Annotated in this window: 206 protein-coding genes, 3 tRNA genes and 1 riboswitch (2 of these 210 running past the window's edge); of the genes, 99 read left to right on the top strand and 110 right to left on the bottom strand. The window is 62.9% G+C overall.

The annotated features are described in order from the left end of the window. A protein-coding gene (locus tag SKP52_RS09420) for a glucokinase (RefSeq protein WP_039574295.1) crosses the window boundary here: on the bottom strand, window positions 1-378 show its 5' end (the start). 594 nt of this gene lie to the left of the window's left edge; 378 of the gene's 972 nt are visible here — the first part of the coding sequence; its start codon is at window positions 376-378; its stop codon lies off the left edge, out of view. A gap of 155 nt (window positions 379-533) precedes the next feature. Between SKP52_RS09420 and SKP52_RS09425 the strand changes: the two genes are divergently transcribed. Then, entirely contained in the window at window positions 534-1,385 is an 852-nt protein-coding gene (locus SKP52_RS09425; RefSeq protein ID WP_039574298.1) for a class I SAM-dependent methyltransferase, read from the top strand. Here the strand turns inward: SKP52_RS09425 and SKP52_RS09430 are convergent. The 4 genes from SKP52_RS09430 to SKP52_RS09445 form a co-directional block, all read right to left on the bottom strand. Continuing rightward, window positions 1,382-2,920, bottom strand: a complete 1,539-nt coding sequence (locus SKP52_RS09430) for an AMP-binding protein (RefSeq protein WP_039574301.1) — start codon at window positions 2,918-2,920, stop codon at window positions 1,382-1,384. The two genes, SKP52_RS09425 and SKP52_RS09430, sit on opposite strands and share 4 nt — an antisense overlap. Next, on the bottom strand, window positions 2,920-4,041 hold the full coding sequence (locus tag SKP52_RS09435) for a DUF5938 domain-containing protein (RefSeq protein WP_039574304.1): 1,122 nt from the start codon (window positions 4,039-4,041) through the stop codon (window positions 2,920-2,922). The genes SKP52_RS09430 and SKP52_RS09435 overlap by 1 nt, the downstream gene beginning before the upstream one ends. A 32-nt stretch (window positions 4,042-4,073) precedes the next feature. Next, window positions 4,074-4,844 carry an SDR family NAD(P)-dependent oxidoreductase gene (locus SKP52_RS09440; protein ID WP_039574305.1) on the bottom strand — a complete coding sequence of 257 codons (771 nt, stop codon included), beginning with the start codon at window positions 4,842-4,844 and terminating at the stop codon, window positions 4,074-4,076. An 82-nt stretch (window positions 4,845-4,926) separates the two neighbouring features. Next, window positions 4,927-7,533, bottom strand: coding sequence for a TonB-dependent receptor (locus tag SKP52_RS09445; RefSeq protein ID WP_228383880.1), 2,607 nt, complete (start codon window positions 7,531-7,533; stop codon window positions 4,927-4,929). A 115-nt stretch (window positions 7,534-7,648) separates the two neighbouring features. Between SKP52_RS09445 and SKP52_RS09450 the strand changes: the two genes are divergently transcribed. The 5 genes from SKP52_RS09450 (at window position 7,649) to SKP52_RS09470 (ending at window position 17,899) form a co-directional block, all read left to right on the top strand. Beyond that, a complete protein-coding gene (locus tag SKP52_RS09450) occupies window positions 7,649-10,399 on the top strand; it encodes a LuxR C-terminal-related transcriptional regulator (RefSeq protein WP_160292383.1) in 2,751 nt (916 codons plus the stop codon). 92 nt (window positions 10,400-10,491) lie between these two features. After that, window positions 10,492-13,707: an autotransporter outer membrane beta-barrel domain-containing protein gene (locus tag SKP52_RS09455; RefSeq protein WP_039574311.1), complete on the top strand. Its 3,216-nt coding sequence runs from the start codon at window positions 10,492-10,494 to the stop codon at window positions 13,705-13,707. 235 nt (window positions 13,708-13,942) lie between these two features. Next, window positions 13,943-14,464, top strand: a complete 522-nt coding sequence (locus SKP52_RS09460) for a sigma-70 family RNA polymerase sigma factor (protein WP_039580481.1) — start codon at window positions 13,943-13,945, stop codon at window positions 14,462-14,464. Then, window positions 14,454-15,386, top strand: coding sequence for a FecR family protein (locus SKP52_RS09465; RefSeq protein WP_039574314.1), 933 nt, complete (start codon window positions 14,454-14,456; stop codon window positions 15,384-15,386). The genes SKP52_RS09460 and SKP52_RS09465 overlap by 11 nt, the downstream gene beginning before the upstream one ends. A gap of 2 nt (window positions 15,387-15,388) precedes the next feature. Next, window positions 15,389-17,899 carry a TonB-dependent receptor domain-containing protein gene (locus tag SKP52_RS09470; protein ID WP_039574317.1) on the top strand — a complete coding sequence of 837 codons (2,511 nt, stop codon included), beginning with the start codon at window positions 15,389-15,391 and terminating at the stop codon, window positions 17,897-17,899. Window positions 17,900-18,146: 247 nt separating this feature from the next. Here the strand turns inward: SKP52_RS09470 and SKP52_RS09475 are convergent, their stop codons facing one another. Next, complete coding sequence (locus tag SKP52_RS09475) at window positions 18,147-19,286, bottom strand: acyl-CoA dehydrogenase family protein (protein ID WP_039574318.1); 1,140 nt, start codon at window positions 19,284-19,286, stop codon at window positions 18,147-18,149. A 105-nt stretch (window positions 19,287-19,391) separates the two neighbouring features. Beyond that, entirely contained in the window at window positions 19,392-20,585 is a 1,194-nt protein-coding gene (locus tag SKP52_RS09480; protein WP_039574321.1) for an acyl-CoA dehydrogenase family protein, read from the bottom strand. 149 nt (window positions 20,586-20,734) lie between these two features. Between SKP52_RS09480 and SKP52_RS09485 the strand changes: the two genes are divergently transcribed. Beyond that, a complete protein-coding gene (locus SKP52_RS09485) occupies window positions 20,735-21,811 on the top strand; it encodes an MBL fold metallo-hydrolase (RefSeq protein WP_039574325.1) in 1,077 nt (358 codons plus the stop codon). Here SKP52_RS09485 and SKP52_RS09490 read toward each other — a convergent pair. From SKP52_RS09490 to SKP52_RS09510, 5 genes are all read right to left on the bottom strand, one after another. Continuing rightward, on the bottom strand, window positions 21,808-22,701 hold the full coding sequence (locus tag SKP52_RS09490; protein WP_039574328.1) for a PAS domain-containing protein: 894 nt from the start codon (window positions 22,699-22,701) through the stop codon (window positions 21,808-21,810). The two genes, SKP52_RS09485 and SKP52_RS09490, sit on opposite strands and share 4 nt — an antisense overlap. A gap of 118 nt (window positions 22,702-22,819) precedes the next feature. Next, window positions 22,820-24,448 (bottom strand): TadG family pilus assembly protein, encoded by a 1,629-nt coding sequence (locus SKP52_RS09495; protein WP_052208029.1) that lies wholly within the window; start codon window positions 24,446-24,448, stop codon window positions 22,820-22,822. 2 nt (window positions 24,449-24,450) lie between these two features. After that, window positions 24,451-24,894: a TadE/TadG family type IV pilus assembly protein gene (locus SKP52_RS09500; RefSeq protein WP_052208031.1), complete on the bottom strand. Its 444-nt coding sequence runs from the start codon at window positions 24,892-24,894 to the stop codon at window positions 24,451-24,453. Between the two features lie 170 nt (window positions 24,895-25,064). Continuing rightward, window positions 25,065-25,940, bottom strand: coding sequence for a glutathione-dependent disulfide-bond oxidoreductase (gene yghU / locus SKP52_RS09505; protein ID WP_039574331.1), 876 nt, complete (start codon window positions 25,938-25,940; stop codon window positions 25,065-25,067). A gap of 73 nt (window positions 25,941-26,013) precedes the next feature. After that, the gene (locus SKP52_RS09510; RefSeq protein WP_039574334.1) at window positions 26,014-27,192 is read right to left on the bottom strand and encodes a CaiB/BaiF CoA transferase family protein; all 1,179 of its coding nucleotides are present in this window, start codon (window positions 27,190-27,192) and stop codon (window positions 26,014-26,016) included. 142 nt (window positions 27,193-27,334) lie between these two features. On the opposite strand from SKP52_RS09510, the gene SKP52_RS09515 reads away from it, so the two are divergent. From SKP52_RS09515 to SKP52_RS09550, 8 genes are all read left to right on the top strand, one after another. Then, window positions 27,335-30,565, top strand: coding sequence for an amidohydrolase family protein (locus tag SKP52_RS09515; RefSeq protein WP_039574338.1), 3,231 nt, complete (start codon window positions 27,335-27,337; stop codon window positions 30,563-30,565). Window positions 30,566-30,657: 92 nt separating this feature from the next. Continuing rightward, window positions 30,658-30,747: transfer RNA gene (locus SKP52_RS09520), tRNA-Ser, on the top strand. Between the two features lie 71 nt (window positions 30,748-30,818). Then, window positions 30,819-32,465: a site-specific integrase gene (locus tag SKP52_RS24550; protein WP_081997276.1), complete on the top strand. Its 1,647-nt coding sequence runs from the start codon at window positions 30,819-30,821 to the stop codon at window positions 32,463-32,465. Between the two features lie 211 nt (window positions 32,466-32,676). Further along, window positions 32,677-33,339 carry a hypothetical protein gene (locus SKP52_RS26045; protein WP_148309068.1) on the top strand — a complete coding sequence of 221 codons (663 nt, stop codon included), beginning with the start codon at window positions 32,677-32,679 and terminating at the stop codon, window positions 33,337-33,339. Window positions 33,340-33,343: 4 nt separating this feature from the next. After that, the gene (locus SKP52_RS09535; protein ID WP_148309069.1) at window positions 33,344-33,631 is read left to right on the top strand and encodes a hypothetical protein; all 288 of its coding nucleotides are present in this window, start codon (window positions 33,344-33,346) and stop codon (window positions 33,629-33,631) included. Between the two features lie 96 nt (window positions 33,632-33,727). Then, entirely contained in the window at window positions 33,728-37,219 is a 3,492-nt protein-coding gene (locus SKP52_RS09540; RefSeq protein ID WP_039574340.1) for a class I SAM-dependent DNA methyltransferase, read from the top strand. Further along, window positions 37,216-38,100 carry an HNH endonuclease gene (locus SKP52_RS24555; RefSeq protein WP_052208039.1) on the top strand — a complete coding sequence of 295 codons (885 nt, stop codon included), beginning with the start codon at window positions 37,216-37,218 and terminating at the stop codon, window positions 38,098-38,100. The genes SKP52_RS09540 and SKP52_RS24555 overlap by 4 nt, the downstream gene beginning before the upstream one ends. Before the next feature lie 128 nt (window positions 38,101-38,228). After that, window positions 38,229-38,807 (top strand): recombinase family protein, encoded by a 579-nt coding sequence (locus SKP52_RS09550; protein ID WP_039574343.1) that lies wholly within the window; start codon window positions 38,229-38,231, stop codon window positions 38,805-38,807. On the opposite strand, the gene SKP52_RS09555 is transcribed toward SKP52_RS09550, so the two are convergent. Continuing rightward, window positions 38,785-40,104 carry a reverse transcriptase domain-containing protein gene (locus SKP52_RS09555; RefSeq protein ID WP_160292384.1) on the bottom strand — a complete coding sequence of 440 codons (1,320 nt, stop codon included), beginning with the start codon at window positions 40,102-40,104 and terminating at the stop codon, window positions 38,785-38,787. The two genes, SKP52_RS09550 and SKP52_RS09555, sit on opposite strands and share 23 nt — an antisense overlap. A gap of 327 nt (window positions 40,105-40,431) precedes the next feature. Between SKP52_RS09555 and SKP52_RS09560 the strand changes: the two genes are divergently transcribed. Continuing rightward, window positions 40,432-40,749 (top strand): hypothetical protein, encoded by a 318-nt coding sequence (locus SKP52_RS09560; RefSeq protein ID WP_039574348.1) that lies wholly within the window; start codon window positions 40,432-40,434, stop codon window positions 40,747-40,749. Window positions 40,750-40,835: 86 nt separating this feature from the next. Then, window positions 40,836-46,565 (top strand): AAA family ATPase, encoded by a 5,730-nt coding sequence (locus SKP52_RS09570; protein WP_081997279.1) that lies wholly within the window; start codon window positions 40,836-40,838, stop codon window positions 46,563-46,565. A gap of 278 nt (window positions 46,566-46,843) precedes the next feature. Here the strand turns inward: SKP52_RS09570 and SKP52_RS09575 are convergent, their stop codons facing one another. Beyond that, entirely contained in the window at window positions 46,844-47,467 is a 624-nt protein-coding gene (locus tag SKP52_RS09575; RefSeq protein WP_039574353.1) for a Yip1 family protein, read from the bottom strand. 180 nt (window positions 47,468-47,647) lie between these two features. Between SKP52_RS09575 and hspQ the strand changes: the two genes are divergently transcribed. Next, on the top strand, window positions 47,648-48,022 hold the full coding sequence (gene hspQ / locus SKP52_RS09580) for a heat shock protein HspQ (RefSeq protein WP_039574355.1): 375 nt from the start codon (window positions 47,648-47,650) through the stop codon (window positions 48,020-48,022). A gap of 6 nt (window positions 48,023-48,028) precedes the next feature. Here hspQ and SKP52_RS09585 read toward each other — a convergent pair whose 3' ends face one another. Continuing rightward, the gene (locus tag SKP52_RS09585) at window positions 48,029-48,901 is read right to left on the bottom strand and encodes an ABC transporter permease (RefSeq protein ID WP_039574356.1); all 873 of its coding nucleotides are present in this window, start codon (window positions 48,899-48,901) and stop codon (window positions 48,029-48,031) included. Between the two features lie 123 nt (window positions 48,902-49,024). Between SKP52_RS09585 and SKP52_RS09590 the strand changes: the two genes are divergently transcribed. Both SKP52_RS09590 and SKP52_RS09595 read left to right on the top strand, forming a co-directional pair. Then, the gene (locus SKP52_RS09590) at window positions 49,025-49,720 is read left to right on the top strand and encodes a GcrA family cell cycle regulator (protein WP_039574359.1); all 696 of its coding nucleotides are present in this window, start codon (window positions 49,025-49,027) and stop codon (window positions 49,718-49,720) included. Between the two features lie 10 nt (window positions 49,721-49,730). Then, complete coding sequence (locus tag SKP52_RS09595; protein WP_039574361.1) at window positions 49,731-50,129, top strand: PaaI family thioesterase; 399 nt, start codon at window positions 49,731-49,733, stop codon at window positions 50,127-50,129. Between the two features lie 53 nt (window positions 50,130-50,182). On the opposite strand, the gene SKP52_RS09600 is transcribed toward SKP52_RS09595, so the two are convergent. Continuing rightward, window positions 50,183-51,016, bottom strand: coding sequence for an outer membrane protein (locus tag SKP52_RS09600; RefSeq protein ID WP_039574365.1), 834 nt, complete (start codon window positions 51,014-51,016; stop codon window positions 50,183-50,185). A gap of 169 nt (window positions 51,017-51,185) precedes the next feature. On the opposite strand from SKP52_RS09600, the gene parE reads away from it, so the two are divergent. Continuing rightward, window positions 51,186-53,165 carry a DNA topoisomerase IV subunit B gene (gene parE, locus SKP52_RS09605; protein ID WP_039574367.1) on the top strand — a complete coding sequence of 660 codons (1,980 nt, stop codon included), beginning with the start codon at window positions 51,186-51,188 and terminating at the stop codon, window positions 53,163-53,165. Window positions 53,166-53,175: 10 nt separating this feature from the next. Continuing rightward, the gene (locus SKP52_RS09610) at window positions 53,176-54,543 is read left to right on the top strand and encodes a serine hydrolase (protein WP_052208044.1); all 1,368 of its coding nucleotides are present in this window, start codon (window positions 53,176-53,178) and stop codon (window positions 54,541-54,543) included. On the opposite strand, the gene SKP52_RS09615 is transcribed toward SKP52_RS09610, so the two are convergent. The 8 genes from SKP52_RS09615 to uvrC form a co-directional block, all read right to left on the bottom strand. Continuing rightward, on the bottom strand, window positions 54,461-54,931 hold the full coding sequence (locus tag SKP52_RS09615; protein WP_039574369.1) for a DUF417 family protein: 471 nt from the start codon (window positions 54,929-54,931) through the stop codon (window positions 54,461-54,463). The genes SKP52_RS09610 and SKP52_RS09615 overlap by 83 nt on opposite strands. Before the next feature lie 60 nt (window positions 54,932-54,991). Further along, complete coding sequence (locus tag SKP52_RS09620; protein WP_039574373.1) at window positions 54,992-55,786, bottom strand: LysR family transcriptional regulator; 795 nt, start codon at window positions 55,784-55,786, stop codon at window positions 54,992-54,994. Continuing rightward, entirely contained in the window at window positions 55,783-56,184 is a 402-nt protein-coding gene (apaG, locus tag SKP52_RS09625; protein ID WP_039580505.1) for a Co2+/Mg2+ efflux protein ApaG, read from the bottom strand. The genes SKP52_RS09620 and apaG overlap by 4 nt, the downstream gene beginning before the upstream one ends. A gap of 23 nt (window positions 56,185-56,207) precedes the next feature. Beyond that, window positions 56,208-57,416 carry a trans-sulfuration enzyme family protein gene (locus SKP52_RS09630; RefSeq protein ID WP_039580509.1) on the bottom strand — a complete coding sequence of 403 codons (1,209 nt, stop codon included), beginning with the start codon at window positions 57,414-57,416 and terminating at the stop codon, window positions 56,208-56,210. Window positions 57,417-57,420: 4 nt separating this feature from the next. Then, on the bottom strand, window positions 57,421-58,422 hold the full coding sequence (gene leuB, locus SKP52_RS09635) for a 3-isopropylmalate dehydrogenase (protein WP_267128057.1): 1,002 nt from the start codon (window positions 58,420-58,422) through the stop codon (window positions 57,421-57,423). A gap of 93 nt (window positions 58,423-58,515) precedes the next feature. Then, complete coding sequence (gene recO, locus SKP52_RS09640; protein WP_039574378.1) at window positions 58,516-59,253, bottom strand: DNA repair protein RecO; 738 nt, start codon at window positions 59,251-59,253, stop codon at window positions 58,516-58,518. Next, the gene (locus SKP52_RS09645; RefSeq protein ID WP_039574381.1) at window positions 59,241-59,633 is read right to left on the bottom strand and encodes a PaaI family thioesterase; all 393 of its coding nucleotides are present in this window, start codon (window positions 59,631-59,633) and stop codon (window positions 59,241-59,243) included. The genes recO and SKP52_RS09645 overlap by 13 nt, the downstream gene beginning before the upstream one ends. Before the next feature lie 10 nt (window positions 59,634-59,643). Beyond that, a complete protein-coding gene (gene uvrC / locus SKP52_RS09650) occupies window positions 59,644-61,578 on the bottom strand; it encodes an excinuclease ABC subunit UvrC (protein WP_039574383.1) in 1,935 nt (644 codons plus the stop codon). A gap of 71 nt (window positions 61,579-61,649) precedes the next feature. On the opposite strand from uvrC, the gene SKP52_RS09655 reads away from it, so the two are divergent. The 5 genes from SKP52_RS09655 to SKP52_RS09675 all read left to right on the top strand — a co-directional run bounded on the left by SKP52_RS09655 (window position 61,650) and on the right by SKP52_RS09675 (window position 66,251). Then, window positions 61,650-62,369: an SDR family oxidoreductase gene (locus SKP52_RS09655; RefSeq protein ID WP_039574386.1), complete on the top strand. Its 720-nt coding sequence runs from the start codon at window positions 61,650-61,652 to the stop codon at window positions 62,367-62,369. Window positions 62,370-62,525: 156 nt separating this feature from the next. Then, complete coding sequence (locus SKP52_RS09660) at window positions 62,526-63,434, top strand: tyrosine-type recombinase/integrase (protein ID WP_039574391.1); 909 nt, start codon at window positions 62,526-62,528, stop codon at window positions 63,432-63,434. A gap of 4 nt (window positions 63,435-63,438) precedes the next feature. Continuing rightward, window positions 63,439-64,629 (top strand): IS91 family transposase, encoded by a 1,191-nt coding sequence (locus tag SKP52_RS09665; RefSeq protein ID WP_039574394.1) that lies wholly within the window; start codon window positions 63,439-63,441, stop codon window positions 64,627-64,629. A 366-nt stretch (window positions 64,630-64,995) separates the two neighbouring features. Next, window positions 64,996-65,514 (top strand): orotate phosphoribosyltransferase, encoded by a 519-nt coding sequence (pyrE, locus tag SKP52_RS09670; protein ID WP_039574395.1) that lies wholly within the window; start codon window positions 64,996-64,998, stop codon window positions 65,512-65,514. A 131-nt stretch (window positions 65,515-65,645) separates the two neighbouring features. Then, complete coding sequence (locus tag SKP52_RS09675; protein WP_039574397.1) at window positions 65,646-66,251, top strand: class I SAM-dependent methyltransferase; 606 nt, start codon at window positions 65,646-65,648, stop codon at window positions 66,249-66,251. 87 nt (window positions 66,252-66,338) lie between these two features. Here SKP52_RS09675 and SKP52_RS25225 read toward each other — a convergent pair whose 3' ends face one another. The 9 genes from SKP52_RS25225 to SKP52_RS09715 form a co-directional block, all read right to left on the bottom strand. Beyond that, a complete protein-coding gene (locus tag SKP52_RS25225; RefSeq protein ID WP_081997280.1) occupies window positions 66,339-66,701 on the bottom strand; it encodes a VOC family protein in 363 nt (120 codons plus the stop codon). Window positions 66,702-66,873: 172 nt separating this feature from the next. Next, window positions 66,874-67,419: a F0F1 ATP synthase subunit B family protein gene (locus tag SKP52_RS09685; RefSeq protein ID WP_052208049.1), complete on the bottom strand. Its 546-nt coding sequence runs from the start codon at window positions 67,417-67,419 to the stop codon at window positions 66,874-66,876. Next, window positions 67,412-67,909, bottom strand: a complete 498-nt coding sequence (locus SKP52_RS09690) for a F0F1 ATP synthase subunit B family protein (protein ID WP_039574403.1) — start codon at window positions 67,907-67,909, stop codon at window positions 67,412-67,414. The genes SKP52_RS09685 and SKP52_RS09690 overlap by 8 nt, the downstream gene beginning before the upstream one ends. A gap of 71 nt (window positions 67,910-67,980) precedes the next feature. Further along, the gene (locus SKP52_RS09695; RefSeq protein ID WP_037515205.1) at window positions 67,981-68,211 is read right to left on the bottom strand and encodes a F0F1 ATP synthase subunit C; all 231 of its coding nucleotides are present in this window, start codon (window positions 68,209-68,211) and stop codon (window positions 67,981-67,983) included. A gap of 42 nt (window positions 68,212-68,253) precedes the next feature. Continuing rightward, the gene (locus SKP52_RS09700) at window positions 68,254-69,006 is read right to left on the bottom strand and encodes a F0F1 ATP synthase subunit A (protein WP_081997542.1); all 753 of its coding nucleotides are present in this window, start codon (window positions 69,004-69,006) and stop codon (window positions 68,254-68,256) included. A gap of 60 nt (window positions 69,007-69,066) precedes the next feature. After that, a complete protein-coding gene (locus SKP52_RS09705; protein WP_039580515.1) occupies window positions 69,067-69,396 on the bottom strand; it encodes an AtpZ/AtpI family protein in 330 nt (109 codons plus the stop codon). 209 nt (window positions 69,397-69,605) lie between these two features. Further along, entirely contained in the window at window positions 69,606-70,007 is a 402-nt protein-coding gene (locus SKP52_RS09710) for a YdbL family protein (RefSeq protein WP_081997543.1), read from the bottom strand. 14 nt (window positions 70,008-70,021) lie between these two features. Further along, window positions 70,022-70,177: a YnbE family lipoprotein gene (locus SKP52_RS24560; RefSeq protein WP_081997281.1), complete on the bottom strand. Its 156-nt coding sequence runs from the start codon at window positions 70,175-70,177 to the stop codon at window positions 70,022-70,024. A 56-nt stretch (window positions 70,178-70,233) separates the two neighbouring features. Then, window positions 70,234-73,392, bottom strand: coding sequence for an intermembrane phospholipid transport protein YdbH family protein (locus tag SKP52_RS09715; protein WP_039574408.1), 3,159 nt, complete (start codon window positions 73,390-73,392; stop codon window positions 70,234-70,236). Window positions 73,393-73,561: 169 nt separating this feature from the next. Here SKP52_RS09715 and radC point away from each other — a divergent pair, with 169 nt between their 5' ends. Further along, window positions 73,562-74,245 (top strand): RadC family protein, encoded by a 684-nt coding sequence (radC, locus tag SKP52_RS09720; protein ID WP_039574411.1) that lies wholly within the window; start codon window positions 73,562-73,564, stop codon window positions 74,243-74,245. A 212-nt stretch (window positions 74,246-74,457) separates the two neighbouring features. Continuing rightward, window positions 74,458-74,865: a nucleoside diphosphate kinase regulator gene (gene rnk / locus SKP52_RS09725; protein ID WP_039580521.1), complete on the top strand. Its 408-nt coding sequence runs from the start codon at window positions 74,458-74,460 to the stop codon at window positions 74,863-74,865. Window positions 74,866-74,933: 68 nt separating this feature from the next. On the opposite strand, the gene SKP52_RS09730 is transcribed toward rnk, so the two are convergent. Then, window positions 74,934-75,389, bottom strand: a complete 456-nt coding sequence (locus tag SKP52_RS09730) for an EF-hand domain-containing protein (protein ID WP_039574412.1) — start codon at window positions 75,387-75,389, stop codon at window positions 74,934-74,936. Window positions 75,390-75,412: 23 nt separating this feature from the next. Next, the gene (locus SKP52_RS26055) at window positions 75,413-75,703 is read right to left on the bottom strand and encodes a hypothetical protein (protein ID WP_148309070.1); all 291 of its coding nucleotides are present in this window, start codon (window positions 75,701-75,703) and stop codon (window positions 75,413-75,415) included. 198 nt (window positions 75,704-75,901) lie between these two features. Between SKP52_RS26055 and purB the strand changes: the two genes are divergently transcribed. The 9 genes from purB to SKP52_RS09780 all read left to right on the top strand — a co-directional run bounded on the left by purB (window position 75,902) and on the right by SKP52_RS09780 (window position 83,663). Next, a complete protein-coding gene (gene purB / locus SKP52_RS09740) occupies window positions 75,902-77,218 on the top strand; it encodes an adenylosuccinate lyase (protein WP_039574413.1) in 1,317 nt (438 codons plus the stop codon). A 66-nt stretch (window positions 77,219-77,284) separates the two neighbouring features. Next, on the top strand, window positions 77,285-77,626 hold the full coding sequence (locus SKP52_RS09745; RefSeq protein WP_039574416.1) for a lipopolysaccharide assembly protein LapA domain-containing protein: 342 nt from the start codon (window positions 77,285-77,287) through the stop codon (window positions 77,624-77,626). Then, on the top strand, window positions 77,623-78,297 hold the full coding sequence (pyrF, locus tag SKP52_RS09750) for an orotidine-5'-phosphate decarboxylase (RefSeq protein WP_039574418.1): 675 nt from the start codon (window positions 77,623-77,625) through the stop codon (window positions 78,295-78,297). Before SKP52_RS09745 ends, pyrF begins: the two co-directional genes overlap by 4 nt. Before the next feature lie 104 nt (window positions 78,298-78,401). Then, window positions 78,402-79,034, top strand: a complete 633-nt coding sequence (locus SKP52_RS09755) for a phosphoribosylanthranilate isomerase (RefSeq protein WP_039580525.1) — start codon at window positions 78,402-78,404, stop codon at window positions 79,032-79,034. A gap of 94 nt (window positions 79,035-79,128) precedes the next feature. Then, window positions 79,129-80,346, top strand: a complete 1,218-nt coding sequence (trpB, locus tag SKP52_RS09760; RefSeq protein ID WP_407695089.1) for a tryptophan synthase subunit beta — start codon at window positions 79,129-79,131, stop codon at window positions 80,344-80,346. A 14-nt stretch (window positions 80,347-80,360) separates the two neighbouring features. Next, entirely contained in the window at window positions 80,361-80,567 is a 207-nt protein-coding gene (locus tag SKP52_RS09765) for a DUF6980 family protein (protein ID WP_039574419.1), read from the top strand. Then, window positions 80,564-81,355 carry a tryptophan synthase subunit alpha gene (gene trpA, locus SKP52_RS09770; RefSeq protein WP_039574422.1) on the top strand — a complete coding sequence of 264 codons (792 nt, stop codon included), beginning with the start codon at window positions 80,564-80,566 and terminating at the stop codon, window positions 81,353-81,355. The genes SKP52_RS09765 and trpA overlap by 4 nt, the downstream gene beginning before the upstream one ends. After that, window positions 81,352-82,203, top strand: coding sequence for an acetyl-CoA carboxylase, carboxyltransferase subunit beta (accD, locus tag SKP52_RS09775; RefSeq protein ID WP_039574425.1), 852 nt, complete (start codon window positions 81,352-81,354; stop codon window positions 82,201-82,203). The genes trpA and accD overlap by 4 nt, the downstream gene beginning before the upstream one ends. Window positions 82,204-82,346: 143 nt before the next feature. Then, window positions 82,347-83,663: a bifunctional folylpolyglutamate synthase/dihydrofolate synthase gene (locus tag SKP52_RS09780; protein ID WP_039574428.1), complete on the top strand. Its 1,317-nt coding sequence runs from the start codon at window positions 82,347-82,349 to the stop codon at window positions 83,661-83,663. Here SKP52_RS09780 and SKP52_RS25235 read toward each other — a convergent pair. Beyond that, on the bottom strand, window positions 83,635-85,344 hold the full coding sequence (locus SKP52_RS25235) for an AmpG family muropeptide MFS transporter (protein WP_148309071.1): 1,710 nt from the start codon (window positions 85,342-85,344) through the stop codon (window positions 83,635-83,637). The two genes, SKP52_RS09780 and SKP52_RS25235, sit on opposite strands and share 29 nt — an antisense overlap. A gap of 125 nt (window positions 85,345-85,469) precedes the next feature. Next, entirely contained in the window at window positions 85,470-85,910 is a 441-nt protein-coding gene (locus tag SKP52_RS09795; protein WP_228383881.1) for a response regulator, read from the bottom strand. 152 nt (window positions 85,911-86,062) lie between these two features. Between SKP52_RS09795 and SKP52_RS09800 the strand changes: the two genes are divergently transcribed. Both SKP52_RS09800 and rsmD read left to right on the top strand, forming a co-directional pair. Beyond that, window positions 86,063-86,923, top strand: coding sequence for a pseudouridine synthase (locus SKP52_RS09800; RefSeq protein WP_039574431.1), 861 nt, complete (start codon window positions 86,063-86,065; stop codon window positions 86,921-86,923). Continuing rightward, window positions 86,923-87,465, top strand: a complete 543-nt coding sequence (rsmD, locus tag SKP52_RS09805; protein WP_039580537.1) for a 16S rRNA (guanine(966)-N(2))-methyltransferase RsmD — start codon at window positions 86,923-86,925, stop codon at window positions 87,463-87,465. Before SKP52_RS09800 ends, rsmD begins: the two co-directional genes overlap by 1 nt. Here rsmD and SKP52_RS09810 read toward each other — a convergent pair. The 4 genes from SKP52_RS09810 to SKP52_RS09830 all read right to left on the bottom strand — a co-directional run bounded on the left by SKP52_RS09810 (window position 87,452) and on the right by SKP52_RS09830 (window position 91,597). Next, on the bottom strand, window positions 87,452-88,720 hold the full coding sequence (locus SKP52_RS09810) for an MFS transporter (RefSeq protein WP_039580539.1): 1,269 nt from the start codon (window positions 88,718-88,720) through the stop codon (window positions 87,452-87,454). The genes rsmD and SKP52_RS09810 overlap by 14 nt on opposite strands. Window positions 88,721-88,802: 82 nt before the next feature. Then, window positions 88,803-89,369, bottom strand: coding sequence for a septal ring lytic transglycosylase RlpA family protein (locus tag SKP52_RS09815; RefSeq protein WP_039574433.1), 567 nt, complete (start codon window positions 89,367-89,369; stop codon window positions 88,803-88,805). An 82-nt stretch (window positions 89,370-89,451) separates the two neighbouring features. Then, a complete protein-coding gene (locus tag SKP52_RS09820) occupies window positions 89,452-91,086 on the bottom strand; it encodes a recombinase family protein (protein WP_039574435.1) in 1,635 nt (544 codons plus the stop codon). Between the two features lie 283 nt (window positions 91,087-91,369). Then, on the bottom strand, window positions 91,370-91,597 hold the full coding sequence (locus tag SKP52_RS09830) for a helix-turn-helix transcriptional regulator (protein ID WP_039574441.1): 228 nt from the start codon (window positions 91,595-91,597) through the stop codon (window positions 91,370-91,372). A gap of 415 nt (window positions 91,598-92,012) precedes the next feature. Here SKP52_RS09830 and SKP52_RS09835 point away from each other — a divergent pair, with 415 nt between their 5' ends. Next, window positions 92,013-93,227: an IS256-like element ISSpma2 family transposase gene (locus SKP52_RS09835; protein WP_006954973.1), complete on the top strand. Its 1,215-nt coding sequence runs from the start codon at window positions 92,013-92,015 to the stop codon at window positions 93,225-93,227. Between the two features lie 128 nt (window positions 93,228-93,355). On the opposite strand, the gene SKP52_RS09840 is transcribed toward SKP52_RS09835, so the two are convergent. Next, window positions 93,356-95,257, bottom strand: coding sequence for a hypothetical protein (locus tag SKP52_RS09840; protein ID WP_148309072.1), 1,902 nt, complete (start codon window positions 95,255-95,257; stop codon window positions 93,356-93,358). Between the two features lie 352 nt (window positions 95,258-95,609). On the opposite strand from SKP52_RS09840, the gene SKP52_RS09845 reads away from it, so the two are divergent. Further along, the gene (locus SKP52_RS09845; protein ID WP_039574446.1) at window positions 95,610-97,364 is read left to right on the top strand and encodes a ParB/RepB/Spo0J family partition protein; all 1,755 of its coding nucleotides are present in this window, start codon (window positions 95,610-95,612) and stop codon (window positions 97,362-97,364) included. A 124-nt stretch (window positions 97,365-97,488) separates the two neighbouring features. Further along, complete coding sequence (locus tag SKP52_RS09850) at window positions 97,489-98,406, top strand: nucleotidyltransferase and HEPN domain-containing protein (RefSeq protein ID WP_039574447.1); 918 nt, start codon at window positions 97,489-97,491, stop codon at window positions 98,404-98,406. An 80-nt stretch (window positions 98,407-98,486) separates the two neighbouring features. Here the strand turns inward: SKP52_RS09850 and SKP52_RS09855 are convergent, their stop codons facing one another. Beyond that, window positions 98,487-99,695: a hypothetical protein gene (locus SKP52_RS09855; protein WP_039574448.1), complete on the bottom strand. Its 1,209-nt coding sequence runs from the start codon at window positions 99,693-99,695 to the stop codon at window positions 98,487-98,489. A 398-nt stretch (window positions 99,696-100,093) separates the two neighbouring features. Between SKP52_RS09855 and SKP52_RS09860 the strand changes: the two genes are divergently transcribed. Genes SKP52_RS09860 through SKP52_RS09870 form a run of 3 tightly spaced genes read left to right on the top strand, consistent with a single transcriptional unit; the run spans window position 100,094 to window position 101,348 of the window. Continuing rightward, a complete protein-coding gene (locus SKP52_RS09860) occupies window positions 100,094-100,585 on the top strand; it encodes a hypothetical protein (RefSeq protein ID WP_228383882.1) in 492 nt (163 codons plus the stop codon). Beyond that, window positions 100,582-101,091, top strand: coding sequence for a sigma-70 family RNA polymerase sigma factor (locus SKP52_RS09865; protein ID WP_228383883.1), 510 nt, complete (start codon window positions 100,582-100,584; stop codon window positions 101,089-101,091). The genes SKP52_RS09860 and SKP52_RS09865 overlap by 4 nt, the downstream gene beginning before the upstream one ends. Before the next feature lie 44 nt (window positions 101,092-101,135). Next, on the top strand, window positions 101,136-101,348 hold the full coding sequence (locus tag SKP52_RS09870) for a sigma factor-like helix-turn-helix DNA-binding protein (RefSeq protein WP_052208057.1): 213 nt from the start codon (window positions 101,136-101,138) through the stop codon (window positions 101,346-101,348). A gap of 91 nt (window positions 101,349-101,439) precedes the next feature. Here the strand turns inward: SKP52_RS09870 and SKP52_RS09875 are convergent, their stop codons facing one another. The 3 genes from SKP52_RS09875 to SKP52_RS09885 are packed head-to-tail and all read right to left on the bottom strand — an operon-like array spanning window position 101,440 to window position 102,702. Then, a complete protein-coding gene (locus SKP52_RS09875) occupies window positions 101,440-102,120 on the bottom strand; it encodes a hypothetical protein (protein WP_039574451.1) in 681 nt (226 codons plus the stop codon). Further along, a complete protein-coding gene (locus SKP52_RS09880) occupies window positions 102,120-102,374 on the bottom strand; it encodes a conjugal transfer protein TraD (RefSeq protein WP_039580553.1) in 255 nt (84 codons plus the stop codon). The genes SKP52_RS09875 and SKP52_RS09880 overlap by 1 nt, the downstream gene beginning before the upstream one ends. A gap of 22 nt (window positions 102,375-102,396) precedes the next feature. After that, window positions 102,397-102,702 (bottom strand): conjugal transfer protein TraD, encoded by a 306-nt coding sequence (locus tag SKP52_RS09885; RefSeq protein ID WP_039574452.1) that lies wholly within the window; start codon window positions 102,700-102,702, stop codon window positions 102,397-102,399. A 172-nt stretch (window positions 102,703-102,874) separates the two neighbouring features. On the opposite strand from SKP52_RS09885, the gene traA reads away from it, so the two are divergent. Further along, window positions 102,875-105,811, top strand: coding sequence for a Ti-type conjugative transfer relaxase TraA (gene traA, locus SKP52_RS09890; protein ID WP_039574453.1), 2,937 nt, complete (start codon window positions 102,875-102,877; stop codon window positions 105,809-105,811). A gap of 10 nt (window positions 105,812-105,821) precedes the next feature. Beyond that, window positions 105,822-106,523 (top strand): DUF6118 family protein, encoded by a 702-nt coding sequence (locus tag SKP52_RS09895; protein ID WP_039580556.1) that lies wholly within the window; start codon window positions 105,822-105,824, stop codon window positions 106,521-106,523. A gap of 89 nt (window positions 106,524-106,612) precedes the next feature. On the opposite strand, the gene SKP52_RS25240 is transcribed toward SKP52_RS09895, so the two are convergent. Beyond that, a complete protein-coding gene (locus SKP52_RS25240; protein ID WP_228383884.1) occupies window positions 106,613-107,020 on the bottom strand; it encodes a TrbC/VirB2 family protein in 408 nt (135 codons plus the stop codon). 146 nt (window positions 107,021-107,166) lie between these two features. Here SKP52_RS25240 and SKP52_RS09905 point away from each other — a divergent pair, with 146 nt between their 5' ends. The 11 genes from SKP52_RS09905 to SKP52_RS09960 all read left to right on the top strand — a co-directional run bounded on the left by SKP52_RS09905 (window position 107,167) and on the right by SKP52_RS09960 (window position 120,348). Beyond that, window positions 107,167-107,487 carry a TrbC/VirB2 family protein gene (locus SKP52_RS09905; protein WP_407695091.1) on the top strand — a complete coding sequence of 107 codons (321 nt, stop codon included), beginning with the start codon at window positions 107,167-107,169 and terminating at the stop codon, window positions 107,485-107,487. Window positions 107,488-107,490: 3 nt separating this feature from the next. Then, the gene (locus SKP52_RS09910; protein ID WP_039574454.1) at window positions 107,491-107,775 is read left to right on the top strand and encodes a type IV secretion system protein VirB3; all 285 of its coding nucleotides are present in this window, start codon (window positions 107,491-107,493) and stop codon (window positions 107,773-107,775) included. Then, window positions 107,754-110,123, top strand: coding sequence for a VirB4 family type IV secretion/conjugal transfer ATPase (locus SKP52_RS09915; protein WP_039574456.1), 2,370 nt, complete (start codon window positions 107,754-107,756; stop codon window positions 110,121-110,123). The genes SKP52_RS09910 and SKP52_RS09915 overlap by 22 nt, the downstream gene beginning before the upstream one ends. A gap of 2 nt (window positions 110,124-110,125) precedes the next feature. Further along, complete coding sequence (locus SKP52_RS09920; RefSeq protein WP_039574460.1) at window positions 110,126-111,343, top strand: type IV secretion system protein; 1,218 nt, start codon at window positions 110,126-110,128, stop codon at window positions 111,341-111,343. Further along, window positions 111,340-112,119: a virB8 family protein gene (locus tag SKP52_RS09925; protein WP_039574461.1), complete on the top strand. Its 780-nt coding sequence runs from the start codon at window positions 111,340-111,342 to the stop codon at window positions 112,117-112,119. Before SKP52_RS09920 ends, SKP52_RS09925 begins: the two co-directional genes overlap by 4 nt. Continuing rightward, complete coding sequence (locus tag SKP52_RS09930) at window positions 112,116-112,817, top strand: TrbG/VirB9 family P-type conjugative transfer protein (RefSeq protein WP_039574467.1); 702 nt, start codon at window positions 112,116-112,118, stop codon at window positions 112,815-112,817. Before SKP52_RS09925 ends, SKP52_RS09930 begins: the two co-directional genes overlap by 4 nt. 92 nt (window positions 112,818-112,909) lie before the next feature. After that, on the top strand, window positions 112,910-113,914 hold the full coding sequence (locus SKP52_RS09935; RefSeq protein ID WP_148309073.1) for a TrbI/VirB10 family protein: 1,005 nt from the start codon (window positions 112,910-112,912) through the stop codon (window positions 113,912-113,914). Continuing rightward, window positions 113,911-114,900, top strand: a complete 990-nt coding sequence (gene virB11 / locus SKP52_RS09940) for a P-type DNA transfer ATPase VirB11 (protein WP_039574470.1) — start codon at window positions 113,911-113,913, stop codon at window positions 114,898-114,900. Before SKP52_RS09935 ends, virB11 begins: the two co-directional genes overlap by 4 nt. A gap of 294 nt (window positions 114,901-115,194) precedes the next feature. After that, window positions 115,195-115,392 (top strand): hypothetical protein, encoded by a 198-nt coding sequence (locus tag SKP52_RS09945; protein ID WP_052208923.1) that lies wholly within the window; start codon window positions 115,195-115,197, stop codon window positions 115,390-115,392. 363 nt (window positions 115,393-115,755) lie between these two features. Next, window positions 115,756-117,107 (top strand): IS3 family transposase gene (locus tag SKP52_RS09955; protein ID WP_148309194.1). Its coding sequence is split into 2 segments (ribosomal slippage): window positions 115,756-116,091 and window positions 116,094-117,107, totalling 1,350 coding nucleotides; the frame shifts between segments, so codons are not numbered across the junction. 178 nt (window positions 117,108-117,285) lie between these two features. Then, a complete protein-coding gene (locus SKP52_RS09960; RefSeq protein ID WP_081997284.1) occupies window positions 117,286-120,348 on the top strand; it encodes an RHS repeat domain-containing protein in 3,063 nt (1,020 codons plus the stop codon). Window positions 120,349-120,971: 623 nt separating this feature from the next. Here the strand turns inward: SKP52_RS09960 and SKP52_RS09965 are convergent. Together SKP52_RS09965 and SKP52_RS27210 are read right to left on the bottom strand one after the other, a co-directional pair. Beyond that, complete coding sequence (locus tag SKP52_RS09965; protein WP_228383885.1) at window positions 120,972-121,538, bottom strand: HEPN domain-containing protein; 567 nt, start codon at window positions 121,536-121,538, stop codon at window positions 120,972-120,974. Next, on the bottom strand, window positions 121,520-121,651 hold the full coding sequence (locus tag SKP52_RS27210) for a hypothetical protein (RefSeq protein ID WP_267128048.1): 132 nt from the start codon (window positions 121,649-121,651) through the stop codon (window positions 121,520-121,522). Before SKP52_RS27210 ends, SKP52_RS09965 begins: the two co-directional genes overlap by 19 nt. 183 nt (window positions 121,652-121,834) lie before the next feature. Between SKP52_RS27210 and SKP52_RS09970 the strand changes: the two genes are divergently transcribed. The 5 genes from SKP52_RS09970 to SKP52_RS09990 all read left to right on the top strand — a co-directional run bounded on the left by SKP52_RS09970 (window position 121,835) and on the right by SKP52_RS09990 (window position 128,315). Then, window positions 121,835-122,716 carry a Rossmann-like and DUF2520 domain-containing protein gene (locus SKP52_RS09970; protein WP_039574474.1) on the top strand — a complete coding sequence of 294 codons (882 nt, stop codon included), beginning with the start codon at window positions 121,835-121,837 and terminating at the stop codon, window positions 122,714-122,716. A gap of 10 nt (window positions 122,717-122,726) precedes the next feature. Beyond that, window positions 122,727-125,051, top strand: coding sequence for an ATP-dependent helicase (locus SKP52_RS09975; RefSeq protein WP_228383886.1), 2,325 nt, complete (start codon window positions 122,727-122,729; stop codon window positions 125,049-125,051). 73 nt (window positions 125,052-125,124) lie between these two features. Continuing rightward, on the top strand, window positions 125,125-126,030 hold the full coding sequence (locus SKP52_RS09980; protein ID WP_039574476.1) for a DUF4349 domain-containing protein: 906 nt from the start codon (window positions 125,125-125,127) through the stop codon (window positions 126,028-126,030). A gap of 53 nt (window positions 126,031-126,083) precedes the next feature. Further along, window positions 126,084-127,133: an aspartyl/asparaginyl beta-hydroxylase domain-containing protein gene (locus SKP52_RS09985; protein WP_039574477.1), complete on the top strand. Its 1,050-nt coding sequence runs from the start codon at window positions 126,084-126,086 to the stop codon at window positions 127,131-127,133. 18 nt (window positions 127,134-127,151) lie between these two features. Further along, entirely contained in the window at window positions 127,152-128,315 is a 1,164-nt protein-coding gene (locus SKP52_RS09990; RefSeq protein ID WP_039574479.1) for an acyl-CoA dehydrogenase family protein, read from the top strand. 17 nt (window positions 128,316-128,332) lie between these two features. On the opposite strand, the gene SKP52_RS09995 is transcribed toward SKP52_RS09990, so the two are convergent. Then, window positions 128,333-128,408: transfer RNA gene (locus SKP52_RS09995), tRNA-Ala, on the bottom strand. Window positions 128,409-128,503: 95 nt separating this feature from the next. On the opposite strand from SKP52_RS09995, the gene SKP52_RS10000 reads away from it, so the two are divergent. Next, complete coding sequence (locus tag SKP52_RS10000) at window positions 128,504-129,520, top strand: NADP-dependent oxidoreductase (RefSeq protein WP_081997285.1); 1,017 nt, start codon at window positions 128,504-128,506, stop codon at window positions 129,518-129,520. A 24-nt stretch (window positions 129,521-129,544) separates the two neighbouring features. Here the strand turns inward: SKP52_RS10000 and SKP52_RS10005 are convergent, their stop codons facing one another. Further along, window positions 129,545-130,939 (bottom strand): DEAD/DEAH box helicase, encoded by a 1,395-nt coding sequence (locus SKP52_RS10005; RefSeq protein WP_039574480.1) that lies wholly within the window; start codon window positions 130,937-130,939, stop codon window positions 129,545-129,547. A gap of 114 nt (window positions 130,940-131,053) precedes the next feature. Further along, window positions 131,054-131,497 (bottom strand): hypothetical protein, encoded by a 444-nt coding sequence (locus SKP52_RS10010; RefSeq protein WP_228383887.1) that lies wholly within the window; start codon window positions 131,495-131,497, stop codon window positions 131,054-131,056. A gap of 273 nt (window positions 131,498-131,770) precedes the next feature. Between SKP52_RS10010 and SKP52_RS10015 the strand changes: the two genes are divergently transcribed. Together SKP52_RS10015 and SKP52_RS10020 are read left to right on the top strand one after the other, a co-directional pair. Continuing rightward, a complete protein-coding gene (locus SKP52_RS10015; RefSeq protein WP_039574482.1) occupies window positions 131,771-133,195 on the top strand; it encodes an FAD-binding oxidoreductase in 1,425 nt (474 codons plus the stop codon). Between the two features lie 113 nt (window positions 133,196-133,308). After that, window positions 133,309-134,088, top strand: a complete 780-nt coding sequence (locus tag SKP52_RS10020; protein WP_039574483.1) for a SapC family protein — start codon at window positions 133,309-133,311, stop codon at window positions 134,086-134,088. A gap of 84 nt (window positions 134,089-134,172) precedes the next feature. Here the strand turns inward: SKP52_RS10020 and SKP52_RS10025 are convergent, their stop codons facing one another. Then, the gene (locus SKP52_RS10025) at window positions 134,173-134,385 is read right to left on the bottom strand and encodes a DUF1674 domain-containing protein (protein ID WP_052208068.1); all 213 of its coding nucleotides are present in this window, start codon (window positions 134,383-134,385) and stop codon (window positions 134,173-134,175) included. 53 nt (window positions 134,386-134,438) lie between these two features. Between SKP52_RS10025 and SKP52_RS10030 the strand changes: the two genes are divergently transcribed. Further along, window positions 134,439-135,734, top strand: coding sequence for an RsmB/NOP family class I SAM-dependent RNA methyltransferase (locus SKP52_RS10030; protein WP_039574484.1), 1,296 nt, complete (start codon window positions 134,439-134,441; stop codon window positions 135,732-135,734). Window positions 135,735-135,785: 51 nt separating this feature from the next. Here SKP52_RS10030 and SKP52_RS10035 read toward each other — a convergent pair whose 3' ends face one another. Together SKP52_RS10035 and SKP52_RS10040 are read right to left on the bottom strand one after the other, a co-directional pair. Further along, entirely contained in the window at window positions 135,786-136,796 is a 1,011-nt protein-coding gene (locus tag SKP52_RS10035; RefSeq protein ID WP_039574485.1) for a glycosyltransferase, read from the bottom strand. 92 nt (window positions 136,797-136,888) lie between these two features. Next, on the bottom strand, window positions 136,889-138,625 hold the full coding sequence (locus SKP52_RS10040; protein ID WP_039574488.1) for a DUF885 domain-containing protein: 1,737 nt from the start codon (window positions 138,623-138,625) through the stop codon (window positions 136,889-136,891). A 128-nt stretch (window positions 138,626-138,753) separates the two neighbouring features. Here SKP52_RS10040 and SKP52_RS10045 point away from each other — a divergent pair, with 128 nt between their 5' ends. The 3 genes from SKP52_RS10045 to SKP52_RS10055 are packed head-to-tail and all read left to right on the top strand — an operon-like array spanning window position 138,754 to window position 142,151. Beyond that, complete coding sequence (locus SKP52_RS10045) at window positions 138,754-140,067, top strand: MFS transporter (protein WP_039574490.1); 1,314 nt, start codon at window positions 138,754-138,756, stop codon at window positions 140,065-140,067. Then, window positions 140,064-140,984 (top strand): cysteine synthase A, encoded by a 921-nt coding sequence (cysK, locus tag SKP52_RS10050; protein ID WP_039574492.1) that lies wholly within the window; start codon window positions 140,064-140,066, stop codon window positions 140,982-140,984. Before SKP52_RS10045 ends, cysK begins: the two co-directional genes overlap by 4 nt. 9 nt (window positions 140,985-140,993) lie before the next feature. Further along, a complete protein-coding gene (locus SKP52_RS10055; RefSeq protein WP_052208070.1) occupies window positions 140,994-142,151 on the top strand; it encodes a cell wall hydrolase in 1,158 nt (385 codons plus the stop codon). Between the two features lie 305 nt (window positions 142,152-142,456). Here the strand turns inward: SKP52_RS10055 and SKP52_RS10060 are convergent, their stop codons facing one another. The 5 genes from SKP52_RS10060 to SKP52_RS10080 form a co-directional block, all read right to left on the bottom strand. Then, the gene (locus SKP52_RS10060) at window positions 142,457-143,596 is read right to left on the bottom strand and encodes a zinc-binding dehydrogenase (RefSeq protein WP_039574494.1); all 1,140 of its coding nucleotides are present in this window, start codon (window positions 143,594-143,596) and stop codon (window positions 142,457-142,459) included. A gap of 78 nt (window positions 143,597-143,674) precedes the next feature. Then, window positions 143,675-144,424 carry a 3'(2'),5'-bisphosphate nucleotidase CysQ gene (locus SKP52_RS10065; RefSeq protein ID WP_039574496.1) on the bottom strand — a complete coding sequence of 250 codons (750 nt, stop codon included), beginning with the start codon at window positions 144,422-144,424 and terminating at the stop codon, window positions 143,675-143,677. A gap of 4 nt (window positions 144,425-144,428) precedes the next feature. After that, on the bottom strand, window positions 144,429-146,330 hold the full coding sequence (gene cysN, locus SKP52_RS10070; RefSeq protein ID WP_039574498.1) for a sulfate adenylyltransferase subunit CysN: 1,902 nt from the start codon (window positions 146,328-146,330) through the stop codon (window positions 144,429-144,431). 1 nt (window position 146,331) lies between these two features. Next, window positions 146,332-147,237 carry a sulfate adenylyltransferase subunit CysD gene (gene cysD, locus SKP52_RS10075; RefSeq protein ID WP_039574500.1) on the bottom strand — a complete coding sequence of 302 codons (906 nt, stop codon included), beginning with the start codon at window positions 147,235-147,237 and terminating at the stop codon, window positions 146,332-146,334. An 82-nt stretch (window positions 147,238-147,319) separates the two neighbouring features. After that, window positions 147,320-148,222, bottom strand: a complete 903-nt coding sequence (locus SKP52_RS10080) for a LysR family transcriptional regulator (RefSeq protein ID WP_039574502.1) — start codon at window positions 148,220-148,222, stop codon at window positions 147,320-147,322. A 102-nt stretch (window positions 148,223-148,324) separates the two neighbouring features. On the opposite strand from SKP52_RS10080, the gene SKP52_RS10085 reads away from it, so the two are divergent. The 4 genes from SKP52_RS10085 to SKP52_RS10100 are packed head-to-tail and all read left to right on the top strand — an operon-like array spanning window position 148,325 to window position 150,541. Continuing rightward, window positions 148,325-149,494 carry an isovaleryl-CoA dehydrogenase gene (locus tag SKP52_RS10085; RefSeq protein WP_039574504.1) on the top strand — a complete coding sequence of 390 codons (1,170 nt, stop codon included), beginning with the start codon at window positions 148,325-148,327 and terminating at the stop codon, window positions 149,492-149,494. Further along, window positions 149,491-149,841 (top strand): hypothetical protein, encoded by a 351-nt coding sequence (locus SKP52_RS10090; RefSeq protein WP_039574506.1) that lies wholly within the window; start codon window positions 149,491-149,493, stop codon window positions 149,839-149,841. The genes SKP52_RS10085 and SKP52_RS10090 overlap by 4 nt, the downstream gene beginning before the upstream one ends. Window positions 149,842-149,843: 2 nt before the next feature. Beyond that, window positions 149,844-150,257: a VOC family protein gene (locus SKP52_RS10095; RefSeq protein ID WP_039574508.1), complete on the top strand. Its 414-nt coding sequence runs from the start codon at window positions 149,844-149,846 to the stop codon at window positions 150,255-150,257. Continuing rightward, complete coding sequence (locus SKP52_RS10100) at window positions 150,254-150,541, top strand: hypothetical protein (protein WP_039574510.1); 288 nt, start codon at window positions 150,254-150,256, stop codon at window positions 150,539-150,541. The genes SKP52_RS10095 and SKP52_RS10100 overlap by 4 nt, the downstream gene beginning before the upstream one ends. 20 nt (window positions 150,542-150,561) lie before the next feature. Here the strand turns inward: SKP52_RS10100 and SKP52_RS10105 are convergent, their stop codons facing one another. Continuing rightward, window positions 150,562-152,646 carry a M13 family metallopeptidase gene (locus SKP52_RS10105; protein ID WP_039574512.1) on the bottom strand — a complete coding sequence of 695 codons (2,085 nt, stop codon included), beginning with the start codon at window positions 152,644-152,646 and terminating at the stop codon, window positions 150,562-150,564. A 146-nt stretch (window positions 152,647-152,792) separates the two neighbouring features. Here SKP52_RS10105 and SKP52_RS10110 point away from each other — a divergent pair, with 146 nt between their 5' ends. The 5 genes from SKP52_RS10110 to SKP52_RS10130 are packed head-to-tail and all read left to right on the top strand — an operon-like array spanning window position 152,793 to window position 157,852. Beyond that, the gene (locus SKP52_RS10110; protein WP_039574515.1) at window positions 152,793-154,391 is read left to right on the top strand and encodes a carboxyl transferase domain-containing protein; all 1,599 of its coding nucleotides are present in this window, start codon (window positions 152,793-152,795) and stop codon (window positions 154,389-154,391) included. A 5-nt stretch (window positions 154,392-154,396) separates the two neighbouring features. Next, a complete protein-coding gene (locus SKP52_RS10115; RefSeq protein WP_039574516.1) occupies window positions 154,397-154,711 on the top strand; it encodes a DUF3088 family protein in 315 nt (104 codons plus the stop codon). Next, window positions 154,708-156,549 (top strand): acetyl/propionyl/methylcrotonyl-CoA carboxylase subunit alpha, encoded by a 1,842-nt coding sequence (locus tag SKP52_RS10120; protein ID WP_039574518.1) that lies wholly within the window; start codon window positions 154,708-154,710, stop codon window positions 156,547-156,549. The genes SKP52_RS10115 and SKP52_RS10120 overlap by 4 nt, the downstream gene beginning before the upstream one ends. Beyond that, window positions 156,549-157,001, top strand: a complete 453-nt coding sequence (locus SKP52_RS10125) for a MaoC family dehydratase (RefSeq protein WP_039574520.1) — start codon at window positions 156,549-156,551, stop codon at window positions 156,999-157,001. The genes SKP52_RS10120 and SKP52_RS10125 overlap by 1 nt, the downstream gene beginning before the upstream one ends. Then, complete coding sequence (locus SKP52_RS10130; RefSeq protein WP_039574521.1) at window positions 157,001-157,852, top strand: HpcH/HpaI aldolase/citrate lyase family protein; 852 nt, start codon at window positions 157,001-157,003, stop codon at window positions 157,850-157,852. Before SKP52_RS10125 ends, SKP52_RS10130 begins: the two co-directional genes overlap by 1 nt. A gap of 2 nt (window positions 157,853-157,854) precedes the next feature. Here the strand turns inward: SKP52_RS10130 and SKP52_RS10135 are convergent, their stop codons facing one another. From SKP52_RS10135 to hisI, 5 genes are all read right to left on the bottom strand, one after another. Continuing rightward, window positions 157,855-159,354 (bottom strand): phospholipase D-like domain-containing protein, encoded by a 1,500-nt coding sequence (locus SKP52_RS10135; RefSeq protein ID WP_039580592.1) that lies wholly within the window; start codon window positions 159,352-159,354, stop codon window positions 157,855-157,857. 45 nt (window positions 159,355-159,399) lie between these two features. Next, a complete protein-coding gene (locus tag SKP52_RS10140) occupies window positions 159,400-161,199 on the bottom strand; it encodes an acyl-CoA dehydrogenase C-terminal domain-containing protein (protein ID WP_039574522.1) in 1,800 nt (599 codons plus the stop codon). Window positions 161,200-161,254: 55 nt separating this feature from the next. Further along, the gene (locus SKP52_RS10145) at window positions 161,255-161,686 is read right to left on the bottom strand and encodes a MerR family transcriptional regulator (protein WP_039574523.1); all 432 of its coding nucleotides are present in this window, start codon (window positions 161,684-161,686) and stop codon (window positions 161,255-161,257) included. Between the two features lie 66 nt (window positions 161,687-161,752). Next, window positions 161,753-162,295, bottom strand: a complete 543-nt coding sequence (locus SKP52_RS10150; protein ID WP_039574527.1) for a hypothetical protein — start codon at window positions 162,293-162,295, stop codon at window positions 161,753-161,755. Continuing rightward, a complete protein-coding gene (gene hisI / locus SKP52_RS10155; protein ID WP_039574529.1) occupies window positions 162,282-162,662 on the bottom strand; it encodes a phosphoribosyl-AMP cyclohydrolase in 381 nt (126 codons plus the stop codon). The genes SKP52_RS10150 and hisI overlap by 14 nt, the downstream gene beginning before the upstream one ends. Before the next feature lie 141 nt (window positions 162,663-162,803). Here hisI and purF point away from each other — a divergent pair, with 141 nt between their 5' ends. The 3 genes from purF to SKP52_RS10170 are packed head-to-tail and all read left to right on the top strand — an operon-like array spanning window position 162,804 to window position 165,447. Then, the gene (purF, locus tag SKP52_RS10160; RefSeq protein WP_039574530.1) at window positions 162,804-164,261 is read left to right on the top strand and encodes an amidophosphoribosyltransferase; all 1,458 of its coding nucleotides are present in this window, start codon (window positions 162,804-162,806) and stop codon (window positions 164,259-164,261) included. A 4-nt stretch (window positions 164,262-164,265) separates the two neighbouring features. Beyond that, the gene (locus SKP52_RS10165) at window positions 164,266-165,000 is read left to right on the top strand and encodes an SDR family NAD(P)-dependent oxidoreductase (protein ID WP_187337292.1); all 735 of its coding nucleotides are present in this window, start codon (window positions 164,266-164,268) and stop codon (window positions 164,998-165,000) included. 60 nt (window positions 165,001-165,060) lie between these two features. Continuing rightward, window positions 165,061-165,447 (top strand): hypothetical protein, encoded by a 387-nt coding sequence (locus SKP52_RS10170; RefSeq protein ID WP_039574531.1) that lies wholly within the window; start codon window positions 165,061-165,063, stop codon window positions 165,445-165,447. Between the two features lie 12 nt (window positions 165,448-165,459). On the opposite strand, the gene SKP52_RS10175 is transcribed toward SKP52_RS10170, so the two are convergent. From SKP52_RS10175 to SKP52_RS10200, 6 genes are all read right to left on the bottom strand, one after another. Next, window positions 165,460-166,635, bottom strand: coding sequence for a serine hydrolase domain-containing protein (locus SKP52_RS10175; protein ID WP_039574533.1), 1,176 nt, complete (start codon window positions 166,633-166,635; stop codon window positions 165,460-165,462). A 22-nt stretch (window positions 166,636-166,657) separates the two neighbouring features. Continuing rightward, on the bottom strand, window positions 166,658-167,938 hold the full coding sequence (locus SKP52_RS10180; protein ID WP_039574537.1) for an SAM-dependent methyltransferase: 1,281 nt from the start codon (window positions 167,936-167,938) through the stop codon (window positions 166,658-166,660). Window positions 167,939-168,013: 75 nt separating this feature from the next. After that, on the bottom strand, window positions 168,014-168,967 hold the full coding sequence (locus tag SKP52_RS10185) for a metal-dependent hydrolase (RefSeq protein WP_039574539.1): 954 nt from the start codon (window positions 168,965-168,967) through the stop codon (window positions 168,014-168,016). Window positions 168,968-168,979: 12 nt separating this feature from the next. Further along, window positions 168,980-170,017: a 2-oxoacid:ferredoxin oxidoreductase subunit beta gene (locus SKP52_RS10190; protein WP_039574540.1), complete on the bottom strand. Its 1,038-nt coding sequence runs from the start codon at window positions 170,015-170,017 to the stop codon at window positions 168,980-168,982. Between the two features lie 17 nt (window positions 170,018-170,034). Further along, complete coding sequence (locus tag SKP52_RS10195) at window positions 170,035-170,367, bottom strand: DUF6572 domain-containing protein (RefSeq protein WP_052208072.1); 333 nt, start codon at window positions 170,365-170,367, stop codon at window positions 170,035-170,037. Continuing rightward, the gene (locus tag SKP52_RS10200) at window positions 170,367-172,229 is read right to left on the bottom strand and encodes a 2-oxoacid:acceptor oxidoreductase subunit alpha (RefSeq protein WP_039574541.1); all 1,863 of its coding nucleotides are present in this window, start codon (window positions 172,227-172,229) and stop codon (window positions 170,367-170,369) included. The genes SKP52_RS10195 and SKP52_RS10200 overlap by 1 nt, the downstream gene beginning before the upstream one ends. A gap of 183 nt (window positions 172,230-172,412) precedes the next feature. Between SKP52_RS10200 and SKP52_RS10205 the strand changes: the two genes are divergently transcribed. Further along, complete coding sequence (locus SKP52_RS10205) at window positions 172,413-173,360, top strand: alpha/beta hydrolase (protein WP_039574544.1); 948 nt, start codon at window positions 172,413-172,415, stop codon at window positions 173,358-173,360. Next, window positions 173,357-173,833, top strand: a complete 477-nt coding sequence (locus SKP52_RS10210) for an RNA pyrophosphohydrolase (RefSeq protein ID WP_039574545.1) — start codon at window positions 173,357-173,359, stop codon at window positions 173,831-173,833. Before SKP52_RS10205 ends, SKP52_RS10210 begins: the two co-directional genes overlap by 4 nt. Here SKP52_RS10210 and SKP52_RS10215 read toward each other — a convergent pair. Then, on the bottom strand, window positions 173,794-174,483 hold the full coding sequence (locus SKP52_RS10215; protein WP_039574547.1) for a uracil-DNA glycosylase: 690 nt from the start codon (window positions 174,481-174,483) through the stop codon (window positions 173,794-173,796). The genes SKP52_RS10210 and SKP52_RS10215 overlap by 40 nt on opposite strands. A 23-nt stretch (window positions 174,484-174,506) precedes the next feature. Between SKP52_RS10215 and folK the strand changes: the two genes are divergently transcribed. The 3 genes from folK to SKP52_RS10230 all read left to right on the top strand — a co-directional run bounded on the left by folK (window position 174,507) and on the right by SKP52_RS10230 (window position 176,317). After that, window positions 174,507-175,028, top strand: a complete 522-nt coding sequence (gene folK, locus SKP52_RS10220) for a 2-amino-4-hydroxy-6-hydroxymethyldihydropteridine diphosphokinase (RefSeq protein ID WP_148309076.1) — start codon at window positions 174,507-174,509, stop codon at window positions 175,026-175,028. Window positions 175,029-175,071: 43 nt separating this feature from the next. Further along, window positions 175,072-175,147, top strand: a tRNA-Lys gene (locus tag SKP52_RS10225). A gap of 168 nt (window positions 175,148-175,315) precedes the next feature. Then, entirely contained in the window at window positions 175,316-176,317 is a 1,002-nt protein-coding gene (locus tag SKP52_RS10230) for an NAD-dependent epimerase/dehydratase family protein (RefSeq protein ID WP_039574548.1), read from the top strand. A 159-nt stretch (window positions 176,318-176,476) separates the two neighbouring features. Here the strand turns inward: SKP52_RS10230 and SKP52_RS10235 are convergent, their stop codons facing one another. From SKP52_RS10235 to SKP52_RS10260, 6 genes are read right to left on the bottom strand one after another with little or no spacing between them, the layout of a single operon-like run. Next, window positions 176,477-177,124 (bottom strand): NrsF family protein, encoded by a 648-nt coding sequence (locus SKP52_RS10235; RefSeq protein WP_039574550.1) that lies wholly within the window; start codon window positions 177,122-177,124, stop codon window positions 176,477-176,479. A 1-nt stretch (window position 177,125) separates the two neighbouring features. Next, window positions 177,126-177,647 (bottom strand): sigma-70 family RNA polymerase sigma factor, encoded by a 522-nt coding sequence (locus SKP52_RS10240; protein ID WP_039574552.1) that lies wholly within the window; start codon window positions 177,645-177,647, stop codon window positions 177,126-177,128. Next, entirely contained in the window at window positions 177,644-178,102 is a 459-nt protein-coding gene (locus tag SKP52_RS10245) for a DoxX family protein (RefSeq protein WP_039574554.1), read from the bottom strand. Before SKP52_RS10245 ends, SKP52_RS10240 begins: the two co-directional genes overlap by 4 nt. Window positions 178,103-178,105: 3 nt before the next feature. Further along, window positions 178,106-178,798, bottom strand: a complete 693-nt coding sequence (locus SKP52_RS10250; RefSeq protein ID WP_228383888.1) for an HvfC/BufC N-terminal domain-containing protein — start codon at window positions 178,796-178,798, stop codon at window positions 178,106-178,108. After that, a complete protein-coding gene (bufB, locus tag SKP52_RS10255) occupies window positions 178,791-179,654 on the bottom strand; it encodes an MNIO family bufferin maturase (RefSeq protein ID WP_081997286.1) in 864 nt (287 codons plus the stop codon). Before bufB ends, SKP52_RS10250 begins: the two co-directional genes overlap by 8 nt. Window positions 179,655-179,660: 6 nt before the next feature. Then, entirely contained in the window at window positions 179,661-179,957 is a 297-nt protein-coding gene (locus SKP52_RS10260; RefSeq protein WP_039574557.1) for a BufA1 family periplasmic bufferin-type metallophore, read from the bottom strand. Between the two features lie 163 nt (window positions 179,958-180,120). On the opposite strand from SKP52_RS10260, the gene galE reads away from it, so the two are divergent. Beyond that, complete coding sequence (gene galE / locus SKP52_RS10265; RefSeq protein WP_039574560.1) at window positions 180,121-181,137, top strand: UDP-glucose 4-epimerase GalE; 1,017 nt, start codon at window positions 180,121-180,123, stop codon at window positions 181,135-181,137. On the opposite strand, the gene SKP52_RS10270 is transcribed toward galE, so the two are convergent. The 6 genes from SKP52_RS10270 to SKP52_RS10295 all read right to left on the bottom strand — a co-directional run bounded on the left by SKP52_RS10270 (window position 181,134) and on the right by SKP52_RS10295 (window position 191,547). Further along, window positions 181,134-181,706 (bottom strand): TMEM165/GDT1 family protein, encoded by a 573-nt coding sequence (locus SKP52_RS10270; RefSeq protein ID WP_039574562.1) that lies wholly within the window; start codon window positions 181,704-181,706, stop codon window positions 181,134-181,136. The two genes, galE and SKP52_RS10270, sit on opposite strands and share 4 nt — an antisense overlap. 16 nt (window positions 181,707-181,722) lie before the next feature. Continuing rightward, window positions 181,723-181,900: riboswitch (yybP-ykoY riboswitch) on the bottom strand. After that, window positions 181,879-182,097, bottom strand: coding sequence for a hypothetical protein (locus SKP52_RS10275; protein WP_039574564.1), 219 nt, complete (start codon window positions 182,095-182,097; stop codon window positions 181,879-181,881). It overlaps the preceding riboswitch by 22 nt. Beyond that, window positions 182,097-186,335 (bottom strand): translocation/assembly module TamB domain-containing protein, encoded by a 4,239-nt coding sequence (locus SKP52_RS10280; protein WP_039574566.1) that lies wholly within the window; start codon window positions 186,333-186,335, stop codon window positions 182,097-182,099. Before SKP52_RS10280 ends, SKP52_RS10275 begins: the two co-directional genes overlap by 1 nt. After that, on the bottom strand, window positions 186,335-188,473 hold the full coding sequence (locus SKP52_RS10285; RefSeq protein WP_228383889.1) for an autotransporter assembly complex protein TamA: 2,139 nt from the start codon (window positions 188,471-188,473) through the stop codon (window positions 186,335-186,337). The genes SKP52_RS10280 and SKP52_RS10285 overlap by 1 nt, the downstream gene beginning before the upstream one ends. A gap of 337 nt (window positions 188,474-188,810) precedes the next feature. Further along, on the bottom strand, window positions 188,811-189,950 hold the full coding sequence (locus SKP52_RS10290) for a nucleotide sugar dehydrogenase (protein WP_407695094.1): 1,140 nt from the start codon (window positions 189,948-189,950) through the stop codon (window positions 188,811-188,813). Between the two features lie 133 nt (window positions 189,951-190,083). Continuing rightward, on the bottom strand, window positions 190,084-191,547 hold the full coding sequence (locus SKP52_RS10295; RefSeq protein WP_039574570.1) for a protein adenylyltransferase SelO: 1,464 nt from the start codon (window positions 191,545-191,547) through the stop codon (window positions 190,084-190,086). Window positions 191,548-191,730: 183 nt separating this feature from the next. Between SKP52_RS10295 and SKP52_RS24565 the strand changes: the two genes are divergently transcribed. Continuing rightward, the gene (locus tag SKP52_RS24565; protein WP_081997287.1) at window positions 191,731-193,653 is read left to right on the top strand and encodes an acyltransferase family protein; all 1,923 of its coding nucleotides are present in this window, start codon (window positions 191,731-191,733) and stop codon (window positions 193,651-193,653) included. Window positions 193,654-193,913: 260 nt separating this feature from the next. Here the strand turns inward: SKP52_RS24565 and fcl are convergent, their stop codons facing one another. From fcl to SKP52_RS10320, 4 genes are all read right to left on the bottom strand, one after another. Further along, on the bottom strand, window positions 193,914-194,852 hold the full coding sequence (fcl, locus tag SKP52_RS10305) for a GDP-L-fucose synthase (protein ID WP_039574572.1): 939 nt from the start codon (window positions 194,850-194,852) through the stop codon (window positions 193,914-193,916). Between the two features lie 4 nt (window positions 194,853-194,856). Then, window positions 194,857-195,954, bottom strand: a complete 1,098-nt coding sequence (gene gmd, locus SKP52_RS10310; protein WP_039574573.1) for a GDP-mannose 4,6-dehydratase — start codon at window positions 195,952-195,954, stop codon at window positions 194,857-194,859. 76 nt (window positions 195,955-196,030) lie between these two features. Continuing rightward, window positions 196,031-197,965: a polysaccharide biosynthesis protein gene (locus SKP52_RS10315; protein ID WP_039580615.1), complete on the bottom strand. Its 1,935-nt coding sequence runs from the start codon at window positions 197,963-197,965 to the stop codon at window positions 196,031-196,033. A 65-nt stretch (window positions 197,966-198,030) separates the two neighbouring features. Further along, complete coding sequence (locus tag SKP52_RS10320) at window positions 198,031-198,591, bottom strand: sugar transferase (protein ID WP_039574574.1); 561 nt, start codon at window positions 198,589-198,591, stop codon at window positions 198,031-198,033. A gap of 72 nt (window positions 198,592-198,663) precedes the next feature. Here SKP52_RS10320 and SKP52_RS24570 point away from each other — a divergent pair, with 72 nt between their 5' ends. Both SKP52_RS24570 and SKP52_RS10330 read left to right on the top strand, forming a co-directional pair. Then, window positions 198,664-199,557: an NAD-dependent epimerase/dehydratase family protein gene (locus tag SKP52_RS24570; protein ID WP_148309077.1), complete on the top strand. Its 894-nt coding sequence runs from the start codon at window positions 198,664-198,666 to the stop codon at window positions 199,555-199,557. A gap of 15 nt (window positions 199,558-199,572) precedes the next feature. Continuing rightward, on the top strand, window positions 199,573-200,793 hold the full coding sequence (locus tag SKP52_RS10330; protein WP_039574575.1) for a glycosyltransferase family 4 protein: 1,221 nt from the start codon (window positions 199,573-199,575) through the stop codon (window positions 200,791-200,793). Between the two features lie 6 nt (window positions 200,794-200,799). On the opposite strand, the gene rffA is transcribed toward SKP52_RS10330, so the two are convergent. The 21 genes from rffA to SKP52_RS10435 form a co-directional block, all read right to left on the bottom strand. Then, on the bottom strand, window positions 200,800-201,924 hold the full coding sequence (gene rffA, locus SKP52_RS10335) for a dTDP-4-amino-4,6-dideoxygalactose transaminase (protein ID WP_052208082.1): 1,125 nt from the start codon (window positions 201,922-201,924) through the stop codon (window positions 200,800-200,802). After that, on the bottom strand, window positions 201,921-202,640 hold the full coding sequence (locus SKP52_RS10340; protein WP_039574577.1) for a GNAT family N-acetyltransferase: 720 nt from the start codon (window positions 202,638-202,640) through the stop codon (window positions 201,921-201,923). Before SKP52_RS10340 ends, rffA begins: the two co-directional genes overlap by 4 nt. Next, entirely contained in the window at window positions 202,637-203,923 is a 1,287-nt protein-coding gene (locus SKP52_RS10345; RefSeq protein WP_039574578.1) for a glycosyltransferase, read from the bottom strand. Before SKP52_RS10345 ends, SKP52_RS10340 begins: the two co-directional genes overlap by 4 nt. Continuing rightward, window positions 203,920-204,792, bottom strand: coding sequence for a glucose-1-phosphate thymidylyltransferase RfbA (gene rfbA / locus SKP52_RS10350; RefSeq protein WP_039574579.1), 873 nt, complete (start codon window positions 204,790-204,792; stop codon window positions 203,920-203,922). Before rfbA ends, SKP52_RS10345 begins: the two co-directional genes overlap by 4 nt. A gap of 50 nt (window positions 204,793-204,842) precedes the next feature. Further along, window positions 204,843-205,898, bottom strand: coding sequence for a dTDP-glucose 4,6-dehydratase (gene rfbB / locus SKP52_RS10355; RefSeq protein WP_039574582.1), 1,056 nt, complete (start codon window positions 205,896-205,898; stop codon window positions 204,843-204,845). Between the two features lie 33 nt (window positions 205,899-205,931). After that, window positions 205,932-207,008: a glycosyltransferase family protein gene (locus SKP52_RS10360; protein WP_039574583.1), complete on the bottom strand. Its 1,077-nt coding sequence runs from the start codon at window positions 207,006-207,008 to the stop codon at window positions 205,932-205,934. 43 nt (window positions 207,009-207,051) lie between these two features. After that, complete coding sequence (locus SKP52_RS10365) at window positions 207,052-208,458, bottom strand: hypothetical protein (RefSeq protein ID WP_148309078.1); 1,407 nt, start codon at window positions 208,456-208,458, stop codon at window positions 207,052-207,054. Then, window positions 208,455-209,591, bottom strand: a complete 1,137-nt coding sequence (locus SKP52_RS10370) for an N-acetyl sugar amidotransferase (protein WP_039574586.1) — start codon at window positions 209,589-209,591, stop codon at window positions 208,455-208,457. Before SKP52_RS10370 ends, SKP52_RS10365 begins: the two co-directional genes overlap by 4 nt. Then, the gene (locus SKP52_RS10375) at window positions 209,588-210,322 is read right to left on the bottom strand and encodes a HisA/HisF-related TIM barrel protein (RefSeq protein ID WP_039574588.1); all 735 of its coding nucleotides are present in this window, start codon (window positions 210,320-210,322) and stop codon (window positions 209,588-209,590) included. The genes SKP52_RS10370 and SKP52_RS10375 overlap by 4 nt, the downstream gene beginning before the upstream one ends. Before the next feature lie 35 nt (window positions 210,323-210,357). After that, window positions 210,358-210,948: an O-methyltransferase gene (locus tag SKP52_RS24575; RefSeq protein ID WP_148309079.1), complete on the bottom strand. Its 591-nt coding sequence runs from the start codon at window positions 210,946-210,948 to the stop codon at window positions 210,358-210,360. Window positions 210,949-211,048: 100 nt separating this feature from the next. Next, window positions 211,049-211,669, bottom strand: a complete 621-nt coding sequence (gene hisH / locus SKP52_RS10385) for an imidazole glycerol phosphate synthase subunit HisH (protein WP_039574589.1) — start codon at window positions 211,667-211,669, stop codon at window positions 211,049-211,051. Further along, on the bottom strand, window positions 211,666-212,916 hold the full coding sequence (locus tag SKP52_RS10390) for a lipopolysaccharide biosynthesis protein (protein ID WP_148309080.1): 1,251 nt from the start codon (window positions 212,914-212,916) through the stop codon (window positions 211,666-211,668). The genes hisH and SKP52_RS10390 overlap by 4 nt, the downstream gene beginning before the upstream one ends. A gap of 18 nt (window positions 212,917-212,934) precedes the next feature. Next, a complete protein-coding gene (locus tag SKP52_RS10395) occupies window positions 212,935-213,726 on the bottom strand; it encodes a hypothetical protein (RefSeq protein ID WP_148309081.1) in 792 nt (263 codons plus the stop codon). Window positions 213,727-213,830: 104 nt separating this feature from the next. Beyond that, a complete protein-coding gene (locus tag SKP52_RS10400) occupies window positions 213,831-214,943 on the bottom strand; it encodes a DegT/DnrJ/EryC1/StrS family aminotransferase (protein ID WP_039580627.1) in 1,113 nt (370 codons plus the stop codon). A gap of 18 nt (window positions 214,944-214,961) precedes the next feature. Beyond that, on the bottom strand, window positions 214,962-215,432 hold the full coding sequence (locus tag SKP52_RS10405; protein ID WP_039574595.1) for an acyltransferase: 471 nt from the start codon (window positions 215,430-215,432) through the stop codon (window positions 214,962-214,964). An 18-nt stretch (window positions 215,433-215,450) separates the two neighbouring features. Beyond that, the gene (locus SKP52_RS10410) at window positions 215,451-216,509 is read right to left on the bottom strand and encodes a Gfo/Idh/MocA family protein (protein ID WP_039574598.1); all 1,059 of its coding nucleotides are present in this window, start codon (window positions 216,507-216,509) and stop codon (window positions 215,451-215,453) included. A 123-nt stretch (window positions 216,510-216,632) separates the two neighbouring features. Then, window positions 216,633-218,831 carry a GumC family protein gene (locus SKP52_RS10415; protein WP_039574600.1) on the bottom strand — a complete coding sequence of 733 codons (2,199 nt, stop codon included), beginning with the start codon at window positions 218,829-218,831 and terminating at the stop codon, window positions 216,633-216,635. Between the two features lie 189 nt (window positions 218,832-219,020). Continuing rightward, window positions 219,021-220,016 carry a hypothetical protein gene (locus tag SKP52_RS10420; protein WP_160292388.1) on the bottom strand — a complete coding sequence of 332 codons (996 nt, stop codon included), beginning with the start codon at window positions 220,014-220,016 and terminating at the stop codon, window positions 219,021-219,023. A 335-nt stretch (window positions 220,017-220,351) separates the two neighbouring features. Further along, on the bottom strand, window positions 220,352-221,716 hold the full coding sequence (locus SKP52_RS10425) for an O-antigen ligase family protein (RefSeq protein ID WP_228383890.1): 1,365 nt from the start codon (window positions 221,714-221,716) through the stop codon (window positions 220,352-220,354). Between the two features lie 148 nt (window positions 221,717-221,864). Continuing rightward, the gene (locus SKP52_RS10430) at window positions 221,865-222,488 is read right to left on the bottom strand and encodes a polysaccharide biosynthesis/export family protein (protein ID WP_228383891.1); all 624 of its coding nucleotides are present in this window, start codon (window positions 222,486-222,488) and stop codon (window positions 221,865-221,867) included. A 298-nt stretch (window positions 222,489-222,786) separates the two neighbouring features. Further along, window positions 222,787-223,563, bottom strand: a complete 777-nt coding sequence (locus SKP52_RS10435; RefSeq protein WP_039574603.1) for a metallophosphoesterase family protein — start codon at window positions 223,561-223,563, stop codon at window positions 222,787-222,789. Window positions 223,564-223,883: 320 nt separating this feature from the next. Between SKP52_RS10435 and wecB the strand changes: the two genes are divergently transcribed. The 7 genes from wecB to SKP52_RS10470 all read left to right on the top strand — a co-directional run. Then, window positions 223,884-224,954, top strand: a complete 1,071-nt coding sequence (gene wecB, locus SKP52_RS10440; RefSeq protein WP_052208935.1) for a non-hydrolyzing UDP-N-acetylglucosamine 2-epimerase — start codon at window positions 223,884-223,886, stop codon at window positions 224,952-224,954. Then, window positions 224,944-226,239: a UDP-N-acetyl-D-mannosamine dehydrogenase gene (gene wecC, locus SKP52_RS10445; protein ID WP_039580634.1), complete on the top strand. Its 1,296-nt coding sequence runs from the start codon at window positions 224,944-224,946 to the stop codon at window positions 226,237-226,239. The genes wecB and wecC overlap by 11 nt, the downstream gene beginning before the upstream one ends. A gap of 98 nt (window positions 226,240-226,337) precedes the next feature. Further along, window positions 226,338-227,150 carry a class I mannose-6-phosphate isomerase gene (locus tag SKP52_RS10450; protein ID WP_039574606.1) on the top strand — a complete coding sequence of 271 codons (813 nt, stop codon included), beginning with the start codon at window positions 226,338-226,340 and terminating at the stop codon, window positions 227,148-227,150. Between the two features lie 26 nt (window positions 227,151-227,176). Then, window positions 227,177-228,244: a mannose-1-phosphate guanylyltransferase/mannose-6-phosphate isomerase gene (locus SKP52_RS10455; protein ID WP_039574609.1), complete on the top strand. Its 1,068-nt coding sequence runs from the start codon at window positions 227,177-227,179 to the stop codon at window positions 228,242-228,244. 58 nt (window positions 228,245-228,302) lie between these two features. Then, window positions 228,303-228,869 carry an ATP-dependent protease subunit HslV gene (hslV, locus tag SKP52_RS10460; protein WP_039574611.1) on the top strand — a complete coding sequence of 189 codons (567 nt, stop codon included), beginning with the start codon at window positions 228,303-228,305 and terminating at the stop codon, window positions 228,867-228,869. Between the two features lie 4 nt (window positions 228,870-228,873). After that, window positions 228,874-230,175 carry an ATP-dependent protease ATPase subunit HslU gene (gene hslU / locus SKP52_RS10465; RefSeq protein WP_039574612.1) on the top strand — a complete coding sequence of 434 codons (1,302 nt, stop codon included), beginning with the start codon at window positions 228,874-228,876 and terminating at the stop codon, window positions 230,173-230,175. Window positions 230,176-230,440: 265 nt separating this feature from the next. Next, window positions 230,441-230,686, top strand: partial view of a helix-turn-helix domain-containing protein gene (locus SKP52_RS10470; protein WP_039574614.1) — the start only. Its footprint extends 618 nt past the window's final position; the window shows 246 of its 864 coding nt (coding positions 1-246); it begins with the start codon at window positions 230,441-230,443; its stop codon lies off the right edge, out of view.

Here is a 230,686-nt window from a genome sequence, read left to right on the forward strand (position 1 = left end):
GGGGCCGGTCAGCCGTTCGAAATAGCTTTCATCAGCCTGTGCCACCGCATGACCGACGGCCTCAAAATCATTGACGAGCACATAACGGTCGACGTTCATCTTTTCGTTGATCAACGCAGGGCGGATGATCCACGGATTGTTGGTGAAACGGATGATCTCGCCGCGTGTCGGCCCTGCGATGGCAATCGCGACGCCGCGCGGCAGCGTGCCGCCCTGCTGGCGCTCGAAATCCTGCCACGCGGTCTGGAAGCTCGCATGGTCCTTGGTGTGCAGCGTCGTCGCCTCACCGAGCGACAGGACGCGGCCGCCTTCGATCTCGGCAATCGCAAAGCGCGCATGCGTGCCGCCGATGTCCACCGTGACGATCCGTTCGCTCATGACTCTCCCTTGCCGGTCCCAACAACGGCCGGTGCCGCATAACCGAATGTCGCATGCTCCGGGGCGATGCAACAAGGCATAGCTATGCGCCGCCCCTTGCGCTTCCGCGCAATCAAGTCTAGTTGCGAGCCATTCGCAATAAAGGAGCTGCCGCGATGTCCGATATCCCGACCGTCCCGACCCACGACTGGAACGGCGACAGCGGCGACCGCTGGGCCGCCAATCTCGCGCGGCTGGACTTAATGCTCGAGGATTTCGGCAATGCGGCGATCCGCGCAGCCCACGGGCAGCCTGGCGAGCATATCCTCGATATCGGTTGCGGATCAGGCACGTCGACCTTCCCGCTTGCCGAACAGGTCCGACCCGGCGGGCATGTCCTCGGCGTCGACATATCGGGCCAACTCGTCGAGATTGCCCGCGCTGCCGCACCTGCTGGCGTACCGGCTGAATTCCGCTGTGCCGATGCCGCAACCGCTCCGCTTCCTGCGGGGAGCTTCGACCTCCTCTTCTCGCGCTTTGGCGTGATGTTCTTTGACGATCCGGTCGCGGCCTTCACGCATATGCGGCACGCCCTCAAACCCGGCGGACGGCTCGCCTTCGTCTGCTGGCGCGGCGCGCAAGAGAATGACTGGGTCCGCCTACCGATGGCCGCGATCCGCGATATCGTCGAGCCCGTTCCCGCCGACCCGACCGCCCCCGGACCCTTCGCCTTTGGTGACCGGCACCGATTGGCCGATATTCTCGCCGCGGCTGGCTTCACGGCGATCGATATTGCGCCGTTCGACACCATCATTTCCTATGGTCGCGGCGCCACGCGCGAGGCAGCCATCGACGACGCGCTCGATATGGCGTTCCAGGTCGGTCCGCTGGCGCGCGCGCTGGCCGATCAGCCCGACGATTTCCGCGAGAAGGCGGCCGTTGCCGTCCGCGCCGCCTTTGCGAAGCAGCCTGGAGAGACATCGGTGCTGATCGACGGCGCGGCCTGGATTGTCACCGCGCGCAACTAATCCCGCTCGGCGAGCTTCTGGGCACGGATGTCCTTTTTCAGCACCTTGCCGACCTTCGATCGTGGCAAATCATCCCAAATTTCGAGCTCCTTCGGCGCCTTGACGCTGCCGATCGCGGCCTTCACGGCGGCGATCAGGTCGTCGGGCTCAGCGCTATGCCCCGCGCGGAGCTGGACGACCGCACATACGCGCTCGCCCCATTTGTCGTCGGGTAGACCGAACACCGCGCCGTCCTGCACCGCGGGCTGCGCCAGCAACGCCTGTTCGACCTCGGTCGAGTAGACGTTGAAGCCGCCGGTGATGATCATGTCCTTGGCGCGGTCGACGATGAACAGGAAATTGTCGGCGTCGAGATAGCCGATGTCGCCGGTGCGGTGCCATCCGTCGACGGTGGCTTCGGCGGTGGCTGCGGGGTTCTTGTAATAGCCGTCCATGACGAGCGATCCCTTGACGACAATCTCACCGCGTTCGCCTTGCGGCACGATTTCATTCTCGGCGTCGAGGATCGCGACCTGTACCAGCGGACCGGGCCTGCCCGCCGACGACAGGCGTTCCCGCGCGATCGACCCGTCGGGATGGAAATGATCCTTCGGCGCCATCATCGAAATCATCATCGGCGCCTCGGTCTGCCCGAACAATTGCGCCATCACCGGCCCGAGCTTACCGATCGCTTCCTCCAGCCGCGCCGCCGAAATCGGTGCGGCCCCATACCAGAAACATTGGAGCGACGAGAGATCGGTCGCGGGCAGCGCGGGATGATCGAGCAGCATATAGATCAACGTCGGCGGCAGGAAGCTGTGCGTCGCCTTGTGCCGCGACGCCAGCGTCAGGAATTCGCCGATGTCGGGATAAGGCATGATCACGATCTCGCCGCCATGCGCCATGATCGGGAACGCCAGCACCCCTGCCGCATGGGTAAGCGGCGCCATCGCGAGATAGACCGGCCGCCCCCCGAACGGATAACCCATCAGTGTCAGCGCGGTCATCGCCTCAAGGTTGCGGCCCGTCAGCATCACGCCCTTGGGATGCCCCGTCGTCCCGCCGGTGCCGGGCAGCATCGCCAGGTCGCTGACGGGCGTCGCCGTGAACGGGACTTCGGCGACACCCGCCAGCCACGCGTCCAGCGACGGCGCGAAGGGCTGTTCGGCATCGAGGCAGACGAGCAATTCCAGCTTGGGCAGATCTTTTCGCAATGCATCGACAAGGTCGACGAATTTCGAATGGAAAAAGAGCGCGGCGCAGTCGAAATTGTCGAGGACGAAGGCATTCTCGGCGGCCTCGTTGCGCGGATTGATCGGGCACCACACCGCCGCAGCGCGCGAAATGGCAAAGACGCAGGCGAAGGCGATCGGATCGTTGCCCGACAGGATTGCGACATGCTTGCCCGGTGTGATACCCGCGCCGTTCAGCCCGCGCGCGACGCGATGGGTCAACGCTTGCACCTCGGCGTAGGACAAGCTCTTGCCGTCCATCGTCAGGCACGGCGCTTCTGGCCCCAGCGACGCCCCCTTGTCGAGCCAGTCGACCAGCCGCATCAGTCGTCGACCGTGACGATCGGTTTCAGCGCCAGCCCGAACTGGCGCAGCACGCCGAGGATCTCATGGTGCCCGAACGCCTGGCATGCCGACGCGAAACCGACGCGGCGCGGTGGTTGCTGAAGCAGGTTCATCGCGGCCCATGCCTGCATCAGCCCGGTCTGCTTGTAATTGCAATTGCCATGGATCAGCACATGCGCGCGCCCGAGCGGGCCCGAGGCGTAAACCGAATCGATGCTGGTATTGAGCCGCGGATTTTCGCGCGGCGGCATGTCGCCCTGCACCGATTCCGCCATCTTCGCGAGCGCGGCTTCCTGTTCCTTGAAGGGCAGCGGCTTGATGTCGGTGTCGATCATCTTGGTCATCGCGACGACATTATCCATCACCTCGCGCGCGAAAACGCCGCCATAGACCTTGACCGTCGAAACGCGCGGATCCTGCTTGAACCAGATCGGGTGCGAGGTGCCGCCCCACGGCAAAGTGAGCGCCGTGGCATGCTGGCCGGGCACCTGACATTCGGTTGCGGTCAGCATCGGCCATTGGACGTACTGGTTGTTCTCGAGATAATACCAGTCGGCCTTCAGGATCGTGAAGATCGTCTGGACCGAAGCATAGGTCGGAAAGCCCTTCCACAGCACCAGCATGTCGAGCGTGTCGAGCCCCGGCGCCTGTTCGAGCGCGATGTTCGCCGCGATCTCGCCCGTCGTGTACATCTGCGCGACGCACGGCGACAGCAGCAGGCTTTTCTTGGCAAAGGCCTCGCCCCATTTTTCCTGCGTCAGCAGCATCCAGTCCTGCTCGCCCGTCGTGTCCAGATAGTGGACGTCGGCGGCAAGGCACGCCTCGACCGTCTCGGGGCCATATTTGATGAACGGGCCGACCATGTTGCACACGACCTTCGCGCCCTTGAACAGCTTAGTCAGCGCTTTAACATTATGCTCGACCTCGACGACCTCATAGTCGGCGGTCTCGATGCCGGGGACCTTGTCCATAGCCTCCTGCACGCGCTTCTTGTCACGCCCCGCGGCGATGAAGGGGATGCCCAGCTCGCGTAGATATTCGCAGACGAGGCGGCCGGTGTAGCCCGAGGCGCCATAAACGATGACGGGTTTCTTGCTCATGCTATTCGTCCCTGTTCTTGGTGTTTCGAGGGTCAGACCGCGGTGTAGCCGCCGTCGACGATCAGCTCGCTGCCGCACATGTAGGCGGCGTCGTCGCTGGCGAGGAAAAGCAACGGGCGCGCGATTTCGCGCGTCGTGGCCATGCGGCCGAGCGGGATTGCACCGACGGTCGCGGCGGCAAAATCGCCCGCAGCGTCCCCAAGGCTCCCGACCGCATCGGCAACCAGCTTGGTCTCGCAATAGCCGGGGTGCAGCGAGTTGATCCGCACCGGCCAGCCCTTGCGGGCGCAATCCACCGCGACAGCCTTGGTCAGCATCGCGACCCCTGCCTTGCTGGCATTGTAAGCGGGGAAGAGCGGCTCGGCGACGTTCGCGGCGATCGAGGCGACGTTGACGATCACGCCGCCTTTATCCTTCATCGCCCCGATGCCGGCGCGAACGCCGAGAAAAACACTCTCCAGATTGACCGCCATCAGCCGCTGCCATTCGGCCAGATTGGTATCGACGACCGATTTCAGGAAGCCCATGCCCGCGTTGTTGACGAGGATGTCGAGCTTGCCCTCGCGCGCGATGACATCGGCGACCAGCGCCGCCCATCCCGCCTCGTCGGCGACATCCTGCTGCCGCGCCTCGGCCTTATGCCCCTCCCCGCGGATCGCGGCGGCGGCGGCTTCGGCCTCGTCGCCGTCGATATCGGTGATCGTGACCGACGCGCCCTCGCGCGCAAATTCCTGCGCGGCGGCGAGCCCGATCCCGCGCGCGGCGCCGGTGATCAGCACGCTCTTGCCGGTAAAACGCATCATGAAAGGCTCCTTAAACTAATGACAAATCGGGGACGGCGGGCTTAGGGAGGGGGGCGCCCGCCGGTCCCCGTGGCGTCGGCGATCAGAATTTGAAGGTCGCTTCGACGCCGTAGGTGCGCGGTGTCCCACGGTTCAGATAATCGAGGCCAAAGACGTCGATGTTGAGCCCGTAGGTGTAATAATATTTGTTGGTCAGATTCTTGACCCACGCGCTGACTGACAGATTGTCGTTCGCCTGATAGGTCAGTCGGCTGTTGAGGAGCCAATATCCCGGATTGCCGCAGGTAAAGGCCACCCCGGCGGGGCGAACGGCACCCGGCGCGCCGGCACGGTCGCAGGGATCGAGCCCGTAATCGCCGAACGCATCGAAATAATATTTGCCCATATAGCTCGCGTCACCGCGCAAGGTCAGCTTGCTCTCACCCTTGGCGAAAATGTCCCAGTCGAACCCGGCGTTGAAGGTGGTTTTGGGTGCATTGGGAAAGGGATTGCCGTTGACGTTGCGCGTGAACTGCGTCGCCGGGTCGTTCGGGTCGACGACATTGCCCTTATATTTGCTGTTGAGGTAACCGAACGCCGCGTTGAGCTGCAGGCCATCCATCGGCGCGATGGTCAGCTCGGCTTCCCCGCCCCAGACCCGTCCGTTGGCGCTGCGGGTAAAGGTGGTCGCACCGACGACCTGCGTCGTCTGCTGGTTCGAATAATCATAATAGAAGCCGGCGAGGTTGAGCTGCACCCGGCGATCGAGGAACCGCGTTTTCAGGCCGCCTTCATACGCGTTCACCTTCTCGGGCTGGATGTAATAAACCTGGTTCGTGCCCTGATAAGCAAGGCCGTTATAGCTGCCGCTGCGATAGCCGCGGCTGTACTGGATATAGCCCATGATATCGTCGGCGAACTCATAGCTGATGTTCGCGCGGCCAGTCAGGCGGTTCGCCTTTTCGCTCAGGTTCATCCTCGGCAGACTGGCGTTATAAGGAAAGGCATAAGGAATCAGATTGGCCACCGGCGTCGATCCGTCGAGGCTGTAGATGATCGTGCTGCCGTTCTGGAACTTCACCTTGTCCATAGTATAGCGCAGGCCGACGGCAACGGTCAGCCGCTCGGTCGCTTTCCACGTCAGGTCGCCGTAAATCGCCTTTGAGGGGCGTACGATGTCGAACTGCTGCTTGCCCAAAATGGGTTCGAAGGATGGCGCACCCGCGGCGCGGCAAGCCGCCGAGAGTGCCCCGCCAAATCCGCCGCCGCCGCTATTGTTGAGCTGTATGTCTGTGAGCAGCGCGATCAGCGAACGGGCATCGAGAAAGCCGTTCGGATTGGTACCCGGCCCCGTATAGGGCGCGCAGAAATTCGCATCTGCCGGCGTCAGTGTCGGATCGACCGCGAACATCGGCAACACGCGGATCGAATCCGGGGTGGCGACCGCCACATTGCTCGAACTGCCGGGAACCCCTGCGCCCAGCAAAATGGGCCTCAACAGACCGAAAAAGTCGGGCTCGTTCCGCGTCTTGATCTTATCCCTGCCATAATAGAGGCCGCCGACGAAATCGATATTATCGTCCGAATAACTCAGGCGCAGGTCCTGGTTGAAATTCTGGCTGCTGCTGTTGAACCGGATCGAGCAGAGATCGTTCGGCGAGCCATCGCAATCGTTCGGCGAGGTGCTGTATTTGCCCGTGTCATAGCCGGTGATCGAGGTCAGCGTGAAATTGTCGTTAAGCTCGAACGCGATATTGAGCGCGACCCCTTTCGAGGAAGAGAGCCGTTTGCCGCCTTCATCGGCTGACACGTCATTCTTGCCGAGCGCGCTGCCGCCGTTCTGCAACGGATCGAACCGCGAATAGCCGACCGCATCGCGCCCACCGTCGAGCTGTCCGATCGCGTAGGCATTGGCGCCCCATGGATTATCCTTGGCCGCGTAGACCTTCAGGTTGATGTCGAGCGTTTCGGTCGGCTTCCAGCGAAGCGAAGCACGGCCCGCGATCGAGTCCGTCGTCCCGACCTTGCGGTCCTGCGCCGGATTATACTGCCAGCCGCCGCCCTTGGCGACGGTGCCGGCAACGCGGATCCCCAGCACGTCGGGGATGATCGTCTTGTCGAAACCGCCCTCGATCGTCTTGGTGTTGTAATTGGCGTAGCCGAGCGTGAAATAGCCCTCATCACCCGCCAACCCCGGCTTCTTGGTGAAAAAGCTGATCGCGCCGCCCGTGGTGTTGCGGCCGTACAACGTCCCTTGCGGCCCGCGCAGCACCTCGACCCGGTCGATATCGTAAAGCTGCCCGCCGTGGCTGGCGCGAAAGCTTTGATAGACCTCGTCGACATAGACGCCGACCGGCGATGCCGTGGACGCCGAAAATTCGTTGGCGACCGAAATCCCGCGCAGCGAAAAGTTCGGCTGGGTTTTGCCATAGGGGGTCGAAATCTGCAGACTGGGCACCGCGCCCATCAGATCGGAGGTTTCGTTAATGCCGCGCGCTTCCAACGCATCGCCCCCGATCGCAGAAACTGCCGCCGGGACGTCCTGCAAATTCTGTTCGCGTTTTTGCGCGGTGACGACGATTTCCTGGATCCCGCCGCTCTCGGCTTCGGTTGCCGTTTCGACAGGCGCATCTTGTGCATGAGCAGCCACCTGCCATCCGAACAACATGGTGGTGGACAAGCAGCTTGCCAGGATAGCCTTTTTCGTCACGCCTTTTCTCCCACGGTTCGGACCCATTCTGTGTGGGCCCTTCGACGATTAAGAGGCTATGGCGGCTGCCCCGCCAATGACAGCCGGGCGGCGGGGGGAGCGATGGGGGGGACGCTTGCAGTCGACCCCGCATGGCTATAGCCATGTCGGACAGATGGAGGGCGAAGATATGACCATCCAGCCGGGATCGAGGACCGACACAAAAGCACCGCATCGCGCGGCTACACCGCGGCCGGTCACGCACGGCAAGTTCGCCCCGCCCCGCTTCCCCAACGATCTCGTTGGCATCGAACGTTGGCAATCCTGGCTCGATACGATTGCGCAGCATGAAATCTGCTTCGTTCGGGCGCCTGCCGGCTATGGCAAGACGGCCTTTGCCGCGACGCTCTTTGCACAGGCCCGTTCGATCGGCTGGTACGCCGGCTGGGTATCCTTCGATCCCGAAGACAATGACTCCGCAGCAGTCGGGCACTTGTTCGAAGCGGTGCGCCTCGCCCGCGGCGCCCCCGCCGAAGATAGCGTCAGCGCGCTGTGCGCCGCCCCGGCCTCCGCGGCCATCCTCGCCAGTGCGTTGGCCGAACGGATCGAGGCCTGCGACCAGCCGGTACTTCTTGTGCTCGACAATATCGACCGCATTGCCGAACCGCGCCTGGTCGACGTTCTCGACCGTCTGTTACGCCATCCGCCCCGGCAACTACGCCTTGTCCTCGTGGGGCGGGATACCGCGGCGATCAGGGCAGACGAGACTGAAGGCCGCGGCATGCTGTTGCGGCTCGGCCGGACCGAGATCGGGCTGACCAACGATGACATATGTGTCTTTTTACGCGCTGCGGGTTCTGGACTCGATGCCCGCAGCTGCGCAAAGCTCAACGGGTTGCTGCTGGGCTGGCCCACCGGCCTCCGAATGGCCGTACAAAAACTGGATCGGCTCAAAAAGGGCGACTGGAGCGCGCTCACGGCGCAAATCGATGCCTATCTGCTGCCGCTATGGGATGAACAGGACGACGGAATATGGCAGTTTCTCGGGCGCGCTAGTGTCGCTCCACAATTGAACGACGAGCTGGTTCGTTTGCTGGGCGAGGGAGACCGGGGCATATCGATCCTCGAAGATCTTCACGCGCAAGGGATGTTTGTCGAGCGATCCGACGAGGGCAATGGATGCTACTATATTCACCCTGCCGTTCGGCCGGTATTTCGGCAATTTCTCGACCAGCACGAGCCCAAGCGCGCAATCGAGCTTCATCGCGCCGCGGGCCGCTACTATGAAACGCTAGGACTGAGCGCACATGCGATCGACCAGTTCTTGTCTGCTGGCGCCGATGCCGATGCAGCACGACTGGTTGGCGACACGGCGCTGTCGGCCCTCGCTCGCGGCGGCGTCGAGCAGCTTGCCGCTTGGCTCGATGCACTTCCTTGCGAGCTGATTTCGAAAAGCGTCGCCCTCATCCGCGCGCGCGCCTGGGCGGCGGTTCTGGCTGCGGAGCCTGATGCCGAAGCGGCCATTGCGGCACTCCGGGCAGCGGGCGACATAGCCGAAGCGCAAGTGATTGGCGTACTGCACGCCGGACTTGTCCGCGACGTGCCCGAGAGCGTGGTCGAGGAGGGAGATCCGTTCCTGGCGGCACCGGAACAACTGTCGGGCTTCGCTGTTGACATGATCCGCGCCTTTCTTGCCTATGGAGCGCAAAGCCGCGGCCTTTTCGGTCTGGTGCACGATGTCGTCAGGCCGCTCCGGCTTTGTGCCGCCGCGACCGCGATGGATTTGCCAAACGCGATCGCGACCCGCGCTAGAGCGGCCGCCGCCCGCGCACAGGGACAGTTGGCGGAGGCCGAACGGGTGCTGCGTGACGGCCGCCGGATTCCCGGGCAGCTTGGGTTGGCAGGTGCTTTGATCGACGCCGCCCTGGCGCGTAGCTGTTACGAGCGTGACGACCTGCCTGAAGCCGCCAATCTTGCCGCCGATGCCCTCGCTTGGCTGGAACCAAGCTGTTTTGAGGACGCGCTTATCGAGGCGTTTCAGATCTGCATTCGCGTCGCGGCGGCGACGGCCAAGGTGGATGAAGCAGCGACCTTGATCGACCGCGCCGAACTGATCGCCTTTGCACGCAACTGGGTGCCGTTGAAGGCGATGTGCGTTGTCGAACGGGCGCGGCTCCGATTGCCGCCAACGATCGATGTCGAAGCCGTGTTGGCGGTCGCCGATGAGGACGCCGCCGTGCTTGACCCGCTATCGGCGCAGGGACGCGCATTTGCCCTGCTCTGTGAAATGCGTGCCTATGAAGCGATCGCCCATGGTGACCGTCCACGGCTTACGACCGTGGCGGAACGGCTTCTGCGCCTTGCTTCAAACGCCGATGATGCCGAGCTTCGGGCGACCGCGACGCTGCTCAACATCCTTCCGCAGCTCAGCGGGCGCTGTGACAAGATGGTCGAGCTCGAAACTGTACGTTTTCTCAATCACGCAGCCGGGGCCGGCTTCCACCGCACGATCGTCGACATACTCGACGTCACCGGCGTGCGTGCGGTCCAGAATTTCTGTAGCGAGGCCTATTCGTCGGGCTCCTTCCTCGCGCTGCTCAAACTGGCCGAACCGTCGCGGCGCAATCCCGCGCTCGAGGGGAGCACCTCCGCCGCACCGGGCGAGGCGTTTTCCTTCCTGACCGAACGCGAGATCGAGATATTGAGCGCGCTCAACGCCGGGGAATCGAACAAGGAAATCGCCCGCACGCTCCAACTCGCGCCCGAAACGGTCAAATGGCATCTCAAAAATGTCATGCGAAAACTGCGCGCGAACAGTCGGGAAGAGGCGGTGCAAAATGCTTCGACCCTCGGCCTGACATTGATCGAGCCCGCCGTCCGCGATTAGGACGCATCTTTTTTCCAAGGCTGCGTCCGCGCTGCTCCGTCTTGTGATTATCGCCGGGAAGATATCCCGGCCCCAATCACAAGAGGAACCCGATGCGCAAGACCTTGCTGGCCTCCACCTGCCTGGCCACCCTTCTTTCGACCCCCGCTTTTGCCGAGACGACGATCAGCACCGCCACCACGGCGCCGGTGCGGACCGCGACGATCAAATCGGGCGCTGCCGACGATATCAAGATCGTCGCCGCCGGTTCGATCAAGCCGACGGTTACCGGCCCGGCGGTGACCGTCGACAGCAACAACAAGGTCGTCAACGAAGGCACGATTGAATTCAGCAACGTCGATGGCGCGACCGGCATCCTTGCGAACGCCGGGACGACGGGCGGCATCACCAACAGCGCCACGGGCAAGATCACCATCGGCGAAACCTATGCGCCGACCGACATCGACAATGACGGCGACATCGACGGCGCCTTTGCGATCGGCAGCAACCGCGTCGGGATCGCGACCGCTGGTGCGTTTTCGGGCAACGTCGTCAACTCGGGCGCGATCGCGATCGAAGGCAATGACTCCGCGGGTATTCGCCTCGGCGGCCCGCTAACCGGCAACTTCACCAACGATGGCACCATTACCGTCGTCGGCGACCGCGCGCTTGGCGTCGGCTTGCAGAATGTCACCGGAAATGTCCGCCTCGCTGGTACGATCGGCGCGCAGGGCGTCGATGCGGTTGGCGCACGGCTCGCAGGCGACGTCACCGGCGCACTGGTTGTCCAGGGCAGCGTTACAGCAACCGGCTACCGCTTCACCACGCCCCCCGCCGACCCTTCAAAACTCGACGCCGACGATCTGTTGATCGGCGGCAGCGCCCTGTCGGTCGAAGGCAATGTCGCCGGCGGAATCATCCTTGCGGTCGCGCCCAAGGATACGAAGGCCGACGACAAGGATGAAGACAAGGACGGCATCGACGACGACAAGGAAGGAAACGCCGTCGTGCGCTCCTTCGGCTCGGCCGCCGCAGTCAAGATCGGCTCGGCTGACCGTGACGTTACGATTGGCCCCGTCGGCGGAACCGGCACCGGCCTCGGCTTCATCATCGACGGCGCCGTGCTGGGCAACGGCCTTTACACCGGCAAGGACGGCAACGGCATCCAGGTCGGCGGCCTTGGCGGCGCGGTCACCATTGCGGGCGGTATCGGTATCGGCGCGACCGGCAGCGTAACCGCCCTCTCGGTAGATACTGCGGCGACGGCCATCCGCATCGGCAGCGGTGCCAGCACCCCCGAAATCCGCAACGCGGGCAAGATCGACGCGACGACCGGCGGCAAAGCTGCGAACTCCGTCGCGACCGCGGTGCTGATCGAGGCCGGCGGCAACGTCCCGCTGATTCGCAACAGCGGCTCGATCAACGCCAAGACCGGCGGTGATAACGGCACCGCACGGGCCATCGTCGACCTGTCGGGCACCGTTACGACGGTCGAAAACAGCGGCGCAATCAGCGCTACGGGCGCCCTGGCCACATCCGACCGCAACATCGCGATCGATCTGTCGGCGAACAATAATGGCGCAACGGTCAAGCAGACCGCGGTCGCGTCGGGCCTCACGGCCCCCAGCATTGTCGGCGACGTCCGCTTTGGCGGTGGCGACGACGTGTTTGACATCGCCGACGGGACGGTGAAGGGCAACAGCTTCTTCGGCGCCGGCGACAACAAGCTCGCGCTGTCGGGTGACGCGACCTACGCCGGAAACGCCCGCTTTGACACCGGCAACGACACGATGACGCTCGCCGGTACGTCCAAATTCACCGGCCTCGCGGACTTCGGCGGCGGCACCGATACGCTCTCCATCGGCGGCACGTCGATCTTCTCGGGCACGCTCGCCAATTCGCAGGGCCTGGCGGTGTCGGTCGCCGGGGGCACCTTCGACGTCGGCGGCGCAGCGACGATCTCGTCGCTCGCGGTCACCGACAAGGGCACGCTTGGCGTGATGCTCGATACCGGCAACACGGGCACCAATCTTCAGGTCACCGGCAACGCCAGTTTCGGTGCTGAATCGAAGCTGCTTCTCAAGCTGTCGAGCATTGAGCAGGCGGAAGGCCAGCATATCGTGCTGACTGCCGGAACGCTGACCGGAGCGAGCGACCTGACCGCCTCGCAGACATTATTGCCTTTCCTCTACAAGGGCACGCTGACCTCGAACACGACGCAATTGATCGTCGACGTGTCGCGCAAATCGACAACCGAACTTGGCCTCAACCGCTCCGAAGCGGGCGCGTTCGACGCGGTGCTCGACGCCGTGGTCTCCGACGAGAAGATCGAGGATGTCTTCCTCGGTATCACCGACGGCGACCAGTTCCGTAATCAGCTTGGCCAGATGCTCCCCGAGCATGAAGGCGGCGTTTTCGAAACCGTCACCTCGGGCTCGCGCGCACTGTCGCGCTACCTCCAGGATCCCAACGCGCCGTTCCAGGACGAGGGCAAATGGGGCTATTGGGTCAATCAGGCCGTGTGGGGCACGTCAAAGAGCGTCGGCGACACCGCGAGCTACGACGTCAGCGGCTGGGGCATTTCGGGCGGCGCCGAAATCAAGACCAACCTCGGCAACTTCGGTGGCTCGATCGCCTATCTCAGCGGCAAAGACGGCAATGGCAGCAACGCCAATGAAGTCAGCACCAGCCAGTTCGAAGGTGCGCTGCACTGGCGGCTGCGCTCCGATGGCTTCATGGCGAACGCCCGCGTGTCGGGCGCGCCTATCAGCCTGAAGGGCACGCGCATCTTCCGCGCCGAAGCCGGCGCCGATGACATTGAAAAGACGATGAAGGGCAAATGGGACGGCACCTTGTGGTCGGCCTCGGGCTCGGTCGCCTATGACACGCGCTTCGGCGGCCTCAGCTTCCGCCCGATGGTCGCGGTCGATTACTTCAAATTGAAGGAAGACGGCTATCAGGAGACGGGCGGCGGCGACGCGCTCGATCTCACCGTGCTGAGCCGCGACAGCGACGAGCTTGCCGTGTCGGGTACCGTTGCCGTCGGTCTCGATTTCGGCGGCGCCGACGAATATGATGGCTGGACGCGCTTCGAACTCGAAGGCGGCCGCCGCCAGATCGTCAGCGGCACGCTCGGCACGACGACGGCGTCGTTCAAGGACGGCAAGCCGTTCACCCTTACTCCTGATGATCGCACGAGCGGCTGGGTCGGCCGCTTCCGTGGCATCGCCGGAAATTCGGCCTTTCAGGTCGCCGGCGAAGTGTCCGCGGAAGAACAGCAAAGCCATGTCGGCTGGGCTTTCCGTGCGAGTCTGCGGGTCGGCCTCTAGCCCCCCGGCCGGCCCCGCCCGCAAGGGGGAAGCGTAACCCCTACCCACGCTTCCCCCTTGCCTTGGCAGAAATGAAACGACAAAACAGATGCTTGCACAGTCCGCCCTCTCTTTCAAAGCGCCGCAGTTGCGCGGCGGACCATGGGCGCTATATGACGGCGTCATCAGGGGGACGTATGGCGCACATCGGGGTGGCGCTCACCGACAGAAGATGGCGTTCCAAAGCAAGCAATCCATGACAGAGTCGCGCGACCGAACCGACGCCGCCCAAGGCATCGAAGGCGTATTGCTCGCTAACCGGGATCGAATCGTGCGTTTTCTGGAAGTGCGCGGTGCGGGCGACGGGGCCGAGGACCTGTTCCAGGATCTATGGATGCGCCTTACCGACCGGCGCACCGGGCCGATCGCCGATCCGCTGCCCTATATCATGCGCGCCGCGAACAATCTGATGCTCGACCGCTACCGGTCCGCGCGCCAGAGCGATCTGCGCGACAAGGCTTGGGGCGAAGCATCAGCCACGCAAGTTCCTTCGACCGAGACGTCCCTGATCTCGCGCGAGCAACTCGCACTCGTCGAAACCGCGATCACCGCGACTGGCGAACGACCGGCGCGCATCTTTCGCCGGTTTCGCGTCGATGGCCAAAATCAACGCGATATCGCCAGTGAAATGGGGGTCAGCCTGAGCACCGTCGAAGCCGATCTGCGCAAGGTTTATGCGGCGCTCGCCGCGTTACGGAGGCAGTTCGATGCAAGCTGACGCGGCGAACGCCGAAGCACGCGCGGTCGACTGGCTGATCCGCCAGCGCGATCCCATGTTCGACGACTGGGACGGCTTTGCCGACTGGCTTGCCGAGGATCCGGCGCATAATGCGATCTACGATGCCGTCGCGAGCCTCGACCGCGACCTCGACGCCCTGCCCGCGACGTCCAAGCCATCGGTCGTGATCGTCCCCGAAGCACCGCGCCGTCCGTCGCGTCGTGCCTGGTTCGGCGGCGCCATGGCCGCGGCCCTGGTCGGCGCGATCAGCCTGTCGAGCCTTGGCCTGTTCGGCAACGATAGCCGGATCGAAACGCTGGCGGGCGAACATCGGACCATCGCGCTCGCCGACGGGTCGAAGATCGAGATCAATGGCGCCTCGGTGATCGAGATCGACAAGGATCGCCCGCGCTTTGCCCGTCTGGAATCGGGCGAGGCGATGTTCCATGTCGTGCACCGCGACGACGATCCGTTCGTGGTCGAGACGGGCGATGCCAAGATCGTCGATCTTGGCACCGCGTTCAACGTCGTGCGCCGCGACCGCCAGACGTCGGTCGCCGTGTCCGAAGGCATCGTCCTCTACAACCCCGACCGCGACAAGGTCCGCCTCGTCGCGGGCAAGGGCCTCGAAGCGCGCGACGGTGACCGCCAGCCGCCGGTCGTCCAGGATGTCGACGTCGCCAGCATCGGCGGCTGGCGCAGCGGCCTGCTCGTCTACAACGGCACCCCGCTCGCCGTTGTGGCCGAGGATCTGAAGCGCACCGCGGGGATGCAGGTCAGCATCGCGCCCGAGGCAAGTGATCTTTCGTTTCGCGGCGCGCTCATCATCGACAAGAATCGGAACCGCACCATCGCCGATCTCGCGGCGTTGTCGGGCACCACGGCCCAGCGCCAGGGCGATGGCTGGATATTGACCCGCTGAACATGCACTCGCGCCTTTCCCTTCCCGCTGCAGCGATAGCGCTGTGTCTGCCCACGCAGGTTCAGGCGGCGGAGGAACGCGCGTTCGACGTCCCCAAAGGAAGTCTGTCGGCCGTGCTCCCCGTGATCAGCCGTCAGGCGGGCGTCAGCATCAGTGTCGGCGATGCGAAACTATGGCAGGCGCGCGTCAAATCGGTGCGCGGGCGAATGAGCGTCGAAAAGGCGATCCAGCGCCTGCTCGACGGCTCGGACGCGCGCGCCGTGCGTGTCAGCGCGACGAGCTGGCGGATCGAACGCCGCCCGCCCCAACCGTCGCGCATCGCGCGTGCAACACCGGCGCCGCGGCAGGTTCCGCAGCCGCGGGCGCGCGAACCATCGAACGACGCGGTCGCCGCGGCGCAGGACGAAATCATCGTCACCGCGTCGAAGACCGATCTGCCCCTCACCCATTTTGCTGGCGTCGTCACCCAATTGGATGGCGGCGATTTGGCGTTTGGCGGCGAACGCGGAATGGATTCGATCCTGTCGCGCACCGCGACCGTCTCGTCGACCCATCTGGGTTCGGGACGCAACAAACTGTTCATTCGCGGCATCGCCGATTCCAGCTTCACCGGCCCGACCCAGTCGACCGTCGGACAGTATCTCGGCGATATCCGCCTCAGCTATAACGCACCCGACCCCGACCTGCGCCTCTACGACATCGACAATGTCGAAATCCTCGAAGGGCCGCAGGGCACGCTTTATGGCGCCGGGTCGCTCGGCGGCATCATTCGCGTCGTACCGAAAGCGCCCGATCCGCGCGAAATGACGGTGCAGGCAATCGCCGGCGTATCGGTCACTCAGCACGGCGACCCCGGTGGCGACATCGCCGCGATCGCCAATATCCCGGTCAGCGAGAACGGCCACGCGCTTCGGCTCGTGGGCTATATGCTCACCGATGGCGGCTATATCGACAATCCGCTCCGCGGCCAGAACGACGTCAACCGCGTCCATGTGCGCGGCGGGCGCGGCACGTTCCGCTTCGAGGCCGGCGACAGCTGGACGATCGACCTCGGCGGCGTCTATCAGGCGATCACGTCCGACGACGCGCAATATGCCGACAAGAACGGTCCGCCGCTCACCCGCAACTCGATGGTCGAGCAGAATGCGACCGCGCGCTACGGCATGGGCACGATCGTCGTGATGAAGGATTGGGACGACCTGCATTTCCAGTCGTCGAACGCCTATATCGACCACCGCCTGTTCGAACGTTTCGACGCCAGCCTGCCCGAAGCGCGGCAAGGGACCGACGCCTCCAATGGCGGCATCCCCGCCCCTCCCTCGGTTGGAACGGTCGATGTCGAGCGCCTGTTCGCGCCGATCCAGCTCAGTCCGCTGAACAATGTCCCGCGCGTGCTCGACCAGCATAATGCGACGCGCATGTTTGTCAGCGAAAACCGCCTCTCGCGGCCGTATAGCGACGGCGTCGGCTGGGTCGTTGGCGCGAGTTTCATCGACAATCGCGCGCGGCAGAACCGCGAATTTGGCTATGGCCCGCTCCGTGCGACCCTCCCCGGCGTCACCAACAAGATCACCGAATTCACCGGCTATGCCGAGGCAACCGTCGAAGTGATGCCCGACCTGATCGCATCGGGCGGCGTTCGCCTGTCACACGCCAAGCTGGGCGGCGCCGCCGAGGGCGTGTCCTTCGCCTTGGCACAAGCGAACCGCGCAACGACCGCCTCACGCAACGAGACCGACCTGCTGCCCTCCTTCTCGCTGCTCGCAACGCCGCTGCGCAATGTCCGGCTCTATGCACGCTATCAGGAGGGCTTTCGGCCCGGCGGGCTCGCGGTCGACGGCAATTTCGTCCGCCGCTTCCTCAACGACCAGGTCCGCACCTGGGAAGCGGGCATGCGTTTCGGCGACAAGGGCCAGAGCTTGCTCGATGCCAGCATTTCGATCTCGCACAGTCGGTGGCGCAATATCCAGGCCGACTTCATCGACAGCACCGGCTTTCCGACCACCGCCAATATCGGCGACGGCCGCATCACCAGCCTTTCGGGCGCGGTCGCGATGCGGCCGACCGCCGCGCTGACCTTCGAGCTCGGCGCGGTTTACAACCACAGCCGCGTCGACGATCTCTCGCCGCAGATCTTGCCGGTGTTCAACGCCGCGCCGGCCCGCCTCGGCCGGATCCCCAATGTCGCGAGCCACGCGGTGCGGGGATCGGTCAACTATGCGACCATGATCGACGACGAGGATTTCCGCGTGAACGGCTGGGCCAGCTATATCGGGCCATCGCGGCTCGGCATCGGGCCCGTGCTCGGCGAAAGCCAGGGCGACTATGTCGACACCGGGGTCGCGATGCGCGTCGGCAATGCACGCCGCGGGCTGTCGCTGACGCTGACCAATTTGTTCGATTCACGCGGCAACCGCTTTTCGCTCGGCACGCCCTTCGTCGAGGGGAATGAGGGTTTCATGACCCCGCTTCGCCCGCGCACGCTGCGGATCGCCGTCGACGTCGCTTACTAGCGAATGTCTGCTATGGGGTGGTGAGTGGACGTTCACCCTCTCCCGCCGGGAGAGGGATATGCAGGCTTGGTTGCGCAGCAACCTAGCCGAAATTGGGTGAGGGATCGGCACTCGACGACGAAAACGAACCTCAGACACCCCTCACCCAACCCTCTCCCAAAGGGAGAGGCTTTATGGCCGCTTCCGGCCGCCTCCTGCCGTTGTCGTCATCGATGCCCCCTCCCCGCCGCGGCAGGGGCTGCCGCCATCATTCCGCCAGCGTGATCCGCTCGTAGCGGTCCATATGATAATCGTGGCTACCGAACTGGCCTTCGATCATCGTCGCGCGCTTGAAATAATGGCCGATCGCCAGTTCCTGCGTGATGCCGATACCGCCATGCGTCTGGATCGCATTCTGGCCGACGAAGTTGGCGCCGCGCGCGACTTTCGCCTTGGCGGCCGAGACCGCCGCCATGCGCTCGTTCGCGGGCAGGCCCAGCTTCAGCGTCCCCATGATCGTCATCGAGCGCGCCTGTTCGACTTCCATGAACATGTCGACCATGCGGTGCTGGAGCACCTGGAACTTCGCGATCGGCACGCCGAACTGCTTGCGCTGCTGCGTATATTCCAGTGTTCCTTCGTGCAGCTTCTGCATCACGCCGGTCGCCTCCGCACACACTGCGACGGTGGCTTCGTCGACGATCTGTTCGATCAACGGCAGGCCGGTGCCTTCGCCGCCGAGCAGCGCATCGCCGGGGATCGCGACATTCTCGAAATAGATTTCCGATGCGCGGCTGCCGTCGACGGTCGGATAGTCGCGGCGGACGATGCCCGGCAGGTTGGCGTCGATTAGGAACAGCGACACGCCGTCCCTGTCGCGATGCCCGCCACCGGTGCGGGCGGTGACGAGCAGATGCGTGGCCCAAGGAGCGGCGTAGACGACGCCCTTGTGGCCGTTCAGAACATAGCCGGCGCCGTCCTTCTTCGCGGTGGTGCGCAAATTCGCCAGGTCATAGCGCCCCTGCGGCTCGGCATAAGCGAAGGCGATGATCGCACTGCCCGCGATAATCTCCGGGATCATTGCATCGGCCTGCGCGCCGCCGACGGCTTTCAACGCGCCTCCCGCGATGACGACGGTCGGCAGATAGGGCTCGATCGCGATGACCTTGCCCAATTCCTCCATCACGATCGCATTTTCGAGCGCGCCGCCGCCGAGGCCGCCATGCTCTTCGGCAAAAGGCGCGCCGAGCATGCCGAGTTCCTGTGCCAGCGCGGTCCAAATCGCCGGGTCGCGGCCGCTGTCCGAATTGATAAACTTCTGGCGCGTTTCGAAATCATAAGTGTCGCCGAGGAAGCGGGCGAGCGTGTCGCGGATCATGTCCTGCGTTTCGGTGTAGGTGAAATCCATTGTCGTTATCTCTTTCCGTGTTCCCCGGCGAAAGCCGGGGCCCATTGCCGCAAACGACCCTTTAGGCCGCCCGAGACCCCGGATCGCGTCCGGGGTGGTTTTGGGTCAGAGCCCCAAAACCATCTTCGCGATGATGTTGCGCTGAATTTCGTTCGACCCGCCATAGATCGTCGTCTTGCGCATGTTGAAATAGGTCGGCGCCGCGCGATGCGCGTAATCCGGACCAATCGGATGCTCGTTGTCGCCTTCACCGAAGCCGCGGAAATAGGGCGCGCCATAGTGACCGACGGCCTCCAGCGACAATTCGGTCAGCCGCTGCTGGATTTCGCTGCCCTTGATCTTGAGCAGGCTCGATTCCGGGCCCGGGCCGCGGTTTGCGTTGGGACCGGCGAGGCTGCGCAGTTCGGTGAATTCAAGCGCCGCCAGATCGACTTCCAGTTCGGCGACCTTGCGCTTGAAGAAGGCGTTCGCCAGCAAAGGCTTGTCGCCATCAAGTTCGGTGCGGGCGATCGCCTTCACCTTCTCGATCCCACGCTTCGACGCCGCGACGCCGGCGATGCCGGTGCGTTCGTGCGCGAGCAGGAATTTGGCGCAGGTCCAGCCCTTATTCTCTTCATAAACGCGCTGCGATTGGGGGACGCGAACATCCTCCAACCACACTTCGTTGACCTCATGCTCGCCGCCCAGCGTGATGATCGGGCGCACGGTGATGCCCGGCGATTTCATGTCGATGAGGAGGAAGCTGATGCCTTCCTGCTGCTTGGCTTCCTTGTCGGTGCGGACGAGGAAGAAACCCCAGTCGGCATGCTGTGCCAGCGTTGTCCAGGTCTTCTGGCCGTTGACGATATAATCGTCGCCGTCGGCGACAGCCGTGGTGCGGAGCGAGGCAAGATCCGAACCCGAACCCGGTTCCGAATAACCCTGACACCACCAATCCTCGCCCGACAGGATGCGTGGCAGGAAATGGGCTTTCTGTTCGGGCGTGCCAAAAGTGTAGATCACCGGGCCGACCATCGCGAGGCCGAAGGGCATAAGGCGAATGCAATCGGCGCGCGCGGTCTCTTCTGACCAGATGAAACGCTGCGTCGGGGTCCAGCCCGTGCCGCCATATTCGACCGGCCATGCGGGCGCGATCCAGCCCTTTTTGTACAGGATCTTGTGCCAGGCGAGGAAATCCTCCTTGGACATTTCTTCGCCTTCATCCTGCTTGTCGCGCAGGTCGGCGGGGTAATTTTCGGCGATGAACTGGCGCACTTCCTGTTGGAAGGCCAGATCCTCGGGGCTGAATTCCATGTCCATCACGAATCTCCCATTGGGCAATGGCACCCTTATAATAAGCGCTCACCTTTACGTAAACGGCAAGTTGCGACTTGCAACTTTCCTTTGCCCGAAGATTGCGCGTAACAACGCAAATTGTCCAGCGCACGGACGAAACGAGGGGGAATGGAATGACCAAGGGCAAGCGTGCCGCGCTGTGGGCAGCGGCGATCATCGGCATATTGGCGCTATCGGCGTGGTTGTTCCAGCGCCCGATCGGCATGTGGCTGTTCGAGCGGGCCGTCGAACGCGCCGCCGCGCGCAATACGCTCAAAGGCCTGCCCGACGGATTGCACGTTGGCCTTTGCGGCACCGGATCGCCGCTCCCCAACCGCGAGCGCGCCGCCGCCTGCACCGTCGTCATTGCGGGCAAGGCGATGGTCGTCGTCGATGCCGGCGAGGGCGCCGCGCGCAACATCGCGCAGATGGGCCTGCCCAATGCGCGGATCAAGGCGCTGTTCCTTACCCATTTTCACTCGGATCATATCGACGGCATGGGCCCGATGATGTTGCTGCGCTGGACCGCCAGCGGCAACACGGCGCCCCTCCCCGTCTATGGACCACCGGGCGTCGAGCAGGTGATCACGGGGTTCAATACCGCCTACACGCTGGATAATGGCTATCGCATCGCGCATCATGGGGCAGAGATCACTCCGCCCGCGGCCGCTGGTGCGACGGCGATTCCCTTCGACGTCCCTGCCGAGCCCACCGTCGTCTACGAAGCCGACGGCCTGCGCGTCACCGCCTTCGCCGTCGATCATCGCCCCGTGCAACCCTCGGTTGGCTACCGGTTCGATTACAAGGGCCGCAGCGTTGTCGTCAGCGGCGACACCGCGTCGTCAAAATCGCTGGAGGCCGCATCTAAGGGCGCCGACCTGTTGATCCACGAGGCGCTCCAGCCCAAGATGGTCAAACAACTCGCGGCCGCGCTCGACAAGGCCGGTCGCAAACAGACCGCGCAGATCATGCGCGATATCCTCGATTATCACGCCAGCCCGGCACAAGCAGCCGATAGCGCAAAGGTAGCGGGCGTGAAGATGCTCGTGCTCAGCCATGTCGTGCCATCGATGCCGTCGCCCTATCTCAACGCCGCTTTCCTCGATGGCGCCGGGCCGCATTTCGATGGGCCGATTATCGTCGGCGAGGACGGGCAATATTTCTCGCTACCCGTCGGAAGCAAGGCAATCGAACGCGGCAACTGGTTCTAGCATGGGGTAACGACAATGACGGCTCCCTCGCTAGCATAGGCGCCGCGGATCTCGGCAATCGACAGCACGACATCGACGACCGACCCCTCGCGTGTCACCATCTGCGACGTAACACGCGCCGGTTGGCCGGAACGGAAAACGGATTCGAGCGCCTCGACAAAGGCCGCCCGCTGTCCAACCGCCAACAGCGCGGAAAAACGGACGCGGCGGATAGCGGCCGTATCGACGCCCAAAAGGCCGATCAGCCTAGCGTTCGCGGCCTCGACCGTTTCGCGCACCGAAATGCGTGCATGCCCAATGCCACCGTCTATCTCGACCGCGTCGAGCATCGCCTGCCGCATGTCGCCCGCCGCGTAATCCTCCATCGCCCCACTGACATCGCGCAGCACGATCGCACCGCCGATGGGCAACGGAACCAGGTCGACATGCAACCACTGTTGCGGACGGAGCATGCCCGGGATGTCGCCGGAGAAACGCTCGCGATGGTCGATCAGGCGGGTGATGTGATGGAAGGCCAGGCTGTCCTGCAAGCTCGGCACCGCGGCGATCAGATACTCTCCGATAAGTCGGGCCGCGGGCATTTCCAAAATATCCGATGCCGCGGGATTAACCGCCATGATCCGCCGTTGCCGATCGATCAGGATCACCGAGTCCCGGAACGAGTCGACAAGATTTGCGAGCGATGCCTGCAGCATGTCGGTCGCAGAAGCGATGTCGCGCGCCATGTCGCCGTCGAGGCGGCGATAATCGTCGAGCGAGATCAGGACATGCGCATCCTTGCCGTGATGCGTCACGACCACCGGTTTGCGCGCCGCCTGCAATCGCCAATTTGCAAAACCGCGGATAAAATCCGCCGCCGAAACGCGCTGCGGTTCCTGCGCTGTTGCCACGCTCACCCCCTAAAGGACCGAATTCTTCACAATCATACACGCCCATCCATTTGCTTTCGCGCGGTAAATCGTTAGTTTATGCCACGCCGGAGCCGTTATGGCGCCATTGCGCAAGCGATCAGACCAACCGCGCCTTGCCGCAGCGCAGCGCGTTGACCCGCGTGTCGGCTTGGCCGATATGCAGGCCCAACAGGCCGGTCAGGTCCGACAACACGGTGTCGAGGACGGGCGCGGCGAGCGCCACGGTCTCGCCGATCACCGTCGTCAGCGCCTTCAGATTCAAGACAAGGCCGAGAACGTTGACGTCGAGCTCCATGCGGTCCGAGAGCGATTTGGCGGCGCCTGCGACCAATCCCGTGCTCGACACCGTCTTCACCTGCCCGCCATCTATCTCGCCGCGCGAAAAAGCGACCAGCTTTTCGTTTAGATCGGACATGGTCAGCTCAGCCTCGGCGTCAACGCTGACGAGCGGCAGTTTCACGACGCGCGCCGGCTGTGGGTCAAGCGGGCGCTTCATGTCCTGGAAATCGCTGTCAGGAACGGTCCCGATCGCCACCATCGCGGGAGACGTCACGACACCCAGCGACACGGCGGCGCTGCTGTTCGGACGGCAGTCAATGTCGGTGATCCGCGCCGACGCCGACCCGAGTTCGGCGAGTAGCGGGACATGAACACTGGCCAGCGGCGTCGTGACGCGCGTGTCGACTTTCAGCCGCACCTGCGCCGTGCGCACCATCACGTCATTGGTGTCGGTTACTGCGATCAGAGGAGATCCGACTGGCGGCTCACCGATTATAAGCGCGATATTGACTCCCGATCCACCCGGCAGATTGCCCGCCAGCGACAGGTCGACCTGACGGTTCGCATTGCCGAGCAGCAGCATCGTGCGCAGCAGGCTGAGCGCATTGACCTTGACCGGATTGGCGGCGTCGACGCGGATGCTCGACGACCGCGGGCCGAGGTCGATCGCACGCGACGGCAGCAGCGTGCGCGGCAGCGCGCGGTCGGCTATATGCTCGAGCGCGGTCGCCGTTTGCCCGTCGGATGCGGCTGCCAGCGCCGACACGACCTGCGGTAACGTCGCCTGGGTGTCGAGCGTCTGGCCAAAGGTCAGCACGTCGGCGTCGAGTTCGGTGCGCAGCGCATCCGAAAAGGCGAGCAGGTCGATGTCGGTGCTGGCGAGCGCGTTGTAATCCATCACCGACAGATTGACCTGGCTGCCCGTCAGGCTCGACAGCAACGCGTTGGGCAGGCCGCCGTTTAGCGCCGCGACGCGCGATCCGAGCGAGAATGCCGCATAGCCACGCCGCGCCCCGGTCGCGGTCGCACGAATGATGCTGTCCTGCCGCCCCGTCAGAAAGCTGCCGAAAAACAGCGGGCGGTCGCGCGTCAGCGTGATGCGCACCGCGTTCGGCGAAACACCGCCACTCGCAAAGCGCTGCTCGGCCTGAATGGCCGGATCGGCCGTGTAAGTGCCCGGGGTGAGCACCGCGATGCGGATGCCGCAATCGCAGTTCGCCGCGATGATCCGCTGCGCCGCCGCCTGCTCCTCGCCGGGCCGCCCCGCGGCGGCCATCGCCGCGGCATCGGCAATGCCCTGCAATTTGCGTCGGTCGAGATATAGCGAGCCGAGATCGACCGCGAACGCCGCCGACCCGATCAGCATCGTCATGCCGAACGCCGTCGTGATGCTGATGCTCGCACCGCGATGGCTGACAAGACGACGAATGAAGGGCAGAATAGCCATGCTCAATCGACCGGCAGTTCAAACGTCGCGCGGGCGCGGATGACGTTGCCCGGTGACGGCACGAAGCTCGATCGCAGGAAGCTGTCCTGCGGCGCCGTGAACGTGACCGCGACGGTGATCGCCTCGCTCGTTTCGGCCACGGCGACGCTGTGCGCGCCTTCCACGGCCTGAAGACTGCGCGCCACGGCGCGCGACGCGACCGCGCTGCGGTCGGCCGCGTCGAGACCGATGATCGACGCGCGCGCGCCATCGTTCGCGGCCTGCTGCACACTATGCGCGAGCATGAAATATTGACCATAGATCAGCACGCCCATCAGCAACGCGAGGAGCAGCGGCAGCACCAGCGCCATTTCGACGATGGCGGCGCCGCGCTCCCCGCGCGCCAGGGTAAAGCCGATCGGAGCAATTTTGCGTATGTGCCGCGAAAGGCGGATAGGAGCTGTCATGCCGGCAATATCGCCGCCCGCATATGAAAGCGGCGTCGAGAAAACCCGACGCCGCTTTTGCGTATTTTGCGAATTTTGGCGGCGCTCGAACCAGACCGTTTCCGCGGCCCGACGCCTATCATCAAAGAATCCCTAATATCGGCGCAGCATTTTCGTGCAGAAAATGCGTATTATTCTGCATCCTCCAACTTGTCCTGCGTCCGCAATTCGAAATCGGAAGCGTCGTGTCGTTCGCGCAGCTGGCTCGCGGGATCGCCCGTGACGCGGTTGACCATCCGCCCGCGCTTGACCGCGGGCCGCGCAGCGACCTGATCGGTCCAGCGCTGGACGTTTTTATACTCGTCGACCTGCAGGAACTCGCCCGCGTCATAAACGAGCCCCTTGGCCAGCGCGCCATACCAAGGCCAGATCGCCATGTCGGCAATCGTGTAATCGGCGCCGGCGATAAATTCGCTTTCAGCGAGGCGGCGGTCGAGCACGTCCATCTGGCGCTTTACCTCCATCGCATAGCGGTTGATCGGATATTCCTGCTTCGTCGGCGCATAGGCATAGAAATGGCCAAAGCCGCCGCCGAGGAAGGGCGCGCTGCCCATCTGCCACATCAGCCACGACAGCGCCTCGGCGCGCTTCGCGTTGTCGGTCGGCAGGAAGGCGCCGAATTTCTCGGCGAGATGGATCAGGATCGCGCCCGATTCGAAGACGCGGATCGGCTCCGCCCCGCTGCGGTCGACGAGCACGGGGATCTTGCTGTTCGGGTTCGCCGCGACATAGCCGGTCGAAAACTGGTCGCCTTCGCCGATATTGATTAGCCAGGCGTCATATTCGGCGCCGCTGTGGCCCGCCGCGAGCAGTTCCTCGAGCATCACCGTGACCTTCACGCCATTCGGCGTCCCGAGCGAATAGAGCTGCAACGGGTGCTTGCCGATCGGCAGTTCCTTGTCGTGCGTCGGGCCGGCGATGGGCCGGTTGATATTGGCGAAACGCCCGCCGCTTTCCTTGTCCCAGGTCCAGATTTTCGGCGGCACATATTCGCTATTGTCGGTCATGAGAGCTCCTGGGCTGATTTTTATACTGACCGGTAATTTAATCGGTGATCGCCGATTGTCCACCCTCCCCGGCTCAAATAATCTTTGCCGCGCGTAAAGCCGAAATGGCGTCGGTGTCATAGCCGAGCTCGCTAAGGATCGCATCGCTATGTTCGCCCACCTGCGGCGCGCGCGCGGAATCCACCTTGTCGCTGCCCGACAGGCTGATCGGCGCACGAATGACCGGCACCGCACCCTTCGTGCCCGGATAGTCGACCGGCTCGACCAGCCCCATGGCGAGGACCTGCGGCTGCGCCAGGGCTTCGCCCGCGCGAAGCACTGGCGCCGCGGGAACGCGCCCAGCGGCAAGCTCATCGATCGCCTCCGCGCTCGTGCGTTCGATGCACCAGCGCTGCATGATCGCGCTCAGTTCCTCACCATTGTCGCCGCGCAAAATGTCGCTGGCGTACAGCGGATCGCCCACCAGTTCGGGTCGCCCGACCAGCTCGGCCCAGCGCGCGAAAATCCCCGACCCGACGATCTGGGTGATGATCCATCCGTCGCGGGTGCGAAACACATCGGTTGGCCCCGAGCTGAAGCTGCGATTGCCGATCGGCTCGCGGTCGATCCCGTTCAGTGCATGGTCGATCGTCAGCGCGTTCGACAGTGCAAGCGCCGTGCCGAGCAGCGATCCCGACACGCATTGCCCCTTCCCCGTCGTGGTGCGCTCGCGCAGCGCGAGCATGATGCCAAAGGCGCAATGCAGCGCGGTGCCGAAGTCGACATAATTCACTTGCGCACGGTACGGCTGGTCGGGCGTGCCCGTCAGATGCACCGTCCCCGACATCGCCTGGCCGACCGCATCGAAGCCGACGCGGCTCGCCAGCGGCCCTTCGCTGCCGAATGCCGACGCGGTGGCCAGAATGATGCCGGGGTTGATCGCGTCGAGGCTGTCATAATCGAGCCCCAGCTTGACGAGCGCATCGTGCGGCAGGTTCGCGATCACGACATCCGCCGTCTCGACCAGTTGCCGAACGATCTCGCGTCCCTCGACGCTGCCCGGTTTCAGCGTCAGGCAGCGTTTGGCGCGATTCATCTGCATGAACATCGCGCCCGATCCGTCTGCGGCCACCGGCACCGTATAGCGATCGTCATTCCCGCCCGGCGCCTCGATCCGGATCACGTCGGCGCCATAATCGGCGAGCAATGCCGCGCAATAGGGGCCGGCGATATAGCGGCCGAAATCCAAAACCTTGATACCCTTGAGCGGCACGCTTTGCTCTCCCCGACATTATTCTTTCGACTGGGCTAGCAGCCGCTTGTCGACCCTTCCAGCACCTTCGTCGAAAGCTGCCGCTTGCATGTTCGCGGGCGAACCATATGGTCAGCACATAATTTCAAACGGGGATAATTTCATGGCGCGCTTCGCTCTCGCCCTTGCGGCGACTTTGGCTTGTTCAACCTCGGTCTGGGCACAAAGTGCGCCGGACGCCGATACGAAAGAGGACAAGTGGGACGTCAACGCCCCACCGGGGCTAGCGACGCGCAAGGTGCAACTTGCGGTCGACGAAGGCAGTTGGATGAACGTCGACGTCGCGCCCGACGGGCGGACGATCGCCTTCGACATGCTCGGCGACATCTACACGATGCCGATCGAGGGCGGCACGCCAACGCGCATCGCCGAGGGGCTCGCGTATGAGCATCAGCCCCGTTTCTCGCCCGACGGCAAGCGCATCGCCTTTGTCTCCGACCGCGCGGGCGGCGACAATATCTGGCTGATGAACCGCGACGGCAGCGACAAAAAGCAGATCTCGAAGGAAGATTTCCGCCTGCTCAACCAACCGAGCTGGTCGCCAGACGGCCAGTTCATCGTTGCCAAGAAACATTTCACGACGGGCCGCTCGCTCGGCACCGGCGAAGTGTGGATGTACCATGTGTCGGGCGGCGCGGGGGTGCCGCTCGTCAAAAAACCCAATGAACGCCACCAGAAGGAACTTGGCGAACCGATCTTTGCCGCCGACGGCAAGAGCGTCTTCTACACGCGCAACGTCACACCGGGCCCGATCTTCGAATATGCGCAGGACAGCAACACCGACCTCTTCCACATCGAACGCTATAGTCTCGAGGATGGCGAGGTCAGCACCGCGGCCTCGGGGCCCGGCGGCGCGGTCCGCCCGACCCCGTCGCCCGACGGCAAGCGCCTCGCCTTCGTGCGCCGCGAGGGCACGCAGTCGAAACTTTATGTGAAAGACCTCGCCTCGGGCATCGAGAAGAAGATCTATGACGCGCTCGACCAGGATGTGCAGGAAACCTGGGCCGTCACCGGCGTCTATCCCAACATGGCATGGACACCCGACAGCCGGGACATTGTCTTCTGGGCAGGCGGAAAGCTGCGCCGCGTGAACGGCGCCGGCGGCGACGCGCGCGTCATCCCGTTCAGCATTACTGACGACCGCGTGATCGTCGATGCAACGCACCCGGAGGTCGAGGTCGCGCCCGACCGCTTCGAAACCAAAATGCCGCGCTGGGCCGAAGTGTCGCCCGACGGCCGCAGCGTCGCGTTCGAAACGCTCGGCAAATTGTGGGTGAAGCCCGCGACCGGCGGCACCGCGCGGCGGCTTACGGGCGCGAAGGACGACGCGATTGAGGCGTGGCCGAGCTGGTCGCGCGACGGCAAATCCCTCGTCTTCGTGCGCTGGACCGACAGCAGCATGGGCGAAATCCATGTCGTCGGCGCCGGCGGCGGCGCCTCGCGCAAGCTCACCAACACCCCCGGCCACTATGCAGAGCCGCGTTTCTCGCCCGATGGCAAGACGATCGTGTTCGAGCGGCGCGGCAGCGGTGGGCTGACCTCTGCGCGCTGGAGCGAAGATCCCGGCGTCTATCGCATCGCGGCGAGTGGCGGAGCAGTCGAGCGGATCAGCAGCGACGGCGCCAAGCCGCAGTTCGCGTCCTCCAGTGACCGCGTTTTCATGGTCACCGCCGCCGACGGCAAGAGCCAGCTCGTCAGCACCGACCTCCACGGACAGGACAAGCGCGTCCACGCCAATGGCGAACTTGTCAGCGACTATGAAATCTCGCCCGACGGGCGCACCCTGGCGTTCCGGCAGAATTACGACGCCTATGTCACCCCGCTGATGCCCGGTGGGCAGGATGTATCGCTCGGCACCAAAAGCGGCGCGCTTCCCGTTACGCGGGTCAGCGGCAGCGGCGCCGAATATATGAACTGGTCGGACGGCGGCCGCCGCCTGCACTGGAGCCGCGGCGCGACCCTGTTCAGCGCCGATCTCGCGAGCCTCTTCACCAACGCGCCCATCGATGAAAAGGCGCCCAAATTCACCCCGCCGACCGAAGGCGTATCCCTGTCGATGACACAGGCCGCGGCGAAGCATAAGGGCATCGTCGTCATCACCGGCGCGAAGATCTTGACGATGGCCGACAAGGACGGCGGCGTGATCGAAAATGGCGCGATCGTCATCGACGGCGACCGCATCACGGCGGTCGGTCCGGCGGGGGCAATCACGGTGCCTGCGGGCGCGGTGACGGTCGATGCGACGGGCAAGACGATCGTCCCCGGCTTCGTCGATGCGCACGCGCACGGCTCGCACGGCGACGACGAACTGGTGCCGCAGCAGAATTGGTCGGAAATCGTCAACCTGGCGATGGGCACGACCACCAGCCACAATCCCTCGTCGCGCGCGTCGGAGATTTTCGTTTCGTCCGAAATGCAGCGCGCCGGGCTGATCCTCGCCCCGCGTATCTTTTCGACCGGGGAGGTCATCTATGGCGCCAAGGCTTCGGGCATTTATGCCGAAATCAACGGCTATGACGATGCGCTCGCGCACGTCCGCCGGTTGAAGGCGCAGGGCGCCCACAGCGTCAAGAATTACAACCAGCCGCGCCGCGACCAGCGGCAGATGGTCGTAAAGGCGGCGCAGGTCGAGGGCCTGACCGTCGTGCCCGAGGGCGGCTCGCTCTTCACGCAGGACGTCACGCTGATTCAGGACGGGAACTCGACCGTCGAGCACAACATCCCGCTCCACACCTTCTACAAGGATCTGGTGCAGCTGTGGGGCCAGACACAGGTCGACTACACCCCGACGCTCGTCGTGACCTATGGCGGCCCCGCGGGTGATCCCTATTGGCGTGCGCACACCAATGTGTGGGAGCATCCGATCCTTACGAAGCATATCCCGCCGACCGAGCTCGCCGCCAACAACAAGCGCCGCGTGATCGCGCCCGAAGGCGACTATGTCGACGATGATTCGGCGCGCGAGGCGGGCAAGATCGCCGCGGCGGGCCGCATGGTGTCGATCGGCGCGCACGGCCAGCAAGCGGGCCTCGGCGCACATTGGGAAATCTGGTCGTTCGTGCGCGGCGGCTGGAGCAACATCGACGCCCTCCGCGCTGCGACGATCATGCCCGCGACGTCATTGGGCTATGCAAAGGATGTGGGATCGCTCGAGGCAGGTAAGCTCGCCGACCTCCTCATCCTCGACGCCGATCCGACTGCGAACATCCGCAACACTGAGCAAATTCACCGCGTCATGCTTGGCGGGCGGCTGTATGATCCGCTGACGATGAACGAGGCCGAGACGGGCAATCGCAAGCGCCAGCCCTATTGGTGGGAGGCCGACAAACCCTGAGTTCGCCCTATAATTCCGCGGCGGGCCGTAATTTTGTGACGAGAGGGTTGCAAGACGTTCGGCCCGCCGCTAGTGGCGTCCACTCTCAGCGAGGAGAGTTGGCTGAGTGGTCGAAAGCGTCGCACTCGAAATGCGAAGTGCCGGCAACGGTACCGAGGGTTCGAATCCCTCACTCTCCTCCACCCCTTCTGCAAGGGTATGAAATTGCAGAAAATGCTGGAAATGCACGGGGGTCGCGGATAGCGACGCCCCAATGTCTGCTACAAAATCACACGCCCCGCAAACAATGCAACGGGTTGCACGCTATCTATATCGTCGGGGCAACGGCTACACCTTTCGCCGGAATATTCCTGCGTATGCGCGCCCTGCGTTCGGCGGGATCACAGAGTATGTCCGCAGCTTCGGCGATGTGACCGAAACGAAAGCGAAAGCGCAGGCAATCCTTCTCGGCGAGCATTGCACCCGCTTGTTCGATGAAGCGCGGAATAAGGGGCAATCGAAAAGCAAGTCTTCCGATATTTTTCGGATCAAGCGGACACCCGATGGCGAGGAAATCGAGCACGCGGTTCGGACATGGCTGATCAAAATAGAAACCAGTATGTCGGAGACACTCTTGATGGAACGAGCGAGCGCCGATCAGCACGTGCGTGACCTCGGTCGGCTGGATGTAGAGGTAGTTAGGGTTATGCGGTCACGGGGCGGGAACGCACCCCTGATGACCCGGTGGATCGCCGAAACGCTTGTTGAAGCCAATGACTGGACCATTCCGACGGACGGCCCTCTTCGCGTGCTGCTCGAAGACCGCGTTGCACGGGGACAGCGCGAACTGGCTGCGCGGCAACGCGCGGAACTCTCTTGGGAAGATCAGCCAAGACCGACACATCGTATGTTCGCCCCCGAGGAGTTTTCCCGAGACAAAGACACCCCGGCCGCAAACCCGTATCGCCAACCAGTGCCCCTCAAAGAGGTTCTGGAGCAGTATTTTGCGGAGCAGGAACCCGCCGCCAACACGGTCAAGAAATGGACCACGGCCTTAAACTCCTTAATTGAGCATCTCGGACATGACGATGCCACTCGTGTGACGGCGGACGACATCGTGGCATGGAAAAATGGTTTGCTGGCTACCAATGACAACGGTGAGCGCGTCCGAGGTCAGCGAACAGTCCGCGACGGCTATGTGGGCGCGGTGAGACCTGTCTTCGAGTGGGCAGTATCGAACAGGTTGATCGAAACGAACCCTGTCATCAAGGTAAGAGTGTCGGTCCCCCGCCCCATCCGAATGAGGGCCGAAAAGGGGTATACCGACGCGGAGGCAAAAACGGCCCTCCTTGCGTCGCTTGCGATTGACTGCGAGGCCGACTTGTCGTTCTTCGCATTCGCTCGACGCTGGTTGCCTTGGCTGTGCGCATATACCGGCGCTCGTGTTGGAGAAATGGCCCAACTCCGGGCAGAGGACGTGGCACAGACCGACGATGGTATCTGGTATGTCATAGTCACACCCGAAGCCGGGACGCAGAAAGGTGGCTTTGCCCGTAAGGTCGCGCTGCATCCACATCTCATCGAGATGGGTTTTGTGGCAGCGGCTAGGAAGCGCAGCGGACCGTTGTTTTACGATCCGAAGAGAAGGCGTGCAGGCTCAACGGGCAACCCCCAGCATAAAAAGGTGGCGCAGCGCGTTGCCGAATGGGTCCGCTCGTTGGGGATCACCGATAAGGAGTTGCAGCCGAACCACGGCTGGCGACACAGGTTCATTACCGTCGCCCGCGACGTAGGTATGGACCCCGACGTTCGACGCGAGATCACGGCACACGCCGCGAAGGATCAGCATGGTGAATACGGCGACGTGTTCGTGCGGAACAGCAGTCGGGCCATCGCAAATTTTCCTCGTTACGAGTGGTAGCGGATTTCCGTGCGCCTCCCTGCACTTATAGGGGGTCCAATGTCTTGCAAAATTGCAACTGGGTGCAATTGTTCCGGTAGCTCGCTTTCCCACCATCCCGGAAATCGACATCAGCAACAGGCGGGTTCTAAATCGACCCTCGGCGTTAGTGACCGATTTACTATAGACGCCTAAATGCTAGTGATGCTTACGGGCGGCACAGGGGGACAAAGTGACTGGGCTATTTGTTATCGTATTTATCGCCGCGCTTGTCGGCGTATTCAAGCCATACATCAATGGCGCAAAGCGTTGGCAATTCGGCCTCGGCGCCTTCGTTGCGTTCATACTGATCGGTGCATTTGCTGAACCGTCATCTCAAAGCAACAACGTTGCGGGCGATGCGACTGCCAATTCTTCGGACCCTACCGGGAAAGCTCCGGCCGTAGCAACAGCAGTGGCCAATGAGCCGGAAAGCGCATGGAGCTATTCGAGCGAGAAAGACGAGATGCGAGGTGCCGAGTCGCATTACGCAGAACTCGACGCGACAAATACCATCAACTTAGATTTTCCCTACGGCGAGCAACGCGGCCGTATTCTTGTCAGGCAGTCGGCTCAATTTGGATTCGACATTTTGGTTGGCGTGCCGAGCGGTCAGATCATGTGCAACAGCTTCTCGAACTCGCACATTAACGTGAAGTTCGATGAAGGGCCGATACAACGATACGGCTGCACAGACGCGAGCGACGGCACTAGTGACATGATATTCATCCAAGGCTCCAAGGGGTTTTTGAGCAAGCTCAAGAAGTCGAAGAAGGCGGTCGTTGAGGCCGAGTTCTTCCAGAACGGTATGCAGCAAATGACCTTCAATACAGCCAATCTCAATTGGGAGCACTGACACTATGCCTTCTGTTCAACGCGAAGTTAGCGACCGCACATTTTTCGGCAAACTGATGAAATGGCTATTTATCGGGTTCAACATCATCATGTTTCTCTGGATGGCCAGCTCGTGCGCAGCGGTCAGTGATGTTTCCGCCGGGGCAGTGAACGACGCGGAGCGCGCGGGAGCCGCAATCGGCGCGGGCCTAGGAATGACGTTCCTCTTATTCGTCTGGGGCATCGGCGACGTCATTCTCGGTATGTTCGTTCTGTTTACTCGCCGTAAGAAGATTATCACGGTCGAGGAATGAGTTGATGCGAGGGGAATGCGTAGCTCCCCCTCGTTTTGCAACGGGTTGCAACAGGTCTTTACCTAACCACGGAGCATGTGCTCTATCTCCGCCCCGATGACCGCTGCTGCCGAAATTACTGACTTCATTACCCATTGGCGCGACACTGGTGGGTCGGAACTCGCCAACACGCAGAGCTTCATCAACGGCCTCTGCGCGCTGATCGGCGTGCCCCAGCCGCATGGGAGCAAGGCCGACGACGCGGGCAATGATTACGTGTTCGAGCGCCGCGTGTTTCAGGACAACGGCGACGGCACGCAGAGTTTCGGTAGGATCGACTGCTACAGGCGCGACAGCTTTATCATTGAAGCGAAGCAGGGCAGCGATGCCGACCGGGCGGCGGCGGCACGTGGCGAGGAAGACCTTGACCTGTTCGGCCAGACCGCTTCGGCGCGTTTGAAGCGCGGCACCGCACGGCGCGGTACTCCCGGCTGGGCACGCGCCATGGTGCAGGCCAAGGGACAGGCCGAACGCTATGCCCGCGCGCTGCCCACCAATCACGGCTGGCCCCCGTTCCTGCTCGTCACCGACATCGGCTACTGCATCGAGGTCTACGCCGACTTCACCGGCACAGGCCGCGCATATGCCCAGTTTCCCGATCGCGCCCGCTATCGGATCATGCTCGACGACCTGCACGATCCCGAGGTTCGCGAACGACTGCGCGTGATCTGGACCGATCCAAAGTCGCTCGATCCTGCGATCCAGTCCAGCAAGGTCACGCGCGAGATTGCAGAGCTGCTCGCCAAGGTCTCCAAGCGACTAGAGCAACAAGGTCATGATGCCGAGAAGGTCAGCGGCTTCCTCATGCGGGTTCTCTTCACGATGTTCGCGGAGGATACCGGCGTGCTGCTTCCCAAGGAGAGCTTCAAGACTTTGCTCAAGGAGCACGAGGGCAGCCCGCAGCACCTCCATCATTCGCTGTCAGCGTTGTGGAAGGCGATGGATCGGGGCGAGTTCGCTCCCGCGCTGCGCGTGCCCGTGAAACGCTTCAACGGCTACCTGTTCAAGAATACCGACGCGATCCCGCTCGACGCCGACGAACTGCGTGTGCTGATCGAAGCCGCGTCGAAGGACTGGACTGACGTCGAACCGGCAATCTTCGGCACCCTCCTCGAACGCGCCCTATCCGCCAAAGACCGCTCAAAGCTCGGCGCGCACTATACCCCGCGCGCTTACGTAGAGCGGCTAATCTCGCCCACGATAATGGAACCGTTACGCGGCGATTGGGACGGCGTGCGCGTTGCCGCCGCGACTTTGATTGACGAGGGCAAGGCCGACGAGGCCAAACGGTTGGTCGAAAACTTTCATGCCAAGCTCGCCTCGACCAAGGTGCTCGATCCAGCTTGCGGCACCGGCAACTTCCTTTACGTCGCGATGGCCCGGATGAAGGAGCTTGAAGGCGAAGTGCTCGACCTGCTGATCGAGCTTGGCGATCATCAGTATGTTGCCGAACTGACCGGGCATACCATCACGCCCGAAAACTTCCTTGGGATCGAGATCAACCCTCGCGCAGCCGCCATTGCCCAATTGGTCCTGTGGATCGGCTACCTGCAATGGCACTTCCGCGTGAACGGGTTAAACCGTGCTCCCCCCGAGCCGATCCTGCGGGACATCCGCACGATCGAGAACCGCGACGCATTGATCGGTTATGATAGGCGCGAACTTGAGCGCGACAACCACGGCAAGCCCGTAACCCGCTGGGATGGCGAGACGACGAAGGAACACCCCGTCACTGGTCGCATGGTGCCTGACGAGGATGCTCGGGTTGAAGTTTACCGCTACATCAAGCCTGTCGCTGCGAAATGGCCCAAAGCCGATTTCATCGTCGGCAACCCGCCCTTCATCGGCGGCAAGGACGTGCGCGAGCGGCTGGGGGGTGGCTATTTTGACGCGCTCTTCGCTGCCTCCGACGTTCCTGAGAGCGCCGACTTCGTGATGCACTGGTGGGACAAGGCTGCAAACGCCGTGCGCAAACAGGGCACCCGTCGCTTCGGCTTCGTCACCACCAATTCGATCACACAGGTTTTCAGCCGCCGGGTCATCGGCAAGCACCTTGACGCCAAGGATCACGTTTGCCTGCTCTTCGCCATCCCCAACCACCCGTGGGTGGATGAAAAGGATGGGGCCGCTGTGCGTATCGCCATGACCGTGGCCGCGCTCGGCAAGCGGGAGGGGCAACTATGGACCGTAGCGGACGAAAGCCGTGCGCCAGAGCATCTCGTTTACACCGAGAGGGTTGGTCAGATCAGTAGCGACCTGCGTGTTGGCGCTGATGTGACGGGAACGTTGGCGCTCAAGGCCAACGAAAAACTTGCCTCTCGCGGTGTGCAACTTATGGGCGACGGCTTTATCGTGACGGCGCAACAAGCCGCGCAGCTTTTACCTACTCAAACCCCTTTGCCGCAACGAACATATATCCGCACCGGCATCGGTGATGGCGACGCGGTGATATTCGACTACCGCAATGGGCGCGACCTCGCCTCGCGCTCGCGTGGGGTGCAGGTGATCGACCTCTATGGGCTATCCGAGGAAGAAGTGCGGGATCGCTACCCGGCGATATATCAGCACGTGCTAACCACCGTGAAGCCACATCGCGAGCAGAACAACCGCGCCTCCTACCGCGACAACTGGTGGCTGTTCGGCGAGCAGAGGTCCGAGCTACGGAAGGCGTTGCGCGGTGTGACCCGCTACATCGCTACCATCGAGACCGCCAAGCACCGTGTTTTCCAGTTCCTCTCGAAGTCGATCCTTCCCGACAACAAACTCGCGTGCGTTGCCCTCGACGACGCCTATCACCTTGGCGTGCTGTCGAGCCGATTTCATGTTCCATGGGCTATTGCGACCGGCGGCTGGCTCGGCATGGGCAATGATTCGGTCTACGTGAAGTCTCGTTGTTTCGATCCGTTCCCATTCCCCGCCGATGTTCACGAACCACTCAAAGACCGTATCCGCTGCGAAGCCGAGGCGCTCGACGCGCTGCGAAAGCGCGTGTTGACCGAGCACGAAGACTTGACCCTGACCAAACTCTACAACGTGCTCGACGCGCTGCGCGAGGGCCGCGCCCTGACCGATACCGAACGCGACGCGCACGATCGCGGCCTCGTCACCGTGATCCGCCAGCACCATGACCGGATAGACGCGCTTGTCGCAGAGGCTTACGGCTGGCCCGCTGATCTGCCCGAAGAGGAAATCCTGACCTGCCTCGTCGCACTCAACCGCGCCCGAACTGTCGAGGAGACCAAGGGTCAGGTCCGCTGGCTCCGCCCCGAGTTTCAGGCTCCTGACTATCAGGCTCCCCTTACCCAGACCCTTGACCTCGGCGAAGCGCCGACAGCCGTGGTCGATAATGTCATCCCATGGCCCGGCACGCTCCCCGAACAGGTCAGCGCCATCCAATCCGTACTCGCCGCATCGCCAACACCCCTCGCCCCTCAAGATGTGGCCCGCGCCTTCAAAGGCAAGCGCGCCTCCACCGTCCGGCCGGTGCTCGATGCGCTGGCGGGGATCGGCATGGCGCGGCGGCTGGCAGACGGGAGGTATGCGGCGTGACGACGGTGCAGGATGTCGTCGGGTCACCCGACAAGGTCATGGGTGCGAAAGCCGTATTCGGCCCGATCAGTTCGCACGTCATGTGCTTCGGCGGTCGCGGCGAAAGGACAGAAAAGCGGTTCTATTCGCAACCTGCCGGTGCGGCGAAAAGGGCGGTTGAAGCCCCATGGGTATTTGCAATCGGCGGCGGGAGCAAAGTTCGGGACAACCTGGGGGGCAAGGTGCTTAACCTCGTCCGCGTGGCTTGTGTCTATGGCGAGACGGCTGCGTTTGTTCCCCCGGCGGAAGCGATCCGCCTTGCTCAATGGCCTACCGCTGTTGCCTTGCACGATGTTTGGGAGCTTGAAGGCTATCCCCACCTGATCGACGACCTTGGCCTGCCCGGCCGCCGCATCCTCGCGGGAGCACAGGACGGAATCATCAAGCCCCAAGAACACTTTGACCCCTTTTGGCAGGCCGTGCGCGATTGGCCGGTCAAGCTCAAGCCCTTGCCGTTGCCGCTTGACTTCCACGACAGCGGCACGCCGCGCCAAGTCAGCCAGCGGTTGCCGACCCTCAAGGTGGGCACCGAGGAAGGCAAGGCGGCGTGGAAGCTGCAACGGTCTCGCGAGCGTGATCCTGCGTTGTCGCGAGCGGCCAAGCAACTCAACATCGCCAAATTCGGTATCTGCACCTGCGAGGCATGCCGGTTTGGGCACAGCGATGCCGGGTTGTTCGACGCCCACCACCCCAATCCTCTGTGCGCAGGGGTCCGCACTACCTTAGCAGAGCACCTAGTCGTCCTTTGCCCGACCTGTCATCGGCGTGCACACCGCAAAGACCAGCTATCACCGTTCACGCTTAACGAGCTGACGGAGTGGAACAGTATCGGCCGCCCCTGACCTGCCCGCGAAATCTGCGGGTCACAACTTGTGCCTTGTGATCTATGGCTCGCAACTTAGATTGACGGCGTTATGAGCCGGGCTTATGAGCTAGGGAAATCGGACCCCTAACTTGAGAGCTACCGCGCATGAGCCATCGCGTCGCATACTATAGAGTTTCCACAGCTGACCAGAGCATCGAAGCGCAGCGCACCGCGATGGGCAGCGGGTTCGATCAGGAGTTTGTGGACGAGGGTGTAAGCGGCGGGGTGCTTGCCGCAGCGCGTCCGGGCTTTGGGAGGCTGCTATCGTCTGTCCGCAGGGGCGATACGGTGTATGTCTATGCCGTGGATCGTCTAGGTCGCGATGCGATCGACGTGCAGACGACGGTCCGCAACCTGACGCAGGCCGGTGTAACGATCCACATCCACGGTCTTGGCCCCGTCGCGGAAGGGGTGGGAGAGTTGATCCTTGCCGTCCTCGCGCAGGTCGCGCAATTAGAGCGCCGCCGTATCGCCGAGCGCACCGCAGCGGGCCGGGAAGCCGCGCGGGCTTCTCTCCGGGCCACAGGCAGGACGCATAGGGGCAAGGAGGGCCTTGGTCGGCCTTTCGCTGCCGACCCTGCAACGGTGCGGGAATGGCGGACGGCAGAGGGCGCTAGCATCAAAGGGACAGCGGAGCACTTCGGGTTGTCGCACGCGACCGTTAAGCGATATTGCGCTGCCTGACCGGCCAAATCGGAGTCTGGCTGCCAATTGCTGTCTCGCGTCGCGACGCGATCATTGCTTTGAGGCGAGAGACAGTTTCCCGCGCCGAAGGGCACCAGCTCCACTTGCTCATTTTTTCGGCAACTGCGCGCTCTATGGCGTCTATCTCGTCATCCCAACACGTCATCAGCCTCGCGCCGACCGACAACTCCCAGCGGCTCACCACTTCCCACGGGACGAATGCGTCCGCCCCGACCGGCGTCTTACGATACCACACGCCGAGGAACTTGAATGGGGCCATGACCGGATATGATGATGAGGTAAGTTGAAAGGGACCGGCTCCGTGGTCCGCAAAGGCGGCACGGACAAGGTCTCCGATTTCGCGCTCTCGAACGCGGGGTATTATTATCCCCACATTGTCCGACCAGACGAACAGCGGCAACGCTTCAAAGACAGCGGCATCTTGAAGCACGGCCGCCATCGCGTGATCGGCAACGAGCGGCGAAATCACCGATCCTTGGGGGATACCCCGTCGGTCCCTTTCGCTGCTTGCTTCGTGGTCGTCACGAACGGTGGTCATTTCCCCGATAGTCTTGAACGTCATGCCGCCCGTATGGAGCTGCCTCCGCACAATCGCCGGGTCGATGCCCAATTGCCTCTCCAACCAGTCATGCGAGATCGACCCGTAGAAATCCACGACGTCGAATTGCATGAACAGACTATCTTCGCAGCATCCGTCTAGGGCTGCTAGGAGAGCTTTGCGAACAGCCGCTGGTCCACGCCGACCTTTGTCATGCGCGTGCATGAACTGGCCATCGTGGAAGCTCGCAAAAGGGTGTAGGGCGGATTTGAGCACGTGTTGGCGCGCACGGTCCACCCAGTCAAATGAGGTTACTCGACGTGTCCCGCCGTCCCTCTTCATAATCTCGAATTGTCGGCCACGGGCGGCACGGTGGAACTTGCCGACTTTGCCGACTTGAGCAAACACGCTGATGAGCCGCTGTTGCCGTTGCGCCTCGCGCCGCGCCTGTAAATGCGCCGACTTCACCGGCCACCGCTTCCTCGCCGCGACGAACAGCGCGTCCACCAGAACGGCTTGCCGACGAAGATGCTCCACACGCTCCCTACGGGCGTTTTTACGGTGCCCGCGCTGATGCAGGCGTCGGATATTTGCAGCCGACGACAGGGCATTCTGGCGGCACCAACGACGGATCGCCAATTCCTCCGCAAAAGACAGTGTGGCAGCTGACACATCCCCGCCAAGAACATCGGCGAGCAAGCGACGCGGATCAGCATGACGAAGGGTTGGCGTAATCACAGCGGCTCCCGGTGGTGGATCAGGGAGCATCCCTATAGTCGCTCGATCTCGCGGCGCACCTAATTTCGGTTGCAACGGGTTGCAAAATTCCAGCGACCTATGTTGCCTACATATCTATCTATATCAGTTAGTTAACTCTACCCTCTGTGCGAGAACGGGCTATCATATCGGTCATCTTTTGAACGGTGGAGGTCTGAGAATGGAAAAGGACGGTTTTGGAGGGCTGCTGCGAGGGCTTCGTCACCTCAAGGCGATGTCGTTTTTCTGCTTAATCCTCGTCGCTGCGCTGAATTGGCAGGCGTTCGGGTGCGAGTTGAGGTGAAGGAAATGACGATGCCGGTTGGACGGAGGCCAGTAAGAGCGGGCGACCGCCTCTACTTTCGGGGCTACAGCGTCCCCATCGACTATGAAATCTTGGAAAAGGGTCAAATTGTGGCGGTCGCGGAGGTCCGCGAGGATGGTGAGTATGTCGTTTTTCCGATTGATGACTGGGGGCGAGTGTATTCTCAAGAGGGCGAGACAGTCTTCTCGGACGAGGTCGTGCCGCTGCCAATGCCGCCAATTCCCATAAGGCGGTTTCCGCCCCCCTATGGGCAGAGAGACAACGAGGGCCGGTTTAGAGAGGCGACGCGCTTCCTCGGCTAAGTCCGAACATAAACCGCTCGCGATGCGCACAGCCGCATATGCGCAACCTTGAATCGCATCGGCGTGCCAGCGATCTCTTCATCCTCATGGCTCCAGTAGAACTGGCAGGCCTCGCCCAGCTTGAACGTCATCAGGATGAAGGCGGCGACACCACCGCGAGCGTCCTTGCGCCGACCGGTCGCCGCAACGAACAGGGCGTCCACGAGAACGGTTTAGCGATCAGCATTCAACCGCGGCGATCACTTCATCTCCAAGGATCAGAAACGTCGAAGGGTTGCACTGGCATTGTCTTGCGTGGATTTTTGACGCGGACCAATCTGACTGACGCAGAATATACGGCTAGGAAAGTCGAAGCGTTTCCATCATTGTTACACTTTCCTTGTTACGGTCTCTTCATGTCATCCCAACGCCCATTGTTCTCAAAATCTATCGCTGAACTGGAAAAGCTGGTCGAAGAAAAGCGTGGCGACCCGCTAACGCTCGTTCGCGTCATGGCTGAACTCAGGCACCGCGATACGGATCGCGCTGTCCGACTGCGCAATCGCGTCAAGGCCATTCAAGATGGCTTGGAATTCGACTTAAAGCCGCCCCCGCCGAACACGCCAACTCCGCAACCTGCCGATCAGGGCGCTGGCGCACAAGCACCTCTGGCGGGAGGAAATGCCAACACCTCTTACGGCAACCGAACCGAGCTTCGTCAGACGCCACGCAACGCTCGTTTGCAAGAACGCACGGAACGCGCGGAAATGCCTATCAGCTACGATCCAGCTCTGACTGCCAGTCCATCCGCAGTCGCCGAACCAGAACATACTCCGGACCCTATCGTCCCCTTCGAGCCAGCAAACCCTCTCGTCGTTTCGAGGATGCTCGATCTGATCGACTACGTGATCTCGGTCGAGAAAGACAAGCTCAAGATCGTCACCGACGTGGCCGATCACCGAGCCTTCAACCGCAACACCGCCCAATTGGTTGAGCTTCCCGGCGTCCATTTCAACGCCGTCGATGGCGATGAAGTGGCATGGCTCAAGGTCGAGCGTTTGACCAAGGTTCCCCCGCCTGCGCCGGACGATGAGGAATTGAGGCCTTGGGTCATCCTGTTGGATGATCCGGCGAAGCAACCGCGATTGCGCGAAGGACTGACCGCCAGTGAAGTGCTGCAAGCAAAGATCAGCCTTGAGTCGGATCAAACCTCCGTTTCTCTGAACGAGTTCAGCGGTAGAGATGCAATCGAGGCGGCGTTCGCCACTTACCTTGAGGATCCTTGGAAGAGATGGGCAGAGCAGGAGAAGCCGCGCCGGGAGACCATGACGCTCTATGGTAGCCTGTTTGCCCTCCAAGCCGCTCTGGCTGCCCCAGACGGGACGCCGCAGGAATTTGTGTGCGGTATCGGTTATGCGGCCTTAGCGCGGGGCGGCAAGCACCTCTGCTATCCGCTGCTGACCGTGCCGCTCGACATCGAATTGGACCACAAGAGCCACGTGATATCGGTTGTGCCGCGCGAAGAAGTTTCACCGGCGGTCGAAGCGGACCCGCTCGACGTGCTCGAACTCAAGCAAGTCGATGCGTGGAGGAAAGATGCTCGCCGCATCCTAGATGCCTTAGAGGACTCGCCCCTCTCCCCGTTCGCCCCCGAGACTTATGATGTGATCCTGCGGCACGCCGCTGCACTCTTGGACCCGCAAGCTCGTTATGTAGACGGTGAGGGCGAGATCATTACACCGCCAGCACCCGGCCCGGAACTGATCGTGAGCAGCGCTTTCGGGTTCTTCCAGCGTGAACGGCGTGCAACGCAACTCATGGCCGACTTGCTGGGCTTTCGGGCGCTGCTTGAAGACGGCGATGTCCCTTTGGAAATCCCCGGCGCGATCGCTGCGCTGTTCACCGAACCATCGAGCGCCGTTGCTGACGAGGATTTTCCTACCTTCCGAGGCATCAACTCCATACCTGGGGTGACCTCATCGGACGGCGCGGGCGCTGACCTGTTCTTCCCGAAACCGTTCAACGGCGAGCAAGTCCAGATCGCACAACGCCTCGCCGTAGGCGACGGCGTGGTCGTTCAAGGCCCACCGGGAACCGGCAAGACCCATACGATCGCCAACATCATCAGTCACTACCTTGCGACCGGAAGGCGTGTGCTCGTCACTTCCCAAAAGACGCCTGCACTTCAAGTCCTTCAAGAACAGCTTCCTGCCCCGATTCGTCCTTTGGCGGTCAGCTTGCTGGACAGTGATCGCGAAGGTCTGCGACAGTTCCGTGCCTCCGTCGATCTCATAGCCGAGCGGTTGCAGGGTCTTCGACGGTCCGAGATCGACAGCGAAATCGACACCCTTGACAGTCGGATTGACGGCTTGCATCGAACCTTGGCGAACCTCGATCGCCAGATCGAAGAACTAGGGCGCAACGCGCTCCAGTCGGTTATGCTGAACGATCAAGCAATACCTCCTCTCGATGCCGCCAAGGAGGTCTGGGAGGCAGGCGATGACGCATGGTGGATCGAAGATGCCATCACGCCCGACCCGCGCCATACGCCGAGCTTCGGTAGCGACGACCTCGCCGCTTGTCGTCTGGCCCGCTCGGAATTGGGGGAACTGCTCGGCTATCTCGGCAAACCGCTTCCCCCGGCCGACCTATTTGCCGACATCGAAGCCATAGTCTCCACGCACACCGATCTGGCGCAAGCGGCTGCAATCCGGCGCGAGATCAATTCTGGCGCGCTATGGCCGCTGGTCGATGAAACGCCGGAGACTTTGGACGCAGCGGCAGTTCTGCATGAACGGCTCTCTGCTTGGACGTTAAAGCGCGACGCCCTAGGCAAAAATGCGCCGCCTTGGGATAATGCACTCGAAGCTCTACTGGCGGCCCCTTCCGATCCTCTCCTGCTCGCGATCCGGGGTTTGAAGAACGATGCAAGCGAGCTTGCGGACGATCACGCATGGTTCATGACTCGTCCCGTTGAGCTGCCAGCTGAGGCTCTCGACGATCCCCGCTTCGTGGCAGCGGTTGAAGGCCTACAAAGCGGTGGGCAAGGGCTTGGCGGGCTGGCAGGCCTATTCGCTCGCCGCACCAAGCAATCACTGTCGGGTGTTCGCCTACGCGGCAAACCACCTCGCGGTGCCGAAGAGTGGCAAGCCGTAGCGCGCCACATTCGCTCGCAAGAGCGCGCTACCATGTTTACGGCGAGCTGGAACCATGCCTGCACTACTTCCGACGTACCAAGGCTAGCGAGCACCGGACCGGCTGCGGGTCGCGAAGCAATGCGCGTGGTGGATCGCCTTGAAAGCCTCTTTGCGCTTCACTCTGAGGCAGTGGTCCTGACCAAAGAGGTTAGTATACTGCTACCGCAGTGGCGCGGCGCGGTCGAACGCCACCAAGATATGGGATCGACGCTGTACTGTTTGAAGCTGCATCTTGATCGTGCCCGTCTCGCCAAAGCCGAAGGGGTCCGCCGCCACCTCCTTGTGGAGATTGGGGCGCACGAAACGGAGCTTCATGCAGATGCGCGCGCCTTAGTTTCCTCGCTTGGCATGGACGCCATGTCAGTCACGGAGTGCCGCGAGCAAGCCATCGCGCTCTCCGGTCGGATCGAGCACCTGCATCGACTGAGACCCCACTTTGATACCGTCAACGACGTAGCTGAGAAGGTTACTTCATCGGGAGCACCGCGCTGGGCCTCTCGTCTCTGCTCGGCCCCAGCCATCGGAGAAGATGTCTGGTGTCCAAGCGACTGGCGACGGCGCTGGCGACTGCGCCAGCTTGCGTCGTGGCTGGATGCTTCACAGAAGCTGGGCGCTTTCCGGACGTTGCATGCCGAGCGCCAGAGGGCTGAGGGCGACCTATCGCGCGCTTATACTCGGCTGATCGAGCAACGCACATGGCGGGAACTAAAAAAGCAAGCTTCTCCCGCCGTGATGACCGCACTCAGCGCTTATGCTGTTGCCGTCGGTCGTATCGGCAAAGGGACGGGAAAGAGTGCCAACCGACATCGCAAAACCGCTCGTCACGCGGCAAATGCTGTCAAGGGCGCGTTGCCATGCTGGATCATGCCTCACCACAGGGTGTCCGAGTCGCTGCCCGCAGAGCTGGGTATTTTCGACTTGGTCATTGTCGATGAGGCCTCCCAATCAACCTTAGCCGCCCTTCCGGCGCTGTTCCGCGCCCGCCAAATCTTGGTCGTAGGCGACGACAAGCAAGTCAGCCCGGATCATGTCGGTCTTGCAATGGATCAAGCCAATGCACGTGCGGCCCGCTACCTCACTTCGCAGGTTGCCCTTTTCCAAGCCCCAATGCGGGAAGAAGCATCGCTTTATGATCTCGCCAGCGTGATCTTTGGCGGGGATAACCTGATGCTGCGCGAACACTTCCGTTGTGCCGCGCCGATCATCGAGTTTTCCAAGCGGCAGTTCTACCGCAACGAGCTGCGGCCCTTGAGGCTCTCTAAGTCCTCTGAGCGTCTCGATCCGGTCCTCATCGACGTTCGGGTCACGGACGGCTATCGGAAGGGAAAAACCAATCCACCCGAGGCTGATTACATCGTCAGCGAGCTTCGACGCATGGGCGACGACCCCTCGTTCGATGATCGGACATTTGGGGTTACCACCCTTCTCGGGACCGAGCAGGCCGCGTTGATCTACAAGCGCATTGAAGGCGAGCTTGGGATACCGTTCATCGAAAAATACCACCTACGTGTTGGCGACCCTTCGGCATTTCAGGGTGACGAGCGAGACGTAATGTTCCTCTCGATGGTCGTAACGGCAGGAAATGCCACGGCACTTAGCGGTCTTGGTTACGAACAGCGCTTCAACGTGGCGGCTTCACGTGCCCGCGAACGGATGATTTTAGTGCGGTCAATTGAGTTGGATCAACTCAGCCCACGCGACGCCCTCCGGCGCGCGATCCTTGAGCACTTCCGCTCACCATTCCCAGCTGACGCCGCCGATATGCAGGACGCGCGTGACAGATGCGAGTCTGACTTCGAGCGAGAGATGTTCGATCTGCTCGCCGAGCGGGGATACAGCGTCGATACCCAAGTCAAAGTCGGCGCCCATCGGATCGACATGGTCGTCGATGGGGATGAGGATCGTCGTCTTGCAATCGAATGTGATGGTGATCGTTACCACGGCCCGGAGCAGTGGCCTTCGGATATGGCTCGGCAGCGCACTCTTGAGCGCGCAGGTTGGCGCGTTTGGCGCTGCTTCGCATCACGCTTCGTGCGCGAAAGGACCGCAGTGGTCGAAGAGCTGGCTGAGCTGCTCTCGACAATGGACATTCAACCCCGCAGCGCCTCAGGGCGATCGCGAACCTATACCGAGCTGCGCGAATGGAACTCCTTGAGCGGCACAAACGAAATCGACGAAGCCGATACCGACGAAGATGATGCCTCGCTGGGAGACGATCTTTTGTCAGGTGAGACGACCAATACCGACCCCTTGCAACCCGTTGCAACGCGTTGGAATGGCCACGACACCACTGAAACAATCAGCATTGCACCTATCGGAATATCAGAACCTTCGTCGCCACCTTCTGCGAACACGGCGCAACGCGTTACGGAGACAGACGTCCAAGCGGCAATCCTGGAGCTATTGGGGAACGGCGAGGTTTGGACCAATGCAGAGCTAAAACAGGCGCTGTCTCACGTTCTTCCGCTTCACGCCGGGGACCGGCAGCAGTCATCAAGCCGCCCCAACGAGGAAAAGTGGGAAGAGCTGGTGAACAATGCGCTGGCTAGCTCCGGACGCAGCAACTCACTCTATGCCCGAGGATTGGTGTCCAAAGCTGGGTTTGGAATGCACCGTCTTGCAGAACGCGATGATAGGTAGTCGGGGCAACGAATCGCCTGCCAACTCGCCCGTCGCAAGGCGCCTCTCCTTCCCCAACGCCCGGATGATGGTTCACCGCGTACGAACGGGGCGCCATCGCCAGTCACCTATATGCTACAAAATGCGCTCCAAATTTCGAGTAGAGGAGGCCGCGTAAGATATTGAAAAATATATGTAACATTCGATAGGAGGAGTATCCCTCACTCTCCTCCATTTTTCTAAGTTTTTGACCACGGCAGGCCGCCCCGGCACGAAACCGGGGCAGCTCGCGTGCACCATTACCTGATGGTAACGAGCGACGGTGCAGCGAGCGCGCCGACGACGGCGCCGACGATCAGGAACAGCACGATATAAACGATGATCACGACCACCGTGTAGCCGAGTGCCTTGTCCTGCGGCGCCTTCATCAGCACCGGCAGGCCAAGATAGAGGAGATAAAGCCCATAGAGCGCGAACAGGAGGCCGAGGACGGCGAGCGCGGGCAATATCCCGAAAATGCCGCCGACCCAGCCCGCGGTCGCCGAATAGGCCGCCACCTTCAGCGCCTGAACCTGATTCTTTTGTCCGCCAAAATTCGGCGCCAGGCCGTCGATGACCAACGCGAGAATGAAGATCGTCGCCAGCGACAAGCCGTAAGAGACGATCGCCGACACCAGCGCCCCCACCAGCGGCGGGTGATAGGTAAAGCCGAACGTGGTGATGCCGAAAACCTGTCCGCCAATAAATCCGGCTAGCGGGCCGATCGCCGCCAATACCAGCACATAAGGCACATAGATCGATTGTACCGTCGCCGGCTCGGCCGCCATGACCGGCCACGTCTCTTTGGGTTTGAGAAGGATGTCCTTCGCGCGCTGGATAATGCCCGAAGCCGGACCGGAGCTATTGGGTGGTACGTCCGTCATAATGCGTCTCCCCTGATCGTGCGGCCCACAACCCGAATGGGAAATGCAAAAGCCATGAGGACAGTTTAATCCCCATCTCCAATGCATCTGTAACGCTGCTCACAGCCCGATTCGGCAAACCACAGCCGATTTGGAATGTAACCGACTTGAAACGAGCGTAAACCGCCATAGATTGACCCTATGACACCCGACTCCAGTTCCGAGCTTCCCTCCACCGTTACTGCACCGCTGATCGGCCGCGCTCGATTCGCGCCGGGTGATATCGTGCGCCACCGCATGTTCGACTTTCGCGGCGTCGTGTTCGACATCGACCCGGTCTTTGCCAACAGCGACGAATGGTATGAAGCGATCCCCGAGGACATCCGCCCGGCGAAAGAACAGCCCTATTACCACCTGCTCGCCGAAAACGGCGATTCAGCGTACATCGCCTATGTCAGCCAGCAGAATCTGGTCGCCGACGGCGACGGCGGGCCGATCGATCATCCACAGATCGATGCGATGTTCGAGGGGCTGGACCACGGCCGCTACCGCGTTCGCGCCATCCACCGCCACTAAAAGCTATCAGGCCTTCAGCTTCCAGCCCGAAGCAAGCAGGCGATAGGTCAGCAGGCCCAGCCCGATATTGACCCCGATCAGGACCAGCGCTGCGGTCAGTACCGGATTGGAGATCGTCGAATCGACCGTACCGATGAAGCCGTAGCGAAAGCCCATGATCGCATAATAGACGGGGTTGCCGTGCGCGATCGTCTGAAACCAAGGTGCGAGCTTGTCGACCGAATAGAATGTCCCCGACAAAAGCGCGAGCGGCGTGACGACGAAATTGGTCACTGCAGCGGCATGATCGAACTTTTCGGCCCAGACCGAGGTGATGAGGCCGAGGAAACCGAGCATAGAAGCGCCGAGCACGCCAAAAACCGCCACCGCCCAGAGATGATCGGGCACGACATGCACACCAGGCCACAGCAGCATCGCAAGCCACAACGCCAGCCCGACGAGGATCGACCGCGTAATCGCGGCGCCAACCAGCGCGATGATCAGCTCGCCGACCGCGAGCGGCGGCATCAGATAGTCAACGATCGTGCCCTGGATCTTGCCGACCAGCAACGAAAAGCTCGAATTGGCGAAGCTATTCTGGAGCATCGCCATCATGATGAGCCCCGGCGCGATGAAATCGGCGAAGGGAACGCCGATGACCGTCCGCCCCGCACCGCCAAGCGCGACGGTGAAAATGACGAGGAACAAAAGCGTGGTAATCGCCGGGGCCCATATTGTTTGCAGCTGGACCTTGAAAAACCGCCGCACCTCCTTGACATATAGCGCGTGCATGCCGGGCACGTTCAGCGTTCGGATATGGGGAACGCCGGGTTCGGCGAAGGTTGGAGTCGCGGCGGAATTTGTCGAGTCGGGGCGCGAAATTTGGGGCTGGTCGTTCATGGCGTTCTCGCCTATCGCCTCCCCGATCTTACCGCAAGCTGGGCAACGTCTGATGCCGGTCCCGAAAGGATCGACAAGGCGCATCGTCTGACCGCCCGCAGCGTGAATGATAAGGAATAGATTATGTCATGGACCGACGAGCGCATCGAAAGCCTGCGCACCATGTGGGAAAAAGGGCTGACCGCCAGCCAGATCGCCGATGAACTCGGCGGTGTGAGCCGCAATGCGGTGATCGGCAAGGCGCATCGCCTCGGCCTCAAATCACGCCCCTCGCCCGTCAAGGCGACTGATAAGGTGGCCAAGCCGGTGAAGGCCGCGGCCCCCGCCGCGCCGAAGCCCGCGACACCCGTTGCCGCGCCGCGCGCGGCTGCGCCAGTCGCACCGCGCCCGGCCGCGCCGGCGCCAAAACTCGATGCCAAGCCGGCCATCGACACGCCGAACGCCGACGGCGGTTTGGGCGATGTCATACCGAAGGCCGACCAGCCGCGTATCGTCTCGATCGGCCCCGGCGGCTTCATCCGCCAGGGACCCGGCGACCAGCAGGCACCGATCCCGCCCGCGCCGCCGCGCCGTCTCGTGCCCGCAAAGCCGAGCCCCGAGATTGCCGACAAGACGACCTTGCTCGACCTCAACGACCGCATCTGTCGCTGGCCGATGGGGCATCCCGGCGAGCCCGACTTCCATTTTTGCGGTGAAGCCGTGAACCCGGGCTTCCCCTATTGCGTCCAGCATTGCGGCCGCGCCTATCAGGCGCAGCTGCCGCGCGGCACGCGCCGTCCGCCGCCGCCGCCGCCGTTCGGTGGCCCCCGCGTTCGTTAAGACACGCCCGGTGAGACCCTTCGGGCAGGAGTTTGAATTCGCGCGCGCGCTCGGCCTGCAGATGGTCGAGCGCGGCGACGGACGCTGCACGATGGCGATCGACATCGAACCGCAGCGCCACTTCAGCCCGCAGGGCGCCGCGCATGGCGGCGTCGCTTATTCGCTCGCCGACACCGCGATGGGCGGCGCGCTCACCAGCGTCCTCCCCGACGACCAGTGGTGCGCGACGATGGAAATCAAGTTCAACTATCATGTCCGGGTCGGCGAAGGCCGATTGACGTGCGAGGCCGAAGTGCTGCACCGCGGCAAGCGCGTCGCCAATATTGACGCGCGCCTCTATCAGAATGGCCGCCTCGTCAGCAGCGCGAACGGCAATTTCGCCATTTTCGCGGCGCCATCGGCCAAATAGGCGAAAGGCGCCGGGTCTTTCGACCCGGCGCCTCCCTTCCCGCTCCCAAGAGGTCAGAAGCGGTAGCTGATCGCGCCCCGCACGCTGTGCGTGCGGAAATGGGCATTACTGCGCTGGATATCGGTCCCGCCGCCGTTCAGCAGGAACGGATTGGTCGGCGGCGCGGTGCCCGCACCGACGTTGACGACATAATCCTTGTCCTTGAGATCGGTGTAGAGATACTCGAGGCCGACCGAGATATTGTTCGTCACCATCACTTCGGCACCGCCGCCGGCGGCATAGCCCCAGCCATTGGTCTTGCCATTGTCGGCAAAGCTGTTGGCGGTGTTGCTCGTCGTGAACTTGTTGTCGAGGCGCGCATAAGCACCGCCGCCGGTCACATAGAAGAGCGCGCCGCCGCCGGGGGTGTAACCGGCACGCAGGCGGGCGCCCGCCTGATAATCGGCCTCACGGCTCATGGTATAGCTTGCGGGGGTGGTCGAAAAGCCGCTGACGCTGTCGCGCGCATGGCTGCGCCCGCCTTCGATGACCGCGCCGAGGACGAAATTGCCCATCCGCTTGTCGAAACCAAGACGCCCGTAATATTCCGGACCGTCCTTGTCGTTGCGGCAGCCGAGATTGGCCGAGCTGGTCGCCGCGCCATTGCAAAAGCCCGGCGAAAAGGCGTCGGTGCCGCCCGAAGTCGTCACCTGGTCGCCATAGGTGCCGTCGCGGTTGGTGTCGAACACGAGCGTTTCGCCGCGATCGCTGCCCTGAAGCGTGCCGCCACCGACGATGCTGATATAGGGTCCGTTGAAGTCCTGCGAGGTATCGCGCCCGTCCTGGGCCATCGCGGGCACGGCCAACGCGCTGGCCGCAACTGCGGCGAGGAGAGAGAGATTTTTCATTTTTTACTCCACTTTTTGAATGACTTTGCAGTCCGTTTGCCAACCCCCTGCCTCCGCCCAAAGTTCCCTTTCTGCTCTGAAACGGGACGAATGGAGCCGTCGGCGCGAGGCGCAAAGCGGTCCAAAACCGCCCTTGCCAGCGGCCTTTGCCGCCCCCTATAGCTGGGCCATGAGTCACGATTTGTTCGACAGCAGCACCCCCGCGACCGACAGCTACAACGCCTCGCAGATCGAGGTGCTGGAAGGGCTGGAGCCCGTCCGCCGCCGCCCTGGCATGTATATAGGCGGCACCGACGAGCGCGCGCTGCACCACCTCGCCGCCGAGGTGATCGACAACAGCATGGACGAGGCGGTCGCAGGCCACGCGAACCGCATCGAAGTCATCCTCGATGTCGGCAACCGGCTCACCGTCATCGACAACGGCCGCGGTATGCCGGTCGACCCGCACCCCAAATTCCCTGGCAAATCAGCGCTCGAGGTCATCATGACCATGCTCCACTCGGGCGGCAAGTTCGAGGGCAAGGCTTATGCGACCTCGGGCGGCCTCCACGGCGTCGGCGTCAGCGTCGTCAATGCGCTATCGGTCGAAACCGAAATCGAGGTCGCGCGCGGCAAGCAGCTTTATCGCCAGCGTTTTTCGCGCGGCACGCCGCTGGGCGGGCTCGAAGAACTCGGCCCGACGCCCAACCGCCGCGGCACGAGCGTCAGCTTCGTTCCCGACGCCGAAATCTTTGGCGATCATGGCCGGTTCAAGCCGCAGCGGCTCTATCGCATGGCGCGCTCGAAGGCCTATCTGTTCGCTGGCGTCGAAATCCGCTGGAAATGCGCGCCCGAGCTGATCGGCGACGACACCCCAGCCGAGGCGATTTTCCAATTCCCCGGCGGCCTTGCCGACCACCTCAAGGAACAGATCGGCACGCGCGAATGCGCGACCGCCGAACCCTTTATCGGACGCCAGGATTTCCCGGGCGATCAGGGCCGTGCCGAATGGGCGATCGCCTGGCCACTGTGGTCGGACGGGTCGTATAGCTGGTATTGCAACACCATCCCGACCCCAGCGGGCGGCACGCATGAAGCGGGGCTGCGTTCGGCGCTGACCAAGGGTTTGCGCGCGTTCGGCGAGTTGATCGGACAAAAGAAGGCCGCACAGATCACCGCCGAGGACGTCTTCAACGGCGGCGAGATGATGCTGTCGGTCTTCATCCGCGATCCGCAGTTCCAGAGCCAGACCAAGGACCGGCTATCGAGCCCCGAGGCCGCACGCTTCACCGAAAATGCCGTACGCGACCATTTCGACCATTTCCTCTCGGACAATATGGACCGCGGCCGCGCGCTGCTCGGCCTCGTCCTCGACCGGATGGACGAAAGGCTCAAGCGCAAGGCCGAACGCGAGGTCAAGCGCAAGACCGCCACCAGCGGCCGCAAGCTCCGCCTGCCCGGCAAGCTGACAGACTGTGCGAACGACGGCCCCGAAGGTACAGAATTATTTATCGTCGAAGGTGACAGCGCCGGCGGCAGCGCCAAGCAGGCGCGCGACCGCAAGACGCAGGCGATCCTGCCGATCCGCGGCAAAATTTTGAACGTCGCGAGCGCCAGCAACGACAAGATCCGCGCCAATCAGGAAATCGCCGACCTCGCGCTCGCATTGGGTTGCGGGATGCGCAAGGATTGTGACGCTGATCGGCTGCGTTACGAAAAAATCGTCATCATGACCGATGCCGACGTCGACGGCGCTCATATTGCGACTTTGCTGATGACCTTTTTTTTCCAGGAAATGCCCGACATCGTGCGGCGCGGCCATGTCTATCTCGCGCAGCCGCCGCTCTATCGCCTAACCTCGGGCAATACGTCGGCCTATGCCCGCGACGATGCACACCGCGCCGAGCTTGAGGCGACACAGTTCAAGGGCAAGAAGGTCGATGTCGGCCGTTTCAAGGGGCTGGGCGAGATGAACCCCAACCAATTGAAAGAAACGACAATGGACCCCGCGACGCGCTCGATGTTGCGCGTCACGCTGCCGCAGGAATATGAAGAGCGGCACTTGGTCAAGGATCTGGTCGATCGGCTGATGGGCAAGCATCCCGAACATCGTTTCCAGTTCATCCAGGCCAACGCCGCGACGCTCGACGAGGCTGCGATCGACGCCTGAGGAGGCTTTTATGGCGAGATTTCGATCGGTGGCGATCGCGGCAGCGATACTGATTGCGCTCCCGCCGCACATCGCCCTCGCCCAAACTGCGGTGCGCACGACCCCAGCGGATCAAGCCGCGTTCGAACGCCGCGCCCTGCAACTCGTCGACCTGTTTGGCGGCAAAATCGCTTACTCAGCCTATTTCGATCCGCATTTTCAGGCCGCGGTTCCCGAGCCCCAGTTCGACGCGTTCCGCGCCGGACTGATCGCGCAATATGGTGAGCCAGTCGCGATCGACAGGGCGACCGCGGCCAATGATCGGTCGGGGACCGTCCTGCTGCGTTTCGAACGCGGCGTTGCTACGGTGCTCCTGGACATCGGCGCCGCGGCCGATAAGCGGGTGAGTGGACTACAGATAACCGGCGTCACCGTGGCAGACGACAGTTTCGAAAAGGTCGCGGCCGAGATTGCAGAACTGCCGGGGCAGACAGGCTTTCTCGTGGCAGAACTCGACGAGGGCACTATCCGGCCCCTCGGCTCGGCCAATGTCGACCGGCAATTTGCAACGGGCTCGACCTTCAAGCTCTATATCCTCGACGAACTCGCGGCGCAGGTCGCGGAGGGCAAGCGCCGGTGGTCCGACGTCGTCCCGCTCTCGCATTTCAGCTTTTCATCGGCGGGCACCGCGAACTGGCCAGCGAAAACGCCGGTAACGCTCCAGACGCTCGCGAACTGGATGATCTCGGTCAGCGACAATGGCGCTGCCGATACGCTGATCCACCTTCTCGGCCGCGAAGCGATCGAGGCGCGGATGAGGCGCGCCGGGCACAGCGATCCATCGCGCAACATCCCGTTGCTCACTACGGTCGAAGCTTTTGCACTAAAGGGAAATAATTTCAGTGATCTGCGTCCAGCATTTATCAACGGCGATGATGCCGCGCAGCGCAAGCTCCTCGACGACAACCGTCACCGCCTGACCCTCGCCAATGTCGATGGCGTCAGCTTTACCGCCGGCCCGCGCTTCATCGACAGCCTCGAATGGTTCGCCAGCCCGAACGACATTGCGCGCCTGATGGTCGACCTGCGCGCGCGTCGATCAAAGACGCTGCTGGCGGCGATGGCGATCAACAATGGCGTCGGCCCGGTCGCTGCCGCCGACTGGAGCTATCTCGGCTACAAGGGCGGGTCCGAAAATGGTGTGTTGTCGATGAGCCTGCTTGGCCAGCGCAAATCGGATGGCCAATGGGTCGTCGTGACCGCGAGCTGGAACAATTCCAAGGCCAATGTCGATACCGGCCCGCTGATCGGGCTCGTTACGCGCCTGCTCGCGCTCGCAGCGCATGCCCCGCATGCAGCGCCAGCGCCAGGCACGCCGCCAGCAGCACGGCGTCCTTGAACAGGAATTGCGCGGTGGAGCCCATGAAAGGAAAGCCGTAACCTTCTTCCCAGAGCGACGCCCCGAAACTGAAGCTCAGCGTAATCAGAAAGGTGCATATCCCCATCAGGCTTCCGAGCAGCCCCGCGCGATGCGACCACGCCCCAATCGCGATCAGCGCGCCGGCGAGCAGCTCGATCGTGCCGATGACGTTGCTGGTCCCCTGCACACCGATCAACGGATACATCCACGCAAACAAGGGATAGTGCATCGCCGTTCGCGCCACACCTTCGGCCTCATAGGCGGCGAACTTCGCGACGCCAAAAAGGGCAAAGATGAACACGAGCGACCAGCGCAGCGCCGCAATTGCCAATAGCTGCGACGGCAGCCGGTCCAGAATCTTGAACATGAAATAATACCCCCGAATATGGTTTCAGGGCTATTCGTCGGCCGTCGCGCTTCGGTTACATCAGTCGGCGGTTAGCGCCGCGACCAGCGCCTTGACCTTCGCCTGCCGCCATTGCGGTGTCGGCGCGACGAGCCAGTAGCCGCGCTTTACGGCGACGGCATCGCCGATCTGCCGCACACGCCCCGCCGCGATGTCGGCCTCGGCCAGCATCGCGGGAACATTGGCATGTCCCAGCCCGTTGGCCGCCGCGTCGATCGCCAGCCCGGCATCGCCCAGCCGCAGCGCGGGCTCGCCGTCGGCCACCGGACAGCCCGGCCACGCAATGCGCGTCTCGCTCTCGCTCCCCGGACCCGCGACGGTCACCATCAGCGGATCGGCTAGCGCCACGCCTTCATGCTCGCCCGCGCCGTCGGTCCAGAATATCGCGAGATCGAGGTTGGCCTCGGTAAAGTCGATCCCGCTGTCGGCAGAGACCAGGGTGAAGCGCACATCGGGCGCCTGCTGGCTATAGCGGGCAAGCCGCGGCGCGAGCCATTTGGCGGTGAGGTCGCGGGGCGCGGCGATCGTCAGCGATTGCGACGACTGCCCGGCCTGCATCGCGCGCACCGACTCTTCGAATTGCAAAAAGCCCTGCCGCAGTGCGTCGAGTCCGGCATCGGCCTCGCCGGTCAGTTCCAGTCCCTTGGGCGTGCGGCGGAACAGCACGACGCCGAGCATATCCTCGAGGGCACGAATCTGCTGACCGACCGCCGCGGGCGTCACCGCCAACTCGTCGGCGGCGCGCGTGAAGCTCAGATGCCGGGCAGCGGCATCGAACACGCGCAAGGCGTTGAGCGGCAGGTGGGTGCGTTTCATGACGCGGTCGCGGGCGCCACGAGCGGGAAATGGGGGATTGCGACGAGCAATTGCGATCCGTCGCCCATCTCCATCTCATAGCTACCGACCATCGAGCCTTCGGGGGTCGGAAGCGGACAACCCGAAACATAGTCGTAGGCGCCGCCGGGGCCGATCAGCGGCTGTTCGCCAACGACGCCTTCACCCTCGACTTCGCTGACCTGGCCGCGCCCGTCGCTAATCCGCCAGTGACGGCTGATCAATTGCGTCGCGGTCTGCCCGTGATTTTCGATCCGCACATGATAGGCCCAGAACCAGCGGCCGAGCGCTGGATGCGACTGTTCGGGCAGATAGCTGACCGCCACGCGCACGGTGATCGACCCGGTGGTCGCCGCAAAGGGGAAGAAGGAGTCGATCATCGTGCTCATGGGGGCAGCGTCGCTCAAAGCCCGGCCTTGGTCAATGCCTGGTCCAGATCGGCGATAACATCGCGCGGATCCTCGAGCCCGATATTGATGCGCAGCATCCCCTCGACGACGCCCATGTCGGCGCGCGCTTCGGCGCTGACGCCATAATGGGTGGTCGATGCCGGATGGCAGCACAGGCTGCGTGAATCACCGATATTGTTCGAAATATCGACGAGTTCGAGCGCGTTGAGCAGGCCCATCGCCTGTTCGCGGCCGCCGTCGAGGACGAAGGAGAAGATCGGCCCGCACGCCTCCATCTGGCTCATCGCGAGATTATGCTGCGGGTGGCTGGCAAGCCCCGGGTGCAGGATGCGCGGCACGCGGCTTTCGACGAACTTGCCGACCGCGAGCGCATTTTCCGACTGGCGCCGCGCGCGCAAGTCCAGCGTCTCAAGGCCTTTGAGCACGACCCACGCGTTGAACGGCGACAGGTTTGGCCCCGTGTTGCGCTGGAACGGCAATAGCACGTCGTTGATGAACTTCTCGGTCCCGCAGACGGCACCGGCGAGCACGCGGCCCTGCCCGTCCATCAGCTTGGTGGCCGAATAGGCAACGACATCGGCGCCGAAATCCATCGGACGCTGCAGCACGGCGGTCGCAAAGGCATTGTCGACGACCGACGTGATCCCATGCGCCTTTGCCAGCGCGCAGACATGCTTCACATCGACGATATCCATCGTCGGGTTGGCGGGGGTTTCAAAGAAGAAGACTTTGGTGTTCGGCTTGATCGCCTTTTCCCAGGCATCGTTATCGCGGCCGTCGACGACGGTCGTCTCGATGCCGAAACGCGGGCAGAGATGATCCACGAGCCAGCGGCACGAGCCAAAGGCGGCCTTCGCGGCGACGATATGGTCGCCCGCCGACAGCTGGCACAGCAATGCCGTCGTCATCGCCGCCATGCCGGTCGCCTGCGCGCGGCACGCCTCGGCGCCTTCCATCAGTGCGATCCGCTCTTCGAGCATCGCCACCGTCGGGTTCTGCAGGCGCGAATAGGTCATGCCCTGTTCTTCGCCGGCAAAGCGCGCCGCGACTTCCTCGGCGCTGTCATAGGTGTAGCCCGAGGTCAGGAAGAGTGCTTCCGACGTCTCGCCATGTTCGCTGCGCCACGTCCCGCCGCGCACCGCCTGCGTCGCCGGATGCCAGTTCCTGGTCTTGCTGCGATCCAAACCCGTCGTCTTCTTCATCATCTTATCCGTTCAAAACCGAAACCACCGCATCGCCCAATGCCGCCGTTCCCATATTGCCCCCCAGATCCGCACCGCGGCACCCGTCGGCCAGCACTTGTCCGACCGCCGTCTCGATCCGCGCCGCGCTTGCCTCGTCGCCGCCCGAATGGCGGAGCAGCATCGCGAGCGACAGGATCATCGCCAGCGGATTGGCGATGCCCTTGCCCGCGATATCGGGCGCGCTGCCGTGGATCGGTTCGTACAGCCCCTGCTTGCCTTCGCTCAGCGAAGCCGAGGCGAGCAGCCCGATCGACCCGACACACATCGACGCCTGATCGGACAGGATATCGCCGAACAGATTGCCGGTGACGACGACGTCGAACTGGCCGGGGTTGCGCACCAACTGCATCGCGGCGTTATCGACATACATGTGAGTCAACGCCACGTCGGGATAGTCCGCCGCAACCTCGATCACGACATCGCGCCACAGCTGCGATGTTTCGAGCACATTCGCCTTGTCGACCGAGCAGAGGCGTTTCTGACGACCCTGCGCCGCGCGGAAGGCGACATGCGCGATGCGCCGCACCTCGCTCTCGCTATACGACATGACGTCATAACCTTCACGCTCGCCGCTCGCCGTTGTGCGCGTGCCCTTTTCGCCGAAATAGACGTCGCCGTTAAGTTCGCGGACGATCAAAAGGTCGATCGCCGCCGCGACCTCGGGCCGTAACGCTGAGCTGTCTTCGAGCCCCGCGAACAGCTTCGCGGGCCGCAGATTCGCAAACAGGCCGAGTTCGGACCGCAGGCCGAGGATCGCCTGCTCGGGGCGCAGATGCCGTTCGACGCTGTCGAACCGAGGATCGCCGACCGCACCGAAGAGGATGGCATCTGCCGCTTCCGCCTTCGCCAGCGTCTCGGGCGGCAGCGGATGACCGGTCGCTTCATAGGCTGCCCCACCGACAAGCGCGCGGTCGAGCGTGACAGTCAGGTTGAGCGCCGCGAGCACCTTCTCGGCCTCCGCCATGATTTCCGGACCGATACCATCGCCAGCCAACAGCAGGATTTTCAACGTCTCGCCCTTTCGTGTCTCGCCTGCCGCTTAGACAGCGGCGGCGCGTCACGCAACCGCCCTGCCCAGCCGCGAGACCAATCTTTCCCTTACGCTCAGCAAGTCGCGGTTGCGCCCGTCGAGGACGTCGCGGTCGAGGAAATGGCCGGTGATGATCAGGCCATCGAGGACATCGTCCATCGGCGGACTGGCATCCTGCCCGCGCAGAAAGGGCGGCAGGCGGAACAGGCGTTCCTCATAACCTGCCGCCGCCCCCATGCTTACCGCGCCGCCCGACTTGGGGTTGACGAAGGCCAGATCGGCGGACATTCCCGTCACAACGCATTCTTCGAGATTCAGGCCAAAGCCCAATTCGGCGAGCAGCAGCAACTCGTAACGCGCCAGCGCCGTGGCCCACTGCCGCGCCGACGACGCCACGCCGATCGCGTCCAGAACTGCCGAAAGCGCTGAATAGAGTGCGGGATAGGGCTGGCTCTCGGGTAGGGTCGACGCGGTCAGGCTCGTCGCCCAGTCGATAGCCGCCGCCGCCAGCGGTTCAGCGAGCAACGGCGCGCGGCTTTCCAGCAACTCGGCCGTCGCGCCGGCCAGTTGCTCTTCGGTTCGCGCCCGCAGTTCGAGCGCAACGAGATTGCCGGCGATCAGAATCGGCCGCAGCCGCGTCGACCGCCCGCCGCGCACATAACCCGCAACCAGGCCCGCCTCTTCGGTCAGCGCGCGCAATATCGCCCCATGTTCGCCATGCGCGCGCACGGCGCAGACGATCGCGGGGGCGGTCAGGCTGGCCAAAGCACCATCTGCGTCTGCGTCACCAACGCGACCTCATCGCCCGCTTCGGTGCGGATGCGCGTCTGCCACACCGACAGCCGCTTGCCGATCTTCACCGGGGTCGCCTCGCCGACCAGCACCGAACCCACCGGACCAGCGCCGAGGAAGTTGGTCTTGCTCTCGATCGTCGTCGTCCCGCTTGCCCCATCGGGGAGCGTCAGGAAGGCACCTACAGCGCCAAGGCAGTCCGCGAACGCCATGATCGCCCCGCCATGGACGATCCCGCCCGCGGTGCAGATTTCGGCACGCACGGGCAGCTTGCCCGCGACGCGCTCCTTGCTGCCTTCGTGGATCGTGACTCCAAGCGTCCCCGCGAGCGGCATGGCTGCTGCAAAATCCATAAAACTCCCCTCACCGTCCCGAATGATAGAAATCATGCACCGCCTGCGCGACCGCCGCGCTCACTCCCGGCGCCTTCTGCAAATCTTCCAAGCTCGCGCCGCGCACCGCGCGCGCCGTGCCGAAATGCATCAGCAGCGCCTTCTTCCGCGACGGCCCGATCCCCGGAACCTCGTCGAGCGGCGACGCGCCCATCGCCTTCGACCGCTTCGCACGATGCGCGCCGATCGCAAAGCGGTGCGCCTCATCGCGCAGCCGCTGGATGTAAAACAGCACCGCATTGTTCGGCGGCAAGGTGAATTCGCGCCCGTCGGGGTGATAGAAAGTCTCGCGCCCGGCATTGCGGTCGGGCCCCTTGGCCACCCCGACAAAGGTCAGGTCGTCGATCCCCAGCTCAGCAAACACCGCCGCAACCGCCGACACCTGCCCCTTGCCGCCGTCGATCAGCACCAGGTCGGGCCATTCGCCTTTGGTGCGTTCAGGATCCTCCTCGATCGCGCGTGCAAAGCGGCGCTGGAACACTTCGCGCATCATCGCGAAATCGTCGCCCGGCATCGTCTCGGCGCGCTTGATGTTGAATTTACGATAGGCGCCCTTGATCCAGCCCTCAGGTCCCGCGACGACCATCGCCCCCAGCGCGCTGGTGCCCTGGATATGGCTGTTGTCGTAAATCTCGATCCGTTGCGGCGGGTTCTCCAGATCGAACAATTCGGCGAGTTCGCGCCCCAGCTTCGCCTGGCTGCTGCTCTCCGCGAGCCGCCGGTCGAGCTCTTCGCCCGCATTGCGCACCGCCTGCTCCAGCAATCTCCGCCGGTTGCCGCGCTGCGGCACGCTGATCTCGACCTTGCGTTCCGCGACTTCGCCCAGCGCCTCGGCCAGCAGCGCGCTTTCGGCGGGCTCGTGATCGACTAGGATCGTCTTCGGCGGCGGGACGCCTTCGTAAAATTGCATCAGGAAGCTCGCCATCACTTCCTCTTCGGGCACCCCCGACACATGCGCGGGAAAGAAGCTGCGGTGCCCCCAATTCTGCCCGCCGCGGATGAAGAAGCCTGCGATGCACAGCTGCCCACCCTTCGCCGCGAGCGCAAAGACATCGGCGTCGCCCAGCCCGTCGGCATGGACCGACTGGCTGCCCTGGATGAAGGTCAAGGACTTGAGCCGGTCGCGGATCACCGCCGCCTGCTCATAATCCATCGCGTCGGCGGCTTTAGTCATGGCGTCGCCCAGCCGTTTCTGAACCGCGGTCGAGCGGCCTTCGAGGAAATCCTGCGCGTCGCTCACCAGACCGGCATAATCTTCCTTCGAGATGCGATCGACGCACGGCGCGCTGCACCGCTTGATCTGATAGAGCAGGCACGGGCGCGAGCGATTGGCGAAAAAGCTGTCGGTGCAACTGCGCAGCAGAAAGGTCTTTTGCAGCGCATTGAGCGTCTGGCCCACCGACCCGGCGCTCGCGAACGGACCATAATAGCGCCCCTTGGCACGCCGCGCGCCGCGATGCTTCTGCACGCGCGGAAAATCATGGTCGGTGCGCAGCAGGATGAAGGGGAAGCTTTTGTCGTCGCGCAGCAGGACATTGTATGGCGGGCGATAGCGTTTGATCAGCTGCGCCTCAAGCAGCAGCGCCTCGGCCTCGCTCGTCGTCGTGACGATCTCCATCGCGCGCGTCTGCGACACCATGCGCTGCAACCGCTGCGGCAGGCGCGCGACTTGCGTATAGTTGGCGACGCGGTTCCTGAGCGCGCGCGCCTTGCCCACATAGAGCACGTCGCCGCGCGCATCGAGCATCCGGTAAACGCCGGGTCGCGTCGGCAATTTGCGCACGACGCTGCGGATCGCTTCGGCGCCGCGCTCAAGGTCGGGCTTGTCGTCCTCGGCGTCGCCGCCGCGGATGACATAGGTGGCTTTCTCTTCGTTGAATCGGTCGGGAGCGTTCGGACGAGCCATGATTTTGCATGTAGGCGATGGTGATGCGACCCGCCATAGTGCGCGAGGTAAAACAACATGGGAGGGGTCGCATGGATTTACGGAACAAGCTCGCGCTGGTCACGGGCGGGAGCGACGGCATCGGACGCGAGATCGCGCTGCAACTGCAGGCGGCAGGTGCTGACGTCATCGTCTCGGGCCGCTCGGCGGAAAAATTGCAGGCGATGGCTGCGCTCGGTTTCGGCACGATCGCCGGCGACCTGTCGACGCCGGCGGGTATCGATGCGGTCGTCAACGGCGTTGCAGGCAAGCCGCTCGCGCTGCTCATCAACAACGCCGGGGTGGGCAGCGAATATGAACTCGACGATATCGCGACGCTCGAAAGCGCGGCGCAGTGCATCCGCACCAACCTCGACGCACCGATCGCGCTTTGCACGCGGCTGCTGCCGGTCCTGCGCGCCCAGCCCGAGGCGGCGATCGTCAATGTCACATCGGGCCTCGCGATCGCGCCGCGCGCGGGCGGGTCGGTCTATTGCGCGACGAAGGCGGGGCTGCGCAGTTATACGCAGGCGATCCGACACTTGCTCAAGGACAGCAATGTCCGCGTGATCGAGGCGCTGCCCCCCGTCGTCGAGACGAACATGACCGCAGGTCGCGCGGGCAAAAAGATAAGCACACACGACTGCGCCGCCGAAATCGTCCGCGGCATCCGCACGGGCAAGAGCGAGATCAACGCGGGGATGGTGAAGCTGCTCCAGCTCGTCCACAGTATTTCGCCGGCACTGGCGCGGCGCATCATGCTCCGGTTTTGATCACACTGGTCGACGACCGCTTGGGGGTGGTTGCACGAACCACTGCGTGGATTGGCGCTAGCCTCGATGTAAAGCCGTCCAGCGAGCGCCGCGTCTGATTGAACGTCGGCCGGCATAGGCAGACCTTTTCGACTTCTTCAACCGAGGAGTCGAACGATGAATGAGCTTGTTCAGATTAGCCCGATCAGCCCGCTGCGCCAGCGCCTGCTGGACGACATGGCGATGCGCAGGTTCGGACCGGAGACGCAGCGTAATTATTTACGCGATGTCGGACGGTTCGCGACCTGGCTGCAGCGCTCTCCCCACACCGCGACCGCCGAGGATATCCGCCAGTTCCAGTTCGAGCAGCTCGAAGCTGGCGTGCCGGCGCCAACGATGAACAGCATCGTCAGCGCGCTCAAGTTCTTGTTCACGCACACGCTCGACCGCCCCGATCTCGCGCGTAAGCTGATCCGCACCAAGCAGGTTCGCAAGATCCCGGTCGTGCTGACCATGGCCGAGGTGAAGCGCCTGCTCGATGCGACACGCTGCCTCAAGCATCAGACCGCGCTGTCGGTGGCCTATGGCGCGGGCCTACGGGTGGCCGAAGTGGCAGCGCTCAAGATCAGCGACGTCGACAGCGAGCGCATGTTGCTGCGGATCGAGCGCGGCAAAGGCGGGCGATACCGCAACGCCATGCTGCCCGAGGGCCTGCTCCTGCTCCTGCGTGACTGGTGGCGCGCCGGGCGGCAGCAGGGCATTTTGCGTCGCGACGGCTGGCTCTTTCCCGGACAGGGCGCAGCGGCCCATATCAGCACGCGCCAGCTCTACCGGGTCGTCGTCGAGGCCGCCGAGGCCGCGGATATCGCCAAGCGGGTTGGACCGCACACGTTGCGCCACAGCTTCGCCACGCACCTGCTGGAAGATGGCGTCGACATCCGCGTCATCCAGGTCCTGCTCGGCCACGCCAAGATAAACACGACGGCCTTCTACGCGCAGGTCGCAACGAAGACCGTTCGGTCGGTCGTCAGTCCGCTCGACAGGCTTGCGCTGGCCGCGCCGGACGAGGAGGCGCCTGACGGCTAAGGCGGTGCGCGCCTCACTCGAGGTCGCCGATATCTTCCGCAGCGCTGGTCCCGCGTATCGCACCGCGCAGGCCGGGCATTTGAGCCTGCATCAGCTCAAGATCATGTCGGCGATCGAACATTGCCGCACCGCCGCGCTCGGCGGTCATGTCGAGGCCTGCACCGACTGCGGGCACTGGCGGATCGCCTATAACAGCTGCCGCAACCGGCACTGCCCAAGGTGCCAGGGCGCTGCGGCGCGCAGCTGGCTCGAAGCGCGCGAGGCCGACCTCCTCCCGGTCGGCTACTTCCACGTCGTGTTCACCCTGCCTGCCGAGGTCGCCGCGATCGCCTATTACAACAAAGCGCTCGTCTATGACCTGCTGTTCAAGGCCGCTGCCGATACGATGCTGACCATCGCCGCTGATCCCAGGCACCTCGGCGCCCGGATCGGTATCACCGCCGTCCTCCACACCTGGGGCTCGGCGCTGACCCATCATCCGCACATCCACATGATCGTGCCCGGCGGCGGCATCTCCCGCGATGGGACACGCTGGATATCCGCACGTCCGGCCTTCCTCCTGCCCGTGCGCGTGCTTGGCGCCCTGTTCCGCCGCCTGTTCCTGACCCGGCTGCGCGCCCTCCATGACCGTGGGCAGCTCGCCTTCTTCGGCGGCATGACGCAGCTCGCCGACCGGCGCGCATTCCTGCGGCATCTCTCACCCGTCAGAAAGAAGCGCTGGGTGGTCTATGCCAAGCCGCCGTTCGCTGGGCCCGAGGCGGTGCTCGCCTATCTGTCGCGCTACACCCACCGCGTTGCGATATCGAACAGCCGCCTCCTCCGCTTCGACGATGCCGGCGTCACCTTCCGCTATAAAAACTATCGCGAGGCCGGCGCCGACCGCCAGCAGGTCATGACCCTCGCCGCTGACGAGTTCATTCGCCGTTTCCTGCTCCACGCCCTGCCGCGCGGATTCCACCGCATCCGCCACTATGGGCTCCTCGCCAGCGCACAGCGCAAGGCTCACCTCGAACGCGCCCGCCGTTTGCTCAGCGTCGCGCCGCCGCCCGCCGCCGACCCGATCAATGAGCCCGAGGCCCGGCCGCTCTGCCCGTGCTGCGGCGGCACCATGGTGATCATCGAGGTGTTCGAACGCCGCTACCTCGCCCGCGCGCCGCCACCCGCGCCGTCATCATCCGGGACACAGGCGCCGTGACCCGGCACGGCTCATCCACTCCCATAGCCGGCGCAGCCCTGCGTCCGGAAGCGGACACGCTTGCGCTCGCCCTGCCGAAAAGCAGACGCCAGACGCCCAAAATCAGACTGTCTCAGTTCAGACGTCTGCTCTCGCGACATAAAAGCTGCCGGTCCGCTCTCATGTCCGGCTGCTTTTTGACAGCTCTTGGCTACCCCGTGCCTCGCGCAAAGCAGCTTTCCCCATAGCTCAGTCTATGATCCCCGCGGTTCGGGCATCGAAGACTTTCTGACGCCTAACGGCGTCTGAAACTCTCAACGGAAACAGACAGGCGGCTTTCCGCGCAAAAGGCTGGATAGCGGTCGCTGAACTTGTCATAGACATCTGATGACAGACGAAACTCTAGCACGAGACATTGCTGCGGTGGCAACGCTTACCGGGGCCTTTCTACTGAGATCCGGGCAAACGTCCTCCACCTACTTCGACAAGTATCGTTTTGAATCCAACCCTGAGCTGTTGAAACGCGTTGCGAAGAAGATGGTCCCGCTGTTGCCGCACCGTGCCGACGTCCTCGCAGGTTTGGAACTTGGCGGCGTGCCTATCGCAACGGCCATTTCGCTAGATACGGGAATGCCCGCAGCTTTCGTGCGGAAAAAAGCGAAAAACTACGGCACTTGCTTAGCTGTTGAGGGTGCCGATGTGGCCAGCAAGCGGGTCGTTCTCATTGAAGATGTCATAACGACGGGCGGAGCAATCGTTGAAGCCGTAAAGCTTGTAGAAGCAGCCGGAGGCAATGTTGTTGGAATCGTGTGTGCGATCTGGCGCGGCGATGGCGCGCCAGGAATCGCTTCATTGCCGGACCTGACCGTTGCGGCAGCTATGACCAAGGACGACCTGCTGGCTTAAACGCCCGAAACTGGTCGATTGCCGTCATTGCATCCCGATCGGGAGCGAATATCCGGAATGGGGTGGGCTTCAGCCAGTCCGCTGTTGGATCGAAACTGGCGTAAATCGGACTTTGCCTATACCGCTCAGGTATGGACGACATTCTTAAAGGTTATGCCGCCGACGCCGCCGATCTCATCGAACGTTTTGAGGCTATTTCGTCACACGAAGTCTTCTTGCCGGTATTGGACCTTTTGCCAAAAAGCCCAACGAGGGTTGCCGACGTAGGTGCTGGAACGGGTCGCGACGCGGCATGGTTTGCTGAACAAGGCCACCATGTCTTGGCAATCGAGCCGGTCCAAGAGCTGCGAACCGCGAGAATGTCGCGGCGTCAAGACTCCAGGATTGAGTGGCTAGATGACCGACTTCCGAGGCTCACCATGGCTCAAGACCGGGGATTATTTGAACTCGTTACCGTGGGCGCTGTGTGGCAACATCTTGAAGAAGCCGTGCAAGGACTCGCGATGACAAGCCTCAGCCAGATGATACAGACTGGCGGTCTGCTCATCATGTCTCTTCGTCACGGCCCCGGTGCAACGAACCGGCAGGTGTTCCAAACATCCGCTGAAACGGTCATCAATATCGCAAGCTCTTGCGGCTTTGATTTACTGCGAAAAGTCGAGGCAGCGTCGGTGCAATCTGACAATCGTTCAAATGGGGTTCGCTGGACTTGGCTCGCACTGAGGAAAACCCGTTAACGTAGCCCGGTTTGCGGAGGCATATGACCGTAATTGGACGATAGACGACATATTGCCTTGGACGGAATAGCCCTGAACCTAGTCGGTCTATTTGGGCTCCATCAATTCTATGCGATTTCCGAAAGGGTCGGCTACATATCGGCGATTATAGCCAGCGAGAGGTTCGTCTTCGACGGTTTCAAAGCCCGCGTCGCTCAACCGTTGAATAAGGGCGGCCAAATCTGTGACTGTAAACGCCGGATGGGCTTTCCGAGCGGGTCGAAAATCCTTTTCAACGCCGAGATGCACTTTCAACGAACCGCGTTCGAACCAGCATCCACCCCTTTTCGCCAGATGCGGAGGTTTATCGACCTCCGGAATCCCAAGAAGTTCTGCGTAGAAGCGCCGGGCGGCAGCCTCTTCTCCGGGGGGCATCGCTAGCTGCACGTGGTTTAAGGCTTCAACCTGCACCGACGCCTCCTGAACGTATCGGACTGACTGGCAGCTATACGGTGGCGCGGAAGGTGTTGTCTATGTCGACAATCGGTCGGCTAGCCGACATTCCATCCCAAACCCCGGACACCGCAAAACAAAACGCCCGCGGAAATCCGCGGGCGCTCTGTTGTCAGCGATATAGAAGCACTCAGACCTTAGCGACGCCCGCTATGGCCTGATCGACCAGCGTCTTGTCGGCCGCAGCGTTGTGCTTCTCGGTGATCAGCGCCGCAGCGGCGTCGGTCGCGGCCTTCGCAGCAGCCGAGCGGACTTCGCTCAGCGCCGTCGCTTCGGCCGCGGCGATGCGGTCTTCGGCCATCTGCTTGCGGCGGCCGATCAGCGCGGTCGCGTCGGCCTTCGCCTTCGCAACGAGTGCTTCGGCCTCGGCATCGGCGCGGGCGCGCATGTCGTCGGCTTCCTTCGCCGCGTCGGCGAGCTTCGCCTCATATTCGGCCTTCAGCGATTCGGCATCGAGCCGCAGCTGCTCGGCTTCCTTCAGCTGCTTCGAAATCTCGGCAATCTTGTTGTCGAGCATGCCCGCGACCAGCGCCGGCACCTTCTTCCACAGCAGGATGGCGATGAAGATCGCCATTGCGATCGAAACCCAGACGGTCGCATCGATGAAACCGAACGATGCCGGCTCCGCATGCACTTCGCCCGCGGCTTCGGACAGGATGATCAGAAAATTAGCCATGGAGTACCGCCTTCACCGCTGCCTTGGCGTCCGCCGCAGCAACTTTCACACCCGACAGCTTGGCGACGAGATCGCTCGCCGCTTCGGCCGCGACCGATTCGATTTCGGCCATCGCCGAGGTGCGCGCCGCTTTGACGTCGGCTTCCGCCGCTGCCAGCTTGCCGGCGAGTTCGGCGTCGACCTTTGCCAGACGCTTTTCCGCGTCCTTCGCGGCCTTGTCCTTGGCGTCGGTTACCGCTTGCTGCGCAGCGGCGCGGCTTGCGTCGCTCTGCTGGCGGTAGCTTTCTTCGAGACTGTCGGCGGCGGCATGCGCCGCCTTGGCCGCGGCCAGATCGTCCGCCACCTTACGGTCGCGTGCGTCCACCGTCGCCTCGATCTTCGGCAGCATGCCGCGGCCGATGACGAAAAAGACGAAGCCGAAGGTCAGCAGCACCCAGAAAATCTGCGATGCGGCGTACCAGCTTTCAGCGAATTGGCTGATTTGAGGCATGGATTTACTCGACCGACAAAAGAAAAGCAGTCGCGGGGCGAGCCCTTAGAGAGCCCGCCCCGCAGACGAAATCAGGCTGCTTTGAGGTACAGCAGGATTGCGATCAGGAACGACAGCAGGCCAAGAAGTTCGGCAGCCGCGAAGCCGATGAACAGGCGGCCCTGCTGGCCGTCGGCTGCAGCCGGGTTACGCAGCGCGCTTTCGAGGAAGCTACCGAAGACGTTGCCCACACCGATGGCGGCCATACCGGCACCGATAGCGGCCAGACCGGCGCCGATGAGCGAAGCAGCTTGAACGTCCATTTTATACTCCTTGGGAAAAACGTTGATTATACGGTTGAAATATCAGTGAAGATTGATCGCGTCGTTCAGATAAAGCGATGTGAGCAGCGCGAACACATAAGCCTGGATACCCGCGACCAGCAGCTCAAGGCCGCTGATGCCGACCATCAGCGCCATGCTGGGAATGCCGACGCCAAGCCCGATGCCAGGACCGGCGGCGATCCCGTCGATGATGAACGAAGCGAACACCTTCATCAGCACGTGGCCCGCAGTCATCGCGACGAACAGTCGGAGAGCGAGGCTGAACGGGCGAACGAGGAACGACACCAGTTCGATCACGGGGATCAGCCACAGCAGCCACCAGGGCGTGCCGTGCGGGACGAACAGCGAGAAGAAATGCAGGCCGTGGCGCCAGAACCCGACGATCAGCACGATCGAGAAGCTCAGGATCGCAAGGAAACCAGTGATCGCGAAGTGGCTCGTCACGGTAAAGGGATGCAGGCCGAACAGGCCGAACGGCATCAGGCCGATCACGTTCAACATCAGGATGAACATGAAGAGCGAGAAGACATAGGGCGTATATTTACGGCCTTCGGGGCCGATATTCGCGTTCATCATGCTCGAAATAAAGCCGGTGAAGCCTTCGACCGCGACCTGCCAGCGACCGGGGACGAGCTGGCGCTTCATCCCGCCGATCATAAAGACCCACAGAAGCAGACCGGCGATGACCATCCACATCGCGCTCGTCGTAAAGGCAACCTCATGATTGCCGACATGGAACATGTCGAACATCTTCTGCACCTCGAATTGGTGCATCGGGTCCACTTTGCCTTGATCCGCCACGCGATACCTCGCCTAAATCCCTGTAATTCAGCTTTAATCCGACTTTGGAGGTCGGATATTCGCCATTCGAAATATGCTTCTGAAGGCGACGACTATTCCAAGGAACAGCACCACCAACAGGCCCCAAGGTGCGGTGCCGGCAAAATGATCGATCGTCCAACCGACCAAGGCGCCGCCACCGATGCCGCCCAGCAGTTCGGCCAGAACGCGGTTCCCGAGCTTGTAATTCGCATCGGTCTCCGGTCCGGCGTTCACTGCGGTCCGTTTCGCTTCTGCGGCTTCGGCCCGGTCCAATCGCTCGGTGAGCGAGACCAGGCGCGAATCCTCCGAAGCTGCTTCCGGATCGCTGCCATTCCCCGTCATTTGCGCCATCCTCCTGAAACAGAGCCGATATCCATCGATTCCGCCTGCGAAAAAAGGCCCGAAAATTCGGGGGACCCCTAAGGCGCGGTCCGTTTAGGAACGACACCCGATTAAGTCAATGCTTGTGCTGCCGCGCACAAAAATGCCGCCGCGTTTAGGGGCGCGGCGGCATCTGAGGACCCGCGGGCCCCGTTGTGCAATTTAATCGGTTACGGGCAGCGCGCATCGCGCTCGGGCGGGCTGCCGTCGCGCGTTTTCCAGGCGCCGCTCGGCGTCTGATATTTCTCGCCCGCCTTGGTCTTCGCGATCAGGTTGCAGCCGCTGGTGAAAGCGAACTGTTCCACCGTGCTGCCGGTCGACTGCGCGCTCGCGGTGTAGGCCGCCTTGCGCTTGATATTGAGGTCCTGCACCAGCGCACGGATCGCGGGGGTCGGCGTCGTAGCAAAGCCCAGATAGCCATCGGGCTGCTCGCCGATCTGCCCTGCGGCGCGCGCGGCGGCATAGGCCGGATCGCGCTGCGCCATCGCCGACGGCACGGCGAGCGCAACGGCGGCGGTCGCCGCGATCGCAGCCAGCGCCAGTCCGGTCGGTTTCCACATTTTCATAACCATCTTGTCATTCCCCATCAGAATATCTCGCTATTCTGCTCGATGAGCTTCTTGGCATCGCCATCCAGCCTATACACCACTTCCTGACGGATGTTGATGTTCAGGTTGATCTCGATCGGCTTGTCGGGCGTGTCGATCTGCACGCAGCCCGCAAGGGCCGACACGCCTGTCATCGCCGCAACGCACCGACCATATATGGCCAGCCTCCTTGCTCCAGTCTTGGGTCTGTTCATCGCATGGGCTCGCTTTCTGGAGGCTGAACGGGAGTGATCTTGGCTTTTTCGGCTTCTTCCTGCGCGCGCATCAACGCGGGCAGATTCTGTTCGATGAGCAGCGAGGGGTCGTAAAACCCCTTCGCCGAGGTGAGCAACTGGCGGAACGGCGCCGTTATCTTCACATTGAAGACCAAAGGCAGTTTCGCGACCTGGTTCGTCAGGAAATTGCGGCTCGCGCCCTCGCCCTGCCCCACGCCGCCAAAGCGGATATCGGTCACCATCTCGCCGTCGAGGTCCCCGTTTAGGATGATTGTCAGGTCGTCATATTTGAGGCTGCGCAGCGCGCCAAAGGCAAAATTGGCGATCACGCCCAGATTGCGGTTCGACAATTCGCCGACATAGGCGAGCGTGCCGCCGCCGCCGCGCGAATCGATGCGGCCGTCGACGATGCGCCCGCCCATGCCGTCGAACTCGACCGGCAACGTCCCATCGAACACCCCCGTCGCATTGATATTGTCGAAACCAAAGCTTTGCAGGAATACGGCGGCGTCGACCCCGACGATATCGAACGACAGTCGCCGCGCGTTTTCCGCGCTGAAATCGAGCGTCGTCGGATGCAGCAGCAGCTTGCCACCGCCAAAAGGCCAGCTCCCGCCCTCGACCCGCACCCGATTGTCGCCGAGCAGCCGATATTCGATCTCGCCGTCGAGCACCGGGATGCCGGGGTTGATGTCCTTGACCTTGGCAATTTGTCCGGGCGCCGTCCGAAGGCCGATCAAATCGTCGAAGCTGATCGTCGTCGTCAGCCCCGTCACCGGGCCAAACGCCGCCGCGAGGCTGGTATCGGCGGTCGCGAAAGTACCGCGGCTGGTGACGCCATCGGCGGTCCAGTCGATCCGTCCATCGCCGACCACCGATCCGTGAACATTGGCCACGACGCCAAGCGCGAGGCTGGTGAGTTGATCGGGCTGGAATGCGTCGTTGAAGCGCAGCTCATTGACGGTCAGGTCTGCCGAACCACTGCTATCGGCGATCCGATGGCGGATCACCGTGTCGAGGATTTTCGTCCCCGTCTTCTGCTCGTTGAACCCCGCTTTCGCCTCGATGATCCCGTTCGCAAAGCGCAGAGTCGCGTCGCGACTGACCAGCGGGAAGAAACGCGGATCGGGCGCGGCGTCGGTGAGCAGCAGCCCGCCGTCAAGCGTCAGCGCGCCACCCGCGAAGCGCCATTGCCCCGCAATCTCGTTCATATTGAGCGGCACGGCGCCGATCTTGCCGCTCGCGCCGCTGATGTCGCCCACCATACCCTGCGGCGTTGCCTGTCCGCTCAGGCTTTGCGCGCTAAAGTGCGTCACGCTTTCGCCTTCGCCCAGCCGGATATCGGCGAGCGCAAGCGACCAGCGCATCGCGGCCAGGTCAATGTTCGCCGGCCCGCTTTTCAGGCTGAACGGCGAGCTGCCGCTCATCCCGCGCAGCGCGATGCCCGGAATACCGACAAAACCGCGCACGCCTTGCGGCCCCGCGCTCAGCAGCGGCGCGCCGGGACGGCTGCACAGATCGACCGCACTTCGTCCGAGCCGGAAGCCGCCAACCTCGATGCGGTCCGCCGCGACGCGGCTGCACCCGCCGTCGAGCGCGAGCGCGCCCGTCGGGGCCAGATAGCCGTTTAGCGGCGCCGCCAATCGTTCGATGCGCCCGCCCGCGAGCGGCCCCGACAGCGTCGCCGCCGTGGCGAATCGCATCAACCCGCCCGCGCCGCCCGAAAAGCGCACCGGTGTCAGCGCGAGCCGTGCACCGCCGGCGTTATAAGGATCGAGGCTCGCAAGCCCCGTCACCCTGCCATCCGCGTTGCGATCGAGGCTCAGCGTTCCCGAGGGCAGGTCGCCGCCCGCGATGCTCCAGCGCCCTGTTGCGATCACCGCCGGCTCGTCGGCGCCATAGAGATAGCCGATGCGGCTTTCGGCGCTGCCGATGAAGCGCGCCCCGCTCGCGCTCGTCAATTCGGGGGCGATCAGGTCTACGCGCGCCGTCGCCCCCTCACCCGCCATCGCAAAGCCCGCGCTCCCACTCGCGTCGGCGAGCACCCGGCTCAGTGCACCGACGGCTTTCGCCGCCAGCGGGCCGACCGGCGTTCCCGCCATCCCGCCCGCGCTTTCGGCCAGCGAGCGGCGCAAATCGGCACTACCGCTCGCGCGGGCAAAACTAATCTGCCCGTCAAATTTCGGAGCGGCGCTGCCGACGTTGCCCTTGGCTTCGAGGTTCACGGTCTCGGCCGCGAAACCCACGCCGCGCAGCCGCGCCATGTCGGCGTCCATGTCGAGCCTGGTCAGGACCGATGTTCCATCGAAGCGTGCGCGCAGGCCCATGCGATCGGCCTCGACCGGCCCTGCGACCAGCCGCGCGATGCTCGCGTCGGCTTTACCCTTCCAGCTCTGCAAATCCTCGGACAGCGAAAGGTCGAGCGCGACTTCCGGCGCAGCCGCGCTGACGCTGCCGTCGGCGCAGCGCAGCGACCCGCCGCGCAAAGGGCCGACAAGTTGCGGCCGGACATCGCGAACCAGCACATTGCCGTAGAAACTGATATCGTGGCCGCTGCACCCGCCCGCGGCAATGCGCGGCGCGACCAGCGCCAGCTTTCCGCTGAAATCGCGACGCAGATTGCCCCCGCCATTCAGCGCCGCGCCAATATTACCCCAGGGTGTTTCAACGCGGGCCCGCGCATCGCGCAAGGCGACCGACAGATCGGGCAAAGCAAACGGATCCTTGCTTTCCGGATCGCGGAACTTGTCGAGCGAACCGAACGACAGGCGGCCGTCGACAAAGCGCCCATAGAGGCGAACGCCCTCGGCATTGATCCCCGAAACATAAGGGCCGCGCCAGCCATAGCCGAGCAGCACCTCGACGCGCTTTGCAGTGAGGTCCGGACGCTTCGGATCGCCGATGACGATGTCGGACAATTGCTCGCTGCGAAAGCCGATCCGGTCGATCGTATAGCGCGCCGGAACATCGCGGCTCTCCAACTGGTCGCGGATGAACTCGTCGGCAATCGGCTCGCGCGCGATCCATACACCGGCGACAAGGATGATCACCGCGCCAGCGGTCAGCCAGCGCTTCTTGAACAACAAAGTGCGATATTTGAATCGCGACTTCGCATCGTCCCTCGCCTCATTCATGGTAGTTGGCCGATGACGTCATGACGGCAAATTCTCGTCCCTCGACCCGAACCCTGTTCAGGGCACAAACGCCGGAAATCCCGTTTCGATGCAGGAGATTGATCCGGTTCGCCATCATCCTTTTCCTATGACCGTTGAGTGCGCGTCACAAGGAGGTTATTGCCGCGTCATGGGGGACAGGGATACGCCGGATCATCTTGGGCATCGCGCACGGCTGCGCGCCCGCCTGCTCGACGACGCCGAGGGCCTCGCCGATTATGAGCTGGTCGAATATCTGCTGACCCTCGCGATTCCCCGCCGCGATACCAAGCCGCTCGCGAAGGCGCTGCTGCGCGAATTCGGTTCGCTGGCGCAGCTTGTCAGCGCCGACCCAGAATCGCTGCGACGGGTCGACGGCCTTGGCGATACCGGCATCGCCGCGCTGAAAATCGTCCAGGCCACCAGTCTTCGCCTGCTCAAGGGCGAGTTTCGCGACAAGCCCCTGCTCTCCAGCTGGGACGCGCTGCTCGACTGGCTGCGCGCCGACATGGGGCCGATCGACATCGAACGAGTCCGCGTCCTCTATCTCAACTCGCGCAATATGCTGATTCGCGACGAACTCGCGAGCGAAGGTTCGATCGACCAGTCGGCGATCTATGTCCGCGAAGTGATCAAGCGCGCGCTTGAACTCGGTGCTTCGGCGATCATCCTCGTCCACAACCACCCCAGCGGCAGCCCCGAACCGAGCCGGCAGGATGTTGCGATCACCCGCGACATCGCCGACGCCGCGGCCAAGCTGGGAATCCAACTCCACGACCATATCATCATCGGCGGCAGCGATTATCGGAGTTTTCGCGCGATGGGCCTTCTCTGACGGTCGCCAGTTTGACTTCCGAACGACAGTCCGACATCGTGCCGCTCATGCAGATTCGGCGCAGCCTTCTCCGCTTCCGTCATGACGGGGGACAACTTCTCGCGGGCATTTAGCCCCGGGTTCCGGCGCGATTGCCCCGAACCCGGGGCACCTTCCGTTCAGACATTGCCGCGCGTGGCGAAAAGCTGCGCGCCAGCCGGAAAGTCCGCGCCATGACCAAGACAAAAAGCGGGGCCGCGATGCCCCATATCCGCATGATCGACAGCGAGGCCGATGTGCTGACCGAACTGACGCTGCAACAGCAACGCGATTCGATCCATTTCTATGAATTGCTGCTCGATGAAATCGATCGCGCCTCGATTTGCGGCCGCACCGATATTCCGCCCGACGTCGTTACGATGGGATCACGCGTCACGTTCGTCGACGAAAAGACTGGCGCCGAGCGGACGGTGCGCCTCGTCTATCCCGCCGAGGCCGACATTTCCGCCGGGCGGATGTCGATCCTGACCCCGGTCGGCGCCGGACTGATCGGCCTCAGCGTCGGTCAGACGATCACCTGGCCCGATCGGGGCGGTGTCGAACATCGATTGAGGATCGTCGCGGTGAAGCAACCGAATTAGCCTGCCCTCAAGGCGATGCAGCCGCCGGATCGCTCCGACGGCTGCACCACCCCGCGCGGGTTTGCTGTTTAGGCGCCGCGCGACAGGAAACCGGTCAATTCGGTCTTGTTCACCGCGCCCGACTTGTCGCCATCGGCCGAAGCGAACGCCTGTCCGATCCAGGTCTTGACCTCGGCCGATTCGACGTCGGTACTGGGGTCGGTTGCTGCACGCAGCTTCTTCATCCATGCGCCGAACTCGGCTTCGTTGAGGTCGCCATTCTTGTCGCCGTCATAGGTCGGAAATTCCTGCTCGACGATCTGGGCGATCTGCGTCGGGCTAGCGGCCGCCGCACCCGACGGTGCGGGCTGGCTTGACGCCGGCGGCGTGGTAGACGCGTCGGGCGTCGGCGCCGGGTTGGCCGAATCGGGTGCCGGAGCCGGAGCGGGTTCCGTCATCGCCGGATCCGACGCGGGTGGCGTGGTCTGCGCGAGGGCGGGAAAGCTGACGGCGGCGGCGCCGATCAAAAGCATCTGTTTCAACATGATTTCTCTCCTGTCAGTTAGGATTACTGCGGTTCCGATTCGGGATTTTCCTCGGGAACCGGTGCCGGCTGGTCGGCCGGCGGGGTCGGCTCGGCCGCCGGCGGCGTATCGCTCGGGGTAGCGTCCTCGGTCGGTGACGTTTCATCCATCGGCTTCTTGTCGTCGGTCGGCTGGCTGTCCGGCGCGGGCGCCGTCGTATCTGTCGGCGCCGGCTGCGACGTCGTGGGAGCCGACTCTTCAGCCGGGGCAGTCGTCTGGGCCAGAGCGGGGAAACTGATCGCCGCGGCGCCGATCAAAAGCACTTGTTTCAACACAATCATTCTCCTGTAACGGCGACATTTGGGCTGTTGCGACCCGTCGCCTTTCTGATGGGGCATGAGAGCAACCCGCGGTCTTTCCGCAAAGTTGCGCTTGCTCCAAGTTTGGCTAAACGCCCCGTCCCTGCTAGGGGGCGGCCCGTCGCGGTTCCGCAGGGATTCCGCGATAGAGCGCCCTAAAAGGAAGGAAATTCAATGGTTCCGCGTTACGCACGGCCGGAAATGACCGCGATCTGGTCGGCCGAGAATCGGTTTCGCATCTGGTTCGAGATCGAAGCGCACGCGACCGATGCCCTTGCCGAACTGGGCACCGTGCCGAAATCGGCTGCCAAGGCGCTGTGGGACTGGTGGGCCACGAACCCGGCCATCGACGTCGCCGCGATCGATGCGATCGAGGCAGTCACCAAGCATGACGTCATCGCCTTCCTCACATGGGTTGCCGAAAATGTCGGCGACGAAGCGCGCTTCATGCATCAGGGCATGACCAGCTCCGACGTGCTCGACACCTGCCTCGCGGTCCAACTCGCCCAAGCGGCCGACATATTGCTCGCCGACCTCGATGCCCTGCTCGAAGCGATCAAGCGCCGCGCCTATGAACATAAGCTCACGCCGACGATCGGCCGCAGCCACGGCATCCACGCCGAACCTGTGACCTTCGGGCTCAAGCTCGCCGAAGCCTATGCCGAATTCTCGCGCTGCAAGCTCCGTCTGCAGGCCGCGCGCGCCGAAATCGCGACCTGCGCCATCTCGGGCGCCGTCGGCACCTTCGCCAATATCGATCCGCGCGTCGAGGCGCATGTCGCGGCCAAGCTCGGCCTCGCGATCGAACCCGTCTCGACGCAGGTCATCCCGCGCGACCGCCACGCAATGTTCTTCGCCGTGCTCGGCGTCATCGCCTCGTCGATCGAGCGCCTGTCGGTCGAGGTTCGCCACCTTCAGCGCACCGAAGTGCTTGAGGCCGAGGAATATTTCTCGCCGGGGCAAAAGGGCTCGTCGGCAATGCCGCACAAGCGCAACCCGATCCTGACCGAAAATCTCACTGGCCTTGCGCGCGTCGTGCGCAGCGCGGTGACGCCCGCAATGGAAAATGTCGCGCTGTGGCACGAACGCGATATCAGCCACTCGTCGGTCGAACGTTTTATCGGCCCCGATGCGACGATCACGCTCGACTTCGCGCTCGGACGCCTGACCGGCGTCGTCGACAAGTTGCTGGTCTATCCCGAACGGATGCAGAAGAATCTCGACCGGATGGGCGGCCTCGTCCATTCGCAGCGCGTGCTGCTCGCGCTGACGCAGGCGGGCGCAAGCCGCGAGGAAAGCTATGTGCTCGTTCAGCGCAACGCGATGAAGGTGTGGGAATCGGACGGACAGCTCTCGCTGCTCGAACTGCTCAAGGGCGACGCCGACGTGACCGCGAAGCTGTCGGCCGACGAACTGACCGCATTGTTCGATCTCGGCTATCATCTGAAGCATGTCGACACGATCTTCGACCGGGTGTTCGGGGCGGCATAGTCCCGGACTGGAATCGTGCGGCAATCTGTCATAGGGTCAGGTCCGACCGACAGAGGAGCAAGACGAGTGGGAATCCTGCGAACGATCATCTGGGTTTTGCTGACCGCCGTGCTGGTCATCTTTGCGATGGCGAACTGGCGGGTCGTAACGGTCACCATCTGGCCGGGCTGGGAGGCGGAAACCAAGCTCCCCGTCGTGATCCTCGCCGCATTTCTGATCGGCAGCGTGCCGATGTGGATCGCGCTGCGCACGACGCGCTGGTCGATGAAGCGCCGCCTCGATGCCAGCGAACGGCAGGCGGCCGACCTGCGTGCGCTCGCCAATCGCCCCGTCGAGGTGACTCCCACGGCACCCGTCAACGACATTCCCCCCGCCCCAACCGATCTCTTCGCCACGGACAAGCCATGACCTCGCCGCTTTATCTCGCCATCGACACGACGCACCTCGACGCCGCGCTGACGCTCGCGCAGAAGGTGCGGCGCCATGTCGGCGGGCTGAAGCTCGGTCTCGAATTCTTCTGCGCCAACGGCCACCACGGTGTGCATGAAATGGCGAAGCTCGGGCTGCCGATCTTCCTCGACCTCAAACTGCACGACATTCCCAATACCGTCGCGAAAGCCATTCAGGCACTCCGCCCCCTCGAGCCCGCGATCCTGACCGTCCACGCCGTGGGCGGCCGCGCGATGCTCGAAGAGGCGAAGGCGGCGGCGGGCACGGGTACAAAGGTCGTCGCGGTGACCGTGCTGACCAGCCTCGACGCCCCCGATCTCGAAGACATCGGCGTCGGCGGCAGCCCGCACGACCAGGTCGTCCGCCTCGCCGCGCTCGCACGCGAATCGGGGCTCGACGGGATCGTCTGCTCGGGGCAGGAAGTGAAGGCGGCGCGCAAGGCCTGGCCGGGCGGCCATTTCGTCGTCCCCGGCGTCCGCCCCGCGAACGGCAAGATCGGCGACCAGAAACGCGTCGTCACGCCGGCGCAGGCAATGGCCGACGGCGCCTCGATCCTCGTCGTCGGCCGCCCGATCAGCCAGTCCCCCGATCCCGACCTCGCCGCGCGCGAGATCGAAGCGACGCTTTAACCAACACATCTGTCATCCCGGCGAAGGCCGGGATCTCGACGTGCCGACATGACGCTCCGTGGAGATTCCGGCCTTCGCCGGGATGACGACAGGATAAAATGAACATGCCCCCACTCGTCAAAATCTGTGGTCTCACCACCCCCCAGGCCGTCGACGACGCGATCCGCCTCGGCGCCACGCACATCGGCCTCGTCCATTACGAACCGAGCCAGCGCCACGTCGACCTCAAAACTGCGGCCGAACTGCGCAAACGCGCCGGATCGCGCGTGAAGGTCGCGCTGCTCCTCGTCAACGCGTCGCAACAGCTGACGGGCGATGCGCTCGGTACGGTGCGTCCCGACATCGTGCAATTTCACGGCAGCGAGACCCCTGAGTGGCTGGCGGTCGTAAAGCGCCTCGTTCCCGCCGAAATCTGGAAAGCTGTGGGGATCAAGGATGCTGGCACGCTGGAGCGGATGCAGAAATATCGCGGCATCGCCGACCGCATCCTGTTCGACGCGCCGGCGGCCGCGCTCCCCGGCGGCACCGGCACGCGCTTCGACTGGTCGCTGCTCAAGAACCATCGCCACAGCATGGATTGGGGCATCGCGGGCGGGCTGACCCCCGATAATGTGGCGCAGGCCATCGCCGAAACAGGCGCCCCGCTCGTCGATGTCTCGTCGGGCGTCGAAAGCGCGCCGGGCGTCAAGGATGTGGACAAGGTCGCCGCTTTCCTTAAAGCGGTCGCCGCATGTTGACGCGGCTCATCTTTGTTGCGGCTATCGGCAAACGATGGCGCTGATCGCTTGAGACTATCTCGAAGCGTGTGCCCCACTTTTGCCGATGGAAACGATGATGACTGCGACCCTTCCCAATAGCCTTCGCACCGGCCCCGACGAACGCGGCCATTTTGGCCAGTTCGGCGGCCGCTATGTCGCCGAAACTCTGATGCCGCTGATCCTCGACCTTGAACGCCATTATCGGGCGGCACAGGCCGACCCCGCGTTCAAGGCCGAGTTCGACTATCTGCTCAAACATTATGTCGGCCGTCCCAGCCCGCTGTGGTTCGCCGAGCGGCTGACCGATCATCTCGGCGGCGCGAAAATCTATCTCAAGCGCGAGGATCTTAATCACACCGGCGCGCACAAGATCAACAATTGCATCGGTCAGATCTTGCTCGCCAAACGCATGGGCAAGACCAAGATCATCGCCGAGACCGGCGCCGGCCAGCACGGCGTCGCGACCGCGACCGTCGCCGCGCTCTTCGGCCTGCCCTGCACCATCTTCATGGGCGCGGTCGATGTTGCGCGCCAACAGCCGAACGTGTTCCGCATGAAGCTGCTCGGCGCCGAAGTCGTCGCGGTCGAGAGCGGCGCCAAGACGCTCAAGGACGCGATGAACGAGGCGCTGCGCCACTGGGTCGCGAACGTCCACGACACTTTCTACATCATCGGCACCGTCGCCGGGCCGCACCCCTATCCCGAACTCGTGCGCGATTTCCAGTCGGTGATCGGCGACGAAGCGCGCGAACAGATTTTGAAAGCCGAAGGCCGCCTTCCCGACATGCTGATCGCCCCCGTCGGCGGCGGATCGAACGCCATCGGCCTGTTCCACCCCTTCCTCGATGACACGGACGTCGAGATCGTTGGCGTCGAAGCCGCGGGCGAGGGCCTGGACGGCAAGCATGCCGCGAGCCTTGCGGGCGGCAAGCCCGGCATCCTCCACGGCAACAAGACCTACCTGCTCCAGGACGAAGACGGCCAGATCACCGAGGCGCACAGCATCTCGGCGGGGCTCGACTATCCGGGCATCGGCCCCGAGCATAGCTGGCTCCACGACATCGGCCGCGTCCGTTACGAACCCGTCACCGACGCTGAGGCGCTGGCAAGTTTCCAGAAGCTGACGAAGCTCGAAGGCATCATCCCCGCGCTCGAAAGCGCGCACGCGATCGCGGCGGCGGAGAAGATCGCGCCTACGCTGGGCAAGGACAAGATCATCATCGTCAACTGCTCGGGCCGCGGCGACAAGGATATTGCCACGGTAGCGAAAGCGATCGGGGTCGAACTGTGAGTCATTGCTGCGAAATGCTGCGCTCGAATGTCGAGAGCGTTTGCGACCAACATGCAGATCGCAAAGACTGCCCGGATGCCATCGTCGATTTCAACGACGCATCCGGCTTTTATGGCCTGTTCGTTCGCGATGGCGAGAACGCCAGCGCCGGATCCGCGATCATCATTTCCTATTGTCCATGGTGCGGCACAAAGCTGCCGAAAGGGTTGGATGACCTATGACCCGCTTCGCCGCCGCCTTCACGAAACCCCGCCCCGCCCTCGTCGCCTTCATCACCGCGGGCGACGGCGACACCGCCGCGAACCTTGACGCGCTCGTCGCGGGGGGCGCCGATGTGATCGAGCTGGGTATGCCCTTCACCGATCCGATGGCCGACGGCCCCGCGATCCAGCAAGCGAACCTGCGCAGCCTCGCCAAGGGCACGACCACGGCGGACATCTTCGCCATCGCCGCCGCCTTCCGCCAGCGCCACCCCGACACCCCGCTCGTCCTGATGGGCTATGCCAATCCGATGACGATCCGCGGCGGCGACTGGTTCGCGGCCGAATGCGCCAAGGCGGGCGTCGATGGCGTCATCTGCGTCGATGTTCCCGCCGAGGAAGACCCCGAACTCGGCCCCGCGCTGCGCGCCGCCGGTGTCGACCTGATCCGCCTCGCCACGCCGACCACCGACACGGTGCGCCTACCCGCCGTCCTCGAAGGCGCGAGTGGCTTCCTCTATTATGTCTCGGTCGCCGGGATCACCGGCCAGCAACAGGCCGCGCAAGCGAGCATCGACGAAGCGGTCGCGCGCCTGAAAGCCGCGACCGACCTGCCCATCGCGGTCGGCTTCGGCATCCGCACTCCCGAACAGGCCGCCGAAATCGCCAAGGTCGCCGATGGCGTCGTCGTCGGATCGGCATTCATCGACATCATCGCCGAGCATGGTGACGCCGCGGCGTCGCATGTCGAGGCTTTCACCCGCTCACTCGCCGATGCTATCCACGGCGCAAAGGAGATCGCCGCATGAGCTGGCTCGACCGCGTTCGCAACGCGCTGCCCTTCGGGGCGAAACGCGACACCGCCGACAATCTCTGGCACAAATGCCGCCAGTGCCAGCAGATGGTGTTCGTCAAGGAATGGGAAGACAATCTCAACGTCTGCCCGCGCTGCGACCATCACGACCGCATCGGCGCCACCGAGCGTTTCGCGCAGCTGTTCGACGGCGGGCTGCACGAGATGATCGCCGCGCCCCCGGCGCCCGAAGATCCGCTCAAATTCCGCGACACCAAAAAATATGTCGACCGTATCAAGGCGGCGCGCGCGCAGACGGGCGACCGCGATGCCTATCAGAATGCCTTCGGCCGTATCTCGGGCCAGGGCGTCGTGATCGGCGTCCAGGATTTCGCCTTCATGGGCGGGTCGATGGGGGTTGCGGTGGGCGAAGCCTTCGTCGCCGGGGTCGAACAGGCGATCAAGCGCGGCTGCCCCTATATCGCGATCACCGCCGCGGGCGGCGCGCGCATGCAGGAAGGCACGCTGTCGCTGATGCAGATGCCGCGCGCCACGGTGGCCCTGGCCCGCCTGCGCCGCGCCGGCCTGCCCTATATCGTGCTGCTAACCGATCCGACGACCGGGGGCGTCACCGCCAGCTATGCGATGCTCGGCGATATCCAGATCAGCGAACCCAAGGCGCTGATCGGCTTCGCGGGCCAGCGCGTGATCGAGAATACGATCCGCGAGAAATTGCCCGAAGGGTTCCAGCGCGCCGAATATCTCCTCGATCACGGGATGATCGACATGGTCGTGCATCGCAAGGAATTGCCGGAGACGCTGGGCCGCCTGATCGGTTATCTGGCGCCCGAGAAGGCGGCGTAAGCTACGCAGGCCAAACATCCTTGCTTCGTCACCCCGGACTTGATCCGGGGTCCAAGCCACGGCCGTGCAGATGGATGCCGGATCAAGTCCGGCATGACGAAGATGGAAAGACCTAAGCGACTTTCTCGATCAAGGCACGATATATGCCCGACCACGCCCACTCTTCGGACCCCGCGGTCCAAGCGCAGCTCGATCGCCTCGCCGCGCTGTCGCCGGGCCGCGACATCCTCGGCCTTGAACGCATCGCTGAGCTCTGCGCCCGCCTCGGCAATCCGCAAAACCAGCTCCCGCGCACCTTCCATGTCGCGGGCACCAACGGCAAGGGATCGACCTGCGCCTATCTCCGCGCGATTCTCGAAGCGCAGGGCCGCCGCGTCCACAGCTACACCAGCCCGCACCTCGTGCGCTTCAACGAACGCATCCGTCTCGCCGGAACGCTGATCGACGACGCGCTTCTCGCCGCCCTCCTCGAAGAAGTGCTCGACGAGGCCGCCGATCTGCAGGCGAGTTTCTTCGAGGTCACCACCGCCGCCGCCTTCCTCGCCTTCGCGCGCATCCCCGCCGACGATTGCATCATCGAGGTCGGGCTGGGCGGCCGCCTCGACGCGACGAACATCATCCCGCCGCCCGCGGTCGCCGGCATCGCATCGCTCGGCATCGATCACGAAGCCTTCCTGCTCGCCCCCGAAGCCGGGACGCCCAACGACCCGGCGACGCGCATCGCATGGGAAAAGGCGGGGATCATCAAACCCGATACGCCGGTGGCGACCTTCGCCTATCCGCCGCTCGTGCAGGAAATCATCGCCGCCAAGGTCGACTCGGTCGGTGCCACGCTTTTTCCCGAAGGCGGCGGCTGGACGATCGACGCCGATGGCGACGGCTTCCGCTGGACCTCGAAGCTCGGATCAGTCGCGCCGATGCTGCGCTCGCGCATGGCGGGCGCGCACCAGATGCGCAACGCCGGGCTTGCCATCGCCATGCTGCGCCTCGCACCCGGTTCGCAGCCGAGCGACGATGCGATCGCGCGCGGCGTCTCGGACGCGTTCTGGCCGGGCCGGATGCAGCGCCTCGAAACTGGTCCGCTCGCCGACCTGCTTCCCGACAACACGGAAATCTGGCTTGACGGTGCGCACAATGTCGACGCGGGCCTCGCGCTCGCGCGCCAGTTCGCGGGCGAGACACGGCGCATCCACCTGATCACGGGCATGCTCGCAAACAAGGACCCCGCTGCGATCATCGCGCCCTTGGCGGCTCATCTCGCCAGCCTGACCGCCGTTCCCGTGGCGGGGCACGATCATCATGGCGCCGCCGCATTCGGAACGGGAGCAAAAGCCGCCGCGTCGGTTGCCCACGCACTTCGCAGCCTTGACGTCGATCCGGCACGCGATATCGTCCTGATTGCCGGCTCGCTCTATCTCGCCGGCGAAGTTCTCAGCGCGAACCGGCAGTTTCCGGACTGACCGCCTGCGGCGACGCCTCGGGTATCTCGACCTCGCCCGCGGTTCCGATCGAACGATCGACCAGCCCGGATCGCATCATCCACCAGAAGATCAGGATGCCCGGCACCGCGAGCGCGGTCGTCAGCAGGTAAAAATCGACATAGCCGAACGCTTCGATCAGCTTGCCCGCGCTGGTCCCGGTCAGGAAGCGCCCGAGGATGCTCGCCGCGGCAGAGAAAAGCGCAAAATGGGTCGCGGTAAAGCGCAGGTCGGCCAGCGCCGAAAGATAGGCGACGACGCAGACGCCGCCGATCCCGCTCGCGAAATTCTCGAACCCGATCGCGCCCGCCATGCCCCAATTGCTGTGCCCGGCAGCGGCAAGACCCGCAAAGCTGAAATTGGAAATCGCCATCAGGACAAGGCTGAGCAGCACCGACCGCTTCATCCCGAGCCGGGCATAGATGATGCCGCCGACGAACACCCCGGCGAGCAGCGCCCAGAAGCCGAGGCCGACGTCGTAAAAGGCAATCTCGTCGTTGGTGTAGCCCAGGTCCTCGAACAACAGGCGGAAGGTCAGGTTGGCGAGCGTGTCGCCTATCTTGTGGAGCAGCAGGAAGAAGAGGATCAGGATCGCCCCCTCGCGCGAGAAAAACTCGGCGAGCGGCCCGACCGCGCCCTTGTCGGGCGCCTGTCCTTCGCGTGATCCGGTTGGCATCGCGAAGAGCGCCGCGATGACGATCGCGCCGACGGCGAGTACGGCGCCCAGCAGCGTCGCGCCAACATAGGAGGCGATCGTCGCCCAGTCTGTCGCCAGCACGGCGACGAGCGCGAGCGCGGGCAGCGCGATGATCCAGTTCACCTGCCCGCTCCACCCGATATCGCGCGCGCGCCGGGCGGAGAGGTCGAACAGCGGGAACAGATAGCCAACGAGCACCATCAGCGTGAGGATATCGACATCGAGCCATTGATCGACCTGCCGCGCGACGAGGAAGGCGATCGGGAAGCTCAGGATGAAGATCGCGTAATATTTACGCGAGAGGAATGCCGGCCAATGCCGCTCGATCTTGCGTTCGGGCTCGCCCATCACCAGCCCGGTGATGATGGCGGGCAGGACCAGCGCGCCGCACACCATATAGGCGGCGCCCCACCCGGCGCGGTCGGCGACAACTAGCGCCAAGGCGCCCGCCACCGCCGCGCCGATGCGCCAGCCATATTGCGACATGCCCGACCCGGTTCCCAATTGCTCGGGCGACAGCAGTTCGATCCGATAGGCGTCGATGACGATGTCATAGGTCGCCCCGGCCAGCCCGACCGCGATCGCGGCCAAGGCCACGACCGCGAGCGACGCCTTGGGGTCGAGGTTGCCCAGCACCGATACCGCGACGAACACCAGTGCACCGACGAGGATCAGCCAAGACCGCCGCTGGCCGATGTGGCCGAGAATGGGGATACGAAAGCGGTCGATCGCCGGGGCCCAGGCCCATTTCAGATTATAGGCGAGAAAGGTCAGCGCAAAGGCCGTCACCGACGATTTTTCGATCCCGTCCTGCGCGAGCCGCGTCGTCAGCGTCGCGCCGATCATCGCGAAGGGAAACCCCGACGATATGCCGAGGAACAGCGCGGCGAGCGGCGCGGGCTCGAGATAGGGGCGCAAACTGTCGCGCCAGCCCTTCGGTGCCGGCATCGCCGCATTTGTCGACATGATATTCCCCCTCAGCAGCGACCGTTCGGCCATGGCCCATGTCACAAATGGCCTAACGCGTTGGGGATAAATTGGAAGCGGCTAATTGGCTGCCCGCCGCGCGCGAGCGGTCGGCCCGCCGCATCTCATGCGGCGGCGGGGCGCCAGAAGGTCGTGAGGCCGCTGACCTTGCGCGGCGCCTGATTCTTGCACGTCATCGACTCGACCGCCTTCAGCGCCGAAACCAGCGCCGACGCGCTGTGCGGCTTGCCGAGGCAGGCGATGGCGATGTCCTCGGCGTCGGCGGGGCATTGTCCCGTCACCAGCAGAACCGCGATACCGCGGTCGCGCGCCAGCCGGGCAACTTCACGGCCGGTCATATGCCCTGCAAGGCCCAGGTCAAGAACCACCGCGTCGATCGGCTTTGCTGCCATGATCGCCACTGCCGCCTCGCCCGAATCGACCGTCGCGACGATGTCGTACCCGCCGAGTTTCAGCGTGTGCTCATTGTCGAACGCGGTCAGCGGATCATCCTCGATGATCAGCAACCGCTTGATGCAGGTGGGGCGGTGGGCGAAGAGCATCATGACTCCCTTTAACATGGCCATGACTCGCTCCGCGGCGCCGTGCAAGATCGCTTCTGCTTGCCATCGACGAAGCGGGTCTTTTCCGGCTATGAGCGTGATCACAACGCAACACTATTTTCTCAAATAACGACAAGAAAGTCGCATCTGTTCCCATGAACACACGCCGCCCACCTCGCCCCGCTACCCGCTCGGCCCCGAAAGCTGCTGGTGACGGCGACGCCCCGAAAGGTCGCCGCGCCGCGCGCGGCGCCGCTTCCGCGCTCAAGACGAAACCCGCCGAGGACGAACGCGAGGATGGCCCGCAACGGATCGCCAAGCTGCTCGCGCGCGCCGGCGTCGGGTCGCGCCGCGATGTCGAACGCATGGTCGAGGAGGGCCGCATCGCGCTCAACGGCCAGGTCGTCGTTCATCCTGCACCTTTGCTGACTTCGCTCGAAGGGCTGACCGTCGACGGCAACCCGGTCGCCAAACCCGTGTCGACGCGCCTCTATCGGTTCAACAAACCGGCGGGCTGCATCACCGCGGCGCGCGATCCCAAGGGGCGCAAGACGATTTACGATCTGTTGCCCAAGGATCTGCCGCGACTGATGCCCGTCGGCCGCCTCGATTATAACACCGAGGGTCTTCTGCTGCTCACCAATGACGGTGAATTCAAACGCCAGCTCGAACTACCCGCAAGCGGTGTCGAGCGCACCTACCGCGCCCGCGCCTTCGGCGACATCAGCCAGGCGCAGCTCGAGGAGCTGGCGATGGGGATCGAGATCGACGGCGTGCGCTATGGCAAGATCGACGCCAATCTCGAACGCCGCACGGGCCGCAACCAGTGGGTAGAAATGACGCTGACCGAGGGCAAGAACCGCGAAGTACGCAAAGTGCTCGAACATTTCGGGCTGCAGGTCAGCCGCCTGATCCGTACCCGCTACGGCGCGTTCGAGCTCGGCGGAATGCCGCTCGGCGCTGTTGACGTCGTGCCGCGCGACGAATTGTTTAAATTTCGCCGGCAGATGGGATGATGCGGGTCATCGCGGGGGAATGGCGCGGCCGCAAGCTACTCGCGCCCAAGAATGACGCGACGCGTCCAACTGCGGATCGCACGCGCGAGACGCTCTTTTCGATGCTCACCAGCCGCGTCGGCAGCTTCGAGGGGCTGGTCGTCGCCGACCTCTTCGCCGGATCGGGGGCGCTCGGCATCGAAGCGCTGTCGCGCGGCGCCGAACAATGCCTGTTCGCCGAACAGGACCGCGATGCACTCGATGTGCTGCGCAAAAATCTCGGCTCGCTCGACGCCGCCGCGCGCGCCGATATCCGTGCCGGCTCGGTAATGGGCCTCGGCCCCGCCAAACGCACCTACGACCTGCTGATGCTCGATGCGCCTTATGACACCGGCGCGGGCAGCGTTGCGCTCGACAAGCTCAATCGCCTCGGCTGGATCGGCCCCGACAGCTGGGTCTCGATCGAGACCGCGCACAAGGAAAGCATCGACATCGCGGGCTTCGAAATCGACGCCGAGCGCAAGGTCGGCAAGGCGAAGCTGACGCTGCTCAGGCTCGCCTAGCCGCGTCCTTCTGCACCATCAGTAATCCCAGCCAGCTGACGATCCCGGCCAGCGCGAGGTAAAATCCGACCATTTCGGTTCCGCCGCGTTCGGCCAACGCCTGCGCGACGATCGGCGCCATCGCGCCGCCCAAAATACCGCCTGCATTGAACGCGACCGACGCGCCGGTGTAGCGCACCCGAACCGGGAATAATCCGGTCAGCCAGCTGCCGAGCGGCCCATAGACCAGCCCCATTACGAACAGCGCGGTCGCAAGCCCCAGAAAGATGACCAGCCAGCTTCCCGACGCCAGCGCCGGCCCGAACAGGAAACCGACCAGCACCGTCGCACCGCATCCCCAGCTCAGCACGCGCTGCGCGCTCGACGCGTCGCTCCAATAGCCCGCGAAGATGATCCCGATGGCCATGAAAAGGATCGCGCCAAGCTGGATCAGCAGGAACTGCTCCTTGGGATAGCCGAGCGTGGTCGTGCCATGCGCCAATGCAAAGCTGGTCGCGAGGTAGAAGATCGCAAAACAGGCGACGACCGCAAAGGTGCCGGCCAGCGTCGCGACCAGATGGTGGCGGAACAATTCGCCGAGCGGCACCGGGGCCAGCGCCTCCTTTTCCCGCGCCGCGGCAAAATCCGGCGTCTCGCCGATCTTGAGCCGTACCCACAATCCAAGCCCGACAAGCACCGCCGACAGCAGAAACGGAATGCGCCAGCCCCACGCCGCGAAATCGGATTCACTTAGGCCAAGCCCGAGCAGCAGGAACAACCCGTTCGCCGCGATAAAGCCGACCGGTGCCCCAAGCTGCGGGAACATGCCAAAGCGCGATTTCCATCCCAGCGGCGCATTTTCGACCGCGAGCAACGCCGCCCCGCCCCACTCGCCGCCGAGCCCGAACCCCTGCCCGAAACGCAGGATGCAGAGCAGCAAAGGCGCGACCCACCCGACCATCGCATAGGTGGGTAGGAAGGCGATCAGGAGCGTCGAGGCGCCCATCATCATCAGTGAGGCGACAAGCGTCGACTTGCGCCCAATCCGGTCGCCATAATGGCCGAACACGATTGCCCCGACAGGCCGGGCGAAAAAGGCGAGGCCAAAGGTCATGAAGCTGTACATCAGCTGCGCCGATGCGGAACTTTCCGGAAAGAACAGCGGCCCGAACACCAGCGCCGCCGCGGTGCCGTAGATATAGAAATCGTAAAATTCGACCGCGGTGCCGACGAGGCTCGCGGTCAGGATGCGCCGATGCGCCCGGTAAGGTGCCAGATCCACGGGCTACTCTCCCCCTTTTTGGTTCGGCGGCGCTTTGGACGCCTTGCCGCACCTCGCGCAAGCGGCAATGCGCCCGCTATCGCCCTTTGGCCGGAAGCCGCGCGCGAAGCCGCTGCAATTCCTGCGCCGGCACGGGGGAGATCCGCGCCGCGGCCTTGCCCTCGCGCAGCCGCTTGCGGTCCTTCTCCGACGGCTCGATGCGGCGCACGCGGACCGGCGCGTGGCCCTGCGCCTTCATCCCCAGTTCCTCCGCCGCGCCGCGCGACAGGTCGATGATCCGCCCGCGCGCGAACGGCCCGCGATCATTGATCCGCACGATGATCCGCCGCCCCGTATCGAGCGCGGTGACCTCGACATAGGTCGGCAGGGGCAGCGTGGTATGCGCCGCGGTGATCCAGCCGGGCCGAAATTGCTCGCCATTGGCGGTGCTGTTCCCCGACTCGCTACCGTACCAGCTGGCATAACCGACCGCGTCATAGGCGGGAGCGGCGGCGGGGACATAGGTCGTGCCGCGGATCGTATAGGCCGGACCGATCCGCACAGGTGCGTCAGCCACCGGGCGGAAATTGCCGCCGGCGCACGCCGAGAGCGCGAGGACGGCCAAAACCGGGCCCGCCAGTCGAATGGTTGCGTATCGCTGCATCGCGCGACCGTAGATGGCGGAAATGGGGAGATAAAGCCCCTACCGCCGCTTTTGGGGTGGTGAGCCGCCAGTCCCAATTTCGTCATTCCCGCGAACCCGAGGCCACCGATGTTATAACTCGGCTGGCGCCGGGCGACGGGTTATCGTTAGCGAAGTCGAGTATCCCCATCAACGACCCGTGAAGGGTAGCATGAATTTCGCCGCGCTTCGCGCCGGGATGCAGCACGATCTTACCAACGAGCGAGCGAATGTCGGACGAAGCATCGAGCCGCGTTTCAGGGTCCGCAAGTGTTGCAGTCAGCCGTTCTACCTTGCGCTTGTAGATTTCGGCGATGCCGGGATGGATGTCTGGAACATCCTGCGGCGCCTCGGCAAGGCGCGCGGTGATTTCGGCTTTTTCGCGTTCCAGTTCGGCCATGCGCGCCTTCATAGCGGGCTGGTATAGCCCGTCCTCGATCGCAGCCATGATCCCCGCGACGGCCTTGTCGATCTTCGCGAGTGCGCGGCGATCGGTATCGGCCTCAATCCGCCGCTCGCGGTTCTCGCGGTTGATGTGCGCCGTATAGGCTGCGACAGCCGCCTCGATCTTGTCCGCCGACACGAGCCGGTCGGTCATTCCTGCCAGCGCCCTTCGCTCCAATACCTCGCGCCGGATCGTCCGACCGTTGGTGCAGGCACGACCGCGATGATGACCTGCGCAGCCGTAGCGGTCTCCTACGACGATCGCATAGACACGGCCGCAGACACCGCATTCGAGGAGTCCCGAGAGCAGATAGGCGGGCCGACGAGCACCATGCAGCGCGCGCGCCTGTGCGGCTTCCTTGATCCCGGCATGACGCGCGGCAAGCGTCGCCTGCTGGCGCTTGACTGCTGCCCAGAGGTCGTCGCTGACGATGCGAAGCTCTGGAGCCGCGTTCCGCACCCATTCGACTTCGGGGTTAAGGCGCATCACGCTCTTGCCGGTGCTCGGGTCTTTGACCGAATGCTTGTGGTTCCACACACGGACACCGACATAAAGCTCGTTGTTGAGGATGCCGGTCCCTCGGCGAATATCGCCGCGGATGCTGGTATCGCGCCACGCCTTGCCCGCTGGCCCCGATATGCCATCGGCATTGAGGTCGCGAGCAATCGCGATCGGGCTCTTGCCGGTCGCGAACTCGCGGAAGATGCGCTCGACAATCAGCGCTTCGGCGGGATCGATCTCGCGCTCGCCGCGCACCAGCTCGCCTTCGCTCGAAAGGCGGCGGATCATGCGATAGCCATAGCCGACCGCTCCCGCCGAGAAGCCCTTCTCGACGCGCCCGCGCAGACCGCGATGCGTTTTCTTCGCAAGGTCTTTGAGGAACAGCGCGTTCATCGTGCCCTTGAGCCCCACATGAAGCTCACTGATCTCGCCTTCAGCGAGCGTGAACAGCGGCACCCGCGCAAACTGCAAATGCTTGAACAGTGTCGCCACATCGGCCTGATCACGCGACACGCGGTCGAGCGCCTCGGCGAGGACGATATCGAACTTGCCCGCCTGCGCGTCGGCGAGCAGCCGCTGGATGCCGGGACGCAGGATCATGCTCGCCCCCGAGATCGCGGCATCCTCATAGACGGCTTCGATCTGCCACCCTTCGCGCGCTGCGCGTTCGCGGCAGATGCGCTGCTGGTCTGCGATCGACGCCGAACTTTGTTGATCGGAGGAATAGCGGCCATAGAGCGCGGCGCGGATCATGACATCTTCCTTTGGAGTCGAGGCAAGCGGACACCGGCCCGCTTGCCCCACTATGACAGTCTCGCGCGCCATGCCCTTAGGGTCAACGCTCGCGGGCCTTCGCATATTTACGGAAGATCATTGTCGTTGGCGGCTTTCCGCGCGCGAACATGCTCGCGTGCGATGTGCCGCCCGATCGCCTCTGCGATGCGCGTCAAGGCCGCGTCAACGGCGGCAGGAGCAAGTGCGGAAGCGTTATCATTCGCGGCCGTGAGCGGCCGCGAATGCGGCGCTGCGTCCTTTTTCATACCGGCCCATCGCCCATGGGCCGATTGTCATTTTCGGCGCGGTAGCCAGGCGGGTCGGCTATCCACCGATTGATGGCCGACTCCCACCACCCCGCACCATGGACGCTGATCTGCACCTGCGCCGGGAAGGTGCCTTCGGCGATCTTACGATAGAGGGTGGAACGTGACAGTCCGGTACGATTGAGAACGGTCGGTAGGCGGATGATCCTTTCGGAGACGGGCATGGCAATTACTCCATCGGCTGGCGTCGGTTGGGTTCCCCTGGGTGTAGAATTGGCGATCCGAAAAAATCGCGCAAGAGTGCCAAAAATGGTGCCAACTGCCTCTATCGTGTCCCGTCGTTTCCTATTGTTTCTTGTTGTTTCCTGGCGTCCGATTCTTCGGACGAAATTAATTTCCCATGCTGTCCCAGCGAAGAGGTTTGGTGCCAAGGTTGGCACCCCTCGACTGGACTTGCATCGCGGAATCGCGGATTCGAATCGGTTAGCGTCCGCGCTCGTGGTGTAATTTCCGGTGTAGGCGATGGTGTATTCCGGGGTGGGGCATGCCCCACCCCGGAATGCGGCGTCGCTGGTGGCCACCGGGTTCATCGTTATGGTGGAGTTTGCACACTTCAACCGTGACGAAGAGGAGTTCCCGATGACCGAGGACAGATTACTGATCGAAGAGCTGGCTGCAAAGGGCGGCCAACCGGATTTTTTGCGCACCATCGCCGAGAACGTGCTGCAGCTGATCATGGAGGCCGACGTTGATGGCCTGATCGGCGCGGGTCGCCACGAACGCAGCAGCGAGCGCGCGACCTGGCGCAACGGCTATCGCGACCGTTCGCTGGATACCCGGGTAGGCACGCTGAACCTGAAAATCCCCAAGCTGCGTGCTGGGTCCTATTTTCCGGGCTTCCTTGAGCCCCGCAAGATGGTCGAGAAAGCGCTGGTTGCGGTGATCCAGGAAGCGTGGATCGGCGGGGTCAGCACCCGGCGGGTCGATGAACTCGTCCAGGCCATGGGCATGACCGGCATCTCCAAGTCCACCGTCTCCAAGCTTTGCAAGGACATTGACGAGCGCGTCCATGCCTTTCTGAAACGCCCGCTCACCGGCGAATGGCCGTATCTCTGGCTCGATGCCACCTATCTCAAGGTACGCGAAGGCGGGCGGATCATCAGCGTTGCCGCAATAATCGCCATGGCCGTCAACACCGAGGGCCGGCGCGAGATCGTCGGCCTGCATATCGGCCCCTCGGAAGCGGAGGTCTTCTGGTCCGACTTCCTGAAGGACCTTGTTCGGCGCGGTCTTACCGGCGTGAAGCTGGTCATCTCCGATGCTCACGAGGGCCTCAAGGGCGCGATCACCCGCGTCATGGGCGCCACCTGGCAGCGCTGCCGGGTGCACTTCATGCGCAATGCCCTGTCCTATGTGCCCAAGGGCCAGAACACTGTCGTCGCCGCCGCGATCCGCCAGGTCTTCCTGCAGCCCGATCAGAAAAGCGCAACGCAGGTCTGGCGACAGGTCGCCGACCAGTTGCGCACCCGTTGGCCCAAGCTCGGCGCCTGCATGGACGAGGCCGAAACCGACGTGCTCGCCTACACCGGCTTCCCCACCCAGCACCGCACGAAGTTACACTCAACCAATCCGCTCGAGCGGCTCAACAAGGAGGTCAAGCGCCGCGCCGACGTCGTCGGAATCTTCCCGAACGAAGACAGCATCATCCGCCTCGTCGGGGCTGTGCTGATGGAGCAGAACGACGAGTGGCAGCTCCAGCACCGATACATGCAGATCGAAGGCATGGCCGAACTCAACCAACCCATGATCGAGGAGGAAAATCAGCCCCTACACATCACCGCCAAAGCCGCCTGACGATGGCCCACGGCCACAGCCGAAATTACACCACCTTGACGGACGCGACCTTCGAATCGCGTCCCGGCACTCGATGAATGTGCGTTGCTAGCTGCCTGTGACGTCGGTTGCGGGCTATCCGTCCAAAACTACCGGGACACCCTCAAATGGCGCCGCGCCTGCAGCAACAACAACGGGCTGCGCTCCATAGCGCCGCCGTTCCTCGCCATCTCGTCGCCTTCGCCGTGACGATCACTGACGCGGGACAGCAGCCTGGGCCGACCCGAACCAAACAATCCACGGGCCACGGTAATCAGCGGCCGAATGCGGTCGGCTTCTTCAAACCTCATGGCAAACTGTTCCGCCTCGTCGAGCAAACGAAGGTCCACCAACAACTGCAATATCCTGAGATCGTCGCAGGGCCAATCGACGCATGGCTTATCGGTGGTTTCAACCAGTTCCCGCGCAATCGCCGTACCCCGTTCATCTCCATTTGTGCCAACGGCTGCATCCAGAAGATATTTGCGATAGCCACAAATGTTCTTTCCGCGACTAAGGTTGATTTGCCCAAAGGATATGAGTGCCTCGGCCGAAGCTCCCTCCGAGGCGATCATCGCACCCCCTGCCAACTGAGGGCAATGACTGGGATGTCCCCCCATCGGACGAGGCCCTTCGGGTAGGGCAAGGGCTCGCTCCAACGCGACCATGCGGCGCTCCATTGGAACTCCGGGAGTTCCGACCGCAATGCCCAGCCAGGCTTCGCGCTGTGTTTGTCCGGTCGAGATAGCTTCGATATTGCGTTCTACGGCAGCCACATCACCGAAACGCGCGAACCCAGAGGCAATGGCGGCGTAATAGGGATCTCGCTCCTTGCCCTGCGGCTTGCCGCGGCGGAGGGTTTCCTTGATCGAGCGAGTATCGGCGGAGCCTGCAAAAATTCTGGCAAGCTGCGAGTGCAGTACTCTCCAAGACGAAGCGTCAAGGCCGCCCGCCTTGTCCGCTTTCGTCAGCCCCAATGCTAGCGCCTGTCGGGCTCCTTCTTCTGCCGCCTTCGGATCACTTTGCCAAATCGTGTTCGAATAGAAGACGAGGCTCCTGAACGCGGCAATTTTGTTACCCCCTTGGATATCCACCATGCGGGGAAAATGCGGCACGACCCGATCAAGGGCGCCGTTTCGGTAGAGCATATGAAGGGCGTTCGATTGCTGGGCCGGAGTGCCTTTCGCAATTTCCCTGCTCAACCGTTCTAGGTCCCGGTCGAGATAGCCGCTATATCCGCAGTTGATCGTCTGTCCGCGCGCCGACGCGCAAACAGACTCCGCGACCGTCTTCGCCAGATCGGTATTTCCGTGCTCTAGCAACCACGCCGCAAATCGGCCTCCTGTCGGTTGCCCTATCAGTACGTTATCGCCCGGAGGCATGGCCAAGAGTTGCCGCGCGCCACGTTCCAGCTCAGCGCTGAAAATGTCCGTACCCTCATAAATCTGCAACGTCTGCGAACGTATCGACCAAAGATAACTGGTTCGCGTCGGCGGTTCCCTAACGCTGGATTCCGCTTCGCTGATGATCCCAAGGCCTTCGGAAACATTCCCGGCGAGTCTCAAAAGAGCCCCGGCTTTGGCAAGAGCATCGGGACGTTTATGCTGCCGGGCTTTGCTGGCCCACCGTCGCGAGAGTTCGACCGTGCAATCGTTCAACCCTGTTCGATGCGCGGTCATCGCGAGGCGCTCTAAATTCTCGGTCTGGGAAGCCTCATGACCCGAGAGGATTTCCGATGCATCGTCGCAGCGCTTAATTTCAAGGTAAAATGAAGCGATAGTTTCCTGATCGATTGCTCGTCGTGGACCACTTGGCGGCAAAAGTGCGATGGCCTTGGCAATAAGGGTATCGGCCCGCGCGGCGGTCGCGTCGTTGGAGAGCGATGCGGCTGAAGCGGGCATACTGAAACTAAGGGCGGCAAGGGACGCTGTGATGAGAGAATAGAGCCTTGCCACGCTGTTCGCCCCCTTTTTGGTATCCTGATGCGAGAAATAACGGACGATGATTAACAAGGGGCGTAGGTCCCGCCTGTGGCGGCCGCGCTCTATTTCGCTGCGCTCCACCGAGCCGCCGCTGCGCATCGTCTCGTCGGCTTCGCCGTGACGATCGCTGACGCGGGGCCGGAGCCTGACTCCGGCCCGAAGGTCATCGCGCTAACGCGCGCTGGCGTTGGCCTCCGGCCGTGCGGGGTGGTCGTCGCTCTCCTCTGAGGCCCGCCCGGCAGGGCGCAACCCCTGCGGGGTCCTCCATTGCATTTCGGCCTGCGGTGCGCCCTGCCTTGGTGGCGGGCCTCTCCGGCCGCTCTCGCCGCCCACCCCGCTCAGCCGGGGCTGCGGTGGTTTGGAAGAGCAAAGGAGAGACATCATGGAACTCAAGCATATCGACATCGCCAACCTCTCGGTTTCGTCCGCCAACATGCGCGGTGTCGCCAAGAAGCCGGACCTTATCAACATTCTGCCGTCCGTCCGGGCGCGCGGCATCCTTGTACCGCTGATCGTCCGACCGGGAGCGGAAGACGGTGGCTATGAGATCGTCGCGGGCAAACGGCGCTATCATGCGGCGCTCGCCGTCGCCGAAGAACAGGACGGCATCGACCCGCTGCCCTGTGCGGTCATGGAAGCCGGGGACGACGCGGCGGCGCTCGAAGCTTCGCTGATCGAGAACATCGCCCGTCTGGACCCCGACGAGGTGAACCGCTGCGAAGGGTTCACCCGACTTGTCCGCGAAGGCCGGAGCGTCGAGGCGATCGGCCTGACCTTCGGGCTGACCAGCTTGCAGGTCAAGCGGACCCTCGCCATCGGCAATCTGCTGCCTCGCATTCGCAACCTCTATCGGGCCGAGAAGATCGATGTCGTCACCATGCGGCATCTGACCCTCGCATCGAAAGCGCAGCAGCGCGAGTGGCTGGCATTGGTCGATTGTCCCGAGAAGCACGCCCCCACGGGTGCGCAGTTGAAGGCGTGGTTATTCGGCGGCAGCGCGATAGAGGCCAAGGTCGCGTTGTTCGACCTTGCCGATTACAAAGGCGAGATCATTTCCGACCTGTTCGGCGAGGACCGCTATTTTGCCATTGCGGACGATTTCTGGACGGCGCAGATGATGGCGGTCGAGGATAAGGCAGACGCCTATCGCGAGGCGGGATGGTCCGGGATCGTCGTCATGGAGCGCGGCGCCTATTTCAATTCGTGGGAGCATGACCGTTGCCCCAAGAAGAAGGGCGGCAAGGTCTTCGTGTCGGTCAGCCATCGCGGCGAGATCGCCTTCCACGAGGGCTTTATCACTATGAAGGAAGCGCGGCAGCGCGCCAAGGGCGAGCCGGGTGCTGACACGTCCAAGCCGATGCGTCCCGAGGTTAGTGCCGCACTGGGCAACTATATCGATCTCCACCGCCATGCCGCCGTGCGCGCGTCGTTGCTGTCCGAACCGGGCGTTGCGTTGCGCATGATGGTGGCCCATGCCATCGTCGGTTCGCCGCTGTGGCGGGTTGATGTCGAGAAGCAGCGCGCGGCGAGCGATGCCATCGCCGAGAGCGTCGAAGTGTCGGCAAGCGAGGTAGCGTTCGATGTGAAGCGCCGGGAGGTTCTGGCCCTGCTCGGCTTCGATCCAGAGACGCCGACTGTGGTTGGTGGTTATGACGGCGATCACGGCGTTGCGGGGCTGTTCGTCCGCTTGGCTGCGCTGTCCGATGGCGATGTCATGAGCATCCTTCCCGTCGTCATGGGTGAGACGCTGGCCGTCGGCAGCGCCGAGGTCGATATGCTGGGTCAGCTGCTCGGCACCGATATGCGGACGAGCTGGCAGGACGACGCAGTGTTGCCCGACCTGATCCGCGACAAGCCGTTGCTTACCGCCATCGTCGGCGAGGTTGCGGGTGCCGATGTGGCAGAAGCCAATGCCGGGGCGACCGCCAAGGTGCAGCGCGGCATCCTCGTTGATTGTCTCACCGGCAGTCATGGCCGCGAAAAGGTCGAGGGCTGGCTTCCCCGCTGGTTTGCCTTTCCGCCGACCGGCTACACGGAGCGGGGTGGCATCGGCTGCGTCGAGCGGAGCGAACGCATTGCCCTGCTGTTCGTCCCGGCGGAGGCCGAGGAGGAACCGGAGATGCGCGAAGCGGCGTGATCCTTCTGCAATCATCCTTGGGGGAGCGGCTTCACCCGCTCCCCCCAAATTTTTGGCCCGGCGCAAAGCGCCGGGCATTCTGTCCTTGCCAAAGCGGGCGAACTTCCCGAAGATTCTCGGACACATGCGAACAGACGTCGATCACCTTCCTGCCGCGAAGCAGCGCGAGCTTGAACGCATCGTCGAGATATTGTTCGACGAGTTCGGGCAGGCGACCGAAAATGCGACCGGGCGCCGCAAGGGCGCCCGCATCCTGAAAATCATCTTGTTCGGCAGCCACGCGCGCGGCGATTGGGTCGATGCGCCATTGTCGGCGAACCAGTATAAATCCGACTATGATATTCTCGTCCTCGTCAGCCAGAAGGAGCTGACCGACCGCGCCGCCTATTGGGCCAAAGCCGAGGAGCGGTTGATCCGCGCCTATACGATCGAGAAGACGCTGCGCACCCCGGTCAATTTCATCGTCCATTCGTTGCACGAAGTGAACGACGGGCTGGCACATGGTCGCGTCTTTTTCATGGAGGTCGCGAAGGATGGAGTCGCGATTTACGAAGCGGATGACCGTGAACTGGCAACGCCGAAGCCCAAGACGCCGAAGCAGGCTCTCGACGCGGCAAGAGAGTATTTTGAAGAGTGGATGCCCAATGGCGCGGCCTTCCTGAAAGGCTTTCAATTCTATCTGTCAGACGGCGATCGAAAACGTGCAGCGTTCCTATTGCACCAAGCTACCGAAAGTCTCTATCAAGGTTTGCTCCTGACGCTGACATATTACACGCCTTACAACCACAATATCGCCTTCCTGCGCTCGCTCGCAGAAGGGCTTGATCGCCGCCTCTATGGCATCTGGCCGGAAGACACCCACCGCGAGCGTGCGATGTTCCAGAAGCTAAAGGAAGCCTACACCAAGGCGAGATATTCCAAACACTACCGGATCAGCGAAGAGGAGCTCAACTGGCTCGGCGCGCGCGTCGAGGAATTGGGTCGCGTCGTTCATCTGGTCTGTTCGGAGCGCATCGCCGAACTCGAAAAGGCCCGGGGTTAGGCCAGGAGGCCAACCGCAGTAGCTCGGGCTTCTGATTTCGGGAGGGGGGCTGAAAAGCCAAAACGGCGGCGGCCGGGTCGTCATGCGCCAGACCCTGAATCGAGCAGGCGCCGGAGGGCGCCAAGTAGCCCGAGGTCAATCTGCCAAACCGATGGCAACTGGGCACGGGAAAGCTCAATCGATCGCGTCGCGCGCAAAACATGGTCGTTCGTCAAAGTCCTGCCGTCCGGCAAAGTGATGGAAAGTCGGGCAGAACATCGTGCATGCTGCTCAGTGTCCCGATCATGACCAAACAGCTCCCATGGTGCGAGCGCCTTAATCTCGATTTCGTAATCGCCGAACTCCCGCCATTCCTTGATCTTTTCCGAAAGTAGCGTGAGCACGGGATGATAGTTGATCAGGGCAACCATGTCGGTGGCACGCCGGGCGGAAAGAGCGGACTGAAAAAGTTCGAGTGCCTGCTGGGGCGAAGTCGGATTAAGTCTAGCAAGATTCCCGCTGAGAAATTTTCTGTTCCAGTCCCGCTTGGCAATTTCATTCTTCGGCTCCGGAGCGACATCGCGCGCCCATTCCACAACGGCTGCCAGAAGATTCATGGCTTTTGCGGCGGTCACTCGGTTCGCAAAGTTCAAACGGGTGCCGTGGAGTATCCCGTTGCGAAGCGGCATCGTAAGCGGCTGTTCAGAATAGCCGCGCTGCCCCGTTCGCAAATGGCGCAGAAGCTCTTTCAGTGCCGATGGATGTCCCGCAACGCTTTCCGACGACTGGAAGAGTTCGTCGAGGGTTTCCAGATCGGCAAACATGCTCTTACTCCCAGTGACCGAAACGCCGAAGCCATCGACCAACATCAGAGCTAAGGGAACCACTACGAGGTAGTCTTCGGCTTCGTATGCTTCGAAAACGCGTTCGACGATTGAGGCACGTACCGGATAGTCGGGTTCCACCATGCCCCCGCCCAGAATCTTGAGAGTCTGCCACTTAATTGGATCCATTCCGAGCAGCGCCTCGGCAAGGTACGCGTCGATGTCCACTTGAAGGGCGCCGTCGCGACGCATTGAAAGAGCATGTTCTGCTGGCTCGTAGCCGCAGGCAAACTCAACATAGACCCAACCATGCCCAAGAAACTCGGTGTTGAATCGATCAGGCAGGCTAGGCAGGTCACGGGTCGCATGTGCCAACTGGTGCGGTTCGGAGCCGGACGGCAGGAGTGCGCCGAGCGACACCTGCGCCGCCATAGCCCTGAGCCCGGCGTTGTCGCCTTCAATCGTTCCTGACTTCCTGTCCGACAATTACAATATCCCTCATCACAAACGAGTACCGCTTTCAGGCCTAATCTCTAGTGCGCTGCGATATGCTTTGCGCCGCCGTCGCGACCAGAGCACTCGTGTAGCCGCTTTTCCACCAGCATAGCAAAACGCTGATGCTCTATTGCCGACGGACACGACCAAGCGGCTGTCGGTAGAGATGCATTCGCCGCACGGCTTGCCGGAATCCCTTTATTCTGGCATAATCGGCGTAACGGGATGGAGTGACTGGCGGTCATCCCGAGGATAACCCTGCCAGGCATCATGTAGGTTCGGCCATCACGGTCGGGCCGTTGCTGTAAGTCGCAAGAGCGGCGCCACACAGCGGACACCGCTTGCACATCCGCGCATGAACGCGCGGACCGCCGCTGTGCGAGCTTACCATGACCACCCCACCGAACGACGTTTACGCGCGCGAAGTTGTAATGGCGCGCGTCGGCCATTTGATCCGCCGCAAGCAGCGCGAGATCGAACGGATCACGCGCATTCTGCGCGCATTCTTCGACCCAAGTCAGGTGCAAGCACCCGAGCCGGGACAGATCAAACGCATCATCCTTATCGGTCCTTACGCGCGGCGAACTTGGTACGAAGACAGCCGGACGATCGACTTTTCCGATTACGAACTCTGGATCGTCGTCAATCATCCGCTATTCACAGACGAACGGTGCTGGCAGCGCGCCCGCGATGTCATCCGCAGCGAGCTTGGCGACCGTTGCGCGGTCGATCTGGAAATTTACGCCAAATCCGACATCCGTGTTGCCAAGGCCGAGCGTGACACCTTCATCCTCGACCGGATCGAGGCAGGCATCACCCTCCACCGCTCGTCTCGTGATGCGCCCCTTGCTGCGCGCGGCGGCGGGAGGGCGCGGACATGACGCTCCACACGCCTATGGCGATGCTCCATGCCACGCTCCCCGCAGAGCACGCCCGACTGCTGCAATACTTCAACCGACGCGTTGGCCGCGAAGCAGCCCCCGATCTGGTGCAGGAGGTGTTCGCACGCATGTTCGGCAGCGGGACGTTGGACCGGATCGACAATCCGCCCGCTTATCTGACCCGGATCGCGCGCAACCTGTTGATCGACCGCTCGCGCCAAAAGAGGCGGGACTGCACAGTCTTCTTTCCGTTCGACGAAAACCGTGACGCCGAGTCGCGCGCCGAACAGACGTGGCGGATCGAGGCAGCGGACCTCTTGCGGCTGTACCGGCAGGCGGTTCGCACAATGCCGCCGAAGACGCGGCGCGTGTTCGTGATGCACCGACTACGCCGCATGACCTACAAACAGATCGCCGAGCAGGTCGGGATCAGCATTGCGACGGTGGAATATCACATGATGCGCGCGCTTGCGCTCTGCCGCGCGGCGGTCGCGGAGCAATGGTGATGCGCCTTCGCATTTGGCGACGGCGCGAGCCGCGGCGTCGTCCATTGGCGGCACCCGGCGATGCGCGCATCGCACGGGCCGAGGCCGCCATCGCCGCATTGCCGGAACTCACGCGCGAGGTGTTCTTCATGCACCGCTTCGAAGAATTGAGCTACGAGCGCATTGCGCGGCGCCTCGACATCGACGTCAAGGAGGTCGAGGGCCATATAGCGGCAACGCTGATCGCACTGCGCGGCGCACTGAAAGAGTTTGACTAGCTGCGCGGCTGCGCCGTCATGCGACCGCCGCACAGAGCAGTGAACCGGCCATGATCTCAACAAGACCGGAGTATTTCGGTGTGAGCGAGCACTATCTCTTCTTGTCTCCGCTCCTGTCGCCACCCTTGATGCTTGCACGTTGCTCGTCCCAACGGCGTCGCTCGGCCTCGCGGTCATCGGCATCATAGGTTTCGACGCGAAGGCGGCGAGACCCGATGACGCTACGCAAGGCGTCTGTCATTTCTTTCAGCCGCCGCGCCACATCGTCGATCGAGTAAATCTGGAAGTGCGAATGACCCTCGACGCTCTCGACGCGCAACTTGTCATCGAAGGAGAAGGCGCGCCCATCGAGGCTTTGAAAGGCGATCGCTATCTGGAACTCGGCAGGAACGTCATCCTGAAAAAGATCTGGCCCCACACCCAAGTCAAACTTCAGAACCTCGTGCGGACGCAGGAATTTGAGATCACGAAGTATCTTCGAGTTGTCGAGATCGAACGGGTTTGGCCAATCGGTGAGCTTACTAATCGATGCGGTCACGCCCATCGCGGCAGCGCCAGACAAATTGGCGACGTGCAGCTGCACGATATTCGAATGAACTTCATTCGCGCGGAGATATGCCACGACGCGTGGCTCGCTTGCCATGAGACGCGACTGCCGCGCCTCGCGCAGAAGATCGAACGTCGTCCACGCATAGAAACCGGTGACGAGCAGCAGCGCCAAGGTAAATATGGCTGTCACCCCGCCAGCGTTGTCATTCAGATATTCAAGCATCAAATGTCCCGTATTCTGGAGCCCGTTTCGGCAATAGCGGCCATGTCGAAAGCTCGCTTCCCTTTTCTGATCCAAAGCGCAGAGGCTTGCGCGCCGTCATCGCTGCGGAGCTTGTCAGCCATCCACAGAAACGCGCCGTAGAGCATCGCCCGGTCGTCATCGGTCAGTTCGACGAGCCCCGCTTTCGCGACGAGGCCGCCGAGCTCGATCAGCTGGCGCGTGCGCTCGCGGCGCTTGATCTGCCATTCGCGCATGCCGGTCCGCGCCTGCGCCAGTTCAAGCCGATGCCGCATTGCGATCAGGCGCCGCGTCATTCGCTGCATCGCGATTACGTCGCGCCGTAGCTTTGCGTGCGCCACGCTGAAAGAAGCTCGCGCCCGCCTTGCGCCAGCCCTCCGTCGCATTTGCGTCTTTTGCAGCGACCGCACCGAGCAACGCGCCGGTCAGTATTTCAGGATCGAGTTCATCGGCGCCGGTGGCAATGACGAGTTCGCCGAACTGGCGAACGCGGCGTTCCTTGAGGATCTTCGCTTTCGCTTCGAGCGCCTTCAATTCCGAATCGATATCGCGGGGTTTGCGCATGTCGCATCTCCATGTTGGGGTGATGACCCCATCATAGGGATGCGCCTCTCGATGCGCAGCAAGGTCGTCGGGACAGTCTGGCACAGCCTAGTCCCTCCGCGGATTTTTCCGTGTGAGGGCGCGCTTATACGTCGTGCCGACGTGGCTTTTGAAGTGTAGATGGATTGCCGTCATGGCGATCTTCCATCTTTCGGTCAAAGTCATCAGCCGCGCTGCCGGACGCAGTGCTGTAGCTGCCGCCGCCTATCGCTCAGCCGACCGGCTGCACGATAAGCGGCTGGACCGGGCGCACGACTTCACCAACAAGTCGGGGGTCGTCCACAGCGAAGTGCTGTTGCCGGAGAACACGCCCGACGAATGGCGCGACCGGGAGCGGCTGTGGAATGATGTCGAGGCGTTCGAGAAGCGCAAGGACGCTCAGCTCAGCCGCGAGGTCGAGTTCGCCATCCCGCGCGAGATGAACCAGCAGCAGGGGATCGACCTCGGCCGCGACTTCGTGAACCGTGAGTTCGTCGATCAGGGCATGATCGCCGACCTCAACGTCCATTGGGATATCGGTGCCGACGGACTCGCCAAGCCCCACGCCCATGTCATGCTGACGATGCGCGAGATTGTCGTCGATGAAGATGGCGAAGCGGGGTTCGGCACAAAGGTCCGCGACTGGAACCGCACTGAACTTGTCGAACAATGGCGCGAGCGCTGGGCTGATCATGTCAACGAACGGCTTGCCGAACTCGATATCGATGCGCGCGTCGATCATCGCAGCCTCGAAGCGCAGGGCATCGAGCTCGAACCGCAGGACAAGATCGGCCCCGCCGCGTCGCGCATGGGCGCGCTCGGGCTTGAGGTCGAGCGGATCGAAGAGCATCGCGATATCGCCCGCCGCAATGGCGAGCGGATCGTTGCCAACCCGCGTGTCGCACTTGACGCGATCACCTACGGGCAGGCGACGTTTACCAACCGCGACCTAGCGATGTTTGCACACCGGCACAGCGATGGTCGCGATCAGTTTGATGCGGTCATCAACGCGGTGCGGTCGTCGCCCGATCTGATCGCGCTTGGCAAGGACGGACGCGGCGAGGATCGGTTCACGTCGCGCGACATGATCGACACCGAACAACTGCTGTACCGCGCCGCCGAAGCGATGGCAGCGCGCGAACGCCATCGGGTATCGAACGTCGATGGTGCCATCGCGCTAGCACGCGCAGCCAAGCGCGGTTTGCTGCTAACGGGCGAGCAGCGCGATGCCTTCGCCCGTGTTACCGATGGTCGCGATCTCGGCATCGTTGTCGGCTATGCCGGGACCGGCAAGAGCGCGATGCTCGGCGCCGCGCGCGAGGCGTGGGAGATTGCCGGACTGAAGGTGCGCGGGGCGGCGCTGTCGGGCATCGCCGCGGAAAATCTCGAAGGCGGTTCGGGCATTACCTCGCGCACCGTTGCCAGCCTGGAGCATGGCTGGGCGAAGGGATGCGGTCTTCTCACATCGCGCGACGTGCTCGTCATCGACGAGGCGGGGATGGTTGGTACGCGGCAGATGGAACGGGTATTGTCGCACGCTGCCGACGTCGGCGCCAAGGTGGTCCTCGTCGGCGATCCGCAGCAACTCCAATCGATCGAGGCGGGCGCGGCGTTCCGCGCGCTCCACGAGCAGCATGGCGGCGCGGAAATCACCGAGGTGCGGCGTCAGCGCGAAGCGTGGCAGCGGGATGCAACGCGCGCACTGGCGACGGGCCGGGCCGGCGATGCGATCCGCGCCTATGACGAAGCGGGCATGGTGCATGTCGCCGAGACCCGCGAGGTAGCGCGCGAGGAGCTGATCGAGCGCTGGGATCGCGACCGGCAGGCACGGCCCGCCGCCAGCCGCATCATCCTCACCCACACCAATGACGAGGTGCGCGAACTTAATGTGGCAGCGCGCGATCGGATGCGCACGGCGGGTGCGCTTGGCGACGATGTGGCAGTGAAGACCGAGCGCGGCGAGCGAGTGTTCGCACCCGGCGACCGTATCATGTTCCTGCGCAACGAGCGCAGCCTGGAGGTCAAGAACGGCACGCTTGGGGTGGTCGAGCAGGTCAGCACGCGCGGTATGACCGTCCGCACCGACGGCGGACGCGGCGCGGCGTTTGACCTCAAAGATTATGCCCATGTCGATCATGGCTATTCCGCGACCTTCCACAAGGCGCAGGGCATGACCGTTGATCGCACCCATGTTTTGGCGACGCCGGGAATGGACCGTCACAGTGCCTACGTCGGGCTCAGCCGCCACCGCGATGGCGTGAGCCTCCACTACGGCCGCGACGACTTCAAGCATCAGGGCAAGCTCGTTCGCACCCTCAGCCGTGAGCGCGCCAAGGATATGGCGGCGGATTATGCCAAGACGGACCCGGCACGGGCGTTTGCCGAACGGCGCGGCATAAGCATGCGCGAGCGGGTCGTCGAAGCCGCGAAAAAGCTTCCCGAGATTGCAAAACAAGTCCCCGAGAAGGCGCGCAGCATCTTTGCCGGGTTCAAGCCGACCGTAAAGCGCGCCAGCATCGAGCCGCGCGACACCGCGAGAACCGACGAAACCCGCCGCGCGGTCGAGCGCTATGCTCGCGCGGTCGTCGACATCGAGCAAATGCGCGCGCAGGAACTGCCGGTGCTGCGCCACCAGCGCGATGCGCTGGCGCGGGCGGGCGATGCGGTGGGCGCGATCGGTTCGCATGCCCGCGGCGATCTGGCGTCGGCGTTCGAACGCAACCCCGAGCTTGTTGCGCCAGCCGCGCAGGGGAACAGCCAGGCGGCGATCCGCGCCATGCATCGCGAAGCCGATATCCGCATCGATCCCGCCAAGCGCGCCGACCGCTTTGTCGAAGACTGGCAAAAGCTCCAGCAGCAGCGTGCATCGCTCAGCCGAACTGGCGAACATGACGCAGCGCGCAAAATCGGCAGTCACATGGGCGCCATGGCGAAGAGTCTCGAACGCGATGCGCAGGTCGAATCGATCCTACGCGGTCGAAAGGCGTCGCTCGGCATTGACATGCGGTCGGCTCGATCGGTCGGGCAGGATCTGGCGGAGATCGCCGGGATCGGCCGCGGACGGTCGCGCGGCATTGGGATCGGTATGTAGGAGGATGAATATGCCTGAAGACGAACTGGAAATCGACGATCCCGCCACCGCGGCATTTAGGCGGCTTGAGGGCGAAGTGGCGCTGATGCGCCGGGCGACCGAGAAGCTTGCCGCCGAAAAGTCCGAGATCCGGATCCCCGATTATAGCCTCACCCTGGGCGAGATATCGAATCGACTCGATGCAGCAGAGGAAACCCTGACCACCATTCTTGGCAAGCCCGCAATGGAACTGACTCCTGAAGACATGGCGCGGCGGATCGACCGGGTCGTCCAGGACGCGCGCCAATCCACCGAGGGGTGGATACGTAATTCCCAAGACCGGTATGAAGATGCCATTCGCGGCGTGCTTGGCGTGAGCGCGACGCTGCGCGCGGCCTATCAGCAGCGCCTCCACCTCTGGTGCGCGGGCGGCGGCGGGCTGCTTGCCGGATGTCTGCTCTGGTCGATCCTGCCCGGCGCCCTCGCGCGGGCGTTGCCGGACCGCTGGCAACTGCCTGAAAGAATGGCGGCGCATGTCGTCGGTGCGCCCAGCGTGTGGGACGGCGGCATCCAGCTTATGCAGGCCGGCAGTCCGGAAGCCTATCGTGCGATCGCCGCCGCCGCCGAAATGCGGCGCGATAACCGCGAGAAGATCGAAGGATGCGAAAAGGCTGCGCTCAAGGCGAAGAGGCCGGTGAATTGCACGATCAGGGTCGGACACCCGGAGATTTGACCGGTTTGGGAGCGTGCGACACGACGGCGGTTGTGAGCAACGCCGCGGTCGCGTTGAGTGCGGCGGATCTCTGCGGTGACACGGCCGCGTTAGCGTCGGGAGGGAACGGACGCTCCCGCATAAGGGTCATAGGCGGCGGGCGGCGGACCGGAGGTTCCCAGTCGGGGCGATAGCCGATCGGTCTCTTGCGCGGCCAGAACCTGTGGCGGCGAACCGGCTCTGGCAAGTCCAGTGATTGCCGCTGCGATGCCGCCAGCGCCGAACAGAATGAAACATCCCAGTACAACGGCAATACCCCGCCGCAATTCCAATCGTCCCGATAGCATCAGCATCCCGATCATCGCCACTGCGATGACCGCGACGATCGTCGCGGCGCTGCCGAGCGCGGCGCCCTGCACCCAAGCCACGCCATCGATGATCGGACTCTGTGCGGGCGGATCGGTGAGCGATAAGGTCGGCGAATACATAAGCACTCCAGCGAACATATGCAGCGGCATTGGGAGAACGGTGGCAATCGGAATAGCTGCCATTTTGGAACCAATTGTTGCCGGCTTTGATCGAATCCGGCTGGCAGGCTCGGAGGGCGACGACTAGCCTCGCGCTTGTAATCACGACAATTCTTGGCGGGAAGCGGGGCAAGTAAGTGGGGCTAAAACACAGAATCGCTGGTTGGTCGGCGGCGACGCTCGCACTTTTCCACGCCGCCACCGCCCACGCGCAGGACATCGCCGATCCCGCAGGCTCGGGCGTCTTGGTGTCCGCGTTACGTTGGCTCGAAGGCACCCTGCTCGGTACGATCGCGACCGTTGTCGCCGTGATCGCGGTCGCCACGGTTGGCTTCATGATGCTGACCGGGCGGATCAACTGGCGTTACGGCGCGACGGTCATTGTCGGCTGCTTCATTCTGTTCGGCGCCGCCAGCATCGTTGCGGGCATCCAATCCACCGCTGCCTTGGACCGCTGAGCGATGATCGGGGTCGAGCGCGATGTGATGTTCGTCGCGTTGACGCGGCCGCAGATGTTCGCCGGGGTCACCTACAGCTATTTTGTCGCCAATGCGGTGCTCGCAACCGAATTGTTCCTGATCTTTCGCACCGTCTGGGCGCTCGTCCTCGCGCTCGTCGTCCATTTGGCCGGCGTGCTGCTGTGCCTGCGCGAGCCGCGCTTCTTCGATCTCTGGCTCGCCAAGGTCGGCCGTTGCCCGCGCGTGCGCAATTTTTCGATCTGGCGATGCAACTCCTACCGGCCTTAGCATCCTCGCCGAAAGTCGTTGCCAGGGAGGCGCCCGCGGGGCGCCACCTGCCCTACGGCCATCACGTCGACGATCATACGATCGCGACCCGTGACGGCTTGCTGATGCAGGTCATTGCGCTGCGCGGAATGTTGTTCGAGACTGCCGACACCGACGAGATCAATTATCGCAAGCGGCTGCGCGACGCGATGCTGCAATCGATTGGCTCGTCGCGCTTTTCCATCTATCACCATATCATTCGCCGCCGCGTCGAAGCCGGGCTCGATGGGGAGTTTGGCGATCCCTTTTCGGCCAAGCTTGACGCGGCGTGGCAAGGGCGGCTCGACCGGCGCCAGCTGTTCGTCAATGATCTCTACCTCACGCTGATCCGCCGCCCGTTACAAGGCCGCGTCGGCGTGCTCGACAGTTTGCGCGAGAAGCTGGGCGGCGCGCGTTCGGCGACGGAGACCGAGACGCACGACCTACGCCAGCTCGACACCGCGCGCGAGGCGTTGGTGGCGGCGCTCGGCAGCTACGAACCTTCGCTGCTGACGGTCTATGACGGGCCGGTCGGGCCTTGCTCCGAGCCGCTCGAATTCCTCTCGACGCTCTACAATGGCGAAAGCCGCCCGGTGCTGCTGCCGACGCAGGACATCGGCGCCTATCTTCCCGACCGCCGGATCAGTTTCGGGCAAGAGGCGATCGAGCTCGGGCCGTCGGGCCATTCGGATCGCAGCTTTATCGGCCTTGTGTCGATCAAGGATTATCCGGGCCAGACCAGCCCGGGCATGTTCGACGAACTGTTGCGCTTGCCGTTCGAACTGACGATCTCGCAGTCGTTCGGCTTCGTCGAGCGCCAGTCGGCGCTCGAACGGATGAACCTGACGCTGCGCCGCATGCGCTCGGCCGAGGACGAAGCGCTCAGCCTGCGCGCTGAACTCGCGAGCGCCAAGGACGAGGTCGCCGCCGGACGATCGGGCTTTGGCGAGCATCATATGACGATCGGCATTCGCGGCGCGTCGCCCGTCGAGGTCGACGCGGGGGTCGCCGAAGTCCAGGCGGCACTCGCCGATCTCGGGATTATCGCGGTGCGTGAAGAAATCGCGCTCGAACCCGCCTTCTGGGCGCAGTTCCCCGGAAACTTCAAATATATCGCGCGGCGCGGCCTCGTCTCGACGGGCAATTTCGCGGGGCTTGCCAGCGGGCATAATTTCGCGCTCGGCCAGCCGCATGGCAATCATTGGGGCGATGCCGTGACCCTGTTCGAGACCACCGCGGCCGGCCCCTATTTTTTCAACTTCCACCAAGGCGATCTCGGCAATTTCACGATCATCGGTCCGTCTGGGTCGGGCAAGACGGTGGCGCTCAATTTCCTGCTCGCGCAGGCGCGCAAGTTCGATCCGCGGATCGTCTTCTTCGACAAGGACCGCGGCGGCGAGTTGTTCATCCGCGCGATCGGCGGGCGTTATGATGTCTTGCGTCCCGGAACGCCCTCGGGGCTCAACCCGCTTCAGCTTGAGGATAGTGCCGCCAACCGCCAGTTTCTGATCGACTGGATCGCGCTGCTCGCGGGCGGCGCCAGCGTCGAGGAGCTGGCGCAAATCAAGGACGCGATCGACGCCAACTATGCCCAGCCGCCGCAGCACCGGCGCCTCCGCCATATTGTCGAGCTGTTCCGCGGCGGCCATCGCCCGCACGCCGACGACATGTGGTCGCGCCTGCGGCCCTGGTGGGGCGACGGCGAGCGGGCCTGGCTTTTCGACAATGAACTCGACGCGACCGATCTGACCGTTCGCTCGGTTGGCTTCGACATGACCCAGATCCTCGACGATCCTGCGGTGCGCACGCCGGCGATGATGTATCTCTTCCACCGGGTCGAAGAGCGGCTCGACGGCAGTCCGGCGATTATCGTCGTCGACGAGGGCTGGAAAGCTCTCGACGATGATGTGTTCGTGCGCCGGATCAAGGATTGGGAAAAGACGATCCGCAAGCGCAACGGCATCGTCGGCTTTGCGACGCAGAGTGCGCAGGATGCGCTGGAGAGCCGGATTGCGAGCGCGATCATCGAGCAGGCGGCGACGCAGATTTTCATGGCGAACCCGAAAGCGCGCGCCGAAGATTATGTGGGCGGCTTTGGGCTGACCGCCCATGAATATGAGCTTGTCCGGTCGCTGCCCGACATCGCGCATTGCTTCTTGATCAAGCATGGCAATGAGAGCGTCGTCGCGCGCCTCAACCTGTCGGGCGAGCACAAACTGCTAACGATCCTGTCGGGGCGCGAGCGCACCGTACGTATCCTCGACGAGCTGCGCGCCGAACATGGCGACGCGCCCGAGGCTTGGTACGATGCGCTGATGGAGCGCGCCTGACCATGGCGGTCTGTGATTCCATCCCGACCCCCGAGAGCTTCGCGCCGAGCGCACTCCGCTTCCTCGACTGCCAGGCGCAGATCATCGGGGCGCAGGGCTATGGCGCGCTGGCGACGTCCGGATCGACCGCCTCGACCCTGCTGACCGGCATGATCACGCTGCTGATCGCGTTTCTGGGTTACCGGATGCTGCTCGGGCATACGCCGACGATCCGCGAGGGGGTGCTGACCTTCGTCAAGATCGGGCTGGTGCTCGTGCTCGCGACGAGCTGGCCCGCCTATCAGATCCTCGTCTATGACATCATCCTGCGCTCGCCCGCCGAACTTGCCGCGACGATCGGCGGCGCCGCGAACCTGCCGGGCAGCGGCGGCGGACTGGTCCAGCGCATCGATGGCATAGATCAGGCGCTCGCGATCCTCGCGATCGAAGGTGTCGGCCCGGCTCCGCTTGGCGCCAACGGGCAGCCCACCATGCCGACAGTTCCGCCCGCACCGTTCATCGGCTTCGACAATTTTGCGCTCGGCTTTGCCCGGGTGATCTTCCTTGTCTCCACCATTGCGTCCTTCGCAGTGGTACGGATCGTTGCCGGCCTGCTGCTGGCGCTGGCACCGCTGTTCGCTGCCTTCCTGTTGTTTGACGGAACGCGCGGGCTGTTCGCAGGCTGGCTGAAGGCGCTGCTCGGCTCCGCGCTCAGCAGTCTGGCTATCGCCATCACGCTCGGCGTCGCGCTGGCATTCCTCGAGCCGTGGCTCGCGACCCTGCTCGCCCGGCGCGGCGGCGGTCTCGATATCATCGGGGCACCGGCGCAACTGCTCGCTGCAACGACGATCTTCGCGATCGCGCTGGCCGCAGTGATGGCCATCATCGGGCGCGTGGCACTGAGCCTGCGCATCCCGGCATGGATGCAGGCGGCATCCACCCGCGCGGCCGAAGGCAGTGTTTCGCGTGTTGAAACATCGCAGCAGCCTGTCGCATCACACGCACCGATCGAGAGCCGCTCGCGCGCCGCGGCAATCGCCGATGCGGTCGCGATCAACCAGCGCCGTGAAACCGCGGCTCCCGAATCTGGCGGCGGATCGCGCGCAGCACAAATCGCGCGCAGCGCCGGACGACAGGATAGCACCGAACGGTATAGCGCCGCGCCCGCGGCCGCGTCGTCCGGGCGCCGCACCCGCCACCGCATTTCGACACGCGCACTTGCCAGGGATCGGCGCTCATGAACAAACCCAGCCGCGAGGCGCTCGATGCCTATTATGCCGAAGCCGGGAGCTGGGCGCACGACCGTGAGGATGCGCTGCGCTCTTCGCGCCGCACTGCCTGGTGGGTTGCCGGCGCGGCCTCGGTCATCGCGCTGTGCGAGGCGCTGGCGCTCCTGTTCCTGACCCCGCTCAAGACGGTCGAACCCTATACCTTGCTGGTCGATCGTCAGACCGGCTTCGTGCAGCCCTTGAAGCCGCTCGAGCCGCAGGCGATCTCGCGCGAGCGCGCGCTCACCCAATCATTCCTCGTCCAATATGTCATCGCCCGCGAAGGCTTCGACATCAATTCGGTGCAGAGCGACTATCAGAAGATCGCGCTGTGGTCAGAGGGCGCGGCGCGGGGCAGCTATCTGTCTGAGGTTCAGGTCTCCAATCCCAATAGCCCATTGGTGCGGCTACCGCGTTCGTCGCTGATCGAGGTTCAGGTCAAAAGTGTGACCCCGATGAGCGACGACAGCTCGATGATCCGCTTCGACACCCAGCGGCGCGATGCTGGCGGGCAGGCAGCGCCTTCGCAGCCCTGGGTCGCGATTGTCCGCTATGGCTATAGCGGCGAGCCGATGTCGGCGGCGGACCGGATGATCAATCCGCTGGGGTTCAAGGTGACGAGCTATCGCAAGAGCGCTGAGGCACTCGCCGCGCCCGAACCCGCAACCGCGGTCGTGGAACCCGGTCCGGCTTCGCAGGGCAGCATTCCTGTTCGATCAGCGGGCCAACCGGTCGTTGCTCGCCCATGATCGGCCGCCTCGCTCTTGTCGTCCTGTCGTTGATGCCGGTGTCCGGCGCCGGGTCGCAGGTGCGTCCGCAGCCCGGCATCGGCGACGCGCGCATGCAGACGGTCGACTATCGCCGCGACCAGGTCGTTGAGATCGAGGCTGCGCCCGGCTATCAAGTCATGATCGCGCTAGCGCCCGACGAGCAGATCCAGAATGTCGCGATTGGCGACAGCGGTGCTTGGCAGGTGGTCGCGAGCCAGAGCGGCAACATGCTGTTCGTGCGGCCGACCGCGGGCGGGATCAGCACCAATATGACGGTGATTACCAGCGCGCGCTTCTATGCGTTCGATCTCGTCCCGGCCAATGGTGCCCCCCCCTACGAGATCCGCTTCCGCTATCCTCCGGAGCCTAGTGCCGATGCCGGAGCCATGGCGAGTGGCGCCACTGCGGCCGTGGGGATGTACCGCATGGGCGGCACCCGTGCTCTGTGGCCCGTTCGAATGCACGACGATGGCATCAAGACCTATATCGACTGGCCAGCGGACGTCGCCCTTCCGGCGGTGTTCGTCATCGACGACTATGGTCGCGAGCGGCTGGCCAACGGCAATATGCGTGGCGGCCTTTATGTCATCGACAGCGTGCATGAGGCGCTGCTGTTCCGCATCGACCGCAAGACGGCGCGCGCGAAGCGTTATCCGTCCAAGGCAGATGCTTCGTGAGTACGCCTGATGCCACTCCCGCCGGTCCCGAACGAACTGCGGAGCGCGGCATAGTGCCTCAGGTTGCGCGTCCGCGGGCCGGACTTTCAGGCATGGCAATCGGGATCGGAGCGGTCATTGCCGCCGCGCTGCTCTTCTCGGTTCTTGAGGCGCGGCGCCGCGCCCTGTCGGCGCCCGCAGTGCGCCCAGCGCCATCCGAGCTGGTGGGAGCGTCGCAATCGCTGCCACCGCTCTATATCCCGCCTGTGCCGCGTGCCGCGACGGCGCTGCCATTTACTCCGCCGCCAAGTCCAGTTGCAGTCTCGCGCGAGCCCCAGCTGCTTCCTGCCCCGGCACCCACGCCCCCCTCCTATTCGCAGCCGCCGTCAATCTCCTATGCGCCCCCGCCGCCTCAAGAGATTCCAGCGCCGCGCACAAGTGGTGGTGCCATCCTGATCGTCGACTCGCAGGCACGGCCAGTCGCCGATGGCGCGGCGCCGCAAGCATCGAGCGGACAATCCGCAGTGTCGCTTGGCACCGCCGCTCGCAGCCGCGCTGGGTCGATCGCCAATCGGGCGACGACGGTGCCGCAAGGCACGCTGATTCCCGCCGTTCTCGAAACCGCGATTAACTCGACGGGTGCGGGCTTCGCCCGCGCGCTCGTCCAGCGCGACGTCCACGGGTTCGACGGCACCCGCGTGCTCATACCGCGCGGCAGCCGCCTTATCGGTGAATATGCGTCCGACACCAGCCCCGGCCAGAAACGCGCGTTCGTGACCTGGACCCGGCTGATCCGACCCGACGGGGTCACCATCGCCCTCCAGTCGCCCGCGACCGACCCGGTTGGCGTTGGCGGGGTGCGCGCCAGGGTGAATAGCCACTTTTTCGAGCGCTTCGCGGGATCGATCCTGCAAACGGCGATGCTGATCGGCGGCAACCTTGCTGCGCGCTCGGTGGGTGACTCGGTGGTCATAGCGTTGCCGGGGTCCTTGCCCGGGGCCGGTACGACGACCCAGGCAACGCAGATTCCGCCGACGCTCAGCGTCCGGCAGGGAACGAGCATCAGCGTGTTCGTCGCGCGCGATCTCGACTTCACCGGGGTCGAGGCACCGCGATGACGGCAGCGGTCGCCGACCGGGTCTATCTTGGCAGCTATCTGGCGCCGCTATCGTTCGCACTCGACCGCGCCGACGTCACCGACATCTATATCAACCGACCCGGCGAACTCTGGATCGAGACGCTCGGTGGCGCGATTGAGCGCCACGATGTTCCGACCCTTGACGCGGCGCTGCTGGCCCGACTGGCGCGGCAGGTGGCAGCGCTTAGCCACCAAGGGATCAGCCGCGAGCATCCTTTGCTGTCGGCGAGCCTGCCCGATGGGTCGCGCATTCAGGTCGTCGCGCCGCCCGCCACACGCGGCGATCTTGCGATCGCGATTCGCAAGCATGTGTCGGCCGAGCTCACACTTGACGATTATGTGGCCGCCGATGCGTTCCGCGCGGTTCGGAAGGCAGGAAAAGGACAAGCTGCGACTGTCGAGCGGGTGCGCGCACTGGTGGATAGCGGGGATGTCGCCGCGGCGCTCCGCGCGGCGGTGCGCGGGCGCCTCAATGTGCTGATCTCGGGCGGAACCTCGTCGGGCAAGACGACTTTCCTTAACGCACTGATCCGTGAGATCCCGCCCGAAGAGCGGCTGGTCGTGATCGAGGACACACCCGAAATCCGGCTGGCGCACGCCAATGCCGTCGGCTTGATCGCCGCACGCAGCGCGCTCGGCGAGGCGTCGGTCACCGCCAACGACCTCGTATCGGCTTCGCTCCGCATGCGCCCCGATCGCATCATTCTCGGCGAACTGCGCGGCGTAGAAGCCTTTGCGTTCCTGCGCGCGATTAACACCGGGCATCCGGGCTCAATGACGACCATTCACGCTGACAGCGTCGAGCGCGCGTTCGAACAGTTGGCGCTGCTGGTGCTCGAGGGTGGCTCAACCCTCCAGCGCGCCGATATCCTGTCCTATGTTCGGACGACGGTCGATGTCGTGCTCCAGCTCAGCCGCGACGCGAGCGGGCGCCATGTGTCGGGAATATCGGTCGGGGGCCAGTGATGGCGTGGGCGAAGGAACGCCGACGGGGCGGCTAAGCTATTTTCCGAAAGCTGGATTCCAAATCATTCTGGAAACGATAACTGCCATTTTGGCCGCAATAGATGCGGGAATGCGACACGCAAGCATTTGCCGCCATTATGGATATGATTTCCAGCACTTAACGTCCAGTTCAAGTTGACCCTCCATACGGTGAGGCATAGCCTCCAATTTAAGCAACGTCAGTTTGCAGGGTCTTGAATCTCATCTTGTTTCAAACGGGGAGTGACTATGAATCGCGCCTGCTTGCTTCTTGTCATGTTGCCATCGCTTGGGATCGCGGCGCCTGCCGCTGCTGCAGAAACCGTCACATACACATATGATGCCAAGGGACGACTGACGAAGGTCGTTCGCACGGGCACGGTGAATAACAATGTCACCGTCGAATATGAGCATGACAAGGCCGACAACCGTACTCGGCTTAAGACGATCAATTCACCCAATCCGCCGCCCTGAGCGCGCGACTGCCGCCAGTGAGCGGGTTCAGCTTGATTTTTCGAGGGGGTTATTAAATGGCATTTCGTCATTCGAGTTCGCATGTCCGGACGAAGCGTCGAATGGCGTTGCTGTGTCTGACAACCATTCTTGCATCAGGAGTCGGCGCGACTGCTCAAGCGCAGGAAGCTGTCAGGCAGTCAATCGACGCGAATGGCGTCGACCTCTTCCATGGTACGATGAATGTCGATGGTCCGGCGTTGACGGTCGGAAGTGCCGAAAATCCCTCGATTATCTACTGTCTCCCGTCAGCACCTATGGCACAGATTAGAGGTTGTGATTTAAGGAGGATTTGGGCTTCGTCGTAGTGACGAAGGAACGAAGATGAAGCCCAAATCCTCAAGGTCCAAATTGCCTGCCGAGCAGGTCGTAAAGGATATCCGCCGCAAGACTCGGCGGCACTTCTCTGCCGAGGACAAGATCAGGATCGTCCTTGATGGCCTGCGCGGCGATGACTCCATTGCCGAGCTGTGCCGCCGCGAAGGGATTGCGCAGAGCCTGTATTACACCTGGTCCAAGGAGTTCATGGAAGCCGGCAAGCGCCGTCTGGCTGGTGACACTGCGCGTGCTGCGACCACGGACGAGGTGAAGGGTCTGCGCCGTGAAGCGCGCGATCTGAAGGAGTGCGTGGCCGATCTCACTTTGGAGAACCGGCTGCTCAAAAAAAGCATGATCGCGGATGGGGGAGACGAAGAATGAGATATCCCGCATCCGAGAAGCTCGAGATCATCCGGATCGTCGAGCAGTCGCACCTGCCCGCCAAACGCACGCTGGACCAACTCGGTGTGGCACGGCGAACCTTCTACCGCTGGTATGACCGCTACCTCGAAGGTGGGCCGGAGGCGCTTCAGGACCGCCCTTCAGCGCCGAGCAGGGTGTGGAACCGCATCGGAAACGATATCCAGGACCAGATCGTCGAGATGGCGCTGGAGCAGACCGATCTATCCCCGCGCGAGCTGGCAGTGCGCTTCACGGACGAGAAGCGCTACTTCGTGTCCGAAGCCACGGTCTATCGCCTCCTGAAGGCCCACGATCTGATCACCAGCCCGGCCTACACAGTGATCAAGGCCGCCGAGGCGTTCCACACGCAGACCACCCGCCCCAACGAGATGTGGCAGACCGACTTTACCTACTTCAAGATTATCGGATGGGGCTGGGTCTATCTATCGACCGTGCTCGACGATTACTCACGCTACATCATCGCCTGGAAGCTCTGCAGCACCATGCGAGCCGAGGACGTCACTGACACGCTCGATATGGCGCTGGCAGCCTCAGGCTGCGACCACGTCAACGTGCTGCACAGGCCCCGCCTGCTCAGCGACAATGGCCCCAGCTACATCGCTGGGGAACTGGCCGAATACATCGAGGCCAACAAGATGAGCCACGTGCGCGGCGCACCCTTCCACCCACAGACCCAAGGCAAGATCGAGCGCTGGCACCAGACCTTGAAGAACCGCGTACTGCTGGAAAACTACTTTCTGCCCGGTGATCTCCAACAGCAGATCGAGGCCTTCGTCGAGCATTACAACCACCAGCGCTACCACGAGAGCCTCGACAACGTCACGCCCGCCGATGCCTACTTCGGCAGGGCTGCCGCCATCATCGAACGAAGAGAAAGGATCAAGCGAAAGACACTCGAACATCGGCGCTTGCAACACCGCAAGCTCGCCGCCTAAACATCAAACCAAGACGAGGCCCACACTCCGCTGATCTACGCCGCGAGTTGTGCCAAATGTTCTGACGACGGACACGACGGGGTACTCATATGCCGATGCGGCAGGCGTCCGGACGACCACCGTGACTAATGCACTTGGGAATACAACGATCTATAAGTTCGACATTACTTCCCAGCGCATGACATCGCTCATCAATGCGCTGAGTCAGACGACGAGCTACCAATATGATGCCAGTGGGCGTTTGACGGAGACCACGGCCCCGGAAGGGAATAAGGCCGTTCTGGCATATGATGCACGCGGCAACGTGACGAGTAGGACCATGAAGGCGAAGCCTGGATCCGGTCTCGCAGATATCGCCACGACGGCGAGTTTTCCCGCCAGTTGCGCTAGCGCGATCACCTGCAATAGTCCGACGTGGACGAAGGACGCCAAGGGCAACCAAACCGACTATACATACGATCCCACCCATGGCGGCGTGCTAACAATTACCGAGCCCGCAGATGTTAACGGGACGAGGCCACAGACACGTTACACCTATGCGTTAACGGGCGGCAGGTATCTCCCCAACAGTTCCTCGCAATGCGTTGCATCGAGCTCCTGCGTGGGCACAGCGGCGGAAGTTAAGAGCACGATCACCTACAACGGCAATTTGCTGCCGGCAACCATTGCGACGGGTGCAGGCGATGGTAGTCTCACCGCGACCACCGGAATTGCCTACGATGCCATCGGCAATGTGCTAGCGCTTGACGGTCCGCTGGCTGGAACCGCCGACACCACCACCTATCGCTATGATGCCGGACGTCGACTCACGGGCCTTGTGGGGCCCGACCCCGATGGCGGCGGCGCCCGCAAGCCGACGGCGCAGCGCATGACCTACAGCAACGACGGACTTATTCTAAAGGAAGTCGGCATCGTCGACGATGCCGGGGATGCGGCCTGGGCGTCTTTCTCGTCGCAGGAGCAGGTCGCAGTGACCTACGACGCGAATGCGCGGCCGGTGAAGTCCGAACTCAAGTCGGGCGGCATCACCTATGCCGTCTCGCAGACGAGCTATGACGCGGTGAGCCGCGTCGAATGCTCGGCGCAACGCATGAATAGCGCGACGTTTGGGTCTCTCCCCGGTGCCTGCTCGCTCAGTGCAACGGGCAGCCACGGCCCCGATCGTATCGCGAAAAACACCTATGACGCGGCCGGTCGCGTGACAAAGGTCCAGACCGCATTTGGCGCGACTGAACAAGCGGACGAGGTCACGACAAGCTATTCGAACAATGGCCGCCCTGCCTATGTCGTCGATGCAGAAAGCAATCGAACGGCGTACACCTATGACGGCCACGATCGCCTTGCCAAGACCGAATATCCGTCGGCGGCGAAGGGAGCGAACGCGGTTAACGCATCCGATTATGAACAGCTATCTTACGACGCCAACGGCAATGTGACGAGTCGGCGTCTGCGCGATGGGCACGCGATCAATTTCAGCTATGACAATCTGAATCGGGTCACGAATATCGATCTTCCCAATTTAGTGTTCGAGGTACATGATAAGAATTTCAGCTACGATCTGCTGGGCCGCCTGATTTCCGCGACGATGATCAATGGCTGGAATAGCAGCTTTGTCTATGACGCGCTCGGTCGACAGTTGCAGGAAAATGCGACCCTCGGCGGGATTGCGCGTAGCTTCGACGCGGCCGGACGTATGACGAGCGAGACGCTTCCAGGTGGCGGCTTGACGGTCAACTACGATTATGATGCGACGGGTAATGTTACTTCCGTTCGCGAAAATGGCGCCACGAGTGGTGTCGGCGTCCTCGCCACCTACTCTTTTGATAATTTGGGACGGCGCATCGGCGTGAGCTTCGGCAATGGTAGCTCGCAGAGTTTTGGGTATGATGCTGTGTCGAGGCTATCGACGCTGACGAACGATCTCAATGGCGGTACGACGGCGCATGACCTGACGCAAAGCTTCTCCTATAATCCGGGCGGCCAGATTGCGACCGCAACTCGAGGTAACGATGCCTATGCGTGGGACGAGCACTATAATGTTGATCGCAGCTACACTGCGAACGGTCTCAATCAGTTCACCGCTGCGGGCTCGGCTTCCCTGGGATATGATGCGCGCGGCAATCTGACGAGCTCGGGAAGCAATTCTTACACTTATGGCCCCGAGAACCTCTTGGCGACGTCCAGTGTCGGCGGAACAGTTCGGTCGCTCTACTATGATGTGATGGGCAGGCTTGCGTTAGTAATGGGGGACTTCACCAATTCGGTCAGGTTCGATTATTCAGGCACGCGCCTGATCTCGGAACGCGACTGGTATGGAAACTTGCTTCGGCGATATGTACATGGTCCGGGTACAGACAACCCCATTGTCTGGTATGAAGGCAGCGCGGTCAACAGCAGCACGCGCCGGTTCTTGATGGCCGACGAGCGCGGAAGCGTCGTAAGCGTAACCGATAGTTCCAACGCGACGATTGGACTTAACCGCTACGACGAATACGGCATTCCAGAGGCCAGCAATGTTGGGCGGTTTGGATATACTGGGCAGACGTGGCTTCCCGAACTCGGCATGTGGTATTACAAGGCGCGGATGTATTCTCCCACGCTCGGCCGGTTCATGCAAACTGATCCCATCGGGTATGGCGACGGGATGAATTGGTATAACTACGTGGGTAGCGATCCGGTGAATTTTGTCGATCCGAGCGGTTTGAAATTGGTCTGTGGCGTTAAGGTCGGAGATTTTCCTGCCGATTGTTATGAAACGGGCGGCCCTGAAATACCTTTGCCTCCAGGTTCTGGCGGAGCTGATCCCCGACCTCCCGGTCCTTCTAAGCCGAAGCCGACACCCGTGCTGCCGCAACGGCCCAAGGCATGCGATACTAAGTTGCAGAAGGTTGCCGAAGTGGGCGAAGTAGCGGGCGACGTGTTCATAGTTAATGGGCTCATATTGGCCGGTGCAGGTTTAGCGGTCGGACCTGAAGGCGCAGTGCCGGGTCTCGTTTTCGCCGAGGGCGGCGGGATTGTCGGCACTTTAGGGCAAGCAGCAGAAGATTTCAACCATGGGGACTCTGCACTCAATATCGGCAGCCGAGCGTTGATCAATATCGGGTTAGGTAGGATTGCTGTGCGGGGCTTGAGGATATTCAATGGTGGCAAGGTATCTGACGTTATCGATGATCTATTCGAGGAAGCAATTGGGAAAAGTTCTTCAGAAGTGATTGAATGGCTCGATCCGGAGAGATGCTAGTGAGTACACTATACAGAAGAATTGGAGATTTTTACGGTTTTTTATTCATTGGGTCATTGCCAATTTTGTCTTTAATCGCCCTATATTTATTTGGATCTAGCGACTTTTTTATAATTGCTGCTAGATCAGTATGTATATTTATGTATGTTTCTATAATAGTAAGCAGAAAATACTTCGACATAGCCAGAAAGAAATTTCCTTCCCTGTCGATTTATGCAATTAGGCTTACATTATGTGGTCTATTTGTATTTTCTATAGGGATTTACAATGTGAATCCTTCTGATGGACCTTTATATTATTTGTCCATATCGTTTTTAATAATTGCTATAATTTTCATTGCTGCCGGAAAGCTGGGAGCGATTTTGGGAAGGTGAACTTGCTTTGAGTTGGCCGTATGCCAAGACGCAAAATGATGACATCGTCGTCACTGAACGTCGCGTTCGAAAGGTTGCGTTATTCGTCAACAGCGATGGAAACTTCCAATGTGATTTCGTTCGGGAGGATTGTGTTCGTTAAGTTTTCGAACAACGGGGTTACGTACCGGATCGATGCCAAGTTTACGAGCTACCCTGAATTTGACAACGGCAATGCAATGCCACCATTGATCCAATCCATCCTTTCAGCTACGCCAGCTCTTCTTCGCCGATCCGATAATGTTTTGAGTATCTTGCCATCGTGTGGGCCTCTTTGAGCTTTTGTAACTTGGCGCGCTCGCGACGGGAGGGTTCGGGCCAGATGCCGTAGAGGCGCCGGTCGAGTCTTTCGGCGAGCGTTCGGAGGAATGCGATGCTGTGGTTGTAAGGCGTGTAATAGGTAAGCGTGGGCAGGAGACCGGCGTATAGGCGTTCGGTGGCCTGGTGGAGAAGGAAGGCGGCCTCTTTGTGGCGCTTCTGCTTCGCCAAATCGCGCGATGTGTTCAGCCATACGATGGCGCCGGGATAGTGGTCCTCGAAATACTCCCTCGCCGCCTCCAGCGCCTGCTCGGGCGTCTTGGGCCTGGGGGTGTGGAGATCGGTGTCGTCGGCCTCGTGGAGGGCGATCCCGTCCTTCTTGATCTCCATGAAGAAAAGGCGGCCATGGGCGAGGCCATCGTTCACCTCATGGAGCGAATGGACGATGAAGTTGACGGGCGTGCGAAGCGTCTTCTCGATCGTGCAGGCGCGGATGGGTGTTACTCGGCCTTGGTCCAATAGGCGGCACGGTCGGTCAGCTCCTTTTGGCTGACGATGACGAGGATGTCGTAATCCGATTTATACTGGTTGGCCGACAGCGGCGCATCGCCAGCATGTTTCCGGGCTCTCAAATTTGCACTTCCAGCGTGTTATAACATCGGTGGTCTCGCGAAAGCGGGAACCCAGTTTCGACGTCAGCTCGCTAGGTCCCCGCTTTCGCAGGGATGACGAAGTAAGAAATAGAACGGCTACTTCTGGTCGCCAGCAGACGTTGCATTGGCGAAATTTCCGCCCGCGTATTACTGCAACCGCCCATGAATGATTTCCGTTTCCGTCAGCCCGGCATCATCGGCGCGGGCCGCGTCGCCCAGGCGCTCGCAGTTGCCTTCGCTCCGCAGGCAGCTGCCCCGCCTTTTCTATGGGGCCGAACCCCCGAAAACGCCCGCACGGCTGCGACGCGTGTCGGCGCCGCCGCCGTACCGACGATAGATCGCCTGATGGCCGAATGCGACATCGTCGCGATCGCGGTCGCCGACGACGCCTTGGCAGGGGTCGTGGCCGATATGGCCACCGTCCCGCTGACGAAGCGAGCCCGCTTCATCTTCCATGTCAGCGGACGCAGCGGCGCAGCGATCCTCGAACCGTTGCGCGACGCCGGCGCCCTCACCGCCGCGATCCATCCTGCGATGACCTTCACCGGCGATCCGCAAGGCGAAGCCCGGCGCATGGCCGGCGCGCGCTTTGCGATCACCGGCTCGACGGCCGAGGCGACCGCGAAGGCGAAACATGTTGTCGCGCTACTGGGCGGAACCGCGGTCAAAATCGCCGAGGAAAAGCGGGCGCTCTACCATGCTGCGCTCTGTCACGCGTCGAACCATCTCGTCACCCTGATCGCCGGCGCGGCCGGCGCGCTCAAGCACGCCGGGGTCGACGATCCTTCGGGCCTGCTTGCTCCCCTCGTCCGCGCCGCGCTCGAAAACAGTCTCGGCCAAGGTTTCGCCGGACTATCGGGCCCACTGCTGCGCGGCGACGTCCAGACGATCGGTGGTCATCTCGATGCGCTCGAGGAACACAGCCCCGACCTCCTGCCCGCCTATCGCGCGATGGCACGCGCCACGCTCGACGAATTAAAATGCGCGGGAGCCACGCCCTCGGACCGCCTCACCGCACTGGACAGCCTGCTCGCTGTTCCCTAATCGTTCGCGCGTGAACGATACCCCCGCCTCCCTGCCCGACCTGTCCTCGCCGAACCCCTCGGACCCACCTTATCTGCAAGGGCTCAACGGCCCGCAGCGGCAGGCCGTGCTTACCACCGAGGGCCCGGTGCTGATGCTCGCGGGTGCCGGAACCGGCAAGACCGCGGCGCTGACCGCGCGCCTCGCACATATCATGGCGACGCGCCGCGCCTGGCCGTCCGAAATCCTCGCGGTGACCTTCACCAACAAGGCGGCGCGCGAGATGCGCGAGCGCATCGGGCGGATGGTCGGCGACGTGGTCGAGGGCATGCCATGGCTCGGCACCTTCCACAGCATCGCGGCGAAGATGCTGCGCCGTCACGCCGAACTGGTAGGCTTGCAAAGCAATTTCACCATCCTCGACACCGACGACCAGCTCCGCGTTCTCAAACAGCTGATCCAGGCTGAGGGGCTCGACGAGAAACGCTGGCCCGCCCGCCAGCTCGCGGGTCTGATCGACAAATGGAAGAACCGCGGGCTCGTCCCCGCCGACCTAGACGCCGCCGACAAGGAAGCCTACGCCGACGGCAAGGGCCAGCATTTCTACGCGCTGTATCAGGCGCGGCTGAAGACGCTCAACGCCTGCGATTTCGGCGACCTGCTGCTCCACATGCTTGTGATCCTCAAGACGCACCGTGACGTGCTCGAACAATATCAGGAACGCTTCAAATATATCCTCGTCGACGAATATCAGGACACCAACGCCAGCCAATATCTCTGGCTCCGCCTGCTCGCACAGCAGCGAAAGAACATCTGCTGCGTCGGCGACGATGACCAGTCGATCTATTCGTGGCGCGGCGCCGAGGTCGCGAACATATTGCGCTTCGAAAAGGATTTCCCCGGCGCGACCGTGATCCGCCTCGAACAGAATTACCGCTCGACGCCGCAGATTCTCGCCGCCGCCTCGGCGCTGATCGCGCAGAACTCGGGTCGCCTGGGCAAGACACTGTGGACCGACCTCGAACCCGGCGACAAGCTGCGCGTGGTCGGGGTGTGGGACGGGCCCGAGGAAGCGCGGCGGATCGGCGAAGAACTCGAAAGCCTCCAGCGCCGGCGCGTATCCCTCGAACGCGCCGCGATCCTCGTCCGCGCCCAGTTCCAAACGCGCGAGTTCGAAGACCGCTTTATCGCGATCGGCATGCCGTACCGCATCGTTGGGGGTTTCCGCTTCTACGAACGCGCCGAAATCCGCGACGCGCTCGCCTATCTGCGCCTCGTCCAGTCGCCCGCCGACGATCTCGCCTTCGAACGCATCATCAACACCCCCAAGCGCGGACTCGGCGACAAGGCGCTCGCGCGTATCCATCAGTTCGCGCGTCACGAGCGCACGCCGCTTCTCCATGCCGCGTCGCGCATCACCGAAACCGACGAGCTGACCCCGCAGGCGCGCCGCCAGCTCGCAAACTTCATCGCCCAGATGCGCAGTTGGCAGACCAAGGCCAACGAACTTTCGCACCCCGAGTTGACACAGCTCATTCTCGACGAATCGGGCTATACAGCAATGCTGCAGGCCGACCGCAGCATCGAAGCCGCAGGCCGGCTCGAAAACCTCTCCGAACTTGTCCGCGCGATGGAGGAATATGAATCGCTCGAGGCGTTCCTTGAGCATGTCAGCCTCGTCATGGACCGCGACAACAACGACACGACCGAGACGGTGACGATCATGACGATCCACGCCGCCAAAGGCCTCGAATTCGACCACGTCTTCCTCGCCGGATGGGAAGATGGCGTCTTCCCGTCGCAGCGCTCGATGGACGAAGGCGGCACGCAGAGCCTAGAGGAAGAACGCCGCCTCGCCTATGTCGCGATCACGCGCGCGCGGCAGCGTGCAAGCATCTATCACGCCGCGAACCGCCGCATTTATGGCCAGTGGGTGAGCAGCATCCCCAGCCGCTTCATCGCCGAAATCCCGCCCGAGCATGTCGACAGCGAGAACAGCTTCGGCGGTGGACAGAGCCTGTGGCGCGCGAACTGGTCTGCGCAAGGCGATCCCTTCGCGCATGTCGCCGCCAATGCTGCTGGGCGCCAGCCCGCGCGCACGATGACGCGCGGCCCGGCGTGGCAACGGGCAACGGCGCAATCGTCGACGATCACCCGCGCCCCGGCGCCTTCTGAACGCGGCCCAGCGGCCTCCGTGGGCGCGAAGGCACGCTCCGATCTCGCGATCGGAATGCGCGTCTTCCACGAGAAATTCGGCTATGGCGACATTGCCGACATCGACGGCAACAAGCTTGAAGTCGAGTTCGAACAGGCCGGCAGCAAGAGGGTGCTCGACAGCTTCGTCAAGCTCGCCTGATTTCTATTGTCTACTTTTTTAGTTATGATATGCCGTCCCATGCGATCACGAGTCGCGTTTTGGGAGAATCTGCATGCAAAACAAGCTCTTGGCGGGCGCGATGGCGCTCGCCCTGGTCGGCTGTTCGGAAAAATCTGCCGAAGATGCTGCAACAAACGATACCCCCGCCGCCGCGGCCGTTAGTGAAGAAGGCGCTGCCGACGCCGCTGCCACGCCCCGGATCGGTACCGAAGCCGCCCCCGGCGTCGCCTTCGATTACGCCTACACCTTCCGCCTGGCCGACGACCGCATCTCCAAGGTCCAGGAAGAGCATGCCGCCGCGTGTGAAACGCTCGGCATACAGCGCTGCCGCATCGTCGACGTCCGCTACCAGCTGACCGACGAAAAACTCGTTGAGGCGCAGACCCAGTTCAAACTCGACCCTAGCATCGCGCGCAAGTTCGGCGCCAGCGCGATCGCCAGCGTCGAAAAGGCCGAGGGCGTGCTCGCCGACGCGAGCGTCGCGGGCGAAGATGTCGGCACCGAAATCCTCGCCTCGCAACAGCGGAGCGCCGGCTCAGAGGCCGAAATTGCGCGGCTGGAGGAGCGGCTCAAATCGGGCGGGCTCGACAAGCGCGAGCGCGCGGAACTTTTGTCCCAGATTAGCCAACTGCGTGGCGAACTCGGCACCGAGCGCCAGAACCGCCGCAGCGGCGAAGCCCGCATCGCCTGGACCAGTGTCGCCTTCAACTATGCTAGCGACGGCGGCCTGCCCGGCATTGGCCATGCAAATCCCTTCGCAAGCGCCGGCGAGACACTGATGCGCAGCGGCAGCACCGCACTCAGCTTCGTGCTGACACTTGGCGCGGCCGTGCTGCCATGGGCCCTCCTGCTAGGCCTCATCGTCGCCTTCTGGCGCAGCCGCTTCATGGTCGCAGTCCGTCGGCAGATGCGGGTCGAGGCCGGCGCCAGCGACCCCGGAACCCCACCGGCAGCCTGATCCAAGGCGGGGCGTGGCTTGCAAAGGTCCAATGCTGCGTTATGGCAAGAGCCATGACGGGGCAGATGACATGGCTGGATCAGGCACGCGACGCTCATCGCCGCGGGGATCTTGCCGCGGAAACCACAGCGCTCGACGACGCGATCCGCGCCAATCGTGGCAATATCGCGGCGCTGCTTGCCATGGCCGAACTCAAGCGTCGCCTCGCCGACGATCGCGCTGCGGGGAGCTTCTACCGGCTGGCGCTAGGAACTGCGGCGCAGGCCAGGAGGGTCCAGCCTGCCCTTCATGCCGGCCTCCAGCGCGCCGAGCAATTCCTTGCCGAAACCGACCGCGCCTTTGCCGACCATCTCCTCGGCCAACTTCGCGGAGCCGGAATCGATGCCGACACCGCGACGCCGCGCGTCGCCGAGGCTCTGCGCATGCTCGCGGGCGAAGAGCCGCTCTATCTGCAGCAACCGAGCATGTTCTACTTCCCCGGCCTTGCGCAGCGCCCCTTTTTCAACCGTGCCGACTTCGATTGGGTCCTCACGGTCGAAGCCGCGACGAATGCGATCCGCGCTGAGCTTTTGGCCATGATCGACAATAGCTCCGATCGTTTCGGCCCTTATGTAACCGCCAGCCCCGACAGACCCCCGCCGAACAACCCGCTGCTCGACAAGCCCGACTGGGCCGCCGCGTGGCTTTGGAAAGACGGTGTGGTTGCTGACGGAATGGGCGAACTCTGCCCTGCCACCCTCGCCGTGCTCGAAGCGGCGCCGCAGCCTGTGATCCCCGGCCGCGCGCCGATCGCGCTCTTCTCGCGCCTGACCCCCGGCACCCACATCCAGCCGCATCACGGCATGCTCAACACCCGCCTGATTTGCCATCTGCCGCTGATCGTTCCCGAAGGCTGCGGCATCCGTGTCGGCGCCGAAACGCGGAACTGGCGCGAGGGCGAGATGCTGATTTTCGACGACAGTTTCGAGCATGAGGCATGGAACCGCGGCACCAGCGACCGCACGATCCTGCTGTTCGAAATCTGGCGTCCCGACATCGACGCCGACGAGCGCGCGCAACTGACGCGCATCTTCTCGGCGATCGACAGCTACGCCGAACAATAATCAGGGGACAGGAAAACGATGACCAACCCGGGAATGGACGCCGACATCTACGACGCCTTCATCGAACAGCTGCAGCGCTATGTCCGCGAGCGGCTGATTCCGGCAGAAGACCAGCTCGAAGAACTCGGCCGTGTTCCCGACGATATCCTCGCCGAGATGCGCGAGATGGGCCTGTTCGGCGTCACCATGCCCGAGGAATTCGGCGGCGCCGGCATGAATGTCAGCCAATATGTCGGCTTCATCCGCGAGATCGCCTACGCCTCGCCCGCCTATCGTTCGATCATCTCGATCAACATCGGCATGGTGTGCAAGTCGCTCGTCGGCTTCGGGACGCAGCAGCAGAAGGAGCATTGGCTCCCCAAGCTCGCGACCGGGTCGATCGCCGCCTTTGGCCTGACCGAGCCCGACAGCGGATCGGACAGCGCCGCGATGAAGACGCGCGCCGTGCGCGACTGCAACGGCTATGTGCTGAATGGCACCAAGCGTTACATCACCAACGCCCCCTTCGCCGATGTCATCCTCGTCATGGCGCGCACCAATGCCGAAGCGCTTCCGAAGAATGCGCATGTCAGCGCCTTCATGGTCGCGCGCGACTCGCCGGGCGTGTCGATCGGCAAGCCCGACGGCAAGATGGGCCAGGCGGGATCGCAGATCGCGGACGTGATCCTCGAAGATGTTCATGTCGACGGCGACGCATTGCTCGGCGGCGAGGAAGGCATCGGTTTCCGTGCCGCTATGCAGAGCCTCGACAACGGGCGCCTGTCCGTCGCGGCGGCGAGCGTCGGCTATGCAAAACGCATGCTCGATGCCGGGCTCAAATATGCGATGGAACGCAAGGCTTTTGGCGAGCCGATCGCCAATTTCCAGCTGATCCAGGCGATGCTCGCCGACAGCAAGGCCGAAATCTATGCCGCCGAATGTATGCTTGCCGATGCCTGCGCGCGCGCTGACCGCGGCGAGAAGATATTGGTCGAAGCGGCTGCTACCAAGATGTTCGCCAGCGAAATGTGCGGGCGCGTCGCCGACCGCGTGGTGCAGATCCACGGCGGCGCCGGTTATCTCAAGGAATATCTGGCCGAACGCTTCTATCGCGACTGCCGCATTTACCGCATTTATGAAGGGACGACGCAGATCCAGCAGCTAGTCATCGCGAAGAATATGATACGCGATTTTGCGGGCTGAGGGATCGTGAAGGTCGCTGGTGGAGCCGAGGGGAATCGAACCCCTGACCTCTGCAGTGCGATTGCAGCGCTCTCCCATCTGAGCTACGGCCCCGCGACGGCGGGGTCTTAACGACACTGATTGGCGGTGGCAACGGCTTTTCTGATGGCCCCCACCGCTGCCGGCGAATAGGGGAATGGGAGATTCCGATGGCCAAGGCATGGCATTTAACCAGTCGCCCGCAGGGGCTGCCGACGACTGAAAATTTCGCTCTGCGCGATCTTCCAGACGCATCGCTCGAAAAGGATCAGCTCCGCGTCCGCAACCTGTGGCTGTCGGTCGATCCGTACATGCGCGGGCGGATGAACGAAGCCAAAAGCTATGCCGCCAGCTTCCAGATCGATCAGCCGATGACTGGCGGGGCGATCGGTGAGGTCCTCGAAAGTTCGATGGAGGGCTTCGCTCCCGGCGACCTGATCCTCCACATGGGCGGTTGGCGGGACGGCGGCGTCATCGGCCTCGACATGATGCCGAACAAGCTGCCCGCGGACATGCTGGCATCGGGCCTCACCCCGCAGACCTTCCTGCACAATATGGGCCTGACGGGCGGAACGGCATGGATCGGCCTGCTCCGTGTCGCCGCAGCCAAACCCGGCGATACGATATTCGTCTCGTCAGCCGCTGGAGCAGTTGGTTCGGCCGTCGTGCAGATCGCCAAGGCACGCGAAATGACCGTCATCGGCTCGGCTGGCGGTGCGGAGAAATGCGCTTGGGCCCTCGATCTCGGCGCAGACGCGGTCATCGATTACAAGGCCGGACCAGTGCTCCCCCAACTCGCCGCAGCGCTCGAGCGCCTCTGCAAGCCGGGCATCGACGTTTATTTCGACAATGTCGGCGGCGAGCATCTCGACGCCGCCTTTGCCACCGCCAATGATTTCGCGCGCTTCGCGATCTGCGGGATGATCGACGTCTACAACGAGGCCAAACCCCAGGAGATGAAATATATCATACGGACCATCCCCGCGCGGATCCGCATGGAAGGCTTCATCTACACCGACCAGTTCATCGACTGCATGGAGGAATTCTATGCCGACATGGGCGGCCTGATCGCCAGCGGCGCGGTGACGATGCGCGAGACGGTGCACGACGGGTTGGCGTCGGCGCCCGACGCCTTCCTCGGCCTGTTCTCAGGTGGCAATATGGGAAAGATGCTGGTCAGGGTCTGACCAGCACGTCATTCCGTCCTGCGATCAGGTGTCGAAACCGACCGACAGGAACCCCGGCATCGGGCCGTTCCAGCCATCGTCCGGACCATCCAGATCGTCGTGCCGCGGCGCAGGTTTTCGATCGTTACGGGGCTTCCGGTCTTCGCGGGGCTTCGCCGGCCGTGCTTCGGCAACCGGCGCTGGACGTGCCGGCGCCTTTTCGGCCTTCGCAGCAGCCTTGCCGCGTCCCCCGCGCGCCGAACGTCCGCGCCGCGGCTCGGCTTCTGCCTCGTCGCGATCGGGCTGGGCGACATCGACCGCCGGCGCGCCGCCACCATGAACCGGAATCTTGTAGCCGGTCAGCTTCTGGATATTGTCGATCGCTTCGTCGTCCGACGGCGTCACCAACGTGAAGGCGCGCCCCTGGGCACCCGCGCGGCCGGTGCGGCCGATGCGATGGACATAATCGTCGGGATGCCACGGCGCGTCGAAATTGAACACATGGCTGACGCCTTTGACATCGAGCCCGCGTGCCGCGACGTCCGACGCGACCAATATGTTGATCGTACCGGCCTTGAACCGGTCGAGCTCGGCGGTGCGGCTCGATTGGTCCATGTCGCCCTGAATCTCGCCGGCCTTATAGCCATAGCGCTGGAGCGATTTCGCGAGTTCACGCACGGTCGTTTTGCGATTGCAGAAGATGATCGCGGTCTTGATGTCCTCGGCCTCGATCAGGCTGCGGAGCGTATCGCGTTTGCCACGTTCCGACGTCTTGACCAGAAACTGTTCGATATTCTCGTTCCGGCTCGCCGGACGCGCGACTTCGATCGTCTTTGGGTTCGACAGGAACTTGTCGGCCAGCCGCTTGATCGGCGCCGGCATCGTCGCCGAGAACAGCAAGGTCTGCCGAGTCGCGGGCAGTTTGGTGCAGATATTCTCGATGTCGGGGATGAAGCCCATGTCGAGCATCCGGTCGGCCTCGTCGATGACGAGCAGGTTGCAGCCGGTCAGCAAAATCTTGCCGCGCTCGAACAGATCCATCAGGCGGCCCGGCGTCGCGATCAGCACGTCGACGCCCTTTTCGAGCGCCTTTACCTGGTCGCCCATCTGCACGCCGCCGATCAGCAGCGCCATCGACAGCTTGTGATACTTGCCGTATTTTTCAAAGTTTTCAGCGACCTGCGCCGCAAGTTCGCGCGTCGGCGCGAGGATCAGCGAGCGCGGCATCAGCGCGCGGGCGCGGCCGTGGGCGAGGATGTCGATCATCGGCAGAACGAAGGACGCGGTCTTGCCGGTGCCCGTCTGCGCGATGCCGATAATGTCGCGCATCATCAATACGGACGGGATGACGCCCGCCTGAATCGGGGTCGCTTCATTATACCCCGACTCGTCGATGGCGCGCAAAAGTTCGTCGGAAAGGCCGATGTCGGCAAATTTCATAGGATCATCATGTCCGGAAAAGAGGGTACGCCCAGCCGCCCACGCTGGCGAGCGTTGCCGCGGCCATTGGGCAAATAGTGATAAAAAGTCAAGGAAAGGCTGTTAAAAGCGCGATCAATCGTCGTCTTCGCGAACCGGAACCATCAGCCGGAACTTGTCGATCTCGCACTTCGCCCCGGTTCGGGCGTGAATCTGGTCGCGATCCTCGCAAAGCTTCCCGTCCTTGTTGCCCTGCATATAGAAACCCGCATAGAAATCGAGCGCGCGGCACCCGCGATTGAGCTGGGCGCGGAGGCGTTGCTTTTGCCGCGTAATAATATCGATGCTGTCGCGCTGGACCGCCTGCATCCCCAATATATTGCGCATTGCCACGCATTTGGGCGCCTTTTTTTCTTTCCAGACGACCGGCAATTCGGTCGCGCGTTTCGACGTCGAGGGCCCCGCGGCAAAATTGTTGAGCTGCGACCGTTGGGCCGGCACGCGGATGATCAGTTGTTGCTCGATCACTACCTGCCAAAAGGAAGAGACCTGTTCGGGCGTCGGGGCGGAAATTGCCACCAATGGCTCCGGCGCAGCAGCGGGCGGCACTGCGTCAGCCGCCGGGGCGGCGGCTACCAACCACAGGACCGCCGCCGTCAGCACAGCCGCGCTGCCGTCCCTTTGACGTCCTGACCGAAGATTCCGCTCACCTATGGCTCCCGCATCCATGCCCGCTGGACGAAATGACACTATTCGTCCATCGCCCGCTTTAACAAGGATGATTGAACATCAAATGAACTGCTGTCACCCCCTGCCCGCTTGCCAGGCAGGAAATTTCCGGAGTGAAATGGCATGACCCGCCAGCCATCGGCATCGCTGCTCGACGCACTGGGGAATTTGCTCGGCCCGAAAGGCTTTAGCGTCGACGCCGATGCGATGGCGCCATGGCTGACCGACTGGCGCGGCAAATATCACGGCCGTGCCGCCGCGATGCTGTCGCCCGCCACCACCGACGAAGTCGCCGCGATCGTACGCCTTTGCGCGGAGGCACAGGTCGCTCTGGTTCCCCAAGGCGGCAACAGCGGCATGGTCGGCGGCGCCACCCCCGACACCAGCGGCGATCAGCTGCTGCTCAGCCTGCGGCGGATGAACCGGGTCCGCCAGATCGACGAAGCGGGGCAGCTCGCCGTCGCCGAGGCCGGCGTCATCCTGGAGAATTTCCATAACGCCGTTCTCGCACACGGACTCCGCTTTCCACTGACTTTGGGCGGTAAGGGGTCGGCAACGATCGGCGGGCTGGTATCGACCAACGCTGGCGGCACCCAGGTTTTGCGCCACGGATCGATGCGCGCGCTGACCCTCGGCATCGAAGCGGTCCTCCCCGACGGCAGCATTTTTGACGGGCTTGCTCCGCTCAAGAAGGATAATCGCGGCTACGACCTGCGGCACCTGTTTTGCGGCGCCGAAGGGACGCTGGGCGTCGTTACGGCCGCGTCGCTGCATCTCGTACCTGTCGCCGCGGCGCGACGGACGGCGTGGATCGGAATCGACTCGCCCGAAGATGCGCTGTTGCTGCTGCGCCGGGTCGATGCCGCGATCGGGCGCGAGCTCGAGGGGTTCGAACTGATCCCGCACAATTGCCTCGACGCGGTGCTGCGCCACATCCCCCAGACGCGCGCGCCGCTCTCAGTGGCGCAGCCATGGTATGTCCTGTTGGAGCTGGCGGGGGAAAGCGACCCGACGCTGGGCGAGGCTTTGGAACAGCAATTGGCAACAGCGCTCGACGCCGGATTGATCCGCGATGTCGTGATCGCCAAAAGCGATAGCGAAAGCGAAGGTTTCTGGCGCTTGCGCGATTCGATCTCGGAGGCCGAGCGTGCTGAGGGGCCCGCGCTGCAACATGACGTCAGCGTCCCGGTCGATCTGATGCCGGCCTTCATCGCCGACAATCCGCGCCGGCTGGACATCGCTTTTCCGGGCGCTCGCGCACTATCTTTCGGGCATCTCGGCGACGGCAATGTTCACCACCATGTTCAGCCGCCGATCGGCGTGGACGGGGCGGGGTGGATTGCCGAGCATGGCGCGTCGGTAAGCCGGCTGGTCTATTCGCACGTCCTCGAACTCGGCGGATCGATTTCGGCCGAACATGGCATCGGCCAGATGAAGCGCGATATCATGGCCGAGATCGACAGCCCGGCGCGCTTGACCGCGCTGCGCGGCGTGAAGGCCGGGCTCGATCCGAAGGGCATATTCAATCCCGGCAAGCTGATCGCCTGACGCTTAGAATCCGGTCGATCGACCACCATAGCCCCCTTGCGCCGCGGAGCGCGGGCCAATAAGGCGCTGTATCTTTTTCGTCCCGCGTGCGGGACCCTGACCGGAGTTCAAACATGGCCACTGCGCCCGCGCCTGCCAATCTGCCGCTGTTCTACAAGGACCTTGCCCCGCTTTCGAGCGTCGATCACGCTGATTTCCACGCGCGCCCGCTCGACAGCGCCGAATTCCTGGTCGGTCAGCACGCCATCCCGCTGACCTCGGACGAATTCGTGTCGGCCTGCCGTTTCTTCCCGATCATCTTTTCGGCTGGCGAAAATCCGGTTCCGCTGGCACTGATGGGCCTCAACGAAGGCATCAACACGTTCGTCGACGACGAAGGCAAGCTGATCAATCCGGTTTACGTCCCGGCCTATATCCGCCGCTACCCCTTCCTCCTCGCCCGGCTCCAGCCCGATTCGGAAGATTTGTCGCTCTGCTTTGACCCGACCTCGGGTGCGATCGGCAAATTCGACGAGGGCGATGCGCTGTTCGTCGAAGGCCAGCCGTCCGAACAGGTTCAGGCGGTGCTCGAATTCTGCAAGAATTTCGAAGAAGCCGGTCAGCGCACTGGCATGTTCATGGACGAGCTGAAGAAGGCCGATCTGCTGATGGACGGCGAAGTCGCCATCCAGCAAGAAGGCAATGACAAGCCATTCATCTATCGCGGTTTCCAGATGGTGGACGAGAACAAGCTGCGTGAACTTCGCGGCGACGTGCTGCGCAAGCTGATGCAGAACGGCATCCTTGGCCTGATCTTCGCACATCTTTTCTCGCTTCAGCTGATGCGCGAAGTGTTCGCCGAGCAGGTTAAGAGCGGCAAAATGCCCCTCACCCCCGAGCTGCCGACCGCCTGAGGCAACAGAAGGGCCGTCCCTGCATTCGCAGGGACGGCCCTCTGACAATATCCAAATATTGGCTCGCGCAGGGCCGCTAGCCCATCAAAAATCGACCGCGACGCCCTTCAGCTCCCAATCGCCATAGCGCACCGGGTTGCGCCCGCCGGGTTGATCCTCGGCCTTGTCCTCGTGGATGGGCGCCGGCACGGGCACGGCGCTTTTCGTCCAACCCGCGGGAGCTTTCACATGCGCGGGGCGCTTTACAGCGCGCGGCGTTCCGCCGATGGTCCCATTCTGGCAGCTGTCGATCGTCATGCCCGCATCTATAGGATTTTTCATGCGTCACGCCAACCACGCCGTTGCCCGTCATGGCTGATCGCCGTCCGCGCCGTCGTTCCACGGGCGAAGCCGATCCGCCCGGCACGGCCACGCGCCGCGCGGCGCTTCGGCTGCTCGACGCAGTTCTGCGGCGTGGCGATCCCTTGGACGTCGCAATGCATGCCGCCACCCAGGGCCTCACCGGCGCCGACCGCGCATTTGCAGTGGCGATCGTTTCCGAAACGCTGCGCTGGATGGTAGACCTTGATGCGTTGATTGACGGAGCAACGGCCCAGATTCTTCCTGACGATGTGAAATCGCGCGCGGTGCTGCGGATCGCGCTCGCCCAGTTGCTGGTTCTCAAAAGCCCTGGCCATGCGGTTGTTTCGACCGCCTTGCCCCTCGTCGATGGTGGGCCGCGACGGCTGGTCCACGCCATCCTGTCGCGCGCGCAGCAGGACGAATGGCAACTGCCCGACCGCGCCACGCTTCCCCTTCCCACCGCCGAACGCTTGGCCGAGCAATGGAGCCTGCCGACGGTCGAAGCCGCCGAAGCCGCTTGGAGCGCGCCGCCGCCGATCGATCTCAGCTTCACCGCCGAACCGGGCGCCGAGGAATGGCCCGATGCCGTTTCGCTTGCACCGCGTCATCGCCGCCTGCCGCGTGGTCAAGCGGTCGAGGCGATGCCAGGCTTTAAAGAAGGCGGCTGGTGGGTGCAGGATCTGGCGGCAAGCCTCCCCGCGCGCCTGCTCGGCGCCGGCGAAGGGCGGACCGTGCTCGACCTCTGCGCCGCCCCCGGCGGTAAGACGATGCAGCTCGCTGCCGCCGGATGGAACGTCGTCGCGGTCGACTCCAGCGCGAAACGTCTCGAACGGCTGCACGCGAACATGGAACGCACCGGCCTTTCAGCGGATATCGTCCAAGGCGACATCCGTTCGTGGGCGCCCGACGATCAGGCCGACGCGGTACTGCTGGACGCACCCTGCTCGGCCACCGGCATATTCCGCCGCCATCCCGACGTGCTTCACCGCATCGAGCCTCGCCAGATTGCCGAAATGGCCGCGCTCCAGACCGAGCTGCTCGCGCGCGCGTCGCGCTGGGTCAAACCGGGCGGGACGCTGGTCTATGCGACCTGTTCGCTCGAACAGGCCGAGGGCGAGGATCAGATCTCGGTCTTTCTCGAACGACACGACGATTGGGTCATAGATCCCGCGCGCACAGAAGAATTGCCCGCGGCGATCGCTCCGGACGAAAATGGGTTTATTCGCACGCTGCCCGATATGCTCGCCGCTGATGGCGGTCTCGATGGCTTTTTCGTCGCGCGATTGCGTGCGCCCTCTGGCTGAACGACGAACAGGAAATGCGTATGATGATCACGGACAGCCCTCTTTCCGGGGCTATCCATCGAGGCCCCGCTTCGCGAGCCTGCCCATCGCCAGAGCCTTTGCCAGACGCAACGCGCGCCCGGGCTTTCCTTCGGCGAGGCATCGCGCCACCGCCCGTTTATCGCCGCCCTTGATGCCGCGTGCGATCGCCGCGCAATAGCCGGCGAACTCCACGTCGGTCATGCTGCCGACCGCATAGCGGCGCGCACGCAACATCTCGGACTCCACGATCGCGGCAACGCCAGGCCGCCCCAGCACCCTGTCGAGGTCGGAAAGCGCCGGCAGCACGTCGGCGTCCGCAAAGGGGTCGAGCCGCCCCGCCCGCCGCTCGCGATGCGCGAGCCGCGCATAGGCCGCCTGGCGGGTCTGCACGCCGTGATTGAGCACGCTCATCTGCCCCGGCGATCGACGGTAGAGCAGCAGGACATCGGGCAGATTGTCGATTTGGGCGATTTCGGACAAGCGCAGGAAAAGATCGTAATCCTCGCAATAGCGAAACGCCGCGCGATATAGCCCGGCATCGCGCAGCGCCTGGGTACGGAACATCGCGGTCGGGTTGGCGATCGGCTGCCGTTGTTCGAGTTCGGCATGGACAAGCGCGGTTCCAACCGGCATCGCCGAGCCACTCGACAGCCTTCGCCCGGCCTCGTCGATCTCTTCGAACTGTGTGCCGAGCGCACCTAGCTGCGGATCGGCCTCCATGCGTTCGAGCTGGCGGGCGAAACGGTCGGGCATGGCGATGTCATCGGCGTCCATTCGCGCGACGAAGGGGGTATCGATCAGCGCAAGCATCCGGTTGAGGCTGGCAACAATGCCGCGATTGTCCTGCGGGATCAGATATATTCGCGAATCTCGCGCGGCTTTTTCGGCGATGAGGTCGCCCGACCCGTCGCTGGATCCGTCATCGACGACGTAAAAAACGAAATCGCCGAATGTTTGCGACAATATCGAGTCTATCGCAGCGCCAACGACCGACCGGCTATTGTAGACCGGCATGATGACACTTAGCCGCGATGCGGACATGGGTTCGCTTTCGGACGCGCCCAGTGACCGGGCGAAACTCAACAGGCGCCGTAGAAGCGCGTCCGTGCGTCGTCAACTTATCGGTGGCTGGCTCAGAAGACCGCCTTTGGCGCATCTTCCTTCATCATTGCCGCGCGCACCATCGGGATCGGCGGACCGCCGTACGACAGGAACTCGTCGTGGAACGCCTTCCATTTCGTCTTGTCGCCCGCCCCCCCGTTTTTGGCTGTCCAATCCTCGCGCAGCTTGCGGATCATCAGCTTGCCCATCGTGTAGTTGAGATAGGCCGGGTCATAAGTGCCGCGCGCCGCCTGTTGGCGCGCATTGCCTTCATCCTGATAGCATTGCTCCTTGAACAGCTTTTCGCTGTCCGCGACGGTCATGCCCTTGGTGTGCAGTCCGATGGCCGAGAGGTAGCGGCAGTCGCGCAGCAGCGCGTTCGAGAGCTGGCCAATATGCGTCTCGGGGTCGCCCTCGCCCAGCCCGGCATCCCACATCATCTCCTCGGCATAATGAGCCCAGCCTTCGGCGAACGCATAGCCGACGAACAGCTTGCCAAAGATGCTTTCCGCGCGGTTCGAATGAAGGAAGTTGAGGAAATGTCCCGGCCATACTTCGTGGACCGAGGTGAACATCAGGTCCTTCTTCCCCGGAATGAATGCGTCCTGTGTCGCCTTGTCCCATGCCGGATCGGGCGGCGAGATATAATAGACCGACGGCAGGCCTTTTTCATACGGACCAGGAATGTCGATATAGGCGCTGTTCTGCCGGTTGTACGGCGGCGATTCCTCGACCTGCGCCTGTTCGGTGCCAGGGATCGTCACGATATCCTTTTCGATCAGGAAAGCGCGGAGCGTCGGCAATTGGCGTCGCGCTTCGGCGACCGGGCCATCGGCGGGCTTGTCCGAATTCATCTTCTTCATGCAGTCGGCGATCGTCATGCCTGCGGCATAAGTGGCGCAAGCCGCCTTCAACGCATCCTGATTGCGCTTGAGATCGGCCTGCCCGATCCGCTCGAGTTCGTCGAGCGGCGTATCGACGCCCTCATTGGTCAGGATCATCTTCGAGAATTTCGCGGCGCCGAGCGCGTAACCGTCAGGCGTACCCGGCTGCGATCCGACATATTTGGCGAGATCGGTCATCGCCGCGCCGGCCTTCGCCGCCGCTTCGTCGAACTGCTTCTGCAGCGCCGCGTCCTTGACTTCGGCGAAGGCCGCCTTGGCGTCGCCCTTGTAATAGTCGGCGAAGCCCCCGAAGCCGGCGGTACCATATTTGACGAAGGTCGCGGGCAGCGGAAGCTTGAGATTAGCCTTGATCTGTGCCGCGGCGGCAGGGACCTTTTCGGCGTAGGCAATGAACGCCTTCATCCGCGTCGTTGCATCGGCATAGGGCCGCGCGATATAGACATTGGGGTCGAGCGCCCCCGTGTAGAAGGCCGGGTTCTTCTGCGCGAAGTCGGTATCGCGAAGGAAGAAGAGCTGGCCCTGCGCGACGTGGACCAGATAGTCACGCTCGAACTTTTCGGCAGGGCTCATCTCGCCGTCGAACGCCTTGGCGTCGGCGATGGCTTTTTCGAGGTAGGCGGCCTGCTTTTCTAACCCCTCGGGCGACCAGTCGGGCAATTGCCCGTCGAACTCATGCTTGCCCTGATAAACCGCGAAATTGGGATTGAGCGGGAAATAACCTTTCAGGAAATTATCGCGGAATTCGGTCCAGTTCTTTGCGCTCGGGGCGGTCGCCGACTTGTTGTCCGAGGCGTTGCACGCGGTGAGAACCAGCAGCGTCGCAGCCATTGCCGCACCGCCGAAACGGGCCAATTTGCTCTTCATTCGATAATCTCCCTGACTCCTGTGCCGGCGCTTCTGCCAGCGGCGCCGATCAATGACATCCGATAATCGACGAACGGCAAAGCTATGCTATCTGGACAGCGACGAAAAGCGGGCTAGGGCGGTGATCAATGGCGACGATCCCACCACCCGAAGGCGAAGATCCGGTCGTACCGGAATCGACGCCCAAAGCCCCCTCCCCGCTCAGCTTTCCCGACTTTCGCTATTTCTGGCTCGCGCGCTTTACCGCAGTGATGGCGACGATCGCGATGGTCGTGGTGATCGGTTATCAGCTCTATGATACCGCGCGCACCGACTATGGCATGTCGATCAAGGAGGCATCGTTCCAGCTCGGACTGCTCGGCCTCTTCCAGTTCGTTCCGCTCGCCATCCTGACCCCCGTTGCGGGCTGGGCGGCCGATCGGTTCGAGAGGCGCAGCGTCGCGATTTTCTCGAACCTGATCGATCTGCTCATTGCCGCCACGCTCGGTTGGTTCACATGGCACGACCAGTTGACGCTGCCGTTGCTGTTCACCCTCGCCGCGCTCCACGGCGTCGCACGCGTTTTTTCCGGCCCGGCGATGAGCGCCATCGCGCCCAATATCGTTCCCCCCGCCGTCCTGCCGCGTGCGATCGCGATGAGCAGCATCGCCTGGCAGTCGGCGTCGGTCATCGGCCCCGCGGCGGGCGGCCTCATCTATGCCGCGCATCCGGGTGCGGTCTATGTCTTCTCGGTCATCCTCCTTGCCATATCGGCCTTCACCCTCAGCCGCGTGCGGCCGGTCCTGCCGCCACCCGCCGAAGTCCGCCGCCACCCGCTGCGCGAAATGGTCGACGGCCTGCGCTTCGTATGGGTCGAGCGCTTCCTGCTGGGGACGATCACGCTCGACCTGTTCGCCGTCCTGCTCGCGGGCGCGACCGCGATGTTCCCGGTGTTCGCCCGCGATATATTGCACGCCGGGCCCGAAGGCGCAGGGCTGATGCGCGCCGCCGTCGCCTTCGGATCGGTCGGCGTCGCTGTGGGTCTCGCCATCCGCCCGATCGAGCGCAACGTCGGGGTGAAGATGCTGTGGGCGGTCGCCGCGTTCGGCGCCGGAACAGTGATATTCGGGCTCTCCACCAATCTGCTCCTCTCGCTCGGCGTGCTCGTGATCATGGGCGCAGCGGATATGTTCTCGGTTTTCGTGCGCGGCACGCTGATCCAGCTCAACACCCCCGATCATATGCGCGGCCGCGTCAGCGCCGCCTCGGGGCTCGCGATTTCGGCGTCGAACGAATTGGGCGAGATGCGCGCCGGCGCAATGGCCGCAGCATTGGGGCCGGTGGGCGCGGTAGTGATCGGCGGCGCTGGCGCGATCGGCGTGACGGCGCTATGGGCTTGGCTGTTCCCCGAACTGCGCCGCGCGCGCACTTTTGAACCCCAATTCAAGGCAGGATCGTCATGAAAGCCAATTCCATCCTCGATACCATCGGCAACACGCCGCATATCCGCATGGCAAAGCTGTTTCCGGACGCCGAAGTCTGGGTGAAGTCGGAACGCAGCAATCCCGGCGGTTCGATCAAGGACCGCATCGGCCTTGCGATGATCGAAGCCGCCGAAAAGGACGGCAGCCTGAAACCCGGCGGCACGATCGTCGAACCGACGTCGGGCAACACCGGCATCGGCCTAGCGATGGCGGCCGCGGTCAAGGGCTACAAGCTCGTGCTCGTCATGCCCGAAAGCATGTCGGTCGAACGCCGCCGGTTGATGCTCGCCTATGGGGCGACCTTCGACCTGACCCCGCGCGAAAAGGGCATGAAGGGCGCGATCGAGCGCGCGATCGAGCTCGTCGAAACCACCCCCGGCGCGTGGATGCCGCAGCAATTCGAAAATGAAGCCAATATCGACGTCCACGTCCGCACCACCGGCCCCGAAATCCTCGCCGATTTCAAGGATACGCCGATCGACGTGCTGATCACCGGCGTCGGCACCGGCGGCCATATCACCGGCACCGCACAGTTCCTGAAGCAACATTGGCCGAACCTGAAGGTGTTCGCCGTCGAACCCGAAGCCTCGCCGGTCATTTCGGGCGGCCAGCCTGCGCCGCACCCGATCCAGGGCATCGGCGCCGGCTTCATCCCGCGGAACCTCCACACCGACCTGCTCGACGGCGTGATCAAGGTCGATGCCGCCGCCGCGAAGGATTACGCCCGCCGCGCCGCGACCGAGGAAGGCATGCTCGTCGGCATTTCGTCAGGCGCGACAATGGCGGCCATCGCGCAGAAGCTGGCAGAACTGCCCGCGGGGAGCCGCGTGCTGGGGTTCAATTACGACACCGGCGAACGCTATCTTTCGGTTCCCGATTTCCTCCCGGAGATCTGAGGCCGGATCGTGCTCCGCCATGGTGACCAGACGGCGCTGCCCGACGGGCGCGACTGGACGGGCTGGCTATTCGTCCTGCTCGTCGGCGCGGCGGTCATCACGGTACTTTATGCAAGCAATTTGACGAGCAGCAGCGGACCGCGCCACGCACATGCGCGCCCGGTCGCGCCGCCCGCCGACATCGTACCCGAGGTCGCGCCGATGGAACTCGCGCCGGTCACCGAAGACGACGCGCGCGCGCAAAACGCCGAAGTCGCGCTGATCACCAAGGGCTTCGTTGCGGCGCGGCCGTTCGTTTATTCAGGCGGCGGCGACGCGAAAGCCCGCGCCCGCGACTGCCTTGCGGCGGCCATGATTTACGAAGCGGGCGACGACGCCAAAGGACAGCAGGCCGTGGGTCAGGTCGTGATCAACCGCGCGCGGCATCCGGCGTTCCCCAAATCGATCTGCGGCGTCATATTCCAGGGATCGGAACGCACTACCGGCTGCCAGTTCACCTTCACCTGCGACGGGGCATTGAACCGGCGCTATTCGGACGCTGCATGGCAGCGCGCACGCAACAATGCCGACTTGATGCTGTCAGGTGGCACCTATCCGCCTGTCGGCCTCGCCACCCATTATCACACTGACTGGGTCCGACCCTATTGGAGCGACAGCCTCGAAAAGATCGCGATCGTCGATACGCATCTCTTCTTCCGCTGGCCGGGCTATTGGGGCACGCCGGGCGCGTTCCGCGGCGCGGTGTCGGGCAGCGACGGGCCCGTCGCCAAGCTGGCCGCAATCTCGCCGCTCCACGCGATCGCGCTGGGGCTGCCGGTCGATCTGGCGACAGGCGTCGATGCCAATGCAGCGGTCGGCGAAGCGCGCGTCGTCACCGGCGCAGGTGACAGTGTGGGCCGCGACACCATCTACACCCAGCTCGACCGCAAGGCCGCGCCCGAAAGCTTCGTCACCACCGCGCTGCGTCTTTGCGACGACAAGCCCTATTGCAAGTTCATGGGCTGGACCAACCCGGTGCTGAAACCCGACAGCGACGCGATGAGTGACACGCAGCGCGCTGCGATGACCTTCTCCTATCTCCGCGACGACAAGGCGGGGTTCGAAAAGGCGCTATGGAATTGCAGCGAATATAAGCGCGACGATGTGCGGCAGTGCATGAAACGATAGGACGGCCAGTGACGCCGTTGGCGGCTTTGGGAAGGTGAGCGGGCGTTAATCCTCCCTGTGGCGAAGCCATGGGGAGCGGGACCGCCGCAGGCGGTGGTGGAAGGACCGCGACCTCGCGCCATTAGCCCCTCCGTCAGCTCTTCGCGCTGCCACCTCCCCATGGCTTCGCAACAGGGAGGATATTATTGCTGGTCGTTAGCCGACATCGCTTGTTCCCCGAGACAGCCGGTGCCCAGAGTGCTCGATCCAAACCGTCGATCGGTACCGCTTTGGACCCCGGCTTTCGCCGGGGCACAGCTTAGCGATCAGCCATGCGGCTTGATCAGATATTTCTCGCCCGTCCGCTTCGCATTATACGCCTGGGCGGTATCGACATTCATCGCTTCGGTTAGCGAAACCTCATGGCTGTAGTGGCTCTTGAACGTCGTCGTCAGTTCGTCGACAACGCGTTTGCGCATACGGCCGACGGTTTCCATCCCGGCCTTCGCCATGAAGGGCGTCAGCAAGAAGCCCGATAGCGACCAGGTCAGGCCAAAGCTGCGCGCTGAGAAGGTCGTCGGCGACAGGTCGAGCGCGCCATAGATATAGACCTGTTTGAAGGTGTCCGAACCATAACGGCTGTAGGTCGTCATGCGTTTGACCGCGGCGGCTTCCATCGCGGTGAGGACTTGGCCCGCCAACTTGCCGCCGCCGGTTGCGTCGAAACCCAGCGTCGCGCCCGTTTCGACGATCGCTTCGACCAGCCGCTCCATGAAATCGTCGGCGCTGCTGTTGACGATATATTTCGCGCCGATCCCCTTCAGGATTTCGACCTGCGCGTCACTGCGTACGATGTTGACGAGCGGGATACCGTCCTTGGCGCAGATCTTGACGAGCATCTGGCCTAGGTTCGACGCCGCCGCAGTGTGGACGATCGCGCTGTGATTCTCCATCCGCATCGTCTCGGTGAATGCCAGCGACGTCAGCGGGTTGACGAAGCAGGAGGCACCATCGGCGGGATCGGTTCCGTCGGGCAGCGGCATCACCATCTGCACCGGCAGGCAGCGATATTCGGCGTACATTTCGCCGCCGAGCAGCGCGACGGTCTTGCCGATCAGCGCCTGTGCCTCGGGCGTGTCCCCCGCCGCGACGACGGTGCCGCAGCCTTCGTTGCCGATCGCGAGCGCGTCGCCAATGCGGCCGCCCATCGCGCGCATGCCTGCGGGCGGGACGTCGGCAGTGATCGACGGCTGGCCGTCCTTGGTCGATGCGCGCGCGGTCGACATGTCCGCGCCGCCGAACAAAAGGCCGAGGTCTGATGGGTTGATCGGCGCCGCGAGCACCTTCACGAGCACCTCATGCGGCTTCGGCGTTGGCATCGGACGGCGCTCCAGCGACACTTCGAGCTGCCCTTCGGGCTTCACAAGCGTCAGCATGGTGAGGTTGGTTTCAGGCAGGTCGGTCATCGCGCATCTCCCGTCGCATTTCGGTTTTTCGATGCAACGGATTAAGACGCGGCGGCGCCGCTGGCAATGCCCTGCCCGTCAGTCCGGCGAATATTGTCCGGCGAGGCGAAGCACCTCGTCGGCAAACTCTTTCCGGCAGATCAGCAGGTCGGGCAAATAGGTGTCGGGATTATTGTAACGGATTGGCGATCCGTCGACGCGGCTGACGTGCAGTCCCGCCGCCTGCGCCACCGCGACGGGCGCGCAATTGTCCCATTCATATTGCCCGCCGGTGTGGAGATAGATGTCGGCCTCGCCCCGCACGACAGCCATCGCCTTGGCGCCCGCCGAGCCCATGGCGACGAGTTCGGCGCCAAGTTTCTCGGCGACGAAAACCGCTTCGGCGGCAGGGCGCGTGCGGCTGACGAGCATGCGGAGCGGCTCGTTTGCCGGTTTAAGCGCGACCGGAGTGCCTGAGGTCAGCGTAACGCCGAGTGCGGGCAGCGCGACCGCGCCCACCGTAGCGACACCGTCAACGGCAAGCGCAACATGCACCGCCCAATCGCCGCGCCTCTCGCCATATTCGCGCGTTCCATCGAGCGGGTCGACGATCCAGACGCGCGACTGGCCGCAGCGGACAAGACTGTCCTTTTCCTCTTCGGAGAGCAGCGCGTCATCGGGCCGGGCAGCGCGAATTTCGCGGCACAACATGGCGTTGGCCTGCTGATCGCCAGCCAGCCCCAGTGCCTTGCCTTCGAGCTCGCCCTCGGCTCGGAGGTCGAGCAGGATCGCGCCCGCAGCGGCCGCGAGCCGTTCGGCCAGTTGTTCGTCCGTTTCCCCCGCGCCCAATGCCTTATCCCAACAAGCGATCGATGATCATGTCTGCTGCTTCTTCGGGCGTCATTGAGGTCGTGTCGATACGAATTTCGGGTTTTTCGGGCGCCTCATAGGGACTGTCGATGCCGGTGAAATTCTTGAGCTGCCCGGCGCGCGCCTTTTTGTAGAGGCCCTTGACGTCGCGCTTCTCCGCCTCGGCGAGCGGGGTGTCGATGAAGATTTCGAGGAACTCGCCCTCGGGCAGCATCCCGCGCACCATATCGCGTTCGACCTTGAACGGCGAGATGAAGGCGGTGATGACGATCAGCCCCGCATCGGTCATCAGCTTCGCGACTTCGCCGACGCGGCGAATATTCTCGATCCGGTCGGCCTCGGTAAAGCCGAGATCGCGATTCAGCCCGTGACGCACATTGTCGCCGTCGAGCAGGAAGCTGTGCCGGTTCATCCTGTGCAGCCGTTTCTCGACGAGATTGGCAATCGTCGATTTGCCCGATCCTGACAGGCCGGTGAACCAGAGCAAGGCTGGCTTCTGATTTTTCAAGTTTGCGCGCATATCGCGGCTGATGTCACTCGCCTGCCAATGGACATTCTGCGCGCGGCGCAGGCTGAAATGCAGCATCCCCGCCGCCACCGTCGCGTTGGAGATCTTGTCGATCAGGATGAAGCCACCCAGCGTGCGATTGTCGCCATAGGCCTCAAATACGATCGGCTTGTCGGTCGACAATTCGACGACGCCAATGCCGTTGAGTTCGAGCGTCTTTGCCGCGAGATGATCGAGCGTGTTGACGTTGATCTCATATTTCGGCGGCTGGATCGTTGCCGAGACCGTTTGCGTCGCGAGTTTGAGCCAATAGGCGCGGCCCGCGATCATCGCCTCGTCGGCCATCCAGACCAGCGTCGCCTCGAACTGGTCGGCTGCCTCGGGCGGGGCGTCGGCGGCGGCGATCACGTCGCCGCGCGAGCAGTCGACTTCGTCGGCGAGCGTTAGCGTGACCGACTGACCCGCGACGGCCTCCTCAAGATCGCCGTCGAGCGTAACGATGCGGTCGATGGTCGTCGTCTTGCCGCTCGGCAGGATACGCACGGCATCACCCGGCCTCACCTTGCCGCTCGCAAGCTGTCCCGAGAAGCCGCGGAAATCGAGGTTCGGGCGGTTGACCCATTGCACCGGCATGCGGAACGGCTTCGTTTCGTCGGCAGAGGCACCGATCTCGACATTTTCCAGATGCTCGATCAGGGCCGGTCCCTTGAACCAGGGCGTGTTGTCCGACAGCGCGGTGATGTTGTCGCCCTTGAAGCCCGAGATCGGGATTGCTGTGAAGTTCGTAATACCGATCTCGCTCGCGAACGCACGATATGCCAGCGTGATGCGGTCAAAGATGGCCTTGTCGTAACCGACGAGGTCCATTTTGTTCACCGCGAGCACGATGTGCTTGATACCGATTAGGTGCGCGAGGAAGCTGTGGCGGCGCGTCTGCGTGAGCACACCCTTGCGCGCATCGATCAGGATGACCGCAAGGTCAGCGGTCGAAGCGCCGGTGACCATATTGCGCGTATATTGCTCGTGCCCCGGGGTGTCGGCGACGATGAACTTGCGCTTTTCGGTCGTGAAAAAGCGGTAGGCGACGTCGATCGTGATCCCCTGCTCGCGTTCGGCAGCAAGGCCGTCGACCAGCAGCGCGAAGTCGATTTCCTGCCCCTGCGTACCGACGCGCTTGCTGTCGGCTTCGAGCGCGGCAAGCTGATCCTCGAAGATCATCTTCGAGTCATACAGCAGCCGCCCGATCAGCGTCGACTTGCCGTCGTCGACCGAGCCGCAGGTGATGAAGCGAAGCAGCGATTTCTGTTGATGCTGTTCGAGATAGGCGTCGATATCCTCGGCGATCAGCGCGTCGGTGACGTAAACAGGATCGGTCATCTCAGAAATACCCCTCCTGCTTCTTCTTCTCCATGCTGGCGTCGCCGCCGTCCTTGTCGATGATCCGGCCCTGCCGTTCGCTGGTCGTCGTGAGCAGCATTTCCTGAATGACCTCGCTGAGCGTTTTCGCTTCGCTCTCGACCGCGCCGGTCAGCGGATAGCAACCGAGGGTGCGGAAGCGCACCGACCGCTCCACCGGCGTCTCGCCCGGCAATAAAGGAAAGCGATCATCGTCGACCATCAGCAACAAACCGTCGCGCTCCACCGTGGGGCGCGGCGCGGCGAAATAGAGCGGAACGATCGGGATATTCTCCCGCGCGATATATTGCCAGATGTCGAGTTCGGTCCAGTTCGAGATCGGGAAGACGCGGATGCTCTCGCCTTTCGCCTTGCGCGCATTGTAGAGGTTCCACAGCTCGGGGCGCTGCTTCTTTGGATCCCAGCCGTGACTCGCGGTGCGGAAGGAGAAAATGCGCTCCTTGGCGCGGCTCTTTTCCTCGTCGCGCCGCGCGCCGCCGAAGGCGACGTCGAAGCCGTGGAGGTCGAGCGCCTGCTTCAGCCCCTCAGTCTTCCACATGTCGGTGTGAAGCGGACCATGATCGAACGGATTGATCCCGCGCTCCTTTGCCTCGGGGTTCTGATAGACGATCAGTTCCATCCCGCTTTCGGCCGCCATGCGGTCGCGCAGTTCGTACATCGCCTGGAACTTCCACGTCGTATCGACGTGGAGCAGCGGGAACGGCGGCGGCGAGGGATAAAAGGCCTTGCGCGCGAGATGGAGCATCACCGCGCTGTCCTTGCCCACGCTATAAAGCATCACGGGCTTGGCCGCGTCGGCCATCACTTCGCGCATGATATGAATGCTCTCGGCCTCGAGCCGGTCGAGATGGGTCAGCGTATCGATCATGCCCCGCCCTTGCCGCCGCTGTTTACGGCGATCAAGCTGTATGGCCTTTTGCCGGTGCAAGCCAGACTTGTGAGGCACGCGGTCATGCGAGAACATTGACCTTCGTCTCGCGCCAGTCGGCCGCGATTGTTGCGATCGTTTCGAGCGCATGAGTCAGCCGCGGCTCGACATCGGGCAAGCTGCTCCATGCCGGTTCCGCGATCAGCCCGAGTTCGCGCCGGAAATCATAGCCCGCGACCTTCAGCGGAACGATGCCGTCGATCGCGAGCGATACAGGCGCGGTCGTAATACCGATCCCGGCGGCGACCATGCGAAGGCAACGCTCGTCGCTGTCGCTGCGCAGAGCAAAGCGCGGGCGCACGCCGTGGCGCGTAAAGAAGCGGCTCGTCACGTCGAGGAACTCGCACGCGCGGCGCGCGATCATCGTTTCGGCGGCGAGTTCCTCGGGCGCGACCTCGATACGCCCCGCGAGCGGGTGGCCCGACGCGACGAACATCGTGAGCGCCTCTTCATAGAGCGGCACGATATAGGCGCCTCGCTCGCCTGGGCGCAGCGGGACAAGCGCCATGTTGATCCGGCCACTGCCGAGCGCGGCACGCAGTTCGGAATCGCTGTTTTCGTTTAGTTCGATCGCGAAAGCGGGCCGCAGCGCCGCAGCGATCGACTGAAGCAATTCGCCGGGCGCCGACCGGATGATACCGAGCTTAAGCCCGGTCTCCTGACGATCTTCTTCGCGGCCGAAGCTGTCAGCCGCGCGAAAGCCGCGCTCCAGATCGCGCGCAATCGGCAGGAAGCGGCCGCCCGCCTCGGTCAACCGGATCTGACGGCGATTGCGAATGAACAGCGGGGCTCCGACCAGTTTTTCGAGTTCGGCGATCCCGGTCGACAGCGCAGGCTGCGTGACGCGAATACGCAACGCAGCTTGCGTAAAGCTGCCGGCGTCGACGACAGCAAGGAACTGGCGGATATGGGCGCGTTTAATCATAGATTTTACTTATGCTAAAACTACGATCCTTTCAATTTCCCTATGTTGAATTTTTGGGGCAGTATCGCGCCCTGCCCTGCCCCTCGATCGATAGGTTGATCCATGCGCGCCACCCCCGATTTCGACTTTGCCCTCGGCGAAACCGCCGACATGATCCGCGATACGACGGCGCGCTTCGCCGACGAACAGATCGCGCCGCTCGCCGCCAAGGCCGACGCCGAAGACTGGTTCCCGCGCGACGAACTGTGGACACAGATGGGAGCGCTTGGCCTACACGGCATCACCGTCGAGGAAGAGTTTGGCGGCCTCGGCCTCGGCTATCTCGAGCATGTGATCGCGGTCGAGGAAGTGAGCCGCGCCAGCGCCGCGATCGGCCTGTCCTATGGCGCGCATTCGAACCTTTGCGTCAATCAGATTCGCCGCTGGGGCAATGCTGAGCAGAAAGCGAAATATCTGCCCAAGCTGATCAGCGGCGAGCATGTAGGCAGCCTCGCGATGTCCGAAGCAGGTGCGGGCAGCGACGTCGTGTCGATGAAGCTGAAGGCCGAGAAAAAGGGCAGCGGTTACCTGCTCAACGGCACCAAATTCTGGATCACCAACGCGACGCACGCCGACACGCTTGTGGTCTATGCCAAGACGAGCCCCGAGGCGGGATCGCGCGGCATCACGGCGTTCCTGATCGAAAAGGACATGCCGGGGTTCAGCATCGGGCAAAAGATCGACAAGGTCGGCATGCGCGGTTCGCCGACCGCCGAGCTGGTCTTCACCGACTGCGAGGTGAGCGAAGAACAGGTGATGGGCCCCGAAAATGGCGGCGTCGGGGTGCTGATGTCGGGGCTCGATTATGAGCGCGTCGTGCTCGCGGGGCTCCAGCTCGGTATCATGCAGGCGTGCCTCGACACGGTCATTCCCTATGTTCGCGAGCGCAAGCAGTTCGGCAAGCCGATCGGATCGTTCCAGCTGATGCAGGCGAAGGTCGCCGACATGTATGTGATGCTCCAGTCGGCGCGCTCCTATGTCTATAATGTCGCCAAGGCGTGCGACGCGGGGCAAACGACGCGCTTCGACGCCGCAGGCTGCATCTTGCTCGCGAGCGAAAATGCCGTGAAGGTCGCGGGCGAAGCGATCCAAGCGCTGGGCGGCGCCGGCTATACGAAGGACTGGCCGGTCGAGCGTTACTGGCGCGATGCCAAGCTGCTCGACATCGGCGCGGGCACCAACGAGATTCGCCGCATGCTGATCGGCCGCGAACTGATCGGCGCCGGCGCGTGATCTGGCTCTGGCTGTCGGCCGCCTTCATGGTGACGACGGCCGGGGTTCATTCGGTTCTGGGCTATCGGCGACTGATCGTGCCGTTGCTGCGGCGCCGCGACGGCCCGCTGTCCGACGCGCTGACGCGCCGCATCATTCGGCTAGCATGGCACGCGACGGCGGTGCTGATGCTGATTTCGGCGGCCACGGTCGCGTGGCCCGGAACACCGGATGGACTCCTGGCGGCCGTCGGTGCCGGATGGCTCGCGACGGGATTGTTCGATGCGGTATATACCAAGGGCCGACACATCGCCTGGCCGGCACTGGTCTGCGCGGGCATCTTTGCCCTGATCGGCGCGTTGGCCTGAACATGCGCGGGCTTATCCATCATATCGACCTGACGGTCACCGACAAAGAGCGTTCGCGCCGCTTCTATGACACGGTGCTTGGTTTTCTCGGTTATCGCCGTTCGGCGGACTATGATCATGGCAGCGATTGGGACCGCAAGGGCGAACCCTTTCATTCGATCGGCATTTTCGAGGCCCGCGGCGAGGCAGCCAAGCAGCAGCATGACCGCTATTCGCCGGGTTTGCATCATCTTGCATGGACCGCGGAGAGCCGGGACGATGTCGATACGCTTCATGACCTGCTGCGCGACATCGATGCCGAAGTACTCGATGCGCCCGCCGATTACCCCCGCTATGGCCCCACCTATTATGCGGTATTCTTTGCCGATCCCGACGGGCTGAAGCTCGAATTCGTCTTTGGAGCGACAGACCAATGAGCGACACGGTGCTGACCGTCCTGCAATATTACGGCGCGGCCGCGGCGACGCTCGCGGCGCTGGTGGTGTCGCTGAACCTCGGGCGGCGCTGGACCGGCTGGGCATTCGTTATCTTCGTGACGAGCAGCATCGCGCTGATCGCATGGGGTTTCCTGCAACCCGACAGCGAGGGTATCGGATGGCAGAATATCGCGTTACTCATTATCAACGCGATCGGCGTCTATCGCTACCTGATCCTGAAAGAAAAACCGGGCGCGCCAGCCAGCAAGGGCGAGGCAGATTGATGCCCCGCCCTGTCCGGTCATCATCCCCATATGCGGACGCGCTTGTCCGGCGCGAGGTACAGCTTGTCGGTCGGCTGGACGTCGAACGCCTTGTACCACGCGTCAAGGTTCCGCACCGTCAACGCGCGGTACATGCCCGGCGCATGGCCATCGGTCGCGATGCGCGCGCGCAGAGCCTCGGCGCGCATCTTGGTCGCCCAGGTCTGCGCAAAGGCGATGAAGAAGCGCTGGTCGCCGGTGAAGCCGTCGATCACCGGCGCTTCCTTGCCGCCGAGCGATGCGCGATAGGCGTCATAGGCGGCCTGCAAGCCCGCCACGTCGGCGATATTCTCGCCAAGCGTCAGCTTGCCATTGACCGCGAGGTCGGGAAACGGCGTGTAGGTGTCGAACTGCGCCGCGAGCGCATCGCCCGCCGCGTTGAACTTCGCCAGATCCGCCGGGGTCCACCAGTTGCGCAGCGCGCCGGTGGAATCGAACGCCGCGCCATTATTGTCGAAGCTGTGGCTGATCTCGTGACCGATGACCGCGCCGATCGCGCCATAGTTGAACGCGGGATCGGCCTTGGCGTTGAAGAAGGGCGGCTGAAGGATCGCGGCGGGGAAATTGAGCGCATTCTGGACCGGCAGGTTCACGGCGTTGACCGTTTGCGGGACCATCCACCATTCGCCCTTGTCCATCGGCTTGCCGATCTTGGCGAGCTGGTGCGCATATTCGGCTTTCTGCCCCGTAACCTCGTTCGCATAGGCGTCGGCGCCGACGGTGTAGCTGCCATAGTCGCGCCAGCTGTCGGGGTAGCCCACCCCTACGGCAATGGTTTCGACCTTCTTGATTGCTTCCTTCTTCGTTTCGGGCGCCATCCAGTCGATCGTTTCGACGCGCTTGGCAAAGGCGGCCTTTATGTTCGTCACCATGTCCCCGACCTCCGCCTTTGCAGACGCGGGGAAATATTTGTCGGCATAGGCCTTGCCCACCGCATCGCCGAGATAGGTGTCGAGCGCATCGAGCGCGCGCTTTTCGCGGCCGCGCTGCTGCGGCGTGCCCGCCATCGTCGTGCCGTAGAAGGTGAAGTGCGCGCGATCGATCGCGCTCGGCAGCACGTCGCTGTGGCTGTTGATCTGATGGAAGGCGAGCCAGTCTTTCCATGCGTCGAGCGGTTCGGACGCGACGAGCGCCGACAGGCCGGTGATCGCGTTCGCGTGATAGGCGCCGAATTTCGTAGCGCCGTCGAGCTTGGCTGCGCTCATGAACGCGGGCCAGTCGATGCCGGGCGCCTTTTTGGCAAAATCGGCTTTGGCCCAGACGTCGGCGGATTTGGTGAAATCTTCGCTCTGCTCGCGCGTCGCGTGCGCCTTGGCGATCTTGACCTCGAGGTCATAGATGCGCTTCGCCTTCGCTGCGGCGTCGCTCTGGCCAGCGGCGGTCAGCAGCTTGGCAATATAGGCCTGATAGGCGGTGCGGATCGTCGCCATCTTGGGATCAGCCGACAGATAATATTCGCGCTCAGGCATGCCGAGACCGCCCTGCAGCAGATAGGGAATGACCTCGCCCGGGGTCGCGAGCCCCTGCGTCACGAAAACGCCGAACAGGTTTTCGGTCTGGAAGTTGGTTGCGTTGAGCGGATCGACGTCGGCGCGCAGCTGCTCGCCGAGCACCTTCGACAGCGCCGCCTTGTCGGTGATCGCCGCGAAACGCGCGAGGTCGGCAGCGACGGGCTTCATGCCCGCGGCATCGATCGCCTTCACATCGGTAAAGGCCTTGTAGAAGGCGGCGATGCGGCCTTCGTTGGTGTCGGCCGCGGCATCGCCCTTAACGATCGCATCGATCAGTTCACGGTTGCGCTTCTCGGTCTCAAGCTGCGCGACGTAAAAGCCGCCAATCGACGAACGGTCGGCGGGAATTTCGTTCGCCTTGTCCCAATTTCCATTGGCATAGGCGTAGAAGTCGTCGCCGGGCTTCACGGAGGTGTTCATCGCCGCCTTGCTGATCCCGATGTCGGTGCCGACGGTGTAGGCGGCGGAGCTCTCCTCTTTCCCGCTCGTGCAAGCGACGGGGCCTGCGAGAACAGCAGCGGTGGACAGAAGGACGGCAAAGACAGCTTTTTTCATGGAAATGACCTTATTTTGTCACGGATAGGCAGGCGGCTGACGCGTGCGAAAATCCGGTTTCAATACCAACCATTTTCGGCCTGCTGCGCTTTTCAATCGACGAGCGACGGGTTAGTTCCGAACCGACTTCCAGGAGAGACGATACAGTGAGCGCACCGGTTCTAAGCTCGAATATCAACGCGGACAGCGACGAATATCGCACCCGCAGCGCGCATAATCGCGCGCTGACCGACGCGCTGCGTGTCACGGTTGCCGAAGTCGCGCTCGGCGGCAATGAGAAGTCGCGCGAGCGGCACACGAGCCGCGGTAAATTGCTTCCGCGCGAGCGCGTCGAGCGATTGCTCGATCCGGGCTCTCCCTTCCTTGAAATCGGCCAACTCGCGGCGAACGACCTCTATGACGGTGAAGTTCCGGGCGCGGGCCTGATTTGCGGCATCGGGCAGGTGTCGGGGCGCCAGTGCATGATCGTGTGCAACGACGCGACGGTGAAGGGCGGTACCTATTACCCGATGACCGTCAAGAAGCATCTCCGCGCACAGGAAATTGCCGAGGCGAACCGCCTGCCGTGCATTTATCTTGTCGACAGCGGCGGCGCGAACCTGCCGCATCAGGACCAGGTCTTTCCCGACCGCGACCATTTCGGGCGCATCTTCTTCAATCAAGCGAATATGTCGGCGAAGCGCATCCCGCAGATCGCCTGCGTGATGGGAAGCTGCACCGCGGGCGGCGCCTATGTGCCCGCGATGTCGGACGAGACCGTGATCGTCCGCAACCAGGGCACGATCTTCCTCGCCGGCCCGCCGCTGGTGAAAGCGGCGACGGGCGAGGAAATCAGCGCCGAGGATCTGGGCGGCGGCGATCTCCACGCCAAGAAGTCGGGCGTCGTCGACCATCTTGCCGAGAATGACGAGCATGCGCTGACGATCGTGCGCGACATTGTCAGCCATCTGGGCGAAAACGCAGGCTTCGAGGTTCCGCTCAAGGCTCCTCGCCCGCCCAAATATCCCGGCGAAGAGCTTTACGGCGTCGTCCCCGACGACGTCCGTGCGCCCTATGACGTCCACGAAGTCATCGCGCGCATCGTCGACGCCAGCGAGTTTCACGAGTTTAAGGCGAATTACGGCAGCACGCTCGTCTGCGGCTTCGCGCATATCTGGGGCATCCCGGTCGCGATCCTTGCCAACAATGGCGTGCTGTTCAGCGAGAGTGCGGTCAAGGGGGCGCATTTCATCGAACTGGCGCAGCAGCGGCGCATCCCCCTGCTCTTCCTCCAGAATATCAGCGGCTTCATGGTCGGCGGCAAATATGAAGCCGAAGGCATCGCAAAACATGGCGCGAAGCTGGTGACGGCGGTTGCCACGGCGACGGTACCGAAGATCACCGTGCTGATCGGCGGCAGCTTCGGCGCGGGCAATTACGGCATGTGCGGACGCGCATATAGCCCGCGCTTCCTGTTCAGCTGGCCGAACAGCCGGATCAGCGTGATGGGCGGCGAGCAGGCGGCATCGGTGCTGGCGACCGTCCACCGCGACGCCGACAAATGGACGCCCGAGGAAGCCGAAGCCTTCAAGGCGCCGATCCGCCAGAAATACGAAGACGAGGGCAACCCCTACCACGCGACCGCGCGGCTGTGGGACGATGGCATCATCGACCCTGCACAGACACGCGACGTGCTCGGGCTCGCCTTCACCGCAACGCTGAACGCCCCGGTCGAGGACCGCGGCTTCGGTGTGTTCCGGATGTGATTGCGATGAGCGACGCCCCAGACCGCCTGTTCATCCTCGATCGCGAGTTCGACGATCCCGCTTTTCCGGGCGCGAGCTTCTATTGCCGCGATTGCATCCTCGTCGAAGGCCTGCTCGCGATGTTTCCCGAGCGTACAACGCATCTGGAAGTCATCCGGGTGCCTTGGCCGCGCCCGCGTCCGCTGGTCGTCGAAGCCATCGGCGAAGCGAACCAGAACCTTCCTGCCCTTGTCTTTTCCGATGGCGGATATGTGAACGACATCAAGCCGCTGCTTGAAGCGCTCCATACCCGTCACGGCTTTCCGGAACCTCATCCATGATCACTTCGCTCCTCATCGCCAATCGTGGTGAAATCGCCTGCCGCATCATCCGCACCGCACGCGAGATGGGTATCCGCACCGTCGCCGTCTATTCGGACGCCGATGCCAAGGCGCTGCATGTGCGGGAGGCCGACGAGGCGGTGCATATCGGCCCGTCCCCGGCGCGCGAATCCTATCTGATCGGCGAGAAGATCATCGCCGCTGCAAAGGCGACGGGCGCCGAAGCGGTCCATCCCGGCTACGGCTTCCTGTCGGAAAATGCCGAGTTCGCGCAGGCGGTCGCCGATGCGGGCCTCGTCTGGGTCGGGCCGAAGCCGTCGTCGATCACCGCGATGGGCCTTAAGGACGCCGCGAAGAAGCTGATGGCCGACGCCGGAGTGCCGGTTACGCCGGGCTATATGGGCGAGAATCAGGACCCCGCCTACCTCGCCAAACAGGCCGCCGAGATCGGCTATCCCGTGCTCATCAAGGCGGTCGCGGGCGGCGGCGGCAAGGGGATGCGCAAGGTCGATGCCGCGGCGGATTTCGCCGACATGCTCGCTTCGTGCCAGCGCGAGGCGGCGGCTTCGTTCGGCAACGACCATGTGCTGATCGAAAAATATATCCTGACCCCGCGCCATATCGAGGTGCAGGTGTTCGGCGACACGCACGGCAATGTCGTCCATCTGTTCGAGCGCGACTGTTCGTTGCAGCGCCGTCACCAGAAGGTGATCGAGGAAGCTCCTGCCCCCGGCATGGACGAAACGACGCGCGCCGAGTTGTGCGCCGCCGCCGTCCGCGCGGCGAAGGCGGTCGATTATGTCGGCGCGGGGACGATCGAATTCATCGCCGATGCGTCCGAAGGTTTGCGCGCCGACCGCATCTGGTTCATGGAAATGAACACGCGACTGCAGGTCGAGCATCCGGTGACCGAGGAGATCACCGGCGTCGACCTGGTCGAATGGCAGCTTCGCGTCGCGTCGGGCGAACCGATCCCGCTGGCGCAGGACGAGCTTTCGATCAACGGCTGGGCGATGGAGGCACGGCTTTACGCGGAAGACCCGGCCAAGGGCTTCCTGCCGAGTACCGGCACGCTCGAGCTGTTCCAGCTTCCCGAACATATGGGCCGCGTCGATACCGGCGTCTATGAGGGCGCCGTAGTATCGCCCTTCTACGACCCGATGATCGCCAAGGTCATCGCGTGGGGCGAGGACCGCGAGGAAGCGCGCGAACTGCTGTCGGAAATGCTGGAGGACACCGCGATCTGGCCGGTGAAGACCAACTCGGCCTTCCTGATCAATGCGCTGGATCATCCCGACTTCGTGGCGGGCACGGTCGACACCGGGCTGATCGGCCGCGACGGCGATGCGATGACCGAGGAGCCCGTGCCGACGGAACAGGCGCTGACCAACGCCGCGATGGCGATGGTGCCACGCTCATTGCAATCCGGATTCCGCCTTAACGCACCCGACGTGCGGAGCGCGCCCTTCCTGCTCGACGGCAAGCGCGTCGAGGTCGAACTGCACGGTCCCGGAGCCGAAGAGCCCTCACCCGCTATGCTCGTTGCCGAGCGTGGGTCGGTCTGGCAGCTGACGCCTTGGCGAACCGAAGGCAATGCCGCCGGTGCAGCGGGCGATGGCGGGATCCTGTCGCCGATGCCCGGAAAGGTCATTACGGTCGAGGTCGCCGCGGGCGACAAGGTGATCAAGGGGCAGAAACTGCTGACGCTCGAAGCGATGAAAATGGAGCATAGCCTGACCGCGCCGTTCGACGGTGTGGTGGCCGAACTCAACGCGACCGCAGGCGCGCAAGTTCAGGTCGAGGCCTTGCTCGTGCGGATCGAAAAGGAAGGCGCATAATGGCCGGCAAATATTTCGACGAATGGGTCATCGGCGAGACGCTGACGCATGACATTCGGCGCACCGTCACCGAAACTGACAATTTGCTGTTCACCGTGATGACGCACAATCCGCAGCCGCTGCACCTCGATATCGAGGCGGCTAAGGCGTCGGAGTTCGGGCAGATCCTCGTCAACGGCACCTTCACCTTCAGCCTGATGGTCGGGCTGTCGGTCGGCGACACGACGCTGGGTACGCTCGTTGCGAACCTCGGTTACGACAAGCTCGTCATGCCGAAGCCCGTGTTCATCGGCGACACGCTGCGCGCGGAGAGCGAGGTCATAGGCCTGAAGGAGTCCAAATCGCGACCCAATGCAGGGATCGTCACCTTCGTCCACCGCGCGATCAACCAGCGCGATGAACTTGTGTGCCAGTGCGAACGTTCTGCCCTTGTCCAGCGGAAGGCCAGCTAATGCGACTTCGTTCTCTCCTATTCGTTCCCGGCGACCGGCCCGAGCGTTTCGCCAAGGCGGCAGCATCGGGCGCCGACGCGATCATCCTCGACCTCGAGGATTCGGTCTCGCTCGCGAACAAGGATGCGGCGCGCCATGCGGTCGCCGACTATCTGGCGGGAACGCGTGAGGTCGTGACTCTGGTGCGCGTCAACCCGCTCGACGGCCATCTGACCGCCGCCGACGTCGCAGCGATCATCGGCGCGCGGCCCGACGCCATCATGCTTCCGAAGGCCGAGGGCGCGCCGAGCATCGCGCAGCTCGACACGATCATGCGCAGCGAGTCCGCGCGCGATGCGTCGCTGCCGACAATCCTGCCGATCGCAACCGAAACCCCGGCGGCGATCTTCACCCTCGGCAGCTATCGTGAGGCGAAGGACCGGCTGCTCGGGCTGACCTGGGGCGCCGAAGACCTGCCCGCCGCGATCGGCGCGACGACGAGCCGCGAAGCCGACGGCAGCTATACGTCGCCCTATGAGGTCGCGCGCGCGATGACGCTGTTCGCGGCGCATGCCGCGGGCGTGGCCGCAATCGACACGGTGTTTCCCGCGATCAAGGACGAAACCGGCCTCGCCGCCTACGCTGCGCGCGCTCGGCGCGACGGCTTCACTGGGATGATGGCGATCCACCCGTCGCAGGTCGAACCGATCAACGCGGCTTTCACCCCCAGCGCCGACGAAACGGCGCGCGCGCAGGCGATCGTCGATGCTTTTGCCGCCAATCCGGGGGTTGGGGTGCTGCAAGTCGACGGCAAGATGGTCGACGCCCCGCATCTGAAACAGGCGAAGCATATCCTCGCGCTGTCGGATTGATCCTAGCGCTTGCCGCGCCCGAAGGGCCGGTGGCGCTTCATCCAGTTACGGCCGAGGTGCCAGCTTTTCCGAAGGCCACGTTCGGTGAAGCCTTCGAACATGGCATCGGGGCTGGTCGGGTCGAGAACTTCATTCTCGGCGATGAACTCGTCCATCGGCCCAGGGGGCACGAGGTCGAGCAGTTCGAGCGAGCGCCCCTTGCCGCGCAGCGCCTCGATCGTCGTGATCAACGACCCGGTGCGTTTGAAGGTCGCCGCGACCTCCTCTTCCTTCACATCGAGATGCTCGGCGATCAGCGATTCGCGTAGGCGCGCAATCGTCGGCTCGACGCCCTCGTTCGCGGCCAGCGCGGCGTCAATCGTCACATCGCATTCGCTGTCGAGCCCCATCGAGCGGTTGTTCATGTTCGCCGAGCCGACGCGCAGGAACCGATCATCGACGATCGCGGTCTTGGCGTGGACATAGATGGGTTCACCGCGCTTGGTTTGCGGATAATAGACTTTCAGCCGGTCGCCATGCTTCGCCTTGGCGATTTCACGCACCAGCTGAACGCGCGCGGCATCCATCGCCATCTGCTCAAGCCAGCCGTCGGCGGTCTGAGGCATCACCATCACGAATTCTGGCGGATCGTCCTCGTTGAGACGTTCGGCGATCGCGGCGGCGATCTTGCCGCAGGTGAAATATTGGTTTTCGAAATAGATGAAGCGGTCGGCCGCGGCGATCATGTCGAGATAGAGTTGCTCGATCTCGCGGATTTCCTCGCACCCGTCATATTCGGCGCGGGTGCGCGAGATTGCGACGTCGACGCCCTCGAAATCGGGTTCGAGGTCGTCCGGCCAATTCTCGCCCTTTCCGTCCAGATCGCGGAGCGGCTTTTTCGTTGCGCGCTGCCAACGTTCATTGCCGAGATCCGCAAGCGCGCTCCCTACGGGCCCTGCGAGGATCATCGTCGAATCGTGCCAGGGCATATAGGCACTGCCGTCGGGCGCGGTGCGGCGCGGATCGCCGTCCTTATGCTCGCGCGTGTCCCAGCGGCGCGAGCCGACGTCGATCCCGCCGCATATCGCGAGATGATCGTCGAACACCGCCACCTTCTGATGATGGCTACATCCGACGGGGTGCGCGCTGTCGAGGCGGAAGCTGATCGAGCGCGTCAGCTTCCAGCGTGCGATCATCGACAGGATGCGCGGTATCGCGAATTGTTTCAGCCCGCCGAAATTCCAGCGGAGGATGTCGATATCGCGGTCGGGCTTCTCCTTCGCGAGCCGCAGCAGATAGTTGCCGAGCGATTCGCCCTCGCCCTTTTTGTCGGGCTTCAGCGCGATGCGTGGATCGAAGTCCCAGCCGATGAGCAAGATGCGCTCTTTGGCATGAGCCATTAGCCGTTCGAGCAGGGCGTAATAATCGGCGGCGTCGACGATCATCCGGGCCTTGTTGGCGCGTTCGATGCGCCAGCAGTTGCGGCCTTTGACGACGATCGGCTGTAGGTCCCCGTTGCTCATCGCCGCCGACACGCATGACGGCAGCGATGGTTGCAAGGGCACATATCAGGCGGCGAATTGTTCGGGGGTCAGCGCCATCATCGCTTCGCTGCCCGCCTCGATCTTGCGGCGGAGCGAACCCGCGTCGGGCAGGAAGCGTTCGCCGAAATAGCGCGCGGTGACGAGCTTGGCTTCGAGGAAATCCTTGTTGCCGCGGCCCTCGGCGAGCGCTTTTTGTGCGGCTTCGGCCATCATCAGCCACATCGAGCCCAGCGCGACGATGCCCATGATGTGCATATAATGATGCGCGCCGGCGCCGATATTGTTCGGGTTCGCCATGCCATTCTGCATGAACCACATCGTCGCGGCCTTGAGTTCGCCATTTGCCTTCTCGAGACGCGTCGCGAAGTCGGCGAGCGCATCGTCGCCCTTGGCCCGGGCGCATTCCTCATCGACGATCGCGAAAAAGGCCTGGATTGCGCGGCCGCCGTTTTGGGCGAGCTTGCGGCCGACGAGGTCCATCGCCTGCACGCCGTTCGCGCCTTCGTAGATCATCGTGATGCGGGCATCGCGGACAAACTGGCTCATACCCTGCTCTTCGATATAGCCATGGCCGCCGAACACCTGCTGCGCGTTGGTCGCGACCTCATAGCCCTTATCGGTGCCGAACCCTTTGATCACCGGTGTGAGCAGGCTGACGAGGTCGTCGGCGCGCTGGCGCTCTTCCTCGCTCTCGGCGACGTGCGCGAGATCGACCTGCAGTGCCCCCCAGGTGCACAGCGCGCGCAGCCCCTCGACGGTCGCCCTGCCGTCCATCAGCATCCGGCGGACATCAGGATGGACGAACAAAGGATCGGCCTTTTCCTGCGGGTCTTGCGGGCCCGTGAGCGCGCGGCCCTGTCGGCGGTCCTTCGCATACTGGACCGCGTTCTGATAGGCGACGTCGGCCTGGCCGAGCCCCTGGATGCCGACGCCGAGGCGCGCGGCGTTCATCATCACGAACATCGCGGCGAGGCCCTTATTCTCCTCACCGACCATCCAGCCCTTGGCGCCGTCATAGTTCATGACGCAGGTCGAGTTGGCGTGGATGCCCATCTTGTGCTCGATCGACCCGCACGACAGTGTGTTGCGGTCGCCGAGTGAGCCGTCGGCATTCACGATAAACTTGGGCACGATGAACAGCGAGATGCCCTTGACGCTGTCGGGCGCATCGGGGGTCTTCGCGAGGACGAGGTGGATGATATTGTCGGTGAGGTCATGCTCGCCCGACGAGATGAAGATCTTGGTCCCTGTGATGGCGTAGCTGCCGTCGCCGTTCGGGACCGCACGGGTGCGGATCATGCCAAGGTCGGTGCCGGCGTGCGGTTCGGTCAGGTTCATCGTGCCGCCCCATTCGCCCGAAATCATGCGGGGGACATAGATGGCTTTTTGTTCGTCCGATCCCTTGACCAGGATCGCCGCGGTCGCGCCCTGCGTCAGCCCCGGATACATGGCGAACGCCTGGTTGGCGGCGTTGCGATATTCCTCGACCGGAAAGCCGATGACGTGCGGCAGCCCCTGCCCGCCGAAATCCTCGGGCGCGGTCAGCAGGCCCCAGCCGGCTTCCGAATAGGCCTTATACGCTTCCTTGAAGCCCTTTGGTGTCGTCACCGAGCCGTCTTCGTGGCGCGTGCAGCCTTCGAGGTCACCCGACTGGTTGATCGGGAACAAGACTTCCTCGCAGAACTTGCCCGCTTCGGTAAGCACCGCCTCGATCATGTCGGGGGACGCATTCGCGAAACCCGGCAGATTCGAATAGCGCTCGATCCCGAGCACATCGTTGAGGAGGAAGAGCGTGTCCTGCACGGGGGCGCGATAGACGGGCATGGGAAATCTTTCTGGAAAAGCAGGTAGCGATGTCAAACTTGCCTGGGGAGAGGCTTCAACCGACCTTTTGGCCGGCGTCGACTTTTTTCACCATATCGATGAACCGCGACAATTCTTCGACAGCGCTGTCGATATCGTCGCGCTGGCGTTGCAGCAAGCCGATACGCTGTTCGCATTTTTCGATTGTCACCTGCCGCTGCGTCTTGCGGCCGTCGCCTACGTCGTAGAGGTCGATCATCTCGCGAATATCGGCGAGGCTGAAGCCCGTGCGCTTGGCGCGCAGAATCCACGCCAGCCGCGCGCGGTCGCGTTTCGAATAGATGCGCGACAATCCCTTGCGCGACGGGCTGATCAACCCTTCATCTTCATAGAAACGCAGCGCACGGGCGGTGACCCCGAACTCGGTCGACAAGTCGGTGATGCTGAATTGTTCGCGCCCCAGATGGTCGGGCGTATCGATATGGGCGTGGCCATATTGTTCGGTCATGCGGATGAAACTAGTTTCCGTTGACGTGAACGTCAAGACCGGCAGAGCGGGTCATTTCGGGGCAGCTCAGCCCCCGCAAGGACGCTGCATATTGCCGTGCCGATCGGCGATCCGCAAGTCCCCCGCGTCGCCTGCCGACCAGCTCGCGCGCGGCAGGCGCAAACCCGACAGCGAAGCGCGATCGGGACAGAGGCGCGCGCATTGCGGCGGCAGGCTTCCGGGCAATCTCAGCTCGTCCTCTTCCTCATGGACGAACGCCTCGCATCCCTCGACGCCGGCAAAGCGCATCCGCCAGCCATCGCCTTCACGAACCATCGTGCCGGAGGCAGCGCAGGAGAGACTGGCGCCGTAGGCGGCCGTGACCGCAAAGCGCCACCTTCCAGCACCATCAGGAACGACACACATCGCATCGCGGCCCAGATCGTGGGAGCGCTCGAACACGCCGACCGGGCTTGCCGCTTCGGGTCGCACGACCCCGCGCTGCCGAGCAGCGACTTCAAGAGGATTACTCGCGTCGATCCCCTTCGCGCGTTCGCCCGGCGCGGCGGGCCGATCGCATCCCCCGAGCAGCAGCGCTGCGAGTGCCAGCGCGGCGCTAGTCCTGTGCATCGTCCGCCAGAAAGGTCAGGCTGCCGTCGTTCTCGACGCGGCGATAGAAGCAGGAGCGGCGCCCGGTATGGCAGGCGGGGCCCGCCGGCTTTACGCGCAGCAGCAGCGCGTCCTGGTCGCAATCCACACGCATCTCGACCAGCGTAAGCTCGTTCCCCGACGTCTCGCCCTTACGCCACAAAGCCTGCCGCGACCGCGACCAGAAATGCGCCTGCCCCGTCGCGCGGGTCTGCTCGATCGCCTCTTCATTCATATGCGCGACCATCAGCAGGATATGCGTCTCGGCATCGGTGACGATCGCCGTCACCAGGCCGGCGGCGTCGAAACGCGGAAGAAAACGGTCGGTGGTATCGCGCTGATCATCCATAAACCGCGCTTTAGAGCAGGTTATAAGGCCCTGTCACGCAGAGCTTGGCGGGCATCGTGACATTTGCGTGAATTGGGGGGGCGACATTTGCAATGTCCCTCCCTATATGCGCCCAGTCACTGCCCTCGCTGCTGGACCATCATGCTCACCACACACCCTTTCGACGACGACAAGCTCCGCGAGGAGTGCGGCGTCTTTGGTATTCATGGCGCCGATAGCGCCGCTGCGGTCGTCGCGCTGGGGCTTCACGCCCTGCAGCACCGTGGACAGGAAGCCGCAGGCATCACCGCCTTCGACGGCAAGGAATTCCACACCCATCGCGCGATGGGCCATGTGGCGGGCAATTTCGATCGCGACGACATCATGCGCCAGTTGCAAGGCGGATCGTCGGTCGGCCATGTCCGTTACTCGACGACGGGCGAAACCGCGCTGCGCAACGTCCAGCCGCTGTTCGCCGACCTGTCGACCGGCGGCTTCGCGGTTGCGCATAACGGCAATATTTCCAACGCGACGGCGCTCAAGAAGGTGCTCGTCCGCCGCGGTTCGATCTTCCAGTCGACCAGCGATACCGAGGTGATCATCCACCTCGTCGCGACGTCGAGTTACCGTTCGCTGCTCGACCGCTTCATCGACGCGCTGAAACAGGTCGAAGGCGCCTATTCGCTGATCTGCCTGACCGCCGAGGGCATGATCGGTTGCCGCGATCCGCTGGGCATCCGCCCGCTCGTGATTGGCAAGCTCGGCGATGCACATATCCTCGCGTCGGAAACCGTCGCGCTCGATGTCGTCGGCGCCGAATTCGTGCGTTCGGTCGAACCCGGCGAGCTCGTCATCATTCGCGATGGCCAGCTGACCTCCCACCGGCCCTTCGCCGACCACGCCGCGCGCCCGTGCATCTTTGAATATGTCTATTTCTCGCGCCCCGATTCGATCGTCGACGGGACGAGCGTCTATTCGGTGCGCAAGGCGATCGGCGCGGAACTCGCGCGCGAAAATCCGGTCGATGCCGATCTCGTCATCCCGGTCCCCGATTCGGGCACGCCGGCGGCGATCGGTTACGCCCAGGAATCGGGTATTCCTTTCGAACTCGGCATCATCCGCTCGCATTATGTCGGGCGCACCTTCATCCAGCCGGGCGACAAGGTCCGCCACCTCGGCGTCAAGCTGAAGCATAACGCCAACCGCGCATTGATCGCGGGCAAGCGCATCGTGCTGATCGACGATTCGATCGTTCGCGGCACGACGAGCCTGAAGATCGTGCAGATGATGCGCGATGCGGGCGCGACCGAAGTGCATATGCGCATCGCGAGCCCGCCGACGCAGCACAGCTGCTTCTATGGCGTCGACACCCCCGAGCGCGCCAAGCTGCTTGCGGCGCAGATGAGCGTTGGCCAGATGGCGAATTTCATCAACGCCGACAGCCTGTCCTTCATCTCGATCGACGGCCTCTATCGCGCGCTGGGCGAAGTGAAGCGCAGCGACGACGCCCCGCAATATTGCGACGCCTGCTTTACCGGCGACTATCCGACCACGCTCACCGATTTCGACGAGCATGGGTTGGAAGATCAATTTTCGCTGCTTGCCGAACGGGTTGTCTGACATAATGACGATAGAGACTAATGAATTGGCGGGCCAGGTTGCGCTCGTCACCGGGGCCAGCCGCGGGATCGGCGAAGCCATCGCCGAATCGCTTGCGGCGCGCGGCGCGCATGTCGTGATCACCGCGCGCACAGCGGGCGGGCTCGAGGAACTCGAAGACCGTATCCACGGGGCCGGCGGCAGCGCGACGATCGCGCCGCTCGACCTCACCGACGGCGACAGCATCGCCCGCCTCGCGAGCGCGATCGCCGAACGCTGGCAGCAGCTCGACATGCTGGTGCTGAACGCCGCGATGCTCGGCACGCTGACCCCTGTTGCCGCCATCGACGGCAAGGAGTTCAACAAGCTGCTGACGCTGAACCTGATCGCGCAGCAGGCGCTGATCGCCAATTTCGACCCGCTCCTGCGCCGCGCAGTGAACGGCCGGCTAATCGCCCTGTCAAGCAGCGTCGCACGCGAGCCGCGCGCCTATTGGGGCGCTTATGCCGCATCGAAGGCGGCGTTCGAAACGCTCGTCACCAGCTACGGCGCCGAGATGCGCAATATCTCGACCGTGCGCACCGCGATCCTCGATCCCGGTGGCACGCGCACGCAGATGCGCGCGCGCGCCTATCCGGGCGAAGACCCGCAGAGCATCAAGAATCCCGATGCGGTTGGCGAATTTGTTGCCAAGCTGATGGTCGAAGGCTTCGACAGCACCGCCTTCCACGCGCTGCCCAAGGTCATGGAAAAAGCTTAACGCCATCTTCGGTTTCCTGCGCTAAGAGAACGGCATAAGAGGGTTTGCGAGGGCGCGGGAATGACCAAGGATATTTTGCGGACGGCGATCGCGGCGGTGATCGGCATCGTTGTCGCGTTCGGGCTGATCTGGCTCGCGCAATATGCCGGAAGCGAGATTTCGCCCGACGTTTACGATCCCAACAGCGGCGAAGTCCTGATCCCGATCGGATCGACGATCGCCCTGATCGTCGGCTGGTTCATCGGCACCTTTGGCGGCAGCTGGTTCGCAATGCGCATTTCGGCCGGCACCGGCGCTGGCTGGATCGTCGCAGGCGCAGTGATCGGCGCGGCACTCTACCGCGCCGTCACGCTGGCCGATGCCTCGTGGATCATGGCGCTGGGCGTCGCCGTTCCGCTTGCGGCGGTCTGGCTGGCCCAGCGCGCAACGACGACTGCAGTCGCCTGACCAAGAACTGGGCTACTGCCCCGCTTCCTTGTCCACCGCGGCCTGCACGCTCTTGTAAAAGGCTTCGCGAGCAGCACCGACGCCCTCCGGATCCGTCGCGGTCGGCCAATTGCCGTTCGAGGCTATGATCAGCTTTCTCTTGGGATCGATGAAGATTCCTTGCCCAAAGATCCCCTGCGCGGCAAAGCTACCGTCGTCATTGGTCCACCATTGATAGCCATAGCCACGCCCCGGCAGGTCGATGCCCGCCTGCTTGGTCGTCGCGGCGGGGAGCCAATCATCGGGCAGAACCTTCTTGCCGCCGGCAACCCCGCCGTTCAGGATGAACTGACCGAAGCGCGCATAATCCTTGAGGCTCGCTGACATACAGCAGCCGCTGATTTCATGCCCCGTCGCGCCGAGCATCCACACCGCATCCTGCTCCATGCCGAACGGCTTCCAGACCTTTTCGGACAGATAGGCCGACAGCGTCTTGCCCGTCGCGCTCGACACGAGCACCCCGATCAGATTGGTTTCGCCGGTCTTGTAAACCCACTTCGACCCGGCGGGCGCTTCGCGCGGCAGGGTCTTCATATAGCTGACCGTTATGTCCTCGTCGGCGACCGGCTTTTGCAAGTTGAACAAGGCAACGTCGGATTTGGGATCGGTATAATCTTCGTTCCATTTGACGCCCGAGGTCATGGTGAGCAGCTGCTTCACCGAGACATCGTCATAAGCCGAGCCTTTGAGGCCGGGGATATAGACGGTGACCTTGTCGTCGAGGCTCTTGATATAACCGTCCTTCACCGCGGCGCCGACAAGCGTCGAGGTGAAGCTCTTGGCGACCGAGAAGCTCGTCCAGCGGCCCGACGCGCCATAGCCGAGCGCATATTTTTCGAGCCGGACCTTGCCGTCCTGCACGATGATCAGGCCCGCATTGCGCTGTTTCGCGATATGGGCATCGACGTCGAGGCCAAGGTCGATCGGCTTGCCCTGCGGCAACGGATAGACCGGCCCGCCCGCCTTGACCGTGTTGACCACGACCTTGGGAACCATCTCCATCGTGCGGAAGGCGGCGTCGCGTTGATCCTGGGTCCAGAACAGCACATTCAGATCCTTTGGCAGTTTGTCGGTCGTCTCGGTCGGTAAGGGTGCACTGCACCCAGCCGCCGCGGTGCACAGCAGCACCGCCGCCAAAAATCTTCGCATGTCCGTCTCCCCCCCCCCGTTTTCAGGCTGTCTTTTCAAGCGTGACCTGCGCGACCTCGATACCGCCGCCGCGAAAGCCGCCTTCACAATATTGCAGATAATAGCGCCAGAGCCGAACGAAGCGCGCGTCGAACCCCGACGGCAATTGGTCGGCAGCGACGGCCGCATCGAAACCCTCGCGCCACTGGCGTAGCGTTTCGGCATAATCACCGCCGAACCGGTGCACATCGCGCCACGCGAGGCCGCGCGCCTCGGCCAGCGCGCGAAAGCGGCTTTCCGAGATCAGGCAGCCGCCCGGGAAGATATAGGCCTGGATGAAGTCGCTGCTCGCCGCATAGCGTTCGAACAGTGCGTCGTTGATCAGGATATACTGGATCGCCGCCTTGCCGCCGGGACGCAGCAGGCGCGCGATCGCGTCGAGATAGGCGGGCCAATATTCCTGCCCAACCGCTTCGACCATCTCGACGCTCGCGATCGCGTCATAGGGGCCCTGCGCGTCGCGATAATCGCAGATTTCGATGCGCGAGCGATCCGACAGATCGACCGCCGCGAGCCGCGCATCAGCGATTTCGGCCTGCGCGGGCGACAAGGTGATGCCGGTGTAGAGCACATCGTGGCGCTCGACTGCGCGCTCGGCCAGCGCACCCCAGCCGCAGCCGATTTCGAGCAGCCGGCTTCCCGAACGCAAGTCGAGCCGATCGAGGATCGCATCGACCTTCGCCGCCTGCGCCTCTTCGAGCGACTGGCCGGGATCGGCGAACAAGGCGCTCGAATAATTCAAACTAGGGTCGAGCCACAAGCGATAGAAATCATTTCCCAAATCATAATGGGCATGGATATTCCGCTTCGCGCCGCGGCGATCGTTGCGGTGGAACGCATGGATCACCTTGTTCAGCCAACGCGATGGGCCATGCGCGCGGCCGACATTCCCGAGCGCCTCGCCGTTGCGCATGAACAGATCGAACAAGGGTACGGGATCGGGCGACGACCATTCACCGGCTTCCCACGCGCGATACCAGCCGACCGAACCCGACAAGGCCAGCCGCGCGAGCGACGCCCAGCTGTGCAGATGGACGACCGCCACCGGCCCCTTGCCGCGCCCACCGAGCAACCGCACGCTGCCGTCGGGCAAATGCGCCTCGATCGTGCCCAACATAAGGCCCGCGTCGATCCGGTCGAGCATATGGTGAAAGAGCCCAGCGGGCGCCAAAGCGATCAGCCGCGCCAATACACCGCCGGCGCGATAGGCACGATCGGCGCGGAGCAGTTCCTTACCGCGGCGCGGGCTGACATGCGTGTTCATTAGCCCCTTCCTGCCTCAAACAGGGGCCGCTGACAATCGGTTGACGCGCGGCGCCTTGACGTCATGCGGGGGCGCTCATTCGGAATGGCTGGCGGTGTCGGGCGCGGTCAGGCGAATCTGGAACCGGTCCCGCGCGAGCGGGTGCATGAAACGCTGGTCGCGCAGCAGGATGGCATCGCCGTCCATTTGCGCCACGGGCATCCGCGACCAGAAGAGGAAAGCGCGCGCCGCAGGATTTGCCTTCGCCCATGTTGCAATCCGGGGATCGTCCATGCCGGTCGGCGCCCCGGTCAGATCCACACTGCCACCCACCCCCGGAACGAAGCTCGCGGTACCGAAGCGGTCAGCTGTCCGCCAGAAGATGTCGCGTTTCCAGAAGGCAAGCGGCGGCGGGCTCGCGACGACGAGCGCGTCCTTTTGGCCGCTCGCAGCGAGCGCGCTCAAGGCCATGCGCTCGGCGGCGCCGGTGATGAGGCCATTGACGAAGATATAGGCGCACACCGCCGTAAAGCCGATCCATGCGGGGCGCCGCCAGTTCGCCGCGCCGCGCCTCTCGCCGTGCAGCGACATCCAGATCGACACCGCAAGCGCGATCCATATCCACAGATCGATGATGAAGATGCTATCGCCGTAAAACCAGCGATGGCTGAACGGTTCGAGCAGGCGGATGCCATAATTGTTGAGCCAGTCGAGCGCCGGGTGACTGAAACAGCCGATATAGGCGAGCGCGAGCAGCCAGCGCTTGTGGATCGGAAGCCGCGACGCTGGCCGTTTGCCGCGCCGGTCCTGCCAGCGGTCGAAAGCCAGCATCAGCGCCCACAGGATGATCGGCAGCAGCAGGAGCGCGATCGGCCCGTGGGTGATCCCACGCCGCATCGACAGCGATTCGATGCCATAGACCGCGCATGCGGCGTCGATATCGGGCAGGTTCGCCGCGATGATCAGTGTCGGCATCGCAAGGCCGGTCTTTTCCTTGAGCCCTAACTGGCCCAGAACCGCGCCGACAAGGCTGTGCGTCAGATTATCCATGACGAAGGAAGATCAGAGTTCGGGCCCGCCCTCGGTCACCGTCCAGGTCTGCCCTTTTTTGAGCAGGTTCTGCAGGTCCGCCTTCTTGCCTTCGGCCGCTGCCTTGTTCTGCCGAACAACGTCGGCCTCGAAGGTCGGGCGCGGGTCGTCGTAGAGCACGCCGAGCGCCATCGGAAATTCGCCGAAGCGCATTTCGACGAGCATGTGCGCGACGCTGCGGTTGGTCACGTCGTGTATAATCACACCTGCGGCCTGCCAATCGCCGTCGATCACATCGACAGTCTTGAGGTGCAGTGCCTCGGCGTCGAGCGCGATGCCCTTGGTGCCCTTGGCATAGACCATCGGCTCACCCTCTTTGAGCCAAAGCTGGCGGTCCTCGGCGCCCTTGGGCGCAGCGAAATCCTCGAACACGTCCTTATTATAGACGATACAGTTCTGAAAAATCTCGATAAAGGCTGCGCCTTTGTGGGCATGCGCTGCCTTCAGGACGTTCGGCAATTCCTTAGAGACGTCGAAACCGCGCGCGACGAAGCGCGCACCGGCGCCGAGCGCAAAGGCTGCGGGCTGCGCCGGGCGGTCAACCGAGCCATAAGGCGTCGAGGGACTCGTCGTGCCGACGCGGCTGGTCGGCGAATATTGCCCCTTGGTCAGGCCGTAGATCTCGTTGTTGAACAGCATGATCTGGCAATCGAGATTGCGGCGGATCAGATGCATCGTGTGGTTGCCGCCGATCGACAGCCCGTCGCCGTCGCCGGTGACGATCCAGATATCGAGGCTCGGATTCGCGAGCTTCAGTCCCGTCGCGAACGCCGGCGCGCGGCCGTGGATCGTATGGAAGCCGTAGGTTTCCATATAATAGGGAAAGCGCGACGAGCAGCCGATGCCGCTGACGAACACGGTATTCTCGGGCGCGGTTCCGATTTCGGGCATAGTGCGTTGCACCGCCTTCAGGATCGCATAGTCGCCGCAGCCTGGGCACCAGCGGACTTCCTGATCGGTTTCCCAATCCTTCAGAGTCGTCGTGCGAGCGATGGTGGTCATCTCATTCATTGAATAACCTCAATAACCTAGTAGCCCGAAGGCAGTTGCTTATAAACTAGCCCGACGTTGTTGGACCCCGCAGCCTGTATGGCTCTTTCAAAAAACCAAGTGACCGTTTCTGGTGCCGTGTGCTGAGCTATAATGTCGATTCTGATCGATGTTCCTCGCGCTTCCGGCCGGTGTTCAAACAATTGGCCGCTATCCACGAAATCCAGATAAGCGTTGAGCTTGTCTTGGATCGCTTTGAGGTGGCCCTTCTCATCCGTCCAATCGAGATGATCAGAAATCGTGAGAACGGTGGTTCCCGTCGACACTTCGGTCCCCATACCGTCTACCACGGAGGAGTCCTCAATGGACATTAGCCTAGCGCCTCCTCGATCGCCGCTTCGATTTCGGCGATGGTGAAGGGCTGGCCCGACACCTTGTTCACCGGTTTCGCGTCGACCAGATATTGGTCGCGCAGCACGGTCTTGAGCTGGCCGGTGTTCATTTCGGGCACGATCACCTGATCATAGCTTTTGAGAAGTTCGCCGAGATTGGCGGGCAGCGGCCAGATGTGGCGGATGTGGATATGGCTGACGTCGGCGCCCTGTGCCCGCTGGCGGCGCACCGCCTGGTGGATCGGGCCGAAGGTCGAGCCCCAGCCGACGACCGCGAGCTTGCCGCCCTCGGCGCCGAGTTCGACGACCTGGTCGGGGACCTTGACGCCGTCGATCTTGGCCTTGCGGATGTCGGTCATCGCCTGGTGGTTCGATGCTTCGTAATTGATGTGGCCGGTATCGATTTCCTTCTCGATCCCGCCGATGCGGTGAAGCAGGCCGGGGGTGCCGGGCTTGACCCACGGGCGCTTGAGTTTCTCGTCGCGGCCATAGGGCTTGAAGCCGTCTTCCGGGGCCTCGGTGAGGAATTCCACGGGGAAGGCTTCGTAGGTCGTGAGGTCGGGCACGGCCCAAGGCTCGGCGGCGTTGGCGATATAGCCGTCGGTGAGCAGGATCACCGGGGTCATATATTGCACCGCGATGCGCACCGCCTCGATCGCGCATTCGAACGCGTCGCCGGGCGAGCACGCGGCGATGACGGGCATCGGGGCGTCGCCGTTGCGGCCATAAACCGCCTGATAGAGATCCGACTGCTCGGTCTTGGTCGGCAGCCCGGTCGAAGGGCCGCCGCGCTGTGAATTGACGATGATCAGCGGCAATTCGGTCATGATCGCGAGGCCCATCGCCTCGCCTTTCAGCGCGATGCCGGGCCCCGACGAGCTGGTGACGCCGAGCGAACCGCCATAGCTCGCGCCGATCGCCGAACAGATCGCGGCGATTTCGTCCTCGGCCTGGAAGGTCGTGACGTCATATTCCTTGAGCCGCGACAGATGATGCAGGATCGCCGACGCGGGCGTGATCGGATAGCCGCCAAAGAACATCGGCAGCTTGGCAAGCTGCGCGCCCGCGACAAGACCAAGCGCGATGCCTTCGGCGCCGGTCAGCGTGCGGTAGAGGCCGGGCGCCACTGGCGCCGGATCGACATGATGCTGCTTGAGCGGCCCCGCGAGTTCGGCGGTTTCACCGTAAGCGTGCCCGGCGTTGAGCGCGGCGACGTTCGCGGCGGCGAGATCGGGCGCCTTTGCGAATTTCGCATTGAGCCAGTCAATCAGCGGCTGGCGATCACGATCGAACATCCAGAGCGCGAGCCCCAGCGTCCACATATTCTTGCAGCGTAAAGCTTCCTTGTTGCCGAGGCCAAAGGGCTTCACCGCGTCCATCGTCAGCTGGCTGATGTTAAGCTTCAAGAGCTGCCATTTGGCGAGGCTGCCGTCGTCGAGCGGGTTCGCCGCATATTTAGCCTTGGCAAGGTTGCGGTCGTTAAACTCGCCCTCGTCGGCGATGATGAGCCCGCCCTGCTTGAGCGAAGGCACATTGGTCTTGAGCGCCGCGGGGTTCATCGCGACAAGCACGTCGGGCGCGTCGCCCGCGGTGTCGATCGCCGACGATCCGAAATTGATCTGGAACGCAGACACGCCGAACAATGTGCCCTGCGGTGCGCGAATTTCTGCGGGAAAGTCGGGGAAGGTCGCGAAGTCGTTGCCCGCGAGTGCAGACGACAGCGTAAATTGACCGCCGGTCAACTGCATCCCGTCGCCACTGTCCCCGGCAAATCGTACCACTACCGCATCCGAAAGGGGGGACTGCCGTTTGCCGGCCTGGTCCACTACCGCTGTCGCCATTTTCTTTGTCTGCCTCAATTTGCGAACCTGTAACGATGGCGTAGGCCCGTGCGCGCCAAGCCGCAATTGAGAAAAAATTGTGCGCTGCGAAGCGGGAAGCGCAGGTGAGTTTCATTTCGGGATTGAATTTGCGCCGCCGATACCGAATAGCATGGCAAAAATGGCGATCAGGGAGAGACGCAGATGACCGACAGCACCACCCACTTTACGCGCCCCGACGTGGCGGCTTTCCTCGCCTTCCTGAACGCGCAAGAAGGCCCAAAGATGGAAGAGATGCCGCCCGAGGCCGCGCGCGAAATGTTCCGCGTGATGGGCCAACTCGCCGACGTGCCGCGCGGCGAAATCGCCAAGGTCGAAGATCGGGCGATTCCGGGGCCGGCAGGTGATATCCCGATCCGCATCTATGACAATCGCCCCGACCGCACCCCCGGACCGGTGATGGTCTTTTATCACGGCGGCGGCTGGGTGATTGGCGATCTCGACACGCACGACGCCTATTGCGCCGAAGCGGCGCGGCTGCTCGACATGCCGGTGATCGCGATCGACTATCGCCTCGCGCCAGAACACCCCTTCCCCGCCGCTCCGGAGGATTGCGAAGCGGCGACGCGCTGGGTCGCCGACAATATCCCTTGCACCGGGCTAGTACTTTCGGGCGAAAGCGCCGGCGGCAATCTGACCATCGCGACCGCATTGGCGCTGCGCGACAAGCCGGCGTCGAAGCCGGTGATCGCCATCCATCCGATCTATCCTGCAGTGACGACGCACGACGACTGGCAAAGCTATCGCGATTTCGGCGAGGGCCATTTGCTCACGACGGGCAGCATGACCTGGTTCGGAAACCATTACGCCGCCGATCCTGCCGATTATCGCGCCTCGCCGCTCGATTTCCCAGCCGAGGGCCTGCCGCCGACGCTGCTCGTCACTGCAGGGCTCGACCCGCTGCGCGATCAGGGCCGCGCCTATGCCGCCAAGCTGATCGAGGCCGGGGTGCCCACCACATACCGCGAGGCGACGGGCACGATTCACGGCTATATCAACCTGTCGCAGGGCATCCCGAGCGCCAAAGAAGATATTCGCGGGGCATTGACCGTATTGAAAGCAATCGTCGCCGAAGCTACCGGGGCGGCATGATCGATCACAGCGCCCTTCCCTATCGCCCCTGTGCCGGCGTCATGCTCGCCAATCGCGGCGGCCGCGTCTTTGTGGGCCAACGACTCGATACCACGACCGAAGCCTGGCAAATGCCGCAAGGCGGGTTCGACGAGGGCGAGGATGCCGAGGAAGCCGCGATCCGCGAACTCGGCGAGGAAACCGGCATCCATGGCGGGCTGGTCGAGATCATCGCGCGCAGCCGCGAGGAATATTTTTACGACCTGCCCGACCATCTGATCGGCAAGATGTGGGGCGGCAAATATCGCGGCCAGCGCCAGCACTGGTTCCTGATGCGCTTCATGGGCGAAGACAGCGACGTCAATATCCACACCAAGCACCAGGAATTCCGGGCGTGGAAATGGGCCGAACTGAACGAGATCGAGAAATTGATCGTGCCGTTCAAGCGGGTGCTTTACCGCGGGCTGGTCGAAGAATTCGGCCCCCTCGTCTGATCCTTGAGCGCGATCGCGGTGCGAAAAACGTCGGCGAACATAGCCGCGGTCAGCCGCCCAGTGTTCGTGTTGTAGCGCGAGCAGTGATAGCTATCGATGAGATACCGTCCGTCAGACAGTATATGAATAGCGCCATGGGCAAATGGAAAGGCCGCGAGGCGCATGCCCGCCGCCCTAAGCGTCGCATTGTGCGCGATCCGCCCGAGCGCAATGACCACCCGGACCTTCGGCAAGGCCGCAAGCTGCGTTTCGAAAAAAGGTCGGCAGTTCGCGATTTCGGCGGGCGTGGGCTTATTCTGCGGCGGCAGGCATTTGACGCTGTTGACGATAATCGCGCCCTCGAGCGTCAGACCGTCGTCGATGCGCGCGTCGTAGCGGCCGTTGCCAAGCCCGAATTCGGCGAGCGTCGCAAACAGGAGGTCTCCGGCATAGTCGCCCGTGAACGGTCGGCCCGTCCGGTTCGCGCCATGCTTGCCCGGTGCCAGCCCCGCGAAAGCCAGCCAAGCATCGGGATCGCCGAAGGCATAGACGGGCGCGTTCCACCAATCGGGATACTCCGCTTGGCATTCGCGCCGAAACGCGACCAGCCGCGGACATCGGGGGCAGTCGCGTGGCGGCTCGGTTCCGGGCAATGGGCTGTCAATTTCCACGCATCTGCGATAGGCGCGAGGGGATGAGCAACGCAATGCCGCTTCCTCTCTACGCCATCGGCCTCGGGTCGAACCGCCGCCATGCGCGCTTCGGCGACCCGCGCGCAGTGCTGCTCGCCGCGCTTGCCGCGCTGGAGAGCGACGATATCGAGGCGGTCGACGCGAGCCCGATCATCGCCAGCGATCCGCTCGGCCCGTCGCGCCGCCGCTATGCCAACGCCGTCGCTCTCGTCGCCTCGCCGCTCAGCCCGCCCGAAATGCTTGAGCGGCTGCAGGAAATCGAGACGAGCTTCGGCCGCCGCACCGGCCAGCGCTGGAGCGCGCGGACGCTCGATCTCGATATCCTGCTCTGGTCGGGCGGCACCTGGTCCGACGCCGCGCTGACGATCCCGCATCCCGCCATAGAACAGCGCGCATTCGTGCTCGGCCCGCTCCGCGCAATCGTCCCCGAATGGCCGCACCCGCTGCACGGCCGCAGCGTGCGCCAACTCGCCGCGCGCCTTGCACGTCCAAAGCCGGTTGACCGGGGCGCATCGGCGCACTAGGGCGACGGCTCACTTCGCGAGGCCGCTTTGCCGCCGCCGCGATGGGCCCTTAGCTCAGTCGGTAGAGCAACTGACTTTTAATCAGTAGGTCGCTGGTTCGAACCCAGCAGGGCTCACCATATTTCAGTTCCGGCGCGTGATCCCGCAACGACAATCGTGCCGGTCTTGCGTGTGAATTTACGTTTGCCTCGCTATGAGCAACAAAGACGGCCCGATCCAAAAGGGGCGCGTCCAGTAGCTAGATCGCTGAGCTTGCGGCAAGCCGGCGCAGGAAATGGGGACGAGATTTGACGACGCTCATCACTGGTGCGGCTGGTTTTATCGGGATGCATGTCGCCGCCGCTTTGCTTGATCGCGGCGAGCGCGTGGTCGGGATGGACAATTTCACACCCTATTATTCGCTCGACCTCAAGCGCGCTCGGGTTGCGCGCCTCAAAGCGCACCGGAGCGAAGCCTTTTTATTTCTTGACCTCGATTTTGGCGATGCCGACGCGCTCGCCCGGGCGCTCGCTACGACGACAATCGACCGGATCGTTCACCTTGGCGCGCAACCCGGCGTGCGCTACTCGCTGGAAAATCCCGCCGCCTACATCCACTCGAATGTTTCCGGGCATGTCAATATTCTGGAGTTGGCGCGCGACAGGGCCGTTTCGCACTTGGTGTACGCCTCGTCCTCGTCGGTCTACGGACTGCGCTCTGACACGCCTTTCCGGGTGTCCGATCGCGCCGATACGCCGATTTCGCTCTATGCGGCGACAAAACGCGCCGACGAACTGATGAGCGAAACCTATGCGCATCTATTCCGGATCCCGCAGACGGGCCTGCGCTTCTTTACCGTATATGGGCCATGGGGCAGACCAGATATGGCGGTGTGGAAGTTCACCGAGGCGGTACTGCAGGGCCATCCCATCGACGTTTACAATCACGGCGACATGCTTCGCGATTTCACCTTTATCGACGATATCGTAAACGGCGTCGTCCTGGCGCTCGACCACCCTCCCCAAGACGATGGTCGAGAAAAACCGGGGGGCTTCACGACGCCTCATCGCTTGTATAACATCGGCAACAATCGCCCTGAGCAATTGACCGACCTGATCAAAGCGATCGAAGAAGCGTGCGAACGAAAAGCCGAGATAAACCCCCTACCAATGCAAGATGGTGACGTTTATCAAACATTTGCGGATATCGACGACATTAGCCGGGATCTCGGCTTTGCTCCGACAACGCCCCTGGGAATCGGAATTCCGGCCTTCGTCAATTGGTACAGGGGAGAATGGGCGAAGCGTTGAGGCCGCCGGTTGGGCATCGATCGAGGCGGTCGACACCGACACGCCGGCATCGGCGCGCGACGTACTCGTCGTTTCGGTCGTCGACATTTTCCTCGACGGCGTCGAATATCGAAGCGCGCCGCAGGGCCGCTAAGTCGATCCACTGCGCACGCGCCGCACTTACCAGCGCAAGAAGCGCGGCAAGAGCAGGCGCCCGGCGATCCCCAAAACAGGCACCGCCGACGCATGCCAGAGCGTGATATGAACAAGGTCGTCGCTCGAGCAGAGCAGCGCGATGATCGTTGCTCCCGCCGCCCCCGCCGCGATCCCGATCACCCAACCTGCCCGTGTCGGCGAGGTCGGCGCGCCCGCCCTGAGCCACAGGAACAGCGCGGCGCCGACACCCAGCCCCGCAACCACGCCTTGGACGAGGCACTGTCCGTCGAAGCCGCGATGCGCCGTCTCGGCCGCGGCGTGACCACCGCCGAAAAATACGAACAGCGCCGCGAACGGCAGCGCCAAAAGCGCCCCGACCGCCCAGCGCCAGCCGCCATAGTCGCGCCCGACGCCCGGCAAACCCATGCGGAGCGCGCTCCATGCCGCCGCGATACCCGCGGCAGCGATGAGCCAGAAGGTGAGCATCGAAACCGGCGGCATCGCGCCCTCGGCAAGGTCATGCCGCGCCCCGAACAGCGCGACCAAGGCGGCGCCGACGCCTAGCCATCCTGCCGCGACCCACAAAGACCCACGCGCGACGCGCCGCGGGCGCACCGGTTTCAGATCGCCTGCCAGCCCGTCGATCAGATCGTCGATCGATGCGTCGTTCATCTCATTCACTCTCAATCAGTTCGGCGAGTTTCTTGAGCCCGCGATGGATATTCACTTTGACCAGCGATTCGCTCTGGCCGCTAATTTTGGACGCCTCTGCGATCGAGGCGCCCTCGATCTTGACCAGCGTGATCGCCTGCGCCTGCCCCGGCGGCAGCAGCGTCAGCAGATGATCGATGCTGAGCTTTGCGTGCACCGCCTCGTCCTCGGCGCCCACCGCGGCGTCATTGTCGCCAAGCTCGGCTTCGTCGCGCTGGCGGCGGAGCATGTCGATCCAGCGATAGCGCGCGATGGCAGCTAACCAGGGTAGAAAGGCGCGCCCGCTGTCCCATGTCGCAAGCTTGCGGTGCATCGACACCAAAGTTTCCTGCACCAGATCGTCGATGTGATGTGCCGCGATCCTTCGCGCAAAATAGCGCGTCAGCCATTGGCGGCTGTCGACGAGCAGCGCGCGATAGGCCGCGCGATCCCCCCGCTGTGATGCGGCCATCAAGCGCGCCAGCGAAGGTTCGTCGATGCTCATTTCGCGCGCACCCTAGCAACAAGCCCGTCGAGCGAGAACAGGCCGCCGCCGCGCACGATCAGAATCGCCGCCATCGCCGCCCACAAGGAATGAACTGGCCACCAGGCGTCGGGGAAGACGAAGATCTGGATGACGAACGTCATCACGAGCAGCGCACCCGCCGAAAAGCGCGTTGCGACGCCAAAAAGGAGCAGCATCGGAAAGAAATGTTCGGCGAAGGTGGTCAGTGGAACCGCAAGAACAGGGTCGAGCGGCAGGCCTGAAAATTCGCTCCGAAACAGGTCATATTGCGAGGGGTCGATCTGCAGGAAACTACCCTCGACGACCTTGGTCTGACCCGAACGCCAGAACACGCCCGCCAGCGCGAGGCGCAACAAGAACAGCGCAATGCCTTCGAAAAGGCGCGATCCGGCGAGCGCGACGCCGCGATCATAAAATCCGACAATCCGGTTCATCTCTCAAACCTTTTCAAAAGCCCCTGCGTCGATCAGCGCCGCAATCGCGGCACCGCCGTCATCATGATGTTCGGCCAGATGCGCGATGAGGTTACCGATCGGGCAAATTTCCTGCGCAATGGCGATGGCGGCGGCATCGGCGTTCTCGACCGCGAACAACCGGACCTCCGCGCGGGGGCGTGTGATGAGCAATCCCGTAACGTCCGGAGCAAAGGCCGGATCGACGAGCGGCGCAGCATCGCTCGAGAGCGTCACAATGCGCGCCGCAGGATGACAGCGAACCGCGAGACCGAGCAGGCCGGCTTCGCACAGTCCAGCGAGATCAGCGAGCGTCAGCGCGAGCTTCTCAGCAGCATTATAGCTTTCAAACCACGCTCGTTCGGCCCGCGCCAGATCGGCGGCGAGCGGATCGGCCAGCCATGCGGAAAAGTCGGCGCCGATATCGGACAACGACCGGCGCTGCGCCCCGCCCGCCTCGATAAAGTCACGCGACAGCCGGTTGAACTCATCCTCGCCCAGAAAGGCACGGGTGCGCGGGAAACTGTCTTCCAGCGCGACGAGCCGAGCGTGCGAAATCGTGTTCGCATGAACACGCAGCCCGCGCAGCACTGCGGCCTCGCTTCCGGCGAACAGGCCGTGGGGCAAATGGCCCGGGCCATGCAGCAAGGTCGCGATGATCGCCGCTTGGTCAAACACCGGCGGGTTCCCGCAGCAGGCCATCGGCTTTGGCGGCTTCTACCATCAGTGTTGCATAGTCCGGAACGTCAGTGTCCCATTCGACCAGCACGGGCTTTGGCCCCGAACGATCAAGAAAGGACGCGAGCAATTCCCAGCAACTTGTCCGCACCGGCGATCCATGATCGTCGATCGCTATTTGGCCGCTCATGTCATCGCCGTTCACCGCATGGCCCGCGACATGCACCTCGCCGACAAGGCGCGGATCGAATGCCGCGAGCCACGAAGCCGCATCCAGCCCGAGATTGAACGCCGAAACCTCGACATTGTTGATGTCGAGCAGCAGCCCGCACCCGCTGCGGCGGCAGAGTTCGTGAAGGAAATCGACCTCAGCCCAATCGTCGCCCGCATAGGCGAGATAACGCGAGGGATTTTCGATCAGCATCGTGCGGCGCAACCGGTCCTGTACGCGCCCGACCTCGGCCGCGAAATGATCGAGCGCCGCGTTGCTATAGGGTATCGGCAAGAGGTCGGGAAATTTGTCGTCGGGCCCGTTGCTCCAACTCAAATGGTCCGAAACCATCGCTGGCGCGTAACGGTCGCAAAGCTTCGCAAGCGCGGTCAGTTCGTCGCGGTCGACGCCCGCCGCCGATCCCAGCGACAATCCGACCGAATGAAAACTCATCGGCAGATGCTCCGCAATCGCGGTCAGCCAGCGATGCGGCGGCCCGCCCGCGCCGAAGTAATTCTGGGGGTGGACTTCGGCCCAGGCGGGCGCCGCCCCCTGCTCCACCGCGGCCAGCACATCGGCGTAATGCTGGGGCTTTAGCCCGATGCCGGCGCGCGCGGGCAGCGGCGGGAACAGGGGAAGGGTCACGGTCGGTCAGCCCTTCTTGGCAACCGGCTTGGCGTTGCCCTTATGCGCGGTCAGCGTGCCGCCCATTTTCACGCAGCTGCCCGCGGGGACATGCTTCCAGGCGTTGCCCTGATAGTCGACGGTCGACGTGCCGGCGCAGCTGGTGCCCGGACCGGCGGCGCAGTCGTTCTTGCCCTTGAGCGAGACGCCATAGCATTTTTCCTTGGCGCCTTCGGCGGCGACGGCAGTGCCGCCCGTCGCGGCGCCAGCGGCCATGGCAAGGACCGCCGAGGCAGCAAGCGAAAGTTTCAGTGCATTGGTCATAAATTTCTCCCTTAAATGGACGATGCGGAGGATGGCATCGTCACAAGTTCGCGAGAGCCGGTGCAAAAGTTACGCCGAGGCGGGAGGCAATGATTTGGCAGGATGTGCCCGATAGAATAGGGCCAGCGATCACGAACAGCGCACGAATGGAGACGGGCAAGGCATGAATATTCTGCTGACGGGCGGCGCGGGCTACATCGGCAGCCATGTCGCGGCGCCGCTGGTTTCTGCGGGGCACAAGGTCGTATGTTTCGACAATCTTTCGAACAGCGATGCGGCGGTAATGGACCGCCTGGAGGCAATTACCGGCACGCCCATCCCGCTCGTCCAGAGCGACATCCGCGATGGAGAGGCTCTGCGCCGGGTGATGACCGACCATGCAATCGAGGCCGTCGTTCACTTTGCCGGCTTGAAGGCCGTCGGGGAATCGGTCGCCGAACCGATCAAATATTATGACAATAATGTCCGCGGCACGCTGTCGCTGCTTGAGGCCATGATCGACTGCAACGCCAAGACCCTTGTCTTTTCGTCGAGCGCCACCGTCTATGGCCAGCCGCAATATCTGCCGCTCGACGAAAATCACCCGACGTCGGCGACCAATCCTTATGGCCGCACCAAGCTGATGATCGAAGAGATGCTGGGCGATGTCGCCGCCGCCGATCCTGAATGGCGGATCGCGATCCTGCGCTATTTCAACCCGGTGGGCGCACACGACAGCGGCCTGATCGGTGAAAATCCGAACGGCATTCCGAACAACCTGATGCCCTTCATCAGCCGCGTCGCCGCCGGACGGCTGAGCGAACTGTCGGTGTTCGGGAACGATTACGACACCCCCGACGGGACCGGGGTGCGCGATTATATCCATGTCGTCGACCTGGCCGACGGCCATGTCGCCGCGCTCGAGGCGATCACGAAGACCGACCAGTCGCTGTCGACGTGGAACCTCGGCACTGGAACGGGTTATTCGGTGCTCGACATGGTCGAGGCGTTTTCGCGTGTGAACGGCGTGCCCGTGCCCTATCGCATCGCGCCGCGCCGCGACGGCGATGTCGCAAGCTGCTTTGCCAGCCCCGAACGCGCCGCGAACGAGCTCGGCTGGACTGCGGAGCGCGACCTCGACGCGATGTGCGCGTCGAGCTGGAATTTCGAACGTACGCTCGCCGGGCGCAACGCCGACTAGCTGAGCCAGCCCGCGGTCTGCACCAGCACCCAGAGGCCGATCACGAGGAACAGCGCCGCCGCGACCATGCGCACCTTCGCGAGGACAACGCGCTTGAGCAGTTCGTGGCCGAGGAAGATCGCGGGCACATTGGCGATCATCATGCCGAGCGTCGTGCCCGCGGTAACCGCGACGACGTCATGATATTGCGCACCGAGCGCGATCGTCGCGACCTGCGTTTTGTCGCCCATCTCGACGAGGAAGAAGGCGACGAGCGTGGTCAGGAACGCACCGAACCGGGGTTTGGGGGCGTCATCGTCCTCAAACTTGTCGGGGATCAGCGTCCACGCCGCCATCGCAATGAACGACAGGCCGATCGCATAGCGAAACACCGGGCTGTCGAGAAAGGCGGCTGCCGACGAGCCCAGCAGCGCCGCGAGCGCATGGTTCGCGAGCGTCGCGAACAATATGCCGAGGATGATCGGAACGGGCCGATTGAACCGCGTCGCGAGCAGGATCGCAAGCAGCTGCGTCTTGTCGCCGATTTCGGCGAGCGCAACGACGGCGGTCGAGGTGAACAGGGCTTCCATGAGGTACTCCGGGGCCGAGCGGCTTCGCGATTCCAATAGACATCAAACCCGCCGCCCGGCCCGGACGAAGGTCGATGCCATTGGTCTCGCCCAAGCGGTCCCCCGCTTCCACCGCACCACGACCTCTCGGCCGAGTATGTTGACACGGTGGCCCGCCCCGAAGGACGGCTGGCTACTCCCCAGATGACGTGGGTGCGTTAGACGGCTTGGGGCGTTCTGACAAGTCTGAAGCGGCAGCCGCAGCCTCGTCGGATTTCGCGATATCGGCGTCCATCGCCTTCGCGCGCGCCTCGATCTCCTTGGCCGCCTTGTCATAGCGATCCTCGAAGCGCTGTTCGTCCTTGCACGCGGAGAGCAGCAGCAGCGGCACGAGAAGGACGGCGGCGCGCATCAATAATCCTTGCGATATCGGACGCTGAGGTTCGATCCGCCCGATCCGCCCGCCTGGCTGAGCAGTGACAGCGCGGGGGTCAGGCTGATCTCGAGTTGCGTCGCGGTATAGCCGCGCGCGTCGGTGATCACCTCGAGATAGATGTCCTTGGTGATATACTGGCCAGCCGCCAGCGCCGCGCCGCGTCCGACGGTATCGTCGGGACCGAGCACGCGCAGCCGGTCGATGCCCGTCGCCGACTGGAGCGAACCAAGGGGGCTCAATCCGCCGCCGGTGCCGCTGAGCGTGTTGAGCGACGAGGCGAGTTGCACCGCCTGCAACGGCGACAGCGTCGTGATCGAATCGCCGAACAGGATGCGTGAGACGATTTCGTCCTGCGGCAGGCCGGGAACGCTGGAGAAAGCGATTTGCGGATTGCTCGCACGGCCTGTCACACTGATGCTGACCGTCACGGTTTCGATCGTATCGCTCGCGAGCAGGCGGATCGCGGGGTCGAAGGCTTCGCCCGTCGGGAAGGTTACCCTGCCCTCCTGAAGTTCGAACGACCGACCGGCGAAGCCGAGCGTTCCGCGCACCAGCTCGATTTCGCCCGTGACGCGGGGATCCTGCGTCGTGCCGCGCAGAACGATGTCGGCCTTCCATTCGGATTCAAGCCCCATGCCGCTGACATAGATTTCGTCCGGCGCCTTCAGCGCGATATCGAGGCGGATGAGGTCAAACAGGCTGCCGCCGACCGCCGCAAGCCCGTCGCCGCTGATCCGCTGGCGTCCCGCGGGCGGCTTGCGCCGCACCCCGGTCAGCACCGGAACCTGCGCGGCGCCTTCGCGGATGATGCGATAGCGCGTTTCGGGAAGGCGCAGGCTGCCAGACAACAGAGCAGTCTGTCCCGCCACCTTTTCGAGCGTCAGGTTGCCGGTCGCGCGCGCGGCTATATTTTCGCTCTTGGCGAGGCGCGCATTGTCGAGCGTCGCCGAAATATTCATCGGATAACCGTCGGCCGACGCAAGGCTGATATAGCCTTTCGCCTGGACCGTGCCCTCACCGGCGGTGGCGGTCAGTTGCTCGATCTCCAGGCGGTTGCCTGTGAAGCGGCCGTTGACGACCATCTTGGTCAGCCGCGTGCCATAGGTCTGGTTTTCGTACACCATATCCTTGCCGCGCACGACGCCCTGCAGGCACGGATCGGCGACGCTGCAGCTGAAATCGGCGGCGACCGCGACCGGCCCCGAGACATGCTGGGTGGCTGGGCCAAAGAAGGAATAGAGCGTGTCGGCGGGACCATTGTAGCGGATGCCGCCGCCAAGCGGCGCGGCCATCAACCGTTCGGTCCATGTGCCGGCACCGGCGCCCAGCGGGCGCAGCGAGGCTTGCACGCGCCCGATCACGCTGCCGCGCTTGCGCATCACCGCGCGGGCTTCGCCGCCGTCGGCAAGCAGTTTTCCGGCAAAATTGACGTCGACCGGCTGGCTGACCGACGCTGCGGTGGTGCGCGTGAAGTCGGTGATCGTCAGCCGCGCGTCGGCGCGCGGGAAGCTGTCCGAATTGGCCTGCTCGAAATCGAAACTGCCCGTTGCACGGCCGCCAAGGCCCATGTCGGGATAGACGGCGTTGAGGATCGCCATGTTCACGCGCTCGAGCCGGCTCTGGACCATGATGCCGTCGCCGAACCGTCCGGCAACGCGCGCGCTGCTGCCGCGGCCGAGGCTGATATTGGTCGGCAGCAATTCGTAACCGTCGGCACCGGGAATGATGCGCGCGGGCGTTGTCGTGCGAAAGTTGATCCCTGTCGCACGCCCTTGCACCGCCGCGCGCCAGAGTTTGGGCTGGAGGTCAGCATTCGCGGCGATACGGAACGGCACGCCGCTGGTGCCCTCGACAAGTGCCTGCGCCTTGCCGCTGCCGCCCCGATAGTCGACCTTCACGCGTCCGACCGCGATGTCGTAGTCGCGAATCTGCGTGTCGGCGATCTGGATGTCGGCGACGATATGCGGCGTGTCGTAAAGCGTGATGTCGGCATCGACGACTGCCGAGCCAACCGCCAGTTTCGCCGGTCCGGGGAGCACGACGTCGTTCGCGCGGACGTTGATCGCGGCAGCCTGATATTGCCCCGCCGCAGTCAGCCGAACAAGCCCGCCCAGCCCCTGCCCCGACGCGTTGAGCTGACCGACGAAAGGCCCGGCGTCGCTCTTCACCAATCGTCCGTTGAAGCCGATGCCCGACAGGTCCCCACGCTCGACATCGATCGTCAGCGGCCCCGTCGCCATCAGCAACACGACGTCGGCGGACAGCGGGCCATAATCGGTATCGCCTGTTGCCGCGAGGCGATAGCCGTTCGGCGCGCCGTTGATCTTCGCCACCAGATTGGCGAGCCCGATGCCAAGCCCCGGCCGCGCGGCGGTCACCACCGCGCGCGGGTCGCTGATCGTCCCGGCAAGCTGGACACCGACAGGGCCATAATCGGTCGAATTGGCACGCGCGGTCAGCTTGATCTGCCCGTTCGGCGCATAGCTGCCCTGCCCGCCTGTGATGCGCAGTCGCGGTGCCGACATGCGCAGGTTGGCAAAGCGGATCATGCCATCGGTGCCATAGCGCACGTCGCTCGATGCCGTCGCATTGCCGCCGAGGAAATCGCGCACGCCCGAATTGAACAGCTTGGTCGAACGTGCACGGACGCGGCCGACGATCTCGAACCCGCCGCGCGGCGCGGTTTTAAGGTCGGCATCGGTGTCGATGTCGAAAATGCCGACGCTTTCGATACGATAATCGTTGATCCGTCCGTCGATCGCGCCGGTGTAGAAACCTTTGGTGAGATCGGCGATGATGATCGCTTTGGCATCGATGCGCGGTGAGCGGAGGCGCAGATTATCGCTGAGGATACGGCCGTTGCTGTAGGCAAGGTCGCCGTCGAGCCGCACCACTACCAAGGTGCCGCCAGCGACCGTATCGAGCCCGCGAATGCGCGTGGCCTTGCCCGCGACAGGAATGACGATCTGATCGGCATCGACGCGCGCTTTGCCCGCGAGGGCCAGACCCTCGACGATGATATCGTTGAACGCGAGGCTGTTGGCGTTCGCCTGATATTCGACCGTTGGCTGCGCGAAAGCGCCATCGAGCGTCGCCGTCGCGCGGAGCCCATTGGCGCGTATGGCGGGCGCGATCGCGCCCGGCCGCAAGATATTGACCGCGAGTTGCAGCCCCTCGTAGCGACTGGCGCCAAGATCGATCCCGCCGCTGATCCCGAGCTGGGCGGCATCCGACGAGAGCCGGCCGTCGATGGCCGCCTTGCGCTCGTTCAATCGCGCGGTGAGGTCGATCGCGGTTTCGGTGCCCAAAATCTCGGCTACCGGGCCATCGGCGAACAGCCGCGAAGCCTGCGCCGCCCCCTTGGCGCTAAACGTCCCGTCTCGCCCCGTCAGCGCAACGCGGGCTAGCGGCGCGGTGCCGAGGTTTGCGGTCAGATTGCCATCCCAGGCCTTCCAGTCGCCGCGTCCGTTGAGCTTGGCCGTCAGCGTCTCCTTGAACCCGCCCATCGCGGCGAGCACCCCGCCCTCGGGAGCCGAGATATCGAGATTGACCGAGAGCCGGTTTGCCTCGGGCACGGCATCGAGCACGATCTTCAGCGCGTCGCCCCGCCCGCCGCCGCCCGCGATCGTCTCGGCATTCGCAGTGACCTGCGCACGGCGGTCGGCGATCGCGATCTTGCCGTTCAGCCTTGCAACCTGGCGCTCGCCCGCAACCGGCGGTTCGACGATGAAACGGTCGACGCGCACCAACCCGACGTCGATATCGAGATCGGGAAGCAGCGGCTCGCCGGTGTCGGGAACGACCTTAAACTCAGGCAATTTCCGCATCGTCATCGTCGCGGCGGTCGCCGAGCGGACGTCGACATGGTTCGCGAGATAACGGATCGGCCGCCAATCGACCCTGACCTCAGGCGAGGCGAGAAATACCCCCTTGGGATCGGACAAAGTGAAATTGCGGATGATCATCTGGCCATAGAGCGACCCGTCGAGCCGTCCGATGCCGATCTTCATCCCGTTCTCGAATTCATATTTCTCGATCTGGGTGACGACGAAGCGACGCCCCGCGTCGCTGTTGAGCCCGACAAGGAACAGCGCAAAAAGCAGCATCAGCCCAAGCAGGCTCAGCCCGATCCACCGCAATAGCGTCAGCGGCCACGCGCGCGACGCTTTAACGGGCGCAGCGTCCTCCGCGGCGAAGGCGTCGGGTTCGGCCATCAGAAAGCCTGCCCGATCGACACATAGACGCTGACGCGGGCCTCACCCGGCTTGCGGCCGATCGGGGTGGCGATGTCGAAGCGCATCGGCCCGAAGTTCGTATAATAACGCGCGCCGATCCCCGCGCCGAAGCGCAAATTCTGGAAGGTCGGCGCCGACGAGCGATAGACCTGCCCTGCGTCGACGAAGCCGACAACGCCGAAATTGCCGAAGCGGTAGCGTGTCTCGAACGCCGCCTCGGCGACGCTGCGACCGCCGATCGGGTCGTTGTTCGGATCCTTGGGGCCCAAATCCTGATAGCCGAACCCCCGTACCGACCCACCGCCGCCAGCATAGAAGCGCCGCGACGGCGCCAGCCGCTCGCGCGCGGCGCCGAGGATCGACCCGACGCGCACGCGTCCGGCGAGCACGATGCTGTCGGTGACGGGATAATAACCGCTGACGTCGGTCCGGAGCCGAGCATAGGGCGAGAAGCGCCCGGCGAGCGAGCCTTCGGGCTGGATCAGGCTGGTGATGCGAAAGCCCTTGGTCGGGTTCAGCAGGCTGTCGGTGCGGTCCATGCCGACCTGTCCGGACAGGCCGAGGATGGTGTAGAAATCGTAGGACCGCTCGCCCGTCGTGAAATCATAATCATCCTCGCGCGTCGCGATCAGCTCGGCGCCATAGGCATAGGTGAATTTCTTCTGCCAGATCGGGGTGGAATCATAGCTGAAGCGCGCGCCGATACGACCCGTTATCGCGTTGAACGCGTCGTAATTGCTCCGTGTGACCTCGGTGACGAGTTCCAGCGTGCGGTCGCGACGTCCCCAGTTCGACCGGCGCAGCGTTGCGCCGATCCCCTGCTCCTGCGTCCCCAACACACCGCGGAAAGTCAACGCGCCTTCGGGCGGGAACAGGTTGCGATGCGTCCAGCTGCCTTCCAGCCTGATGCCCTCGCCCGTGCTATAACCGGCGCTGGCGGCAAGCGTCCGTGGCGGCCCCGCCTGCTGGGTCACCAGCATCGTCACATATTCGGTATCGTCGCCTGCGCTTTCACCGGTTGCTTGCGGTTCGGCGGCGACGCTCGAGAACAGGCCGGTGGCGACGAGCGCCTGCCGCAGGTCGTCGACCATGCGGCTGTCGTAAAGATCGCCGCGCTTGAAGCGTGCCAGCACCTCGACATGATCGGCATCGAACGCGAGGTCGCCCGTCGTCTCGATCCCGCCGAAGCGCGAGCGTTTGCCGATGTCGACCGGCAGCGTGTAGACGCCGTCGCCCGTCGCGCCATCGAGCAAAATGTCGCGCTGCCCGACCTTGGCGAAGGGATAGCCTTCCTGCGGCAGTTTCAGCGCGATCGCGGCTTCGGCGCCCTGGACACGCTGTGCGACGATCGGCTCGCCGACGGCGAGCGGGAAATTGTCGGCGATCAGGGTCGGCGGGATCGTCGGCGCTGCGTTGATGATGATGTCCGCCAGCGTGTAGCGTTTGCCCGGCTTCACATCGATGACGGCGGTGATCGACCGGCGCTGGCGTGCCTGTCGTTCCTGCGCTTCCTGCCCTTCCTCGCGCTCGCCGCGATCGATACGCGTGTCGACGACCGCGTCATAATAGCCTTCGGACGCGAGGACGCGCTGCATCAACTCGCCATCGGCGGAAAGGCGGGCGCGGATCATCGCGGCGTTGTCGGCCTTGCCGTCGCCGCCATAGAGCGCCGACAAATCGCCGAACAGGTCGGCGAGGTCGACGTCGGTGCTTTCGTCGGCCGCCTCGAGGCCGTTGACCTTCACCGTATAGGCAATGCTGACATTATCCTTGTCGACCTCGGCCTCGGCGAACTGCACGGGTTCGACATTGAAGCTTTCGAGCGGCGGCAGCGGCGCGGCGAGTTCACTATCGCTGATCGGTGCATCGCCGATCGCCTCGACGGTATCACCATCGGCGAGCGCCGGGATCGAGACGCCATCGACCTGCGGCGGCCGGGTTTCGACGGTCGCATCCGCCGTTGTCTCCACATCTTTTGCTGCTTCGGCAGCCTGGCGCTTCTCGAAATCGGCGATCGATTCCAGCGGACGATCGAGCTCGGCGTCGTCTTCGGCGCTGATCGACGGGATTGCCTTCTCGAACTCCTCGTCGCTGATGATCGGTTCGACTTCAGGCATCTGCACATCGGGCGGAGGCGGCGAAGGCGCTGCAATCGTTTCGCTGACGGCAACCGTCGGTACCACCTTCGGCGGTTCGACCTGCTGCGCGCTGGCGGCGCCAGCCCAAGCCAGGCAAAGAAAGGAGGTGGCGCCGATCAGCGACCGCCGGATCCGGGAGGATCGGCGACCTGAGCATTCACGCGAAATTTCAGATTTTTTCATCTGCTGGCCACCGATGCACACTTGTGGCTTGCGAGATATGGCTGTGCAACCCGTTTCTCCCCGTTCGACAAGCTAACTCTCCGACAATGGGACAGTTCCCGGGGATGCGGCGAGTTGCGTTCGGCGGAGTTTCTCAGGAATCGGCGCCGAATAGATCGCGGCTGTAAACCTTGTCCGCGACGTCGGCGAGATCGTCGGTCACGCGGTTGGCGATGATGACGTCAGCCTCGGCCTTGAACGCATCGAGATCGCGGATCACGCGCGAGTTGAACAGCCAGTCCTCCTCGACGAGCGGTTCATAGACGATCACCTCGATACCCTTGGCCTTTACGCGCTTCATCACGCCAAGGATGCTGCTGGCGCGGAAATTATCCGATCCCGCCTTCATCGCGAGCCGGTGGATGCCGACGACGCGCGGCGCGCGCTTGATCACTTCGGACGCGATGAAATCCTTGCGCGTCGTGTTCGACGACACGATCGCCTGGATCAGATTTTGCGGCACTTCGCTGTAATTCGCGAGCATCTGCTTGGTGTCCTTGGGCAGGCAATAGCCACCGTAGCCGAAGGACGGGTTGTTGTAGAATTGCCCGATCCGCGGATCGAGACACACGCCCTCGATCACCTGGCGCGAATCCACGCCATGCGCCGCAGCATAGGTATCGAGCTCGTTGAAAAAGGCGACCCGCATCGCAAGATAGGTGTTGGCGAACAGCTTGATCGCCTCGGCTTCGGTATTGCCCGTCTGCAGGATCGCGGCCTCTGGCTTCAGCGACCCTTCCAGAAGCAATTGCGCAAATTCGGCAGCGCGCGGGTGCGTATTGCCAACGATGATTCGCGAGGGATGAAGATTATCGTACAGCGCGCGCCCTTCGCGCAGGAACTCGGGTGAAAAGACGATGGTATCGGCGCCGAGTTCGGCGCGCATCCGTTCGGTGAAGCCTACCGGAACGGTCGATTTGACGATGATCAGCGCATCGGGCGCTTTCACCAGCGCATCGGCGATCACGCTCTCGACCGTGCTCGTGTTGAAGTAATTGGTGTCGGGATCATAGTCGGTGGGCGTTGCGACGATGACAAAGGCAGCGTCCGAATAGGCCGCATCGCGGTCGGTTGTCGCGACCAGGTTCAGCGGCTTGTTCGCGAGATAATCCTCGATCTCCGGATCGGCGATCGGCGACCGCTTTGCGTTGATCTGTTCCACCTTGCGGGTATCGATGTCGAGGGCGACCACCTCATTACGCTGCGCCAGCAATATGGCGTTGGAAATACCCACATAGCCCGTACCAACGACAGTGATTTTAGCGGACGGCGCATGCGGTAAATTTGCTGGGAGCAATGACTTATCCTCTGATCGATGTGGCGCCGTCCCTAGCAACTGCGGCGCACCGGCTCAACCGCGGCCGCCGTCAGGTGCCGCAGAAGGTCTGGTAGGGACCGGCGTCGGATGCGGCCGGCTCGGCAAAACGCTCGAACCCTGGGCGAACGGCATAGGGATGGCGCACAACCTCGAGCAGTTCGAGCCACGGCGCGAGATCGCCGGCCTCCGCCGCAGCCAAAGCGGCTTCGACCAGATGATTGCGCGGGATATAGAGCGGGTTCACGGCATCCATCGCAGCCGCATGTTCCAGCGGCCCCGTAGGCTCCCGCGCGATCCTTTCCCACCAGTCAGCGATCCACGGCGCCATCGCATCGGGCGTCGGAAGCAGGCTCTCGAACAGCGCACCGTCGCCACGCAGCAGCATCGCGAGCGCGCGGAAAAAGGAGGTGAAGTCGACGTCATGTTCTTCAAGTTCGTCGAAAAGCGTATCGATGAGCTCGCCATCGTCGACGTCCTCACCGCTGAGGCCCAGCTTTTCCCTAACACGGGTATGCCACAACGTGCGAAAACGACCGGGAATTGCATCGACCAGCGCCTTCGCCGCGTCGACGTCGGTCGGCGACACGCGATGGATTGCGGGCAGCAGCGCCTCGGCAAAGCGCGCCATGTTCCAGTGCAATATTTGCGGCTGGCGACCATAAGCATAGCGGCCGTTGGCGTCGATCGAGCTGAAGACCGTGTTCACGGAAAAGCGATCCATGAAGGCGCACGGCCCATAGTCGATCGTCTCGCCGCTGATCGCGACATTGTCGGTGTTCATGACGCCGTGGATGAAGCCGACGCCGAGCCAGTGGGCGATCAGATCGCACTGTAGCCCGATAACGCGATCGAGCATCGCCAGCGAGGGATTCGCAGCCTCGACGAGTTCGGGGAAGTGCCGGCGAATGCTGTAATCGGCGAGTTGGACAACATAATCCGCGCCGAAATGGGCGGCAAAAAACTGGAAGGTCCCAACGCGAATGTGGCTGCTAGCGATACGCGTCAGTACCGCGCCGGGATGCGCTCGTTCGCGCTGTACGCGGTCCCCGGTCGCCACGGCGGCGAGCGCACGCGTTGTCGGGACGCCCATCGCCGCCATCGCTTCCGACACGAGAAATTCGCGCAGCACCGGACCGATCGCAGCCTTGCCGTCACCACTACGCGAAAAGGCGGTCGGCCCGGACCCTTTCAACTGAACGTCGAAACGCGCTCCGTCCGGGGCGATGATTTCACCGAGGAGTAACGCACGGCCATCGCCGAGCTGGGGCGAAAAATGCCCGAACTGGTGGCCGGCATAAGCAAGCGCCAGCGGGTTGGCGCCGACAGGGGTCTCTTTGCCCGAAAAGATACGCGCCAACTCCTGATCGGAACATGACCCAATATCGATGCCAAGCCGTTTACCGAGCGCATGGTTGAAGATAAGAAGCTCTGGCGAAGAGGGAAGCGTGGCTTCAGCAGGCGCGTAAAATCCCTCCATCGAATCGTGAAAGCTGTTGTCGAACGCAAAATCCATCGCGACTCCCCGGTACCATATCTTGAGCGCCGATGGCATGAATGCAAGAGTGAGCGGGTTCCGGCACCCCGCTGTCTATTGACAACGAAAGGGCTCTCACGTCTAGACCTTCGGTGCGAAAAGCGCATCGCCTTGAGCCTCTGCGCCCCTGTGTTCTCTCCCAGCAACACCCGAAAGCGAAAAATGGAACGACCGCCCTTGCCTGCGTATCGATATGACATCGATGGGCTTCGCGCTCTGGCAGTCGCGTCGGTGGTCATTTTCCATCTGTTCCACAATGTGCTGCCCGGCGGTTATCTGGGCGTCGATATTTTCTTCGTCATTTCGGGCTTTCTGATTTCTGGCATTATCATGCGCGATATCGAAAAGAGCCGCTTTTCGATATCGGTCTTTTACCAGCGGCGCATTCGCCGATTGATGCCTGCCCTTACGATCGTCTTGATCGTGACAAGCATCGCCGGGGCAATCATCCTGCTGCCGGCCGACCTCGAAGGATATGGAAAAAGCCTGATCGCCGCGATTTTCTTTGTCGCGAACATCTATTTCTGGCGCGATACGGACTATTTCTCGCGCGCCGCCGAAAACAAGCCACTGCTCCATCTCTGGTCGCTCGGGATCGAAGAGCAGTTTTACATCTTTTTCCCGCTGATTCTGTTTTTTCTCGCGCGGCACCGCTCGTTTCTGCTTCCAGCCATCTGGGCGCTGACAATCGGGTCGCTAGCGCTCAACATCGCATTGCTGAAGATCGGCGGCGGTATTCCCGCCTTCTACCTCCTTCCGACGCGCGCGTGGGAATTGGGTGCCGGGGCGCTCATCGCCTTGCACGGTCCTGCCATGCTGGCCGCGAGAACCACCTCGGGCGTGCGCGTAGGCGCCTTTTTGCTGATGGCTGCGGGCCTCCTTTATGGCGGAGAATGGCCGTCTTGGTTTCCCGTCGCAATTCCCGCGGTGCTGGGCGCTGCGTTGCTGATATGGGTCGGCGCGCCACAGCAAAGCGCAACCGGCCGGCTGCTCGGGCTGCCGCCGGTCAACCTGACGGGGCGCATCTCCTATTCACTCTATCTCTGGCACTGGCCGCTGATCGTATTGCTCAAATATTATCTGGTTCGCGACCTTGGTCTGATTGAAGGCTGCGCGGTGGGCGCCGCCGCCTTTGCTGCCGCGTTTCTCAGCTATAAATATGTCGAAAGCCCTTTTCGTGCATCGACCATGCCGTTCCGAAAGGTTGGACTCTATGCCCTTGCCGGCACGCTCCTCCTGCTCGCCGCCGCCGCACTGTTTACGGTCACCCGCGGTCTGCCAGATCGGCTGGATGCCAATGCGGCGTCGATCAACCGGTCGGTCGACACCCATTATCGTTGCCCCGTCTCCAAGCTGATGTCCTTTGGCGCGTCGCGCGCCTGCGACCTCAGCCTCGACGGTAAGGACAGCGCCGCGGCCGAGGTCGCACTCATCGGCAATTCGCACGCCCAAATGTATGCCCCGATCGTGGAACGGCAACTCCGCAAGACGGGACAGGCCGGGCTGCTGATCCCGATCAACAGCTGCCTTCCCACAGTGTCCGTCAATGTTACGAGGGAGTGCTTCGGCGCGGCGCAGGCCAATCTCGATGCACTCAAGGCGTTGCCGCACGTCAAAACAGTGATCGTCGCATTCAACTGGCCCGTCGACAAGGCAGTGGTCTCAGCCGACGGACGGCGCGTTGGAGGCGATCGGGCGTTGGCGATGGCGCACGGGGTTGAAGACCTCGCCGCGAAACTGCCCGGCCGAAAGATCATCGTGGTCGGCCCGATCGCGCAGCCGGGCTTCGATATCGCGTCGGTCCTCAGCCGCCAGATCGCCTTTGGGATAAACCCGCAGGTGGCATCGCGTACCGCGGCAAAGCCCTTCCGCGCACAATTCGCGCCTGCCCTGTCGGTTCTGGCAGCAAATCCGCGTATCACGGTCATCCGGCCCGACCTGCGCCAGTGCGACGCCGAACATTGTTATTTTGTGCGCGGTGGGCTCAGCCTGTTTTCCGACAGCAACCATATCGCCGCGCCCGCGCTTCCTGTGTTCGAACCGGAATTTGTAGCGGCGCTGGCCAAGGAGGGCGCTACAAAATAGGCGCATGGCAACCGACACTTAATCGCGGTGGCGCTAGACCACGCTGCAGGCAGGGCTCGGACCGCGGCTAAACGAGCGGCGGGTGGAATATGGTTATCCTGGTAACGCCTTGCCGGTTTCATTGGAATGCAGACGGTAGCCCGCTTGCTCGCGAACGGCGAAACCGCCCGGCACAGCGATTGCGGCCGGTGTCGCCGAATTTGTCGACCGGTCCACGCGCGTTGCAAGCGGCCATCCCCGAGACGGCCGCGTTCCGTGCGTCAGGCCCAGTTTTCGAGATACCACCGATACACGTCATCGATCCCGTCCTTGAGGTCGATTGATGCGCGCCAGCCGAGGCCTTCCAGCTTCGACGTATCGAGCCGCTTGCGCGGTGTTCCGTCGGGCTTCGATGCGTCGCGCAGGATCGTCCCCTCAAAACCGACCGCGCGGCCGATCATTTCGGCGAGATCGCCAATCGCAATCTCGTCGCCACTGCCGATGTTGACGATCTCCGGAGCCGAATAATTCTGCGCGAGGAAGACGAGCGCGTCGGCCAGATCGTCGACGTGCAGGAATTCGCGGAGCGGCTTGCCGCTGCCCCAGATGGTGAAATCCTGGGCGCCCGCCTGCTTCGCTTCGTGCGCCTTGCGGATCAGCGCCGGCAACACATGGCTGGATGTCAGGTCGAAATTGTCGAACGGGCCATACAGGTTCGTCGGCTGCGCCGAAATAAAATCGAGGCCATATTGCTGACGATAGGCCTGGCACAGCTTGATGCCCGCAATCTTGGCGATCGCATACCATTCATTGGTCGGCTCCAGCGGCCCGGTCAGCAAGGCATCTTCGTTGATCGGCTGCGGCGCGAATTTGGGGTAAATGCACGACGAGCCGAGGAAGACGAGTTTCGAGGTACCGACATGACGCGCGGCCTCAATGATGTTCGCCTCGATCATCAGATTGTCATAGAGAAATTCGGCCGGCCGAGTGTCGTTGGCGTGAATGCCCCCGACCTTTGCGGCCGCGACAAAGACAACGTCGGGCCGCGCCTCTTCCATCCACTCTTCGACCGCGGCCTGCCGGCGCAGATCGACCCGCTCGCGCGGCGCCTCGATCAGCTCGCATTCCTCACGCGCTAGCCGGCGCACGAGCGCCTGCCCCACCATTCCGCGATGTCCCGCCACCCATGTGCGGCGGCCCTTCAGTTCAAACGTCGACATGGCTTCAGGCGGCCGAGCGCGGCTGCAGCGACTGTTCTTCGTCGACGCGGCGATGCTCGGCTTCGCGCGCGACGGTCTTGAGGTCCGCATCCATCATGTCGGTAACCAGTTGCTCGAAGCTTGTTTCGGCGACCCAGCCGAGTTCGGCCTTTGCTTTGGCGGGATCGCCGATCAACAGCTCGACTTCGGTGGGGCGGAAATAGCGCGGATCGACTTCGACCAGCACCTTTCCCGTCTTGGCACACACGCCGCGCTCGTCGACGCCGGTCCCCTGCCAGTCGAGGGTGATATCGACATGCGCGAAGGCGCGCTCGACGAAATGCCGGACGGTCTGCGTTTGCCCGGTCGCAAGCACGAAGTCGTCGGCCCGCTCGTGCTGCAAAATGCGCCACATTCCCTCGACATAATCGCGCGCATGGCCCCAATCGCGCTTGGCGTCGAGATTGCCGAGCCACAGCTTTTCCTGAATGCCGAGGTGGATCGCCGACACAGCCCGCGTGATCTTGCGCGTTACGAAGGTCTCGCCACGGATCGGGCTTTCGTGATTGAACAGGATGCCGTTCGAGGCGAACATGTCATACGCCTCGCGATAGTTGACCGTGATCCAATAGGCATAAAGCTTTGCCGCAGCATAAGGCGAACGCGGATAGAAGGGCGTCGTCTCGCGCTGCGGGACCTCTTGCACCAAACCATAGAGTTCGGAGGTGGAGGCCTGATAAAATCGGGTCTTCTGCGTCAGGCCGAGGATCTTGATCGCTTCGAGCAGCCGCAGCGTGCCGATTGCGTCGGCGTTCGCCGTATATTCAGGCGTATCGAAACTGACCTGCACATGGCTTTGCGCCGCCAGATTGTAGATTTCGTCCGGCGCAACTTCCTGAACAATCCGGATCAAATTGGTCGAATCGGTCATGTCGCCGTAATGCAGATGCAACTTGGCGGCGCTTTCGTGCGGGTCCTGATATATATGATCGATACGGCCGGTATTGAAGGAAGAGGACCGCCGCTTGACGCCGTGCACCTGATATCCCTTGGCGAGCAGCAGCTCGGCCAGATAGGCACCATCCTGGCCTGTGACACCGGTAATGAGCGCGGTCTTGGTCATGTGATTTTCCTAATTTTCGGTACTATATAGGGGAGAATGTTTCGGGGGCGCGCTAGCACAGGCGTCGACGAGCGGTCTAGCCGCTAACCACCCCTTCGTCCCGGCGGAGCGCGACGAAATCGACCAGATCGCCATTCTGCTCAAATTCCACGACAAGCTTTCGCAAAAGCTCGCGTGCGGCCAGCGATTTGCGCTCGCCGATCATCGCGTTGAGATGTTCCAATGCAACGCGAAGTTCCGCCCATGCGATGAAGGGCTCGTTGGCGCGCAGGATACGGGGATGAGCCGACGGCATCGGATCATTGCCGATCAGAAGCTCTTCGTAGAGCTTTTCGCCCGGCCGCAAGCCAACATATTCGATCGCGATGTCGCCGTCGCCATTGCTTTCGTCGCGGACGCTGAGACCCGACAGTTCGATCATCGCGCGCGCAAGATCGACGATCTTTACAGGCTCGCCCATATCCAACACGAACACGTCGCCGCCATTCGCCATCGCGCCGGCCTGGATGACCAATTGCGCGGCTTCGGGAATGGTCATGAAATAGCGGGTGATCTCGCGATCGGTAATCGTGATCGGGCCGCCCGCCGCAATCTGATTGCGAAACAGCGGCACCACCGAACCACTCGATCCCAGCACATTGCCGAAACGGACCATCGAGAATTTCGTCGGCAGACCGTCGGCATTCAGCGCTTGCAGAATGATTTCCGCAAGTCGCTTTGTTGCACCCATGACGTTCGTCGGGCGCACCGCCTTGTCGGTGCTGATCAGCACGAAGGCGGACACGCCATGCTCGCGCGCGGCAAGGGCGCAGTTTAGCGTCCCGAACACATTGTTCGTCACGCCTTCGAGCAAATTATGCTCGACCAGCGGCACATGTTTGTACGCGGCGGCGTGATAGATGGTATGCGGGCGCCACGTACCGATGATCTCGTCGAGCCGGCTTCGGTCGCGTACGTTGGCAAGCAGGGGCACGACCGATCGCGCGTTAACGAGGCCGCTTTCCATCTCGCGCACGAGTTCCTGGTGCATCGCATAGAGATTATATTCGCTCGCATCGACGAGGAGCAGGATATCGGGCGCCAGCCGAGCGATCTGCCGGCAAATCTCGCTGCCGATCGACCCGCCTGCGCCGGTCACCATCACGACCTTGCCGGTGACATTCTTGTGTAACAGCTCAACGTCGGGCGGAATCGGAGCGCGCCCGAGCAAATCCTCGATGTCGAGATCGCGAAGGTCGCCAAAGGATACGATCCCGCGCGCAAGCTGGTCGACTCCGGGCATTGTACGGATGTGCAGCCCCGATCCTTTCAGCCGGGAAATGATCGACGCTCGCTGCGCGCGGGTGGCTTGATTGATCGCGAGCAGCACGTCGGTAATCCGATGCCGCGCCGTAAGAGCCGCCAGCTTGTCGGGCGAATGGACGTTCAGACCGTTGATCGTCGCTTTCCACAAAGTCGGATCATCATCGAGGAAACCGACCACGCGCACCTGTCCGCTGACTTGCAGCGCCGACGCCAACTGGCGCCCTGATGCACCCGCGCCATAAATGATGGTCTGCGGCTTGTCGGCAGCGGCGACCGCGTTGAGGTAGATCCCGCCGAGCCAGCCGCTGACGATCCCGCGCGACCCGACGACAAAAAGCACCAGCAAAATTGGCTGGATCAGACCGATCGTCCGCGGTACCGGCGGGATGCCAATGAAGGTGTAGACGATCGCGAAGGGAATGGCATAAATCGCCACAGCCTTGACGATCGTGAGCAGCGCCGCGCCGCCGCTGTAACGGAAAATGGCCCTATAAAGACCGGAAATCGCAAAGATCGGAAGCGCCAGAAATATGGCGGTGATGGCCGGATACAGCATCGGGCCCTGAAGGTCGGCCCACTCGTTTGTGCGAAGATAGTAGGCGACATGAACGCTGATAATGCAAAGCAGCGCGTCGGCGGCGAGCGCGATCGCCCGCTTGATGGGGCGCGACAGCCCGAGAACTTTTTCAGAAAATATAGCTACCACAGGAAAAAGATCCGTCCCTTCTGACCCGCGCATTTCCGAATAGTTATGCGGTCAAACCACATTCTCTAGTGCACTACAGACTTGTCGCCAAGCAACTTCCTCGCCGTGCGCAGGATGATGAGGAGATCGAAAAGCGACGAGCGGAGCTCCAGATACTCGCGATCGAATGCCACTTTCTCCGGGATCGGAAGCTCGTCGCGGCCGTTTACTTGCGCCCAGCCGGTAAGCCCCGGGCGTAGGACGTCAACCCCCTGCTGCTGACGCAGCGCGATCAGGTCATCCTGATTGAACAACGCGGGGCGCGGTCCGACGATGCTCATGTCGCCGATCAACACGCTCCACAACTGCGGAACTTCATCGAGGCTGGTGCGGCGGAGGAAACCACCGATCGGCGTCAAGGCAGAGGCAGCATCGACCATCAGATGCGTCGCCACCGCGGGGGTTCCGACTTTCATCGTGCGGAACTTTGGCATGCGAAAGATCGCCCCGCCCCGCCCCACACGGTCAGACCAGTAAAGCGCGGGACCTGGCGAGGTGAATTTGACCGCCAAGGCGACACTTAACGCGACCGGCAACAATATGATGCCACCCGCTATCGTCAGCACCAAATCGGTTACGCGTTTCACTCTAACTCCACGATATCGACATCGAACGGGCGACCGCATACGCGCTTCCCACCTGCCGGGGAAGGGCTGTTTTTGTCCTGTCGGCTGTGTATAGCGGCCGCCATGGCGGCGCGGCGCGACAATATCCTGGTAGTCGGAGGAGGCAGCCGCATCGCGACGTCGCTCGCCCCACTGCTGGGAGAGCGCGCCCGCTTCGTATCGCGCCGCCCCTCGGGATTGCCAAGGGAAATAGCGGTCGAGAATTACGACATGCTTTCGCAGCAGATGTTCGACGGCATCGAATATGTGGTCAATTGCGTCGGCGTCAGCTCAGGCGACGCGGCGCTGATGCAGCGGGTCAACGTCGACATTCCGCTTGCGCTGGCTCGAACCGCGCGCGCGGCGGGCACGCGCAGGATAATCCATATTTCGTCCTTCTCGGTCTATGGGGGCGCGGGGCTGATCGACGAACGGACGCCCACCCGGCCGACAAGCGACTATGGCCGCTCGAAGCTCGCCGCCGATATACGCCTGCTCGCGTTGGCGGACGACCGTTTCGCTGTGACGGCGCTGCGACTTCCGTTGATCTACGCCCCGGAATCGCTCGGCAAGCTGGGCCGGCTTCTTAAACTCTGGACGCGCATGCGCGTGCTGCCGGTTCCCGCCGCCGATGTTTCGCGCGCGATGATCAGCGCCGACCTGACGGCTTCGGTCGTCGCGCGGCTATGCGAAGACTTCCGCCCCGGCGTCTGCTTCGCCGCGGACCCGATGCCTTTCACTTATGTGCAGGCGGCCGCCGCGCGATCGGAAACGCTCTTCCGGCTCCCGCTACCGGCCGTGGCAACCCACGCTGCCGAACGCGTTGCGCCCGCCATCGCCGCGCGGCTATTCGCCGACAGCCACCTTTCCGACGCGGACAATCTTGCGATCGGCTATGGCCTATCGTCACAGCTGTACCGCGACATTGCTAACGCTGCTCTCCATTAATCGCCGAAAGAAGATATGAAGCCTGAACGCCGCCTGTGGGTCGTATCCGAACTCTATTATCCCGAGCAGACATCGACCGGCTATTTTCTGACGCGCATCGCCGAAGGGCTCGCCTCGTCGATGCCGGTCGAGGTCGTTTGCGGTCAACCGACTTACAGCGAACATGGCGTGCGCGCGCCGGCGCGCGAGGATCGCGAAGGTGTGCGCATCCACCGCGTGCCTGCGACGCATTTCGGCAAGGACCGTCTGCTGCTGCGCGCGATCAATATCCTGACGCTGACGCTGTCCGTCGCATGGTTCGCGCTTTTCAATTTCGGGCGGGGCGACCGACTGCTGATCGTCACCAATCCGCCGACGCTGCCGCCGCTGGTTGGGCTGATCGCACGCTGGAAACGGATGGAAGCCCATCTTCTCGTCCATGACGTCTATCCCGAGGTGTTGGCAGCAACGGGCTTTATGCGCCGTGAAAGCCTGCCCTATCGGCTTCTCGAACGCCTTTTTTCGGCGACATTCGCGCTGTACGGCTCGATCGTCGTCCTCGGCCGCGACATGGACGACCTCGTCCGCGCCAAGCTGCGCGGCGCCGATCGGCAGATCACGATCATCCCCAACTGGGGAGATGTAGACGAGATCGCGCCGCTCGCCCGCGATGCGAACCCCTTCTTCGCCCTGAACCAGATCGATGCCCCGTATGTGATCCAATTTTCGGGAAACATCGGCCGCACGCACGATGTGGAGACAATTATCGCCGCCGCCCATCAACTAAAGGCGCGGAGCGACATATTGTTCGTCTTTGCAGGCTATGGCGGAAAGACGGATTTGATCAGTCACGCCGTTGCATCGGGCGAATTGCCGAATGTCCGCCTGTTACCGCGACAACCGCGCGAGTTGCTCGGCCCCATGCTTGCGAGCGCGACGGCCACGATCATTTCCTTCGTCGATGAAATGAAGGGCCTGTCCGTGCCGAGCCGGATGTACAATGTACTTGCGGCCGGAACGCCGATCATCGCCATCGCCGACGCAAAGTCTGAACTCGCGTTGACGATCGCGGAGGAACGCTCGGGCTGGGTGCTCGCACCCGGCGATACCGACGCGCTCGTCGCGCTTGTTGAACGATTGGCAACGCCCGCCGGGGCCGAAGAGGCGTTGCAGCGCGGCGATAATGGCCGCGCTGCGGTCACCCGGAGCTATACGCTGGAGTCCGTTCTCGAACGATTCCGCGAAACTCTGCGCTAACCGGCATCAGCCGAAAAAGGCGCAGACCGCGTCGGCGACCCGGTCGGCGTCGTCCATGTCCATGTCGGCGTATAGCGGCAGGCGTACAAGGCAGTCCGTATAGCGCGTCGCCTGCGCAAGCGGCTGCGTCGCGTTGTTCGCCGCAAAATAGGGGCTCGCATGGAGCGCCTGATAATGGAACACCGCCATCACGCCGCTCGCCTTCAGATGCTCGATCAGCCGGGTGCGCGTTTCGAGTACGTCGCATACCAGATAGAACATATGCGCATTATTGGTCGCATAATCCGGAATCACGGGAAGGCTGATATCGTTGCGCTGCGCGAGATGCGCCAGCCGTTCGGCGTAGCGATCCCATACCGCGATCCGCCGCGCCTGGATCGCATCGACCGCTTCGAGCTGCGCCGTCAGAAAGGCCGCGACGAGTTCGGACGGCAGATAGGATGAACCCAGCCCGACCCAATTATATTTGTCGACTTCGCCGCGGAAAAAGGCCGACCGGTTGGTTCCCTTTTCACGGACGATTTCGGCGTCGAGCGCACGCGCCGGATCGTTGACATGAAGCGCCCCCCCTTCGCCGCAAACGATATTTTTCGTCTCGTGAAAGGAAAAGGCCGAAAAGGTCCCAAGGGTTCCGAGCGGTTTGCCTTTGTAAAAGGACGCGATCGCCTGCGCCGCATCCTCGACGATCGTTGCGCCGACGCCATCGGCAATCGCCTGCAGCGCATCCATATCGCACGCAACGCCCGCATAATGCACCGGCACGATTGCGCGCGTCCGTTCATTGACCAGCGAGGCAACCGACGCCGGATCGATATTCGGATTGTCGGCTCCGCTGTCGGCAAAACGGATCGTCGCACCGCGCAGCGCAAAAGCATTCGCGGTCGAAACGAACGTGTAGCTCGGGACGATCACCTCGTCCCCGGGTTTGAGATCGCAGAGCAACGCCGCGGCCTCCAGCGCGTCGGTGCACGACGTCGTCAAAAGCGACTTGCCCGATCCAAGCTGCGCTTCGATCAACGCCTGCGCGCGCTTGGTAAAACTGCCGTCGCCTGACAGTTTGCGGCTCGCAAGCGCTTCACCGATATAGAGATTTTCGGTTCCGACGAGATAAGGTTTGTTGAAGGGGATCACGATTGCTGGTTCCAGAAATGAAAGACGTCGGAATGCGCGCTGATTGCGAAACCGCATGATTGATAGATTGCGAGGGCGACTTCATTCTCACCCTGCGTGACGACGCTCGCCCTAGCGCAGCCTTCGCGCGCGAACCAGCCAAGAGCTTCGCGCAGCAGCTTTTTACCAACGCCCTTGCCCCGCGCCGCAGCAGCGACGCCGAACAGGCCGATTTGCCCCTGCTCGGCCTTTGCCGATACGGTCACCATGCCCTCGATCGCGTCGCCCTCCGCAGCGATGATCACCGCATCGGCAAAGCTGCCATTCAAGCTATTCGCCATCCAGGTCCGATAGAGCTGCTCGAAAACCGGACGAGGAAAACGGGGATCGAGCGCGAAGCGCGAGGACCAGCCGCTCGCCAATGCCAGCTCGTCGAGCACACGTCGTTGCGCAGGATCGGGATCGGTAATCGTCCGCGGCTCGCTGGCCGCTTGCCCTGCCAAGCCTATATCAAGCAGTACGCGGCTATTGATGAACTCGCCGCCGCTGCGCAACGCAGCCAGGCGGCTTGGCTCGTCGCCGTGCGGCGCCTCCCAATAAGCGAGCGTGATGGCGTCCGCGATCAATTGGGCCTGCACGACTGGCAACTGGGCGACGGGATCATCGATATTCTCGATCCGCGCGACCGCGAAGCAAAAAGCCTCGCTGTCCCATACAAGTGGGCGAATATGAGTCATGAACGGTTCGCCGCCAGATCGACAAAGGCGCGCACCTGCTCATCGACCGAACAATGCTTGATCGCGTGCGAACGGCAAGTTTCACGAGCTTCAGTCCGGCGGACGTCATCCCAGGCCAGCACGCGCGACAATGCGGCGGTAAGCCCGGCGCAGTCGATCGTATCCGCCAACGCCCCGGTCTTGCCCTCGACGACGAGGTCGGGCAGCACGCCGATCTGAAAACCGACCACGGGCGTACCCGACATCATCGCCTCGTTGACCATCATGGGCCCAGAATCCTCGATCGACGGGCAGACGAAGAAGTCCGCAGCGCAATAGGCCTGCGCCAGCGTGTCGGCCGCCACATAGCCAAGACGGTGTATCGGAAGCCCGAGCGCATCGAGCGCGCCAAGGTCGCCGGAATGACCGACAAGGAGCAGCGCGACCTGCCGCCCCTCAAGAGTTCCGTCGGCCGCGACCGAGGCGAGCGCATCGACAAGCAGAGCCATGCCCTTGCGCGGATCGGTCAGTTCCTGCGCGCCAAAGAGAAGGTAAATCCCGCCGGTTGAAAGGCCTAACGCCGCGCGCGCCGCCGCGCGATCGAGCAGCCCAAGCCGGGCAGGATCAACTCCGATCAAAATCCTGCGAAACGTCGAGTTTGCGAAAGGCGCCGCGCCTTCGGCATCCTTCGCCAACTGGGCTGACGGCACCACCACAATATGGTCGAGCGTGCGCGTCGCGGCGACCTTTTGCGCCAGCGTGCGCGCCGACGCGTCGCGGCCAATACGCGCGGGCAACGCGGGACAAGAGCCGCAGCCGTCACGATAGCGTAGGCAGCCCCAGGAATAATGGCATCCGCCGGTCAAAAGGCCCATGTCGACCGGGTGGAAGGCGACGCGCGCGCCGGTCAGCGTTTGGAGTACCGCGACATCGTCGAAATCCAGAAAGTCGGAAATATAGTGGACGACAATCAGATCGGGCCGCACCCCTGCCGCAATAGCCGCCAGCCGGCGGCGCGAGAGACTATGTATTCGCTGGTCACGGAAGACATAGCGGCGCCGACTTGCAATGCGGTACCATGCGCGGCCTGCGAAGCGTCGTAGCGCCGCCCATCCAAGACCGCCCACCGCCTGCACGTCCGTCGCCCCGCTCCGCGATTCCCAGACGAGCATGTGCGAAGCCACCCCACGCTCCCGCATGGCCAGATGCAGCCGCAACGCCGCGGTGCCGGCACCGCCATAGTCGACCGCCGCCAAGTGCAGCACGCGCGATCCCGGCGCAACCATCGCGGGCGTGTCGTTCAAACCATTTCCTCGACCCGTTGCAGGATCGCGCGGCCATATTCGGTCTTCGATAGGGCCTCGCCCTTGGCGCGGGCGGTCTCGACACTGATCCAGCCCTGCATCAACGCAATTTCCTCCAGGCACGCGATCTGGATGCCCTGTCGATGCTGCATCGTGCGAACGAACTCACCCGCTTCCATCAGACTGTCATGCGTGCCGGTGTCGAGCCAGGCATAGCCGCGCCCCATCTGCTCGACGAACAATTCGTCGCGGTCGATGTAACACTGGATCAGGTCGGTTATTTCAAGCTCGCCGCGCGCCGACGGCTTCAGCCCCTCCGCGAAACCTACCACCCGATTGTCGAAGAAATAGAGCCCGGTCACGGCCAGATGCGACTTGGGCTGCGCCGGCTTCTCCTCCAGGCTGACGGCCCGCCCGCGCGCGTCGAGTTCGATCACGCCATAACGTTCGGGGTCGGCGACTCGATAGCTAAACACGGTCGCCCCGCTTTCGCGGCCGGCCGCCGAACGAAGCAACTGAATCAACTGCGCGCCGAAAAAGATGTTGTCACCAAGGACCAGCGCTGCCGGGCTATCGCCGATAAACTCGCGCCCGAGCGTGAAGGCCTGCGCCAATCCTTCGGGGCGCGGCTGTTCGATATAGGAAATCTCGATCCCGAATTCGGAGCCTTCGCCGAGCAACCGCTGATAATTTCCCAGATATTCGGGCGAGGAAACGAGCAATATCTCGCGGATCCCGGCAAGCATCAGCACCGAGAGCGGATAATAGATCATCGGCTTGTCATATACGGGCAGCAGTTGCTTGTTGATCGCGAGCGTCGCCGGATAGAGGCGCGTGCCCGACCCGCCTGCCAAGATGATACCTTTCATGCCGTCCTCTCGAAAATGAAGCAAAGATGGATCGTCGCCTGCGACGCCGATCAATTCGCAACCCCACGCCGGGCCACGGCGTCGCGTTCGCGGATCAGCGTCTGCCACCAATCCTCGTTTGCCAGATACCAGTCAACCGTGGCGGCAAGACCGGTTTCGAATGTTTCGCGCGGTTCCCAGCCCAACTCGCTGCGGATCCGCGAAGCGTCGATCGCATAGCGTTTGTCGTGCCCCGGCCTGTCCGCGACGAAGCTGATCTGTTCGGCATAGCTCCGCCCGTCCGCCCGCGGACGCTGCGCGTCGAGCAGCGCACACAATGCGCGAACGACTTCGACATTCTGCTTTTCGTTGCCGCCGCCGACATTGTACGTCCGGCCGGGGACCCCACGTTCGAACACGCACTGCAGGGCGCGGACATGATCGTCGACATAAAGCCAGTCGCGCACCTGATCGCCCTTGCCATAGACGGGCAGCGGACGGCCCGCGAGAGCTTGCGCGATCATCAGCGGAATCAGCTTCTCGGGGAAATGGTAAGGGCCGTAATTGTTCGAGCAATTGGTGATCAGCACCGGCAGGCCGAAAGTGTGGCCCCAGGCACTGACCAGATGGTCAGACCCCGCCTTCGACGCCGAATAGGGCGAGCGTGGATCATAGGGCGTCTCTTCGCTGAACAGACCATCGGCGCCAAGCGAGCCGTAAACTTCGTCGGTGGAAATATGATGGAAACGGAACCGCGCGCGTGCTTCCTCCGGCAGGCCCTCATAATAGGTACGTGCCTCGGACAGCAGTACAAATGTGCCCACGAGGTTCGTCTGGATAAAGGCCCCCGGGCCGTCGATCGAACGGTCGACGTGGCTTTCGGCGGCAAGGTGCGTGATGATGTCGGGCTGAAAGGACGCGATCGCTGCGCGTACCGCATTGGCATCGCAAATATCGCCCTGAACAAAGCGGTATCGCGGGCTGTCCGCGACCGACGCGACCGTCGAGGGATTGCCGGCATAGGTCAGCTTGTCAAAATTCAGGACCTCGTAGTTCCCCTCCGCCACCAGATGGCGGACGAGCGCCGAACCGATAAAGCCCGCCCCGCCGGTCACGAAAATACGCATGTCTTGCTCGTTCCTTCTCGTTCGCGCCTGCAATCAAAGCAGCCTGACGAAATCTTCCCATTGGCGCGACTTGCTGTACCGGTCGGCAATCATGGCCGCGCCCGCATCCGCTATACTGCGGCGCCGATCCTCGTCCTCGAGCAGGCGGTCCAATTGGACCAGCATATCGTCGACATCGCGGTAACTGCTCATCGTGACGCCCTCCTCCATCCCCGGCGGATAGGTTCCGGCATCGGACAACATCAGCGCGCCGCAGCCGAGTGCTTCCCAGCAACGCATATTGCCCCTGTCATTGCCCGACATGTCGATCGCGCCGTTGAGAACGATCTTTGCGCCGCCAAAGGCGGCATAAAGCCCGCGCCCGAACACGGGCGGCTGCGCAACTTTCGCCACCGGCCGCGGCAGGCGATGTCCCCGAAGCGGTGGCAGCAGACCGAGCGGCGTACCCGCCAGCCGCGTCATTCGCGACTGCTGCAAATGAATTCGCACGCTGCGGCGGTCCTGCAGCTTCGCCAGTGCCTCGATAACCTGCGCGCGGTTGCGGTGATGGCGGCTGTATGTCCCGACGAAGACGATATCGACGGGACGTTCAGCCTGCCGGTAATCGGTCATCACCGGGTCGAACGCAGGATAGAACCAGGCGGCATTCCACCCGCTTTCCCGATAGGATTGCAGGATCGATTCAAAATTGCAGACGATGAGGTCATAGGCACCAAAATCGGCGCCAGGGCTCGGCGCAGCGCGCCAGGCAATCGCCTTTTTCACACTCCCCGGCAGCTTGCGAACAAAATCGCTGCCGAACCGTAGCGGGTCCATGTTGTAGAAAATGTCGGCGCCCGAAGCCTCGATCTGCGCCAGCAATATGGCTTCCGGCGTAGCGTCCTTTCCCAATCCCTGCGCATCCGCCCAGGTGCGTTGCGATCGCGCGTCGCCGCCGACTGCAAAGCTGCCGCCGGTGCCGTCGAGCACCGGTTGCAGCATATGAAGCGCGACAAAGCGGTCATCGAGAAGTTCTTGCAGGACAGTGCGATAATCCGCCGAACGCGCGCGCGCATGCACCCCGTCCATATAGGTGGGGTAGATGTCGAAATTCTGGAAGACCGCAGTCATGGAGGGAATTAGCCGCGGAAAAGAAAGAGAATGTTGAGGAGAATCATCTGACCCGGACCCCACGGACATTGCCAGCAGATTGCGCCTTGAGGCGCGCCGGCGCAGTTATTTTTCCGTATTCTTCGGTCGAGCGATAGAGATAGAGCAACAATGCAGCCATGCCGCCACCGCCAGTCAGAATGGCCGTGAACAGCGACGCGTCGGCGAGCGAAACCACAAATGGCATCAAAACGGCGCATGCGATGCGGCGATCAATCTCACCGATAAGCCGCGAGGATATCCAAAGCCAGAGACCCGCCAGAAACAGGATCAACGGCACACCGAGGGTACCAAAGCCCGCAATGCCATCCGCCGCAATGAAATTCGCATTATAATTGTTGATTTCGGCGACCGCCGCGGTCGGCGTGACGTAACGGCCAATGACCTGCCCGACCGATTCCATTCCATAGGGATATTCCGAGAACGGTCGACCGACGAGCGAATGCGACAGATAGGTGACCGGATAATTCAGGAAAAAGTCGCTGTAGACACCGACGAGAACGCCCGGGAGCGCCAGAATCCGCATGTAGACCAGATCGGAAATATTGCTGAACACTCCTGTGCCAGCTCGGTAGACCGATACGATGGGGCCAAGCACGGCGAAGAACAGAACAGCCGCATAGATGCGCCCGAACATGACCCGGCCGTTGCGAAAGACAAAGAAGACCCCGATCGTGAGCAGCGTCGATCCCAGCACGACCTTACCGGCGAGGGTCGAATAAATCAGCAACTGGCCAATGAGGCCGGCGGCGATCAGGACGGGCTGGCGGCGCGTGATGCCGGCAACCAGCAGAAAGGGATTGACCGCGCCGCTGAGCGTACCCATCACATAACCCATGAGCGCACCGCCAAGGGTGGTCGCGGCCGCACGCTGCTCATAAACCTGCTCAAGACCCACAATGTTGAGCGTCTCGCCAAAAATCACAAAGATCCCGACATTCCCGACCGCCCACACGCCCAGAACGCCGGCCCAGAACGTGCGCGGCGCCAGTCGCAATTTCGCAAACGGCTTCCCATCGCTCAGCAGAAGGATGAATGCCGCCGCCGAAGACCATATGACGGCCAAAAGAAAGATCAGGTCGCCCATGGGCAAAATGCCCTGTTGCGGCGGGATGATCACCGAAGGAATGAAAAGAAGGAAATAGAGCGCCCATTTGGCAAAGCCCACAATTGTCCAGCTATGCATTGGCAAGAACATGCCGAGCAGGGCGGACAGACCGATCGTCGCGCCGGTCAGAAGCGGCGATGGTGGTTGATACCAGAAGCCCAGATAGCTCCACTGGGTGGATAGCTCGGCATAGGTCGTGATCAGGAACCAAGCATAGATGCCGCCTATCAAAGCCGTCACAAGGTGAAGCGCCGCCCTCGACGCTCCGGCCTTTTCCGTTCGAGCTTGCTCTTGCACCATCATTTCCTCGTGATCAGGCGGCGCATCACCGCCCGTCCTTTCAATAATCTGTCCGTCAACGCCTTATCGCTATCGAACAGATTGTGCGAGACAATGGGGGCATCGATCAGCGCTTTTAACTCGTCGATCGGCATTCCCAGCTTCTTTGCGACGAAACGCGTGTCGCGTTCGGCTTGCTTCTCGGTCGTGATCGGAACGCGCAATTCCTCCAGCGCCGCATCGCGTGTCAGTTGCCCCGCGACGATCAGCGAAGACAGGTGCAGCCGGCGCTTGTCGAAGCGCAGCTTGCGCGGAAGATAGACGTCCTGGTAGAATTTGGTGAAGCGACTTTCCGAATGCTTCGGGCCATAATCGCGCCAGCCATAAACGGCGCGTAATTCTTCCTGCGCCGCTTCCTTGTCATAATTGGTGAAATCGAGCGGCCGATAGCGTTTCGGCAGGCCGCGCACCCGCGTCGTCCAGAGATATTCGGCCATCGTCATGATCGGATAGGCGTGAAGCGGTTTTTCCCCGTACGCCTTGTGCACCGCGCGCACATGCTTGCCGTCGCTCGAACTCGGTCCGTCGTGCGGAATATGGAGATTTTCCGACGCGAAATTGACCCCGGACAGGAAAGACCGAACGCCATGCTTGCGCGCTAGCCGGAGCAGCGTCGCGAAAAAGGCATGATCCTGCGGGAAGTCCTGATTGAGCACATTTGCGCGCAGGAAAGCCCGCTGGACATCGCGGACCTCGTCCCATTCGACTACGCAGGTGACCAGGTCGAGGTCGAGGCTTCGAACCAGTTTTTCGATATTATGGACCGCGGGTTCGCTGTTCCAACCGGCATCGACATGCACCGCGAGCAGGCGCAGGCCGTGCTTCGCGGCCATCAGATGCGCGAGATAGGCGCTGTCGACTCCTCCGCTGAGGCCAACGAGCGCATCATAGGGCTTGTCCCTGCCCTCTTCCCTCAGCGTTGCGACGAGGGACGCCATCCGGCGCTCGCCTTCTTCGCCGGGCCACCATTCGTGCGGACTGCGGGCAAAGGCATCTTTGCAGCAGTTGCACTGACCGTCAGGACCGATCTCGACCCCCTCGACATCCTCGGGCATCACGCAGACCGTACAGATTCGGGCGTTGGTTCCGACGATCATCGGTTCTTCGCCTGCAGCCGTGTTTCGTAATCGGGATAGGTGATCAGCACCGCGCGCAGTCGTCCGATAAAGGCAAAGGCGCTTCCCGATGCCGCGGCATCGGCTCCGGCGCCCAGCGCCGCGTCGAGGTGCGCGACCTCGCCCGCACCGCCCAGCGCGATGACGGGAACATCAAGGCCCGGCGCAATCGCCGCGATACCCTCGATATCCATTCCCGTGCGCAATCCGTCGCGGTCGATCGACTGCAGGATGATTTCGCCAACCCCGGCCTTGGCAAGCCGCGCCGCTTCCTGTTCCAGAGGCTTGCCGGTCGAGGTCGTCCGGCTGGCGCCGTCGACGCGATAGTCGAGGCAACCGACGAGGGCCTGGACGCCGAACGCTTCCGCTATTTCGCCAATCAACCGCTCGGACGTGTGCGAACGGAGCACCAGTTTCTCGACGCCGTCGGCAACCAGCCGGCGCGCATGTTGGATCGTCGATATCCCGCCGCCATAGCTGAGCGGCATGAAGCATTCAGAAGCGAGGCTGGTGACGAGATCGAAATCGGGCTCACGACCATCAGCGCTGGCGTCGATATCGAGCACGCAGATTTCGTCGACTTCCTTCTCGTTGAACAGGCGGATGATATTGAAAGGGTCACCCACATAAGTGCGCTCGCCAAAGCCGACCGTTTTCACGACCCGCCGCGATCGATCGATCAGCATCACGACAATGAGGCGGGGCAATACCACGTGAAAAATCCGAAGTTGGAGAAGCGCGCTGCCGCTCAGGCGGCGCGCGGAATGATACGGATAATGTCGGCCGACACCTCGGCGCGATAATCGGGATCATCCTCGAAATGCGACAGCAGGGTCGAAAGACGCGGATAGCCATCCTGTCCGGTAAAATCCCGGGCGTCGTCGATCAGGATGATATGCCCCTTTACATTGTGATCGAGCACCATCTGCAATTCCGCCGACACCGGTGTGTCGATTTCCGCCTTGCCGGTAAAACCGCCGCTGTAATGGCCATCGAGCCAGAAGACCGCAGGACGGTCGATTGTCTTCAGCACTTCGGGCAGGACGACCGCGCTGTCGCCCTTGAGGCAGCGGATATTCTTCTTCCGCTTGAGCATGTCGACCGCACGACGGTGAATTTCATCATCGATCTCGATCGTAATGCACTCGACGCCCGTCTCGGCGATATGTTCGACCATGCTGCCGAGATATGTGCCGGTTTCGACGAAATATTTCGCACCGCTGGTTTCGACATAGTGGCGGACCACGGCCATCTTCACGACATTGGGCGCCGGCGACGGGCAACCGCGCGCAACCCATGTGCCGATATCCCGGCGAACGACGGCTCGCAAATTGCGCACGATAGTCAACAAGCCGGCCCGTTGGACGGCGTCGCGAACCGGAAATCGCAGATCATCTTGATTACTCACGGAATTTTCCTGCATTATAAAAAACTTTCCTTCAGACTGGACCGCGCTCGAGCCGCGCGAAATCGGCGAGCAATCGCATACCAAAACGGTGGCTTTTTTCGGGATGGAATTGAACTCCATGCACCGCGCCGTGCGCCACCGCAATTGTCTTTTGGCCGTCATAATCGACTATCGCCGCGACGTCGGCGTCCGTGTCGCAGACCATGTGATAGCTATGTGCGAAGTAAAAACGCTCTGAAACTGCGCTGGACGGCGCCATCCATGTATCACGCACATATTCGACGTCGCGCCAGCCCATGTTGGGTACCTTCACGCCTGGAAGAGACGGCACGATCCGTTTGACATCGGCGGCGATAAGGCCAAGCCCTTCGGCGCCGCCTTCTTCGCTCGTTCGCGCCAGCAACTGCATGCCGAGACAGACGCCAAGCAAGACAGCCCCGCGGTCGACCGCCGTGCGGATCGCGTCGGACAGGCCCTCGGCGTTCAGTACCGCCATGGCGTGCCCGAATGCTCCTACGCCGGGAAGAACGAGATGGCGCGCATCGGCAATGACATCGGGGTCGCCGCTCAGATGCGTATCGGCGCCGACATGATCGAACATATTGACGAGCGACGCGATATTTCCGACGCCATAATTGACGATGGTGATCATGATGCAGGCCTCGCTTCCGCGCCTTCGACATGCGTTCTCGGCAACGCGTGATAGCATAAGAGAAGCTGCGCGAGCGAAAACAGGCACAGCAATATGCTGTGGGCAACGACAATCTTTTCGACCGCCCAGTCGGCGCCCGGCGCGTAGAGCCAGAGCAGCGCCATCGCTGCAAATCGGCTGATGTCCCAGCCAAGCTGGGTAATTTGCCGCCCCATGATCGTCAGGGTCATGTTAATGCCCCCCGACACCAGCCCGAGGAAATAAGCGGGCGCCAAAATCTGGGCGAATTTAGCCGCTTCGTTCCATCCCGGCCCGAATATCAACTGGAAAAGCATCGGGGCAAAGATCACGCAGGCGAGTGTCGGAAGAAATGCCAGGCCGACCAGGAGCAAGGACAGACGCCGAAAACTGCGGCGCGCCGTGCCGGTTCCTAGTCGCAGATCCTCCGCCAGATTTCCCATATGAACCTGCGACACCGCTCCGACTATCAGCGCGACCGGCAGACCCACGGCCCGATCGACCAACCCGAACTGCCCCGCGGTCGACGCATCGAAACTGGCGTAGATGAACAGCGGCGTCATGATGCTGCCCGCCGTGCTCAGCACCGCCCCCGGCAGCGAAATCAGCGACAGGTCACTGAACCGCCGTGCGACCGTGCGAAGATCCGACCAGCTCGTTCCGAAAATACCGCCGAGGGCATGAAGCCGGCCCCGCGCCAGCCAATATCCATTGAGCAAGCGGCCGGCGAGGTCGGCCAGTATCAGGCTGCTGCCAATCGGTGCAGCAATCGCGAGCCCCGCGCTGGTTCCCGCGTTGGTCAGCCCCTGCGCGATCTTGGCGCTGGCGATCGTATTATAGGCCGCGTCGCGGGTCGCGAGATAGGAGAATATCTGCGCCCACCCGACGGCAAGCGCCGACAGGGACAGCCACCACCAGCCAAAACCGAGATCGGCGAGAAAACGGGGCCACCCCATCGCCAGCGCGGCAAGCAGAACGCCGGTGAAGACGACCGTCGTGACCAATGTCAGCAATCCGCAAAGGGCGATGACATGCGTCAACTCGGGACCGTCGCTTGCGCGCAGTATCGCGATTTCATACCGCAGCATCACGACAACGATGACCAGCATCATGATCGACTGGAATGCCTGAAAATGCCCGAAAACCTCGGGCCCGAACGAGCGCGACAGGAGCGGCAGGATCAGAAAGCCGATCAACTGCGCCAGCGCACTCCCCTTCATTATGGTCATGACCGAGCGGAGCATCGATCAGTGGCCCAGTCGCTCTCGCACATGCGCGACGAAAGAGGCCGGAATATCAGCACCAAAATCCGATTCAATATCGCGCGTCGGATCCGCATCGATCGGGACGATCGACTGCCCAAGGTGCGCGATACGCGGGGTCGAACCCAAAAAAGCGCCCCACAGGCTGAAGCCCGATCCCGACGCGATCAACGCGGCTCCCTGTCCCAGATGGAGCAGGTCCGTAACCGATTGTTGCCTCGGCGCCCGCTTGAGACCTGGCCGCGCCAGCAGCGCAGCGAGCTCTTCATCCGCCCCGTCCGAAAACAGGATCGCCGGCACGTCCTGCCCCAAAGCGCGGCGGAGCGCATCGAGGCGATCGCCATACCAGTCGAGCGGAAGGCGGGTATTGGTGGAGTCTTCCGAAACCGCATTCCCCGCCGGTTTGGCAAAGTCCCCTAACCGGACATGGATCGCGATAAATGGCGTGACAGACGGTGCGGGATGGTAGCGCGGCCGGGTCATGGCGAGAAGCTCGCGGCGCAGGAACGGCCCGTGACCGACGACCTGCGCGAAGGACTTCTTTTCATTGTCCTTCAGCGCGTTGTGAAAGCGCAGGACCTGTTTCTCCGCAGCGGCGGGCTTGGCAGGCCATTCGATGCCGATGTCCACTTTTTTCGCGCCCGCCAACGCGAACAGACGCCGCAGTCCACCGATCGCCGTGCCCCGATTGAACAACAAAAAGTAATTCCGCTTGTCGCGTTCGCGGCGAAGATAGGGGCCTACGCGCAGCTTGAGCCAAAAAGGCGCGAGCATCACGGCGTCATTCTGTTCGCACCACAGCCGGCAACGCGCCCAGGCCAGCAGCCCGTGCGTCAGACCATATCGCCCAAGGACGGGGATCGCGTGGACGCGTCGCTCACTCATGCAACGGCGGCCGCCACCTCATGCAGAGCAGCCGCAATCTGATCCTGCTGCGCCACGGTCAGTTCGGCATAGATCGGAAGCGAAAGGATGCGGCCTTGCAGCCGATGCGCGACCGGGAAATCCTCCGGTCGGTGCTCCAGGTGCGCGTAGCAAGGGAGAAAGGGCAGCGACCGCTTGTAGTTGACTACGGTGGGAACACCGCGACCCTTCAGCGCAGCAGCAAGGCCGTCGCGATCGTCGGTCTCGATCACATAGAGGTGATAGACATGTTCGCGCCCGGCGACTTCGGTGGGCGTGACGATGCCTGGAACGTCTGCGAGCAACGCGTCGTACCGCTTTGCCACTGCGCGGCGGCGTTCGGTCCAGCCGGCCAGATGCGGCAGCTTAACGTTGAGGATGGCGGCCTGGATTCCGTCGAGGCGCGAGTTGATGCCCTCCATCTCATGATCGCCCTTCACCAGGCCGCCATGACGCGCAAAGCAGGCCATGTGGCGCGCCAGCGCGGCGTCGTTGGTGGTGATCGCCCCGGCATCGCCCATCGCACCGAGATTCTTGCCCGGATAGAAGGACCAGGTCGCGATATGGCCAAAGCTGCCGGCCTTGCGGCCGTCGATCGTGGCGAGGTGCGCCTGCGCGCAATCCTCGATCACCCACAGGCCGTGCTTTTCGGCAATTGCCATGATCGCGGGCATGTCCGCCATCTGGCCATACAGGTGCACGGGGATCATGCCGACAGTGCGGTTCGTGATCTTTTCGGCTATTTTCGACACATCGATCGTTGATGTGACGGGGTCGATATCGACGAAAATCGGTTTTGCGCCGTGCTGCCCGATCGTCTCCGAAGTCGATATCCACGACTGCGCGGTCGTGATCACCTCATCGCCGGGTTTGATGCCGAGCGCCTTCATCGCGATATAGATCGCGTCGGTGCCATTCGCGCACGACACGGTATGGTTCGCCCCCATCAACGCCGAATATTCGCTTTCGAACAGTTCGACGTCGGGACCGCGGACAAAGCTGCTTGCCGCGATCACCCGCGCAATAGCGCCGTCGATCTCGTCCTTAAGCGACAGATATTGCGCATGGAGGTCAACGAAAGGAATGGACATGGCTTCTCCAGTCAGCACTTAGCTGTGGTGGCGCAGGAGGCGCGCCGGATTGCCGGCGTAGGTACCGGGCTGGACGATAGATTTTGTGACGACCGATCCAGCGCCGATCACGACATCGTCGCAAATCGTCACCGGCATGATCGTCGCGTTCGAACCGATCGACACGCGATCGCCAATCGAGGTGGATTCCCATTTGCTCTTGTTGCCCCGCGCGGGGCCCCCGCTCGCGAAACGGTCGTTCACAAACATGACGCCATGACCGACGAAACAGTCGGTGCCCATCGTCACCAGCTCGCAAATGAAGCTGTGGCTTTGAACCCGGGTTCGCGCGCCAATCCTGACGTCCTTCTGGATTTCGACAAAGGGACCAATGAAAACATCGTCGCCGACGGTGCAGCCATAGACGTTTGACGGCTCGACGACCGTGACATTGGCACCGCAGATCACATTGACGATGCCAACTGCCTTGCGATTGACGCTACCGGTCATTCTCTCACTCCACCCGCCTCAGCCGCGGCCGAGCTTGGCTACCTTGGGATTGAAACGGAGATCGACACGCCGCCCTGTTTCGATCGATTCATAGATGGCAGAGATCAGCTCGAGGCTGCGTCGCCCCTGAATTCCGTCGACCAGCTGGGGGCCCCCGTTGCGGATCACATCGACGACATGTTCGTAATAGGCCTGATGCCCAAACCCGTACACACTGGGCGGATTGACCGAATATTTCTCGATCACGTCGGCGTCTTCGGGGCCGGCATCGAGGAAATTCCAGGTCTCGAGCTTGTTCACCGCGAAACCGCCGATCACGACCGTGCCGCCCTCGCCAAGGATGGAAATCGACCCTTCGAGATCCTTGGGACGCGTCCCGCCGGTCGCCTCTATGATGCCGAGCGCGCCGTTGGCGAAGGTCAGGATCACCGCAGCCGTGTCTTCGGCCTCGATATCGACAAGGCGCGTCGCACTCATCGCTGACACCGACACGACATCGCCCATCATCCATTCGAGCAGGTCGACATGGTGGCTGGCCTGATTGGTCAGGACGCCACCATCGAGCGCCCAGGTACCGCGCCAGGCGTCCTGGTCATAATAGGCCTGCGGACGGCACCAGCGCACGCGCACCGTTCCCATGACAAGTTTGCCGAACCTGCCGACTTTCAACGCCTCGCGTAGCTTGACCACGGGAACGTTGAAACGGTTCTGCTTGACCACAAACAATTTCACCCCGGCTTCGTCGCAAGCCGCGATCATATGATCGGCGTCGGTCAGGGTCAGCGCCATCGGCTTTTCGACGATGATATGTTTACCATAGGGCGCCAATTCGATGACATTCGACGCATGATTGCCGCTCTCGGTCAGCACCACGAACGCATCGATGTCCGCCTCACGCGCCATTTTGTGCATGTCGGTGAACCAGGGCACGCCGAACTGCTCCCCGATCACCCGCGCCTTTGCCTCGACAATGTCGCAGACCGCCGCGAGCCCGGCATTCTCGATCTGCTGATTGCCCAGCAATTCCGAATGCCGCTTCGCGATCCGACCGCAACCAACCAACGCCAATTTAATCATCGTCAACCTTTAGTGATTTCAATGGGATATGCCAAAAAGGCGAAATCCCCATCCGGTGTCAAAGACACACCGCTGACTTCGCGATCTGATCAATGAGTGGTGATCGATTGCCGACCGCCTCTCTCAGCTCTCTGCCCCATCCGTGCCATAGCCATAGCCATAGCCGTAACCATAGCCATAGCCCGCCTGACGATGCCTCAGCTTGGTCAGGATAAGACCGAAGACATGGGCGTGCACCGCATGGAGCCGTCCGAGCGACGCCTTGATACCGCGAACCGCGACGCCCTCGGCTTCGGCCACGAAAATGCAACCTTCGACCGCGCGCGCCAGCAGCGGTGCATCAGCCAGACCGAGAATCGGCGGAGAATCGATCACGACATGGTCGTAGTGCTTGAGCGCGTGGTCGACGAGGAGGAGCATACGATCGCTGCTCAGCAGTTCGGCGGCGCTAGGCGGCATCGGTCCTGCCGGCAACAGGCTCAGCCCCTTTGCATCAGTGTTAACGACCAACTGCTGCCAATCATTGTCGCCCGCAAGGAAGTTGCTGAGACCGGCCTTGTTGGCCTGGCCCGTGAACTGATGCATCGAAGGCGATCGCATGTCCGCATCGATCAGCAACACATTCTTGCCGGTTCGGCCCAGAACGGTGGCCAGCGCGAGGCTGGTCGTACTCTTGCCTTCGGCGGGCCGGGTGCTCGTGACCATGAGCGATTTGGGGACGCCGTGATCGGTCGAGAATGCCAAGTTTGACCGGATACTGAGATAGGATTCCGACAAGGGCGACTTGGCATCGCGAAGCAGGTCGAGCGCGTCGCCCTCTCCAGCCTCCGGAACGCTGCCCAGCAATGGAACCTGCAGCAGGCGGTTAACCTGGCTCGGATCGCGAAGCCCTTCGTCGATCTGGTCGAGCGCGATGGTTGCGATCGCAGCGAGGCCGAGACCCGCGAGGAGCGCCAGCGCAAGATTGAGCAGCAAGTGCGGCGACGAAGGCCGGTCCGGCGTCTTCGCAGCATCCACCACCGAGATATTGTTCGCGCCGATGCCGGCGACACCAATTTCCTTGTAGCGCTGAAGAAGGCCATCATAGAGTTCGCGGTTGGTGTCGACCTCACGCTGAACAATATTATATTGGATGTTGTCGCGCTGCTGCTGGCTCATACGTCCTTTCAGCTGCTCGACGCGTGCGCGCAAGTCGCTCTCGCGAGCCGCCGCTTCACGATATTCGGTCGACCGGCTCGAAAAGACACGCCCTTCCTCGCGCGCGATACTCGAATCCAGCGCCCGGATCTGTTCTGCAAGCGCCTTGGCCGGCGGATAGTCGGGCTCGAATTGAACCAGCATCTTCGCATATTCGGCAGCGGCTTCCGCGCGCTTCTGGCGAATCTGGTTGATCCCGGTATTCGCCAGCGCCTCGGCCGTAACACCGCCGCCGCTGCGTGCCCGGCTCTCGGCGGCGATACGATCCGCCGTCGACTTCGCAAGCGCTTCGTTCAGTGCTTCGAGATCGCTCGAAACCAGCGTGCGGTCTACTTCGGTGCGTCCATCGGCACTCTTGCTCTTGCCCAGCGCCACGATGCCCTTTTCAGCAGCATAGTTTACGAGCTGGCGTTCCGAGGTCTCGAGACGGAGGCGAAGATCGGCGAGGCGTCCCTCGAGGAACTGACGCGCGTCCGCCGTAGATGCAAAGCGGCGATCCATGCTTTGAACAATGAACTGCTGGGTCCACATGTTCGCGACCTTCGCCGACAGGTCAGGCGACGCGCTGGTATAGCTGATATCAACCAGCGCCGAGCCGCGTATAGGTGCGACGGCAACATGGTCGAGAAGCAGATCTACGACAAGCTTTTCACGCCGTTGCCGCTCGCTGGCGCTCAACCGGCCACCGTTGCCGCCAGAAAAAAGTGTGCCTTCGTCCGGGCTGATGTCGTGCGCCGCAAAAAAGGCATCGTTCGAGGCAAGGCGCAATTGTCGCGCAACTCGCTCGGCAAGCGACCGCGCTTTCAGCAGCGAATATTGGGTCTGATAGAATTCGATGTCGCGCCCGGCATCTGCCGATTCCAGACCTTCAACGTTGGTAACCTTCTTCTGGTCGCGACTGATCTCGATTCGCGACATCGCCGTATATTGCGGCGTCGCGAGGAGGGTCACGAGCAGGCCGGTTGCCAGCGCGGCAAGCACGACACCCGCGATGACCCACTTCCAGCGAAGGACCACCTGCCAATATTGAAGAAGGATCGGCGGGGCGAGACTGGCCTGATCCTCTTGATTGTCAGAAATATCGCCGACCGCCCCGGAAGGCATCGGGTTAATTGTTTGCAGCATGCTATTCCCTGCCTCGAAGGCCAAAACTAAATATAATGGTCGAAATAGACCGGTCGCGAGGCGGCGATAGTACGCGTCCGCCACCGACATATCGGCGCTTCCGCTAGCTGATAACCAACATCATTGCCACCATTTTCCTGATTCTTCTTCGCACCTGCGGCATCCCGATCCCATCACATTTCCTACGTGCTATTCGCCGGAATCCACCGCCTTGGGACCCGTTTCGGGCTTACTTGAGGTCAATGTCTTTCCTCCGCTTGCCGAGGTCAGCACGACGTCCGAAATCTCTGCCTCAAGACCGGTCTGGCCGCCGCCGCCCGATGCCTGAAGCTGGAGAAGTTGCACGCGGCATCCCGCGCCTATCACGATATCCGAGCCCTTCCCGCCGCGCGCCGCGTCCAGACGCCACAGCGGCTGTGCAACCACGGGTTCCATACAGCGCAGCCACCAGCCAACCGACCGGCCCTCACCTGGCGTCGTCGAAGCGACCTTGAACGACAGGCGATATCGCCCCGGCGCAAGAAACAGGAGCTTTTGCGCGATCGGGCGGGTCGTACCTGCATTCGCGTAGATAGCGAGCGAGGTGTGCTTAGTATTATCGTCGCGAACGACATTCGCCCCCGCTTCCGCGTCGTCCAGCAATTGCCACGCCGCCGGGCCGAAACTGCCGCGACGTTCCAGCGACTCCAGGCCGACCTGGGTCAAGAGATTGGCCGGCACCCCTGGAACACTGCGCAAGAGGCGATCGAGATCGGCATATTTACGCTGATGAAACAACACCCAAAGGAGCGCCTCGGTCTGCTCCCGGTGCGCTTGGGGATCGGGCGAACCGCCGCTTTCCAGCAGCAGATCGACGAGCGACCCCATGTCCGCGTCGGCGCTGTCCTTGGCGAAATTCACGAAGCTCACCGGCCACGCAGCGCCGCTCTTGAAGTAGGGTTTCAGCGCATCCCGAATTCGCGGATCCTCGATCGCCTTCACCAGGCGCGGGTAGAGGATCTGCGGCGCAGACGAACTCGTACGCAGCGCCGTGTCATAATGAGCGAGCGCGCCTTTCAAATCGTCGTTTTTCGCGGCGATTTCGACCAGAAATACCTGAGTGAGCACATCGCGCCGAGACAGGCCGGCAGCTTTGGCCATCAATGCCTCTGCCCTCGCCTCATTGTTCTGGAGACCGGCCGCCATTGCCAGCAGCCGGACGGCTTTGCCGTTGAGGGGTGCGTTGCGCCTCGCCGCGAGACTCCATGCCGCGATCCTTTCGGGTGGCAATTTCTTGCCAGACATTACAAGCGCATCGGCTTTTGCGGCGAGTGCGTCGCCTTCCCAAGGGATGAACGCAAGCGCCCGGTCCGGGCCTTTCAGACGCGCGACACCCGACACCGCGAGCGCGAACGCCGCGGCTGCACCAGCGAGCCCAGCCCCGGCCAAGACGATGAATTTGGCAATAGCACGACGATCGGGAAGCCGCTTCGCAAGATTGGCGATCAGCTTTTGGCGGCGTTTGCTGTGAAGCGGTGCCATCACTTGCCTCCCTGCCACGCAGCGTCTTTTGCGCGGTCGCCCGCGGCTCCGCCCCCGGCAAGCCAGAGGCTCGCCACGGCGGCGACGCACATCATGATCGGAATTCGAACGGGGTAGTCAGGGACGCTGGCAAGGGCGAGCATCGCCACCATCACCGAACCCAGACGGGCGAACTGGGTCGTGCGACTGGTCGCCGGCTGGCGGCGCCATATCGAGAGAGTGACGCGGAAAAAGGCGAACACGCAAATAACCATCAACAGGACCGCGGGCAATCCGAAGGTCACAGCCACTTCCAGCCAGTCATTATGGGCGCGGTTGACAAAGAAGTGACCCAACATGCGGTTAGGCTCGATGACTTGATACGCATTGGCAAACGACCCGGAACCCGATCCCATCGGGAAATATTTCCAGAAAAGTTCGACCGAAGTTTTCCAGAAATCCATGCGGGCTTCGTCGGCACTGTCACGATTCATGAGGCGCTCGATCGACTGCGCGCGCGAAAAAACAATGGTGAGCATCGCAAGAGCCAGAACCGCCATCCCGCCGACCAAGGGGAGCGGCTTGATCTGGAACCGCTTTCCGCCACGGCGAACCTGACGCCCGTCGGCCGGGCGACGATACAGCGCCGGGATCGACAGTAATCCGATCAGCGTCAAAATCAGCCCTGCACGCGATCCGCTCACCAAAATCAGCGGCAGCAGCACCACGCCCAGCGAGATCGCGAGCAGCCGGCGCCACTGCTGAGCGTCGATGGTTCCCTCAGGATTTGACGCAAAAATGGCCAGCATCGGAAAAAGCATGGCGAGCATCAGCGCGGCGTGGTTACGGTTCGCAAAAAATCCGACCGCCGAACCATTGTTTGTGATCCGGTACAGATAAAGCGGGCCATTCGGATCACCGATGACCTGTAACAGCCCGAGCAGACCCGACAAAACGCCGAGTCCGATCAAAATAATCAGCAAAAGATGACTCTCATTGCGGCGCAGCTGCAGCCCAAGGAGAATCACTGCGAGCGGCGCGAACAAAGAGGCGAACGCGTGCCAGCCATTCATGGGAGTCAGGCTGAGCGGCCGCCAGATGTCACCGAGGCCAGCCAGACGGTCGAGTTCGGCAACCTCGGCGCGGCCGGGAAAGGCCTGCCAGACAGCAGGCGGCAAAGGGATGACGTGGGACAGGCTCAACGCAAATATCGCAGCCATCAGCGCGAGGAGCCAGCCGCGGCCCTGCCAATGCTCACGGCGGAAGGTGAAGAGCGCCGCGGCGCAGATCAATACCGAAACCGGGCGCAGGACGACGAGTGACGTGGCATCGACCCGCGACGCGCCGCCCATAAGGAACACCAGACCCAGGAAGAACGCCAGCAACCAGAACTGAAGCGTAAGGGGGGCACGCGAATGAGAAGGAGACTTCAAGCGACAAATCCATTTCAAAGTTTGGTACTTGGCTCTGGGGAGCCGGCACGCATAGCAGCCTATGCGATCCAGGCATCAGGCTTGAATGAAAGGACGATCCTTATTTCTGGAATGCCACGATAATCGGCGTTGTCAGCAACGGAATGATCTGGATAAAATCGCGGAACAAGCGCCGTGCGGACGAATCGCCCACCACGATCTTGTCATTCGCAAACACCGCCGGGTCAGCGTAATTGCCGCGCCGGATCGCCTGCAGATCATAAAGTGCGGCGTATTTCTGATCGTTTACCGTCCGGAAGATCACGACCTCGCTCAAGCGCGCGTTCTCGGTCGTTCCCTCGGCGGTCGCAATCGCCTGGATCAGCGTCATATTCGGCACAACCGGATGAAGACCGGGCTTCCCGACTTGGCCATCAACAGTCAGCTTCGCGCTTTCGACTTCCAACAGGCTGACAGACACCTGAGGATTACGAAAATAATTGGCGCGAAGGCGTGCGACAATCTGCGCTTCCAGTTCCTCGATCGACAGGCCGCCTGCATTGATCACGCCAGCAACGGGCACCGACAATCGTCCGCTCTTATCGATCCGGACGCTCTCGATGCTTGCGTCCGGGCTTCCAAATACGCGCACAGCCACAACATCATCGGCGCCGAGCTTGAAAGGCGTAGATTGGCCCGATTCCAGCCGTGCCACTGGTTCGGGCAGGGAATCGATGACGGTCATCGTACCGCCTGCATTCCCGACCGCCGGCTTTCCGCCACACGCCGAAACGGCCACTATTGCGGCCGAGAGGACCATCACACGAAGAACCTTAGCCGGGGTCCATTTCGAAATCGGCTTCATAGCGTGACAGCTCTTCTCTCTGATTTAAATGAATAATATCGTGATCGGCGCCAGGCGGAAATATCGCCATCGGCCGTTGATAAAGAGTCCACTAGCTTGCGCGGCATTTCGGTCAAGTCCGATTATGGACGCGCGCGGTCAAAAACGCCTGTATTAGTCGGCCCGGGATTACCGTTCACTACGCCGCTTCGTGCTGGACCTGTACAAACCAATGGTCGGACTTGCTGAGCCCAATGGCTGTCAGCTTGCCGGTGGCATAGGCGCCGGTGTCGATGCCGATCCGGTTTGCCCTGCGTTCGACATCTTCGCTGATGGTGTGGCCGTGCACGACCATCCGGCCATGCTCGGATTCACTGCCAAGGAAATCTTCGCGAATCCAGCGAAGGTCGCTTGTCTTTTGCCGGTCGAGTGCAACGCCGGGCCGGACGCCCGCATGGACAAAGACATAATCGCCATATTCGACCAGATCCTCACCACACCCCAGAAAATCGACATGCGACTGCGGGACGCGCCGGGGGAATATGTCCGCCAGTTCTTCGAAGCTGGTCGCCTCATATAGTGCGTCGTCGCGCAAGTAGCTGCGCACGGTCGCATCACCGCCGATTCGGATGAAATAGCGAAGTGCCCGGACCTCTCCGGTCAGCGCCGCCAGCATACATTCCTCGTGATTTCCGATCAGGTGATGCATCCGGTCGAACCGGTCGCGAAGCCCGATCGCGCGGTCGATCACCTTGTCCGAATCGGGTCCGCGATCGACCAAGTCGCCGAGCAGAACCAATATGCACTGCTCGTGCGGGCGACGGCTGCGATCCGCATCGATTTCGTCCAGCAACGCCGCAAACAGGTCGTCCCGCCCGTGGATGTCGCCGATCGCATAGATCAGCGAGCCGTCAGGAACGGCACGCGAAGTCGGCGGCGCGGCGCGCGGTCTGGCAAAGCGCGAAAAAAAACTCATGACCCGATGATAATCCCTATCCTGCCAGTCCGATCCCGGGGACACGTCGCAAAAGGCGCCGGCCCATAGCAATCGCGGCCCGCGGTTGCCACTCTTTCCGCGCCTTCATGCAGGTCCCGCCTTGCACGGGCATGAACGGCGCTGGATCGCCGTGACCCACGCGCTATGCATAGTTAAAGCTATTACAACAGTTTCGCGCTATCGGACAGCCGACGCTGGCCAATTTCGCGAAAGGCCGGCAAACGAACCCATCTGCGAGCGAGACCCACGTGCCGTCCAAGATCATAACCGTATTCGGCACCCGCCCCGAGGCGATCAAAATGTTCCCCGTCGTTCACGCGCTGCGTGCGCAGCCGAACATCGACGTGCGGCTCTGTGTCACCGCCCAGCATCGCGAAATGCTCGACCAGGTCCTCGATATCGCTCAACTTGTCCCCGATATCGATCTGGATGTGATGACGCCGAACCAGTCGCTTGACGCACTGCTCGCGCGCTTGGTCACGGGCATTGGCGAAGCGTTCGATGCCGAAAAGCCCGACCGCGTCCTCGTCCACGGCGACACTCTGACGACGATGGCGGCGACGCTCGCCGCCTATTTCCGCAAGATCCCGGTCGGACATGTCGAGGCGGGTTTGCGCAGCGGCAATATCTATCACCCCTGGCCCGAGGAGGTGAACCGCAAGGTCACCGGCGTCGTCGCCGATCTGCATTTCGCGCCGACCGAGACCGCCGCAGCCGCGCTGCGCGCTGAAAACGTGCCTGCGAACCATATTCATGTCACGGGAAACACGGTGATCGACGCCCTGCTGGCGACCCAGACGCGGATCGGCGAGGAGCCGGCGCTTGCCGCCGGTCTCGATCCGCTTCTCGAACGCTTCGCGGGCAAGCGCCTTATCGCGGTCACATCGCATCGGCGCGAAAATTTTGGCGACGGGATGAAAGCCATAGCCGATGCCATCGCCGGGATAGCCGCGCGCCCCGACGTCGCGGTGATCTTTCCCGTCCATCCCAACCCGCATGTGCGCAGCGCAATGGAGCCCATTCTCGGCGGCCTTTCCAATGTTGCTCTGATCGATCCGCTCGACTATCCCCATTTCGTCCGCCTGCTCGGCGCGAGCAGCCTTGTCCTTACCGACAGCGGCGGGGTGCAGGAAGAAGCGCCTTCGCTGGGCAAGCCCGTACTGGTGATGCGCGAGACAACCGAACGCCCCGAAGGCATCGCGGCGGGCACCGCGCGGCTTGTCGGAACCGACAAAAATCGCATCGTTTCAGAAATTTTCAGCCTTTTGGACGATGAAAGCGCCTATGAGGCCATGGCCCGCGCCCATAATCCGTTCGGCGACGGCAAGGCGGCGGAAAGAATTGCGGAGATTATTGCGCGTGCCCATTGATAGCGAACAGAAAGTCACGGTCCTCGGGCTTGGTTATATCGGTCTGCCGACCGCAGCGCTCATCGCGCGTTCGGGCTGCAAGGTAACAGGTATCGACGTCAGTCAGCATGTCGTCGACACCGTGAACAACGGCAAAGTCCATATCGAGGAAGTCGATCTCGACGGCCTCGTCCAGGGCGTCGTGTCGCGCGGAACGCTTGTTGCGTCGACCGAGGTCGCGCCCGCCGACACCTTCGTCATTGCCGTCCCTACCCCGCACGATGACGAGCATCGCCCCGACATCAGCCATGTCCTCTCGGCCGCGCGGGCGATCGCGCCCAAATTGCAGGTCGGCAATCTCGTCATTCTCGAATCGACCTCGCCTGTCGGCACGACCGAAAAGATCGCCGCGCTGCTCGCCGAACTTCGCCCCGACCTCAAAATACCCGGCGCCTGCACCGGCGCCGCCGACATCTTCGTCGCTTACTGCCCGGAACGCGTGCTGCCGGGGCGTATCCTCATCGAGCTGGTCGACAACGACCGCTGCATCGGCGGCATCACCCCACGTTGCGCGCGCCGCGCGATGACCTTCTACCGCCAGTTCGTCCGCGGCGCGTGCGTCACGACCTCGGCGCGCGCCGCCGAAATGGTGAAGCTGGTCGAGAACAGCTATCGCGACGTCAACATCGCCTTCGCCAATGAGCTGTCGATGATGGCCGAACATATGGGCGTCGACGTGTGGGAGGTGATCCGCCTCGCCAACCGCCATCCGCGCGTCAATATCCTCCAGCCCGGCCCCGGTGTCGGCGGCCATTGCATCGCGGTCGACCCCTGGTTCCTCGTCCATGGCGCGCCCGACCACAGCCGCCTGATCCGCACCGCGCGCGAGGTGAACCTGGCGAAGACCGCGCATGTCATCGGCGCTGCCGAAATGCTCGTGTCGCAGCATCCGAACGCGCGCGTCGCCTGCCTCGGCCTCGCCTTCAAGCCCAATATCGACGATTTCCGCGAAAGCCCTGCGGTCGAAATCGCCGCCGCGCTCGCACGCCGCTTCGGCAAGCAGATCGAGATCGTCGAACCCTATGCTCGGGGTCTGCCGATGGAATTCGCCGGAACCGGAGCCGAACTGATCGATCTGGATACCGCCCTCGCTGTATGCGATCTGCTGATCGTCCTCGTCGACCATGACCTGTTCAAATCAATCCCGATGGAGGAACGCGGGGACAAGATCGTCTACGATACACGCGGCCTGTGGCTCGACCAGCCGAACGGCGGTGGCACCAATCGTTTGCATCGGGCCGCCTGACATTCTTGCTGTTACGCAACGAAGCGAGCGTTATTAAGTTATGAGACGATCTCCACGATCATTGTCCCGACGAAAAGAACGACAGGTTTCAAACGCTCATGCACCAACTCACTCGCCTCGAAACCATTGTGGTCGAAAAGCCCTGGGGCCGCACAGATATTCCCGGCGATTTTGGTAACTTCGGCGACCGCCGCATCGGCGAAATTTGGTTTGCCCATCCCGATGGCGATGATGCGCAGATCATGGTGAAATTCCTCTTCACGTCCGAACGCCTGTCGATCCAGGTTCACCCTGACGACGATGCCGCGCAAGCGGCAGGCTATCCGCGCGGCAAGGAGGAGTGCTGGTTGGTGCTCGACGCCAAACCAGACGCCGAACTCGGGGTCGGGCTGGTCGCCGAAACGACGCGCGAAGCGCTTCATGACGCGGCGCTCGACGGCACGATCGTCGACATGATCGACTGGCGGCGCGCCCGCGCCGACGATTTCGTCTATAACCAAGCGGGCACGATCCATGCGATCGGCGCCGGGCTGACCGTCGTCGAGGTGCAACAGAATGTCGATTGCACCTACCGCCTCTATGATTACGGCCGCCCGCGCGAACTGCACCTCGAAGCGGGGCTCGCCGTGTCGGAAACGGCCCCGCGCCCCGATCCGCGCGACGGGCGTGTCGCGGCGAACGACAACCGCCTGCTCGTCGACGGGCCGTATTTCCGTCTGCTCCACCTGTCGGGCGTCGATGCCGCGGGGTTGCTTCCGCAACATGATGCCGACTTCACCTTCACCCCCTTGTCACCGGGCTGCAGCATATCGGGGGAAGATGTAAAACTCGGCGAATGCGTCGCGACCGACCGCGCCGACGGCATTGCACTGGCCCCCGGGGCACGCGCGCTGCTGTGCTGGCCGGCCTGACATCCCCTGAGAAAACGAGACCATAGATGATCATCCCAATCATATTATCGGGGGGTTCGGGCACGCGGCTCTGGCCCGTTTCGACCAATAGCGCGCCGAAACAGTTCCAGCCGCTGACCGGCAAAGACAGCATGTTCCTGCAAACGCTCGACCGCGCGGTCGACCGCAGCCGCTTCGCGGCGCCGATGATCGTCTGCGGACCGGCGCACGTCGCGCATGTCGAGGCCGATCTGCTGGCGGCAGGTGTCGCTGACGCCCGCATCGTCGTCGAGCCCGCCGCGCGCAACACCGCCCCTGCAATCGCACTTGCCGCGTGCGCGGCGCTTGCCGACGATCCCGACGCGACGATCCTCGTCATGCCCGCCGATCATGTCATGACCGACGTACCCGCCTTCCTGAGCGCCATCGAGGCCGCGATGCCGGCGGTCGAAGCCGGCGCGCTCGCCACCTTCGGGATTGCGCCATCGCATCCCGAAACCGGCTATGGCTACATCGCCGCGGGTGCGCCGCTCGCCGCGACGCCGGGCATATTCGAAGTCCGCCGCTTCGTCGAAAAGCCGCCGCGCGACAACGCGGAGGCCATGCTTGCCCAAGGCGGCCATTATTGGAATGCCGGTATCTTTCTGATGCGCGCCGATCGGTTCCTGGCCGAACTCGAAAGACAGCAGCCGGCGATCGCGGCGTCCTGCTCGGCTGCGATGGCGAAGGCGCAACAGGACGGCGTCCGGATCCATCCCGAAACCGATGCCTTTCTTTCCAGCCCGTCGGATTCGATCGACTATGCGGTGATGGAGGGCGCGGAACAGGTGGTTGTCGCCCCGGTCGATCCCGGCTGGTCCGACGTCGGCGGCTGGGCAGCGTTGCACGAACTCGGCGACAAGGACGAAAGCGGCAATGTGCGCATCGGCAACGTCATCGCGATCGATGCCGCGAATAACTACCTGCGCGCGTGCGAGGGAAAGCGCGTGGCCGTCGTCGGCGTTTCGGACATCATCGTCGTCACGCATGGCGACGACATCCTGATCATTCCGCGCGAGCGCGCGCAGGAAGTCAAAGCGATCGTCGAATATATGGCGGCCAACCCCTCGCGCTAACGGGAACTGCCGCCCCCTCCCCTTGCGGGGCGCGAGGCCATCGCCCATATCCCGCCGCATGACCAATCCCCATGCGCAAAGTGCCGCACCCTGGCACGGAACCACCATCCTTTCCGCCCGCAGCGCCGACAAGGTCGTCATCATCGGCGATGGCCAGGTGTCGATGGGCCAGACGGTGATGAAGCCCAACGCCCGCAAGGTGCGCCGCCTCCACGACGGCAGCGTAATCGGCGGCTTCGCGGGTGCGACCGCCGATGCCTTCACCCTCTTCGAACGGCTCGAAGCCAAGCTCGAACGCCACAACGGCCAGCTGCTCCGCGCCGCGGTCGAGCTCGCCAAGGACTGGCGCACCGACAAATATCTGCGCAACCTGGAGGCGATGATGATCGTCGCCGACAAGGAGGTCACGCTCGTTATCACCGGCAACGGCGACGTGCTCGAACCGCTGGGGGGCATCGCCGCGATCGGATCGGGCGGCAATTTTGCGCTATCGGCGGCGCGTGCGCTCGTCGATTATGAGAAGGATCCCGCGGTGCTCGTTCGCAAGGCGATGGAGGTCGCGGCCGACATCTGCGTCTATACCAACGACCAGTTCACCCAAGAAATCATCGAAATTCAGGCATAATCACATGAACAAGGATCTGACTCCCAAGGCGATCGTCGCTGCCCTCGACACGCATATCATCGGCCAGGACGCCGCCAAGCGCGCGGTCGCGGTGGCGCTGCGCAATCGCTGGCGCCGCCAGCAGCTTTCAGCCGACCTCCGCGACGAGGTGAGCCCCAAGAATATCCTGATGATCGGCCCCACCGGCTGCGGCAAGACCGAGATTTCGCGCCGCCTGGCGAAGCTCGCCGATGCCCCCTTCATCAAGGTCGAGGCGACAAAATTCACCGAGGTCGGCTATGTCGGCCGCGACGTCGAACAGATCGCCCGCGACCTCGTCGAAGAAGCCGTGCGGCTTGAGAGGGACCGCCGCCGCGAAGCGGTGCGCGCCGCCGCCGAGGAGGCCGCGATGGAGCGTTTGCTCGATGCACTCACCGGCAAGGGCGCGAGCGAGGCGACGCGCCAGAGCTTCCGCCAACGCATCCGCGAAGGCCATCTCGATGACAGCGAGGTCGAAATCGAGATCGCCGACGCCCCGAGCATGCCGTTCGAACTGCCCGGCCAGCCGGGACAGATGAGCATGATCAACCTGTCGGACATGCTCGGCAAGGCGATGGGCGGCGCGCCCAAGAAGCGCCGCAAGCTCAAGGTGATCGAGGCCGCAACGCGGCTGATCGAAGAAGAGCAGGACAAGCGTCTCGACCAGGACGACGTCGCGCGGATCGCGCTCGCCGATGCCGAAGCGAACGGCATCGTCTTCCTCGACGAGATCGACAAGATCGCGGTCAGCGACGTGCGCGGCGGATCGGTAAGCCGCGAGGGCGTCCAGCGCGACCTGCTTCCGCTGATTGAGGGCACGACCGTCGCGACCAAATATGGTCCGATGAAAACCGACCATATTCTGTTCATCGCGTCGGGCGCCTTCCATGTCGCCAAACCCAGCGATCTGCTTCCCGAACTCCAGGGTCGCCTGCCCATCCGCGTCGAACTCGGCGCGCTGACCGAGGGGGATTTCGTCCGCATCCTCAGCGAGACCAAGGCTGGCCTGCCCGAACAATATGTAGCGCTTCTGGGGACCGAAGGCGTGACGCTGAACTTCACCGACGACGCCATCGCACGTGTCGCTAAGCTCGCGGCCGAGGTCAACGAGAAGGTCGAGAATATCGGCGCGCGCCGTCTCCAGACGATCATGGAGCGGCTTGTCGAGGAAATCAGCTTCACCGCTGAAGACGTCGGCGGCACGACGCTCGAAATCGATGCGGCCTATGTCGAACGTCAGCTTTCTGAGATCGTGGGCGACACTGATCTCAGCAAATATGTGCTTTAGACCCTGAGGTCGGCCAACGACCGAATGCGGACATACATATCTCCCTATCGACTTGCGATGGGGAGGATCTTCTAGGTCCCCTCACCACCCCCAAAGCTGCCTTTCGTACGCCGGACCGCGAACCGATCCCACGCCCCACACCGTCCTGTTTCTGCATCTTTTCAAACCGTCCGTTTACCGAACTTCATTTGACTTTCCCGCGCCGTCAATGCGATGAACGGGTGACACGGTCGATCTGGGTCAAACGACCGGCACGGAGACAGTAATGGCAGATGAGGACGTCGCCCCGGAACAGGGCGAGCTGGCGATCACGCGTACTGGCGATCGGCTTCGGCTGGCGCGCGAGGCCGCGGGGCTCTCCCTTGCCGATGTCGCGACGCGCACGCGCATCACCCAGCGCCATCTGGCGGCGATAGAAAAGTCGGATTATTCGGAACTTCCGGGTCGGACTTATGTCACTGGCTTCGCTCGCGCATACGCCCGCGCCGTCGACCTTCCCGAAGCCGAAGTC

It is taken from the genome of Sphingopyxis fribergensis (genome assembly GCF_000803645.1).
Taxonomy (GTDB): domain Bacteria; phylum Pseudomonadota; class Alphaproteobacteria; order Sphingomonadales; family Sphingomonadaceae; genus Sphingopyxis; species Sphingopyxis fribergensis.

Coding starts and splice junctions, on each gene's coding strand:
- SKP52_RS09425 (WP_039574298.1), top strand. CDS start 534: ATGTCCGATATCCCGACCGTCCCGACCCACGACTGGAACGGCGACAGC.
- SKP52_RS09430 (WP_039574301.1), bottom strand. CDS start 2,920: ATGCGGCTGGTCGACTGGCTCGACAAGGGGGCGTCGCTGGGGCCAGAA.
- SKP52_RS09435 (WP_039574304.1), bottom strand. CDS start 4,041: ATGAGCAAGAAACCCGTCATCGTTTATGGCGCCTCGGGCTACACCGGC.
- SKP52_RS09440 (WP_039574305.1), bottom strand. CDS start 4,844: ATGATGCGTTTTACCGGCAAGAGCGTGCTGATCACCGGCGCCGCGCGC.
- SKP52_RS09455 (WP_039574311.1), top strand. CDS start 10,492: ATGCGCAAGACCTTGCTGGCCTCCACCTGCCTGGCCACCCTTCTTTCG.
- SKP52_RS09460 (WP_039580481.1), top strand. CDS start 13,943: ATGACAGAGTCGCGCGACCGAACCGACGCCGCCCAAGGCATCGAAGGC.
- SKP52_RS09465 (WP_039574314.1), top strand. CDS start 14,454: ATGCAAGCTGACGCGGCGAACGCCGAAGCACGCGCGGTCGACTGGCTG.
- SKP52_RS09470 (WP_039574317.1), top strand. CDS start 15,389: ATGCACTCGCGCCTTTCCCTTCCCGCTGCAGCGATAGCGCTGTGTCTG.
- SKP52_RS09475 (WP_039574318.1), bottom strand. CDS start 19,286: ATGGATTTCACCTACACCGAAACGCAGGACATGATCCGCGACACGCTC.
- SKP52_RS09480 (WP_039574321.1), bottom strand. CDS start 20,585: ATGGACATGGAATTCAGCCCCGAGGATCTGGCCTTCCAACAGGAAGTG.
- SKP52_RS09485 (WP_039574325.1), top strand. CDS start 20,735: ATGACCAAGGGCAAGCGTGCCGCGCTGTGGGCAGCGGCGATCATCGGC.
- SKP52_RS09495 (WP_052208029.1), bottom strand. CDS start 24,448: ATGGCTATTCTGCCCTTCATTCGTCGTCTTGTCAGCCATCGCGGTGCG.
- SKP52_RS09500 (WP_052208031.1), bottom strand. CDS start 24,894: ATGACAGCTCCTATCCGCCTTTCGCGGCACATACGCAAAATTGCTCCG.
- yghU (WP_039574331.1), bottom strand. CDS start 25,940: ATGACCGACAATAGCGAATATGTGCCGCCGAAAATCTGGACCTGGGAC.
- SKP52_RS09515 (WP_039574338.1), top strand. CDS start 27,335: ATGGCGCGCTTCGCTCTCGCCCTTGCGGCGACTTTGGCTTGTTCAACC.
- SKP52_RS24550 (WP_081997276.1), top strand. CDS start 30,819: ATGTCTGCTACAAAATCACACGCCCCGCAAACAATGCAACGGGTTGCA.
- SKP52_RS09535 (WP_148309069.1), top strand. CDS start 33,344: ATGCCTTCTGTTCAACGCGAAGTTAGCGACCGCACATTTTTCGGCAAA.
- SKP52_RS09540 (WP_039574340.1), top strand. CDS start 33,728: ATGACCGCTGCTGCCGAAATTACTGACTTCATTACCCATTGGCGCGAC.
- SKP52_RS09550 (WP_039574343.1), top strand. CDS start 38,229: ATGAGCCATCGCGTCGCATACTATAGAGTTTCCACAGCTGACCAGAGC.
- SKP52_RS09560 (WP_039574348.1), top strand. CDS start 40,432: ATGACGATGCCGGTTGGACGGAGGCCAGTAAGAGCGGGCGACCGCCTC.
- SKP52_RS09570 (WP_081997279.1), top strand. CDS start 40,836: ATGGCTCCAGTAGAACTGGCAGGCCTCGCCCAGCTTGAACGTCATCAG.
- SKP52_RS09575 (WP_039574353.1), bottom strand. CDS start 47,467: ATGACGGACGTACCACCCAATAGCTCCGGTCCGGCTTCGGGCATTATC.
- hspQ (WP_039574355.1), top strand. CDS start 47,648: ATGACACCCGACTCCAGTTCCGAGCTTCCCTCCACCGTTACTGCACCG.
- SKP52_RS09585 (WP_039574356.1), bottom strand. CDS start 48,901: ATGAACGACCAGCCCCAAATTTCGCGCCCCGACTCGACAAATTCCGCC.
- SKP52_RS09590 (WP_039574359.1), top strand. CDS start 49,025: ATGTCATGGACCGACGAGCGCATCGAAAGCCTGCGCACCATGTGGGAA.
- SKP52_RS09600 (WP_039574365.1), bottom strand. CDS start 51,016: ATGAAAAATCTCTCTCTCCTCGCCGCAGTTGCGGCCAGCGCGTTGGCC.
- parE (WP_039574367.1), top strand. CDS start 51,186: ATGAGTCACGATTTGTTCGACAGCAGCACCCCCGCGACCGACAGCTAC.
- SKP52_RS09610 (WP_052208044.1), top strand. CDS start 53,176: ATGGCGAGATTTCGATCGGTGGCGATCGCGGCAGCGATACTGATTGCG.
- SKP52_RS09615 (WP_039574369.1), bottom strand. CDS start 54,931: ATGTTCAAGATTCTGGACCGGCTGCCGTCGCAGCTATTGGCAATTGCG.
- SKP52_RS09620 (WP_039574373.1), bottom strand. CDS start 55,786: ATGAAACGCACCCACCTGCCGCTCAACGCCTTGCGCGTGTTCGATGCC.
- apaG (WP_039580505.1), bottom strand. CDS start 56,184: ATGATCGACTCCTTCTTCCCCTTTGCGGCGACCACCGGGTCGATCACC.
- SKP52_RS09630 (WP_039580509.1), bottom strand. CDS start 57,416: ATGAAGAAGACGACGGGTTTGGATCGCAGCAAGACCAGGAACTGGCAT.
- leuB (WP_267128057.1), bottom strand. CDS start 58,422: ATGGCGGAGGCCGAGAAGGTGCTCGCGGCGCTCAACCTGACTGTCACG.
- SKP52_RS09645 (WP_039574381.1), bottom strand. CDS start 59,633: ATGGATTTTGCAGCAGCCATGCCGCTCGCGGGGACGCTTGGAGTCACG.
- uvrC (WP_039574383.1), bottom strand. CDS start 61,578: ATGGCTCGTCCGAACGCTCCCGACCGATTCAACGAAGAGAAAGCCACC.
- SKP52_RS09655 (WP_039574386.1), top strand. CDS start 61,650: ATGGATTTACGGAACAAGCTCGCGCTGGTCACGGGCGGGAGCGACGGC.
- SKP52_RS09660 (WP_039574391.1), top strand. CDS start 62,526: ATGAATGAGCTTGTTCAGATTAGCCCGATCAGCCCGCTGCGCCAGCGC.
- pyrE (WP_039574395.1), top strand. CDS start 64,996: ATGACAGACGAAACTCTAGCACGAGACATTGCTGCGGTGGCAACGCTT.
- SKP52_RS09675 (WP_039574397.1), top strand. CDS start 65,646: ATGGACGACATTCTTAAAGGTTATGCCGCCGACGCCGCCGATCTCATC.
- SKP52_RS09685 (WP_052208049.1), bottom strand. CDS start 67,419: ATGGCTAATTTTCTGATCATCCTGTCCGAAGCCGCGGGCGAAGTGCAT.
- SKP52_RS09690 (WP_039574403.1), bottom strand. CDS start 67,909: ATGCCTCAAATCAGCCAATTCGCTGAAAGCTGGTACGCCGCATCGCAG.
- SKP52_RS09695 (WP_037515205.1), bottom strand. CDS start 68,211: ATGGACGTTCAAGCTGCTTCGCTCATCGGCGCCGGTCTGGCCGCTATC.
- SKP52_RS09700 (WP_081997542.1), bottom strand. CDS start 69,006: ATGCACCAATTCGAGGTGCAGAAGATGTTCGACATGTTCCATGTCGGC.
- SKP52_RS09705 (WP_039580515.1), bottom strand. CDS start 69,396: ATGACGGGGAATGGCAGCGATCCGGAAGCAGCTTCGGAGGATTCGCGC.
- SKP52_RS09710 (WP_081997543.1), bottom strand. CDS start 70,007: ATGGTTATGAAAATGTGGAAACCGACCGGACTGGCGCTGGCTGCGATC.
- SKP52_RS24560 (WP_081997281.1), bottom strand. CDS start 70,177: ATGACAGGCGTGTCGGCCCTTGCGGGCTGCGTGCAGATCGACACGCCC.
- SKP52_RS09715 (WP_039574408.1), bottom strand. CDS start 73,392: ATGAATGAGGCGAGGGACGATGCGAAGTCGCGATTCAAATATCGCACT.
- radC (WP_039574411.1), top strand. CDS start 73,562: ATGGGGGACAGGGATACGCCGGATCATCTTGGGCATCGCGCACGGCTG.
- rnk (WP_039580521.1), top strand. CDS start 74,458: ATGACCAAGACAAAAAGCGGGGCCGCGATGCCCCATATCCGCATGATC.
- SKP52_RS09730 (WP_039574412.1), bottom strand. CDS start 75,389: ATGTTGAAACAGATGCTTTTGATCGGCGCCGCCGCCGTCAGCTTTCCC.
- purB (WP_039574413.1), top strand. CDS start 75,902: ATGGTTCCGCGTTACGCACGGCCGGAAATGACCGCGATCTGGTCGGCC.
- pyrF (WP_039574418.1), top strand. CDS start 77,623: ATGACCTCGCCGCTTTATCTCGCCATCGACACGACGCACCTCGACGCC.
- SKP52_RS09755 (WP_039580525.1), top strand. CDS start 78,402: ATGCCCCCACTCGTCAAAATCTGTGGTCTCACCACCCCCCAGGCCGTC.
- trpB (WP_407695089.1), top strand. CDS start 79,129: ATGATGACTGCGACCCTTCCCAATAGCCTTCGCACCGGCCCCGACGAA.
- SKP52_RS09765 (WP_039574419.1), top strand. CDS start 80,361: ATGCTGCGCTCGAATGTCGAGAGCGTTTGCGACCAACATGCAGATCGC.
- trpA (WP_039574422.1), top strand. CDS start 80,564: ATGACCCGCTTCGCCGCCGCCTTCACGAAACCCCGCCCCGCCCTCGTC.
- accD (WP_039574425.1), top strand. CDS start 81,352: ATGAGCTGGCTCGACCGCGTTCGCAACGCGCTGCCCTTCGGGGCGAAA.
- SKP52_RS09780 (WP_039574428.1), top strand. CDS start 82,347: ATGCCCGACCACGCCCACTCTTCGGACCCCGCGGTCCAAGCGCAGCTC.
- SKP52_RS25235 (WP_148309071.1), bottom strand. CDS start 85,344: ATGTCGACAAATGCGGCGATGCCGGCACCGAAGGGCTGGCGCGACAGT.
- SKP52_RS09795 (WP_228383881.1), bottom strand. CDS start 85,910: ATGATGCTCTTCGCCCACCGCCCCACCTGCATCAAGCGGTTGCTGATC.
- SKP52_RS09800 (WP_039574431.1), top strand. CDS start 86,063: ATGAACACACGCCGCCCACCTCGCCCCGCTACCCGCTCGGCCCCGAAA.
- rsmD (WP_039580537.1), top strand. CDS start 86,923: ATGCGGGTCATCGCGGGGGAATGGCGCGGCCGCAAGCTACTCGCGCCC.
- SKP52_RS09815 (WP_039574433.1), bottom strand. CDS start 89,369: ATGCAGCGATACGCAACCATTCGACTGGCGGGCCCGGTTTTGGCCGTC.
- SKP52_RS09820 (WP_039574435.1), bottom strand. CDS start 91,086: ATGATCCGCGCCGCGCTCTATGGCCGCTATTCCTCCGATCAACAAAGT.
- SKP52_RS09830 (WP_039574441.1), bottom strand. CDS start 91,597: ATGCCCGTCTCCGAAAGGATCATCCGCCTACCGACCGTTCTCAATCGT.
- SKP52_RS09835 (WP_006954973.1), top strand. CDS start 92,013: ATGACCGAGGACAGATTACTGATCGAAGAGCTGGCTGCAAAGGGCGGC.
- SKP52_RS09845 (WP_039574446.1), top strand. CDS start 95,610: ATGGAACTCAAGCATATCGACATCGCCAACCTCTCGGTTTCGTCCGCC.
- SKP52_RS09850 (WP_039574447.1), top strand. CDS start 97,489: ATGCGAACAGACGTCGATCACCTTCCTGCCGCGAAGCAGCGCGAGCTT.
- SKP52_RS09860 (WP_228383882.1), top strand. CDS start 100,094: ATGACCACCCCACCGAACGACGTTTACGCGCGCGAAGTTGTAATGGCG.
- SKP52_RS09865 (WP_228383883.1), top strand. CDS start 100,582: ATGACGCTCCACACGCCTATGGCGATGCTCCATGCCACGCTCCCCGCA.
- SKP52_RS09875 (WP_039574451.1), bottom strand. CDS start 102,120: ATGCTTGAATATCTGAATGACAACGCTGGCGGGGTGACAGCCATATTT.
- SKP52_RS09880 (WP_039580553.1), bottom strand. CDS start 102,374: ATGCGCGAATGGCAGATCAAGCGCCGCGAGCGCACGCGCCAGCTGATC.
- SKP52_RS09885 (WP_039574452.1), bottom strand. CDS start 102,702: ATGCGCAAACCCCGCGATATCGATTCGGAATTGAAGGCGCTCGAAGCG.
- traA (WP_039574453.1), top strand. CDS start 102,875: ATGGCGATCTTCCATCTTTCGGTCAAAGTCATCAGCCGCGCTGCCGGA.
- SKP52_RS09895 (WP_039580556.1), top strand. CDS start 105,822: ATGCCTGAAGACGAACTGGAAATCGACGATCCCGCCACCGCGGCATTT.
- SKP52_RS25240 (WP_228383884.1), bottom strand. CDS start 107,020: ATGCCGCTGCATATGTTCGCTGGAGTGCTTATGTATTCGCCGACCTTA.
- SKP52_RS09910 (WP_039574454.1), top strand. CDS start 107,491: ATGATCGGGGTCGAGCGCGATGTGATGTTCGTCGCGTTGACGCGGCCG.
- SKP52_RS09915 (WP_039574456.1), top strand. CDS start 107,754: ATGCAACTCCTACCGGCCTTAGCATCCTCGCCGAAAGTCGTTGCCAGG.
- SKP52_RS09920 (WP_039574460.1), top strand. CDS start 110,126: ATGGCGGTCTGTGATTCCATCCCGACCCCCGAGAGCTTCGCGCCGAGC.
- SKP52_RS09925 (WP_039574461.1), top strand. CDS start 111,340: ATGAACAAACCCAGCCGCGAGGCGCTCGATGCCTATTATGCCGAAGCC.
- SKP52_RS09930 (WP_039574467.1), top strand. CDS start 112,116: ATGATCGGCCGCCTCGCTCTTGTCGTCCTGTCGTTGATGCCGGTGTCC.
- SKP52_RS09935 (WP_148309073.1), top strand. CDS start 112,910: ATGGCAATCGGGATCGGAGCGGTCATTGCCGCCGCGCTGCTCTTCTCG.
- virB11 (WP_039574470.1), top strand. CDS start 113,911: ATGACGGCAGCGGTCGCCGACCGGGTCTATCTTGGCAGCTATCTGGCG.
- SKP52_RS09945 (WP_052208923.1), top strand. CDS start 115,195: ATGTTGCCATCGCTTGGGATCGCGGCGCCTGCCGCTGCTGCAGAAACC.
- SKP52_RS09960 (WP_081997284.1), top strand. CDS start 117,286: ATGACATCGCTCATCAATGCGCTGAGTCAGACGACGAGCTACCAATAT.
- SKP52_RS09970 (WP_039574474.1), top strand. CDS start 121,835: ATGAATGATTTCCGTTTCCGTCAGCCCGGCATCATCGGCGCGGGCCGC.
- SKP52_RS09980 (WP_039574476.1), top strand. CDS start 125,125: ATGCAAAACAAGCTCTTGGCGGGCGCGATGGCGCTCGCCCTGGTCGGC.
- SKP52_RS09985 (WP_039574477.1), top strand. CDS start 126,084: ATGACGGGGCAGATGACATGGCTGGATCAGGCACGCGACGCTCATCGC.
- SKP52_RS09990 (WP_039574479.1), top strand. CDS start 127,152: ATGACCAACCCGGGAATGGACGCCGACATCTACGACGCCTTCATCGAA.
- SKP52_RS10000 (WP_081997285.1), top strand. CDS start 128,504: ATGGCCAAGGCATGGCATTTAACCAGTCGCCCGCAGGGGCTGCCGACG.
- SKP52_RS10005 (WP_039574480.1), bottom strand. CDS start 130,939: ATGAAATTTGCCGACATCGGCCTTTCCGACGAACTTTTGCGCGCCATC.
- SKP52_RS10015 (WP_039574482.1), top strand. CDS start 131,771: ATGACCCGCCAGCCATCGGCATCGCTGCTCGACGCACTGGGGAATTTG.
- SKP52_RS10020 (WP_039574483.1), top strand. CDS start 133,309: ATGGCCACTGCGCCCGCGCCTGCCAATCTGCCGCTGTTCTACAAGGAC.
- SKP52_RS10025 (WP_052208068.1), bottom strand. CDS start 134,385: ATGACGATCGACAGCTGCCAGAATGGGACCATCGGCGGAACGCCGCGC.
- SKP52_RS10030 (WP_039574484.1), top strand. CDS start 134,439: ATGGCTGATCGCCGTCCGCGCCGTCGTTCCACGGGCGAAGCCGATCCG.
- SKP52_RS10035 (WP_039574485.1), bottom strand. CDS start 136,796: ATGTCCGCATCGCGGCTAAGTGTCATCATGCCGGTCTACAATAGCCGG.
- SKP52_RS10040 (WP_039574488.1), bottom strand. CDS start 138,625: ATGAAGAGCAAATTGGCCCGTTTCGGCGGTGCGGCAATGGCTGCGACG.
- SKP52_RS10045 (WP_039574490.1), top strand. CDS start 138,754: ATGGCGACGATCCCACCACCCGAAGGCGAAGATCCGGTCGTACCGGAA.
- cysK (WP_039574492.1), top strand. CDS start 140,064: ATGAAAGCCAATTCCATCCTCGATACCATCGGCAACACGCCGCATATC.
- SKP52_RS10060 (WP_039574494.1), bottom strand. CDS start 143,596: ATGACCGACCTGCCTGAAACCAACCTCACCATGCTGACGCTTGTGAAG.
- cysN (WP_039574498.1), bottom strand. CDS start 146,330: ATGACCGATCCTGTTTACGTCACCGACGCGCTGATCGCCGAGGATATC.
- cysD (WP_039574500.1), bottom strand. CDS start 147,237: ATGATCGATACGCTGACCCATCTCGACCGGCTCGAGGCCGAGAGCATT.
- SKP52_RS10080 (WP_039574502.1), bottom strand. CDS start 148,222: ATGATTAAACGCGCCCATATCCGCCAGTTCCTTGCTGTCGTCGACGCC.
- SKP52_RS10085 (WP_039574504.1), top strand. CDS start 148,325: ATGCGCGCCACCCCCGATTTCGACTTTGCCCTCGGCGAAACCGCCGAC.
- SKP52_RS10095 (WP_039574508.1), top strand. CDS start 149,844: ATGCGCGGGCTTATCCATCATATCGACCTGACGGTCACCGACAAAGAG.
- SKP52_RS10100 (WP_039574510.1), top strand. CDS start 150,254: ATGAGCGACACGGTGCTGACCGTCCTGCAATATTACGGCGCGGCCGCG.
- SKP52_RS10105 (WP_039574512.1), bottom strand. CDS start 152,646: ATGAAAAAAGCTGTCTTTGCCGTCCTTCTGTCCACCGCTGCTGTTCTC.
- SKP52_RS10115 (WP_039574516.1), top strand. CDS start 154,397: ATGAGCGACGCCCCAGACCGCCTGTTCATCCTCGATCGCGAGTTCGAC.
- SKP52_RS10120 (WP_039574518.1), top strand. CDS start 154,708: ATGATCACTTCGCTCCTCATCGCCAATCGTGGTGAAATCGCCTGCCGC.
- SKP52_RS10125 (WP_039574520.1), top strand. CDS start 156,549: ATGGCCGGCAAATATTTCGACGAATGGGTCATCGGCGAGACGCTGACG.
- SKP52_RS10130 (WP_039574521.1), top strand. CDS start 157,001: ATGCGACTTCGTTCTCTCCTATTCGTTCCCGGCGACCGGCCCGAGCGT.
- SKP52_RS10135 (WP_039580592.1), bottom strand. CDS start 159,354: ATGAGCAACGGGGACCTACAGCCGATCGTCGTCAAAGGCCGCAACTGC.
- SKP52_RS10140 (WP_039574522.1), bottom strand. CDS start 161,199: ATGCCCGTCTATCGCGCCCCCGTGCAGGACACGCTCTTCCTCCTCAAC.
- SKP52_RS10145 (WP_039574523.1), bottom strand. CDS start 161,686: ATGACCGAACAATATGGCCACGCCCATATCGATACGCCCGACCATCTG.
- SKP52_RS10150 (WP_039574527.1), bottom strand. CDS start 162,295: ATGCACAGGACTAGCGCCGCGCTGGCACTCGCAGCGCTGCTGCTCGGG.
- hisI (WP_039574529.1), bottom strand. CDS start 162,662: ATGGATGATCAGCGCGATACCACCGACCGTTTTCTTCCGCGTTTCGAC.
- purF (WP_039574530.1), top strand. CDS start 162,804: ATGCTCACCACACACCCTTTCGACGACGACAAGCTCCGCGAGGAGTGC.
- SKP52_RS10165 (WP_187337292.1), top strand. CDS start 164,266: ATGACGATAGAGACTAATGAATTGGCGGGCCAGGTTGCGCTCGTCACC.
- SKP52_RS10170 (WP_039574531.1), top strand. CDS start 165,061: ATGACCAAGGATATTTTGCGGACGGCGATCGCGGCGGTGATCGGCATC.
- SKP52_RS10175 (WP_039574533.1), bottom strand. CDS start 166,635: ATGCGAAGATTTTTGGCGGCGGTGCTGCTGTGCACCGCGGCGGCTGGG.
- SKP52_RS10180 (WP_039574537.1), bottom strand. CDS start 167,938: ATGAACACGCATGTCAGCCCGCGCCGCGGTAAGGAACTGCTCCGCGCC.
- SKP52_RS10185 (WP_039574539.1), bottom strand. CDS start 168,967: ATGGATAATCTGACGCACAGCCTTGTCGGCGCGGTTCTGGGCCAGTTA.
- SKP52_RS10190 (WP_039574540.1), bottom strand. CDS start 170,017: ATGAATGAGATGACCACCATCGCTCGCACGACGACTCTGAAGGATTGG.
- SKP52_RS10195 (WP_052208072.1), bottom strand. CDS start 170,367: ATGTCCATTGAGGACTCCTCCGTGGTAGACGGTATGGGGACCGAAGTG.
- SKP52_RS10200 (WP_039574541.1), bottom strand. CDS start 172,229: ATGGCGACAGCGGTAGTGGACCAGGCCGGCAAACGGCAGTCCCCCCTT.
- SKP52_RS10205 (WP_039574544.1), top strand. CDS start 172,413: ATGACCGACAGCACCACCCACTTTACGCGCCCCGACGTGGCGGCTTTC.
- SKP52_RS10210 (WP_039574545.1), top strand. CDS start 173,357: ATGATCGATCACAGCGCCCTTCCCTATCGCCCCTGTGCCGGCGTCATG.
- folK (WP_148309076.1), top strand. CDS start 174,507: ATGAGCAACGCAATGCCGCTTCCTCTCTACGCCATCGGCCTCGGGTCG.
- SKP52_RS10235 (WP_039574550.1), bottom strand. CDS start 177,124: ATGAACGACGCATCGATCGACGATCTGATCGACGGGCTGGCAGGCGAT.
- SKP52_RS10240 (WP_039574552.1), bottom strand. CDS start 177,647: ATGAGCATCGACGAACCTTCGCTGGCGCGCTTGATGGCCGCATCACAG.
- SKP52_RS10245 (WP_039574554.1), bottom strand. CDS start 178,102: ATGAACCGGATTGTCGGATTTTATGATCGCGGCGTCGCGCTCGCCGGA.
- SKP52_RS10260 (WP_039574557.1), bottom strand. CDS start 179,957: ATGACCAATGCACTGAAACTTTCGCTTGCTGCCTCGGCGGTCCTTGCC.
- galE (WP_039574560.1), top strand. CDS start 180,121: ATGAATATTCTGCTGACGGGCGGCGCGGGCTACATCGGCAGCCATGTC.
- SKP52_RS10270 (WP_039574562.1), bottom strand. CDS start 181,706: ATGGAAGCCCTGTTCACCTCGACCGCCGTCGTTGCGCTCGCCGAAATC.
- SKP52_RS10275 (WP_039574564.1), bottom strand. CDS start 182,097: ATGCGCGCCGCCGTCCTTCTCGTGCCGCTGCTGCTGCTCTCCGCGTGC.
- SKP52_RS10280 (WP_039574566.1), bottom strand. CDS start 186,335: ATGGCCGAACCCGACGCCTTCGCCGCGGAGGACGCTGCGCCCGTTAAA.
- SKP52_RS10285 (WP_228383889.1), bottom strand. CDS start 188,473: ATGCCTGAAGTCGAACCGATCATCAGCGACGAGGAGTTCGAGAAGGCA.
- SKP52_RS10295 (WP_039574570.1), bottom strand. CDS start 191,547: ATGGATTTTGCGTTCGACAACAGCTTTCACGATTCGATGGAGGGATTT.
- SKP52_RS24565 (WP_081997287.1), top strand. CDS start 191,731: ATGGAACGACCGCCCTTGCCTGCGTATCGATATGACATCGATGGGCTT.
- fcl (WP_039574572.1), bottom strand. CDS start 194,852: ATGTCGACGTTTGAACTGAAGGGCCGCCGCACATGGGTGGCGGGACAT.
- gmd (WP_039574573.1), bottom strand. CDS start 195,954: ATGACCAAGACCGCGCTCATTACCGGTGTCACAGGCCAGGATGGTGCC.
- SKP52_RS10330 (WP_039574575.1), top strand. CDS start 199,573: ATGAAGCCTGAACGCCGCCTGTGGGTCGTATCCGAACTCTATTATCCC.
- SKP52_RS10340 (WP_039574577.1), bottom strand. CDS start 202,640: ATGACTCATATTCGCCCACTTGTATGGGACAGCGAGGCTTTTTGCTTC.
- rfbA (WP_039574579.1), bottom strand. CDS start 204,792: ATGAAAGGTATCATCTTGGCAGGCGGGTCGGGCACGCGCCTCTATCCG.
- rfbB (WP_039574582.1), bottom strand. CDS start 205,898: ATGCGTATTTTCGTGACCGGCGGGGCGGGCTTTATCGGTTCGGCGCTC.
- SKP52_RS10360 (WP_039574583.1), bottom strand. CDS start 207,008: ATGACTGCGGTCTTCCAGAATTTCGACATCTACCCCACCTATATGGAC.
- SKP52_RS10365 (WP_148309078.1), bottom strand. CDS start 208,458: ATGATGGTGCAAGAGCAAGCTCGAACGGAAAAGGCCGGAGCGTCGAGG.
- SKP52_RS10370 (WP_039574586.1), bottom strand. CDS start 209,591: ATGATCGTCGGAACCAACGCCCGAATCTGTACGGTCTGCGTGATGCCC.
- hisH (WP_039574589.1), bottom strand. CDS start 211,669: ATGATCACCATCGTCAATTATGGCGTCGGAAATATCGCGTCGCTCGTC.
- SKP52_RS10390 (WP_148309080.1), bottom strand. CDS start 212,916: ATGACCATAATGAAGGGGAGTGCGCTGGCGCAGTTGATCGGCTTTCTG.
- SKP52_RS10400 (WP_039580627.1), bottom strand. CDS start 214,943: ATGTCCATTCCTTTCGTTGACCTCCATGCGCAATATCTGTCGCTTAAG.
- SKP52_RS10405 (WP_039574595.1), bottom strand. CDS start 215,432: ATGACCGGTAGCGTCAATCGCAAGGCAGTTGGCATCGTCAATGTGATC.
- SKP52_RS10410 (WP_039574598.1), bottom strand. CDS start 216,509: ATGATTAAATTGGCGTTGGTTGGTTGCGGTCGGATCGCGAAGCGGCAT.
- SKP52_RS10415 (WP_039574600.1), bottom strand. CDS start 218,831: ATGCTGCAAACAATTAACCCGATGCCTTCCGGGGCGGTCGGCGATATT.
- SKP52_RS10420 (WP_160292388.1), bottom strand. CDS start 220,016: ATGGCGGCCGGTCTCCAGAACAATGAGGCGAGGGCAGAGGCATTGATG.
- SKP52_RS10430 (WP_228383891.1), bottom strand. CDS start 222,488: ATGACCGTCATCGATTCCCTGCCCGAACCAGTGGCACGGCTGGAATCG.
- SKP52_RS10435 (WP_039574603.1), bottom strand. CDS start 223,563: ATGAGTTTTTTTTCGCGCTTTGCCAGACCGCGCGCCGCGCCGCCGACT.
- wecB (WP_052208935.1), top strand. CDS start 223,884: ATGTTCCCCGTCGTTCACGCGCTGCGTGCGCAGCCGAACATCGACGTG.
- SKP52_RS10450 (WP_039574606.1), top strand. CDS start 226,338: ATGCACCAACTCACTCGCCTCGAAACCATTGTGGTCGAAAAGCCCTGG.
- SKP52_RS10455 (WP_039574609.1), top strand. CDS start 227,177: ATGATCATCCCAATCATATTATCGGGGGGTTCGGGCACGCGGCTCTGG.
- hslV (WP_039574611.1), top strand. CDS start 228,303: ATGACCAATCCCCATGCGCAAAGTGCCGCACCCTGGCACGGAACCACC.
- hslU (WP_039574612.1), top strand. CDS start 228,874: ATGAACAAGGATCTGACTCCCAAGGCGATCGTCGCTGCCCTCGACACG.